The organism is Runella defluvii, assembly GCF_014195535.1.
GTDB lineage: Bacteria > Bacteroidota > Bacteroidia > Cytophagales > Spirosomataceae > Runella > Runella defluvii.
Window position 1 is genome coordinate 2,501 of the sequence record NZ_JACIBY010000014.1, and the last position, 190,311, is coordinate 192,811.

173 protein-coding genes, 1 tRNA gene and 1 pseudogene are annotated in these 190,311 nt (G+C 43.2%); 109 read left to right on the forward strand and 66 right to left on the reverse strand.

What is annotated here, in order from left to right:
- On the reverse strand, positions 1–2,314 hold a 2,314-nt coding region (locus FHS57_RS24810; RefSeq protein ID WP_183978428.1), incomplete at its 3' end, for a tetratricopeptide repeat protein.
- A gap of 370 nt (positions 2,315–2,684) precedes the next feature.
- Between FHS57_RS24810 and FHS57_RS24815 the strand changes: the two genes are divergently transcribed.
- The 3 genes from FHS57_RS24815 to FHS57_RS24825 are packed head-to-tail and all read left to right on the forward strand — an operon-like array spanning position 2,685 to position 8,995.
- Complete coding sequence (locus FHS57_RS24815) at positions 2,685–4,064, forward strand: toll/interleukin-1 receptor domain-containing protein (protein ID WP_183978430.1); 1,380 nt, start codon at positions 2,685–2,687, stop codon at positions 4,062–4,064.
- 1 nt (position 4,065) lies between these two features.
- Complete coding sequence (locus tag FHS57_RS24820; RefSeq protein WP_183978432.1) at positions 4,066–5,790, forward strand: nSTAND1 domain-containing NTPase; 1,725 nt, start codon at positions 4,066–4,068, stop codon at positions 5,788–5,790.
- Position 5,791: 1 nt separating this feature from the next.
- Complete coding sequence (locus FHS57_RS24825; protein WP_183978434.1) at positions 5,792–8,995, forward strand: WD40 repeat domain-containing protein; 3,204 nt, start codon at positions 5,792–5,794, stop codon at positions 8,993–8,995.
- Here FHS57_RS24825 and FHS57_RS24830 read toward each other — a convergent pair.
- The 4 genes from FHS57_RS24830 to FHS57_RS24845 form a co-directional block, all read right to left on the reverse strand.
- Complete coding sequence (locus tag FHS57_RS24830; RefSeq protein ID WP_183978436.1) at positions 8,988–10,250, reverse strand: type II toxin-antitoxin system HipA family toxin; 1,263 nt, start codon at positions 10,248–10,250, stop codon at positions 8,988–8,990. The two genes, FHS57_RS24825 and FHS57_RS24830, sit on opposite strands and share 8 nt — an antisense overlap.
- On the reverse strand, positions 10,237–10,548 hold the full coding sequence (locus tag FHS57_RS24835) for a helix-turn-helix domain-containing protein (protein WP_183978438.1): 312 nt from the start codon (positions 10,546–10,548) through the stop codon (positions 10,237–10,239). Before FHS57_RS24835 ends, FHS57_RS24830 begins: the two co-directional genes overlap by 14 nt.
- Before the next feature lie 214 nt (positions 10,549–10,762).
- On the reverse strand, positions 10,763–11,842 hold the full coding sequence (locus FHS57_RS24840; protein WP_445508836.1) for a hypothetical protein: 1,080 nt from the start codon (positions 11,840–11,842) through the stop codon (positions 10,763–10,765).
- Positions 11,827–13,638, reverse strand: coding sequence for an ADP-ribosylation factor-like protein (locus FHS57_RS24845; RefSeq protein ID WP_183978441.1), 1,812 nt, complete (start codon positions 13,636–13,638; stop codon positions 11,827–11,829). Before FHS57_RS24845 ends, FHS57_RS24840 begins: the two co-directional genes overlap by 16 nt.
- 173 nt (positions 13,639–13,811) lie before the next feature.
- Between FHS57_RS24845 and FHS57_RS24850 the strand changes: the two genes are divergently transcribed.
- The 6 genes from FHS57_RS24850 to FHS57_RS24875 all read left to right on the forward strand — a co-directional run bounded on the left by FHS57_RS24850 (position 13,812) and on the right by FHS57_RS24875 (position 27,699).
- Positions 13,812–16,763 carry a potassium channel family protein gene (locus FHS57_RS24850; protein WP_183978442.1) on the forward strand — a complete coding sequence of 984 codons (2,952 nt, stop codon included), beginning with the start codon at positions 13,812–13,814 and terminating at the stop codon, positions 16,761–16,763.
- A complete protein-coding gene (locus FHS57_RS24855) occupies positions 16,760–19,753 on the forward strand; it encodes a tetratricopeptide repeat protein (protein ID WP_183978444.1) in 2,994 nt (997 codons plus the stop codon). Before FHS57_RS24850 ends, FHS57_RS24855 begins: the two co-directional genes overlap by 4 nt.
- Entirely contained in the window at positions 19,750–20,493 is a 744-nt protein-coding gene (locus FHS57_RS24860; protein ID WP_183978446.1) for a hypothetical protein, read from the forward strand. The genes FHS57_RS24855 and FHS57_RS24860 overlap by 4 nt, the downstream gene beginning before the upstream one ends.
- Positions 20,494–20,813: 320 nt before the next feature.
- Complete coding sequence (locus FHS57_RS24865; RefSeq protein ID WP_183978448.1) at positions 20,814–23,594, forward strand: tetratricopeptide repeat protein; 2,781 nt, start codon at positions 20,814–20,816, stop codon at positions 23,592–23,594.
- A gap of 3 nt (positions 23,595–23,597) precedes the next feature.
- Complete coding sequence (locus FHS57_RS24870) at positions 23,598–24,671, forward strand: toll/interleukin-1 receptor domain-containing protein (protein WP_183978450.1); 1,074 nt, start codon at positions 23,598–23,600, stop codon at positions 24,669–24,671.
- Between the two features lie 643 nt (positions 24,672–25,314).
- Complete coding sequence (locus FHS57_RS24875) at positions 25,315–27,699, forward strand: COR domain-containing protein (protein WP_221225730.1); 2,385 nt, start codon at positions 25,315–25,317, stop codon at positions 27,697–27,699.
- A 14-nt stretch (positions 27,700–27,713) separates the two neighbouring features.
- Here FHS57_RS24875 and FHS57_RS24880 read toward each other — a convergent pair whose 3' ends face one another.
- Positions 27,714–30,101 carry a P-loop ATPase, Sll1717 family gene (locus FHS57_RS24880; RefSeq protein ID WP_183978454.1) on the reverse strand — a complete coding sequence of 796 codons (2,388 nt, stop codon included), beginning with the start codon at positions 30,099–30,101 and terminating at the stop codon, positions 27,714–27,716.
- A gap of 298 nt (positions 30,102–30,399) precedes the next feature.
- Between FHS57_RS24880 and FHS57_RS24885 the strand changes: the two are divergent.
- Positions 30,400–30,690 (forward strand): annotated as a pseudogene (locus FHS57_RS24885) (TIR domain-containing protein); the annotation flags it as partial.
- Between the two features lie 8 nt (positions 30,691–30,698).
- Here the strand turns inward: FHS57_RS24885 and FHS57_RS24890 are convergent.
- Entirely contained in the window at positions 30,699–31,325 is a 627-nt protein-coding gene (locus FHS57_RS24890) for a hypothetical protein (RefSeq protein ID WP_183978458.1), read from the reverse strand.
- Positions 31,325–31,564: a hypothetical protein gene (locus FHS57_RS24895; protein WP_183978460.1), complete on the reverse strand. Its 240-nt coding sequence runs from the start codon at positions 31,562–31,564 to the stop codon at positions 31,325–31,327. The genes FHS57_RS24890 and FHS57_RS24895 overlap by 1 nt, the downstream gene beginning before the upstream one ends.
- Positions 31,565–31,660: 96 nt before the next feature.
- On the opposite strand from FHS57_RS24895, the gene FHS57_RS24900 reads away from it, so the two are divergent.
- Both FHS57_RS24900 and FHS57_RS24905 read left to right on the forward strand, forming a co-directional pair.
- Positions 31,661–33,352, forward strand: a complete 1,692-nt coding sequence (locus FHS57_RS24900) for a toll/interleukin-1 receptor domain-containing protein (RefSeq protein ID WP_262889962.1) — start codon at positions 31,661–31,663, stop codon at positions 33,350–33,352.
- Positions 33,353–33,380: 28 nt separating this feature from the next.
- Complete coding sequence (locus FHS57_RS24905; protein WP_183978464.1) at positions 33,381–36,116, forward strand: hypothetical protein; 2,736 nt, start codon at positions 33,381–33,383, stop codon at positions 36,114–36,116.
- Between the two features lie 15 nt (positions 36,117–36,131).
- Here the strand turns inward: FHS57_RS24905 and FHS57_RS24910 are convergent, their stop codons facing one another.
- The 11 genes from FHS57_RS24910 to FHS57_RS24960 form a co-directional block, all read right to left on the reverse strand.
- On the reverse strand, positions 36,132–37,328 hold the full coding sequence (locus tag FHS57_RS24910; protein ID WP_183978466.1) for a toll/interleukin-1 receptor domain-containing protein: 1,197 nt from the start codon (positions 37,326–37,328) through the stop codon (positions 36,132–36,134).
- Positions 37,329–37,332: 4 nt separating this feature from the next.
- Positions 37,333–37,911, reverse strand: a complete 579-nt coding sequence (locus FHS57_RS24915) for a DapH/DapD/GlmU-related protein (RefSeq protein ID WP_183978468.1) — start codon at positions 37,909–37,911, stop codon at positions 37,333–37,335.
- Between the two features lie 2 nt (positions 37,912–37,913).
- Complete coding sequence (locus tag FHS57_RS24920) at positions 37,914–38,723, reverse strand: alpha/beta hydrolase (protein ID WP_183978470.1); 810 nt, start codon at positions 38,721–38,723, stop codon at positions 37,914–37,916.
- Positions 38,724–38,734: 11 nt separating this feature from the next.
- On the reverse strand, positions 38,735–39,559 hold the full coding sequence (locus tag FHS57_RS24925; protein ID WP_183978472.1) for a glycosyltransferase family 2 protein: 825 nt from the start codon (positions 39,557–39,559) through the stop codon (positions 38,735–38,737).
- Positions 39,546–39,776 carry an acyl carrier protein gene (locus FHS57_RS24930; RefSeq protein ID WP_183978474.1) on the reverse strand — a complete coding sequence of 77 codons (231 nt, stop codon included), beginning with the start codon at positions 39,774–39,776 and terminating at the stop codon, positions 39,546–39,548. The genes FHS57_RS24925 and FHS57_RS24930 overlap by 14 nt, the downstream gene beginning before the upstream one ends.
- A complete protein-coding gene (locus tag FHS57_RS24935; RefSeq protein ID WP_183978476.1) occupies positions 39,773–41,221 on the reverse strand; it encodes an AMP-binding protein in 1,449 nt (482 codons plus the stop codon). The genes FHS57_RS24930 and FHS57_RS24935 overlap by 4 nt, the downstream gene beginning before the upstream one ends.
- Positions 41,211–41,933 (reverse strand): NRDE family protein, encoded by a 723-nt coding sequence (locus tag FHS57_RS24940; RefSeq protein ID WP_183978478.1) that lies wholly within the window; start codon positions 41,931–41,933, stop codon positions 41,211–41,213. The genes FHS57_RS24935 and FHS57_RS24940 overlap by 11 nt, the downstream gene beginning before the upstream one ends.
- Before the next feature lie 298 nt (positions 41,934–42,231).
- Positions 42,232–43,836, reverse strand: a complete 1,605-nt coding sequence (locus tag FHS57_RS24945) for a KGGVGR-motif variant AAA ATPase (RefSeq protein WP_183978480.1) — start codon at positions 43,834–43,836, stop codon at positions 42,232–42,234.
- A 7-nt stretch (positions 43,837–43,843) separates the two neighbouring features.
- The gene (locus FHS57_RS24950; RefSeq protein ID WP_183978482.1) at positions 43,844–44,446 is read right to left on the reverse strand and encodes a toll/interleukin-1 receptor domain-containing protein; all 603 of its coding nucleotides are present in this window, start codon (positions 44,444–44,446) and stop codon (positions 43,844–43,846) included.
- 340 nt (positions 44,447–44,786) lie between these two features.
- The gene (locus FHS57_RS24955; RefSeq protein WP_183978484.1) at positions 44,787–46,007 is read right to left on the reverse strand and encodes a site-specific integrase; all 1,221 of its coding nucleotides are present in this window, start codon (positions 46,005–46,007) and stop codon (positions 44,787–44,789) included.
- A 286-nt stretch (positions 46,008–46,293) separates the two neighbouring features.
- Positions 46,294–47,835 (reverse strand): alpha-N-arabinofuranosidase, encoded by a 1,542-nt coding sequence (locus FHS57_RS24960; protein WP_183978486.1) that lies wholly within the window; start codon positions 47,833–47,835, stop codon positions 46,294–46,296.
- A gap of 152 nt (positions 47,836–47,987) precedes the next feature.
- Between FHS57_RS24960 and FHS57_RS24965 the strand changes: the two genes are divergently transcribed.
- Positions 47,988–48,446 (forward strand): hypothetical protein, encoded by a 459-nt coding sequence (locus FHS57_RS24965; RefSeq protein ID WP_183978488.1) that lies wholly within the window; start codon positions 47,988–47,990, stop codon positions 48,444–48,446.
- Positions 48,447–48,669: 223 nt separating this feature from the next.
- Here FHS57_RS24965 and FHS57_RS24970 read toward each other — a convergent pair whose 3' ends face one another.
- The 4 genes from FHS57_RS24970 to FHS57_RS24985 form a co-directional block, all read right to left on the reverse strand.
- Complete coding sequence (locus FHS57_RS24970; protein WP_183978490.1) at positions 48,670–49,152, reverse strand: hypothetical protein; 483 nt, start codon at positions 49,150–49,152, stop codon at positions 48,670–48,672.
- A gap of 45 nt (positions 49,153–49,197) precedes the next feature.
- Positions 49,198–50,148 carry a hypothetical protein gene (locus FHS57_RS24975; protein WP_183978492.1) on the reverse strand — a complete coding sequence of 317 codons (951 nt, stop codon included), beginning with the start codon at positions 50,146–50,148 and terminating at the stop codon, positions 49,198–49,200.
- Position 50,149: 1 nt separating this feature from the next.
- Positions 50,150–50,731 carry a hypothetical protein gene (locus FHS57_RS24980; protein WP_183978494.1) on the reverse strand — a complete coding sequence of 194 codons (582 nt, stop codon included), beginning with the start codon at positions 50,729–50,731 and terminating at the stop codon, positions 50,150–50,152.
- A 206-nt stretch (positions 50,732–50,937) separates the two neighbouring features.
- Positions 50,938–51,288 (reverse strand): helix-turn-helix domain-containing protein, encoded by a 351-nt coding sequence (locus FHS57_RS24985; protein ID WP_183978496.1) that lies wholly within the window; start codon positions 51,286–51,288, stop codon positions 50,938–50,940.
- A 92-nt stretch (positions 51,289–51,380) separates the two neighbouring features.
- Between FHS57_RS24985 and FHS57_RS24990 the strand changes: the two genes are divergently transcribed.
- The 19 genes from FHS57_RS24990 (at position 51,381) to FHS57_RS25080 (ending at position 62,203) form a co-directional block, all read left to right on the forward strand.
- The gene (locus tag FHS57_RS24990) at positions 51,381–51,659 is read left to right on the forward strand and encodes a hypothetical protein (protein WP_183978498.1); all 279 of its coding nucleotides are present in this window, start codon (positions 51,381–51,383) and stop codon (positions 51,657–51,659) included.
- 2 nt (positions 51,660–51,661) lie between these two features.
- Positions 51,662–51,964 (forward strand): helix-turn-helix domain-containing protein, encoded by a 303-nt coding sequence (locus FHS57_RS24995; protein WP_183978500.1) that lies wholly within the window; start codon positions 51,662–51,664, stop codon positions 51,962–51,964.
- Between the two features lie 285 nt (positions 51,965–52,249).
- Positions 52,250–52,714 carry a hypothetical protein gene (locus FHS57_RS25000; RefSeq protein ID WP_183978502.1) on the forward strand — a complete coding sequence of 155 codons (465 nt, stop codon included), beginning with the start codon at positions 52,250–52,252 and terminating at the stop codon, positions 52,712–52,714.
- Positions 52,715–52,745: 31 nt separating this feature from the next.
- Positions 52,746–53,279, forward strand: a complete 534-nt coding sequence (locus tag FHS57_RS25005) for a hypothetical protein (protein WP_183978504.1) — start codon at positions 52,746–52,748, stop codon at positions 53,277–53,279.
- A 139-nt stretch (positions 53,280–53,418) separates the two neighbouring features.
- Entirely contained in the window at positions 53,419–54,105 is a 687-nt protein-coding gene (locus tag FHS57_RS25010; RefSeq protein ID WP_183978505.1) for a hypothetical protein, read from the forward strand.
- 288 nt (positions 54,106–54,393) lie between these two features.
- Positions 54,394–54,858: a hypothetical protein gene (locus FHS57_RS25015; protein WP_183978507.1), complete on the forward strand. Its 465-nt coding sequence runs from the start codon at positions 54,394–54,396 to the stop codon at positions 54,856–54,858.
- Positions 54,855–55,271 (forward strand): hypothetical protein, encoded by a 417-nt coding sequence (locus FHS57_RS25020; RefSeq protein ID WP_183978509.1) that lies wholly within the window; start codon positions 54,855–54,857, stop codon positions 55,269–55,271. Before FHS57_RS25015 ends, FHS57_RS25020 begins: the two co-directional genes overlap by 4 nt.
- A 1-nt stretch (position 55,272) precedes the next feature.
- Positions 55,273–55,602, forward strand: coding sequence for a hypothetical protein (locus tag FHS57_RS25025; protein WP_183978511.1), 330 nt, complete (start codon positions 55,273–55,275; stop codon positions 55,600–55,602).
- Entirely contained in the window at positions 55,583–55,984 is a 402-nt protein-coding gene (locus FHS57_RS25030; RefSeq protein ID WP_183978513.1) for a hypothetical protein, read from the forward strand. Before FHS57_RS25025 ends, FHS57_RS25030 begins: the two co-directional genes overlap by 20 nt.
- A complete protein-coding gene (locus FHS57_RS25035; RefSeq protein ID WP_183978516.1) occupies positions 55,981–57,582 on the forward strand; it encodes a DNA cytosine methyltransferase in 1,602 nt (533 codons plus the stop codon). The genes FHS57_RS25030 and FHS57_RS25035 overlap by 4 nt, the downstream gene beginning before the upstream one ends.
- Before the next feature lie 13 nt (positions 57,583–57,595).
- Positions 57,596–58,423: a DNA adenine methylase gene (locus FHS57_RS25040; protein ID WP_183978519.1), complete on the forward strand. Its 828-nt coding sequence runs from the start codon at positions 57,596–57,598 to the stop codon at positions 58,421–58,423.
- The gene (locus tag FHS57_RS25045) at positions 58,416–58,787 is read left to right on the forward strand and encodes a hypothetical protein (RefSeq protein ID WP_183978521.1); all 372 of its coding nucleotides are present in this window, start codon (positions 58,416–58,418) and stop codon (positions 58,785–58,787) included. The genes FHS57_RS25040 and FHS57_RS25045 overlap by 8 nt, the downstream gene beginning before the upstream one ends.
- Positions 58,784–59,500 carry a phosphoadenosine phosphosulfate reductase domain-containing protein gene (locus tag FHS57_RS25050; protein ID WP_183978523.1) on the forward strand — a complete coding sequence of 239 codons (717 nt, stop codon included), beginning with the start codon at positions 58,784–58,786 and terminating at the stop codon, positions 59,498–59,500. The genes FHS57_RS25045 and FHS57_RS25050 overlap by 4 nt, the downstream gene beginning before the upstream one ends.
- A 12-nt stretch (positions 59,501–59,512) precedes the next feature.
- Complete coding sequence (locus FHS57_RS25055; RefSeq protein WP_183978525.1) at positions 59,513–59,710, forward strand: hypothetical protein; 198 nt, start codon at positions 59,513–59,515, stop codon at positions 59,708–59,710.
- Positions 59,710–60,177, forward strand: a complete 468-nt coding sequence (locus FHS57_RS25060) for a hypothetical protein (RefSeq protein ID WP_183978526.1) — start codon at positions 59,710–59,712, stop codon at positions 60,175–60,177. The genes FHS57_RS25055 and FHS57_RS25060 overlap by 1 nt, the downstream gene beginning before the upstream one ends.
- 6 nt (positions 60,178–60,183) lie before the next feature.
- Positions 60,184–60,741, forward strand: a complete 558-nt coding sequence (locus FHS57_RS25065) for a hypothetical protein (protein WP_183978528.1) — start codon at positions 60,184–60,186, stop codon at positions 60,739–60,741.
- A 20-nt stretch (positions 60,742–60,761) separates the two neighbouring features.
- Positions 60,762–61,019 (forward strand): hypothetical protein, encoded by a 258-nt coding sequence (locus tag FHS57_RS25070; RefSeq protein ID WP_183978530.1) that lies wholly within the window; start codon positions 60,762–60,764, stop codon positions 61,017–61,019.
- A gap of 30 nt (positions 61,020–61,049) precedes the next feature.
- Positions 61,050–61,346 (forward strand): hypothetical protein, encoded by a 297-nt coding sequence (locus FHS57_RS25075; RefSeq protein ID WP_183978532.1) that lies wholly within the window; start codon positions 61,050–61,052, stop codon positions 61,344–61,346.
- A gap of 251 nt (positions 61,347–61,597) precedes the next feature.
- Positions 61,598–62,203: an ASCH domain-containing protein gene (locus tag FHS57_RS25080; RefSeq protein WP_374758006.1), complete on the forward strand. Its 606-nt coding sequence runs from the start codon at positions 61,598–61,600 to the stop codon at positions 62,201–62,203.
- Positions 62,204–62,232: 29 nt separating this feature from the next.
- Here the strand turns inward: FHS57_RS25080 and FHS57_RS25085 are convergent, their stop codons facing one another.
- Positions 62,233–62,442, reverse strand: a complete 210-nt coding sequence (locus FHS57_RS25085; RefSeq protein ID WP_183978536.1) for a hypothetical protein — start codon at positions 62,440–62,442, stop codon at positions 62,233–62,235.
- A 228-nt stretch (positions 62,443–62,670) separates the two neighbouring features.
- Here FHS57_RS25085 and FHS57_RS25090 point away from each other — a divergent pair, with 228 nt between their 5' ends.
- The 42 genes from FHS57_RS25090 (at position 62,671) to FHS57_RS25295 (ending at position 96,203) form a co-directional block, all read left to right on the forward strand.
- On the forward strand, positions 62,671–63,030 hold the full coding sequence (locus tag FHS57_RS25090; protein WP_183978538.1) for a hypothetical protein: 360 nt from the start codon (positions 62,671–62,673) through the stop codon (positions 63,028–63,030).
- A complete protein-coding gene (locus FHS57_RS25095; protein WP_183978540.1) occupies positions 63,027–63,425 on the forward strand; it encodes a hypothetical protein in 399 nt (132 codons plus the stop codon). The genes FHS57_RS25090 and FHS57_RS25095 overlap by 4 nt, the downstream gene beginning before the upstream one ends.
- 6 nt (positions 63,426–63,431) lie before the next feature.
- Positions 63,432–64,271, forward strand: coding sequence for a hypothetical protein (locus FHS57_RS25100; protein WP_183978542.1), 840 nt, complete (start codon positions 63,432–63,434; stop codon positions 64,269–64,271).
- 2 nt (positions 64,272–64,273) lie between these two features.
- Complete coding sequence (locus tag FHS57_RS25105; protein WP_183978544.1) at positions 64,274–65,047, forward strand: hypothetical protein; 774 nt, start codon at positions 64,274–64,276, stop codon at positions 65,045–65,047.
- Positions 65,040–65,285 carry a hypothetical protein gene (locus FHS57_RS25110; protein WP_183978546.1) on the forward strand — a complete coding sequence of 82 codons (246 nt, stop codon included), beginning with the start codon at positions 65,040–65,042 and terminating at the stop codon, positions 65,283–65,285. Before FHS57_RS25105 ends, FHS57_RS25110 begins: the two co-directional genes overlap by 8 nt.
- A 2-nt stretch (positions 65,286–65,287) precedes the next feature.
- Complete coding sequence (locus tag FHS57_RS25115; protein ID WP_183978548.1) at positions 65,288–65,701, forward strand: hypothetical protein; 414 nt, start codon at positions 65,288–65,290, stop codon at positions 65,699–65,701.
- Positions 65,702–65,740: 39 nt separating this feature from the next.
- The gene (locus FHS57_RS25120; RefSeq protein ID WP_183978550.1) at positions 65,741–66,103 is read left to right on the forward strand and encodes a hypothetical protein; all 363 of its coding nucleotides are present in this window, start codon (positions 65,741–65,743) and stop codon (positions 66,101–66,103) included.
- A gap of 1 nt (position 66,104) precedes the next feature.
- Complete coding sequence (locus tag FHS57_RS25125) at positions 66,105–66,530, forward strand: hypothetical protein (RefSeq protein WP_183978553.1); 426 nt, start codon at positions 66,105–66,107, stop codon at positions 66,528–66,530.
- A gap of 22 nt (positions 66,531–66,552) precedes the next feature.
- The gene (locus FHS57_RS25130) at positions 66,553–67,038 is read left to right on the forward strand and encodes a hypothetical protein (protein ID WP_183978555.1); all 486 of its coding nucleotides are present in this window, start codon (positions 66,553–66,555) and stop codon (positions 67,036–67,038) included.
- Between the two features lie 147 nt (positions 67,039–67,185).
- Complete coding sequence (locus tag FHS57_RS25135) at positions 67,186–68,484, forward strand: hypothetical protein (protein WP_183978557.1); 1,299 nt, start codon at positions 67,186–67,188, stop codon at positions 68,482–68,484.
- A 25-nt stretch (positions 68,485–68,509) separates the two neighbouring features.
- The gene (locus tag FHS57_RS25140; protein WP_183978559.1) at positions 68,510–70,090 is read left to right on the forward strand and encodes a hypothetical protein; all 1,581 of its coding nucleotides are present in this window, start codon (positions 68,510–68,512) and stop codon (positions 70,088–70,090) included.
- Positions 70,091–70,161: 71 nt separating this feature from the next.
- Positions 70,162–71,295 carry a hypothetical protein gene (locus FHS57_RS25145; protein ID WP_183978561.1) on the forward strand — a complete coding sequence of 378 codons (1,134 nt, stop codon included), beginning with the start codon at positions 70,162–70,164 and terminating at the stop codon, positions 71,293–71,295.
- Positions 71,296–71,309: 14 nt separating this feature from the next.
- Entirely contained in the window at positions 71,310–73,061 is a 1,752-nt protein-coding gene (locus FHS57_RS25150; protein ID WP_183978563.1) for a class I SAM-dependent methyltransferase, read from the forward strand.
- Positions 73,062–73,066: 5 nt separating this feature from the next.
- Positions 73,067–74,938, forward strand: a complete 1,872-nt coding sequence (locus FHS57_RS25155; RefSeq protein WP_183978565.1) for a hypothetical protein — start codon at positions 73,067–73,069, stop codon at positions 74,936–74,938.
- A gap of 39 nt (positions 74,939–74,977) precedes the next feature.
- Positions 74,978–75,820, forward strand: coding sequence for a hypothetical protein (locus FHS57_RS25160; RefSeq protein WP_183978567.1), 843 nt, complete (start codon positions 74,978–74,980; stop codon positions 75,818–75,820).
- A 199-nt stretch (positions 75,821–76,019) separates the two neighbouring features.
- Complete coding sequence (locus FHS57_RS25165) at positions 76,020–76,535, forward strand: hypothetical protein (RefSeq protein ID WP_183978569.1); 516 nt, start codon at positions 76,020–76,022, stop codon at positions 76,533–76,535.
- 47 nt (positions 76,536–76,582) lie between these two features.
- On the forward strand, positions 76,583–77,305 hold the full coding sequence (locus FHS57_RS25170) for a hypothetical protein (protein WP_183978570.1): 723 nt from the start codon (positions 76,583–76,585) through the stop codon (positions 77,303–77,305).
- Positions 77,306–77,382: 77 nt separating this feature from the next.
- Complete coding sequence (locus FHS57_RS25175; protein ID WP_183978573.1) at positions 77,383–77,544, forward strand: hypothetical protein; 162 nt, start codon at positions 77,383–77,385, stop codon at positions 77,542–77,544.
- A 6-nt stretch (positions 77,545–77,550) separates the two neighbouring features.
- Positions 77,551–78,297, forward strand: coding sequence for a hypothetical protein (locus FHS57_RS25180; RefSeq protein ID WP_183978575.1), 747 nt, complete (start codon positions 77,551–77,553; stop codon positions 78,295–78,297).
- Positions 78,294–78,824, forward strand: coding sequence for a hypothetical protein (locus FHS57_RS25185; protein WP_183978577.1), 531 nt, complete (start codon positions 78,294–78,296; stop codon positions 78,822–78,824). The genes FHS57_RS25180 and FHS57_RS25185 overlap by 4 nt, the downstream gene beginning before the upstream one ends.
- A gap of 9 nt (positions 78,825–78,833) precedes the next feature.
- Positions 78,834–79,040, forward strand: a complete 207-nt coding sequence (locus FHS57_RS25190) for a hypothetical protein (protein WP_183978579.1) — start codon at positions 78,834–78,836, stop codon at positions 79,038–79,040.
- Positions 79,041–79,047: 7 nt separating this feature from the next.
- Positions 79,048–79,344, forward strand: a complete 297-nt coding sequence (locus tag FHS57_RS25195; RefSeq protein WP_183978581.1) for a hypothetical protein — start codon at positions 79,048–79,050, stop codon at positions 79,342–79,344.
- Positions 79,345–79,449: 105 nt separating this feature from the next.
- A complete protein-coding gene (locus FHS57_RS25200; protein ID WP_183978583.1) occupies positions 79,450–79,989 on the forward strand; it encodes an N-acetylmuramidase family protein in 540 nt (179 codons plus the stop codon).
- A 115-nt stretch (positions 79,990–80,104) separates the two neighbouring features.
- Positions 80,105–80,251 (forward strand): hypothetical protein, encoded by a 147-nt coding sequence (locus FHS57_RS25205; RefSeq protein ID WP_183978585.1) that lies wholly within the window; start codon positions 80,105–80,107, stop codon positions 80,249–80,251.
- Between the two features lie 26 nt (positions 80,252–80,277).
- On the forward strand, positions 80,278–80,991 hold the full coding sequence (locus FHS57_RS25210; protein WP_183978587.1) for a hypothetical protein: 714 nt from the start codon (positions 80,278–80,280) through the stop codon (positions 80,989–80,991).
- A gap of 1 nt (position 80,992) precedes the next feature.
- Positions 80,993–81,442 (forward strand): hypothetical protein, encoded by a 450-nt coding sequence (locus FHS57_RS25215; protein ID WP_183978589.1) that lies wholly within the window; start codon positions 80,993–80,995, stop codon positions 81,440–81,442.
- A gap of 20 nt (positions 81,443–81,462) precedes the next feature.
- Positions 81,463–82,044, forward strand: coding sequence for a hypothetical protein (locus FHS57_RS25220; protein WP_183978591.1), 582 nt, complete (start codon positions 81,463–81,465; stop codon positions 82,042–82,044).
- Entirely contained in the window at positions 82,044–82,799 is a 756-nt protein-coding gene (locus tag FHS57_RS25225; RefSeq protein ID WP_183978593.1) for a hypothetical protein, read from the forward strand. The genes FHS57_RS25220 and FHS57_RS25225 overlap by 1 nt, the downstream gene beginning before the upstream one ends.
- Positions 82,800–82,807: 8 nt before the next feature.
- On the forward strand, positions 82,808–83,401 hold the full coding sequence (locus FHS57_RS25230) for an LPXTG cell wall anchor domain-containing protein (protein WP_183978595.1): 594 nt from the start codon (positions 82,808–82,810) through the stop codon (positions 83,399–83,401).
- A complete protein-coding gene (locus FHS57_RS25235; RefSeq protein ID WP_183978597.1) occupies positions 83,398–83,535 on the forward strand; it encodes a hypothetical protein in 138 nt (45 codons plus the stop codon). Before FHS57_RS25230 ends, FHS57_RS25235 begins: the two co-directional genes overlap by 4 nt.
- 4 nt (positions 83,536–83,539) lie before the next feature.
- Positions 83,540–83,887 (forward strand): hypothetical protein, encoded by a 348-nt coding sequence (locus tag FHS57_RS25240; RefSeq protein ID WP_183978599.1) that lies wholly within the window; start codon positions 83,540–83,542, stop codon positions 83,885–83,887.
- Positions 83,888–83,889: 2 nt separating this feature from the next.
- Positions 83,890–84,507 (forward strand): hypothetical protein, encoded by a 618-nt coding sequence (locus tag FHS57_RS25245; RefSeq protein WP_183978601.1) that lies wholly within the window; start codon positions 83,890–83,892, stop codon positions 84,505–84,507.
- Between the two features lie 93 nt (positions 84,508–84,600).
- On the forward strand, positions 84,601–85,194 hold the full coding sequence (locus FHS57_RS25250; protein WP_183978603.1) for a hypothetical protein: 594 nt from the start codon (positions 84,601–84,603) through the stop codon (positions 85,192–85,194).
- 12 nt (positions 85,195–85,206) lie between these two features.
- Positions 85,207–85,776, forward strand: coding sequence for a hypothetical protein (locus FHS57_RS25255; protein WP_183978605.1), 570 nt, complete (start codon positions 85,207–85,209; stop codon positions 85,774–85,776).
- A gap of 3 nt (positions 85,777–85,779) precedes the next feature.
- On the forward strand, positions 85,780–87,240 hold the full coding sequence (locus FHS57_RS25260) for a hypothetical protein (protein ID WP_183978607.1): 1,461 nt from the start codon (positions 85,780–85,782) through the stop codon (positions 87,238–87,240).
- 104 nt (positions 87,241–87,344) lie between these two features.
- Positions 87,345–87,635 (forward strand): hypothetical protein, encoded by a 291-nt coding sequence (locus FHS57_RS25265; RefSeq protein ID WP_183978609.1) that lies wholly within the window; start codon positions 87,345–87,347, stop codon positions 87,633–87,635.
- 11 nt (positions 87,636–87,646) lie between these two features.
- Complete coding sequence (locus tag FHS57_RS25270) at positions 87,647–89,758, forward strand: hypothetical protein (RefSeq protein WP_183978611.1); 2,112 nt, start codon at positions 87,647–87,649, stop codon at positions 89,756–89,758.
- Position 89,759: 1 nt separating this feature from the next.
- Positions 89,760–90,707, forward strand: coding sequence for a hypothetical protein (locus FHS57_RS25275; protein ID WP_183978612.1), 948 nt, complete (start codon positions 89,760–89,762; stop codon positions 90,705–90,707).
- Between the two features lie 42 nt (positions 90,708–90,749).
- Positions 90,750–93,395, forward strand: coding sequence for a putative phage tail protein (locus tag FHS57_RS25280; RefSeq protein WP_183978613.1), 2,646 nt, complete (start codon positions 90,750–90,752; stop codon positions 93,393–93,395).
- A gap of 13 nt (positions 93,396–93,408) precedes the next feature.
- Positions 93,409–95,454, forward strand: a complete 2,046-nt coding sequence (locus tag FHS57_RS25285) for a hypothetical protein (protein ID WP_183978614.1) — start codon at positions 93,409–93,411, stop codon at positions 95,452–95,454.
- A gap of 37 nt (positions 95,455–95,491) precedes the next feature.
- A complete protein-coding gene (locus FHS57_RS25290) occupies positions 95,492–95,965 on the forward strand; it encodes a hypothetical protein (RefSeq protein ID WP_183978615.1) in 474 nt (157 codons plus the stop codon).
- A gap of 16 nt (positions 95,966–95,981) precedes the next feature.
- On the forward strand, positions 95,982–96,203 hold the full coding sequence (locus tag FHS57_RS25295) for a hypothetical protein (RefSeq protein WP_221225731.1): 222 nt from the start codon (positions 95,982–95,984) through the stop codon (positions 96,201–96,203).
- A gap of 71 nt (positions 96,204–96,274) precedes the next feature.
- Here FHS57_RS25295 and FHS57_RS25300 read toward each other — a convergent pair whose 3' ends face one another.
- The 3 genes from FHS57_RS25300 to FHS57_RS25310 all read right to left on the reverse strand — a co-directional run bounded on the left by FHS57_RS25300 (position 96,275) and on the right by FHS57_RS25310 (position 98,185).
- Positions 96,275–96,811, reverse strand: coding sequence for a hypothetical protein (locus FHS57_RS25300; RefSeq protein WP_183978617.1), 537 nt, complete (start codon positions 96,809–96,811; stop codon positions 96,275–96,277).
- Positions 96,780–97,991, reverse strand: a complete 1,212-nt coding sequence (locus tag FHS57_RS25305) for a site-specific integrase (protein WP_183978618.1) — start codon at positions 97,989–97,991, stop codon at positions 96,780–96,782. Before FHS57_RS25305 ends, FHS57_RS25300 begins: the two co-directional genes overlap by 32 nt.
- Before the next feature lie 121 nt (positions 97,992–98,112).
- Positions 98,113–98,185, reverse strand: a tRNA-Lys gene (locus FHS57_RS25310).
- Positions 98,186–98,466: 281 nt separating this feature from the next.
- Between FHS57_RS25310 and FHS57_RS25315 the strand changes: the two genes are divergently transcribed.
- From FHS57_RS25315 to FHS57_RS25350, 8 genes are all read left to right on the forward strand, one after another.
- Positions 98,467–99,321 (forward strand): fumarylacetoacetate hydrolase family protein, encoded by an 855-nt coding sequence (locus FHS57_RS25315; RefSeq protein WP_183978619.1) that lies wholly within the window; start codon positions 98,467–98,469, stop codon positions 99,319–99,321.
- A 110-nt stretch (positions 99,322–99,431) separates the two neighbouring features.
- On the forward strand, positions 99,432–101,597 hold the full coding sequence (locus tag FHS57_RS25320) for a DUF5916 domain-containing protein (protein ID WP_183978621.1): 2,166 nt from the start codon (positions 99,432–99,434) through the stop codon (positions 101,595–101,597).
- 31 nt (positions 101,598–101,628) lie between these two features.
- Entirely contained in the window at positions 101,629–102,312 is a 684-nt protein-coding gene (locus FHS57_RS25325; RefSeq protein ID WP_183978623.1) for an HAD family hydrolase, read from the forward strand.
- Positions 102,313–102,322: 10 nt separating this feature from the next.
- Positions 102,323–104,656, forward strand: coding sequence for a TonB-dependent receptor (locus tag FHS57_RS25330; protein ID WP_229601450.1), 2,334 nt, complete (start codon positions 102,323–102,325; stop codon positions 104,654–104,656).
- A gap of 257 nt (positions 104,657–104,913) precedes the next feature.
- Complete coding sequence (locus FHS57_RS25335) at positions 104,914–105,534, forward strand: TetR/AcrR family transcriptional regulator (RefSeq protein WP_183978624.1); 621 nt, start codon at positions 104,914–104,916, stop codon at positions 105,532–105,534.
- A gap of 100 nt (positions 105,535–105,634) precedes the next feature.
- Positions 105,635–106,462, forward strand: a complete 828-nt coding sequence (locus tag FHS57_RS25340; RefSeq protein WP_183978626.1) for a DAPG hydrolase family protein — start codon at positions 105,635–105,637, stop codon at positions 106,460–106,462.
- Positions 106,459–107,808, forward strand: coding sequence for an FAD-binding oxidoreductase (locus FHS57_RS25345; RefSeq protein WP_183978628.1), 1,350 nt, complete (start codon positions 106,459–106,461; stop codon positions 107,806–107,808). Before FHS57_RS25340 ends, FHS57_RS25345 begins: the two co-directional genes overlap by 4 nt.
- 52 nt (positions 107,809–107,860) lie before the next feature.
- Complete coding sequence (locus FHS57_RS25350; protein WP_183978630.1) at positions 107,861–113,782, forward strand: tail fiber domain-containing protein; 5,922 nt, start codon at positions 107,861–107,863, stop codon at positions 113,780–113,782.
- Positions 113,783–113,908: 126 nt separating this feature from the next.
- Here the strand turns inward: FHS57_RS25350 and FHS57_RS32115 are convergent, their stop codons facing one another.
- Both FHS57_RS32115 and FHS57_RS25360 read right to left on the reverse strand, forming a co-directional pair.
- Entirely contained in the window at positions 113,909–115,693 is a 1,785-nt protein-coding gene (locus tag FHS57_RS32115; RefSeq protein WP_183978632.1) for a MutS-related protein, read from the reverse strand.
- Positions 115,694–115,728: 35 nt separating this feature from the next.
- Complete coding sequence (locus tag FHS57_RS25360) at positions 115,729–116,028, reverse strand: muconolactone Delta-isomerase family protein (protein ID WP_028527195.1); 300 nt, start codon at positions 116,026–116,028, stop codon at positions 115,729–115,731.
- Between the two features lie 138 nt (positions 116,029–116,166).
- Between FHS57_RS25360 and FHS57_RS25365 the strand changes: the two genes are divergently transcribed.
- Positions 116,167–116,694: an acyl-CoA thioesterase gene (locus FHS57_RS25365; RefSeq protein WP_028527196.1), complete on the forward strand. Its 528-nt coding sequence runs from the start codon at positions 116,167–116,169 to the stop codon at positions 116,692–116,694.
- A 23-nt stretch (positions 116,695–116,717) separates the two neighbouring features.
- On the opposite strand, the gene FHS57_RS25370 is transcribed toward FHS57_RS25365, so the two are convergent.
- Positions 116,718–117,005 carry an ATP-dependent Clp protease adaptor ClpS gene (locus FHS57_RS25370; RefSeq protein ID WP_028527197.1) on the reverse strand — a complete coding sequence of 96 codons (288 nt, stop codon included), beginning with the start codon at positions 117,003–117,005 and terminating at the stop codon, positions 116,718–116,720.
- Between the two features lie 104 nt (positions 117,006–117,109).
- Between FHS57_RS25370 and FHS57_RS25375 the strand changes: the two genes are divergently transcribed.
- Both FHS57_RS25375 and FHS57_RS25380 read left to right on the forward strand, forming a co-directional pair.
- Complete coding sequence (locus FHS57_RS25375; protein ID WP_183978634.1) at positions 117,110–118,579, forward strand: sodium:solute symporter; 1,470 nt, start codon at positions 117,110–117,112, stop codon at positions 118,577–118,579.
- Positions 118,580–118,599: 20 nt separating this feature from the next.
- Positions 118,600–119,316: a LytR/AlgR family response regulator transcription factor gene (locus FHS57_RS25380; RefSeq protein WP_183978636.1), complete on the forward strand. Its 717-nt coding sequence runs from the start codon at positions 118,600–118,602 to the stop codon at positions 119,314–119,316.
- Positions 119,317–119,366: 50 nt separating this feature from the next.
- Here FHS57_RS25380 and FHS57_RS25385 read toward each other — a convergent pair whose 3' ends face one another.
- Together FHS57_RS25385 and FHS57_RS25390 are read right to left on the reverse strand one after the other, a co-directional pair.
- A complete protein-coding gene (locus FHS57_RS25385) occupies positions 119,367–119,663 on the reverse strand; it encodes an HU family DNA-binding protein (RefSeq protein WP_028527200.1) in 297 nt (98 codons plus the stop codon).
- Positions 119,664–120,014: 351 nt separating this feature from the next.
- On the reverse strand, positions 120,015–122,222 hold the full coding sequence (locus tag FHS57_RS25390) for a hypothetical protein (RefSeq protein ID WP_183978638.1): 2,208 nt from the start codon (positions 122,220–122,222) through the stop codon (positions 120,015–120,017).
- Between the two features lie 489 nt (positions 122,223–122,711).
- Here FHS57_RS25390 and FHS57_RS25395 point away from each other — a divergent pair, with 489 nt between their 5' ends.
- The gene (locus FHS57_RS25395) at positions 122,712–123,536 is read left to right on the forward strand and encodes an SGNH/GDSL hydrolase family protein (RefSeq protein ID WP_183978640.1); all 825 of its coding nucleotides are present in this window, start codon (positions 122,712–122,714) and stop codon (positions 123,534–123,536) included.
- 154 nt (positions 123,537–123,690) lie between these two features.
- Positions 123,691–124,584, forward strand: a complete 894-nt coding sequence (locus FHS57_RS25400; RefSeq protein ID WP_183978642.1) for an NAD-dependent epimerase/dehydratase family protein — start codon at positions 123,691–123,693, stop codon at positions 124,582–124,584.
- Positions 124,585–124,642: 58 nt separating this feature from the next.
- Here FHS57_RS25400 and FHS57_RS25405 read toward each other — a convergent pair whose 3' ends face one another.
- From FHS57_RS25405 to FHS57_RS25420, 4 genes are all read right to left on the reverse strand, one after another.
- Positions 124,643–125,821, reverse strand: a complete 1,179-nt coding sequence (locus FHS57_RS25405) for a sialidase family protein (RefSeq protein ID WP_183978644.1) — start codon at positions 125,819–125,821, stop codon at positions 124,643–124,645.
- A 78-nt stretch (positions 125,822–125,899) separates the two neighbouring features.
- On the reverse strand, positions 125,900–126,955 hold the full coding sequence (locus tag FHS57_RS25410; RefSeq protein WP_183978646.1) for a polysaccharide deacetylase family protein: 1,056 nt from the start codon (positions 126,953–126,955) through the stop codon (positions 125,900–125,902).
- Positions 126,956–127,071: 116 nt separating this feature from the next.
- Positions 127,072–129,441, reverse strand: a complete 2,370-nt coding sequence (locus FHS57_RS25415; RefSeq protein ID WP_229601451.1) for a GH92 family glycosyl hydrolase — start codon at positions 129,439–129,441, stop codon at positions 127,072–127,074.
- Between the two features lie 58 nt (positions 129,442–129,499).
- Entirely contained in the window at positions 129,500–131,425 is a 1,926-nt protein-coding gene (locus FHS57_RS25420; protein WP_183978648.1) for a PfkB family carbohydrate kinase, read from the reverse strand.
- A gap of 313 nt (positions 131,426–131,738) precedes the next feature.
- Here FHS57_RS25420 and FHS57_RS25425 point away from each other — a divergent pair, with 313 nt between their 5' ends.
- Positions 131,739–132,440 carry a hypothetical protein gene (locus FHS57_RS25425; protein ID WP_183978650.1) on the forward strand — a complete coding sequence of 234 codons (702 nt, stop codon included), beginning with the start codon at positions 131,739–131,741 and terminating at the stop codon, positions 132,438–132,440.
- Between the two features lie 110 nt (positions 132,441–132,550).
- Here the strand turns inward: FHS57_RS25425 and FHS57_RS25430 are convergent, their stop codons facing one another.
- Positions 132,551–133,003 carry a DUF3592 domain-containing protein gene (locus FHS57_RS25430; protein WP_183978652.1) on the reverse strand — a complete coding sequence of 151 codons (453 nt, stop codon included), beginning with the start codon at positions 133,001–133,003 and terminating at the stop codon, positions 132,551–132,553.
- Positions 133,004–133,636: 633 nt separating this feature from the next.
- Here FHS57_RS25430 and FHS57_RS25435 point away from each other — a divergent pair.
- Positions 133,637–133,891: a type II toxin-antitoxin system Phd/YefM family antitoxin gene (locus FHS57_RS25435; protein WP_183978654.1), complete on the forward strand. Its 255-nt coding sequence runs from the start codon at positions 133,637–133,639 to the stop codon at positions 133,889–133,891.
- The gene (locus tag FHS57_RS25440) at positions 133,888–134,145 is read left to right on the forward strand and encodes a Txe/YoeB family addiction module toxin (protein WP_183978656.1); all 258 of its coding nucleotides are present in this window, start codon (positions 133,888–133,890) and stop codon (positions 134,143–134,145) included. The genes FHS57_RS25435 and FHS57_RS25440 overlap by 4 nt, the downstream gene beginning before the upstream one ends.
- A gap of 216 nt (positions 134,146–134,361) precedes the next feature.
- Here the strand turns inward: FHS57_RS25440 and amaB are convergent, their stop codons facing one another.
- Positions 134,362–135,888 (reverse strand): L-piperidine-6-carboxylate dehydrogenase, encoded by a 1,527-nt coding sequence (amaB, locus tag FHS57_RS25445; protein WP_183978658.1) that lies wholly within the window; start codon positions 135,886–135,888, stop codon positions 134,362–134,364.
- Between the two features lie 74 nt (positions 135,889–135,962).
- Positions 135,963–136,814: a helix-turn-helix domain-containing protein gene (locus FHS57_RS25450; RefSeq protein ID WP_183978660.1), complete on the reverse strand. Its 852-nt coding sequence runs from the start codon at positions 136,812–136,814 to the stop codon at positions 135,963–135,965.
- Positions 136,815–137,064: 250 nt separating this feature from the next.
- On the opposite strand from FHS57_RS25450, the gene FHS57_RS25455 reads away from it, so the two are divergent.
- Together FHS57_RS25455 and treF are read left to right on the forward strand one after the other, a co-directional pair.
- Positions 137,065–138,324 (forward strand): MFS transporter, encoded by a 1,260-nt coding sequence (locus FHS57_RS25455; protein ID WP_183978662.1) that lies wholly within the window; start codon positions 137,065–137,067, stop codon positions 138,322–138,324.
- A gap of 74 nt (positions 138,325–138,398) precedes the next feature.
- Positions 138,399–139,910 (forward strand): alpha,alpha-trehalase TreF, encoded by a 1,512-nt coding sequence (gene treF / locus FHS57_RS25460; RefSeq protein WP_183978664.1) that lies wholly within the window; start codon positions 138,399–138,401, stop codon positions 139,908–139,910.
- 62 nt (positions 139,911–139,972) lie between these two features.
- On the opposite strand, the gene FHS57_RS25465 is transcribed toward treF, so the two are convergent.
- A complete protein-coding gene (locus FHS57_RS25465; RefSeq protein WP_374758007.1) occupies positions 139,973–141,694 on the reverse strand; it encodes an alpha-amylase family protein in 1,722 nt (573 codons plus the stop codon).
- A gap of 159 nt (positions 141,695–141,853) precedes the next feature.
- Here FHS57_RS25465 and FHS57_RS25470 point away from each other — a divergent pair, with 159 nt between their 5' ends.
- Positions 141,854–142,957, forward strand: a complete 1,104-nt coding sequence (locus FHS57_RS25470; protein WP_183978668.1) for a glycosyltransferase — start codon at positions 141,854–141,856, stop codon at positions 142,955–142,957.
- 11 nt (positions 142,958–142,968) lie between these two features.
- Here FHS57_RS25470 and FHS57_RS25475 read toward each other — a convergent pair whose 3' ends face one another.
- The 4 genes from FHS57_RS25475 to FHS57_RS25490 all read right to left on the reverse strand — a co-directional run bounded on the left by FHS57_RS25475 (position 142,969) and on the right by FHS57_RS25490 (position 148,413).
- Entirely contained in the window at positions 142,969–143,982 is a 1,014-nt protein-coding gene (locus FHS57_RS25475; protein WP_183978670.1) for a formylglycine-generating enzyme family protein, read from the reverse strand.
- A 24-nt stretch (positions 143,983–144,006) separates the two neighbouring features.
- Positions 144,007–145,374 (reverse strand): DNA repair protein RadA, encoded by a 1,368-nt coding sequence (radA, locus tag FHS57_RS25480; RefSeq protein ID WP_028522199.1) that lies wholly within the window; start codon positions 145,372–145,374, stop codon positions 144,007–144,009.
- A 303-nt stretch (positions 145,375–145,677) separates the two neighbouring features.
- Positions 145,678–146,964, reverse strand: a complete 1,287-nt coding sequence (locus FHS57_RS25485; protein WP_183978672.1) for a citrate synthase — start codon at positions 146,962–146,964, stop codon at positions 145,678–145,680.
- Between the two features lie 177 nt (positions 146,965–147,141).
- Positions 147,142–148,413 (reverse strand): metal-dependent hydrolase family protein, encoded by a 1,272-nt coding sequence (locus tag FHS57_RS25490; protein WP_183978674.1) that lies wholly within the window; start codon positions 148,411–148,413, stop codon positions 147,142–147,144.
- A gap of 285 nt (positions 148,414–148,698) precedes the next feature.
- Between FHS57_RS25490 and FHS57_RS25495 the strand changes: the two genes are divergently transcribed.
- From FHS57_RS25495 to FHS57_RS25510, 4 genes are all read left to right on the forward strand, one after another.
- Positions 148,699–149,259, forward strand: coding sequence for a TetR/AcrR family transcriptional regulator (locus FHS57_RS25495; protein ID WP_183978677.1), 561 nt, complete (start codon positions 148,699–148,701; stop codon positions 149,257–149,259).
- 35 nt (positions 149,260–149,294) lie between these two features.
- The gene (locus tag FHS57_RS25500; RefSeq protein WP_183978679.1) at positions 149,295–150,203 is read left to right on the forward strand and encodes an alpha/beta hydrolase family protein; all 909 of its coding nucleotides are present in this window, start codon (positions 149,295–149,297) and stop codon (positions 150,201–150,203) included.
- Between the two features lie 20 nt (positions 150,204–150,223).
- Positions 150,224–150,757 (forward strand): DinB family protein, encoded by a 534-nt coding sequence (locus tag FHS57_RS25505; RefSeq protein WP_183978681.1) that lies wholly within the window; start codon positions 150,224–150,226, stop codon positions 150,755–150,757.
- A gap of 331 nt (positions 150,758–151,088) precedes the next feature.
- Positions 151,089–151,691, forward strand: coding sequence for a T9SS type A sorting domain-containing protein (locus FHS57_RS25510; protein WP_183978683.1), 603 nt, complete (start codon positions 151,089–151,091; stop codon positions 151,689–151,691).
- Positions 151,692–151,794: 103 nt separating this feature from the next.
- Here FHS57_RS25510 and FHS57_RS25515 read toward each other — a convergent pair whose 3' ends face one another.
- The 3 genes from FHS57_RS25515 to FHS57_RS25525 all read right to left on the reverse strand — a co-directional run bounded on the left by FHS57_RS25515 (position 151,795) and on the right by FHS57_RS25525 (position 155,117).
- Entirely contained in the window at positions 151,795–152,133 is a 339-nt protein-coding gene (locus FHS57_RS25515; protein ID WP_183978685.1) for a phage holin family protein, read from the reverse strand.
- A gap of 118 nt (positions 152,134–152,251) precedes the next feature.
- Positions 152,252–154,069, reverse strand: a complete 1,818-nt coding sequence (locus tag FHS57_RS25520; protein WP_183978687.1) for an ABC transporter ATP-binding protein — start codon at positions 154,067–154,069, stop codon at positions 152,252–152,254.
- 64 nt (positions 154,070–154,133) lie between these two features.
- Positions 154,134–155,117, reverse strand: coding sequence for a gliding motility protein GldB-related protein (locus tag FHS57_RS25525; protein ID WP_183978689.1), 984 nt, complete (start codon positions 155,115–155,117; stop codon positions 154,134–154,136).
- Positions 155,118–155,312: 195 nt separating this feature from the next.
- On the opposite strand from FHS57_RS25525, the gene FHS57_RS25530 reads away from it, so the two are divergent.
- Positions 155,313–156,602 carry a type IX secretion system plug protein gene (locus FHS57_RS25530; RefSeq protein ID WP_183978691.1) on the forward strand — a complete coding sequence of 430 codons (1,290 nt, stop codon included), beginning with the start codon at positions 155,313–155,315 and terminating at the stop codon, positions 156,600–156,602.
- A 77-nt stretch (positions 156,603–156,679) separates the two neighbouring features.
- Entirely contained in the window at positions 156,680–157,312 is a 633-nt protein-coding gene (locus FHS57_RS25535; RefSeq protein WP_183978693.1) for a LysE family translocator, read from the forward strand.
- A 1-nt stretch (position 157,313) separates the two neighbouring features.
- On the opposite strand, the gene FHS57_RS25540 is transcribed toward FHS57_RS25535, so the two are convergent.
- The 8 genes from FHS57_RS25540 to serA all read right to left on the reverse strand — a co-directional run bounded on the left by FHS57_RS25540 (position 157,314) and on the right by serA (position 164,469).
- Positions 157,314–157,640: a nucleotide pyrophosphohydrolase gene (locus FHS57_RS25540; RefSeq protein WP_122929734.1), complete on the reverse strand. Its 327-nt coding sequence runs from the start codon at positions 157,638–157,640 to the stop codon at positions 157,314–157,316.
- Positions 157,641–157,684: 44 nt separating this feature from the next.
- Entirely contained in the window at positions 157,685–158,221 is a 537-nt protein-coding gene (pyrR, locus tag FHS57_RS25545; RefSeq protein ID WP_028522211.1) for a bifunctional pyr operon transcriptional regulator/uracil phosphoribosyltransferase PyrR, read from the reverse strand.
- 8 nt (positions 158,222–158,229) lie between these two features.
- Positions 158,230–158,643, reverse strand: coding sequence for a PIN domain-containing protein (locus tag FHS57_RS25550; protein WP_122929736.1), 414 nt, complete (start codon positions 158,641–158,643; stop codon positions 158,230–158,232).
- A complete protein-coding gene (locus FHS57_RS25555; protein WP_183978695.1) occupies positions 158,636–158,851 on the reverse strand; it encodes a hypothetical protein in 216 nt (71 codons plus the stop codon). The genes FHS57_RS25550 and FHS57_RS25555 overlap by 8 nt, the downstream gene beginning before the upstream one ends.
- A gap of 39 nt (positions 158,852–158,890) precedes the next feature.
- A complete protein-coding gene (gene ligA, locus FHS57_RS25560) occupies positions 158,891–160,981 on the reverse strand; it encodes an NAD-dependent DNA ligase LigA (protein WP_183978697.1) in 2,091 nt (696 codons plus the stop codon).
- A gap of 68 nt (positions 160,982–161,049) precedes the next feature.
- Positions 161,050–161,664 carry a cytochrome c oxidase subunit 3 gene (locus FHS57_RS25565; protein WP_183978698.1) on the reverse strand — a complete coding sequence of 205 codons (615 nt, stop codon included), beginning with the start codon at positions 161,662–161,664 and terminating at the stop codon, positions 161,050–161,052.
- Between the two features lie 31 nt (positions 161,665–161,695).
- On the reverse strand, positions 161,696–162,505 hold the full coding sequence (gene ispE / locus FHS57_RS25570) for a 4-(cytidine 5'-diphospho)-2-C-methyl-D-erythritol kinase (RefSeq protein WP_183978700.1): 810 nt from the start codon (positions 162,503–162,505) through the stop codon (positions 161,696–161,698).
- Between the two features lie 59 nt (positions 162,506–162,564).
- On the reverse strand, positions 162,565–164,469 hold the full coding sequence (gene serA, locus FHS57_RS25575; RefSeq protein ID WP_183978702.1) for a phosphoglycerate dehydrogenase: 1,905 nt from the start codon (positions 164,467–164,469) through the stop codon (positions 162,565–162,567).
- Positions 164,470–164,623: 154 nt separating this feature from the next.
- On the opposite strand from serA, the gene FHS57_RS25580 reads away from it, so the two are divergent.
- Both FHS57_RS25580 and FHS57_RS25585 read left to right on the forward strand, forming a co-directional pair.
- Positions 164,624–165,877 (forward strand): metallophosphoesterase family protein, encoded by a 1,254-nt coding sequence (locus tag FHS57_RS25580; RefSeq protein ID WP_183978704.1) that lies wholly within the window; start codon positions 164,624–164,626, stop codon positions 165,875–165,877.
- A complete protein-coding gene (locus FHS57_RS25585; protein WP_183978706.1) occupies positions 165,874–168,972 on the forward strand; it encodes an AAA family ATPase in 3,099 nt (1,032 codons plus the stop codon). Before FHS57_RS25580 ends, FHS57_RS25585 begins: the two co-directional genes overlap by 4 nt.
- Positions 168,973–169,005: 33 nt before the next feature.
- Here FHS57_RS25585 and FHS57_RS25590 read toward each other — a convergent pair whose 3' ends face one another.
- The 6 genes from FHS57_RS25590 to FHS57_RS25615 all read right to left on the reverse strand — a co-directional run bounded on the left by FHS57_RS25590 (position 169,006) and on the right by FHS57_RS25615 (position 174,270).
- The gene (locus FHS57_RS25590) at positions 169,006–169,470 is read right to left on the reverse strand and encodes a YchJ family protein (protein WP_183978708.1); all 465 of its coding nucleotides are present in this window, start codon (positions 169,468–169,470) and stop codon (positions 169,006–169,008) included.
- Positions 169,471–169,876: 406 nt separating this feature from the next.
- Complete coding sequence (gene lepB / locus FHS57_RS25595) at positions 169,877–171,016, reverse strand: signal peptidase I (RefSeq protein ID WP_183978710.1); 1,140 nt, start codon at positions 171,014–171,016, stop codon at positions 169,877–169,879.
- Between the two features lie 28 nt (positions 171,017–171,044).
- Entirely contained in the window at positions 171,045–171,761 is a 717-nt protein-coding gene (gene dapB / locus FHS57_RS25600) for a 4-hydroxy-tetrahydrodipicolinate reductase (RefSeq protein WP_183978712.1), read from the reverse strand.
- 24 nt (positions 171,762–171,785) lie between these two features.
- On the reverse strand, positions 171,786–172,484 hold the full coding sequence (locus tag FHS57_RS25605) for a DUF5683 domain-containing protein (protein WP_183978714.1): 699 nt from the start codon (positions 172,482–172,484) through the stop codon (positions 171,786–171,788).
- Positions 172,481–173,398: a ParB/RepB/Spo0J family partition protein gene (locus FHS57_RS25610; RefSeq protein WP_183978716.1), complete on the reverse strand. Its 918-nt coding sequence runs from the start codon at positions 173,396–173,398 to the stop codon at positions 172,481–172,483. The genes FHS57_RS25605 and FHS57_RS25610 overlap by 4 nt, the downstream gene beginning before the upstream one ends.
- A gap of 68 nt (positions 173,399–173,466) precedes the next feature.
- A complete protein-coding gene (locus FHS57_RS25615) occupies positions 173,467–174,270 on the reverse strand; it encodes a ParA family protein (protein WP_028522222.1) in 804 nt (267 codons plus the stop codon).
- A gap of 295 nt (positions 174,271–174,565) precedes the next feature.
- Between FHS57_RS25615 and FHS57_RS25620 the strand changes: the two genes are divergently transcribed.
- Together FHS57_RS25620 and FHS57_RS25625 are read left to right on the forward strand one after the other, a co-directional pair.
- On the forward strand, positions 174,566–175,204 hold the full coding sequence (locus FHS57_RS25620) for a 3-keto-disaccharide hydrolase (protein WP_183978718.1): 639 nt from the start codon (positions 174,566–174,568) through the stop codon (positions 175,202–175,204).
- A gap of 112 nt (positions 175,205–175,316) precedes the next feature.
- On the forward strand, positions 175,317–176,657 hold the full coding sequence (locus FHS57_RS25625; protein ID WP_183978720.1) for an FAD-binding protein: 1,341 nt from the start codon (positions 175,317–175,319) through the stop codon (positions 176,655–176,657).
- A gap of 202 nt (positions 176,658–176,859) precedes the next feature.
- Here FHS57_RS25625 and FHS57_RS25630 read toward each other — a convergent pair whose 3' ends face one another.
- Positions 176,860–178,062, reverse strand: a complete 1,203-nt coding sequence (locus FHS57_RS25630; RefSeq protein ID WP_183978722.1) for a hypothetical protein — start codon at positions 178,060–178,062, stop codon at positions 176,860–176,862.
- Between the two features lie 96 nt (positions 178,063–178,158).
- The gene (locus FHS57_RS25635) at positions 178,159–178,485 is read right to left on the reverse strand and encodes a HesB/IscA family protein (RefSeq protein WP_028522226.1); all 327 of its coding nucleotides are present in this window, start codon (positions 178,483–178,485) and stop codon (positions 178,159–178,161) included.
- A gap of 177 nt (positions 178,486–178,662) precedes the next feature.
- Between FHS57_RS25635 and FHS57_RS25640 the strand changes: the two genes are divergently transcribed.
- On the forward strand, positions 178,663–179,718 hold the full coding sequence (locus FHS57_RS25640) for a ferredoxin--NADP reductase (RefSeq protein ID WP_183978724.1): 1,056 nt from the start codon (positions 178,663–178,665) through the stop codon (positions 179,716–179,718).
- 49 nt (positions 179,719–179,767) lie between these two features.
- The gene (locus FHS57_RS25645) at positions 179,768–180,214 is read left to right on the forward strand and encodes a GNAT family N-acetyltransferase (protein WP_183978727.1); all 447 of its coding nucleotides are present in this window, start codon (positions 179,768–179,770) and stop codon (positions 180,212–180,214) included.
- A gap of 148 nt (positions 180,215–180,362) precedes the next feature.
- Here FHS57_RS25645 and htpG read toward each other — a convergent pair whose 3' ends face one another.
- Positions 180,363–182,195: a molecular chaperone HtpG gene (gene htpG / locus FHS57_RS25650; RefSeq protein ID WP_183978729.1), complete on the reverse strand. Its 1,833-nt coding sequence runs from the start codon at positions 182,193–182,195 to the stop codon at positions 180,363–180,365.
- A gap of 217 nt (positions 182,196–182,412) precedes the next feature.
- Entirely contained in the window at positions 182,413–183,675 is a 1,263-nt protein-coding gene (locus FHS57_RS25655; RefSeq protein ID WP_183978731.1) for a DUF937 domain-containing protein, read from the reverse strand.
- Between the two features lie 228 nt (positions 183,676–183,903).
- Between FHS57_RS25655 and FHS57_RS25660 the strand changes: the two genes are divergently transcribed.
- The 3 genes from FHS57_RS25660 (at position 183,904) to FHS57_RS25670 (ending at position 187,066) form a co-directional block, all read left to right on the forward strand.
- Positions 183,904–184,914: an NAD-dependent epimerase/dehydratase family protein gene (locus FHS57_RS25660; RefSeq protein WP_183978733.1), complete on the forward strand. Its 1,011-nt coding sequence runs from the start codon at positions 183,904–183,906 to the stop codon at positions 184,912–184,914.
- A 63-nt stretch (positions 184,915–184,977) separates the two neighbouring features.
- The gene (locus FHS57_RS25665) at positions 184,978–186,228 is read left to right on the forward strand and encodes an AAA family ATPase (RefSeq protein ID WP_183978735.1); all 1,251 of its coding nucleotides are present in this window, start codon (positions 184,978–184,980) and stop codon (positions 186,226–186,228) included.
- Positions 186,229–186,235: 7 nt separating this feature from the next.
- Complete coding sequence (locus FHS57_RS25670) at positions 186,236–187,066, forward strand: HNH endonuclease (RefSeq protein ID WP_183978736.1); 831 nt, start codon at positions 186,236–186,238, stop codon at positions 187,064–187,066.
- Positions 187,067–187,121: 55 nt separating this feature from the next.
- Here the strand turns inward: FHS57_RS25670 and ettA are convergent, their stop codons facing one another.
- Positions 187,122–188,792 (reverse strand): energy-dependent translational throttle protein EttA, encoded by a 1,671-nt coding sequence (gene ettA, locus FHS57_RS25675; protein WP_183978737.1) that lies wholly within the window; start codon positions 188,790–188,792, stop codon positions 187,122–187,124.
- 80 nt (positions 188,793–188,872) lie between these two features.
- Between ettA and FHS57_RS25680 the strand changes: the two genes are divergently transcribed.
- Positions 188,873–190,147 carry a DUF349 domain-containing protein gene (locus FHS57_RS25680; protein WP_028522234.1) on the forward strand — a complete coding sequence of 425 codons (1,275 nt, stop codon included), beginning with the start codon at positions 188,873–188,875 and terminating at the stop codon, positions 190,145–190,147.
- Positions 190,148–190,311 lie beyond the last annotated feature (164 nt).

Consider the following 190,311-nt stretch of genomic DNA (forward strand, 5'->3'; position numbering starts at 1 on the left):
CCTCACCCAATCTCAAATAGAAATCGCCCATTTTGCTCAAAGACGTGGCCAAATCCTGCTGCCAACTTGTATTCTGCTCATCCAAAGAGGCCAGCTTTCGGCTTATTTTCAAATCTTCGCTATAATTTTCTTCGGCTTTTTTGGCCTCACCCAATCTCAAATAGAAATCGCCCATTTTGCTCAAAGACGTGGCCAAATCCTGCTGCCAACGAGAATTCTGCTCATCCAAAGAGGCCAGCTTTCTGCGTCTTGCCAGTGCTTCGCTATAATTTTCTTCGGCTTTTTTGGCCTCACCCAATCTCAAATAGAAATCGCCCATTTTGCTCAAAGACGTGGCCAAATCCTGCTGCCAACGAGAATTCTGCTCATCCAAAGAGGCCAGCTTTCTGTTGATTCGTAAGCCTTCGCTATAATTTTCTTCGGCTTTTTTGGCATCTCCCAAGCGCAAATAGAAATCGCCCAACAAGCTATGACTGAGGGCCAGTTCACGCTCAAAGTCTGGGTTGTTGGGGTTGGCTTGACGCAAGGCTTGGATGAGTCCTTGGTAATTGAGGTAGCTTTGTAGTTCGGCCACGGGGTCGCCCACGGAGCGGTAGTAAAGGGCGGCACAGTAACTACAAAATGTTAATGCTCTACTTGGATAGGCCGCCAAGCATTTCGTCAGGTGGGCAATGGGTCGCACCAAAGGCTCGGCCTGGGGGAGACGTAGGTGTAAAAACACACTACCGTCGTTGGCCAAAAGGGCATTGAGGCGGGTCAAGAGCGTTTCGCTGTCGGTGGCGAGGGTGGGTTGGTTTTTACGCAGGGCAATGGCCTGTATCACGGGGTTAATCTTAAAATTAGCCTCGGTTTTACTAAGCCAACCCTTGCGAGCTAAGTCGTGTAGGGTACTAAACTCCATGCTGTCTTGACCAAATAAAGCACACAAAAAAAGGAAGTTGTATTCCTCGGCAGGTAGCAAGGCCATGTTCACAAGCCAGTGGCGTTCGTCTTCGCTTAGTTTGGCAAAGTCATAAAAGCGGTCGAGTATTTGGTCGCTGTTAATGGCCTCAATATGGGTATTGGTAGTGTAGTCGGTCACGATGCTAAAGCTCTTTTTACCAAGTGTGAGCCCTTGGGTTTCGAGTTCTTGTACAAAGGCCGCAAAGCTGAGGCCCCTTTCGCTGAGTTGCTTCATAGTTTTTGCAAATAGCTCTACCGAGAGGGTATGGTACTGTAAGGCCCGCAGGAGGCGGTCGAGCAGGGCATCAAACTCAGGGCTTTCTTCTCGGTAGTAGCTTTCAAAGAGCGCTTTGGCCAAGGGCGGCGGCAGGTGCGAGATGGGCAGCTCTTGCTTGGGGTCGAGTACACCCGCACAGCGGCTGGTGAGCAATATGTGCCAGTGAAAGCCGTCAAAATGCTGCCGAAAGGCTTTGATTTCGTTTTCGTCGTTGGCGTTGTCGAGCACGAGCAAAAAATCATCGTGCAGTTCCGAGAGAGCCTGTTTGAGGGCTGCCACTTGCTGGGCTTCGTCCATGCCCGCCAAGTCGAGGTTGAGCTTAGGAGCCAAGTCCTTGAGGGCGTTGATGATACCGCCCTCGCAAAACAGCCAGGCGTTGTGCTTGTAGTGGTGGAGGCTATCGTGCCAGTACTTGGCGGCAAGGGTGGTTTTGCCAATGCCCCCTTCGGCGTTGATGAGCATGAGGCGTCCGCCTCGGTCGAGTTTTTCACGGATGGTACGTAGCTCGTCTTCCCGCCCTAAAAAAACTGAAGGCTCGCTCACGGCATTGGGGCTGAGGAGTTTGGCGGGATGAAAGATTGGATGACTAAATCCTGAAACTTCTGGATTGTCAAACAAACCAAGAATATCATCAGATAGTTTTTTGACAAAATCAGTAGGGTGTTCAAATTCCCAAGGCCATTGGGCTTTGTCTTTTGCATACCAAATAGCCTCTAAATCATCTAAAATCGCTACGTTTTCATCTCGTAGTTCAAAGGAAACATCCCCCTTTTTCTTAAATATGTAGATACGTGGTTTGCCTTTTTTTTGGAACAATTGCTGAGCCAATTGATATTCTTCCGTAGTAAAAGCCCCCAATTCGCCCCAATACAAGATGACGAAAATATCAGCCTCTTGAATATGATTGTTGTAAAAATCTTGTTTTCGAACTGGGTCATTGGCGGCATCGAATTTTTCCCAAATGTCTAATTGGAGATGGGTGTCTTTTTTTGCAAATAAATCATTGATGCGGCCGATTTCATTACGAAAAGCTTGGCGTTCAGCCTCTAGGCGAAAAGACGAAGCCAAAAAGATGCGGTAGGTTCTGATTTTCATAAGGTTAGGAAAAGTGTCTCGAAAAATACGAGTAATTTGGAAACGAATCGCCTAGTTTCGAGTTATTTTTTTCGTTTAACCGTGTTTTTTTTGCCACGCTGGCGATTACCGCCCTATTAATTCAATTAGCGCCGTTAGAAACACCTCCAGCAAATAATTAGCAAAAGTTTGTTGTATAGTTTTTGGACAATCCAACCGCCGATTCGTCCCAATCGCTCGTGAAGAGCACCTCGGGCGGACAGACAAATTCAAAAAAGTTACTCCGTGGCAAACGGGTAAGTACTTTATTTTTAGAAATAATGATAGCAAAAGTGAATAAGGAAGAAAAAAATGTATTTTTAAGTCGTAAACTCAACCTTGTATTGTTGGAATGAATTGGAAAAGCCGTATTCGTTGGAAAGCTCTTTTGTCGGAAATCCGTAACGAACAATGTGTGCTAGTCATTGGGCCTGATTTGGTACAATACGATAACGACCGCACCTTATTTCAGTTGCTGTGCGAGGCGATTCAACAAGACAGCGATTACAACGAACAGGTAGATTTAGAAACGCAGTACATGTTTGAGCACGAAGAATTGCTCCAACTCCAACCCAACGGCTACGATACCGACCTTTTCAATTTTTTAGAAGACTTTTACGCTACACGTACAGAGTTTGACGCACCTTTTGCTCAATTGGCTCAGCTTCCCTTTCATTTGGTCATTTCCTTACTTCCCGATACACGCTTGTACAATGCCATCAAAACTGTGCAGCCCAATGCCCAATTTGGGTATTATCCCGTAAAAGAGGCTCCCATCGCTGTGGCTAAACCTACCAAAGACGCCCCATTGGTTTACAATATTTTGGGTACGCTCGACTACCACGATACCGTCGTTACCTTTGACCACCTCTTTGCCTATTTACAGGGAATACTCGGCACAAGACCGCTACCCGTCGCGTTGGCCGATGCCCTTAAACGGGCTAAGAGTTTTGTATTTTTAGGAGTACACTTCGAAAAATGGTACATGCAAGTGCTCCTACGGGTATTTTTGGAGGATAACGAAAATAAAAGGCCGCTCAAATACTCCCTGTTACATTCAGGGCAAAATCGAGACGCGTGTACGTTCATAGCAAGGCGACTTGAGCTTGATTTTTACCCCTCTGCCCCATTAGATTTCTTGGACGAACTTCGGCAGCAATGTACGGAAGGGGGCATTTTACGCAAACCTCAATCCGCTCGCTCATACCAGGTATTTGTATCGTACAGCCATCAAGATAAAGATACCGTAGATCAGTTGGTGAAGGCATTGGGGAAACGCTCAGGGATAAAAGTAATCATGGACGACCACTCTATGACTGCGGGAGATAGAATCCAGCAGTTTATGGAACGCGTGGCGGAAATGAACTGTGTGATAGCGGTGTTGTCAGAACATAGTCTTCGTTCGCCTTATGTGGGTAGAGAACTGACCCTCTGCTTAGAAAAAGGCATCCGATTGCTGCCGTGTCATTTGGACAAACGATTTTTGGACAAAGGCATCGTGGATGAGATAAAGCAATACGCCAGCCGAAAAATTCTGGAAATCAACACGTTCAAGCAGGAGCGAATTCAGAAAGACCCGCTGGACGATGTGCGTGATTTGAACCGTGAAGAAAGCCTTTGGCGGGATTATGCCCGCAAACTGCCCGAACTTTTTGAGCATCTTCAAGGCTGTAAGAGCGTTGATATGGGCGATTTTGATGCAGGAATGAACGAAATCTTAAACGCCATCTGAGATGCAGGAAAGAAGCACCCCACGAAATCGTTATCCTGGCGTAAAACCTTTCAATACCGAAGAAAGAGAGGCGTTCTTTGGCCGCGAGCGTGAAACGGAAGAACTGTTCCGCTTGGTGTATGTCAAACAAGTGGTTGTGCTCTATGCCAAGAGTGGTTTTGGCAAAAGTTCACTCCTCAATGCGGGCATCATTCCGAAGTTGTTGGACGATTCGGCTTATCATCCGCTGACGATACGTTTTACCAATCGTTCTACTCAAGAAGCCGACACGGGCTTACACCCCATTGATACCCTAAAAATTCGCCTACAAAACGAACTCGATATATCTCTTCCCTCTCCCGTAAGTCAATTGACCAACGATGACAATTCGCTTTGGCATTGGCTCAAAACGTGGCAAAACCTACATTCTAACAAAGGGTTAATCCTGCTCTTTGACCAATTTGAAGAGCTTTTTACCTACTCACCCGAAGCCATATCGACATTTTCGGAGGAGTTGGCAGAGGCACTCTACAGTCCGATTCCCCTGAAGTATCGGCGGCGTTTGGCAGAACTCAGCAAAACCAAACAATTGGACGTGGCCTTCCACGATTTTCTCTATCAAAAACCCGACCTCAAAATCGTCTTTTCGATACGGACCGACCGCTTGGCGTTGCTCAACCAACTCACCGACCGCCACCCTGCCATTTTGCAGCATTGCTATGAGTTGATGCCCCTCCGCGCCGACCAAGCCGAAGCGGCCTTGACCCAACCCGCCGCCTTGCCCGCTACCGACTACGATAGCCCGCCTTTTGACTACGCCCCCGAAGCCATAGAGGCAATACTCGACAGTATCCTCAAAAATGGGCAGGTAGAAGCCACTTCCGTTCTGCAAATTGTGGGACGGCACACCGAAAGCAAATTAGTACTGGCGCAGGGGAAAACCTACATCACGGCCAATGACCTCGGCCCCGTAAAAGATATTATCCAAAATTACTACGAGGATATACTCCAAACACTTGCCCCCGCCGACCGTGACAATGCGCAGCAGCTTATCGAAGAAAAACTCATCTCGGGCCAACTCCGCAACCCGCTCTCCGAAGCCTACATCCGCCAAGAGTTTGGCATCAGTGAAGCCCTGCTCCAAACCCTCGAAAACAGTACCCTGCTTCGCACCGAGCGCGACGCGGCAGGCCGTTTGCTCTACGAGATTAGCCACGATACGCTCGTAGAACCCATACAGCAGGTGGCGCAGGAGCGTTTGGCCGTCGAGGCCGCTGCCCGCCAACGCCAACTCGAACAAGAACAAAACCGCCAACTGCAAGCTGAAAAACAACGCGCCGACCAATTAGACACCCTCAACCAAACCATCCGCGCCCGTGGGCGCGTGGCGTGGGCGGTGGCAGCGGTGGCCTTGGTGGTAGCGGCGGTGGCGGGGTATTTTTGGCGCAGCTCAATAAAAGCCAAAGCAACTGCCGATGCCGCGCTGCAAGCTGCCCAGGCCAACCTACGGGCGTTTAGCTACCAAAAAGCCCTCGAATTTTATACCAAAGCCAGCCAATACCTCGAATACCAAGAATACCACTTAGCCCAGCAAGCTGCCCAACAGGCCAAACTTTTTTTAGCCACCGATGTAGCCTCTTCAAAAGGAACTACAACCATTTCTTTTACAAAGGATGTGGAAGCAGAATTAGCCAAGAAAATTGACAAACAAATAGATGAATGTAAACAACGCCTAAAACAACCCTGATATGAAGACCCTTGTGTATTTCATGCTGTATTTGGGTTGGGTAAGCAGTAGCCACGCCCAAAACTGCCCCGACTACCCCCGCTTGCTTAAAGAAGGTAACGAACTCCGTGCTAAAGGTCAATACCGCCCCGCCCTCAACAAATACAACGCCGCCAAACTCTGTGCCCCTACCAAAAGCACCGAAATAGACAAACTGATTGCAGGGGTATTTGACGACATCGAAAAGAAAAAAGAAGAAGCCGAAAAGCAACGGGATTTGGCACAGAAGTCTACTATCGAAGCGCAAAGGCAATCCCGAATAGCCCAAGAAAAAACGAATGATGCCACTGCACTTTATTGGGCTTCTGAGGCTGACAAATTTGTGCCTAAGAATGCAATGCGCATGTTGGAAGCTGCAGCAAAGAAACAAACAAGTACCAAAACCTTAAATCTGATTAAAGCAAAAACTCTTTCTTTATTTAACCAAAGTAATACTACACAGTTTCAAGAAACACATAGCATACCTTTTGACGAATATGTGACACCTCAAGTATCGCCAGATAGTAAATGGTTAGTTTTGCGTAATAATGAAGCATTTACTGTCTATAATTTACTTAAAAAGAGTTTATTGAGGCGCTTTTCAGAGACAATTAGCGACACTGATTTTTCTCAAAATAGCCAATGGTTTATCGCAGAAAAAGATACCATTATTGATATCTACTCAACCGAAAAATGGGAATGTTTCACAACTCTTCAAACAAAGAGAGGACGGAAATTTACTACTTTCTCACCTGATGAAAAATGGTTACTTATTGATCATCGAGATGGCACTTTTTTCGTTTTTAATACCTCTACTTGGCTTAAAAATGTTGACTTTGATGCATATACCGAAATCAAATCTATTGACTTTTCTCCTGATGGAAAATGGTTATCCATTGAGGTTGAAAAAAATAAATTCAAAATAGTAAGTTTAAATTCTGGTAAAGAATTGGTTATCGGGCCAGACTCAATGTTTACCAATGTAGAATTTTCTCCTGATGGAAAATGGTTATCCATTAAGGTTGAAAAAAATAAATTCAAAATAGTAAGTTTAAATTCTGGTGAAGAATTGAATATTGGGTCAGACCCTACATATAACAGTATAGAATTTTCGCCTGACAGCAAGTGGATAGTTACTACAGAAAAGGATAGTTTATTCAAAATATATGAATTAAGTACAGGGCAAGAGATGCTTTTATCCGCAAATTATGCTATTGAGTTTGTAAAATTTTCAACTGACGGCAAGCTCATTTTTATCCAGTCAAACATTGGAAGTGAAGTTTACAAAACAGATAACTTAGAATATGGGATTCTATCAATAATTACAAACAATGTTTCAAAGGCTATATTTTCGCCTGATAATCAACACTTAGCATTACTTGGTAAAGATAAATTACCCAAAATATATGAACTTTTATCAGGAAAATACTTGCCTTTCTACTTTAAAGATAAAATACAAGACATTAGATGGTCGCCCAATAGTGATTTATTGATTACAAAAAATGAAAAAGGAATTGTGGCTATTTATGATTCAAAGTCAATCTATGAAATTGAACCACCCAAAAAGAGAAATGGTATAGGAAGGATTGAATTGCATGGGCTTGATAGATATGATGATTGGCCTGAGATAAAATTCTCTCAAAATGGAAGATGGGTCTCAATATTTACCCATTATAATGATGAAAACAAATATTTAATTTTAGATTGTGATAAAAAAGAATTTAACACCTACCTGCTGGATGCAGAACCTGTTTTTTTTTCAAACAGCAAAGAGCAGCTGTTATTCTGTCAAGATAAAACTTTAAGGATTCTTAATTTGGAAACAAATTCGATTTCAAAGTTTATTGAACAGGAAAACGTTTCAATGGTTAATTCATATGTTGGTGTATTGTTCAACAAATGGATAGTTACAAGTGGCCTTACTGATGTTAATTTTAATAATATAAGTAATGGATTTGTTCCTTCATTCCTGAAATTTAAAAGTATATTTGGTTATTCTGCTTCAAATGACAAAAAGTGGTTAGGAATCCGAACATTATATGGTGTTTTAGAGATTTTTAATTTGGAAACTGAATTGAAATATAATATAATTCCCAAAAATGAAAAAGTTGATTTGATGGGCTTTGCACCCAATAGTCAATTGTTTTTTAGTTATATCAACGATACAATCAGAATAAGACAAATCAAAGATGGCAAAATAATAGGAACTTATAATATCGGCAAAAATATCGAAAATATTGAATTTTTACCTGATAATCAATGGCTATTAGTTCAAATAAAAGATGGCACAGGTCTCATTTACGATATAGAGACAGGGCAAACGCCTCAACTTTTACAAGAAGAGTCACGAAGCAAAAAAGATACCCTTACTTGGTTCATCTCTTTTCAACCCGATGGTAACAAAACCATCGTTTTTAAACCTGATGGACGAAAAACTATGATTCAAAAACAAGATTGGGAAGACTTCTTTAAAAAAATACTATTCGATACAACACTTCAATATAATAAAAATACAACTTTTTTGGTAATTGCCAAATATGATTCAACTTTAGAAATTGAGAATTTCTCACTGACGGATTTGTATAAACTTGGTTTTGAAGTAGACTATTGTTTTTTTTCGAATGATAGTAAGTGGGTGTATTTGACCAAGGACTGGGGAGGTGTATTGGAGAATGGTAAATTTAATACTATTCCAGACTTTTTAAAGAACGAAAATAAAATCATAATGACTTATTTTTCGCCAGACAGTCAATGGATGTTGATAGAAAAATTAGATGGCACCAATAAAATTTTTAATCTCGGCACAAAAAAACCATATAATTTCCTACCAAAGGATAAAGATATAGGATTAGCAAAGTTTTCTCAAAATAGTCAATACATTACCACTGTTTCTAATCACAAAGTCATCACCTACGAACTCGCCACTGGCAAACCTATTCAAACCCTTTGGGTCAATACAAAGCCCAAACAAATTGAAATTATAGACAACCGCTATCTCTTTGTGGTGGTGGGAAAGGCCATCCTCAAAATGGACCTCCAAACGCAGCGGGGCAACTTTTTCAGCTACGGCGATGGCGAGCCGTTAGATTATACCTACGAGGAGATAGTAGAATGGATGAAAGTCTTTGGCGATGAGTACTTAGGGCCGTTGTCGGAGGAGGTGAAGGAGAAGTATGGGGTTAAGTAGTGCTATTCCATAGAAAAGCCGAGCGGAGTCGTTCTTGTTCATTGCGGCCAATACCTACCTCAGTGGCTACCTGCTCCCACTGCTTCACGGCTTGTTTGACCTCCTCAACGATATTCCGTGCTGTTGGGAGTGCAAGTCGAAAGAAAGGGGCAACTTCTAAGGCCAGTTCTACGTCAAGGGCGTTTTCGGTTTCGTTAATATTGAGTTTTAAGCCTGTTCCGTTTTCATTGGGATTGAGGTCGTAGGCGGGGGAGAGTGTCCAGCCATGCGGTGTCAGCAAAAAGCCGTGGTTGCGGAGGTGGTCGTCGGTGTTGGATACGACCAAATTGAAAACGATACGCCGCCAGAGCGCGGCCAAATTTTCTTCTACATTTACCCCGTGGCGACTGATAAACTCCGCCAATTGGAGGTAGCTTACGCCGTCTTGGTGGTCGTTGCCGTCAGTATAGCCCAGCAGCGTCATGGCCGAAGCAAAATGAATCCGCGCTGTTCCAATGCGGTCAAAACGCTTGGTAATGAACGTGTGATGGCGGCTATGATAACGCTCCGCAAAAGCGTCAGCTACGTTAATGCCCGCCTTTTGCGCCAACCGATGCACTACCAATTCCCACGCGCCCACGTCTCGGTCGTCATGCGTACTTGGAAATTTCGCTATCCATAGATGCTGCTGTGGGTCTATGACACTGGCTTTGGGCCGCGCTCCGCCAAGCGACGAGCCAGGTGCCATCAGCATATTGAGCCATTTGAGGTAGTCAGGGTCGTTGGGGCTATCTTCTGATTCGAGGCGGAGACTTGCCTGTTCGAGCTCGCGCAGCGATGTAAAAGGCGGCGCAGCCATGGCTTGATTGTCATGCAGGAATGGCCCGTCAAGTTCTAATGCAAAGCGCAATGCTCCCATTCGATGCCGATCATATACGCCAAGCAAATAGTCTGTTTCGTAGAGCGCCTGTGGTTTTCGCTGTTCCTGACGCGCCATAGCGGCTTCTCGGCGGCGCATAAGTAAGCGCCCCCAACGGTCAGGGGAGGAATCGGTAAACAACCCAAAATTAGGTTTGGTATCGTTGAGGTACTGACGGCCTGAAAAAGAGTACAGGTCGGGGTCGAGCAGTTGGGTTTGGGTTTTAAGCCATGATTTATCGTACTCAAACGCAAAGATTTCCTCCCCCCGTAGCTGTGTGGCGTAGAGATAGCCCATAAGCGTTGGCGTGGGTAAGGGATGCCAATGGGCGTAAACATAGATTTTACGTTCGCTCATGAGAAGGTTTTTTCGGTGCGCGTTTTTTCGTCAAAATCTCAGCGTCTTGAAGCTTACGTCCCAGTACGTCGTCGTTGGCTAATTGGAGCAGGTTTTTGTCAAAACCCAACACAAAGAGTACTTGCAGATAAGCCCCCATAGACACCGATGGGATGCCTTTCTCAATTTGCCAAAGCGTAGAGCGACTTATGCCCGCTCGTTCGGCTACCTGCTCGGTACTAAGCCGCCGCCGAAGCCGTGCCAATTTGAGGTCTTCCCCCAACTGTTCCAGTATTTTTTGTTGGTTTGGAAAAAGCATAATGTTTGATATAGCAAACAAAAATAACAATAATGTCTTTAAAATAAAACATTATTGTTGAATTAGCGCGTTTTATTACGCTTCCTATCTTGGGTATGCATTTGTAGGAATAAGTAAAAAAGAGCCTATAAATACGTCGGTTACCATCTCTTTTTTTATTTAATATGCCAATATCCAAGTTAAATATATTACAGATATAGTTCTCCGAAAGCCCCTAAATAAATTTCCTTAAAATCTCATCCCTCATAAAACGATTGATAAAATCCTGAGCTTTACTTTCCTCCGCAGGCATTACCTCACCTTTATTAAATGAGTTGAACACCGAAACGTCATGGCTACTTGTCAACGTAAATGCTCCAACGAATAAATTGATAACGGGAACAGATTTCTCCTTTTGACGCTTTAAGATGGTCGGGATTTCCTTTTCGTGAATGATTTTCTTATCCACCATCATATAATGTGGGCTGATAAGTAAAATATACCCATCAGCATGTTCAAACTCATACTTGATGGTCTCCTTCCATCCCGATTTATTATCTTGGTTTTGATCAGACCAATAATCAAACTCGTTGGAGTAACCCTTAAAATAAATTTCTAACATCTTTAAGGCACCAATATCTTCCTTCGCGTATGAAATTACTATTTTCTTCTTGCGATGAATGGGGGGCGGTACTTTTTGAGCGACATCGGGTAAATTTTCTAAATCACTCGTTGATTTTGGCATCGTATCCTCAAATGGGGATTCATGGTTCTGCATTTTACCCGAAATGAGTTGCCACTCAGCGTTTTGCTTGTCGCCGTGAACAATAATCGAAGAAACAATGGCCTCGTACCATTCTGATGCGATGCTTTCATCTAACGTCAAGGTGAGGGTATGTTTTTCAAAATCAGCTTCGATGCAGAAGCCCTCTAACTCTTCGACATCTGTATAAATCAAAATTCCACTGCGCCAAAAGCAATCGTAAGTGGTTTTGGTACCGAACTTACTGATAAAGGTATGTAAAGGATAATAGGGTAAAAATTCAAATTGCTTTTGAAATACAATAACTCTTTGAGATCTAAACCAAGAGCGAACTAATAGTGGTTTTGTCGAAGTTAAAAACTCAGGGAATACATAGTACGTATAGAGTGTATCAGGGTCAGAAGGATTGGCTTTCAGTGGAAAACATAAGCCGCAACTGTGCATAAATTTCAAAAACATCCATTTTTCTTCGATGGTGTAAGTCGTGTCTGTTTTGTCAAAATCTTTAAAAAGAGTATGTACGGTACATTTTCCGTTCAATTGTGAACGCATTTCTTCGTAAAAAATGCTTCTTCGGTCAAATACTTTATAGATGGCCTCCAATGCCCAAATTTGGTCCACGATGATGTCATTGCCCAATTTTCACGGTAGTACAATGTCCCTGTATTGTGGAGGTGCTCAAGCAAATCGTTGTACCCTTCTTCCAGTACATTTTCGCGCCGACAGATTTCATAAAAACGCTCTTTGGTAATGGTTTTTGAGGTGCTTTCCCTCAAAAACGTCCGTACTCGTTCCCAATAATAGGGCACGGGATAGCCATAAATCGACATTTGGGTCGCCGTATCTCGGATAAGCGCTTTTAGCGTATGAGTATAAATTCGGTCTTGGGCATTTACTTTCAAAGTTTGGAAACCCCATGAATTGTCAAAAGGAGAAACTATGTTGCTTGACTTGTTTTCCGCAACCAGAATTTTGCTTTGGGGACTTAACTCTTCAATACGACTCAGGTAGAAAGGTACTTTGAGATTTCTGACCGTTTCCTCCTCTTTAAAACGGTCGGGGGCAGTGGCCGCTTTCTCCGTCTCAGCGTCAAAAACCACTAATTGAACCGCAGGCGACCTCATAAAAATGGGGTGAGTACCGTAGTAAATTTCTTGGCCGCCCAAATCCCACACGTGCAAATGAACTGGTTGGGGTTCGTCCAGCCATTCGATTTTATCTAACTGTATCGCGTGGGTTGAACTAATAGCAGGGTCGTGTGGCAGGTCTTTCAATGCCCGAAGCAGACTGCTTTTGCCCACGTTGCTGTTTCCGACCAATACCAATTTGATATTGCGATTGGGTTCACTCCTACGACCCAATTCAGCCAAATAGTTCTTGATAGTACGAAGGCAATTTGTGTTTTCATTTTCTCCTAAAATATCGGGCTGAATACCAGAGATAGGATTCCCATACAAGTAGAGTTCCTTTAGTTTTTTTGGAAATTCGGGTACTTGAGTAAGCTTATTATGGCAAATAGCTAAGCTTTCCAACGTAGCAGGCAGTTGGATATTCTCAAGCTGATTATGATTGATTTTTAGGTATTTGAGGCTTTTAGGAAAGGTGGAAACTTGATGAATGTCATTGTGATTTACCTCTAATTGCTGGATGCTGTTGGGTAAATGCTCAATGTCGCTTAGCCGATTGCCATTTAGCTTCAGGAAGACAACTTGCTTTGAAAGTCCTTGCGTATTTGAAAGTAGGTTGTTACTCAAATCAAGCTCAATGACAGAATCAGGGATATTTTCTATGGTTTTAAGTCGGTTGTTAGCCAAACTGAGTTTTTTGATTTTCTTCAACGACTTGAGCTCCGCAGGGATAGACTCTAACCCAAGGTCTGAAAGATTGAGTGAAGTTTGGTCTGTTTTTAGAAATTCTTTTATTCGCTCTAACGCCAGTTCGTTGGGCGTTTTTTGAGGGATAGGTGTAGAGGCTGGAGTTGGGGTAGGTTTAAAAACACTCTTTGATTCCGAATCCAATTCAATCTTACCAACTACTTTTAGCCCTACGGGTGAGTCTTCACTACCTGTCTGTGCAGCAGTTTGCGGCGTACGAAAGTATAAAACAGGGCTATCGTCAGACTTAGATTGAGGCACGGCTACTTCTTCTTGTTTGGGGGTAGCACTTCCCAATAATGCATCCACCTTGAATTCTCTTGCCAAAAAATCAAGTTGTTCGCCATTTAACCTCGTATTAGGATTGTTGTCCACTTTGTACCCTTTAGCGGCCAAAATACTTGCAACCGCTGAATGATTTCTATTAAGTATTCGAGCCGCTTGGCTGAGACGCATTGAACGTTCGGAATCCATGTATTTGCTTACGTTGAGATTATAACAAGGCCACAATTTACAAAATCATTAAGAAATGTAACTACTTCAATAGATACCCACCACCACTTGATAAATTTCTCCTAAAAAAAGAGGTTACTTTCTGACAATCTTCTATTTTTGATTACCTAACATCTCTTTCGTTACTCAACTCTATGACTGCTCAACCAATCTCTTATTTAACCCCAGAAAACTTTCAAAAAAAGTACGTTGGCAACCCTCACTGGCTCATAGTAGGCGTAACGGGACACCGTGATTTGCGCCCGCAGGATAGGGCAAAAATAAAGGGGTTGGTAAAACAAAAGTTAAATGACCTGAGAAAGAAACACCTCAATAAAAAACTACTCCTCTGCTCCGCCCTTGCCCCTGGTGCCGACCAATGGGTAGCGCAGTGTTTGACGGAAAACGACAAATTGGTAGTGGTGAAAACGTTGCCTGACGACGAACTCAAAAAATACACTTTTGAGATTCAATCACCCAATGACCCCGCACTTTCAGCAAAGGAAGCCGCTTTCGACTACTTTACCCAAGCCAACCAACACAACGAACGAGTACAGCTCTACTATGATTCTCAGCGGAGCTTCACCACCGAAGAACACCATAAACAATTTGTTCAATTGGGACGCTTTTTGGCGGAGCACTGCGACCACCTTATTGCCCTTTGGGACGGCGTGGACGGTGGTGGTTTGGGCGGCACCTCCGACATCGTTCGGATGTGGGTCAAGGGCAAAGGCTTGGATGGGAAAAAAATCAATCGCCCCCAACAGCCCCAAACCTTGCATCAACTGGTTGTTCCACGGCAGCAAAATCACTTTCCAATTGGTCGTCGGTTTGCCCAAACGCAGTTGCACTTACCAATGGCGGGGGCCTTTGAATGGGTGACGACGGTATTGCCCAATCATACACTTCGATGGCACAAAAAAGTAACGCGGTTTTGGCAGCATCACAAGGTGTGGCTTGTGTTGGGAACTGTACTATTTGGATTATTGATAATCGTTGATTTTGTCAAAGGTTTTGACGTAAACGACCTCATTCCACTGGGATTTTTAGCGCTGCTCTACGGAGGCGCATGGAGGATATATCATGCAATGGATTACGCTCGTCCGTTGCTGTTGCAGTTTGTTTATCCCACGTTACTCGCCGTCATTGTCATTACTGCGGGGTATATCGGTTTCAAAAACGACAAAACCTCGATTGGCAACGCCTTTTTTTCTGCGGCAAACCTCATCACGCTCAACTCCTCCATATTTTCCGAAGGTTCAAATATTACAAAGACCTTAGAATTAGCCCGAATTTTAGGAGGCTTTTTGGCGGGCTACGCCTTTATCTTAGCATTTTCGTTTGCCGCAGGCAAAGAAGGGTTCAGCCGTATTCAATTTTTTGTGTTCCGTAAATTTCTTCGTCGCCTCACCAATACCCCTTTTACGGTGGTGGTTGGCAACGGAGAAAAAGCCTTGGACGTTGTCTTGGACGTGGAAAAACGTGGACAGCGTGTGGTAATGCTCGATGAAGGTGCTCATCCGCTCGTAGAGAAACTCCTCAAAAACCGACGGGTATGGTACTTGAAAGGCGATGCGAGTTCGTCCGTAGATTTGCTCAAAACCCATTTTCATAAAGCCGCCGAAGTTTATTTGATGAGTGAAAATGACGAAGAGAACTTCCGAACAGCCCAAGAAATGGACGAGTGGATGAACCGTACGGTAGTGAAAAATCAAGAACGCTACGTTCACTTGCACGACCTGCGCCTGCGTGGACTTTTGCATCAACTGGCTCGTCGCAACGAACAGATTCGGACGTTTAGCGTGTACGAAAATACGGCCCGTCGCTTGTTAACGCGTTATCCGATTGATCGGTTTGCATACGGCCAAACAGTGGCGCAGGTTATTCTGTTGGGTTTTGGAAAACTGGCCCGCGAGATTGCGCTCACCTGTTTGCGTTTGGGGCACTACCCTGCCCCTAAATACCTCTCCATCAAGGTTTATTACTCAACCGAAGAGCAGCCGTTGGTGGAAGCGTTCAAAACAGAACACCCTGAATTGTTTAGAAACCAAGGTATTTTTGACGAGAATCTGCCCCACCAAGAAGCCCAATCTTACACCTTTTTCAATCACTTGCCTGCGGGAGAATCACCCATCTCGTTTGAGGTGTTGCCACCTGCCGAAAGCGACCTGAGAAACCCCGTTTTTTCGCTGTACCAACTCATCCAACCCCATCGGGCGGTGAGCCTCTACGCCTGCTTGGACTCGGGCATTGCCTCGGCGAGTATGTTGGGAATGCTGCTTCCACGAATCCAGTGGCTCAAACAGCACCAACCCATCCAAACCGACGTGCAGGCGTTTTGCTTCTACAACTTCCCCGACGAAGAAGAAGAAGCCTACGTCGAAACCCAACTCAACGCCCTGGCTTCCTACTTGCCCGTGTTTTGTTTTGGAAATTTCTTGCAGGAATGTGCCATTCAATCTATCCGCAATGAGGCCATGAACCAAGTAGCCAAGCGATTGGCGATGCTCTACGCTTGCCTTTACAACGACAAGCAGGTGTTTGAACTTCCTCAAGTGAGTTGGTTGGCCGACTGTGTAACGGAAATTGATGAAGAATTGAAGGAACAGGAGTGGCCATCGTACAACGACCAGATGATTGAAAAAACGCATTTGTTGTTGCAACGGCTGAATGATTTTATAAAAACAGCCCGCCAAAACGGTGGCGAAGACCCGAGTGTTTTGTGGATGAACGAGCTTTGGAACAGCATCACCGAAGACGAGCGCGAATCGAACATCCAAGCCGCCGACCACGCCTGGGTGAAGTTCCGACAGATGAATCAAAATCCATTGGCGCTTACGGCATCCGCTTGGGGAGACAACGAACTCGAACTTCTTGGCGAACTCGAACACCGCCGCTGGAACGCCGAAAAACTGACCTTGGGTTGGTTGCCATTTGCCGACAAAACCCTCTGGAAAAGCCAAAAACAAACCCTAAAAACCCAAAAATTACACCATTTTTTAATGCCCTTTGACCAACTCCCCGACGACGAACGCAACAAAGACCACACGCAAGCAGTGGGGATAAGGTATTTTTTTGAGTATTTGTTTAATGATGTTAGACCATGAACACACTTAGCCCAACCCTCCGCCTTACTCACCTTTGGTTTGTACTCATGGGTGTTTGTTTTCCTTCCTACCTGATGGCCCAACAACTCGTGGGCTACGTAACCAGACAGAATAGCGGTAACGAACCCGTTGGTAATGTTGAAGTAAAAAGCATGTTTGCCAATCAAACTGTTACGACTTCTGATGGTGAGTTCAATTTGACTTTTCAGGGAGCAAAACCTGGGAGAAATGTAACGATTGATGTTTTTAAGGAGAATTGGATTGTGATCAACAAAGAAAAACTCAACTTAAACTTGCCAGAGGACCCCAAAAATAACAAGTTAAAGATTGTCATGTGCCTTCAATCGGTGTATGAAGCCAACAAAAATAGAATCAGGAAAGACATTGAGAGAAATATCATGGCGATTTATGAGAAAAAATTAAAAGCCATTGACCAACAAAAGGAAGGACATGAAAAACTGATTGCTGATTTGCAAATAGAATTACAACGATTACAGAGTCAGTTGGATAAACTGGCTGAGGAATATTCAAATACCAACTTAGACGATTTGAATGAAAAGGAAAAAGAAGCCTACAAACTCTTTGACGAAGGTAAGTACGAAGAGAGTAGAAAATTAAGAGCGAGTTTTGAAAGCGAGAAGAACTACCTGAAAGCCTTGAGTGAAAGAGCAAAAATAAAAAATGAAAAAACGAAATTAGATAGTATTGATAAAGCTAAAATCGAAGAAGTGGCTTTTCATGAGCGAAACCTAAAGCGTGAAGCTTTGGAAGCACAACAATCTTTTGATTTTAAAACGGCAGAGAACAAATTAGAGTTTTTGGTATCAAGAGACACCACCAATTTTGATAATACCTTTGAATTTGCCTATTTTCTTGACAAGCAAAACCAGCATGACAAAGCCATTCGGTATTACCAAAGGGCTTTACAATTAGCCAAAACCGAGCCTGATGTGGCGATGACCCAAAACAATTTGGGGATTTTGTATAATGATAAAAATGAGTTCCCCCTGGCTTTGAAAGCCTACACGACGGCCTTGGGAATCTATGAACGTCTGGCCAAAACCAATCCTGCTTCCTACGAGCCTGATGTGGCTACTACCCAAAACAATTTGGGGAATTTGTTCAAAGATAAAAATGAGTACTCATTGGCCTTGCAAGCCTACACGAGAGCTTTGGAAATCAGAGAACGCTTAGCCAAAACTAATCCTGCTTCCTACGAGCCTTTTGTAGCTACTACTCAAAACAATTTGGGGAATTTGTATCAAGCTAAAAATGAGTTCCCCCTGGCTTTGAATGCCTACTCGACGGCTTTGGAAATCTATGAACGTCTGGCCAAAACCAATCCTGTTACCTACGAGCCTGATGTGGCGATGACTCAAAACAATTTGGGGAATTTGTTCAAAGCTAAAAATGAGTACTCATTGGCCTTGCAAGCCTACACGAGAGCTTTGGAAATCAGAGAGCGCTTAGCCAAAACTAATCCTGCTTCTTACGAACCTTCTGTGGCTATGACTCAAAACAATTTGGGGATTTTGTATCAAGCTAAAAATGAGTACGCCTTGGCCTTGAAAGCCTACTCGAGAGCCTTGGAAATCTATGAACGCTTAGCCAAAACCAATCCTGCTTCCTACGAGCCCTCTGTGGCTATGACTCAAAACAATTTGGGGATTTTGTATCAAGCTAAAAATGAGTACGCCTTGGCCTTGAAAGCCTACTCAAAAGCATTAGAAATCTACGAACGCTTAGCCAAAACCAATCCTGATTCCTACGAGTCCTCTGTGGCTACTACTCAAAACAATTTAGGGAGTTTGTATCAAGCAAAAAATGAGTACTCATTGGCCTTGCAAGCCTACACGAGAGCTTTGGAAATCAGAGAACGCTTAGCCAAAACTAATCCTGCTTCTTACGAACCTTCTGTCGCTATGACTCAAAACAATTTGGGGATTTTGTATCAAGTTAAAAATGAGTACCCCTTGGCCTTGAAAGCCTACTTGAGAGCCTTGGAAATCAGAGAACGTCTGGCCAAAACCAATCCTGATACCTACGAGCCTGCTGTGGCTACTACTCAAAACAATTTGGGGATTTTGTATCAAGCTAAAAATGAGTACGCCTTGGCCTTGCAAGCTTACTCGAGAGCCTTGGAAATCTATGAACGCTTAGCCAAAACCAACCCTGCTTCCTACGAGCCCTCTGTGGCGATGACTCAAAACAATTTAGGGAGTTTGTTCAAGGCTAAAAATGATTATCCATCGGCCTTGAGTGCCTACTCCAAAGCCTTGGAAATCAGAGAACGTCTGGCCAAAACCAATCCCGAGGCGCATGAAATAGAACTTTGCAGAAGTATTGTCCTATTAGGTTTGCTTCAAAAAGCAGATTATCAAACGATGCGGCAAGTACAAATCAATGGGTATTTGAAGAAAGCCAAGCAGATACTGTCCAAATATCCTGATATTCCCCTTGTCAAAACGCTGATGGAGTATGTGAATGATTTGGATGGTTATTTTAAAAATGTAGAATTACTTTTACCTATTCAGGTATTACAAAATCAGCTACAAAAAGAAATCTCAAATACTGAAAAAATCAAAATACAAGAGCAAATCATTGAGAGATATCGGTATTTGGTAACCAACGGACAACCACAATTTGCCAATGAGTTGGGGAGTAATTTGAGTAATTTAGCTTGGTATCAACTCTTGGAGAAGCAATTCAAAGCAGCAGAACAGTCGGAAAAAGAAGCTATCAATCCCACTACTTTCAAAAAAACCGAAGATTATGATTCTAAAATAGAATGGGCAAATACTAATCTGGCTTTAGCCTTACTCTTTCAAAGTAAATACACCGAGGCAGAGAATATCTATCTTGTCCTCAAAGACAAGCCCTACAAAAAAGCTACCTATAAGGAAACCTTCTTGGCAGATTTAGATGAGCTTGAAAAGGCAGGTATTACTCATCCAGATGTATCAAAAATTAGAGAATTGTTAAAGAAATGAGAAAGATAACGGTATTCATCCTACTTATTTGCACCAATATTTGTTGGGCTCAAAATAACAAGCTCAACGGAATCGTGGTAGAGCAAAGCAGCGGTTCTAAACCCGTTGCTGAGGTTAGGATTTCAGCTAATAGGGCAAACGTAACGCTTTCTGCCACTGATGGACGATTCATCCTAACTTTTCAAAGTCTCTTTGCGGGCGACAATATCGGTGTTAGCGTGCAAAAAGAGGGTTGGGAAGTAGTCAATGAAAAAGAACTACAAACCGTCATTGCTTCAAATTATACCGTTCGTCCCCTTAAAATTGTGCTTTGTAAGGCGGGTACTATCAATCAAAATCGAATCAAGTATTACAATGTTTCGGTCAACTACATCACAAAACGCTTTGAGGAAGAAATCACAAAAGCCAAACAAGAAAATCAGCACTGGCAAGAAAAAGTACAGAAATTAGAGAAAGACAAAGAATTTCTTCTTTCACAAGCTAACGAGTTGGCAGAACGATACAGCCGAGTGAACTTTGATGATGTGAGTGCCATCGAAAAACAGGCATTTGATTTGTACCAAGAAGGCAAAATCAAAGAAGCCATTGCCCTCTTAGAAAGTGTGGACTCGGAGGCACTCATCCGCAAAGCCAAAGAAGCCAAGCAGAAATGGCAGAAAAATAAAGACTCGACCATCCGCCAAGAAGAAAGAATCAAACCCATCCTGAAAGCAGACTCAACCCTCAAAAACAAACAATAATGAAAAAGGCACTATTGATTTTTTGCTTGTTGAGCAACTTCAAAACCATCGCTCAGATACAATTTAAGGGCATCATCACTGAACAAAATAGTGGCAAAAAGCCTATTGCGTTGGCAAACGTAAAAGCTGAATTTGCAAACCCTATTCAAAGCGACTCCAAAGGCAATTTTAATCTTAGGTTTCAAGGTAAAAACTTTGGTGATGAGGTTTCGATTCAAGCACAAAAGGATGGGTTTGAGGTAGTCAATTTCAAAGAAATGATGACCAAAATCCCTAAAAAACAGGTAGCACCCTTCAAAATCATCATGTGCAAGGCAGGCTTGGTTGCCCAAAACCGAGTTAAATATTATGGAATTTCAGAGAAATACATCACTGCAAAATACGAAAGAGAGTTAGCAAAACTCAACCGTAGCACTGCCGGTTGGGAAGCCAAAGCAGAAAAATTGGAGAAAGATTTTAGAGCGAATCTTGAATTTACCAAAGAACTCGCTGACAGATACAGTATGATGAATTTGGACGATGTAACCGCTCTCCAACGCAAAGCATTTAAGCTGTTTGAAGAAAACAAAGTTGAGGAAGCTATCAAACTATTGGAAGGAGAAAACTACCGAGAAAACATCCAAAAGGTAAAATTAGAGCAAAAAAAGATACAAGAAAACACCCAATTAGCAGATGAAGAAATAGCAAAAGCTGAAGATGTGATACAGCAGCAAATCAGCAAATTGATGTTCCAAGCCGACCTTTACGCCCAAGATTTTCAGTTTGATAAAGCAGAGAGGACTTATGAGATTGCGGTGGAGGCGGATAGCAGTAACTATGATAATACCTTTTATTTTGCCTATTTTCTTCAAAAACAAAACCAGCATGACAAAGCCATTCTCTATTACCAAAGGGCTTTACGATTTGCTAAGACTGAACCCAGTCTAGCTTTAATTCAAAACAATTTAGGAGTTTTGTATCAAACTAATAATAGGTATTCGGAGGCGTTGAGGGCCTACAATAAAGCCTTGGAAATCTATGAACGCTTAGTCAAAATCAATCCCGCTGTCTATGAGCCTAATGTAGCAGTCATCCAAAACAATTTGGGAATTTTATATCAAGATAACAATGAGTATTCGGAGGCGTTGAAAGCTTACAAAAAATCTTTGGAAATCCATAAACGATTTGCCAAAACCAATCCCGCTATCCATGAACCCGGTCTGGCCATGACTGAGAATAGTTTAGGAGGTCTGTATAAATCTAACAATGAGTATTCGGAGGCATTCAAAGCTTATAATAAAGCCTTGGAAATTTATGAACGGTTTGCCAAAACCAATCCCGCTGTCTATGAGCCTAATGTGGCAGTCATCCAAAGAAACTTCGGGATTTTGTATCAAGCTAACAATGAGTATTCGGAGGCATTGAAGGCTTACAACAAAGCCTTGGAGATCTATGAACGGTTTGCCAAAACCAATCCCACTGTCTATGAGCCTAATGTGGCCGACACGCAAAATAGTTTAGGGATTTTATATCAAGCTAACAATGAGTATTCGGAGGCGTTTAAGGCTTACTACAAAGCCCTGAAAATCTATGAACGATTTGCCAAAACCAATCCCGCTGCCTATGAGCCTAATGCGGCAATGATCCAAAATAATTTAGGAGCTTTATATCAAGCTAATAATGAGTATTCAGAGGCGTTGAAGGCTTACTACAAAGCCTTGGAGATCTATGAACGGTTTGCCAAAATCAATCCTGCTGTCTATGAGCCTAATGTGGCCGACACGCAAAATAGTTTAGGGATTTTATATCAAGCTAACAATGAGTATTCGGAGGCATTGAAGGCTTACAACAAAGCCCTGAAAATCTATGAACAATTTACCAAAATCAATTCTGCAGCCTATGAGCCTTATATGGCAATGATCCAAAGAAATTTAGGGATTTTATCTCAAGCTAAGAATGAGTATTCGGAGGCGTTGAAGGCTTACAACAAAGCATTGGAAATCTATGAACGATTTGCTAAAACCAATCTCACTGTATATGAGCCTAATGTGGCCGACATGCAAAATAGTTTAGGGATTTTATATCAAGCTAACAATGAGTATTCGAAGGCGTTGAAGGCTTACAACAAAGCCCTGGAAATCTATGAACGATTTGCCAAAACCAATCCCGCTGCCTATGAGCCTTATATGGCAATGATCCAAAATAATTTAGGAGCTTTATATCAAGCTAATAATGAGTATTTGGAATCATTGAAAGCATTAACTAAATCATTGGAAATCTATGAACGATTTGCTAAAACCAATCCCGCTGTATATGAGCCTTATATGGCCGATACGCAAAATAATTTGGGGATTTTATACCAAGCTAACAATGAGTATTCGGAGGCATTGAAAGCATCGACCAAGGCATTGGAAATCTATGAAAGACTGGTCAAAACCAATCCCACTGTTTATGAAATTAAATTTTGTCGGAGCGTTCTTTCCATAGGCTCACTTCAAAAAGTCAACTATCAAGAGGTAAATCAAAAACAAATAGACGTTTATCTAAGTAATGCCAAAAAGATATTATTGAAATATTCAGATATTCCATTAGCAAAAATGTTGATGAAATATATTATAGACTTGGAGGATTATTATAAAGACTTTAAAATACTCTCTCCAATTAATGATTTAGAAAAACAATTAAGTAAAGCTGGGCTATATTCAGAGAAAATAAAAATTAGAATTGAAATCATAGAAAAGTATAGACACTTGGCAAATAATGGTTATCCAAAATTTGCAAATGAATTGGGGCGTAGTTTTGGGAGTTTATCATTTTATCAACTTTTTGAGAAGCAATTCAAAGCAGCCGAGCAATCGGCCAACGAAGCCCTCAACCCTACTACTTTCAAAAAAACAGAAGATTATGATGCTGAAATCGAATGGGCTAATACCAACTTGGCTTTGGCCTTACTCTTTCAAGGCAACTACACTGAGGCCGAGAAAATCTATCTCGCCCTCAAAGACAAACCCTACAACAAAACCACCTACAAAGAGACCTTCTTGGCAGATTTAGAAGAACTTGAAAAAGCAGGTATCATGCATCCAGATGTTTCAAAAATTAGAGAGCTTTTAAAGAAATAACCCATGCAAAAAATTGACGTCTTCATCTCCCGCAAAAGTGCCGATGCACCCTACGCCCAAAAGCTGTATGAGTACCTCACGGCGCAGGGTTTAACGGTTTTTGAGTCGGATAATACGCTTAAAGAACTTGGCAATGCCGATTACATCAAAGCCATTGATGAGGCGTTGGTCAATAGCACGCACATGGTCGTGGTGGGGAGTTCAGCCGCCAATATCCAATCGTCTTGGGTGGAGGCGGAGTGGTTGTTTTTTCTCAATCGTAAGCGGTCGGGCAAAACCTCGGGTAATCTGCTCACGGTAGCTACCAGTACCCTCAATTTGGAAGAGGTACCGCCCAGTTTGGCCAATTATGAGGTCATTCCGTACAACGAAAAGAACTTTCCCATCGTTTACAATTACGTTCGGCAGCCCAACACGCCCGCCAAGCAAGCCCCCAAAAATCCCTTTCCCGCCGAGCGAGAAAATAAAGTGCTACGTTGGGTCATTGGCGGTTTGCTGCTGTTGTTGGGGGCTGTTTTTGCTTTTTATTACGTCCAGCCCTACGATGCCACCGTCATTCTCCAACCATCCGCCACTGTCCAAATCAACCGAGCGTACCCTGCTTTCCAAGGGGGCAAGCTCGCTGTGGTAGTCAATAATGAAGTAAAAGAAAGCCAAGTATTGGCCAATGGCGAAGTGATTTTCAAGCAACTGCCCTACACCACCAAAGGCGAGAAAGTGGCCATACGTTTAGACAACCCCTACTGGAAAACCCAGCAAGACAGCATCGAACTCAACAAATCGGTTCGTTTGACTATTGTTCCCAACGGCAGTTTGGGCGTTTTCAGGGGGCAAGTACGGCAAGAAGGCAGTGCCATGGCCATTCCTTTTGTGAGCATCCAAATTGACACCGATACCACCCTCACCACCGATGCCCAAGGGGTATTCAATGTGGTATTGCCCCCCAAGATGCAAAAAGAGCAGTACCGTTTACGCTTCTCTAAATCAGGTTTTGAACCCAAAGACACCTACCAAGATTCAAGTAATTATTTCCCAAACTCCAACGAAGCTATTTATACGTTGAGAAGAATCAAGTGATTGTACCTCATAACTCACCCTACCCATGAGCAACATCGAAGCAGCCAAACGCCGTATTAGAAAATGCCTTGAAAATCAGGAGACTGAGTTGGATTTGTCTGGCTTAGGGTTGAGTGATTTAGAGAAAGAAGTGCCTGAGTTGAATGAGTGTGTGCATTTGACAAGCCTAAATTTAAGTAATAATCTAATTAGCGATTTATCGCTCTTATATCGTTTGACTAATTTAACAAATTTAAATTTAAGTTATAATAACCGTATCATCAATATATCTTGCTTATCTAATTTAAAATCTTTGAAAAGATTAAATTTAGGTAGTTGTCATATTAGAAACATATTTGCTCTATCTGATTTGACTAACTTAATGAATTTAGAATTGTTTAGTCAACAGATTTTAGATTTGAATGCACTATCTTATTTGACCAATTTGACCAATTTAGAATTATTTTGTTCACAAATTTATGATTTATCTCCTTTGGTAAATTTAACTAATCTAAAAAGCCTGATTTTAGGTAGTAGTCGAATTCGAGATATATCTCCCTTGTCTAAATTAAATAGTTTAACAAAATTAAATATACTTAGCAATGGCATTATTGATTTTAGAATATTATTACAAAACTCAAATTATCAGAACGGAAAATTAAATGTGTTACTAAATGTATCAACACACGACTATTCTATACCTTATAACCTCGAACAAGCCATTAGCGAAGGTTACGACGCCCTCAAAGCCTACTACGACACTCTTGATGCCGAAGGCAAAATCCAAAATGACCAACTCAAAGTCATCTTGCTGGGCAACAGCACGGCGGGGAAAACTTCCTTGGTAAAATACTGGGGCAATAAAACCTTTGATGAAAAGCAAACCACTACGCACGGCATCTACACACCCATGGATTTGCCGCTCAACTATCAAGCCGAAAATAGCAATTTTAGGGTAAACGTCTGGGATTTTGGCGGGCAAGACTACTACCACGCCACGCATCGGCTGTTTGTCACTCGTGAGAGCACCTACGTGCTGGTCTGCAACAAAAACCTCGAAGACAAACCCGCCCAGGAACTCACCACCGAGTACATGCAAGTAGGCGAGGAAGTACAGGCCGTAGAAGTTCCCGTGCAACACTATCCCTACCGCTATTGGCTTCAAACCTTGGCTTTCCTCACCCAATCGGGTAAAATTGATGACCCTCAAAACCAATCAAAAGACAAAAGCAAACTACCCAAGCTGTTTTTGGTAGAGAACAAGTGCGGCATCGAACACAAAGAGTCCAAGCACAACCAACGCATGAGGTTGGACGAAAAACTATCCCAAACCCTGCCTTTTGAGGTAGTGGGCGGGGATTTTTATCACATAGACATTCAGAAAGCGTACCAGTATCATTCGGGGAAAGATACCCAACGTTCTGCTCGCCGTTTTTACGATGCTTACGGAGATTTCGAGGAACAACTCCTCCAAACCCTCCGTACCCAAATCGAAAACAACCGCTACGAAGTACACGCCAATTTTCCCAAAATCAGAGACATTCTGGCTTCGATGGCTGCTCACATGCAGAACAGAGAACCCTCGCCCGAACTGAACGAGTATTTAGCAGCGAACAAAATCGCCCCCATCAAAAGCTACCAAAAACTGCCCGTCTGGATTAGCTATGACGAGTACCGAGACATCGTAGAACGAAAAGAAAACAGTAAATCCAAATTTGAGGACATCGAGGGCTTTTTGCACACCTACCTCCAAAACCTCTGCGGGCGTATTTTTCATTTCAAAGACATTCCCAGTTTGGCCCACATCGTATTCATTGACCCCAACTGGCTGCACCAAACGATTTATAAAGTCCTGAATCAGAAGGTACTCGACAACCAAGGCGAGTTCACCATTCACGATGCCGATGCCGTCATTGATGGCAACATCATGGATGCGGCTACTTTCTTGGATGCCATGAAAGCCTTTGATTTAATCTTTGAAATACCCGACCAAGACCCCCAACGTTTTGTAGCCCCGCAGTACCTGCCCGAGGTATGTCCGCTGCACACGGCTGGTTTGTACTCCCTGATTGAAGAAAACTACGACTTGGCCCTTACGTTGGAGTTTTCGTACTATTTGCCCAGTTCGTTGATTTCCAGAATTATCAGCAAAAAAGGCCACCTCATCAAAAACCGACAGCAGTTTTTGTGGCGAAACGGCCTCCTCTACACCGACGAAAACCAAGTGAGTGTGTTTATTGAATGTAAACCCACCGAACGGAGAATTGAAATTTCCCTCAACAAAAAAGACAAAAACAAGATACAGCAAACCCTGCGAGTACTGATGACATTGCTGGAAGAGAACTTCTCGGATGAAATAGCGGATGCTTACGTTGTGTTGCCCAGCATCAAGGCCAAAGCCAAGTGGAAACACCTTTTGAAATCGAAAGAAGGCAGGCAAAACAAAGTCAAAAACTATGAAGAAGAAGGCGAATTGGCGGATGCCGAGCCGTTTTGGTTTTTGTTTCGAGAATTTGAACGGAAGCCCCTCAACGTTTTTGTGTGTTACAGCCACGAAGACCAAACCGAGATGGAGGCATTCACCCATGAACTGACTAAACAACTCAAATCCTTTGAAAAACAGCACGGCATCAACATCAATCCGTTTACCGACCTCGAACTCAAAACGGGGATGTTATGGGATACGGTTTTACAAGAACGCATCGCCCAAAACGACCTATTGATTTGTTTGTTGAGTCCGACGTTTTTTACGTCTTCGTACATTCAGGAGAAAGAATACGGCAAAATGAAGCAACTCGCCCAACAAAATCCCAACAAATTGATTGCTCCGATTTACGTCAAATCTTGCTATATTGCAGAAGACAACGAAATCGCTAATTTGCAGTTTTACAAGCCCTTAGCCAGCCGTTTCGGCCTCTCGCAAAGCATCAAAGAGTTCAGTTTCAGCAACCTCCTCCACCACAACGGCGGTAGCTATGTACAAAACTATGTCAAAGGCTTTGTGGAAGAGATTGGGGAAAGCGTTTTGGGGATTTGGGAGAGGAGGTGATAGTAGATTCTCATCTAACCTCTTCTTGTACCAAATACTACCAACTCATGATTCTCAATATCTTCCATCGTAAATGAAAGCACGAAGTCATTTTTGCTTGTATCAATACTATACTTTTCGCAAAATACTGGATGAATTACAAAAAGAACATTTTTAAAGTTTGAACTTGCTTTTCTGGCATGGTCGACCCCATTTGTGAAAATAAAGGAATAATCCATTAATGAATTATTCTTATTACTTTTTGAAATAGACTTTTGAGTGTTAAATGTACCTAAAAAGCCGATTTCGTACAGATAGTCAATTTTACTCTCAATAGTTGCAATTTTATTGTTTGTAATTTTGAATTCAACGTTATTCAAGATTTTGTACAAATCCTCATAGTTAAGTATTTGTTCAGCTTCCTCAAAACGGTTTAACACATCACGAATGTTTAAAAAAGAAGATTCAAATTCTCCTAAAAATTCACTCTCAACGACTTGCGCTGTTGTAAATCTTACCAATTCTCTAATTTTTTCAGTTGTGAGTTTAGTGCCATTTTGTGATGCTTTTCTCTCAGCATTTAAAATGCCAGTATAATACCATAAAATCTCTCTTGGCCTCCAAAATGTGTGTCTTAATATATAACAAAATAAAGGAATGCGTACATGCTGTTTTCCATTGAAATTAAAATCAATTTCATAAGGTATTGTGCCATATATTGTCTTGCATAAATCTTCAAACTTTTTGATTGGTGTTTTGGATCTTAAAAGAGGATAACCAGATAGTAGTTCTAAACGTTTTCCTAATAAATCACATAGTTCTGGACCACTCCAATGTAAATCGTCAAATTGTTGATGATTGAAACGATATTTGTCCCGATCTCTCTTTTCAATCTCTAAGAATCTATCACGAGGGATTGTAATGCAATAGTTAAGCAAATCAAATACACCTTTTACAGTGGGAGATAAGCCTTTGGCATCAATGATTAATTGAATGAAAGACCAAAGCCAATCAATTTCGAACTTTATTCTTTCCTGAATTTCTACATCCAAATCATGTTCCTCCAAAGTATAATCTTTCCGTCGAAAAAGGTCAAAAGAAGTATCGAATCCATCAAAGCTAAAAAATATTTTGCTTCCTTTTAGCCGCTTAGTTACTATTTGTAGCTTTTCGACAATCGGATTGGTAAGAGCATATTTTCTGAAAAGAGAAGGATCATGCGCTCTTTTTTGGGCACTAATTACAAAACTATCTAGGGCTGCCCTATTTGATTCTGTGAAATTATAAAGAAGCTCAAAAGAACGAAGTAAATATATAGAATGGCGGTCCTCGAAAGTCCTAATTTCCCTTGGATCTTCGGCTTTTAAAATATCTTTTAGATAAGCCCAAAATAGTCCAAAAGTATCGTCATCTATTTCGAAATTTTTATCTTGTGCCAAATCTGTTATAGTTAACTCAATAAAACAGGTAATAATGAAAATTTCCCAAGCCCGTATCATTGAATCCCTCAAAGAAAGCAAATTTAAATCAGATTTAACCCCTTTATCTTTTTGAAAAAGGAGAGTATATATCATTTCCATAGGAAACTTGTCAATATTAATCCTAATAGAACCTAAGTATTGGTTCTGGTCTAATAGTGGTATAATATCTGATAGTGTAGATTTTCCGCTTCCTTTTCTTCCAATTAAAAATTTTGTTGATTGGTTTATTATTTTTCCATATACCCGTGTTTCCACAAAGGCTTTTTTATATTTTTGGAAAGTTTCATAGTCATGCCAACGGGCCTTTGTATCTTCAAATAATTCATGAAATTCGGTTTGCCAATTTCGTTTAAACTCCTCTTGATAGGCACTGCAAACATCTTTAATCTCTTCCAGTATTGAGTCCATATCTTTTTTGAACTCTTTTTTGAAAGTTGGAGCACTCAATCTTCCGTTTTTTTCAGTAACATGCAGACCTGAGAAGTCAAAAACTTTTAGATGCTCGATGATGAGGTCATTGGGGACTGATTCAGGCATGTTTCCACTTACCATGATTGGAATCACTCTGAAAAATTTGACAATCTTCAGTACTTTACTGGTTATCAGTTTGTTGTTCTCTTTTGTCGGAAGTTGGTAATAGCCATTGGTCTTTTGCTTTTTGTATCTATTCACAATTCTTTTGTATTCATCATACACTCCAACGTTCTCATCTTGCTCTCGAACTTTGTCATGATAAGTTTTTGATAAAAATAGAATGGCAACATCTGCTTGTTCAACTTGCTCAATAAAAGCTCGTATATTTCCATGATGATGGTGATCTACATGAGTCGTATCAAACAAAACCTCATAAAGATTATCAGATTCTTTCCGCAAGTACTCAACCAAAAATTTGATTTTTGAATTTAAAGGGTAAGAGTATGAAATAAATATTTTTCCTCTCATAATGATTTAGGATTTGGGGAATGAAGACTATTGCGTGTAAAGGAGTAAGTATATACTTCTTAATCAAATCTTAACAAAAAATTTATCAAACGGTCAATTACTATAAAATTTACGACTTATAACAATGTGCCTTTATGTGGATTTTAACATGTACCGTTGTCGCGGGGTGCTTTTTACTTGGCCATAAAGAAGAGGTCTTAACACTTAATTATCGCAGGGTTTACATTTGTATCTGTGATACCATGTCCTACAAGAAGATTGTTAAAAACTCAAACTCTCAGAGGAATACAAGGTCTGGAATCATTCGATACCGCAGCACAGACAACGAAAAGTGAAAGATGATAATGAGTTGAGAGAAGTTTTCAAATCGCAGATGCGGGGTTGTACGCATGTATTTGTGCTGACAACGAGTGGCCTGCCTCGTAAATCCTACGTGCGGATGGAGATTGAAGTAGCACAAGAGTTGGGTAAAATAATAATTGCTATCCGTCCCAAAGGGAGCAACTACGTACCCCCTTTCATCAAAAAAGCCAATCCTGAATACATTTCCAATGACATTAGAACGGTGCAGAAGGCTTTGAAGAAGTAGAAACAACATTAGGTTGAATAGACCATATTCTCAGAAAGCCATGAAACAGTCAATGCTACGAATTCTGAGAAGGTAAGTTCATCCATTGTCCATTTTAAGGAAGTACACAGTTCGGGTAAATCTTGGTGAAATCGTTGATAGTTCTCAAAAATGTAGCTACCGTGAGGCAGACTTCGGGTAGTATGCTCACTCAGCCAATCACGCACCGATTGAATCAGTTGTAGGCTGTCGTTGCGGTGGCTTTTGATGTCTTGTCCACCCAAATCGGAGATGAATTGTTTGTAGCGGAAGCCATCTGTATCTAAAATTAGGTATTTTTTTTCCTTATGTGATTTTCCACCGAACTGTTGGCAACCCATGAATAGCCCCAGTTCGAGCGGCATATTGAAACGAGGAAGCCCTTGGGCAGTTTCGATGCGAGATAAGTCGTGGATGCCAAGTTTACATTCCCCCATCATGCGGACGATTTTTTGAATACGAATGTCGTTGGAATTATTGGATTCAAGAGCGCAACGAGCGATAAATCCACAGGCGTGGACTCCAAAAATCAGGGACTCAAAAAGGGGGTTATAAGTGGAATCAAATGGACAGTTGATAAAAACGCTCAGTGCGTAGTTAGGATTGGCTTTTTTCATCAAACACGTTTCTTCGACAAAGCCACTATCGCTTTTTCTACTTTACGAGCGAGGCTCTTTTTAACGGAGGGATTAGCTTTGTAAGGGTTACGCTCAACAGCAACACCACTGAATGGTTTCCCATCGGTTTTGATTTCGATAAACTGCCTCGAATCCGCATCTCTCAGAATATAATGCCCCGTGGCAGGGTTTAAAATCTGGCTACGACGACTTGTTGTTTTGGCTTTGACAGTACTCATAAAATCGCTTCATTTATTTTTACCAAAGATAACATTCGTTTTGCGAATAATATTTTAATTTGGTGAGAAATTTTGCAAGGACTGACTCCCGCACCCATGCCCCCCACCCACTACGACGTATTCATCTCCCGCAAAAGCCAAGACGCCCACTTGGCCAAAGAACTCTATGATTTTTTGACAAGTAAGGGGTTGAAAGTTTTTGACTCTGACCACAGCCTGCAAGAAATGGGCAATGCCGATTATAGCCGTGCCATTGACGAGGCATTGGTCAATACGGAGCATATGATAGTATTAGGTAGCTCCATAGAAAATATCAACTCTTCTTGGGTAGAAGCTGAGTGGCGTTTTTTCTTGAATCGTAAACGTTCAGGAAAGGCGAAAGGGAATTTATTCACAGTAGTTACCGAAAAAAGGTTAATTGATGAATTACCCCCGAGTTTGCAAAATTATCAGGTTATAGTATTAGAGAATGTCTATTTTGAGCGAGTGCTGGCGTATGTGAAACCTGCTACATCGCAAAAGGAACATATGCCGCCACCTGCGAAGCCAAATATTACCCCAACGCAAAGCCAATTAGAGGAATGGTTTCAGAAAGGGAAAGAATCTTACGCCAAAAATGATTACACAGAAGCGGTGAAATGGTATCGAAAAGCCGCTGAAAAAGGCCATGCTACCGCACAATACAAGATAGGTCAAATGTATTTTAAAGGCTTAGGTATAGAAGAAGATTATCAAAAAGCATTAGAATATTTTCAAAAATTAGTTGATACCAACAATCCGGATGGATATGCTGGTTTAGGTTATATGTTTTTTAAAGGCTTAGGAATGGCAAAAGATTACAAAAAAGCGATAAGATACTTTGAGAAAGCAGTCGAAAAAAAAAGCTCTGATGGTTATGTTGGGTTAGCACTTATGTATCTTCATGGCTTAGGTGTCGAGAAAGACTATGAAAAAACATTAGAATGTCTTCATAATGCAATCGAACAAAAGAACCCAGATGGATATGCTGGTTTAGGCTACATGTTTTTAAAAGGCTTAGGGGTTGAAAAAGACCATACAAAAGCATTAAAATATTTGGAGGCAGCCACGGAACAAAAAAGTTATAGTGGATATGTTGGCTTAGGTCATATGTATCTTCAAGGCTTAGGTGTAGAGAAAGACTATAAAAAAGCGCTTGAATATTTGGAGAAAGCCGCCGAACAAAAAAGCCCTGATGGATATGCTGGCTTAGGTCGTATGTATCTTCAAGGCTTAGGTGTGGCGAAAGACTACAAAAAAGCACTTGAATACTTAGAGAAAGCTGCCGAACGAAAAAATTCTACTGGATTTGCTCTTTTGGGAGGCATATACCTTATAGGTCTCGGCGTAGAGAAAGACTATAAAAAAGCGCTTGAATATTTGGAGAAAGCCGCTGAACAAAAAAGCTCTGATGGATATGTTGGCTTGAGTCGTATGTATCTTCAAGGCTTAGGTGTGGCGAAAGACTACAAAAAAGCGCTTGAATATTTGGAGAAAGCCGCCGAACAAAAAAGCCCTGATGGATATTTTGGCTTAGGTCGTATGTATCTTCAAGGCTTAGGTGTGGCGAAAGACTACAAAAGAGCGCTTGAATATTTGGAGAAAGCCGCCGAACAAAAAAGCCCTGATGGGTATTGTCTTTTAGGTGTTATATATATTCATGGTCTTGGCGTAGAGAAAGACTACAAAAAAGCTCTGGAATACTTAGAGAAAGGAAAGCAAGGTTCTCCATCTGCGCAAAAAATTCTCGAAGAGATTAAGAATACTTAGCTTTTACTATCAATGTAAACATAGTTTTATGCACATCAAACATAAAAACAATTCCCTCATCCTCGGCATCACGGGTCATCGAGATTTATTGGAGAAAGATTGGAAGGTAATTATCAACGGCGATAAAGTCGAGGTGGCGGGGGAGTTGTTGGGCTACGTCAAGGCCAAATTGCAAGCCTTGGAGCAAGAAACGCCCCACAAGCGGCTTTTGCTGCTCAGTGGCATGGCCGAGGGAGCGGATTTACTGCTGTGCTACGTGGCGCGTCAGCTCAAAATCGAGTACATTGCCGTCTTGCCCTTTGCGCCAGAGGAGTACCTCTCTCAGTTTGAGTCAGAGCCACAAAAGCAGCTTTTTCGGGAATTGCTCCAAACGGCAGAGGCAGTGGAAGTAGTCGCCCAATCGGAAGGCCAAGACCCCTACCGCGCTGTGGGCTGGGAAATCGCCCGTCATTCGGATGAGCTGATCGCCCTCTGGAACGGCGTGGACACGGGTTTGACGGGTGGCACCTGGGAGGTGGTCACGATGGCCCGCACGGGCAAAGATGCCGATGGACGGCGGTTGAGCTGTCTCCGTGATAAGCACCGTCAAGTATTTCGTTTGCACCATTTACTCACACCTCGCCAAAAAAATCCGTATCCCATTCCGCGTTTTTTTGATACTACTTCCATCAATGCGTTGTTACCACTCGGCACGGCCTATTCCTGGATAACGCTTACGGGCGGAATACCCAAGGAGTTGTCATGGTGGGGCAAAACGTGGCGCTGGTTTGTCGAATACCGTTACGGGTTCTTCAAATATTTTATGACCTTGCTTTTATTTACGGCGACCATTATTGTGGGAGGGATTGGTATTCATAGCTATGCCGAACACGCCGCTCACCTACCTAACGCTACCGTACACCACATTCCGTGGTGGGAGGCATTTTACAAAGCCATCAAGTTCAGTGCCATTTTCCCACCCCCTTTCGATTACGAGGCAAGTGCCTATTCGCCTACGTATGTGTGGGGCAAAGTCTTAGGTTTGATTTTCTTTATGTATTCGGCCAGCGTAGCGGTGGTGCTTCTCATGGGTGATACTGCCAGAAGAGTAGTAGTTCGCTGGCTATTTGGTCGGGTTTTTCGTCCGTTTAACTTGATTTTGGGCCTCAATGAAAAAAGTTTTGATGTTCTCACCGACCTACGTCTTCGGCGAGAATGGGTGGTTGCCCTTGAACACGACCACGACTCGCCCTACTACGAAGACAGTCAGCAGCAAGGGGCCATTGTCATAGGCGATGAGCCACAAGTGCCCGTCAAATTGAAAGACGTAGGTTTTCAGCGTGCCAAAGAAGTATATATCCTTGGCGACGATGACAGCGAAAACCTCCACTTGGTTCAACAAATGGACAGGCTGTTGGTGGAGCGTCAAAACCACTCGTCCCAGAGCACTTGGTACGTGCAGGTGCAGGACGCGGGCAAGCGGCAGTTTCTCAATAAGTTTACGCACAAACTCCCCAATGTCAGCATTTATTCGTTCAACCTCTACGAAAACATTGCCCGTCGTTTACTGATTCAGTATCCGATTGATCGTTTTTACCACAACCCATCCAACGACACCAGCCACGTGTTTATCTTTGGGTTTGGCAATTTGGGCCACGAAATCTTGCGCAATTGCCTCAAAATGGGGCATTTTGGCAAAGGACGAAAATTGGCGGTTCACGTCTTTGCCGAAGATGCCACCGACAAGCAGGCCACTTTTGCGGCCATGAATCCCTGCTTGGCCGCTCTCATAGCCCCCGATGCTATTCCTGCGGCGTTTGATAACGTGCTGGGACGTGAGTTGTTGGACGAAGTATTTGGCCATATTTCGTTGCATTTTCACAAATTGCCCCAAAACGATTTTTCCTTGCTCCACGACACTCAGCCCCTCTACGATGCTTTGCGGCCTGAGGGTATAGTGAGCATTTATTTTACGTTGGAAGATGAGTTTGCTTCGGCGGCGCATTTGAGTAGTTTGCTCGAACGCCTCAACGCCCTCCAACAGCAGCCGCTCAATGGTCAAAACCGCTGCGATGTGCAGGTGTTTTGCTACTACAATTTCCCCAACGAGGCAGAAACGGCCTTGGTAGAACGACGGTTCAACGAGTTGGCTCCGCACGTACCCGTGGTGTGTTTTGGCAATTTCCTCAACGAATGTTCCGCTCGTTCCATCCGTGACCGTGCCTTGGATCAACTCCCGCAGTTGGCCGCGCTCTACTACGACGAGGTCATTGACAAACAACAATCGTGGGAAGTCGAAGCCCCCGCCGACATCATCGAACGGGCAAAAGTGAACTGGCGTAGTAAAAAAGAAATGGACAAAGAATCAAACCGCCTTTTTGCCGACCACGCTTTTGTGAAAATGCGCCTCGTCTGGGAAACCATGACTTTGGAAGAAAAACAGCGGGCTACCGACACCACCACCTCCATTGCCCAAGAGCTACGAGAGTGGCTGCAAAAGGGGTTGAAGGATTACCAAGAAGTGGCAAATCTGGAACATCGCCGCTGGTGCGCTGAAAAACTCTTAGATGGCTGGATACCTCTCCTGAACGACCCCGCCGAAATTGCGGGAAGCGTTCAGCACTGGAAAAATGACAAACCCTTTAAGACTTTGGCTCGCTCGCAAAAGCAGCATTTAGACCTCGTACCCACCGCCCGCCTCGCCCAAATCGAAGTAGCCAAAGATACGAAGCTGATTGAGGGCATCGCGGCGTTTATTGGGGTGTTGAGGGGGAAACTTGGATAAAATAAAGCACCAGCCTCATCGGCTCTTATCCAAATATTGTTTGACTTTAACAACCAACTCTTGGATTGGATCTGGATATATCTCTTGATAAGCCAATATATTATGTTTATCTCTAATCCACGAATCAAGTGTAGGTTGGATGTCCAATTTCTCTGGTTGGTAACAAATAACCTCTTTGCGCTCATTGAGAGCTGTTTTGAGTTCAAGATTTACAACTGGTGACTCTTGACTATTTTTGGTAAGTACTAATACCAGTATTTTTAAAGCTTCATGTCTGATTTTTGCTTTAAGTTGTGGTTCCCAGTCTCCTAACTCCATACCCCAAGGGGCCATGAATACCGACATATTTTTTTCTTCCAACTCTTTCTTGATTTTTAACGCTAAATCTCGATCTTTTGAAGAATGGCTGAGAAAAACTTCATGAGTTGTTTTGTCAAAAATGCCTGGTTCATTGTATAAAAAAACTTTGTCCGAGTCTATTTGGGGATTAAAAACGGTAAAGCCATCAACTCTAACTTTAAAAAAAGTCTCAAATGAATATTCATCATCTTTTACTCTTTCTTTCAAAATTCTAAAATTATTTAAAGTATCTCTGTCGGTGTCATCATCAAAAACTTTTGAAGCTCCTAATACGCCCAAAGTATGAATTCCATGAATCATTACTACTCTGAATTTTGACTCATCATAATCATTAGGGAATGCTGAAAAATAGCCATAATCAAGTACTAAACTTTTAGATAATTTACCCTGTTCATCAATGATGTTCTGGTATTCAGATGTATATAGGTCGTTTTCACAAATCAAACTCTGAGCATCATTAGTATATCTAATTTTGGTAGGAGGGCTAAAATCGCTAAATCGCCTACAAGCATGATTATTAGGGTCTTTTATTATTTGATTCAATGAGGTATTATAATACTCATCACCACCTGGTCCACCCACAATAACCAAATTTTTTCTAAAATTATACCCTCTTATTTCTGTATTATGAGATAATTCTAAATGTATTCTTGCATTAGGATATCTTCTGGAAAGTAGTAGACCAATATTAAATATAGCATCTCGATCGCCCATCCCATCAATCAATGCTAAATTCTCATAATTTATCTGACCTCTTTTCAAGTCCTCAAAGTCCGTAGCTCCTATTATGGTGATTTCTTGGGTATCTTTTGGAAACCAAACTCTATAAAAAATTTCATGTAAGTTTTCCATAATTTCAATATCGGGTTCTAATAAGACCTTTAAAATATTTTATCTCTTTTATTTCATTTTTGATGAATATTGTATTGTCTGGCAAATCAGTTCTGAGAATTTCACCAGCAGAAACATAGCAATTTTGGCCAATATGTATGCCTCCCACCAAAATTGCATTAACACCCACTATACTACCTTCCCCTATTACAGGCGATGGCTCATCAGTAGTATTCCAATCTCTGGTTGGATTATAATGACTATGAGCAACCTCCCCCATAAAAGTCACTCTATCCGCTAAAATACATCTTTCAGGAATATGGCCCCCAATTATACAATCGTTACCAATCATAGATTTTCCATATATTTTTTTACCATATAACAATTTTACATTATTACCAATCCTACAATTTTGATACACAGTACAATAATCATCCATTTCAAAATTATCACCTATGATTACGTCACCTTCAACGATACAGTATCTCCCAATTTTAGCATTATCGCCAATAGTAGTAGACATTTTCTCATCTCCAACAATTGAGAAAAAACCGATGGATTTAATGCCAAAAAAATGGACTTTTTCTGTGATGTATGCATTCATGATTAAATTGATTTTAAGATTTTCTTGTAAATAAAAAAATGATTAGCCTTGGTGTCAGGGTGTGTTAAGTCATCATCACCTTCCACCGCAAAACCATGATTTGCTTTCGGGATCTCTGTAAGTTTGATATTATCGTAGTCTGAAATACTTCTTAGAGTAATATCAATGGGAACTATTGTATCATCTTTGCCATGAAAAATATGTATTGGAATATGACAATTATTGAATTCATCTTTTATATCAAATATATTTGCCTCATTAAGCATTCCAATACCATATCCTACATCTTCGTTTAGTACCCCTGTTTTCTTTATTTTTATTAAGTCTTCATCTGTTAGAGTACTGAATTTATCAACAAAATGAGCTTTTTCTTTACCTGCCACTTCAAACATATAGTCTAATACAGGAGCCATTAGGAAGGCTTTTTTTATAGGTCTTTTAAAAGAATTCAACCACTTTATTAATATACCGCCTCCACAGCTTGTACCTACCACATACAATGCCAAATCTTCTGTAAAACTGTTTCTCAATTGCCAAAATGCGCTTTCAATATCATTTAAAAGAGCTGATATAGTTAGGTTTTTAAATTTACCCTTTTGGCTTTCCCCATTATATCTGAAATCAAACCTAAATGACGCTATTTGATTTTCTTCTAAAAAAAAGGTTAAATCTTTGTAGAAACCCCACTCATCTTTATCTGATGGAATACCGTGGACGAGCAAAAATGCTGCTTTTATTTTTCCATTTGGAATAGTTAAAATACCAACTAAATTAGTTCCATCAAAACTTTTAAACTTGATTTTCTTTTTCATTTTTTGAACATTTAAAGATTTGCTAATTTGTATGTTTGCATCATAGAAATGGAGTCACGTTTATTGTAATAGAGTTTGTGTACTATATTGATACCTTCTTTATAGCGATTGAGTGCCTGTAATCTATACTTAAATAATATCTCTCTTTTAGATGTAACAGTACCCTCCCTTGTTCTGTCATAAAAATAGATAGCCTCCTCAATAAAGTCAAGTGTACTTATACCTTTGAGTAGTAAATATCGTAAAAAAAAGTCTGTTAGCTCTGCATAAAGAAAACTCTCATCGAAGCCTCTCAGTTGGTCAAAAGTTATCTTGTCAACCAACTGCGGCTGAATGGAAATAATATTGAGCAAAAAAGGGTCTTTTTTAGTACGAAAATATTGTTTGGCCTCCTCAAAATAGGGTTTAGGCTTGCGGCGAGTTACTGTTCCATTTTCAGATACGATGCACTCACCTATCACCATTGTATATCCTTCTGAGTGTACTATCAACTGTTCGATACAGTCCGCTGCCAAAGTGTCGTCGTCGTCCAACCACACCAACCATTTGCCTTTTGAGGCTGCCACGGCTTTGTTTCGGGCTGCTGAGATACCCCTATTTTGGAGATTAGCAGTTAGTACTATGGGCATATTTTGGTGGTTGTGGCATTTGGTCAACAATTGCTCTGTTGCCGTAGTTAAGGGTACAGTCGATCCATCGTCGCAAATCACGATTTCGATGGGTGCATAGGTCTGGTCAAATACGCTTTGGAGGGCTTTGGCGAGTCGGTCTAAATCATACTGATAGGTAGCAATAATCACCGACACCAAGTCACCTTTGGGATTAGTGCGAGACATGCTGTTCTAAATAGTCAAAGATTTGGTTAATGGTCAAAAGCTGTTCGATGTTAGATTCATCTATATGAATTGGAAAGTGTTCTTCAAGTGCCACCATGATACCAACATGGCCTAAACTATCCCACTTGTAATGGCGGCCCAGACCTGAATTTTCGTCCAAAGTTTCGGGCTTACATTCCAACACCACTGCAATGATTTCAATTACTTTTTCTTTCATGTTTCAAACAAATATTCGATGGATTGGATCAATTGTTTTAGGTCTATTTTACTACTATTGTTATAGCTGAACTGCTCTTTGGCTATCACCAAGTTTGGAATATAGTATGGGGGTAGTTTCTGAGTTAGATAAGCCATTATCTGTGCTTCGTTAAAATTATCTACGACTACAAAAGAAATAATTTTATTCCGATAAAAAGTGCTAATACTGGCATGGCAACCAAAATTACGGAGTTCGTGGTCTATTTCGCTCAAATCTACCCGATGCCCCATAACTTTGATTTGAGCGTCTTTACGACACACAAAGTACAAATTTTCGTTAATTTGTTCTGCATAATCACCTGTAAAATACGCACTGTATCGTTTACTTTCGTTTTGAATTGTTCCAAAAGCTTTGTTTTCAGGATTATTGAGATAGCCTTTGGCCAAGTAATCGCTAAGAATAATGATTTCTCCTAAGCTGTTGTCTTCGTTATAAGGCTGTAAATGAAGCCTATAACCCTCAATAGGGTTACCAATTGAAATTGTATTGTTGGCAAAATCTTTATAGTTTTCCTTTGTCAATTTAATGAATGTAAAAAATACTGTCCCTTCTGTGGGACCATACGTGTTATATATCAACAAGTTTGGGTTAGCCTCAAAAAGTAATTCCAATTGCGAAGGGAATAACTTCTCACCGCAAAAAGTAATGGTTTTAAGTGAGCTTAATGTTTCGGGTTTGAGTTGTTTGGCTTTACTTAGTACATCCACTACACTTGGAACGGAGTGCCAAAAAGTAATCTTTTTGTTTTTGATAATGTTACCTGGCAAAAGTTTTTCGGCAGGAGTTGCTACGGGTACGAGGCAAGCCCCCTTGCAGAGAGCGGTAAAAATATCGCATATACTCAAATCAAAACTTAAATTTGAGTATTGCCCCCAAACGTCATTTTCACCTACGGGATATTCTGTGGTACTCCATCGTAAAAAATTATCCAATCCTGTACGTTTCACCATAACACCCTTGGGAGTTCCAGTAGAGCCAGAAGTAAAAATTACATAGGCTATTTCAAGGTTTTTGGGCGACAGTAGGTGTCCAGATTTTTCTAAACCTTTAAAAAAGGTCTGAGGAGCTATTTGAGTCGTCTCATGCCTAATAGTTACTTCCGCAAAAATCAAATCAGGCTGAAACTGCGATATAAAATAATGTAATCGGTCTATTGGAGTCGTAATACTCACGGGACAAAAGGTAATCCCTGCGGTATAGGCTGCCCATTCGAGTACATAGGCGTAGTATGATTGAGGAAGTGCTATTAAGATTTTTTCGATTCTCTTTTGTAAGAAAAATGCTTGGGCGTTTTGCACATCACGCACAAACTCTTGATACGTCCAATCTCGATTTCTTTCACTGACGGCTACTGATTGGCTATTTTGCCTTAGTAATAACATTTGAATAAAATCAGGTATCATGATTTTTTGATTTGACGGAATGAATTAAAAAAGGAGTTTTTTTTGTAAGTTCAACAGCAATAATATCTGACGAAAGCGTTCCCCAATTGGCTGATTTTAACCAAAGTTCATACTCATCATTTGGACTTGTAGTCAAGCAAGTTTTTGTCAATTCAGTTTCCCAAGCCATCCATTGATTAAGAACTGGGTTGGGTTGAACGAGGTGGCTAAAAGTTTGGAAAGCATGATGAACTCTTATTTGATCGAAGTCATTTGGACTTGTCCGATTTAGTACAATTAGATCTTGACATAATTGAGTGAATTGGATTTTTGCTCTAATAGTACTAACCCAGTTTGTTCCATACCAAACTGACTGCTTATCTATTAACAAGAGATTAAATGGCTTGATAAGTGAAAAATCAAGGTAATCAAGATTTTGAATAGCGTCTTGTATGGATATAGCACCCTCTAATGCTTCTAAAACCACAAATGCCCGAGTATTGAGTTTTAGATTAATTGGAAATTCACGATTGATAATTATACCCATTAGGTGCTCTGTGTAAGCTAACCATGTACCACCACTTTCAATATCTAAATAGCCATAGCAATGGGGGTAGTTGGGCCAGTGCATAGCTACTTTTTTCCATTTTTTTGAATAGATTTCTTCTCGATTAATAGCAATAAAAAAAGAAAAGGACGGGTTTTGGGACTTTTGAATAATAGCTATACACATGCTTTGTGTTAAATTTCTATGTTAAGCGACTACTTTTGGGAGATAAGATACAAAAAACTCTATTGTATGATAGTATGAGTCGTTCAAAAATTTCCCCTCACACTCGCTTGGCTCTGCCGAGTGAGCAATATTCAAAGGCTTCAAGCCGTCATGATGACTTTGAATCATCATCACTCGCCAAGAGGCGAGCGATTACGGGAGATGTAATATTTTGATTTTTCAACTTCAAATCTACAAGATTACCCACTTTTTGGGTTATGCCCACCCATCATTACTATAATAATACCTTCAAAAGGAATTAAAGTACTTCATGCTCATATGCTAACTTAACCAAGTGTGTTGAATTTTTAGCTTTAAATTTTTTCATAAGCATCATTCGATATTCTTCAATCGTATATTTAGATAAATTCATTTCGGTGGCAATTTCATTAGAGGTAAGACCGTGTGAAATTAATTTTAATAACTCTTTCTCACGATCAGATAAAAAAATTTGATTTTTACGTAGATAATCAGATAGTTGAGGGGATACAAATAAGTAAATTGTATCAAAATTTCTTATGTTCATCGAAAACACTTCATAATTCTGCAAACTCGGTGGTAATTCATCAATTTTAAGCGTATTTGTTACTACTGTCAACAAATTTCCCTTTGCCTGCCCCGAACGCTTACGATTCAGGAAAAAACGCCATTCTGCTTCGACCCAAGGTGAGGTGATATTTTCGACTGAGCTGCCCATTACTATCAGATGCTCAGTATTGACCAATGCCTCGTCAATGGCACGGCTATAATCCACATTACCCATTTCTGGTAAGCTATGGTCAGCGTCAAACACCTTCAATCCCTTATTCGTCAAAAAATCATAGAGATTTTTGGCTAAGTGAGCATCCTGGCTTTTGCGAGCGATAAAAACATCATATTGAACAGTTTTGTAAATATTATTTCTAATTTTATTAACTTTTGTAAACAAAATATCTCGATTAGTAAATAACAGTTCCGTGTCTTGTAGATCATTTGCAAGTAATAACGAAAGGTTTTCATAAGCATAACCTATACCTGTGGTGTCATTAGTGCCTTGCTCAATAACTGGAAGCTTCTCACCAAAACTAAAATATGGTATATAAGGTATTTTAAAGAATTCAATAAGGGCTTTAAACCTGATTGGAGTGCCGTATTCTTCTGGCAGCCAGTCTTCAACCAAAGGGAGCAAGTCTTTGGAGAATCTTTCTAACCATTCTTGCCCTATCTTAAATTCTGTCAAATTTTCAAATCTGCTTGGAATTGGCAAAATGGAAATGTGGTATCGTTCAACGGGAAGTTTTTTAAGGGATGCGTTGATTTTCTTCCCCACTCGTAAAATTCCTTGTAAACTTTGTTCCGTTGCTGTAAAAAGTAGAACTACAATATCTGGGAGTTGTACCGTACATACGCCTCCAATATCAGTTACCCCCGTGCGGCTATCTACTAAGACAAAGTCGTAGTTACTCTTCCACTGTTCCCGTAGGGTTTCAATGTATGCTCCTCCTTCATGTTCTGTATAAAAGCTATTAAAATCGAACTTTCGGACATTGGCAAAATACTCTTCGTGCCTCAACCCAGCCGTAATCATATCAAGTCGCCCTTTTTGGTTTGACTCAAAGGGGATGTTTTGAACAATATCATGCCAATCAATAGGGCTATTTTCAGTATATTTTAACAATAAATCTACAATACCTTCTTTTTGCTGGAACTCTTCCAATGAAATATAATCTTTGAAAAAGTTTTCCAATCCAGGCGCTTCTAAGTCCCAATCAAGTATAAGGACGTTGTAGCCCCAACGCTTCATCAACACAGCTATATTGGCCAAAGCCATACTTCGCCCAACGCCTCCTTTATACGAATAAAATGTGACAATTTTTCCTTCCATATTATATCTAAGTGATTGACGGGCAAGCCCAAGGTTTTATATTACAAATGGATTTAACTACTGGAATATGGCTTTCAGCTTCGGTTATCCAATGCTCGGATGCCAAATCGTCCTGCCATTCTGGAACATGAGCCAATCGCTCAAAAACTTCGTTAGCAAGCTTTTTAATTTCTTTTTCTAAACTACGCGGTGGTTTACCACGGGGGATAGATAAATGAGGTTCGAAGTTGATATATTGAAGATAAGATGTAGAAGTATATTCGCCTCGTAATCGTATTGGAATCACAAGGCTTTTTTCAACCCCTAAATTAAGTCTTTTCTGTCTGTAATCTATAAAAGCTAACTCTTTTAAGCCATAAGAATCTGGGCTGAAATACTTGGGAGTCCAAAAAGAAATCATCAATTTAGAATGCAACAAAGCATCTCTAATCTTTGATTCCCAATGAGTTCCTGAGAGGATTTCGGAAGTGTCAATAAATATAATTCCCTGTTCTTTTTGAAAAAGAGACTCAAAATGATCTTTGAATGTTTGTAAAAACCATTTGTGAATCCAGTCTCTGGATAGGCTTTCGTGGCGGTAACTTATGAATACTTCGTATTTGTAGGCCATTGGTTCCTATTATTTGTGGGGTAAATAATTACAGTCTTAAAAATACACTTTTTAACAATAGTATTCAATAAAGTTACCGTGGGTCTATTGCAGCTTCAAAGGGGAAAGTGCTTATTTTAGTGACACCTTCATACAAAGCGATACCATAATTGCTCAAAACAAACTACTCTTATCTCAAAATCTTGAGATTATTATCACCATATCCATACTTCAAATACATCAGGAATGGCTGTAAAAGGTTAGATAGCTCTCACTACTCGCGTCGCAAATTGAGGTAGAAGATGGTAAGAAACTAATGGAGGGTAAGGATGGGTCCTATTTTGCCAACTTGCGCTCAACACTACATCAATGCTTTCATTGCCTCATCAAGCACGTCATTTCCAAAGCTATCTAGGTAAATTCTGGTCGTTTTCTCACTATCATGCCCCAACAACTCAGAGATTACAGCAGTAGGCGTACCGTTCTTTTTCTGAATAGTAGCAAAAGAATGTCTAGCGACGTAGGTCGTCAAGGGAACAGCTATTTCCAGTAAGCGTCCAATTTCTTTTAAATCAGCATTTGTTTGGCCGTTCACTTTGTGTACCCTATCATTGATTTGTTTAGCAGTCTTATGAAAATCTGATAAAATTGGGAAAATATAAGAATCATCCCCCAGGTAGTTCGTATTTTTATACCATTCTAAGATAGTTAATGCTGGGGGAAGTAGTAAAATATTGAAATCCTCTCCTGTCTTTTGGCGGGTATATAGCAATCGTCCTCTCTCAATATTTTTCCAGCGTAAGTTAGCCATATCCACGAAGTTGATTCCTCCACAGTAGTAACTGAACAAAAAGTAATTTCGAGAATGAAAGAGCCTAGATTGAGTATCGGGGGAGAACTGCGCAATACTCATCATTTCGTCCTTTGATATAGCTCTTTTGCGTGTTTTTGTTCTGCGGTACTTGGCAAAGCTGAACTCTTTGAATGGATGGTAGTCATCTTTTACGAGTTTGTCTTTTCGGGCATAATTAAGAAGGGTATTAAATGTACGTAAGTATAAAAAAATGGAATTAGGTTGTAGTCCTTGAGCATCTAGCCACTCTTCATATTTTTTTAGGAACGAGAAATTTATATCTGTAAACTCCAAGTCTTTACCTCTACGATAGTTTTTTAATTTCAATAAAGTAGCCTTGAATGCATCCGCATATCCTATTTTATCCGCTCTTTCTTTCCGTTCTATAACTTCTTGAAAGTAGCTAAACACACTATAGGTGGTCTTCTGTTTTGAGCTTTGAAGTATATCGGTCAGTTCTTCAAGTGAATAGGCTCTACCTTCGTTTTCTAGGTTCAAAATTTCACGGTTAGCATTCGTTGTTATTGAGTTGACCCTGTATGTGATTTCCTTCGCCAAGGGATGCTTTTTCTTTGGTAGTTGAGTTTTCTCATCCCACATATCACTGGCACAACTCAAACCTATATTCAAGTACTTGACTTTTCGGTTTTGAATCAGGCGTAACATGATCGGATGCTCGCCGTTTTTAAGTACTTTTGAAGTAAATAAAATTACTTTTGCTGTCGTCATAAAAGTGTAATTGCTGGAATGCAAGGGGACGCTTCCTTTCCCCTTGGTTTAAACATGGTTTAAACAAAAGTAATAAAAAAGGCCAACAATCAACAATTAATAGCAAATAAATATTTTCCATAATTGTTGATTATCAATTATTTATAATTTATCAGAATTTTCAAAAAACTAAAACAAATAGCCTGGGGGGCAAGGGGTCGTGGGTTCAAATCCCGCTATCCCGACAATAAAAAAGCACTTACGGTTAAAACTGTAAGTGCTTTTTTTATATTAACTATAAAAAAAATTACTTCTTGAGTGTTAGCGTAATGACGCTATAGGCAGGAATCGTAAGTTTTAACACTCCTTTGTCGAGCTTCGCACCTGCAAATTCCTTTACTGTGATTTTGTTGGGTTGTTCAAAACTATTGAAATCATTGATTTTGGCAGAAGCGAGTATCTGACCTGACACTTTTGAAAACTCGTCACCTCGTAAGTTGATGGTTATTTCGTGCGGCTTGCTGTAATCAATATTCGTCAGCGAGATTGTCATGGCGCCAGCGGCATTTTTTGAAGCAGAAGCAGAAACTGCCGTCAATTTTTTTCCTTGAAACTCGTAAGATGGCGATTCAATGCTGATAGGTACCAACAGCGCATCTTGGTGAACGTTGTACATTTTCATCACGTGGTACGTTGGGGTGAGCAACATTTTCTCTTCATTGGTTAAAATAACCGATTGAAGCACGTTGACGATTTGGGCGAGGTTAGCTCCCCGAACACGATCAGCGTGATTGTTGAAGATATTGAGCGTTAGACCTGCAATCATCGCGTCACGCATGGTATTTTGTTGGTACAAAAACCCAGGATTGGTGCCAGGTTCTACGCTGTACCAGCCACCCCATTCATCGACAATCAAGGCCACTTTTTTCTCAGGGTCGTATTTGTCCATGATGGTGCTATGTCGTGTCACAAACTCTTCCATTTTCCAAGCCTCATCCATGATTTTAAAATACTCCTGCTCGTTGAAATTAACAGAAGGGCCTTTGTCAGTCCAACTAATGACAGAATAATGGTGCAACGCAACCCCCGAAAGCATGTTATGAGGAATGTTTTTCATCAATGTCTCTGTCCATTGGTAATCGCCGTCACTTGCTCCTGAGGCGATTCGATACAGTTTGCCAGTGTTGTTCCAGTCGGCCATAAATGTGGCGTATTGGCGGTAAATATTCGCGTAATACTCAGCGGTCATGTTTCCACCGCAGCCCCAGGCTTCATTTCCGACTCCCCAAAGTTGAACATTCCAAGGTTTTTCACGGCCGTTTTGTTTACGAAGCTCGGCCATTGGGCTACCCCCTGGATGATTAACGTAGGAAACCCAATCAACCAAATCTTTGACTGTTCCGCTCCCTACATTACCTGCCAAATATGGTTCGGCTCCAATACGCTCGCAAAGGTCGAGGAAGTCGTGCGTACCAAAGCTATTGTCTTCCGTTACGCCTCCCCACCAAACGTTTACCATTTTAGGGCGTTTGTCTTTTGGACCAATTCCGTCTTTCCATTGGTATGTATCTGCAAAACATCCCCCAGGCCAGCGAAGGTTGGGGATTTTGAGGTCCTTTAAGGCTTGAATGACGTCGTTACGAACCCCTGCCGTGTTAGGAATTTTTGTGTTCCCTTCGCCTACATAAATGCCGCCATAAATGCAACGCCCAAGGTGTTCAGCAAAATGCCCGTAAATGTGCTTGTTGATTTGAGTTTTGGCTAAGTCACTATTGAGCGTAATTTTTGTCTGGGCTATTACGTCAAGTACCAGCCAACAGGCGACCAACGATAGTAGTACTTTCTTCATTGATTTACTGAGTAGTTAGAATATGGTTATTTTTACTATTACTAAGTAAAAATGATATTTTCATGATTCTATACCCTGAATTCAAGAAGATTTATTTTTTTTACCACTTCTCTAGGGAGAACCTAATTTGCTTATCAAAAAAAAAAAAAAAAATGAAGAAGACAATTTGTTGGGCGCTACTCATGGGTTTAGGTGCGTGCCAAACGCAGCAAGGTGAAAGTACCCAAAATGATACCACCAAAGTAGCGGAGGTACCGATTGTTGGCGGTGATCTCGACAAACACGGTTGCAAAGGCTCGGCAGGCTATACTTGGTCGTCGGTAAAAAATAATTGTGTGCGATTATTTGAGCAGGGTGTTCGCCTTAACCCTCAAGATACGACCTTAAATCAGACGGTTTCGGCCTTTGTGATTTTTGCCGATGATGCCAAAGAAAATGCGGGAGAGGTGGAATTGTTTTTGCCAACACTGGCAGACAGTTCCATTATTTTGTCGCCACTCCAAGATAACGGTGCAGGAACTTGGGGCAATGGAAATTATCTTCTAACGCAATGGAAAGGTGTATATACTTTGGAAGAAAAAAAGAAGGTCTTGTACCAAGGCGGACGCTAAAATAGCCTAACAAAAAAGCCTCAAAACAGTGCGTTTTGAGGCTTTTTCTTTCTTTTGTGATCCCGCTGGGACTACATAAGAACCATAGTTAAAACACTTTTAATCAGATGTTTAACCCCAAAAACAAAACTATGTATCTTAAACTTTTCTGAGAAACTTTTAAATTAAATATCAAAACGACGATAGTTGATGCCCGTCGATTTATACTATTTCTATGTTTTCTCTATTGAACTTTTACTCCCTTGAGCCTTTTTTTGTTGTATTTGTACTTATTGACATCTGACGATAGAACGTACAAAATGGTTTTAACATCTCCATCTAGCTTATACTCAAATGCTGTCCAAGGGTTGACGCTTGTGAAATAAAGTGGTGGCTCGTCTTTGTCAAATGACAGATACAATCCAATAAACATTTCGTTACTATCTTCAATGTATTTGTCTAATACGCCCATAGTATTAGCTCTTACAAAAATTTTGTTGACTACATTTTGTTTTTTTACTTGCAACTCACCTGATTTTATATCTACATTCTTGGTTTGATTACGCGTTTCCCATTCAAACCCTCTTGTATTTAGATACTGTAATTTCTTTATATCTACTCCATCATTTGTCCATTCGGAAAGTTGGTTTGGGGTAACATAGATTCTTTTACTACAAGAAGCTAAACAAATAATAAAGACAACTGATAATGTTGAAAAAACTCTCATATAAATTATTTACTAAGCTATAAAGTTGAAAAAATATAAATTTTATTAATTAGTTACTTTCAGGTAAACACCTTCATTGGAATACTTGTCTAAGTAGATTTTACTAATTCCTGTTCTTTTAGCAGTTAAAAAACGATTTTTAAAAGTAGAATCGTCGGCTACGGGTAGCTTGCCATTGATTTCCCATTGAAATAGTTTAAAATCTGAGCAACCACATATAATTATTCGTTCGTTCATTTTCATCTTAATGGTATCACCAATTATACTTTTATTGTATAAAAAGTTTGCAAACTTTAGTGATTTTACTTGTTTTAATTTAGGGTTTGTATAAAGTAATTTTTCTACCTGACCAAGCGAGTCTTCTAAACACTCAATCATTGCTTTATTTGGACTACCATGCTGGATTGGCTTAATATTTAGTAAGTCATTTGATAGTATGAGTTCATAAGACTGGCCTATATCTTCATTTCTAACTATCATAGTTGGCTTTAGGTCATGCCAAAAACTTCCTCCTTGAATTTCTTTAATATCATTGCTTATAGGTAGCTCAGTCATTAAATCCTTTTTATACTCGAAATACCTTCTAAACCAAAGCGGCTTATTGCCAGAGGAACCTCCGTAAGGGTTTTCCCAGATAATCACAAAGTTTTGATTTTCCTGCTGAATGGCAGAAATTCGATGAAAATATCTCTCCGAACTAACTGTGTCAGATAAGATACGCTTCAAATCTCCATCTACATAAGTAAATAAATCTAAAACAGTCAAGTGTTTGTTATCTTCTATCTCCCTATAGACCCCAATTTCGGTACTATCTCTATCATGGTCAAAATCAAAGCGATAAATAAAATCAAACAGGCTGTCTTTTGTTGTATTAGGAACGACTTTTTCGCTATGAAGTTTACTATAGATAAGTCTTTTCAATTGCTCATCTGTAAGTTCTTTACTGTCACAGCTAATTAAAAATATACCTAAAACCAACACTAATAATTTGTGCATTTTATATACTTGTGTATGAAATTTGTTGAATTTTATTCAATCTGAATGAATGATTAAATTGATACGTCACTTCGACTATAAGATAATATTGCTTGCCACTTTTATAATCTTTTAGATGAAATCCAAGCTTTCTGTTTAAACCGTCATTAGAAATACGAGTTATTTTTAAGTATTCCTCTTTCTTAGCAAAAATCCAATTTTTTACCCTTTCACCTATAAGATGATCTCCAATCTGCTTATCAGAAATTAAGTCTTCAAAATCAGATTCCTGAGCTACTCGAAAATTTAAACGTTTGTTGTCTCGTTGTCTAACATAATAACCCGAGTACTCATCATTGAAATAATATTTCCCCAATAATTTACGACCATTGTCATATTCTGGTGAGAATGATTTACGTCCCTGAAAATCTATTAAAAATTCTGACCCATTATTGTATTTCAGAAAACATAAATCTAATGAGTTAGGACAGCTAATTTCAAAACCAGACTTCGTATTTATAAATCTATACTGTGTGCCGATGTACTGTGCATAAGTTACTTGTAAATATAAAAGCAGAACAACAGTTAAACTGATTGATTTCATTAAGAATAGGTATAATTGTTTCATTACTTGTTGAATAAACCATTTACTAAGTCAGTCGTTAAAATTCCGCATAAAAAAGCATATTTGCAAACCCATTTGCCTACACTCGGTTGATGGAACTTACCGCTATGCCTACTTTGAAAACTACACTTACTGTCCTTATTACTAAGGGAGGGGTATTTTCATGTACTTACTCTTAGTTACTGTTATTGTTTAGGTGAAACCACAGCAATATTTTTAACCCGCTCTTTTTCTTCGGACAACTGCACTATCTTTCTCAGATACTCTATTTCTCTATCCTTTGCTTCCATCAAATCTCTCCTAACTGTAACGTATTCAGAATCGTAAACAACAGCTTCATTGTATTCTAGGAGGTCATTGGTCGTTACCCCTAAAATTTGAGCTATTTCAGCAAGTCTTTTTGAGCGTGGTTGTGAGCCAGTATTTATCCAGTTGTTTACTGCTTGCTGTGTGATGTTCAATCTTTCTGCAAGCATAGCGTCTGTCATGCCTCTTTTTTTAAGGTATTTTTTTAGATTAATTCCAAATTGACTCATGGGCTAAAAGTTTTACAACTATTAATTGTATTTACAACTTATAATTGTTTTATTTGCAAGGCAAGTTTTAACAGGCACAAATTACCAAAAATATGGCACAAGAAGCAAGTACAATTGAGCAAACGGTAACGCGTCCAACAATCAAGCAACGGCTCTTGATAAGACTGGGTGAAGCAATTGAAAAAGTAGGCCCAGATTGGCGAAAAGAATTGGCCTCTTATGATCCTTATTTCAATACAAGAGAAGGCGGATTGGACTATGAGGCCGCATCTAGGGCCTTAAAAAACCCTAATCGTGCTGATGTAGATAGAATTGAGCGCGTAACTATTTCGATGGAAAGTTTGGTGGTCACAAAAAACCAAGTAGCATAATTATGAATCTGCAATTGTTACTTTCACCTGAGCAAGCTGATTTGATTGCTCGGTTCACACAGGCAGTTGAGCTTTCGCAACAGCCTCAAAAAAAATGGCTCAATGAAGACCAAGCGGCTGAGTATCTAGGGGCTGTCTCCAAATGGACGCTTCAAAAATGGCGGAAGGAAGGAAAAATTCCTTATGTGGCTGTAGGAGAGATATTTCGCTACGATCCAGATGACCTTGATAAGTTTATGAATAAAAACAAGGTCGTTTCCTTCAACGAAGCCGAAACAAAAATTAGACGCAAAAAAGCAGCATGAACTATTATCAAGCAAAAATGAAAAACCAAACTACCCCCTCTGTCGAGCGCCCCGTACATTGGACGTATATAGCTGTATGGTTAGCTCTTTTATGTTTGCCCTTTTTACTCGTATTCGGGTTTCATTTGTCTCCTGCTTGGATTTTTGTTTGGCTCTTATTCCTGTTTTTCTAAGTGAGCAAGAAACGAAAAGTAATCATTTTAGGGGCTTCAATATTGGGTTCAACGCTTTTGAGCCGAATAGTTAAGCCCAAGCCTAAAACACCTAAACCTGCGCCCCCTCCCGATGAACCCGAACTCTTTATTTGATGTGATGCTTCACAGTCGAAGTGTCATCGACAAAATGCGTACCGAAGACCCTGGCCTCGGTCAGAAGGTAGAGCCTACTGAGTTTCCTGCAAGCGAAGTATTTGAGGTATTCGACTTTCAGTCGGAAATCTACAAGAAAAGCCATGAGTACCGTTTCAAGGCCCCGAAAGGAATAATGCCATTGAAAGGGGAGCTGTTTAAACTCCTGAAAGACGCGTATCGCCGTAGAAAAAACGAAGTGGTGACAGTAGAGTGGCCCAATAGCCGCCTAAAATCCGCCGCTGGCCGCGATGCCAAAGCATACATTCAGGCAATAGATACTATCCAAAGCCAAAAACTCACCGACGAAGCATTAAATTTCTTGGTCAAGGCCAAGGAGCATTTGAATGGCTTTTTGGCAAGAATAAAATCTGAATCTGTTATTACCCTTTCGAGTGATTAAGCCCTCTACTTACTTAGAGAACCCTATGGTTATGTCAAATCAAGTAAAACAGGCAATATTCGAGTGCCATACCCTTCTTTTGGAGGGCTTGGCTTGTGTGGGCGATACAAGCCAACAACGCCAAAAACTCATGGCCATTGCCCGTCGTTGCAATCAATGCAAGCTGCTTGTGTTGAACTGGATTGAGTCCTATTTTTTGGAACATCCAATGCAAAAAGCCGAGCTGCTTCCTGAAACTTTGGTTAGCCAACAACTCAAAAATACCCTTGAGGAAATGGAAAAAACCGTAGTGGATGGACAACGTTCTAAACATCTTAGCGAGGCTTTTTACCAACAAAAGGCCGTCAATAAGCTCCTATTTTTGGCATATCAGGCCAAAATACCCGTATTGGAATGGCTTGGGAATTATTATAGTAACGCAAATGCACACGAGAGCGTTGTCGAAGTCGTTGTCTATCGTTGCCCCAATACACACTGTGACTTTGAAACGACCAACAAAATGGCCTATATAGGTCATGGCCCGAACCGTTGTTTACGAAAATCAAACCAGCTTAAATCTGCCTAAAATGGATAAGATTGAAGCTGTAGTAGTCTTGCCGAAATAATTGGCAAAAGGAGTCGGTCACAGATTTTCCTATCTGTGTTAACAGTAGCGAAGGTACGAATTTTATTGTTAATAGTCAAGTAGTTATCGTAGAAAAAATATGAAAAATACCCCAATTTCAGTAGGCATTTTTAGTGCCATTATGCAGTCTGAACGTACTGGCACTAACCCGACAAAACCATCGTTTTCAATGGGAAAAACCAAGGAAAAGTTGGCCGAGTTTTTTATGAGGAATGAAGAAGTTCGTACGCTTTGCGATGAAAATAAAAAAGAGTACCCGCGTATGCACCAGTCGTTACAGAGCACAGGTTGGCAACTGCTGATGTATTACATGAACAACTGGGGGAAATCGACGGCAAGAAACTACGAAATCAGAATTACCTACAGCTATCTACGTAGAGCCTTCAATGACGGTTGCTGTATTGCAACACTAAAGAACCATATCAATAAACTCCTACGAATGTACAAAGGCTTTATTACGGCTAAACACCGTGGCGGATTAGGTCTAAAAGACCAAAATACGGCCTGTATTGTACTTAAAATAGACCCTACCGTTCTACAATTTAAGGACGAACGCCACAACGAAGCCGTAAGAATAGGGCAACTAAGCGCAGAAGAAGCCCGTAGAATCGAACAAGAAACCCTCTCAAAGCAACGTGCTGCTTGTGGTAGTGTAATAGCCGCAAAACAAGCCGCAGAGGACAAAGCAGAGCAGCGACGCCAAACCCCTTCTTCAATTGCGTCGATTTTTCAATCCTCACTTTCTGACCTCTTTAAAAGGGAATAAGCTAATTTTTTTAGGTAAGTACCTGACTCAGTACTGACTCAGAACTAATCTGTACCTGTCAGGACATTTCAGTAACAAAATAAGGTCTTTTAGGATGGTCTTCGACCTTCAAAAATTGAAAAATTGGATTTTTCCAATGTTTCAGTTCTGAAAGAAGTACAGAAAAGTACTGAAATGTGACGACCCGTTCGGAATCAGAACATGGGGATGGGGGGCGCGCGGCCCAAAAAAAATGCAAATAATTTTATAAGCACCTGAATATCAATTATTTAAACCAAAAAAACGCAAATGACACAGACTTTTCAACAACCAGTAGAAAACCCGTATGATACAGAGAATAGCCTTTTTGCTTACTCAATTTATCATCAATGGCGTGTCTCCAAGACTGAGGATAAAAACGTCTTGAAGTACTACCTAAAAAAGAAAAAAGACCGAGAGTGGGATTCGGCACCCAACGAGGATGAGAGACTACGATTAGAATTGGTCAGGTCAATAAGGTTCCTCAACAACAAAGTCAATGGCCGCTACGGTGACAATAAAATCACCTCTATTCAGGTCTATTTCAACGACAATAAAGGTGGTACGGTACCAGAGGAACAGCCCAATCTACTTCTTTGCCGAATGGACGTTTTACAAAATGGCACTTTTGATTTTATGCCGAACCGTGAGATTGTTCCCGAGAAAAATATACAATTCTTGATGGATATAATGGCAGGCTGGCAGGAAGTAATTGAAAAGGCATACAAAAAATGACCTCTCTAAACATTGGATATAAGAGCCTCACGCAAAAGGCAATTATACGAATCCACCCCGAAGACATCACCCAAATTTATGCAACGATTAAAAGTGTGATGTATCCCCCTGTCAAAACGTGGCATAGCGATGAATCCTACAATAGAACTACTGAAAACATCCTACGAATTGAGCCTTTCAGGAAGCTGATAAACGAACTTCCGAAGTGGGAAAGCTCCCCTAAACTTTGGAAAATAAGCCCCAATCAAACGGGCATGGACGTAAAGATAGCAGTTGAGCTGGCCATCGTTATCTTTGAAATCTGCGAAGCCTCTAACTCTCCCGAACTACTCCGATTGAAAGGAAACGTTCAGGTTCATTTGAAAGAGAATTTCAACATTCAGTTAGAATCTACAAAGCACATATTGAGCTAGAATGAAAACGTACCGATTGGTATTTGCCGCCTTGGTGTTGATAGCACTCATGTTTCACTATCATCGAATCATCAACACTCCGCCCTATTTAGGGGATATTTTGGCCGTTGAACGCTCCGAAAGCTCCTCCGAAATTAGGGCAATCATTACCGCCGAACACGCTCAAATCAAGCTCTATTTTTCAAAGAGCCACCCCGTCAGGGTCGATGTCATTGCCCAAGACTCTATTGGTCGCCCATTACAATCGACTCCCCAAGCTGTCCTCAAATCCATCCCTGATTCACTTTTTACCAATTATCGACTTCCGTATCATGAAAACGAACTGGAATGATTCGCAAGGGCTATTTGACAGCCACGCGGCAAGGAAAGAAAAGCCCGTCGTGCCCAATTATCCGATTGTGAAGCTCGACAAAAACTACAATAACAAGTTAGCCGCAACCTATTGTTTTTTCCACCTCGTTGTTGATAGTGAATTTTACCAAGTGGGGAAAACCTACGAAATCCAAGTCCTAAATAAGCGGATTTTGGATGCCACTATCGAACAGAAAATCATCTACCCCTACCACAAGCTCACGGATACCGTTGCCCGAATCGACCGAGGTGTAACCCTGCAAGAATACCTCAAACAAATGAACGAAGAACAACGAGGCCGTGACCTCACCCTTTTAAAGTTTGCACTTATTGTTTTCTTAATCCTCCCAAACAAACAATGAAACTAGGTACTTCTGATATTACCCTCAAAGATATGTTTTGTGGTTGCGGTGGTTCGTCAACAGGTGCGGCCAATGTGGATGGTGTACGCGTAAAGTATGCCATGAATCACTGGAAATTGGCCATTGAGTCTCACAATACCAACCACCCTGACACTCACCACGATTGCGCCGACATTAGCGAAACCCATCCCGCTCGATACGACCAAACGACGGGGTTGATAGCATCACCCGAATGTACCAATCACTCGCTTGCTAAGGGCCAAAAGCGTAAAAATCTCCAACAAGGCGAATTGTTTACCAACAAAGCCATAGACCATTCGGCCATACGCAGCCGTGCGACGATGTGGGACGTTGTTCGTTTTGCTGAAATCCATAAGTACGAGTTCGTAGTCACTGAAAACGTAGTGGATGTGCGCCACTGGACATTGTTTGAGCCTTGGTTGAAAGCCATGCACGCGCTGGGCTACAAACATAAGTGTGTTTACCTAAACGCAATGTTTGCCCACGGAAATGGCATTACTGGTTTTGCTCCCCAAAGCCGCGACCGTATTTACATCGTGTTTTGGAAAAAGGGCAACAAAGCCCCAAATCTCGACATTCGGCCTCATGCCCCGTGCCCCAAGTGTGGAGTAGGGGAGTCGTACCAGTCGTGGAAAAATGGCAATGTAGCAGGGAAATACAAGCAACAATACGTTTATCGTTGTTGGTCTTGCAATGAAGTAGTAACGCCTTTTTATTATGCGGCTCTTAATTGCATCGACACGACAATACCGTTGATACGGATAGGCGACCGAGAAAAGCACGGCCTACGCCCACTTTCTGAAAAGACGGTGCAACGTATTGAGTTTGGCTTAAACAAGTTTGGCCTTAGACCTACCATCATTGACCAATGCAATCAGCATGGGGCCATCACCAATCGGATACGAACCGCCGATGATACCCCCATCAATACCCAAACCACCCGTATCAGCTCCTACTTGTTCAGCCCGTTTGTGTTCAACATGAGCCATACGAGTTCAAAGGGTACGTTTTTTAGCGTTGAAAATGAGACTCTTTTTACTCAGACAACGCAAGAAAGTGGTGGAATCATTAGCCCAAATGAATTTATCATGGCCAATAGGAATAACAATAATCCTATGTCATTGACTGACGTTGTTCCGACAATCACTACTCGAAACAATAGCACATTTTTAGTCAGCGAAAATGCTATTTTAACGATGCGTGGCGACCGCAATTTTTCAGGGCTTACCGACGCTCTTCCTACCCAAGTGGCCGCAGGGATTCAAAACTACCTTGTCGGAAATCAGCCTTTTATCACGACTTATCACGAAAAGCCTCAAGCGGCTTCACTCACCGACGCACTTTATACGGTCGTGACGAAAGATAGCCATTCATTCATTGAAACGCACGGGCAACTGAAAGTGGAAGACTGTTATTTTCGGATGCTACAACCCAAAGAAACCGCCGCCGCCCAAGGCTTCCCAAGTGATTATGTGATACTTGGTTCAAAGGAGAACCAACAAAAGCAAATCGGGAACGCCAATCCACCGCCTACGATGGAACTGCTTGTAAGACGTTGTGTAGAATCACTTTCTTAACCTTTTTCTTACCATGGCCACTACCGACAAAAAAGGCGATGCCCGCAGCTGCAAAGCGGGCACTGCCTCCAAAAATGATTCTTATTTTGGTGGAAAAGGGCAAGACGGGGTATTTCATACGATTATTAACCAAATCCCGCCCTGTGATGACTATTGGGAGCTATTTGCAGGAAATGCCTCTATTTACCGTAAGCTCAAGTACAAACCGAAACGGTGTTTTTTGGTTGAGAAATACCATTCCCAAGCCAAGCGATTGGCCAATAACTTGGGCGTACCTTGTTTTGGTTTCGATTTTGTGATGGTCAACGTCCTCAATGGATCCATGTACAAAGATGGCACCTACGTAGTTTGGGGGTCGGCTTTTGATGTGCTGGAAATCATGCGTCGGGAATACATCGACAAGCATAATTCATTCTTTTTTATTGACCCTCCTTATATGCTTGGAACTCGTACTTCAACTAACCGATACAAGCACGAACTTGCTGACGAAGAACACCAACAGTTACTTGACTGGCTAATAACGTTCAAAAATGCCAAAATGGCCATTACGACCTACCCAAACGAGACTTACCAACAGAAGCTCCAACAATGGAGAATGGTTGATTACAAATCGGTAACGCGTAGTGGGGAAGTTAGAGTGGAGCATTTGTACATGAACTACCCGTCTCCCCAACTTTTACAAGACCCGTCCTACTTTGGGGCTAACTACCGAGAGCGCGAAGCCTACAATAAACAGCAGCGTAATTGGTTGCGCAAATTCCAAAATATGCCCCCCGCACAGCAACAAATCATTCTTTACAAACTCTACAATCACTTTAACGATACGTACACAAATGCTTAGACTTACATTTTTCTTCGAGGATTCACATATCGAACTTGATTTCTCAGCAGTTATGAATTTCTTCCATTTTTATGGGCATGAAATTCACCAAGTATTGATGGTCAATGATTTTCTAATTGACGTATTCAAAAAAATGCCCACAGCTCAATTCAATAAAGGATTTACGGAGGATTTTAAACAACACGCCCTCCAATGTCTCGAAAGGAATAAAGAGAAAATATGCCTTGTGATGGATGACTTTTTTTTAGGAGGCGACCACGAACGTGCGAATGTTTTCTACGAAGGAGTTAAGCGACTCAACGAAGGGGAAGACTTGGAGACAGTCAACGCTTTTTTCTCTCAAAAGGCGAAGGAACTCCGATGAAACCTATAACAGTCCTTTGGTTTGGTGGCGGTCAAGACTCGACCGCCCTACTGTACCTTCTGCATTTTTCGAGTACGTGGAAAGCAAAGTACCTGGGCACGTCTGAACTCGTCGTCATCATGTCGGATACTGGAAATGAGTACCCAAACACCTACGAACACATTGCTGAAGTATCGTCTTTTTGTAAGGTACACGACATTGAGTTTCATTTCATCACCGCCGATATGGGATTTCATTCGAGTACGTGGCATAGTTTACAGGCCCAATTTGAGAAGAACCAAAACATCATGTCGGTTGCCCTGCCCAAAAGCTGCACTGATAAGCTCAAGATTACGGTTTGTTACAACTTCCTCGAGCAACTCCTAAAAGAGCGGTACGGGTTTACGGGGAACCGAAAAAAGGCTTTTTATGAGTATCACAAAAAATTCGGAAAACTCACCTGTATCATTGGGTTTGCCAAAGGGGAAGAGTCAAGGCAATTAGCTCCCGAATACGTTCAATTTGAGTTATTTGAGGAGTTTAAGCCCCCCGAACCAACGATTCCAGTTTATAGGAAGGCGACAATAAATCAAGTTTACCCACTGATTGAAATGGGGCTTGACAGAGCCGATTGCCAAGAAGTAATTCAATCATACGGGTTTAAGGTGCCTATTCCTTCCAACTGTATGATGTGTCCTTTCCAGTCGGCTCCCGAACTGATCTATTTGCACTGATTTCACCGAAATATGTGGGATTACTGGGTTGTTCGTGAATCGGAGAAACTAGCCAAGAATAGCGACAAGGCGCGAAACTTGGCAGTAAAAGGCAACAAAACACTACCCCAAGCCTTACGAGAAGCCCAACAAAAGTTTGGACATTGGTCTGACGCTCAACTTATCAACTACCGACAATCGCATGGCCATTGCGTCAAGAGCCGATTTTAATGAAAAAGCCAAAACTCCCCAAGTCAACATCCATTGACGATTCGATAAAAAACCTAAAAAAACTCGAAAAACTTTATTACCCGATGATGTTCAACGGAGCAGGTGATTACTGGAATCAGCTTGTAAAAGCCGAGTATGATTTCTTAATCAGCCAATGCGAAAAGTTTATCATTCACTGTTTTCGGGCAAGTACGAAGTTCAATAAAAGCTTTGTGAGTCGAATATGCTCTATAATCATTGAATTTAGTATTTATGACCGAGACCTTGATTTGGCACTTTATTCATCATTTGGCAATAATAAGTTCCTCTATTTTACCCTAGAAAATTTCCTTTCAAACAGTGAGCAGTTTGAGGGTGAAGAACTAAAGACTAGCAACCATTTCAATGAGTATAGCTGTGTATTATTGGTGGAAAGTTTCACTTGCTTAAAAGAGTACTTTGATAAGCTAAAAGAACACTCAAATTGAGAACTCATGCAACCCAATCAACCGCTAGTACCTCAGATTGAAGGCACTAGCATTTTCATCAAGGTTTGTAAAAAAGTACCCCACTTAACCCTACAAAAAGCCAATGAAATACTTGAAAAGATAAGCAACCGTGAGCAAACCCACAAAAAGCCAATAAGGGCGTATAAATGCCCAAGATGCGGCCTGTTTCATCTAACCTCAATGACGCGAAAGCAATACAAAAATCAATTTAAAAAACGCTTCAAAACCAACAAAAAAATGGAGAATACGACTAATCAACCAACTGTGCTAGTATCAGAGGATAATTCGATGAACATCAAAAATAAGGAAACTTGTAAAACCTGTAAACATTTCGGCGCTCAAGGTCGCTTTGGCCTAGTAAAACACGAAGGTGAAAGTAGGTTTTGTTCTGCCTATCTGTTCTCAGATGAAGACAATGAAAACTTTGTTTCTATGCCTGATTTTGTAGTGACTTTTGGTAACATGAACGGAGCAAAAGGATGCTTACGAGTAAATGAAAACTTTGGATGTGTTAATCATAATCCAAACTTTGATGATTTATAGTTAAATCAAAAACCAATAAGATGCAAAAAGACAAAATCACGATTACGAGAAAAGAGTCTCGTAAAATACTCTCAAAGTACAGCGAAGAGCTTAAAGAAAAAGAAGAGCTAGTCCGAGAAATGGTTGAAAATGGAGGGCTAACCGTTGATGATGAATTGGATGAAATCATATCATTGTGTATTCAAATCAAAGCGATTTCGTTGAAAAATGACGCTTTTCTTGAAGTATGGCAAGAGTTTATTAACCAACCCTACATCAGAGATGAAATTTTTACATAAAAATTTATTAACGTTAAAAAAAACACAAAAATGGAGAATACGCCCACAAACCCAACTGTCTCAGTATTAGACAATGATTCGACTGGAAAGCCTATGTTTTTCAAGAAATGTGATGTAGTACGATGCACAGAAAAAGGCACTACAATTTGTCAAGGTTGTCACCAAAGCCAAAGTGAGTTTACCTATTTTGTGATTAACAACCTAAGTGGCAAGCCAATGGCTAGTTTTCGTAATGTTGAAAAACGAGACGAATACCACGCTAAAATGAAACCTTCTGACCAAGAACGGTTTCGTCCCGATAAGGTCACAATCAAATTTTTGGATTAATCCTAAATGAACAAGTGTCATTACACCAATGACCCGAAGTACGGGAAAGTCTTGATACCGCATTGTTGGGGTGTCGTCATTTCAGGAGATATGACTAGGTGTACCTGCCGAGATTACCCAAAAACAGTAGCTCAATTTGAACGCAAGCAATTTAACGAGCTTCTCCAAGCCAAGGACAAGGAAATTGACAATTTGGAGAAAGAAAACGTACGATTAAATCGAATTATAAAAAAACTGTTGAATAAAAAACGATGAAAGCACTTTGTCTCAAAGACTATGGGACTGACCAAACCAACTACGCAACCTTGGTCGAGAATGGAATAAAAACCCTTGAAACGCGGACTTGGGCCACTCAGTACAGGGGCGACCTGCTGATAACTTGCTCAGCTTCATCAAAGTCTGAAAATGCTGGTAAGGCGGTTTGTGTTGTAACCCTTTCAGGCTGCGAGGAAATGAAACAGGAGCATGAAGAAAAAGCCTGTATTAAAACCTACCCTAAAGCAAAAGTTTGGCATCTGGAAAACCTGCGTTTTTTGTCTGAGAAGTTTCCTGTCAAAAGCAGGTTGTCGCTATTTGAGGTTGAAATCCCTAGGGAGGTAGCGATGGTGTCAGCAAATCAAAATTCTGATTTTACACTTACTGCTTTTCAAGCAAAAGGTTTTGCCGAACGAGGTTTTAAAATACAACACTGCTTATTTTATGATAATAAGTTCTTGTTTTTAGATGGTGGTATTTGGTATTGGGAAGACGGATTTGCTGCTTGGATTGAGTTTAACCCAATCAATGAGTTTGAGAAAGAATGGAGAATCCTTGGGAAAATAACTCAAAAGGAAATAAATCAGATTATTCTAAAGTAATAAGGTGCCCCACTTGAGAGTGGGGCATTTTACGTTTTACTCATTTTCGGGGCTGGATAAAAAAGCCAAATGTCAATCTTGTAAAACTCACAAAACGCCTTAACCGTGATTCGTTTTTGATTGAGTTCCTTCCTTACCTTGGCCATCCGTTGCCGTGCATAATCGGCACTTTGATAAATCTTGCCAGTCAACAATTTCTCATTGACTTCGTCGAGCATCCATTCTTCTACTTGTGACATCTTTCTACCTGTGTTTTGGGTTTGCTATCGCAATTTGCGAAAACTCAAAGCCCCAAAGAAGCCTTGACATTACTAAAGTTTTTTCGGGTTAACGTATATAAACATCCGTAATGATACGTAACGATTCATAATGATACGTAATGAATCGTAATGATACGTAATGGGGGTATTTGCAGACCATGTATATCTATCCCACCTTTGTTCGACACAATGAATTTATCAATACAAATGGATTCATCCAAGCACCCTTTATTAAACGAATCATGTTCGGAAGGACTCACTTTGAGGATTGGCCAAACCCTTCGTACTCTATTAATTCAGAAAGCAGAGGTAACCAAAAAAGCCCTGAATGACGTAGTTCGCGAGGCGTTGGCGGAGTCAGTTCAGCCGACTTATAAGCCCTATCAGCCATCGCTAAAAACGGTGGTGCCAGGGCCGTCAAGACAAAAGAAGGCTCTTGATGCTTTCAATAATCCCGATGTTATTCATGCCATTCAGTCGCTTGCAGCGGGTATTGAAGCTGGCAATATCGAAACCGACGCGAGAAGTATTTTAGAGTATTTTATCTCTTGTTTCCCTACCCAATGAGACTCATCATCATTGACGAAAATTACCAAATTCTCGAAGATTTTGGAGCATTTACGGTCGAAGAAGCCGAAGTATTTTTTATGGACGCCATGACTGCCATTCAATTCCGAAAAGAGCTAAATCAAGTCGTTGTCCAAAACGAAGTGCAGATGCGGCTATTGATGGATACGTTCAACAAAATGGGGCTTTTGCATGGCAATCCCGAAGCTATTCAGGATTGGATGCGCCCCTACATCTCCAATGAAATCCTTCGATTGAAAGAAGAAAAGAACCTCTTTGAGCGGGCAAACGCCAAACTTGACCACTACAAAGAACGCGCTTGGTCATGGCTCAAACTGAGCTTTTTCACGGGAGTAACAGGATTTTTCAAGCGATTTGTCACTAAAAATAAATAACTCGCCATGAGTAGTAGTTTCAGAAATTTACGCGACCAGTACCTTGGCGTGGTCGCCGAAGAAGCCCTTGACGTAGCCAAGGAGGGAACAAGGCGCGTATTTGGCAATATTTTCGCCAATAAACCTGCCGAGTTACCACCAGCAAGGCAAGTTCCACCACCGCCCCCCGACTATCAGCCCCAACTACCACCAATGGACGCATCATCCCAACCACCGCCGCCACAGGCACAGCCGATTTATTACCCGCCACCACCCCCACCACAATACGGGGGCTATCCCCCTGCGTATCCGCAGTATCCCAACTATGGGCAATACGCGAGTGCCTTACCACCTGCTTATATGCCCCCGCCCTTGCCCGCAGTCGAAAAGATTGACGAGGATTCGCTCCGAAACATTGCTCGCTGGCAAGCTACGGTTGACCTTAAATACGTACAGGCCATTACGGGCTTTGTTCGTAGTGCCGTTGGGAACATGGCCGCTGCCAATTCGATGGTAAAATTGGTAGAACGCTACGAAGATGGCGACCAAACCCTTTCCAGCGAAGACGTAGAAATTGCCGAACGAATGCGAAAAGCGGTCGATAAACGGCGTGAAATCGAAGCATCTGGCAACACCGTTTTGGAAGATGAAGATATGCGCAACATCTACGAAGAGATTATTTTCCGTGAAATGAAAAATAAGAACGACCGTGGAGAATTGCAGTTGCAATCATCATCAAGTTTTCGCTACAACTACCTAGCCCTTAGTCTGCTTGCCATTGGTGAAACAGGTAAAGAAGTGATTTTTGATAAGGTCAAAGGCGTAGTGAGCGGAGCTAAAAACAAGTTACAGCCTAAAAAGAAGTAGGAATGAATCCAAAAGGCAACATATTCCTTGCTTTGGGAAAACGAGACGTAGGGAAAACCTATACTACAATGGAGATGGCCCAACGCGCCCAGGACAGGGGCAAGGTTCAAAAATCATTGTTGGTGTACGACCATACCAATAATTCATCGTACAATCAGTATGACCTTACGCCCGTGACCATCGAACAGGTGATGTACGAGTTGCCCTACCTTCGCAAGCCTTTTCGGTGCATCATTCATTACGATGACATTGATCATTTTTGCGAGGTGGTCAACCTGTATTTGTCCTTGTGCTGTATTGTGTTTGACGATTGCGGGGTTCTTTTTAGGGGCAACTTGACGATTCCGAAAGAAAAGCTCCTGAAAACCCCCAAAAACAACGGTACGGAACTGTTTTTTCAAGCTCACCGACTCAACGAGATTTCCCCGTCATTATTGGCAGCGGCCAATATGTATATCATCAAACAGACGGTGGAAGATTTTGACAAGCTACCCCCCAAGGTGATTTGTCGTCGTGAGCTAAAGTACTTACTAGAACAGTGCGTAGAAGAAAATGCCAGACGGCCAGCAAAAGAAAAGTGGGCCACACGGGTGTATGACACTGAAGAAGACGAAGTGTGGATTCCTAAAGTCGTGCATGGTCAAGAAGACTTTGAAATCATTTCGGGAGAAGATTATTTCCCTTTTTCTCCTAAACGTCAAATGCAACTCAAAACATTGCATGAATTAAAAGCGCGAATACAACAACAAACCAGAAAATCCTACCAACATGATTAATATCTGTGATTACGAGAAACTGTCAAAGGCTGAATTGGTCGAATCAATCAGCGAGATGAGACGCTTTGAATCAAGCATCCTGACCAATCAGGAAGAAACCCTTCAAACAGAGGCAACTTTTTCCTTAAATGGAAACAAACTAGCCACTATTGTATCTGAAATGGCGGCAGCTTTCATCTTGGAGGAAGTGCAAGAAATCATCAAAATGTTGAAACAAGAACTTCAAAAACGTCACTAACAATGAATCAGCAAGAACAACTCCGCCAAGCGTATTTTCAACCTCAATACGCTCCACCAGCCCAAAACCAAGAATACCACGATGTTGGTGCGTCAGGGCCGTCTATTGCCACTGTGGTTTTTGTGGTATTTGTCGTGGTAGGGCTCATGGCCGCTGCCTTTTGGTTTGGCTTTTTAGAGCCAACCATTAAGAAGCTCCAAAAGCTACTCATCAAAGACGAAAAAGCCACAAAGGACAATGTTATTGAAGAGCAAACCATTGAAGAACCCTATACGCCTATCATTCAATTGACGCCCAGCGATACCAATGAAGAGACGAGGGAAGAAGAGTTTGACATCGACAAACGTTTTGTGGAACTCAATGATAAGCATGGGTTATTAGAAAAATCGTACTTATCAGGTAAGGGTTTAGCCTAAACGGGGATGCCCGAAGATAATTAATAATCATTTAGACGGATGAAAAAAGGCTTGTATTGGTGGGAGTATGAAGATGCAAGCGGGCTGCAACGCGGTCAGCTATGGCAACGTCTTACCCAAGCAGAACAGGCCGAAATTGTCCGTCTAAATGGGTATCGTAAGCGTAAAAAGATACCTAACGCTGCCTTGGAATACCTCAAATCAGTATTTCCCCTTCCCATCGACCGCCGCGACCTTCTGAGTATGTCCGAATACGAGCGAAGATGCGGATTTGGTAAAGGGGAAGTCCTAAAACTGCTCTCTGACGAACAGCGGGAACACCTTGTCAATCTTGGCTATCGTCGTTCGCAAAAACTCACTTACCGTGCCATGCTTTATCTCAAATCACTAGGCTACTACTAACATGAACATCAAAATCCATTTCATTGGCGTACTACTTTTTGTACTTGCCATCGTCGTTTTTGCAGGTGCCTTAGACGACCTAAAATACTATGAGTTTGAGTATTTTAACTTACAAGAACTTTGCTTGTCTGCGTCGATGCTTTTGATTTATTGGTGGTTGGCAACTATTGTCATGTCAGTGGATCGTTTGTTTGAAAAATTGAATGAGAATGATCAATTAAGGGAAAAAGAAATACAAAAAGACATTGACTTTGCTCGTAAAGTTCACGAATCCCTTAGAGAGTATCAGTCGATAATTGATAGGTTAAAATCGGAAATTTCGAGGTTAGAACCGCCAATTTCGAGGTTAGAACCGCCGTCTGAGGCTTATCAATCCAGAATTGATGATATAGAACAGCAATTGTTGGACATTCAAAACAAAAAATAACACTTTCAACTAGCAAAACACAATGAAAAATTTAACCAGTTTAGTCCTCGCATTTATTTTTAGTCTGCTATTTCAGCAAGTAGCTTTAGGGCAAAACAATGCCGTCGAACCGAAATCAAAAGTCAATAAGATTCTACTCGAACGAGAGATTGAACGAACTTTGATGAACGGAGAAATAAGCCGCGACGATATCCAATATTGTTTTGAATTGATGCAGGCTTATTCGGATTTATCCTACCAAAGTCCAAGTTTACCCGCTAAAATCCAAGAAACTCAAACCGACCAAAAATGGATTGATTGGGTAGATTTTAACACAGGAATGGCTGTTTTTCTTGTCATATTCCTGATTTTGAAAGGTATTGAGTATGTAGAGAAAATGGCAAGGAAGAAGCGTACTAATTGCTCTTTTGAAGATACAACATACGAAGCATTAGATTGTTTATTGGAAGAAGTTAGAGAAATAAGGGACAACCTAGATGAGTTAAAAACTCACAAGTCTCAAGAATAATTGAGTATCATTTTTTCTGTTATGTCAAATAGCCCATTGACGATGTTGATGGGCTATTTTGTGTTTGATTAGGTCGGTCTGTGTCGTATTAGGTCAGGCAAGGCTTTGGGCACTCGTATCTTTTCAGCGTTTATACGAAATGCCCCTATGTTTTCTAAGCCAATTTCTAGTGATTTTATCACCATCAAAAGCCCTGACCCCGAAAAAACATTCGAGTTGTTGGTCACAACCTATATTCCAAAAGGTTTTGACCAAACCTACGAAGTAGCCGAATCGTTTGTGGACAAGGCTGTGCCAAGCAAAATCTTTAAAGCCTTGTGGGAGTGGTGTGTTTTTAACTTCGTTTACGAAGAAGACAAGGAAGGTATTGAGCAAATCAGGCTACCAAATCGAACATGGGCCGACCGAAACAAAGGTGTTGACTGTGAAGATTTTGTTATCCTGAATGCGGGTATTCTACACAACTTAGACATACCTTTTTCGGTACGCATGGCCGATTATGGCGAAGGTTGGCAACACATCTACATTGTGGGGGATAATGGCGTGATACTCGACCCCGTAAACCCAATTTTCAACAACGAACCTAAAAGTCTAAAACGGGTTAAAGACCACCGCTTTGAGAAAGAAAGTAAAACCCTTGGTAAGTTTATACAGTACAACTTTGAGGAATCAAGCCAACAAAAGCCCATTGATTTATTGGCCGATTCTCGCACGAAAGGATTCTTTGAAAAGCCAAGCCCTGAAAGCGTAAAGGCACTAAATCGTTTTTTAAAGGCCAATCCTAACCAATTGGTTGTGATGTATCATGGTACTTGGGCTAATCACCCAATTATGAGCCAAGGGTTAAAAACTACAAAGGCCAATACTCGCAGGGGATATTCTACGGTAGGTTTTGTGTATTTAACCCCCTACCCCAAATATGCTGAGTCATTTGCCCAAATGGCCTATCCATCGGAGCCGATTACGCTTTATAAAGTAGTTGTACCTGCACGATTTCTCAAACCAGACAACGACCAAATCTATTTCAAAAAATCGGCTGGAATCCAAATAGGTGATACCCTTGGCGACTCATTGGTATTTGCAAAAACGGCTCGCATAAAAGGTGATATTCCTCCTTACATGATTTCGGAAGTAGGCAAAACCATCAAAGGACTTAAAACCAATTTTTCACTTAAAACAAATACAATTATGCTAACCGCAGCACAAAAGCGCCTCAAGCGCGTAAGCAAAGCCGCCGACAAATTAGTAAAACAGGCAGGCAAAAAAACCGTGACCTTAAAGGTCAACGTACTTAATCGGAACGAGGCTATGAAAACGGCTTGGGAAATGGAAAAAGAAGGCGATTTGGTGGCTTCACGCACCATCGACGGCATGAAGAAAAAGAGTAGCACAAAGACGGCTAAAAAAGCTACTGCCAAGCGCAAAACAACCTCAAAAAGAAAGTAATCGACACTTTCATCTTCTTACTTCCATGAAATTCAAAAAGCTATGGTTACTATGGATGCTGTTGGCATCCGTAGTAACCTACGGTCAAACAACCGTTCAAAAAACAATTACCCGTACCGTCACTGTTGAAGTCGATACCAATGTCGCTTCTAAAGTATGGGTTCGTGAGTATATCCAGCGCTTTAAACTTACTCCAGTACCACCGACTGAGCAGGTGCCACAAATTAAAAACCCGCCAACGGGCACTGTACCAGCAATAATTCTCCCGCCAACTCTTAGTGAGACTCCCACTGTTAATCAACAAGTAAAGTACATCGTCAACGGTACAGGGAAATCCATTGACTTCAACGACCCCGATGGAATATCGCCCAACGTCAAGCAACGTATAAAGCTATTCGTTCAGGGCGAAAACGGTGTTGATGCCGTTCGTTTGGTGTTTAATTGGGGCGACTATAACCCCAGCCAAGGGGTCTATAAAAATGAAGGTCTTATAAGGGCAATTGCGTGGGTTCAATCGCTTCGGCCTAATAATCCCCCCAAAATTCGCTTACTGTTTGTTCCTATTTTACAGGGCAATGATGGGCGCATTCCTCGTGAGGAAATTCAAGTAGATGCAAACGGAAATTTAATGGACTGTACCTACAATTCGTTATTCACGACCGTTCCGTCGTACTATTCCTTCAAAGCTATGGTCATGCTTAACGATTGTTACGATGCCTTGATACCGTTTTTGGCACAAAACTATGCCAACGATATTGAAGTGTTGGAGCTTGCCGCAGGGCAATCGGAGGAACATGGTTTGCCATATACGGCTCAAGGCGCGGGTTCCGATTGTGGTACATATAGCGGCATTGGCGATTACAGTGTTTGCGCTCGAAATGCTTTTAAAATGCAATACGGGCATGATTTACCAAATGTAGGAGTGACTCAAGGGTACAATTGGAACATGAATTATTCGGACGTTCACTATCGAAACGCGGCTCTATTTTGGGGAAAAGGTGTTTTTGACGTATGGGATAGGTTTCGGGCAAAAGTTAAGCAGCACAGCAGTTTCGCCGTTGGGGCGGTTGTGGCTGACCTACTCAACGACCAGGGAGCCAAATGGGTTTTTCATGGGTTTGCCCTGCCTAAAATGATAGAAAAGTGTGACTATTTTTATCACACGTACAACCTTTCGTCAAGTGAATGGCACGGAAACTTGTTAGGCACCGACTTATTGGAGGGTACTCGACCACAGCAAATTATTTCTGAAATAGAATATGACCCACATGACTGTGGCACTAATAATGGATTCGGCCCCATTGATGAGGCGTTTTGTGAGCAAAGTTTGAGCAAGATAATCCAGCATGGAGCGAAGGGAATCCACTTTTCAATGGATTGGGACGAAGGACAAATACTGGCTTGGAAACGAGTCATGGGCAAAGTCAAAGCCAAGAACCTGCAACCCATTTCCCGAACGAAAGCCCCTACTATTGAGGTCAAAGCCAGTGAGATATTTAACTCAAGCTATTTTCTTGACCAAGCATGGCGTTCTCTTGGGAACAAAACCTCTCTACCTTTTGAGGCCAAACCAGTCAATATTCGATTGATAAATGATCTTTTTTAAAGCAGAACAAAGCTACAAAAAAGCGGCTTAACTCGCAGATAAGCCGCTTTTTTGCCCTAAAGCCACGCAAAATGAACAAACAATTTGAGATTAACTTTGGCAGTAAGCAACTAGGCAAACTACCTGCCAACATTTACACCGAGCGTGAGCGTTTTATCTTGGCTCTTTGGTCGAGCCTCTTTGCCGAAGGAGCGTATAAAAAAGGCAAAGATGACGAATGGCTATTGCAATGGGGTGTCAAGCAAGTAAGTGACTACATCAAATCACGTTACGAATTGACTTCAAATTTGCTTGAGAAAGAGACAAAAATAGTCAACGAGAAAGAGCATAATTTGCCTGACCGCATACAGGTAACATTTAGCAATAAGACTACGCTCACCTTTGACCCTAATAACTTGCCTTTTTTGGTCGAAAGTATTGGAGGCAAAGAACTGCTTTTGACCAAAGATGATGGATTAACCCCCTACAATAGCACCCTAATCGCATTTTTAAAGGTTTTTGCAAGTAAAGATGCTTTACGACCTGCGATGCAAGGGGCGTATTTTGATGTTGAACGAAGTGCCGTAGTGGCTACCGATGGACATCGTTTAATTCTTATCGAAGGTCAACCCACTATGCAAGGCTTGTTTTCGGTAGATGGTAATGCCAAGCCTATCGACGAACAGTTTCCACGTTATTACGAAGTAATTCCAGAGAATAATAAATCAAGAGTCACCCTAGAAGCCAAAGAACTCATTCGTTTGGTGACAAATGCCATCAAAGGTTTAAAATCAAACGTTTATAAGCCTATAAAACTGGTAAGGGTTGGGGCAAACAGACTGAAAATAATCGCCGAAGACCTTGATTACTCCTATGAAAGCATTCAATATACACCTGCCCAATTTGAAGGCAAAACCATGCCAATCATCGGATTTAATGGCAAGTTGATGCTCGAAAACCTCAAAGCATTTGTCAAGTATCACGGCTCAGATAACAAGAACCCCAAAATTACCTTTGAAATTGAGGCACATAACAAAGCCGTAATAGTGAATTACAAATCAGTTTTCGGGAAAACCATCTTGTTAATGATGCCCCTTCAACACTACAACTATGAAGACCCCGAGGAATACAAACAAGAAGCCAGCGGCACAACTCCTAACAAAGCCCTTGCCTTGAAAGTGGCCATTGCTAAAGCCAAAATTGCCATTGCCCTAGCCATCAAATAACCGATTAACAAGCCATGTTTAACAAAGATTTTTTTCCAACCCCTAGAGCGGTCATTGAAACGATGTTGGCAGGGGTGACAGTCAAAGGTAAAATCGTCTTGGAGCCATCGGCAGGCAAAGGCGACATTGTTGATTATCTCAACGAGGCAGGTGCAAAAAAGGTCGTCACTTGCGAAATCAACCCCGACCTTGCTAGGATAGTCGCTACCAAATCAACGTTCCTGAAGCCTGACTTTCTGAAAGTTGACAGAACCGAAGTTAGTTTTGTGGACATCATCGTAATGAATCCGCCATTTTCAGCGGATGAAAAGCACATTATTCACGCCTGGGAGATTGCCCCTGATGGGTGCCTTATTTTGGCATTGTGTAACTACGAAACCCTACGAAACGACTATTCAAAAGACCGAAAAATACTCAAGCAGCTTATCAAAGACTACGGTTTTGAGCAGAACTTGGGGGATGTTTTCGGAAATGCCGAGCGCAAAACGGGCGTAAACATTGGATTTGTCCGACTCCAAAAACCTCGTAAAAGCGACGAAAACGAGTTTGAGGGGTATTTCGATACCGAATACGTGGAAGAAGCACAAGGCAATGGCCTGTTACCGTACAACGAAATCCGTGACTGTGTCAACCGCTACGTCGCGGCTGTCAAGCTCTATGACAACGTTCAGGTCAATGCCGTACAAATGGGTTTGCTTATCAAAAAGTTTAGCGGTATGTCTAAGCTCGTTTTCACACTTTCAGAAGACGGAAAAGCCAAAGACCGAGAAACGTTCAAAATCGAACTCCAAAAAGCGGCTTGGAAGTACATTTTCAGTTTGATGAAGCTGCAAAAATACACCACTTCGGGCGTAATGGCTGACATCAACAAGTTTGTCGAAACCCAACAACAGATACCTTTCACGGTCAACAATGTGTACAAGATGCTTGAAATCATTGTCGGAACACGAGAGAGCCGCATGAATAAGGCCCTTGAGGAAGTATTCGACAAAATCACCAAGCACTATTCCGAAAACAGGTACAGCGTAGAAGGCTGGAAAACCAACAGTTATTACTTGGTAAACCGTAAATTCATCATCCCCTATTTTACGGGCGATGATAAACGTTGGCCAAGTAGGGTTATCAAAGTTACATGGAACGGCACAGGAACTAACATTGTGAATGACCTAACGAAAGCCTTGTGCTTTTTGACGGGTAAAAGTTTTGATGAAATGGGGGATTTTGACTACGTAGATAGAGTGCCAAGCAATAACTACGGCAACATAAAAACCAAAATCAAGCCATTAGGTAACACCGCTGACGGAGTGCCTTTGTGGGGGACAAAATTCGAGTGGGGATTTTTTGAAGTGGTACTTTACAAAAAAGGGTCAGGGCACTTTACGTTTTTGGACGAGAAAGTATGGGCAATGTTCAACCAAAAAATCGCCCAAATTAAGGGGTATCCTTTGTCCGAGAAACCCAAAGAACGCCCAAAACCAAACAATCCCGAACCGCCCAAAACTGGATCGAGTACCACTCAAAAAGCAGGTGCTTCAGCTCCAATTCAAACGGCACCCATACAGCGTTTTGGTAGTTCAGAGGTGGCAGTTACCTACAACCCAAAACGGAAAGGCATTGAAATCGTTTTCGGGAGAAATATCAGCATTGAAGAATTACGGTTTCTCAAAGCCAATGATTTTGAGTACTCAGCTACCAATAAGTTTTGGTACACCATGTACAGCCCCGAACTTTTCAAGCAGGTCAAGCAGCAATTTAACCTCCAATAACAGCAATGAAAACCAAAAGAAAATACAGAACCCTTGGGCTAGTTGAACCAAAAAGGCTTTCGAGTTTTGATTGGAAGAAGGCCATAACAATCATAAGCCCCGACGAACGTCTGGACACGGGAACGGGCTTGCCACCTGTCAGAAATCAGTCTAAAAACGAGGGTAAAATCTATGCCAAAGCGATAACGATACTTTGGCATGAAGGGAATGGGAAATACAATGATGTCGTATTTGATAGCGGGAAGAGTCTTTTTGAAGCATTTGAGGCTATTTATAGGTATGAAATAGACAACATTTTAGAAATGGGTGAAGATCCTTTGGATATGGCCTATTCTAAAATGAAGCTAAAGGTACTTTTCATGGATGGAGAACAAGACGAATTTAGGGCGGACATTTCACCTGTGGAGTTTAACCCTTACAATTTTAGAAGCCTGCACGAATTTGTAGTGGCCGCTTACGGTAGTGCCATTGACCCCAACTATGTTTATAACTTCATGGGTTTTGTCAATCCCAACTACCAAAATGAACCCAAATGGAAGCCCAATCCCGAAGCCGTAGCGCGGAAAAAAGCCGAAGATGAAAAGAAGGCAAACAGTTTCCGATTTGAAGGCGCAAACTACCGAAAAACAGCAGACCTTAGCCGTGAAGAACTCATCAAGGTGATTCGTGAGGCATTTGCCGAAAAATACCCCTATGCCAAGTTATCGGTTCGTCAGGATAACCGAGGCACAGGTACGGGGTCGATTGATGTCAAAATTCTTGATATTGGCTTTAATCCTTTTAATGATGAATTTAAGTCTTGGTTAAAAGAAGGGAATACCAATTATAGCACTTGGGATAGAGACGATTATAACCGTATCAAAAGTTATTATACGCCCAAAGCGTTGAAAGTGAGGGATGATATGAGAACGATTTTAAGTTCTTACAACTTTGATGATTCCGACTCACAAAGCGATTATTTTCACCGTCGTTTTTATGGGGATGTGGAAATGGAGCAAGGCAACCACCTAAAGCTATATATGCCCGAAACGGCTATGGCACAAGGTATTTTCAAGGACGAAGCCAATACAAAAGAATGGGAGGCAAAAAGAAAAGCTAAGCGCGAGGAACGTAAGAAAGATTTTGTGTACTCCTACGGTGATGTGGTTGTTTATACGGTGAATTGGCGAGGAACTGGAGGGAAAGACGAATACTGCTTAATCAGTAAAGTACCCAATGGGGAGAGCCGTTTTAGCCTTGATTATGATGTTTGGGTATTAAGAGAGGCTAAGACTCCCGAAGCGTTGAAAAAGGCCATGAACGACGAAGCAGAGTTGAAGCAATCGCGGTATCAGAAGAGTAAGCGTAAGAAATTTATTGGCGTGGTTTACATCAATGGTACTCCTTATATCAAGTACCAATACCTCGAAAACGTTAGGATGTCGAGCATTAAGCCCATCGAAGGCACCTATACCCATTGGTTAAAAGAAGAACAAGCGGCTAAAAATGCGCCAAAGCCCCCAAAACCAGAGCCTAAACCTAAGCCCGTAAAAACGGAAACGGCCAAAGCTCCTACGGTAGCAAAAGCAACGCTCCCATCATCAACGAGCAATGCCGACGTGGAAATCAGTCGAAACTTAGCCAAAAACGGCATTGAAGTAAAGTTTAAGAAGTTCCCATCGGATGCCGACCGCGATTTTGTAAAGTCAAAAGGTTTAAAATGGTCAAGTTTCTCGAAAGTGTGGTACGCTACTTATTCGGAGAGACTTTTCACGGAAATTCAGGAGTATTTTAAGGGAAGCCCTGCCGAAATACCTAAGCCCGAACCGAACAAAGCCCTTGCCCTCAAAGTAGCCATTGCCAAAGCCAAAATTGCGATTGCATTGGCTGTAAAATAGTAACCAACTCAAATTTTCATACAAAAAAACAAAGAAGCCATGAAACTTTCAGAAGCTATCAAACTGATTCAGGACGTAAACTTGTCCACGCTGACTGCCGAACAAAAAGAGGCTGTCTCAACCACCCGTGACGTTTTTAAAATCACTACTGACCCCGACGAGCTGCAAGCTGCGGGTTTTGACGGTGATATTATAGCTCTTGCAAAAACGTTATCGGTATCAAAGCCTAAGCCAAGCCCTAAATCCCGTGCTAAAGCGGCCAAAGCTGCTAAGGCAAGTAGTTCGGTAAAAAAAGCCAAGGCAAGTCGCAAGGCCAATGCCAAGCCACGGCCTAAACCCGTAGCAGCTGCCCCCGCCAAAAAAGAAGAGGCGGTACCGAAAGCCCCCAAAAAGATGAAGCCCGCTGTTGAAAAACCACAAAAATCAGTCAAGGCAACTCCTAAAAAGGAAAAAGGCCCTACCGCATCGGATAAAGCAAAAGAGAAAGCCCTTGCAGAAATCAAGTCACTCGACAAGGATATTGCGGCTTATCGTAAGCGAATCAACGACAATTCGGGCATCATTGACCGTTTGGCGACCTCTCTGGTATCGCAAGGAAAGTCGGTGTCGGCCACTTTGGGGGCGTTGCCCGATAAGGTGCGGGAAGAACTGTTATTGAAGCGCCGTCAAAAGGCAATACTCCAGCGGATTGTTAAACGAGATGCAAGTTACTTTGAGAATGCCGCCAAAACCCTCAGAAAAGCCAATTCACTTCCCGAAGGCTTGGAAAATGACCTTAAAAGTGTATCGCTTACTTTGAGCCAATTAAAAGACCGTACCGTTCAACAACGCAAAGAAACTAAGGAGAAAAACAAGGGCTTTTTGGCTAAAATTCTGTCATAAATAGCCATTTAAACGGACGTGAGAGCCGTGATTTACAAAAAAGCCCTGCACCTGTGGGGCTTTTTTGTGTTCCATTCGGTCGCTCTGTGTTGGATTAGGGCTGATTGTGTTGGATGTGGGCTACCTGCCCTTGACTGCCCTCTAACTTTAGACCCATGAATATTTAAAAACGCTTCAAGTTTCAAAAAACGCTTCATTTATGAAATATCTTACGACCAATGGCCGTGATACGCAATCTGGGCCATTAAAAGTTCTCACTGCTGAAATAGAAAATACTTCTGATGGCCTTCAACGTATTTTTCTATTGCGCTCCGCTGCCAAGTATGCCAAAACAGATGGCGTTATCACAGACGGAGATACTTGTGTTTTGCTCCAGAACCCTTTCTTTGAAAGTCTCGAACAACTGGTTGATTTTGTGGAAGCGTGCCCTACGCAACTTCATGTTGTCACAGTGCAGCCGATTTTTAGTGACAAAACCGCTGATTTGGTTGCTCAAACGACCAAGTCAATTCGTCTTTTGACGCCTACATTTGGCCCCGAACTCGTAGAAGAGATTGAATCGCAGCCTATTCAAGGAGGCGCAAACTTCCCTTTGTCGAATTTCTATTTGGGAGGAATTTCAGAATTGGAGGTTACAATCCAGCCAAAATCAAAAATCCGATTAACGCTTCATTTCGGCGGCTACATGACAGACCGTTTGGTCAGTAATGTTTAGTTGAAAAAACAGTCTGAAAACATTTTTAAAATCTAACTTTTAGTACAATGTCTCTCGAAAAACAATTAGTAAGAAACACCGTCTATCCTGACGGCTATGTCTTAGGTGCTGGTAGCGATGGTCGCCTCATTCGGGTGCGTTTCTTCGATGCGAAGATTACCGTTTTTGATATAGCTACGGGTGCTGCTGAGTCAACGGCAGTGAAAACCGTAAAAACGCTTTCAAAGGGCTATATCATTGCGCAGACGTACCACGTCATCAACCTGCCAACGCGCTCTGACTGGGCACCTCACCCGAAAGAATGGTATGCTGCTGCCCAAATGAACGGCACGGCAGTTGAACGTACCGCCCTTGATAGTGCCGACATCCAGTACTTTGCAACCCGTGCCGATTTTAAGGAAATTGGTTGGACAAAAGACGGTGCATCGGGTACTGCCAACGACGACCCGCGCCACTTCTATGATTCTGAGTCAAAGAAAGAAGGGGAAAATCCTGTATCGGGTTTATACTTCTTAATCAACGATGAAGGCAAGGCAGTTCGTTGCGACAAAGATGGTAAGCTCTTAAAGAGTGACGGAACGTACATCAATTCAGACGATGATCCGAAGAAGATTGCTGGGGCTGGTGGTGATGATACACCAGCTACTTTAAAGCAAAAAGTGGTTGATTTCTTCAAAAAATCGTGGGGGTATTTTGCGGTAGGCACTGCCGCTACGGTCGCGTATATCTTGTACCGTAAGAGTAACAAACCTTCCAAAAAAGGCAAATAACCGATTCGTTGATTCAATCACACAGCCCGTGTAGAACTGCCTCACAGTGGCTACACGGGCTTTTTTTCGCTAAAAACATGGAAAAGAAAACCACCATTGGCTCATTTTTCGCGGGCGTCCTCTCGACCATCGTAGGCATTATTTCGGTGGGGGCGTTTGTTGGGGGCGCTGTTTGGGTTGCTCGTAAGATTGCGGGGCCTGCTAAGTACGTAGTTGTTGACGAATCCACTTCAAAATAAGCACTTATGGCACTCACAGATTTTGTCTTAGGGACATACCTATCCGCCACGAGCGCCAAAGGTTTTGTCAACCTGTACAGTAAACTTACTGCTCAAGATACCCTCGATACGACTTCCTACGTGGGTTCGGTTCAAAACGGAGCTAAAAATGGAGTTAATTTTGGGCAAATTATTGGTTGGAGAAAAACCAAAAATTTGGTAAAAATCAAACTTCGTGTTCCTATTTCTCAAAACCTCGGTTTGTCATCTGTCTCTGAGGTATGGGCTGATGCCTCACAAGTATCGCCATACGCTCCGCCATTGGACGAAACAGCCTTGAAGTTTTACTATTCAACTGGGAATGGGGTGCGTTTGCGCTCAACTCCAACCCTTGTGAGTTTGTCTAACGTAGTAGGTTCGGCCAACAAAGGGGCACTTTTGGGTAAATCGGATGGCTATACCGACAATAATTTTGTTCGTATCTACGCCACAACCCTCAATGGGAACTACAAGCTAGATGCCAAAGGGCAAAAAGTCTCGTTCTACGTTCACAAGGACTATGTAACCACCGTCAATCCCGCCGTTACGTCCACAACAACCAACGCGCCCGACGAAGGGAATGCTAGTCCTGTGCTAAAAGACCTTAGTCCCACCAATAATAGTAAAACAAGCCCGTCCATCGGAATTGTGATAGCGATTGGGTTGGGCATTATGGCCTTTGCAGTAGCGGTATTTAACAACGTTAAAAAACGAGCCAAGAAAACCAAACCATGAGTATTTACACCAAAGCCGCTACCCTTTTTACGGGTGCTGGAGCATCCAATAATGATGCTCAGCCCAAATGGTACGTCCAAGCCTTTCGTTCAAAGCCTATTATGTACGGCTTAGTAGGAGTGGCAATCGTAGGGGTGATTTACTATTTTGGGGTTAAAAGCGCCAAAAATAAGTTGATGCTCGACCAAGTTGATTTAGATAAATTGCCCTCTAAATCAGACAAATTAGAGAATATTACGCGTGAAGAACTCGACAAACTCGTGGCAGATTGTCGATGGTTCTTTGATAATATTTCTGCATCCCCTGGGGTGTACTGGCCTAAAAATACGCTTTTTACTAAGCTACTTACCCTAACAGATTATGAGCTAGGCGTATTAAACAACCAATACAACAACCTGTATGCCGATACGGACACGAATCTCTACAATGAGATTAAAGATGACTATTGGTACACCTATGACGAAGACTTGCAAATCAAATTACTTAACCGTCTCAAGGCAATTGGGGCAGGTAAAACAAAAGCCTAAACAACAGCTATGGAAACGCAAAATAATAGTTTTTTGGATGCCATTATGGCATGGTTTCAGGGGGAAAAAGTACCCGAATTTACCTTTAATATCTCCATTGAAAACCAAACACTCCTAAAACTCGTAGGGTATAGTTCGCTGCTTATAGTGGGAGCCATTGCCCTTAACCAATGGCTTTTACGGGCTACGCTCAAACGTTTCTTTGGCAAAAACTAACACTGTTATGCCTCACAGAGTCGCCCTTACGAAATTGTTCCAAGAAAACGGAGTATTTGCTTACATCCCACTTGGCTACATGGCCATGATTGATACCACGGCCCTCACCCAAATCATTACCTGCCTTACGGGGGGAGTTGTTGCTATTTTCGCGGTTCGCTACTACATAGCCAACACGCGCAAAATCGAAGTTGATACGGAAGTGTCTCAGCTCGAACGTGATAAACTTCTTATGGAGAAACAAGTAAAAACCTTAGCAAAAAAAGGTGGCAAGAAAATCAAAAAAGTAGAAGACGATGACTGAGAAAATCAAAAATATCGTCCCTTGGGTGTCTTTGGTGGCCAGTGTTTGTACCATCATCGCCTTTAGCTGGACACTTAGCAATCGAATCAAAACTGAATCAAAACCATGAAGCCCGTCTTAACCCTAGTAGATTATCAAAAAGCGGCCTTGACCATTGGCTGCAAAGTAGCAGCTATCATGGCTGTTGCGCTGGTCGAATCTTCGGGTGACGGTTTTGATTCGTCAGGTTCAATCAAAAAACGCTTTGAACCACATTGGTTTAAACGTCTTTCGGGAAAAACTGCCACGACTTTTCAACAAGCCTTTGCCCTTGACCCTATCAATACAATGAAAGCTACCTCGTGGGGAAAGTTTCAAATCATGGGCTTTCACTTTAAAGACTTGGGGTATTCGAGGGTTAATTACATGGTGGCTGCTTTTGAAAAAGGAGAGCCAGAACAATTGGAGGGCTTTATTCGCTTCGTTCAATGGAAGAAATTGGAAGACGAACTAAAAACCCTAAACTGGAACGGCTTTGCGTATATCTATAACGGTGAGGATTATGCTAAACTTGGCTACCATACCAAAATGGCCAATGCCTATGCCCGTTATGCGGCTGACTCAACGGTACAGGAAGCCGAAGTTGTTGTAAAAAAAAACGACTAACCACATCCATTTTGTACTCATTGTCGGGGCTTGTGTTGGTCGTTGGAAGTTTAGCCCTTTGGAAACCAAACCAAGCCCTAAAAATTTATCAAAAGGTTTTTAAAATAAGAAAGCCATGAATACAAGAAAAATCTTAGTTGCTGTTCTTTTGGCGGTCGTTATTGCCTTGGGCGTGTATGGTTTGATTCAAGCTACGCGCAACAAAACCAAGGCCATAACCCGCTCGGGTTCAATCATTATCAACCAAAACCTTAGACCATAATGGGCGTTTTAACACAAACCTTTCCAATGACGCAAAGGACGCTTGAGTCTTTTGCAACGGCCTATAAGGATGGTTCAATGGAATCGCTCTCAAAGGCCCTTAAAGACCAGTTTGGAGGCTTGCTGATAGAGTGTTGCGATGCGACACAAGTGGATTCTTTGTTGGCCTCCATTTTGCTGTACATCGAAGGAAAACCCGATGGCAAAAACGCGTGGCTAGAAAATGAATTTACGGGCTACAGCTCGGCCAATCCCGCCAATGGGCGCTACATTGGTATTAGCCAAATCGACGTTCAAAGTGCCGCTTATGCCCTTTTTATAGAGTATCGTAATTCTGAGCTTAGTGACAAAGAATTGTCCTTTATGAAAGAAGCCATTGGTAACAGCAAGGCCACGGCCATTTACGACAAAATCAAAGTGGCCAAAAAGCAAAGCGCACCTGCGGACTGGCTCGCTGCCAACGCCAAAGCGTTGATTTACGATGGTTTGTACCACAGCACGGCTTTTAATATGCTGGCAGGGCAAATTTATTTTGGTCAATGTCTCGACAAACACGCGGGCGTGGCATCTCGATACGACAAAGCCTATTTTGCTTACAATCAGGGAATCAATACCAAGTTTCCTGTGACGCTCAATGCGGATGCCCTACTAAAAGCCAATGTAGCGGCCAATGGAAAAACGTACGTCTTGAAGTCGGTGGGCTTGCATAGCCCATTTTGGTTCTTAGAAGCACTTTTCTAATATGTTACTTGGATTTGAAACGGCAGAAACAAGCCTCAAAGGCAGTGTTATGAAATTTGGCTCTGGGGGGCAAATGATACATTGTCAGTTCGTATTTGAGAAGTACGACAATGTTTGTGCATCGGCTTGGGAGCTTCATGGCATCGGTTTTCGCACCTACGAACAGACCGTAAAAGAAGAGCATCGTTGGGCATTTGTGGATTTTGGGAATGAAAAAGACGAAGAGTTGTGGAGTTGGTTTCGTCAACGAATTGGCACTCCTTATGACCTTGGGGGGCTTTTTACCAGTTTTATCGTTCCGATGAAAAAACGGGATTCGCCCAAAATGTTCTGTTCGGAGGTTTGTTATACGGCTTGTCAAGAGGTATTGAAGCTGAATTTACCCGCCGTCAATCCCGCTTATTTGAGTCCACAAGGATTGTATGACCTAATCACAAAAGGAAAATTGTAAAAACACTTAATAATCAAACAATGGCACTCGGCAAAAAATCAACCAATCTTCCAGAAATCGGAGATTTGGTAACGGTAAAAGTGGTTAGAGCCTTCGTTTTTGATGACAAAGACGAAACGGGCATCCCCACAGATTACCCCCAAAACGCAAGTTTAGGAGTACTTCAAGCAATTGAAGAAAATAGCGAAGGCAAAACGATGTATCAAGTTGATAACGGATGGATTGCCGCTGATGAAGTTGCGACCAAAGTCAACCCTAAGTACAGTTACCCCAATACGACTACCACGACAAGTGGTGGCTCGACTACGACAAAAAAAGACAATAGCGCGTTTTGGACGGCTATTTCCTCAATTGCTACGGGTATTTTTGGGATTTTTGGCGGCAAAAAAACATCCACGTCGGGATCTAGCACCACCGAAAACACCGATACTTCAGAAAAAGATACGGGAGATGGAACAAACGGTGGCGGTACCACTAAAAAAACAACACCAACTTGGGTATATCTAACCTTTGGTGGTGTCGTAGTTGTCGGCATTATTGCCGCCTTGTTGTGGCCTAAAAAGAAAGAACCTACCCCCTCACCAAAGCCGATTGTACTATAATGGCAAGTAAAACCTTTAATATCGCCTTAGTCGATACGACTGACCTTATTTTACAGGAGGATTTTTTGGCTACGGCCAAAGCCATCCAAGTCCAAGTAAGTCGTGATTTTGCACCCGTTTGGGATGTTGATGCCGTTATAGAGGTGTTTCCATCACTCAGCGAGGTATCACCTGGGTTTTGGCCCGTCACGGTCGATAAGGTTATGGATATTCAAGGGGTAAACGGGTATCATTGGGTGGATGACAAAGGTATTCCCTTTTCAAAAGTAGTGTACCGAGATGGTTGGTCGCTAACGGCCTCGCACGAGATTTTAGAAATGCTCGTAAATCCCTACGTCAATAAGATGAAGGTTTTTAAGGCACTTGACGGTTCTGGGCAGGATGTAGAATATTTGGTTGAAGTATCAGACCCTGTAGAAGACAAAGACTACGGATACCGCATCGACGGGGTACTGGTAAGCAACTTCTACTATCCTGCCTTTTTTGATTTGACCACAACGGAAGGTAAAAAGTATGACCATTTAGGTTGGCTACGTGAGCCACGCAAACTTTTGAATGGGGGCTACATATCTTGGCGCAATGCCGCTGGGGAGTGGTTTCAGGCTTTTATGCTCGAAAATAAATTGATTTTCAAAAAGCTAGGAGAAGCCACGCCACTCACCACGGCAGAGACAAAGAAGGTTCTCAGCATCGTCGGATTTTCTCTTTTAATCCTGTCCTCTATCGTGTTTTTAGTTCGATTATTCCGTAAATAACGTGTAACATGGCTACTGCTTACGTAAAAAACCCCGCTCTCAGCTTTTATTCAGAGCCTGATGAAAGCAAAATCGTTTCCGAAATTACCCGTAACTGGGCTACGGAGCCTCATTACCTCAAAGATGTTGTAGAAGGTGCAACCTTGGGGGTATTGACAGGCAAAAAAACAGGTGATTTCGTACAAATCACTTATGAATTTGACATCCGAATTAAGCAATTTAAGAAGGGATGGAAACAGTTTGTTTGGATTGGAAATGTAACTGATGTTTCTACATGGGAGCATCATACCGAAACCCTGTGGGTGAAGGAGGCAGACATTACGACCGAGTCGCCTACCGAGGCCCAAAAGAAGGCAGCGGCAGCGAAAGAAGTCGCGCGGAAAGCCCAAGTAGAAAAGATCTTGTCGGGTACTGATGGCACTGATCCTAGTCTTACTGCAAGCGGTGGTGGCACAACTGGTACGACAAATACAACGCTCATCGTTGCCATTGGCGCAGGGCTGGCATTGTTGGCGGGGGTGTTGATTTGGGCTTTTCGAGGAAAGAAAGCCGCGCCTCAACCTGTAACACCTAACATCATTGATTTATCAAAAAAGCCATGAAAACTGCTCCACGTTGGCTACGATTTACGGTGGCCACTATCGTCATAATCAGCGGTGCCGTATCCTTAGTGGCCAACTACGTCACCATCCAAGATTACTTGGAGAAAAAGAAAACTTTAACCTCAAAAGAATAGCCCAATGGCAGCCGCAACAGGAACCATCGTATCGTCTGTTTCTCAGGCCGTGACTGGCATTTTCGGGTTTTTGTCGAAGGGCAAAGACCTGAAAATTGAGGAAGAAAATACCTCACAACTTCGATTGCAACTTGAATCAGCCGAAGACGTAGAGTTGCAAAAAACGTTACAGCGCAAACTTGACGTACAAATTACGCAGCTCAACGCCGCTACCGAAGCCGACCGCGTTAGGCGAATTGGGGCATTGGCAACCACCTTTGCCGTGCTAGGGCTTGTCGGGATTGTGATTGTGCAAGTATTTAAGTTTAAAACAAAAAAAGAAACGCCTCCAGCTCCTATTATTCTGCAATAGCCATGGACTACCGCTTAATACAAACCTACTACACTCGCTATCCACTGACGGCCAAAATCTACGAAATCAAGCAGTTTGCCTGTTATTATGAGATAGACTACACCTTCACGGGGCGTAATTATTTGACGGTGGATGTGTTGGAAAATTGGCCTTGGGAAAAACGCCCGATTGCGATTTCGGCGGCGATGATGTTGCCTTATGACATCACAAAAACTGCCGAAGAGAATGCCAAGCCAGATGATAGATGGTATTTGATTTTCCAGAATAACGACCAAATAAAAATTGGTGATTGGAAAATGAAAACACCGCAGATGCAAGCCGATTTTTTGGGAGAGAATTATACTCCCGAAAAAGAGGGTAAGCCCGCATTTGGCTCTGCCCCCGGAACGGCAGCAGATGATGGTGCCAAGTTGTTACCTAACGAGAACTTAAAATCACTTTTTGCCAGTGTTAATGGCCCAAACACTAGCAAAAACCTGCTTTGGGTTATTCTGGTGGTTGTTTTCTCGGCTATTGCCTTTGTGATTTATTGGGCAATCAAAAAGGCCAAGACAAAAGCAGAAGTTGTGGCCTCAAAGTATGGCAAGTACAGCAAAGATATGGTCGATATAGTGACGTAAAATGAAACAGTCAACCTACCTAAAGCTCTCTACCCTTGCCCTGTCTATTTTGGCCTTGGGGTGGTGTTTGCTTTTATTAAACCAATTGTTGCAATGAAATCTCCTAAGAACACAAACCTACTGAATAAGCTCCCAAAGTTGATGGGCAAATACAAGTGGGCGTTTATACCTGCTGTTGCAGTAGTAGGGGCGGTAGTCGCCTATTTGCTTGGCAACAAAAAAACCAAAACGGCCATAAAAAAAGCCTCATTGCCGATGGCAGAAAACCTGTCGTCGCAAAGTAATATTACTATTGCGGGCATAAATCAGGGAACGGGGCTTGTAAATAACGACACCAATAACAACCCAAGCGGTGAGAATCAGTTTGGCGTGCTGGATATGCACGAACTTCGATTGTCGGTAAACGATTTCGTGGTCAGTGATTTGTCTCCTAATACGAGCAATGCCTACGGCAAAAATTACCATAGTTTTTACCTGATTATGGACGATGACAGTAGTGTTCGCTCTACATTCCAAAACGTAGATTTGTCGTCGTACGAAGGGCAAACACTGATGATACGCAAGTTTGTCGTGGATTCAAATTTTGCCCCCAATTTCCCCACTTTCGTAGCCAATTATTGGCGAATAGGGCGAAACAATAGTGACAATTACCTATTACATCATTCGCAGGCATTTCTTCAATTATAACACAATACGACCATGAAATTTCTCAAACTTTTGATACCGTGGATGATGTTGATTCCATTGGTAAGTTTTAGCCAAAAAACGGTTCATAAAACGGTCACACAGGTAGTTACGGTCGAAGTTGACTCTACCGTAGCCACTAAGCAATGGGTCATTGATTACATCAAAAGCCTGAATGCTCCCCAAGCAGCTCCTTTGAATGAAGCTCCACAAGTGAGTAAGGAAACTCCACAAAACTCTCGACCTGTGCTCAACTTTCCAGCTTCGGTACTCGATATGCACGAGTTGCGCTTGTCGGTCGATGGGTTCATCGTGAGCGATTTGGCACCTAATACCGCCGAAGCATATGGTAAGCGTTACCATAGCTTTTATCTGATTATGGACGAAGACGAAACGGTACGTTCTACTTTTCAGAATGTGGATTTGTCGGCGTACGAAGGGCAAGTAATTATGATACGCAAATTCATGGTTGATGTAAGTTTTGCGCCCGATTATGCCACTTTCGTAGCCAATTATTGGCGAATTGGTCAATACAACAGTGATAACTATCTACTACATCATTCACAGGCATTTATAAAATTTTAAACAATGAAAACCGTGGGCTTATTAAATATTCCGAACTGGTTCAAACCTGCCATGTATGGCAATTTTGACCAAGCTAGTGATAGCTCTTACACAGGCAAGCTCATAGGGCTTTGCCAACTCCCCGCGTCGCTCTCTTGGGAAGAGATTAAAGCCAAGGGAGTGACGCACCTTTACAATCGACCGGGGGCAAATGTTTCAGAAATCTATGAGACATTCAAGTATTACAACCCTGTCACTTCTGCCCAAGCTGCTTACAATGCAGGGAAAGGCATTGTACAAAACGGGCAGTTTAACGCCCAGTCTATTTTTACCGAGGAATTGAGCGAAGACGGCACTTTAGACTTCAATAACTACTGGAATCTTGCTCCACATTGGTACAAAGGAATGACCGACCAAATGGGCAATGGTGGCGTAAAAAATCGCATCTATGGTAGTTATACGGGTGGTCAGCACGATGTATCTATTCAGCAGTTTCATACTGATTTTGGTGGAACAATCAATCCTTTGTTTTATGCTTTCCGCGATGGCCTTGATGATCAATCAAATGCCCGAAAACTCTACAATCTGAATAATGGGGAATTAAACACTTTTCCATTTTTCAACAATGTGGACGGAATCGTGATGTCAGACATCATTGGCTTGTTGACCAATACTTACTCGGGATGGCTTTCGGGTGATAATGCGGCTGCATTTTGCTACTCCAAGTTCTACGAAATCCAAAAGAAATTTGCAGCGGGCATTCGTAATACCATCATTTTTACGTGGACTGGTAGTGAATCGGCCAATGCTCATATTGAGTCCCCACAGGCGGGAAGCGGGTGGCGAGTGATGCGCGATGATGTGCAGAATGGAGCCTATTGGCGAGCCATTGCCCACCATAATAATAACCCGATGATTGCCCTTTGGAACGCTGTTTTGGGAGTATTTCTTACCGATGGGATTGTCTATTGGGATTCCCGTAGAGAGAGCTTTGTAAAAACGCCCCAAAACCTTGAAGCACCTGGCTACTTCCCTCAGTATTGGGTTTCGTCATCAGCTCCTGAGCCTGCCCGCCAAAATCCGCCAAAAATGAGTTCCTTCCCTTGGTGGCAACAAGATTATTCCATCATTGCGAATCAATGGTTTGCCCATTGTAAGACTGTTTTGGACGCAGGCGGCGAGTATCGGTATTTTGGCTATACCAGTTCTGTGAATGGTGTGGTAAACGTAAACACCGACAAAACCAACGATACAAGGCTCTTTACGGAGTCGGCAAAACCTTACGGCCAAAACACGGTTTTACACCTTGCCAATGGAAAAAAGGGCATTTGCTTTGGTGCGTATATTGGTAATAGTTTCTTTGCCGTCTATTTTAACCCTTGGCTTCCTGCCAATCAGTCGGAAACCATCAGTGTCAATGTAAATGGTGTAAGCCGAAACATTGGTACCATCAAAGGCAAAACCGTGGCAGTTTATCGCTCATAGTCTCAAAATCCTCGTGGTTGTGTCGGATTAGGTATAGGTGTGTCGTATTAGGTACGCCTATATCTAATCTACGCCTATCTTTTCAACTTTAATTTTGGTAGCAAATGAAAAAGAAAACAAAAGCGCCTCCGAAGGAGCAAAAAAAAGACCGTAAGCCCATTTGGTGGTGGTGGATAGCTGGTTTATTAGGCTTACTTCTAGTGTTATGGAAGTGGATTTTTCCAACAAAAACGACCACTAAAACTGTAACAGCATCGGTTACACCTGTTAGTACTGCATCGTTGAGTAGTGGCGGCGGTGGTGGTGGTACTACTACTACTACGATTGTCGGTGGTGAGTTTTCCAACAACGAATTTGATGAAAGCTTCGCAATTGGCGAAGAAACAATCACTTAAAAAAAACTAAAATGAAAGCAAAATTTTTGATTTTTTGTTTGATGTTTATCGGATATACGTCTTATTCACAACAAACAAAATCGCAAACTGAAGCTCAAATTGACACGCTGTTGCCTACAAATAATACACGGCAAATCACAGCACTAAAAATTCGTCAGGCGCTCAAATCAGTAGTCAATTATGCTTCTCCTTCCAACCTTGTAGCTGGAAGCATCTTGCTTTCCAAAATTGCTCAAAGTGGAGCAATCACTAATCAAGTGCCACGATGGAATGGTTCATCTTGGGTGCCTCAAAGTATTGATAGCGATTCAGTGTCATTATCAAGACTTTCGCAAGGAAATGCAAGTCTTAATCAAGTCCTAAAATGGGATGGCTCATCATGGATTGCCGCCAACGATTTAGTAGGTACTAGCAGTGGTGGTGGTGCAACATGGGGAACTATTCCTGGCACATTAAGTGACCAAACTGATTTACAGTTGGCCTTCAATGCAAAGCTAAATTCTGCTGATACGACGAACTTACTTAGGAAAACGACGGCGGCATCTTTATATCAGCCCAAAGGCAATTACTTGACTACTTCGGTTGCGGCATCGACGTATCAACCCATCGGCAGTTACCTAACAGGCATCACGTCGGGCCAAGTAACTACGGCACTTGGTTTTACGCCTTACAATGCCACGAATCCAAGCGGTTTTATCACTTCATCGGCTATAACGGGGAAGTTGAACATAGCTGATACGACGGATTTACTTAGGAAAACGACGGCAGCATCGTTGTATCAGCCCAAGGGTAGTTACTTGACTACTTCGGTCGCGGCATCGACGTACCAACCCATTGGTAGTTATTTGACAGGCATCACGTCGGGTCAAGTAACTACGGCACTTGGTTTTACGCCTTACAATGCTACGAATCCAAGCGGTTTTATCACTTCATCGGCTATAACGGGGAAGTTGAACATAGCTGATACGACGGATTTACTTAGGAAAACGACGGCAGCATCGTTGTATCAGCCGAAGGGTAATTATTTGACAGGCATCACGTCGGGTCAAGTAACTACGGCACTTGGTTTTACGCCTTACAATGCCACGAATCCAAGCGGTTTTATCACTTCATCGGCTATAACGGGGAAGTTGAACATAGCTGATACGACGGATTTACTTAGGAAAACGACGGCAGCATCGTTGTATCAGCCGAAGGGTAGTTACTTGACTACTTCGGTCGCGGCATCGACGTACCAACCCATTGGTAGTTATTTGACAGGCATCACGTCGGGCCAAGTAACTACGGCACTTGGTTTTACGCCTTACAATGCCACCAACCCAAGCGGTTTTATCACGGCATCAGCTATAACGGGGAAGTTGAACATAGCTGATACGACGGATTTACTTAGGAAAACAACGGCAGCATCGTTGTATCAGCCGAAGGGTAGTTACTTGACTACTTCGGTCGCGGCATCGACGTATCAACCCATTGGTAGTTATTTGACAGGCATCACGTCAGGCCAAGTAACTACGGCACTTGGTTTTACGCCTTACAATGCCACGAATCCAAGCGGTTTTATCACGGCATCGGCGTTGTCACCCTATCTTACTTCGGCTACGGCTGCAAGCACGTATCAACCCATTGGTTCTTACCAAAATTCTCTACAATACCGTGACGAAGGCATCAATGTTGGTACAGCAGGCGGTATCAGTACCGTCAATTTCACGGGTGCTGGAGTTGTGGCTTCGGTTTCGGGCAGTGCTTTAACGGCAGACGTTAAGGATTTTGAGAGCCTTGTAATAGCGGCAAGTGACGAGACTACTTCAATTGGGGCAGGAATGGCAAAAGTCACTTTTCGTATGCCTTACGCAATGACCGTTACCAACGTAAGGATTTCAGTAAATACAGCTCAAGTTTCTGGAGCTTTACTTACGGTAGTAATTAAGGAGAACGGTACTAGCATTTTGAGCACTAATTTGACGCTTGATAATACAGAAAAAAGCAGTACAACAGCGGCAACACCTGCGGTAATAAGCGACTCCATTCTTGGCGATGATTCGGAAATTACCATAGATGTTTCTCAGATTGGTGATGGTACAGCAAAAGGTTTAAAGGTGATTTTCAACGGCTATCGAAATTAAGATGAAAAAGAAACTAATTCTTATTCTTTTGCTTGTATTGAGTATTGCTTCGCAAGCTCAAATACTAGGAAATCCATTTGTTTTTAAACCCAAATTGCTGGTTGACAGCCTTACTGCCACTCCAGTAATTGCTATCTCGTTCAACCGAATCAAGTCTGACTATACGGGTTATCTTGTCAGAATAAGAGCTGCAACATCAAATGCAGAAATGGATGTTGAAGCAGATGGGAACGGTTGGGTAAGTCTAAAAAGCCCAGGCAAAGTAACTGCATCGGGAAGTAGCGGTTATGCAGTTGGAACGTACTTGAGTGTAGCTACCCTTGTTAGCTCTCAAGATGCCTATTTGGTTGGTTTTTATAATCAAATGGACGGCTCGCTTGTTGCATACAATTTTACGGCTTCTACTCAGCCAAAAGTTATGACTGGTGGTGTCTTTGAGACAATGGGGGGGAAGCCCGTGGCAAGGTTTAATTCTGCCAATAGTAATTTTCTAACAATCAATTATATCGGGTCAGCTACTTCGTTGACAGGGATTTGCACCTACAAAGCATTTGCAGTACCACCTTCAAGCTCCAATGGCCCTGTTCTAGGAGATTTCGGGACTGATGGAAATGCTGACTCTTGGACTTGGACGGATGGCGTTTTTTACGATGGTTTTGGTCGAAGTAATAGGTTTGTGTGCACGTCAAATTCTGGCATCAATGTGCCTAATATTACAGTGATTGAGTCGTCATCAACCGCCTACACCCTTCGCGTTAATTCGATTCAAAAATACACCACAACGACGGGTACAGTGCAAGTATATTCAGGCCCTCATTACTTGGCACGAACCTCTAAATCAGGCTCGACTTACTATTGGAATGGCTGGATTGGGGAAGTAATAATCGTCAAATCGACAATAAACATTCCACTCGTTGAAGCAAATGTAAAGCGTAGATGGGAGCTTTAGAATTAGTGTTTTTTTTATTAGTAATCCATAAAAGTAGTCAAAATGAAAACTAAAATCCATTTATTGCTCATTGTGTGCTTTCTATTTGCTCAGTCAAGTATAGCACAAATCACAAAATTGCAAGCAAAAACAAGTATTGATAGCTTGTTACCAACCAATACTTCTAAGAGTATTACGGCAGCTCGTATTCGTGAGGCTTTCCTTAGAGCGCTTAACTTTGCAGATATTTCAAATCTACAAAATGGAGCTATCTCACTGAGTAAAATAGGGCAATCGGGCGCTACGGCTAATCAAGTGCCGACATGGAATGGTATGTCGTGGGTTCCATCAACAATTCCCGCAGGTGGTTCGGTAACTGGAATGGCTACTGTTGTAAATGTAGCGGCTTTGCGCACACGAGTTGGAACTTCAGGGGAAATGATACAAACTTCGGGCTATTACACTGCTAATGATGGCGGTGGAGCATTCTACATTTGGAACAATACCAATACAGAAACGGATAATTCAGGGTCAGTTATTCAAGTAGCTGGACAATTAACAGGAAGATGGATGCTTCTTCATTATGGCTATGTCGATGCTCGACAGTTTGGTGTTAAAAATGACATGATTACTGATAATTATGTGCAATTGCAGAGAGCGATTGACTTTGTAAAGTCACAAGGGAAAGTCTTACAATTGCCCAACAAAGTCATCTCATTTTCGCAAAAACTTCAAATAGGCACTATCTCTCCATCAAGTCTTCCGTATGGGGAGTCAAGTTTTACAATTAGAGGAGTTGGCCCAGCCTTAAACCCGGGCGCAACAGCTCCCGAATACACAAATGGAACTAGCCTTAACTATACTGGTGGTGCATCTTCTACTGATGCTATCATCCAAGTTAATGAAGGGGCATCCCGATTTGTTAAGTTTGAGGACTTTACGATTACAAGCACAACCGTCGGGGCTGCAACGTATTCTATGCTGTACCCTCACTCGGCAGTATCTCAGCACACGTTTAAACGAGTACATTTTGTACATTCTACTAGAGCCATTGGCCTTTTAGAAGGAGCTGGAAGTAATGGCGAGTTTTTCACATTTGAGAAATGTGTATTTGAGGGGCTTTCTGCGGCGATTTACGTTAGACAGGGTCAAGGCTTTGATTGGGATTTCTACGACTGTCAAATGAAGGTAGAAGATGGAGGAGCTTTGATTGATGTTGGTAGTTCTGCACTAGGGTATTCAATGAATTTTTACGGGCTAAAGACCTCAAATACTTGGACTGCTGGTACTGGTAATGGGATTACACTCGTAAAAAACTCTGGAACAAGTGGAAATTTCAATTTTTACGGTGGTCGCTTAGAAGCGATAAGCACCGTAATGACTTATACTTTAGGCTCATTTAATATGAACTCTATTGTCAATTTCTCAGGTGTTCACTTTGATGGAATGGGAAGCGATGCAACACGTAAGTTTATTTACTCAAACACAGGTACGAATAGTGCCTACTACAAAGTTTTATTTACGAATTGTAAATTTTCAAATACGTACATTAACTCAAGCCTAAATATAGAGCTTGGCAATAACGATGCTTCGTCATTTATATTTGAGTCTTGCGACTTTGAGGGATGGAAGGCAAAGAAAATCGTGACAAATAGCAGTGAATATGCCTCTGTAACTCTTAAAAATTGCAGGGAAAAAGACCCAATTACTGGAATATGGCTTGATTTTAATAAAGAATTAAAGTACAGACTGGATGGTTTGTCTAGTCGAAAAATAGATGGTGAACATATTGAACAGGCTTCGGGTATTGCTGAAAATCTTTTGTTGCAAAGTAATTTTGGGGTCAACTCTGGATCTGCACTTGCACCTTGGGAGCATATTGGTCAGCCTACGTTTTATGAAGTAAGGAAAATTGGTTACGGAGGGGTTAACTTTGTAAGTCCCCATTCAATACAAGCTATTTTTAGAGCTGCTTCTGGAGTAGCTCAAAACGTTACGGCAGCTCCTTTTACTTCTTCGGCTCAAACTTACTACTACCAAGCGGTCGTCAGTACTGAATTTCAGACAGGGCGACAAATAACATTTTCGCTCGAAAATTCATCTACAGGAAAAGTGTATGATGCTATTACAATCACTGGAAACAGCAACTATGCTTATCCATTAAAAACAGCAATCACGCTAAAGGCTACGGATTCCAATGTGGGGGGTAACTTACGTGTAAAGATTTACAATTCTGCCTCTGACCTTGGGGTTGTAAATATATATTCTCAACTGGTAAGTAAATATGCAGATGCTGTCTTTGTGCAAACTTCGACAGGCCCTGTGACTGGTTATACGGTTTGGTCACAGTCAAGCGATATGTTAAGGGTTTCAGGACGCTTTAAGATTCCTGCAAAAACGGATGAAACAGGAATGGGGGCTTCTACTATTACTGACTTAGATAGTGACGGCAGTGCTGATATTTACGTGTCAACAACTGGAGGGTATTTAACTTACCGCGCTGCTGGAAAATGGAATCAAGCCCTTAATACAGACGTCGGTACGGCAGCCCCAACGACAGGCTCGTGGCCGCGTGGCTGGATTCGCTATAATTCAACCCCCGTGGAAGCTGGTACAGCAGGTGCAAAGTATGTCATCGAAGGTTGGCAATGTATTACTGCGGGAAGCCCAGGTACGTGGGTACAGAAACGTTATTTGACAGGAAACTAATTCTAAAACAGCAATGAAAAATCAATTGATCCTTATGCTAGGAATGGCGCTCGCTTGTGCCATTCCTAGCCATGCCCAAAGTACGCAGTCCGAAGCGCAAGCGGCGGTTGACTCGCTTTTGCCATCCAATACTTCTAAAACCATAACAGCCGCCCGATTGCGGCAAGCGTTCACCAAAACGCTTAACTATGCCAGAATCATCCAAAATGCCTTGGGTGGCAAGGCAAATCTAACGCATGGCCATGCCCCAAGTGAGCTTACACAATCGGGAGCAACCACAGGGCAGGTCATCAAGTGGAACGGTAGCACCTGGGCACCGTCGGCAGATGTCAGTGCTGGAACTCCTACATGGGGAGGAATATCGGGAACACTAAGCAATCAGGCTGATTTAAACAATCGCTTTGCCTCCAAGCTCGACACTGGAGCATTTGTAACGCCTGAGATGTTTGGAGCGGTTGGAAACGGCGTAACAAACGATAGGGTAGCACTTCAAAATATGTTTAATGCCTACAAAAAAGGCAAAATAGTGTTTTTGAGAGGCAAGAACTACTTTATCGGCACGGGAACGCTTACGGTGAAAGGTTCTGGAAATGAACAAAACGCCCTAGTGATTGAAGGTTATGGCGCAAAAATCACTTCTACCAACAGTGCAACAACCGCGACTATTCTATTTGACGACTGCATGAGAATGTCAGTCAAGGGCCTTGAAATAGATGGTACTTGCGATTTCGACGGCTGGTACTTTGGTAACATGGAAGAGTGCTACTTGAAGCGGCTACGATTTGGTAACCAAAACTTGGATACGATTGACGAAACTTATTGGAGCGTATGGCGCCGATGCAAAATCGAAAATGGAATTTACATACATACGGGAACGGCAGGGGATAGGACAGAGTTTAATGCAAACAGTTTTTACGACTGTAATATTTGGCGTGATACGTATGCTTTCCATATTTATGGCAATCAAACAGCTCAAAATTGTAATTTCTATAGTTGTGATATTTCTTATCAAACAGTGGGTAGGATGGAAATAGAACAAAATCTGCTTGATTCTCAATTCAATTTCTATTCGTGCTATTTTGATGACGATTTTAATATCCCCGTCAATACTAAAAATATTGTCGTAAATACCTACGGCTTTGGAAACAACCCCAATTCGGGGAATATTGGTAGTCACGCCACGTTGAATACAGGCTCACAAAATGATGTAAGTAGTTCTTACGGAGGTAGAACAGGGTCACGCGCACCAATGTCTTTCTACAATTTGATTATTAATGGCGATTTGAAGTCGGGGAAATCGAACGTAAACGCCGATTGGACGAGTGTATCACCGATAATGGGAGCAGGTTTATTCAGGAATTACTTGCGATTTAACGATAATACAGCCACAATCAAAAGCGCAGAATGGAAGGCTATTAAGGCCCCATTTACGGGTTATTATGCGGTAACGGTAATAGGTCGTAACGTAGGAGGCACCAACGTAGTTTTCTCGAATGTGGTGAACAACGTGGATGTGTATTATAACCCCGTGTCGGTCAACGACGCCACCGATTTTGTGGTATCAACGGGCAAGGTTTTTCTGCAAGCAGGGGACGAATACAAGTTTAGACTTTATACGCAAGCCAGCGCCAACAACGTGGTGGACATTGCATACGTTGGCCTGACTTTTGGCCGAACAGGTGGACTTACGGCTGTTTCGCATCCAGAAGCAGGGTCAATTAAAATAACTGAAAGCTATTACGAAGGCGCTACGGCGGGGACGCTTTTCACGCTGCCAATCGCAGTCAATGAGCGTATTTCGGCCAAATGCACCTGTTATGGGGCTGACCCTACGTACCCTGATGGGGCTACCTTCAATGAAGCGGTGATTGTAGCAAGTAGAAGTGACACCCAATACACGTATTCAATCACGCCTCAAACTACTGTGAAAACAGGAGCTATCTCAGCCGCGCCCTCATTTAGCTTGACCGAAAGCGGCGGCGTAATTTCGGTAATAGCTACTCCTGCCGATGGTAACATCCGACTGACGTGCGAGTTAAAAGGGACTTTTAGACAGTAGTGTCTAACCAATCAAATTTCCATTAATAGCCAATTTTATGAAATTCACTGACCGCGTTTTACGCAACCCTCTAACTTCTTTGATTGGCGTGGCCTTCGCAATTGCGGGGGTCATGCTCCTAAAATGGTCTGACGACCTTTCGGAAGCATCGCGCGTATTTTTGGCCATTATTTGCTTTGTCATTGCGATGACGGGGCTAGGGTGGCGCGATAATTCCCTATTGAGAGTGCTTCAATTTTTTAAGAACAAAACCCCTGTATTTGTCGTGTCGAGTATCGCCTTTTTAGGCGTGTCCAGCTGCGTGTCTAATCGGCATATCCTTGAAGAACTTCGTGCTTTTAGGGCACAACAGGAAGCTATTACTAACAATTATAACATCCAAATTGATGAAATCAACAAGAAATTCATTGACGAAAAAGTTCAGTCTATGGCTGACGATGATTTGCTTAATTACGTTGAGCAGCTTGCCAACCCTAAGCCAGTCCAAAGCCCAACAAAGCGCAAAAATTAGCATTGAGCGCACTACTTTGGAAGCGTTGGCGGCCAAAGTACAAAAGGCGGATATCTACGAACGCCAAAACACCAACTTGCTCAAGCAGAGCGTAGAACTGAAAGAGGAAATCGTGAGCCTAAAGGTAGAGAACAAAAGGCAGAGCGAGGAACTGCTGAAGCACCAAAAAAAATGGCGGTACGCGATCATAGCGATTGTCGTTCTGGTCTTTTTGGTGATTGTCTTGCTCAGAAAGTAACACACAAAAAAACGCCCCATCACAGGGCGTTTTTTTGTATGCTTGAGTATCGCCATAAAAGTCGGTAGCTCTTATTTATCTTTGACCATTTTAAGGTTTATCGTTGAGTAGTCATTCCCGATACGTCTGTTTAAAGAAATCGAAAGATTTTCCCCCGAAAAGCTACCTTGGCCTTTATAGTTTACAATTACAGGGTTGGAGCCAGTCACGAAATAATTAGCATCTTCTTCAATTGTGATGTTCTTCGTATCGGTGGCTTTGACATTTTCAAGTGTCCAGTTTGAATAGGCTGTTTCTACGGTTTTGCGGGTTGGATTCCAATATTGTAAGTCTATCGCAAACACCATTTTCAACGTTTTTTTGTCTTTTTGGCTGATATTGGTTGTAATGGTCACATCAAGCCATTTTTTTGCGTTAGGGTCATACTCGGAAGCAATTTGAGTATAATTCCCTGTCATATTGGCCGTCAAGTCAGGCTCTGGTTCTTTGAGGAATGAGCAGCCGACAGTAGCCAAGCAAAAGAATACAAATGCAAGTGTTTTTTTTAGGTTCGTTTTGTGTTTGTAAAAAAATAACTTATCCGAAAAGGTTGTCAACCAAATCGTCATTCTCGCTTTGAGTACCTTCGTTAAAATAAGTCTGCGTAATGCTTATAGAACTGTGGTCAAGTGCAGCTGATATAACAGTTACGTTGCCGCCAGTTTTTATTCTAGCGTACTCAGCAAAGCTATGCCTTGCCGTATGGGTTGTTAGTTTTGTGGTATCTATCAAAGGTGCTATTTCTTTCAGCTCATTATTAATTACAGAAGTAGCTGCTTCAATTTTTTTACGCCAAACATCATCGTCGAACTTCTTCTGTTGGTACTGTTTTAAAAATGGGAAAATATATTCGCTATTTTTCAAAAATGGCTTTCTATATTTTTCGACAATGGCAAGGGCTTGAGTTGACATCTTCTTTGATCTTGCTTTTTGTGTTTTGGATGCAGTGTATTCAAGTCGCCCATTGACAATATTAGACCAACAAAGTTGCAGTACATCCGTCACTCTCATGCCTTGCATAAAAAATGAAAAAAGGAAGAAATTGCGAGCATGGTCTTTATTTGTACCCTCTTTTAAGTCTAATTTTTCAAGTCGATGAATTTGGTTTATGGTAAGCCTTGTTCGTATAGTTTTAGTCTTCTTAGCTGTATATTTTGACCAGGGCGATATTTTATCAGGCTCATAAACCTCTGATTTTATTGCATCATTGTAGATTGCTTTGAGGATTTTGAGGTTATTGTGTATCGTATTGATAGAATTTCCAAGCTTTTTTAGGTGCCGTTCGTATTCTTTAATCCAGTCGTAGGTTATTTCTTCAAAAAGCAAATCGTTGCCCTTCAAAAAGACTTCAAGTTTGTTAATGATGGCAATCGCAGTTCGTTTGGTGCTTGGATTGTCTATTTTATCTGACCGTAGTTTTGCGTACTCTACGAAACTATCACCAATAATCTCCTTCTTTAGCTGTTTTTTTAGGGTGGAAGCACTTACTTTTTTCCCACCTACCTGACTCTTCAAGTAGGTCTTTTCAACTTCAAGGATTTTGGCTTTGGTTGCAGCATTAATTAAGAGGTGTTGTGGATGGGTCTTTCTTACCTCTTTCTTCTCTTCGTTCCAGTGTCGTTTTTCGATAGAGTGTCCTATGGATACTCTATACATTTTTCGAGCTTGTGTGATTCGTAGTTGAATATTCTGGGTGCCATCTTTTTTGACACGGTTATCAAGCTCAACATGAAAAGATATTTTGCTCATTTTCTGAAACATTTACTGAAACAAAACACAAATATGAGCAAATGTAGCAAAATAAAAAACCGCTCATACGTACGTACAAGCGGCTTTGTGTTGGTTTTGACTTGGTTAGTCTTGTCTTTTGTGATCCCGCTGGGACTCGAACCCAGGACCCATACATTAAAAGTGTATTGCTCTACCAACTGAGCTACGGAATCCTACTTTTTCATTACTGCTTTCAACTTTTTTCGTTTCGTTGTCTGCGTTGTTCTGAAATCGTGGTGCAAAAGTACGTGGTTTGACAATACGACGCAAGTGTTGATGTGAAAATATTTTTAAAATATTTTTTAAATGGCAGACAGTGAGTGAGTTAAAGTTGAAAATATTTTTAACTTTTTTTTGCGACTCCGATTTCCAGTTAGATTTTTGGTACGAAATGCTTATAAATTCGTAGTATTGAAAGTTAATCAATCATCACTCATTTATTTCCACTTCCATAATGAAACTATTTCGTTTTGGCGCATTTGAACAAGAGCAACCGGGAGTTATTTTGTCGGATGGCCGTAAAGTAAACGTAGCAGCGTTTGGCGAAGATTTTAACGAGGCATTTTTTGCCACTGATGGCCTTGCTCGCTTGGCTGATTGGCTCACCATTCACGCAGATACTTGCCCTGAGGTTTCGGAGGATGTTCGCCTTGGTTCGGCCATCGCGCGCCCTTCAAAAATTGTTTGCATCGGCTTGAACTATGCCAAACACGCGGCAGAGTCGGGGATGGATGTGCCAAAAGAACCCGTTATTTTCTTTAAATCAACTTCCGCTTTGTGCGGCCCGAACGATAACGTCATTATCCCGCGTAATTCTGTCAAAACCGACTGGGAAGTAGAGTTGGCTTTCGTGATTGGTAAAAAAGCCAGCTACGTGGATGAAGCCAATGCCATGGACTATGTAGCGGGTTATATCTTACACAACGACTACTCGGAGCGTGAGTTTCAACTCGAACGCAGTGGTCAATGGGTAAAAGGTAAAAGCAACGATACTTTTGCCCCGCTTGGGCCTTTCATGGCAACCAAAGATGAAATCGCTGACCCTCATACACTTCGCCTTTGGTTGAAAGTAAATGAGGAGATGTTGCAAGACTCAAATACCGATGACATGGTGTTTAAAATCCCAACGTTGGTAAGCTATCTAAGCCAATTTATGACCTTGCTTCCTGGCGATGTTATCTCAACAGGAACGCCGTTTGGGGTAGGGTTGGGCTTTAAGCCGCCAAGATACCTCAAAGCGGGCGATGTGGTCGAACTAGGCATCGAGGGACTTGGAACGCAACGCCAAGTGGCAGAAGCGTATCAGTAAGCCGAGTAAAAAACGCAGCATTTTATTTTTTCATTTTGTGCGGCTTGATGGTCTCCATTAAGCCGCACGCTTTTTCATTGATTTCAACCTATCTATCCAAACTTCAGACCATGTATCGGTTTTTGTGCTTACTGCTTTGTTGCACTTCTCTTCTTACGTTTGCCCAAAAGAAAAACGAAAAATTTCAATACCACATTTTTGAAGCCAAAGGGGCTATTAAAATCGACGGCCTAGAAAATGATGCCGCTTGGCAGCAGACAGAGCTGGCGAAAGATTTTCACATGGTGACTCCCATGGACACAAGCCTAGCGCGCAACAAAACTGAAATGCGCCTCTGCTACGACCAACATAATTTATACATCATTGCGGTTTGCTACAAGGCGGTAAAAGGCTCTTTTGTGGTTGAATCGTTAAAACGGGACTTTAATTTTGGGCTCAACGATAACTTTTTTGTGGTGCTCGATACGTTTGAAGACCTCACCAATGGCTATTCGTTTGGGGCAAGTGCCGCAGGGGCGATTTGGGACGGACAAGAGGCTGATGGAACGATGATAAACCTTAACTGGGACAATAAATGGCATTGTGTAACGCGCAACTATGAAGATCGCTACGTGTGGGAAGCGGCTATTCCGTTTAAAACCATTCGCTATCGCCCCGATAATTTACGCTGGGGTATTAACGGCAGTCGTTTGGACTTGGCGACCAACGAAAAATCGGCTTGGGCGCCCGTTCCGCGTCAGTTTCAGTCGGCCAATTTAGGGTATGCTGGGGTATTGGTGTGGGATAAGCCATTGCCACCTGCTGGAAAAAATATTTCTTTGATTCCTTACGCCTTGACGAGTATTTCTAAAAATCAACTCGCCAAAACGCCCGCTGATATTAAACCAAACATCGGGGGTGATGCTAAAATTGCCCTCAATTCGTCACTCAACTTAGACTTGACGGTGAATCCTGACTTCTCTCAAGTGGAGGTGGATGTACAACAAACAAACCTCGACCGTTTTGAGTTGTTTTTTCCCGAACGTCGTCAGTTTTTTCTCGAAAATGCGGATTTGTTCGCCAACTTTGGTTTTGCCACGTTGCGGCCTTTCTTTTCCCGTCGGATTGGACTTGGCGTGCCGTTGTTATTTGGAGCACGTTTGAGTGGGAAATTGGATAAAAATTGGCGAATTGGTGTGTTGGACACGCAAACCAAAGAGGACGGGGCAACACCCGCCCAAAACTTCGCGGTGGTGGCCTTGCAAAGAAAGGTGTTTGCTCGCTCGAACGTAGGCTTGTTGATGGTGAATAAACAGTCGTTAAACCTCGATGAAAGTGTTCATAAAGGCGCATCGGCGTTTAATCGAAACGTAGGAGCGGAGTTTAACTTAGCCTCTGCCAATAACATCTGGACGGGGAAAGCCACCGTTTTGAAGTCATTCAGTCCAAATGTTTCGGGCAATGACGTAGCTATTGCAAGCATTTTGAACTACAACAAAGCCAATTTCTTTTGGCAATGGCGCCAGGAATATGTGGGAGAAAATTACAATGCTGAAGTAGGTTACGTCCCTAATGCTGCCCGCCGTGGGTACCAAATGATGGCACCAAACGTGGGGTATTTGTTTTTTGTAAACTCCCCGCTACTAATCAGCCACGGGCCTTTATTACAGTCAACGTTGTTTTGGAACAAATCAGGCCGTTTGACAGATAACGAGACGTTTATGGCCTATAATTTCAATTTTCGTAACCGTGCAATAGGAATGGCGTGGGTTGCTACGAATTATGTGCAACTTCTGGCGCCTTTTGACCCAACCAACACTGGCCGTGAAAAATTGGCCGCAGGGACTAAACATTATTGGAATTCTTTTGGAACAGAGTTTACGTCAAGCCCTCGAAACCGATTTACGTATTCGTTTGCAACGCGCTATGGTGGCTTTTATGCCGACGGAACGCGCCTCAATTTAAGAACCACGCTGGGCTATCGTTTTCAGCCGTACGTCGCTACCAAGTTTTCGGTGGATTACAACATCATCAAAGTACCTTATTTGCAAAAACCTGTGGAGTTGTTGTTGTTAGGGCCACGGGTGGATGTGACATTCCGCAACAATCTTTTCTGGACGACTTTTGTGCAATACAACAATCAAGCAGATAATGTCAACCTAAACACGCGTTTGCAGTGGCGTTATCAGCCTGCGTCTGATTTGTTTATCGTTTATACCGATAATTATTTGCCCGAAAATCTCATGGTTAAAAATCGAGCCTTGGTGCTCAAGCTGACGTATTGGTGGAATATCTAATGGTTGTGTATTTTTGCAAAAAAATACGTAAATGAGCATAAAAGTTGTAGCGTTTGACGCGGATGATACATTGTGGGTAAATGAGCCTTTTTTTTACGAAACAGAAAGAAAACTCTGTGCCTTACTGGAGGATTATTTACCCCACCATACAGTTTCTCAAGAGTTGTATCGAATGCAAATTCAGAACCTTCCGTTGTATGGGTACGGGGTGAAGAGCTTCATTCTGAGTATGATAGAGATGGCCATGTCGGTGTCGGAGAAAACCATTAGTTTAGACGTCGTTGAAAAAATCATTGGGCTTGGCAAAGAAATGCTCGAAAAACCGATTGAACTTCTGGACGACGTTGAGCATGTTCTACATTCGCTTTCGGGGCGGTATCGGCTGGTGGTGGCCACCAAAGGCGATTTGCTAGACCAAGAACGAAAATTGAAGAAATCGGGCTTGGAACATTATTTTCACCACATCGAAATCATGAGTGAAAAGCGTGAGATTGATTACCGCAAGCTCATCAAACACCTCGACATAGAACCCGAAGAATTTGTCATGATTGGTAATTCGCTCAAATCTGACGTATTGCCAGTTTTGACCATGGGAGGACACGGTTTTCACGTTCCGTTTCATACGACTTGGGCTTTTGAACAAATCGACCATCGCATCGAACATGCTAATTTCAAGGAGTTTACTTCATTGAAGGAAGTGCTGGCGCATTTGTAATGTAAAAGCAATGGCTAAAAGATACTGGTCGGTTATAAGTTGTCTATTTCTACTGCAATGCTGGTCAATGAATGGTTGGGGACAAAATATTTCTCAAACCATTAAAGGTCAGGTTATTGATGCAGAATCTAGGCAGCCTTTGGTGGGAGCGAGTGTGGTGGTAGCCTCAGTTCAGCCGTTGTTGGGGGCGCAAACGGATGTCAATGGTTTTTTCAGAATTACGGGCGTCACCGTGGGGCGTCATACGCTAAAAGTATCTTTTTTGGGGTACGAAAATGGCCTCATTCAAGAGCTAGTTGTGGGGGCTGGAAAGGAGATTGACCTCACGATTCGGCTGACGGAGTCGCTTCAGCAATTGGAAACGGTTACGGTCAAAGCATCACCGCAAAACGGAACTGCGCTGAACGAAATGGCTACAGTTTCGGCACGGTCGTTTTCGGTGGAGCAGGTCAAACGATACGCGGCAGCCATCAATGACCCCGCGCGTATGGCGCTTACTTACGCAGGAGTGGCCAACAATAATGAACAAAGCAATGCGCTCATTATCAGAGGGAATAGCCCAAAAGGTGTATTGTGGCGGATGGAAGGTGTGGAAATTCCGAACCCAAATCATTTTGCCGAAGAAGGGGCAACGGGAGGAGGAATTAGTGCTTTGAGTGTCAATATGTTGAGCAACTCCGACTTTTTTACGGGGGCATTTCCAGCCGAATACGGGAATGCTACTTCGGGGGTTTTTGATTTAAAACTACGCAAAGGAAACCACGAAAAACGCGAATATTCGGTGCAGGTAGGGGTACTTGGAGCGGATATTGCCGCCGAAGGCCCTTTTAAGCCGTCGGGGAAATCTTCTTATTTGGTGAATTACCGCTATTCGACCCTCGAAATGATCAAGCGGGCGGGTATTGAAATCATTGGAGATGCAGCGCCAGATTTTCAAGACGGGGCGTTTAAATTCTTTTTCCCGACTTCTAAAAACAGTACTTTGTCGTTGTGGGGAATGGGAGGGTTGAGCCGACAAATTCGCCGCCGTACCACCCAAAACGATGCGTTTCATTCTGACCGTGCGGTAGTTGGGTTGAACTACACGCACTTTTTATCTAACCAATCGTACCTAGATGCAACGCTGAGTTGGGCGGCTAATCGGCAAACGTACGATGCGACTCGTTTGCAACAAATTTACGTTCGAAAGGAAGATTTTACGAACCAAGCCTACCGCCTTTCGTTGCAATGGAATCATAAAATCAACGCGCAGCATTCACTTCGCACGGGGTTGATTGTAAGTGATTTGAGGTTCGTTTTGCTCAATCAGACTATTGATGGGCCACGCCTTAGTACGACGGTCAACCAGCGCGGTGAAACCTCACTTGTACAGGCGTACGGTCAATGGAAATTTCGTGCTTCACCTACTTTTACGCTGACTTCAGGGCTTCACGCGACTCGGCTGGGAGTCAATGGCCAAACTTCTGTTGAACCTCGGGCGGGATTTCGTTGGAATGTTTTGCCCCGCCATGCCTTGACGGCTGGGTTGGGCGTACACAGCCGAATCGAAGCGCTATCGACTTATTTTGCGGAAGTTAAAAGCACCAATGGGGCAACTTCCCAAGCCAATAAAAACTTGGATTTGATGAAATCAGCGCATTTTGTGTTGGGGTATGAATTTCGTCCGCGTGAAGATTGGCGCTGGCAAGTCGAAACGTATTACCAGCGTCATTTTGACGTTGCCATTGGAACTGCCTACGCCAAAACCATTTTTTTACAAACGGAATCCATGCTCAATTTGATGGATGGCTACCTCACCGATTCGTTGGTAAGCACAGGCACAGGGCGGAATTATGGCATTGACTTCACACTAGAGAAGTTTTTGACAAATGGCTTTTACTTTATTCTCACCTCGTCGGTGTACCAAGCCAAATACACTGCCCGCGATGGCATTGAACGCAATAGCCGTTTTAATGGCAATTTTGTGCAGAATATTCTTTTGGGTAAAGAATGGAAAATGGGAAAAATGAAAACCAATACGTTGGCCGTCAACATCCGAAGCCTGTGGGCGGGCGGTAACCGTTACGTTCCGATTGATTTAGCACAATCCCAAAAACGTAACACGACTGTCAGGGTCTATGAGCGCTCTTACGAGGAGAAACTGCCCAATTATTTTCGATTCGATACCCGTATTAGCTTTACCAAAAACCGCCGAAAAACCACGTCAACACTCTCACTGGACGTTCAAAATGTCTTCAATCGGCTCAATTTATACCAACCTTTCTACGATACTGCCACCAAAAGCTTGCAATTTGATACCCAATTGGGTCTAGTGCCGATTCTGAATTGGCGAATTGAATTTTAGGGGCTTTTTCTGGTCATCCTTTGGCGCGTGCAGGTCGGGTTGTGAGCAACCTTTGGCACGGGCAAGTCGGGTTGTGAGCAACCCTTGGTACGGGAAAGTCGGGTTGTGAGCAACCCTTGGTACGGGAAAAAGCGGGTTGTGAGCAACCCGCTGCACGAGAAAGCAACCTGCTGCACGGGGTGAAAAAATATTTTTTGGGCAAAAAATTGGAAGTAAATATTTTTATAAACAATTTTGTCGAGAAAAAGAAAGGGTAAATGCCAAAAATCGACCACGATACCAAAGACCGTATTTTAGCTGCTGCTGAAAAAGTATTTCACGCCAACGGATTTAAAGGGGCGCGAACCTCGCTCATTGCGGAAGAAGCGGGTATCAGTCGGACGATGATGCACTACTATTTCAATTCCAAAGAAGAACTATTTCAGGAAGTGCTCAAGCGGTCGGTTGGGGTGGTACTCGAACATGCCCAAGGAGTTTTGAACCAGCCCCGCAACCTGAAAGAAATGGTGAACGGTTTGATTGATTTGTTGTGCGATGTTTGTGCGTTAAAGCCTGGCTTGCCGACTTTCGTGGTCAATATTTTTAATGAATCGCCCGAAATTGCGTATTTCATGGCGATGGGGCAGTCGGATGAACTTCCAAAAGTGCTGGATCGGTTGCTGGAGGAGGCAAAACAGCAAGGAACGGTACAGTCGGACATCACGGGCGAACACCTAATGCTCCATATATATGGCTTATGTTCAATGGCTTACTTGGCGCATAATTACATCAAAGCCAAAGAAAAACGCAGCGACGAAGCAATGACTGCTTTTTTGGAGGAGCGTAGGGTACAAATCAAAAGCTTTGTGTGGCACGCCCTTGGTAATCAGGGGATGTAAGCACTTGTGAAGGGTGTTGAATTGAAAAAGGCGTTTCGCCTTATTTTTTGTGATTTATATAAACAATTTTGTTGAACTAAAATGTATAAAATAATTTAACATGACAACCCACGCTACCTACATGGGGTACCGAACGGACGATTTCGAACATCCCTTTGCTAAGTTTTTTAACGATATGATTGCCTCAATTCCTGCCAATGTAGCTGCGGCATTGGAACATGCCTTGCCGTCGTCGGAGGCGTTGGATTTTGAGGAGGTGACCAAAATGGCAAACAAAGGCTACGATTCGGTTGAAAATGGGTACTTCATGCTGCCTGACGGCGGGCTACACGTGGCCGTGCTAACCCCTATGCTGCATGTAACACCTCCCATGTGGGACTGGTGGTTTGGCTGGCACGGTTGCCAAGATAATCGCTATAAATTATGGCATCCTGCTGCCCACAAATCTGCTCGCTGGGAAGATGGTCGGGAAGATGAAGCGTACATTGGCCGCACGTCTATCATTGAAGAGTACATTGGAACCTCCCTCGAAAAAGCAGCTATTCAGTTCGTTCATCCCACTGCATTGGGGTTTTCGGAGGAGCAGATTGCCGACAAAGAAGAAGTGGTGTATATCTGCGCACGTTTGGGGTATCCGCATTTGCCCGTTGATTTTGGTTGGCTAGTACACCAGGTTCGCAAAACCGCCGTTGGTGCCGAAATGCGTTCGCGGTTCTGGATGGGCGGAAAACACATTCAGTTGAGGGGAGAAAACAAGTTGGTTCAACTGGTGTCAGCAGTTTTGCCAAAAATTGCACATCTGCCTGAACGTCAGGCGAAGGACTTATTGCAGCATTGCTCCGAAGAAATGAATCATCTGGCCAAAATCTTGCCCGACTTATACCACGAATTTCACGAATCCAACCCTTTAAAAACCATTTTAACATGAAACCAATTGCTATTTCAGGGGACATTATCCAACAAGGAGACAAAGGCTTTGATAGGGCCATTATGGATACCCTTTTTAATCAATGGGAACCAGGCCGCCGCCCCGATATGATGGTAACCCCCAAAACCATCGACGACATTATTGACACCATTCATTACGCTCGGAAAGAAGGAAAACACATCAGTATTTGTTCGGGAGGGCACAGTTGGTCGGCCAACCACGTTCGGAACAACAGCGTGTTGATTAACATGCGAAAATTTGATGCGTATGAGGTAAACCGTGAGGCGATGACGGCCAAAGTAGGGCCAGGGGTAGGAGGAAGTACGTTGCTGACGGCCTTGTTTGACCAAGACTTGTTTTTTCCTGCGGGGCACTGCAAAGGTGTATGTGTAGGCGGTTATCTGCTTCAAGGAGGCTTTGGATGGAACGGACGAAAGTTGGGTATGGCCTGCGAAAATGTCATTGGTATTGACGTGGTTACGGCTAATGGCGACTATGTTCATGCCAACGAACACCACAATTCGGATATTTATTGGGCAGCGCGGGGTTCAGGCGGGGGATTTTTTGGCGTAGTAGTGGCGTTTCATTTACGACTTTTCAAGAAGCCTGCCTATTGCGGGTCTATTACCCACGTATTTGATATTCAGCACCTTGAAGATGTGTTTCGGTGGGCGCACGAAATTGGGCCGAGTGTGCCTGATGCCGTCGAATTTCAGTTGCTCACAAGCCGTAAAGTTTTGAAGTTTTTGGGGCCAGGTATAGAGGCTGTTGCGCCTATTTTTGCCGATACCAAAGACGAACTCGAAGAGGCCAAGGCGTTTATGTTGAATAGCCCCATTAAGCAAAAAGCATTTTTTAAAACACCTTATTTGAAAGCCAATATGTCGTCGATGTATCGTTTTGTGATGACGCATTATCCCGACGACCACCACTGGGGAGTCGATAATATGTGGACCAAAGCTTCCATCGATGAGCTTATGCCTTATTTGAAAGGCATGGTTGAAACCTTGCCACCTGCACCTTCGCACATGCTTTGGCTTAACTGGTACCCACCAAAGCGCCTACAAGACATGGCGTATTCGCTGGAAGATAACATTTACATTGCCCTGTACGGTACATGGAAAGACGCAAACGACATCCCAAACTACGGCAGTTGGGCCAAAGGATGGATGGAAAAAGCCAATCACTTGTCCACAGGAATTCAGTTGGCCGACGAAGGGCTTCACCAGCGGATGGCTCCTTTTGTGGCGACGGATAATCTAAAACGCCTCGACGAAGTACGCGCCCAACGCGATCCGAATGGATTATTTAACCCTTGGCATAGTCGCCCTACGCTGACTTTATAACAAATTCCACACCTTTATTTTTTGTTCCACCACCTCTTTACTACACATTGTTATGAACTCACAGGTTATTTTGCGCCGCGCTTATGCGCTGGCGGTTGCATTGATTTTGTCTTTACTTATTGGAAATAAAACGGTTTATAGTCAGTCGGTGACTTTTACGCCCAATGGGGTGTGGTTGCCAAGCATGACTTCCAACGAACGTATCACAATGCCCGTTACGATAGGGCAATTGGTTTTCGATACCAACACGAAGTCGATTTGGTACCACACAGGTGTGGGAGGAGATTGGAAAGAATTGATAACGGTCAAACCGTCGGCGGATAATTTGGGAAACCATACGGCGACTCAAAATATCAACGTCGGAGATTACTTCTTGTCGCCCGATGGTTTAGATCGAGGCTTGAAAGTAGGTCGCGAACAGCTGTTGTTGCAATTGCCCAAACCGCGTTTTCAATTGGGAACAAACTTGGCAACAAATTCACAAATAAATTTTGCCAACTACACCCGTAATTGGGCCATAAGCACCTCCCAAGACCGATTTGAAATCGTGGACTCGACTTTTCAAACGCGCCCATTTATCATTGAAAAAAATGCGTTTCATAACATGTTGTATATTCAGGAGGATAAAATTGGGATTGGAACCAGTTCGCCTCGCGAAAAGTTAGACGTGGCGGGAAAAGTAAAAATGAATGGTTTCCAGTTGCACAATGGCACCAATACAGCAGGGTTTATTCTGCAATCGGATGCGGTAGGGAACGGAACGTGGGTAAACCCAGCGGCGGCAGGTTTTAACTATTGGACGGTTGCCAACGGGGCCATGTTTCCGAATCTAAATGTGAACGTGGGGATTGGAACGGAAGCGCCTAGCTCGAAACTAGAGGTGAATGGGAAACTGAAAGCGACAGAAGTAGAAATTGCTTCAACGTTGAAAACGACTTCCATAGAAACATCTGGAACGACGAAAACGACGAACTTCCAGTTGACCAACGGCGCGACTAACGGCTACATTTTGCAGTCGGATGCCAACGGAAATGCAAGCTGGAAAAGCCCGTCAAGTTTGCCGATTAGCTTTTCTGAGAGCGACCCCAAAGTGGGATCATCGAGCAGGAATAGTGTACCGAAATGGAATGGCACGAAGCTGACGGACGGGACAATGGTTGACAACGGCAACATCGGGATTGGAGTAACGTCGCCGACGAATAAATTGGAAGTAGCAGGTACGACAAAAACGACGAATTTACAATTGACCAACGGCGCGACGAACGGTTACATTTTGCAGTCGGACGCGAGCGGAAATGCGGTTTGGAAAGACCCTTCAAGCTTGCCCATTAGTTTCAGCGAAACCGACCCGAAAGTGGGAGCGTTGACCAACAATGTGTTACCGAAATGGAACGGCACGAAGCTGACGGACGGCACAATGGTGGACAACGGCAACATCGGGATTGGAGTAACGTCGCCGACGAATAAATTGGAAGTCGCAGGTACGACCAAAACGACGAATTTACAATTGACCAACGGCGCGACCAACGGTTACATTTTGCAGTCGGACGCGAGCGGAAATGCGGTTTGGAAAGATCCTTCAAGTTTACCGATTAGTTTCAGCGAAACCGACCCGAAAGTGGGAGCGTTGACTGCCAATGTGTTACCGAAATGGAATGGCACGAAGCTGACGGACGGGACAATGGTGGACAATGGCAACATTGGGATTGGAGTAACATCGCCGACGAATAAGCTGGAAGTAGCAGGCACGACAAAAACGACGAATTTTCAACTCACCAACGGCGCGACCAACGGTTACATTTTGCAGTCGGACGCGAGCGGAAATGCGGTTTGGAAAGACCCTTCAAGTTTGCCGATTAGTTTCAGCGAAACCGACCCGAAAGTGGGAACGTTGACCAACAATGTGTTACCGAAATGGAATGGCACGAAGCTGACCGACGGGACAATGGTGGACAATGGCAACATCGGGATTGGGGTAACGTCGCCGACGAATAAATTAGAAGTAGCAGGTACGACAAAAACGACGAATTTTCAATTGACCAACGGCGCGACGAATGGTTACATTTTGCAGTCGGACGCGAGCGGAAATGCGGTTTGGAAAGACCCTTCAAGCTTGCCCATTAGTTTCAGCGAAACCGACCCGAAAGTAGGAACGTTGACCAACAATGTGTTACCGAAATGGAATGGCACGAAGCTAACGGACGGGACAATGGTGGACAATGGCAACATTGGGATTGGAGTAACATCGCCGACGAATAAGCTGGAAGTAGCAGGCACGACAAAAACGACGAATTTTCAACTCACCAACGGCGCGACGAACGGATATGTGTTACAATCGGATGCGCAGGGAAATGCGGTTTGGAAAAACCCAACGTCGTTAGGAATAACTTTTACGGAAACCGACCCGAAAGTAGGAAGCCAATTAATGGATTATGTGCCAACTTGGGATGGAACCAAATTGGTAAAAGGGGGGATTTTTGATGATCACCGAGGAAAAATAGGAATTTTAAACGATGACCCTAAAGCCCCCCTGTCGGTAGGAAAAAGCTACACCACCAACTTAGATGCCATCACTTATTTTAACACTTCCGAGAACAAACCAGTAGTCATTGCCAGTATTGATAACGCAACTCCTGACAATAATAAAGGTATAATGATAGGAGAGCAGGGAAACGAAATTCAAGGCCGTTCAGGTAATAATTTGACCACAAATGGTGATTTGATTTTGAATGCTTACGATGGAAATGTCGGTATTGGAACAACCACTCCTACCAGTAAATTGGATGTAGCGGGCAAAATAAAATCAACGGACTTTCAGTTGACTAACGGTGCAACCAACGGTTATATTTTGCAATCAGATGCGAGTGGAAATGGGATTTGGAAAGACCCGTCGAGCTTGTCGATTAGTTTTAAAGAAACGGATCCGAAAGTGGGAAATCAGTTGACATATTTTGTCCCAACTTGGAATGGAACCCAATTGGTCAAAGGAGGTATTTATAGCGATGTTTACGGAAATGTAGGTATTTTGAATACAGACCCACAAGCGCCTTTTTCGGTTGGCGAAAGCTACACAACCAATTTAAATGCAATAACTTACATTAATACCGCAGGAAATAAGCCCGTGGTGATTGCCAACATTGACAAAGCCGCTCCCGCCAATAACAAAGGGTTGTTGCTTGGGGAGCGTGGAAACGAAATACAGGGGCGTGCTGGAAATTCTTTGATTACAAATAGCGATTTGATTTTAAACCCTTATTCAGGGAATGTTGGGGTTGGTACATCTTCACCTACGGCAAAGTTGGAGGTGAATGGAAACGCAAAAGCAAAAAGTATTCAATTGAGTGATGGTGCTCAAAACGGCTACATTCTTCAGTCGGATGCCAATGGAAATGCAAGTTGGGCAAACCCTTCTGCCTTGTCGGGTGGAAGCACTTCGTGGACTAAAAATGGAAATAACCAATACTCTAATGTGACGGGAAATGTGGGCGTTGGCGTAGGGACTCCTTCGCAAAAAATCCACCTAAGAGGGAATTTACTGGTTGAGCACGGCCGACTTCTGACCTATGATTCGGGAAAAAATGTCTATGTGGGAGAAGAAGTTGGAGGCACCGATACAACATACACGAAGGGCCAACACAACACAGCAATAGGGGCAAACGCATTTCAGAACAATACAACAGGGAACAACAACGTAGCAGTAGGTAGAAAAGCGTTACAGAGTAATACCACAGGAACCTTCAACACCTCAATAGGAACGGAATCCCTGAACTCGCTCGTTGGAGGAGGCTTCAACGTTGCGATAGGGCCCTATTCTATGGTAAACAATGTTGACGGGAATGAAAACGTTGCGGTAGGAAACTGGGCTGGGTTTAGCAACAAAGGAAGTGGAAACGTCTTCCTTGGCAACTCCGCAGGCTCGTCTGAAACAGGCAGTAATAAGCTCTATATTACCAACACCAGCACCTCTACTCCGTTGATTTACGGTGATTTTTCTAAAAAAAGACTGGTAATTAATGACAGCCTTGAGGCAAAAAGCATCAAATCTACGGCGTTGCAGCTTACCAATGGAGCCAATGTGGGCTACCTGCTTCAATCCGATGCGAGCGGGAAAGCATCGTGGGTAAATCCCTCAACGTTGCTTAGTGGAAGCAATACTTGGACTAAAAATGGTACGAATCAATACGCCAATCTCACGGGAAATGTAGGGATAGGGGTGAGTAATCCTACCCAAAAACTTCAAATAAGGGGTAATTTATTGGTGGTTCATGGACGGTTGCTGACGTTTGATTCGGGAAAAAATGTCTATGTGGGAGAAGAAGTAGGAGGGGCTGATACCACTTATACTACTGCGCAAGACAACACCGCCCTGGGAGCGAACGCATTTCAATACAATACTGGAGGGAATAGTAATGTCGGTATTGGGAGAAAAGCACTTCAAAAAAACACGACTGGAAACGCTAATACGGCGGTCGGAATTGATGCTTTGCTCAACAACATTCAGGGGTCGAACAGCGTAGCTTTGGGGGCGTATGCCTTGATAAGTAACCCAGCTGGTGAAGACAATACTGCTGTTGGTTTTTCCGCAGGGTTTGCCAACAAAGGAAGTGGGAATGTTTTTATAGGCAATTATGCAGGTGCTGTCGAAGCAGGAAACAATAAACTTTACATTGCGAATGGGAAGGATACCCCACCGCTTCTGTATGGCGATTTTGCTACGAAAAAATTGGTGGTTAACGATAGTTTAGAAGCTAAATTTTTGTCGGTGAAAATGCCCAATGCCGGTTCCTATTTCCCCAACGCAACTATCAAAAATCAAAGCGTTGTGACCCAAATTCATGTAGGAAATAATGCCAATCCCAAAACACGATATTACGATAAAACAAATTCACCTTCCAGCTTTTTTGACCTAGGAATCAATGCTTTTAACTACTTTTCGGTGGATTATAACGAGGCAACGAAATTCGCGGTTCTTCCCAATGGAATGGTCGAATTGTCAAACAACCTAAAAACATTTGGAAAGTGGATTACCTCAGACGGTGACAATGAAGGGATAGCGGTTACTAATCAAGGGAATGTAGGGATAAATGAAGTTAACTCAAACGTCACATTTACAATCAAAAGTAAAATGACAACGGGAGGGCTGTTTTCGATAAAAGATAACAACGAGGACGAGAAATTCTACATGTCTATTAAAGGAAATGCTGGCATGGGAACGTCAGATTTGAGCAAGGCAAAGCTCTCCATCGTTGGTTCACAACTCAGCAATCTAAGCTACGGTTACTTGAATAACAATGGCTCGACGGGTTCTGCAAACAGCACTTCTTATTATTCGCTTTATACGTCAGATCGCATTGCGGCCAGTGAATTTAATGCCTTTTCCGACGCGCGTATCAAAGACATCAAAGGCAAGTCAAACAATGTTCAAGACCTTGAAACCCTTTCTAAAATTGAAATAACAGATTACCAGTTCAAAGACAAAATCGGAAAAGGGAACGGCCATCACAAAAAAGTGATTGCTCAACAGGTAGAAACGGTTTACCCACAGGCGGTTAGTAAAACCACCGATGTCATTCCTGACATTTATCGGTTGGCCAACATCCAAAACAACTTTGTCGAGTTATCCAACCACCAGCTTACGGTTGGGGAAAAAGTGAAACTCATTTTTGGAGAAAAGCAGGAAGTATTTGAGGTGGAGGCAGTGAATGAAAAAGGGTTTAAAATAAAAAATAACGGTACATCGCTCGTAGCCGCAACTTCGGTGTTTGTGTATGGCCGAGAGGTATCGGATTTTCGTTCGGTGGACTACGAAGCGCTTAGTACGCTAAACATGTCGGCCACGCAGGCATTGCTAAAACGCATTGAGCAACTCGAATCCGAAAACACACACTATAAGAATGAATTTAAGTCGTTTCGTACGGAGTTGGAGCAATTAAAAGCGGCCGTGACGGGAACGAACGAAACAAAAGGAAAATAGTGCGTCGGGGTGGTCACACATGTACGTCGGGGTGGTCACACATGTACGTCGGGGTGGTCACACATGTGCGTCGGGTGCTCACATATGTGCGTCGGGGTGCTCACACCCCGACGTCCCCAGCGTCCCTCAGGGAATTTCAATTCCAATTTGTCGCATCAATGCTGTCGCGTTAAATTCACGACAAACTCCTTCTTTCAACTGATAGTCGAAGTGTAATTTGCCTTCGGTGAAGGTAGAATAAAAACTGTAATTATGGGCAAACTGCCCTTCGTTGGCCATGTCGCCTAGCTCAATGTCGTGGGTAGAAATAAACCCAGCGGCTTTTTGTAAATGAAGCTGACGAATCAGTGCCTCAGCGCCTTTGTGACGGTCAACGGAGTTAGTACCTTTTAATATTTCGTCCAAAAAGTAAAAAACAGGAATGGGTGAGCTTTCCGAAAGTTTGAGTAAAGTCTGTAAACGCTTTAACTCGGCATAAAACGAAGAGGTATTTTCTTCCAGCGAGTCCTGCGTTCGCATACTGGTAAAAACCTGAAGAATAGCGCTCGAAAACTGTTCGGCACAGACGACCGAGCCCGACAGCGCCAAAATGGTATTGACGCCAATGGTGCGTAAAAAGGTGCTTTTCCCTGACATGTTTGAACCCGTAATGATGGCCGTTTGGCCCAAACCTTGTAGTTCAAAGTCGTTACAAACGCGCTTGTCAGCCGCAATCAGTGGGTGGCCAACGTGTTTGGTTTTGATGTAAAACGGTTCGGTAGAAAGTTCTGCAAACGGGTACGACGGATTAGAATAAGCAAAGCCCGCCAAGCTACTTAGGGCTTCAAACTGACCCAGTACGTGAAACCACCGTCCAAGGTCGTCTTGGTGGCGCTTTTTCCACGCTTCGAGTTGGGTCATCCATTGCAAATCCCACAATGAAGGAAGTCCAATGGCCAGCATAAAGTACGGATTCAACCGAAAGTTGAGGTTTTCGGTCATTTTGGCAAGCTGCTGAATACTTTTGGAGGCGGGGATGCCCGTGGTAAGTTGACTTTTGAGCTGCCGTAGTTTAGCGGACTCAAACGACTGATTTTCAATTTTTTCAAACAAAGCCGCGTAAGCTTTCAAGGTTCCGACAATTTGCTCCGATTGCTCCGCATACGCCTTGACAGAAGCGTTGAGTTTGCTTAAAATAAACCCGTGAAAAAGCAATACGGCGACGATAACCAACCAAGGGATAAGCCCCAAAGAAGCCGCAATAATCCCCGAAATTGTCAGGATGGGCAACCACCTAAAACGCTTCCAGCGAAGTATGGATTCGTTTTCACCAGCTTTGAGCCAAAGTGATAAAAATTCGGTGGACTGAGAAATTTGTTTTTCGAGGGCAGCGGTAGCTTCAAACTCTTGGCGCCAGTCGAGTAGGGGAGTAAGCTCGGCAATGGCCAACTGACGAACCGTAATTTCGATGGGGTCGGCAGGGGCTAGAAGCCAATGGGCCAAGGTTTTCATTCCCACTTTGGTGTGCGCCCGGTTGATGAGTTTAAAAAGTGAATGTTTGCCAAAAACATCCAAATCGTAAGCATACGGATGGTTGGGCGGAGCAAACTCTTCTCCCGTTTCTTTTCTCAAAAAAGAAAGCGACAACCTTGCCGTTTCTTCTTTGTTGAGCTGAGTTAAAATCCGATAAAGATGGAGAAGTCGGGAGGTTTTTTGGTGTTTGCGCAGTACAATCGCAAATAAAATCAACCCTAAAAATCCGATGGAAAAGGCAAGTGTAAGGTCACTTTTTGAAAACCACCAAACAGCGGCGGCTGCCAAGATAAAAATAGCAAGTCGAGCGGTGGAAAGTTGGTTATAACGGCGCTGGATTACTTCGGTTTGTGCTTGAAAAACGGCTTGTCGTTGGGTGTAGATTTCGGAAGGATTCACGGCTGAATTTTTTCCCAAAGGTACACATCTTTCGACTAATTGAGCGAAAACATCGGGAGTTTTACGGCCGTTGCGGTATTATTAAACATCAATTCCGAAATCGTGGGCTCCATAAAATCAATCAACGGAAACTGCGAAAGAATTTCCAAAACGTGCAATTCGGTGTCGGCTTTGATAACGCACCAAAGCTTGGTCCGATCGGACGAAAGGGCGTACGACGTAATTTTTCCCGTCTCCATCAAATGATTGATTTTTTGACGTTGACGCGGGATTTTCGCTAAAAACTCCTCCGTCATTTCGTCAGGGAGGGTAAATTCTACCATGAATTGACTCATAATCCTAGAATGTTAGATTACCGAAATAACAGCCAATATACTGAAATGGTTCGGAAAGTTGTGGTTTGAGAGTTTAGAATTACTTTTGTTGCCTGTATTACATTCGACAATCAACATTCTAAATTCGACATTCCAATTATGCCTCTTCCCAAAAAAGCCAGTGAGTCACACACCATCATGACCGAAATGGTATTGCCCAACGATACCAATACCCTCAACAACCTCATGGGAGGGCGGTTGCTTCATTGGATGGACATTTGTGCGGCAATCACTGCCCAGAAACACGCGCATCGAACAGTAGTGACGGCTTCGGTTGACAACGTATCTTTTGCCGAGCCGATCAAGTTAGGAAACATCGTAACGTTTGAGGCGCAAGTTACCCGTGCCTTTACGTCGTCGATGGAAGTTCACATCAAAGTAAGCGCCCAAAACCTTTCAGCGGGAGAGGCGGCTGTGCATACCAACTCTGCTTTTTACACTTTTGTAGCGGTTGACCAAAGCGGGCGACCCATCGAAGTTGCGCCCGTGATTGCTGAAACAGAAGAAGAGCAAAGCTTTTTTCAGAGCGCGTTGCGTCGTCGGCAATTACGGTTGGTTTTGGCAGGGCGAATGAAACCCAGTGATGCCACCGAATTGAAAGCACTGTTTGGAGAAAGCGGCGAATAAGAAGTAAAGAAAAGGCAGAATTACTAAAGTATTTCTGCCGAAATACCACGGCGACAAATCTCTTGGCGTTTGGGCACCAGCTCTTCCCAAGAACCATTTTTTACGCGGCATTTGCCTTTGTAATGAATGATAATGGTACACTGTTCTGCTTGTTCGGGGGTATGTTCGCAAACATCCATGAGGGTTTCGATCACCCAATCAAATGTATTCACCTCGTCGTTGAAAACCACTAGACTATAAAGGTCGGTTTCCACTACTTTTTGCTCTACTTCTTCGACTACATCGACTTCGGGCATTTCAAACAGTTGCATGTGCAAAGATTTGTATAGTTAATGAACTGATATAACAAATTTACGAAAAATCGTATAGGTTTGCAAAAGGTATAAACACATTCTAACCTTATTTGTTCCATTCTATGAGTCCATATGTAGCTCTCACCATTCTCATTGTGTATTTTGCGGTACTTATTGCCGTGTCTATTTATACCTCTAAAGGGGCTGACACCAATACTTTTTTCACGGCCAATAAGCAGTCTCCCTGGTACTTAGTGGCATTTGCCATGATAGGCACGTCTTTGTCGGGGGTTACTTTTATCTCCGTCCCTGGTGCGGTTGGAAAAATCCAATTTTCCTACTTTCAGGTGGTGTTAGGTTATATTTTGGGATACCTGTTTATAGGTAGTGTGCTCATGCCGCTTTATTACCGACTGAACTTGGTCTCTATTTATACCTACCTCGAACAGCGTTTTGGTTTTTGGGCGTACAAAACAGGGTCGGCTTTTTTCCTACTTTCGCGCACACTCGGTTCGGCGGTGCGGCTGTACGTAGCGGCGCAAGTTCTTCAATTGGCCATGTACAACGGCCTTGGGATTCCCTTTGAAGTGTCCGTTTTGATTACGATTGCCCTTATCTGGGTCTATACTTTCAAGGGTGGAGTAAAAACTATTATTATCACCGATACGCTCCAAACAACGTTTCTGATTACGGCGGTTGCACTTACCATTTACTTAATTTCGAAAGAGCTAAACTTTTCGTTCGGGGGAATGGTATCGGCCGTGGCCGACAGTGAATATTCGCGTATTTTCTTCTTCGATGATCCAAAGGACAACAAATATTTCTGGAAGCAATTTTTGTCGGGGGCGTTTATTGCCATTACCATGACGGGTATGGATCAAGATTTGATGCAAAAAAACCTGACTTGTAAAAACATCGGCGAAGCCCAGAAAAACATGTTTTGGTTTACCATTACATTGACCTTCGTCAACCTGATGTTTATGAGCCTTGGGGTGTTGTTGTATTTTTATGCTCAGGCCAAAAATATTCCTTTACCAGAACGTACGGATGAAATTTACTCGATGTTGGCCCTGAATCATTTTGGACTCAACGAAGGAACCGCGGGGGTTGTGGTGGCAATTACGTTTTTGATTGGGATTACGGCGGCTACCTACGCTAGCTCGGACTCGGCGCTAACCGCTCTGACGACGTCTTTTTGCATTGACTTTATGAACGTAACCAACAAACCCGAAAAAGAACGCGCGCGCATCAAACACTGGGTTCACATTGGGTTTTCGTTGTTGTTTTATGTGGTGATTGTACTTTTCAACCAACTCAACAGCAAAGAAGTAATTACGGCTATTTTTGACATTGCTGGCTATACCTATGGGCCGTTGCTGGGCTTATTTGCATTTGGGCTATACACCAAACGTTCGGTAAAAGACCGCCTGACGCCCATCGTTTGTGTCTTGGGGCCGATAATTACGTACGTGCTCAATCAAAATTCGGAGGCATGGTTTGATGGGTACAAAATTGGTTTTGAACGGCTTATGCTGAATGGTGCAATTGTATTTTTAGGTATGCTATTGATTTCAAAACCAAAAGAATCGTAATTTTAAAGAAAAATTCGTTCATGAAAATCAATACACTGGTTGTTGATGATGATATAAACTGGCAAAAAATCATTGGGAAATTTGTACAAATGCACCCCAATTTGGAGCTTGTGGGCGTGTGTGGGTCTGCGATGGAAGGCTACAGCAAAATGAGCGATGTCGAGGTCGATTTGCTGATTTGTGACATCGAAATGCCCGAAATGTCAGGTTTAAGCTTTGTAAAAAGCATCCGCCACCGCCCATTTGTTATATTTGTAACAGCACATCGTGACTATGCCTTGGATTGTTATGAGGTATCGCCAGTGGATTTTTTGCTAAAACCGCTTGAATTAGACCGCTTTTTGAAGGCGATTGAGAAGGTAAAAGAACGTTTTGTGAATGTGGAAGACGCCAGCCACGTTGAGCCTTACTTCTTTGTTAGAGAGAACTCTAGTTACATACAAATCGCCTACAAGGAGGTGCTTTACATGAAAGCACAGGAAAATTACCTGCAAATTGTGACAAAGCAGGCGTCATACTCTCCGATTGTGTCTATTTCAAAAATGGAGGAGCAGCTTCGTAGCGAGGTGTTTATGCGGGTGCATCGTTCCTATTTGGTACATCGTTCGGCGATTCAGGTTATTACAAAAAACGAAATTGTTTTAACCTCTGGCGATTCAATACCGATTGGGGAGCAATACCGCAACCAAATTACGCGCAAACACATTGAGGGAAACCTGATCAGTCGTATCCTATAACTGCGGCACCAAGTAGAAGGGTGTTGGCGATTGCCAACGCCCTTCATTTGTTATAGGCTAGGCTCAAGGAGGCTTTTTTTAACTTCTTCAATAAAAATTTTTGAAGGCTTAAAAGTAGGGTATTCGTGTGCTTCTACCTCAACAAGGGTATTCCGTTTTACATTGCGCGCCGTCCGTTTTGCACGGTGTTTGTTTTGGAAATTGCCAAAACCGCGCACATAAATGATTTGGTGTTGGCTCAGTGAGTCTTTGATGACGTCAAACATCGCATCGAGCGTTGTCTCTACTTCGGTTTTGGTACGGTCGGTTTGTCGATAAATACGCGTTACCAATTCTGCTTTAGTCATTGTAATGGGTTTTTAGGTACAAAAATCATTTCGCATAAGAGTTTCAATAACCGTCGATGTGAGATAACTAAGTACCCTTGCCGAAAATCGGCGGCACTATCAGTACAACAAAATTATATTCCAAAAATAGTATTTTAAAGTCCGATTCCAATTTTTTTATGAAAGGGGTGCATTTGTACATAAAACCCCTTATTTCGTACATGAAAATTGGAGGGGGTAAATTGGGTTGAAGATAGTGGGACACGAAAAGCGGAACGTAACTTACTATACGTATATTTATGCCATTTAGGTATATAAAAAAACGCAGGCCACTTCATAGCGTAGCCTGCGTTGGAGTAAGAGTTAAAAATGTTATTTCTTGACGGTATTGGTCGTAGCGCCACTAATAACGCCTAAATATCGTCCAGCCCAGTAAGGAAGCAGCCAAATATCTCCCGCGCTCATTTCTGAACTACCACGCCCGTTTCGGTCTAAAATAAACCGACTGTTGTTGTGGCGAATAATGCCCAGCTCGTCGGGAGGAAGTACTTCTTTGGTGGTTTGTTCGATAAAATTGGGGGGCAATAGTTCAATGTCTTTGCGGTGGCTATTTTTTACCGTCCAATCAATCATATCGAGCGGATATTCCTGTAAATACCAGACCGATTCTTCCAAATCAAAATCTTGAATGCCTGTGATAGCCGTCAAAATATTCCATAGGCCATCTTTTTCGGGGCGCTCAAATTGCCAGTGGTCCACGATGGCTTTCTTGTAATTGGCCTTCAATGTGTCATTAAACGCGTAGCGATACAAGCCCCAATAACCCATATAGTACATTTCATCGTCGGAGTGATTCCAGTCGCCCGAAAGCATCTTGCTCCAATCGCTGGCATTGCCAGGAGCTTGTCCGATGATTTTCATGGGGCGCATCAGATTTTCGTAGTATCCGTGCTTTTTCATCAACTCAAATGCCTTGGCCTTGTATTTTTCCTTTTTGGTAAAATGATAGGCCGTTTGGAGCATGGCTACGATGTTGGACGAATTGAGCTTGCGGTCACCCACGTTGATGGGGAAGTTGTTGACATAATCGGGGTGCCATTTTCCCCAAAGGGTAGGTTTGCCGTCCCAGTCCACCAAATACATGTCATTTTTGATGATGTGGCTCATCAACGTGTCAATCAACGCAATAGAGCGTGATTTGAGGTCTTTGTCGTCAATCAACTCGGCCATGGCACCAAACGCAAAAATGTGTCCAATCACTTCGTCGCTGCTTGTCGTGGACTTCCAATCCCATTCGGGGTCGTCGGTACGGCGCCACGGTTTGTCTTCGTATTTGTAGCCCGTACGTTCATACGACCGCGACGGAAAACCTGGGATTTTATTGATGTCGTACAACCGTTCCATTGCATCGAGCGATTCGCGGCAGTTTTGGAGGGCTTGTGGGTCTTTGGTGGCGGCGTAGCGGAAGATTTGCCCGCCCAAATACATGGAAGTCCAAAGCCCGTCGTTGTCGGAATCTTGCAATGTCCCCGTGGCCAAATTTCCGTTTTTCATGCGCCCGAGCGTGCCATTAAAGCCATCCCGAATGTGGCGAGTGCGCACTTGTTTTTCGTAGAACGTAGCTTTTTCTTGGAGCGTCATTTTAGTGAACATAATTTTTCCAAGCCCTTTGTCGGTCAATACCAAAACAGAACCATCTTCGCCTTGGGCGATATGCGTCACTTGGTTGGACGGAAGCCAACGTTCGGAAGCATAATAGTTAAATTTCCCGTCAGGTTTTTGGTAAAAAGCCCCCTCGCTCGAACCAAACCAAAGCTGATTGCTAATGGCCGTGATGCAAGTGATGTCGGCCGAGGGAAGTTTTTGCTGGAGTGGCGTGATGACTTTACCCGCTTTGTCTAGTTCTAAATAACCATTTTTAGTGCCTACTACGAGTTTGGAAAGAGTGACTTCCAAGGCCGTGAGGTTATCGGCAGCATAGACTTTTTTCACTGCTTTGGCCCCTTCCGCAACCGAATACACCGCTTTGTCGGTCAGAACATAAAACTGTCCGTTGGAGTATTTGATGTCTAAAACGCGTCCTTCGAGCCCCGTTTCTTTCCAACCCGTTCCTTGTTTGGGAAGGTATTCTACCTGTGAACCGTTGGCAATGAGGAAATTAAAGTCACTGCCGCCTGCGAAGAGGTGGGCGTCGGGGAGTGAATGTTTGAGAAACAACTTGCCCGCCCAAGCATCGCTCAAAACCGATTTGTTGTCAATCAAAACAAACTGCTGCTGATAAAGCGATAGGTTGGCGATTTTTTTATCGGCAATGGGGCGGTAAGAAACATCTTTTTCTAACGTGCCAGGATAGAGCAACTGCCCCGCATGAGGTTGGAACAAACCCGTTTTTGTACTGATTTTGATGGTTCCATTGCGGTCAGTGAAAACACGAAGCGGCTCAACGCTGTCTTTGAAATAATACTTGATGGCGTAGTCTTGCGTAAAAGGCGTGTCTCGGTGGACAGGCTGTTTGGGTTTTTGGGCTAAGAGTAAAGATGATTCCAGTAATACGCCCAAAAGGAGAAAATGAAACTTCATACGGTGTAGGTAGGAGTGTTGGATGAAACAGAAGTGATTGACTCTAAAAGTCCAACCACATTGACGTCTATTATACGCTGTATGCAGGTGTTAGGGCTATTTGAGGGAGAAAAATGAGGGAGCGTTGGGAGACGCTAGGTTGCATTAAGTAATAAAGCAAAAGTTTTAGAGTAATTCAAAGCAGCCTCGGTAGAGGCGCAACATTTGTAGTAGCAGGAGGAGTTTTTTTAATTTTTGCTTCGTAGAAGCATAACAGAGCATCTAGTTATGCTTCTACGAAGCAATATAAACTACTAACACACTAAAACTTTTGCCCAACTACTTTAAGCTAATCCTATTTTAACCCCAGACCTTTAGGCTGAGGGTTTACTGAGTCACATATTGTTGATAATGTCATTTTAATTCTGCTTAATTACTTATAGTGCAAGTTCGTTACAGCCCCCGTTAAAAAACGGGTCCAAAGCGCTTTTAAAGCTAAACGCACTACACATGAAAAAATGGCTCATTGCACCCGTATTGATTTTCCTCTTTTGCTGCTTTTCCCCCGAAAAAATAACGTGGGTGGCGTTGGGAGATTCGATTACTTACCTCAACGAACACCAAAATGAAACGGGCAACCGCATCACCAAAGGCTACATGACGATGGTGACGGAGAAATTGCCTCATATTCAGTACATTAATCAAGGTCATAATGGCTGGACGGCCGCGCGTATTGCGGAAAAAATCGAAAGCCTTAACTTGGTCAAGGCCGACGTTTATTCCGTCTTTTTAGGAACGAACGATTGGTGGGGCGGGCGACCCGTAGGCACCATGGCCGACTACGAAAACAACACGGGATTTGGGACGCTCTACGGTTCGTTTCGGATTATTATCAACAAATTTCGGAGCCTCAATCCCGACGCAAAAATCATTTTGATAACGCCGCTTCAGCGCGTGGATTTTGTATATATCGCCAATTTCAAGAACAATGCTTACGGGTCGTACAAAGACAAAAAAGGGCAATACTTGGAGCAGTTTGCGGACGCCATCAAGGCCATTGGGGAGCGGGAGAAGCTACCTGTCGTGGATTTGTACCACGATAAAAAATTAGGACATTCTAAATTGGTGAAGTTTAAGCGACTCAAAGACCCACAAACGGGACAGTACAAAAACTACTCGTACCCCGATTTTGTGGATATTCCGTTTAACCCCGAGACAGACGAGTACCCTTACCCCGTCGAATCCATCGCCATGACCTACGACGGCCTACACCCTTCGGACGCGGGTTATGAAGTGATTACGAAAAAACTGGTGAAGATTTTGAAGAAAATGTAGGTTTTTATAACCACTAAGGCATTAAGTGTCACTAAGAAGAGTAATATCTTAGTGTTTCTTAGTGCCTTAGTGGTTAAATATAAAGCAGCTAACTTTACTAGCCTAGGGGTTGTTATCAATACTGTTATTCATCTTACACAAATCAATCACAACAATGCGAATATTATTTACGGGAGGCTCAGGAAAAGCTGGAAAACACGTCATTCCGTACCTGCTCGAACAAGGACATAAAGTGTTGAACCTAGATTTAACGCCGTTGCATCATCCAGGGGTAGCTAACCTAACTGCCGATATTACCGATTCGGGGCAAATGTTTAATGCAATGACTTCCTACACGGGGTTTGAAGAGCTAGAACCAGGTACTGGGGTGCCAAAATTTGATGCAGTGGTGCATTTTGCGGCAGTTCCACGCATTTTGCTAAAGCCTGATAATGAAACGTTTCGGGTCAATACCGTAGGAACTTATAACGTGATTGAAGCGGCCGTAAAATTAGGTATTAAGAAGATTATCATTGCATCGTCGGAGACTACGTATGGTATATGTTTTTCGGATGGTGCAACTGACCCTCATTCGTTGCCATTGGAAGAAGATTACGACGTTGACCCGATGGATAGCTACGGGTTGTCGAAAGTCGTTAATGAAAAAACCGCCCGAAGTTTTCAGCGTCGCTCAGGATTTGATATTTACGCACTTCGTATCGGAAATGTGATTGAACCACACGAATACGCTGAATTATTTCCTCATTATTTCAACCAGCCCGAAGTACGCCGCCGAAATGCTTTTTGTTACATAGATGCTCGGGATTTGGGGCAAATTGTGGATTTGTGTTTAAAAAAGGACGGTCTTGGTTACCAAGTGTTTAATGCGGGAAATGATCATAATGGCGCGGTTATCCCGAGCAAAGAACTAGCCGAACGGTTTTTTTCAAATGTGCCCCTCACGCGCGAATTGGAAGAACACGAAGCGCTGTTTTCCAATCGAAAAATTCGTGAGGTGTTGGGGTTCAAAGAACAACATAACTGGCGAAACTATGTAAAATGGGACTAATGTAAGGCCAACGTTCATCAGGAACACTGGCTCTTACATTACCCTTTTTGTTTCGGTTTTAGTTGATTCTTTTTGGATTCACCACCACGTATTTGATGGACTTATTTTTGTTGTCGGCGTGGGCAGAGTAAGTGATGTGCAAAAGCCCGTCGGGCGTTTGGATGAGGCAGGGGTACGAATAACCGCCTTTGTCGCGGGGATGGTCTTCTAAGCGGGTTTTCCATTTCCAGGTTTTGCCCTCGTCGTCAGAAAGATACAGGCTGACACGGTAGCGGCCGTCTTCAATGTCGTTGCCAAGAAAGGCCAACCGCCCATCTTGCAAATTCAATAATTCGACACTCGCGGTGTTCGGAATGTCACTCTTGACCGAAGCCGTCCACGATTCCCCTTGGTCGGACGATTCGCTCACGTGAACGCGCGTAGGGGCGTCGCCACTGTCGCGGAGGTAGGCAATGAGGTTGCCGTTTTTACGTACGGCCAACGCAGGCTGAATCGGCCCACGCCCCACCAAAGGAAGGCTAGGACGCCAAGTAGCGCCAAAATCGTCCGAAATGGCCATCATCGAAAAATTATATCCGTCGGAATAAAGGGGCAAAACAAGGCGTCCGTTTTCAAATTGAAGCGGTTTGATGCGTGTCATCCACCCGATGCTTCTTTTGGTGGCATCTTTGGCAGCTTCGATGACCATGTTGTCGTATTTGGGGGCATAACCCGCCCACCCTGCGGTGTATTCGGGTAGTTTCTTGAATTTCTCGGCTACTTCTTTGGCAAAACGGTCGTCGGGTTTGAGCAAAATATTGTCTTGCCAATTCCAAACGGGCGCACCGTTGCCGTTGTAATCCGTTGATGTTTTAAACCGAAGAATCGACTGTTCCCATTGATTGGCTTGTACGGCAATCCATACCAAAAACAAAGTGCCTTTTTGGTTTAAAAACAACACAGGATTGCAGTCGGGGAGGAGTGGGGTATCGGCCATTTCAAACGGCTCGCTCCATTTCGTTTGCCCTTTTTTGAGACGCGAACCCATGATTTTTACATCGTCGGCTGTACGTTCTCCGCTGCCATAAAACCATACCGAAAGAAAATCGCCGTTGGGCAAAGCCACAAGACTACTTCCGTGGACGTGTTTTTCTTGGGGTGGAAAAATCAGCGTCGATTGAACGATGGGGGATTGGGCAAAGGTGCTTTGAAGGAGACAAATAAAGGCAAAGAGGAAGAAAGAAAAATGGGATTTCATTGGTGCTTTTTTATGTTAAAAACTTGCTAAACCTATGAGGTTTGTTTTCCGTCGTTATCGAAACCTCATAGGTTTGGCTTACTTCACTTTCTTACGACGTTCCATTACTTCCCGCCAAGTGGTGAGAATGATGCCTTTCGATTGAATGTAAGCTTTCAACTCGGGACTCATCATCGACAGCATATCGGCATAGCGCGAACCGCCCGAAGCACTGATGTGTTTGAAAGCGTCGGTGATGTCGCTGCTGTGGACGATAAACATGGCCAAGCCTGGCTGCATGGCATTGAGGGTTTCGATGAATTGTTGAGCTTTATATTTGCCCCATTCTTCGGGAGATGGGTTCGGAGTGGATGGTTTCCAGTCGCCGCTGACGGTGTGCAAATCGTCCAAAACAGGTAAGCCCAATTGCCAGATTTTTTGTCCCACTGCCGTCGATGATTTCGTCAATTCAGGGTCAGGAAGTTTCATTCCTTCTTGCCATTTTCCTTCGGCTTTGAGTTTTTTGACCACAGGCAAATTGAGGCATTCTTTTAACAGTTTGTTGTTGCCTCCAGGAAACATGACAGGAATCTGGTACTCGGCTCCTACTTTGATGTAGCGTTCTAAAAAAGGTTGGTGTGCAAAAAGGGTACCCATGTGGGAGTCGAGGTGCGTGGGTTTGAGCCCCATGCGTAGCGCCCGCTCCACTTGCGCGCGGATTTCTTTTTCAACGTCGTCGGCCGTGCCATTTTTCACCACTTGAGCTACTTCGTGCCACAAATTGCCTTCGTTATCGACCAAACTAGGCACGTTCTGAAAGCCAGCCAGCGGTGTCCAGCGGTAATCGCGCCACTCAGAGGTAAGGGTAAGGTGAACCCCTGCGTCCAAATTGGGATTGCTTTTTTTGATGTAATTCACAAAACTCGCCGACCACGCACACGGAAACATGATGCTGCACGAAGTGGCAACGCCTTGCTCCACCGACTTGATGGTACCCTGATTGGACGAATAGGACATGCCTGGGTCGTCAACGTGAAAAATAACGACTTTGGCGCCTTTGGGCCAGCCAAGCTTTTCGGCGTAGGTCTCTTGGGCGTGTGCCCCAATAGCAAGTAGAGAGGCGGCTAAAAGAAGGGTTAATTTGTTGATTTTCATTGTATTGGTTTTTTATTTTTACCACATAGTTATCATAGGTAAGTTTCACATAGACCACATTAGTAAACTATGTTTTCTATGTGAAAAATTCTATGTTTTCTATGTGGTAAAAGAAACTAAAGACTCTGAGAGTAAGGCACAGATGTTTTACCCGTCGCCCATGTTTTATTAGGTTGGTCACCCATTTCAAACACCAATTCTCCTCCCGCCATGATTTCGCTGTGGTCAATCCAGCTACGGTCAAAAGGCTTGCCATTGAGGGTTGCCGATTGGATGTAGCGGTTTTTATCAGAATTGTTGTGGGTAATGATTTTGAACGTTTTTCCGTCTTTCACCCCAAAACTTACTTCGTCAAACAACGGACTAGCGATGACGTATTGCGAACTTCCAGGCGTTACCGAATAGAGCCCCATGCTACTCATTAAATACCATGAAGAAAGCGAACCCATGTCTTCGTTTCCACACAAACCCGCGGGTCCCGTGCGGTAGAAACGCTTGAGTACTTCGCGCACCCAGTACTGAGTTTTCCAAGGCTGAGCTGCGTAATTATACAAATAGGCTACGTGGTGCGAAGGCTGGTTTCCGTGAACATATTGGCCAATGGTGCCCACGACCCCAACGTATTTGGGCGGGGTAATGGACGCATCCATGTTGAAAAATGTATCCAAACGGTCGGCAAAAGCTTGATTTCCACCCAGTAGCTTTATCAGACCAGAGGCATCGTGCTGCACCGACCACAAATATTGCCATGCGTTTGACTCGGTATAATGGCGGTTGGGACGGCGACCTACCAAAAGCGGGTCGAAATAGCGGTAATAATGATGCTCACCTACGGAGTCGATGGCTTGCTGATTGGTTCCTAAGGCTTCTAACCAAGCACCGTTGGCACGGCGTGGACGCATAAATTGGGTGGAAGCGTCATAGACATTGCGGTAATTTTGGGCGCGACGGTAAAACAAAGCGGCATCGTCTTTTTTGCCCAATGCCTCGGCTAAACGCGCAATGCACCAGTCGTCGTAGGCCAATTCCATGGTGTTAGGCACCGATTCGGTCGTTCTGTCGCAGGGAGCGTAGCCAAGTTGGATGTAGTCAGCTAAACCAGCTCGGCCTGCGCTGGCAGGAATAGTGGCGGGCGGTGACTCCAAGGCTTTGCGGCGCATGGCAGCATAAAGCGCCTCAATGTCCCAGTCACTATAACCTTTAAAATAGGCGTCCACCACGACAGGAATCAGGTGGTCGCCCACCATGCTTGGGCGGTAGGTATTGCGGAAATGTTGGGCAGGAAGCCAGCCAAATTCTTGGGTTTTTGCACCAATGGATTTGACAAAATCATTGACGTGCTGAGGCGCAACAAGGGCCAGCAATGGATGCTGCGAACGATAGGTATCCCAACAAGAAAAGGATGTAAAAAAGCTGTAATTCTCCGCTTTATGGATTTTATGATCCATGCCCATGTATTGTCCATCGACGTCTTGCCCCGTATATTGGGATAATAAACTGCGGTAGAGAGCGGTGTAAAAAATTTCTTTTTGGGCCTCGTCATTGGTTTTGACAGCGACTCTTTTCAGTTCTTCGTTCCACGACTCGCGGGCATCATTTTTAACTTTGTCAAAATCCCAATGAGGAACTTCGGCTTGTAAGTTTTTGCGAGCACCCTCCACGCTTACGTGCGAAATCGCCACTTTGACCGTCACTTGGTCGCCTCTTTTGGTAGAATAACCCACAAAATAGCCAATATTGAGCCCTTTTTCTTCGGTTTTGTAAGGCCAATATCCCTCGGCCGATTCGGGTGTGATGTAGTCGTTGTCCCACGTACCGTAGTACTCAAAAGGACGGCTAAATTTTGCCACAAAATAAACCATTGTGCCGTTGGCGTCTTTGTACCCTTCAAGGGTAGAATCGTTTACCATTTTTACAAACGAATCCCCACTTGTAGCATTTCCTCCGATTTCGTGACCAATGTCCATCAAAATAGTCGCTTTTCGTGCTTTGGGGAACGTATAACGGTGCACTCCTACGCGGGTCGTAGCAGTAAGTTCGGCTTTTACTTTGGGGTCTTTGAGGAAAACCGAATAGTAACCAGGGTTGGCTACTTCGTCTTTTTTGTCATAACGGGAGCGATAGCCCGCGTCAGGGTTTTCTTTCGTTCCTGCCGAGGTTTGTACTTTGTCACCCACAATCGGCATCAAGAGCACGTCACCGCCCGTCGTCATGCCTACACCGCTGAAATGGGTGTGGCTAAAACCAATAATTGAGCTGTCGGCATAGGTATAGCCCGAGGCGTACGTCCATCCTTTTACGTCGTGGTCAGGACTGAGCTGCACCATGCCGTAGGGGAGCGTTGCACCAGGGAAAGTATGCCCAAAGAAATCGGTTCCGTTGAACGGGTCCACGTAATCGACGGGGTCTTTGGAAGACGAACCACACCCCCACCAAAGAAAGGACGTAGCTAAAAATAAAAAAGAGGTTGTATAAAAGTGCTTCATTTTCAAATTGTCTAAACCTTATAGGTTTCAAGAACCTATAAGGTTTGAGGAGGTAGTTTTACACCGTTTCAGTTATTTCTTCTTCTTTAAAAAGCAAGCTGACGAGTTTTTGATACTGCGAAAAATCAGGAATAATGAGTTGGGCGCCTGCTTTGACGAGGCGCGGACGTTTATCGAGGTTATACCCAAAACGTTGCACCTCATTGCTGGCAATTCCCACCGAAATTCCTCCCGAACGACGTCCTTCGCGGATTTCGTCGGGACCATCGCCCAACACTACCAATTCGTTTCCGTTGAGGTTGTTTTCGCGGATGATGCGTTCGATGATCATCTTTTTGGAGAACTTAGTGTATTCACGAAGTGCGCCGTAAATCCCTCCATCAAACAAATCGGCATAGCCAAGCACGGTGGCTTCGTTGCGAACATCGTCCACGTCGGTGCCGCTGGCGAGGTACATGGTGACACCGCGCGCTTTAAGTTCTTGCAAAAATGACACCGCACCTTTGAGGGTATAATCCTGCCAATCCAATTCGCCCGCTTGAAGTTTGGCAACGCGTTTGTCCACCAACTCCATCAGGGCGTCGTTGTAGATTTGTTTGTATTCAAACTTGTCCAAAATCTGCTCTTCTGGCACATAGCCCGCTTCCCGAACCATGTTGACCAGTCCTTCCATTTGATAAATGGTCTGAATACCCGTTGTTTTGTGGATAAATTCTTTGACCTGACGTAGCACTTTGTTGTACGTTGCTTGATCGACCGAATCGTAGTGACTTCCCAAAATCGCCTTCATCATCACGGGCTCCATGATTTCCTCCCAGCCGTGGCGGAGGGTGCTGATGGTGCCATCGTGGTCAAAAACGGCGTATTTGATGTGTCCAAGTCGGTCTAAAATAGACTCGTCGCAAAGCTCAATTTCGGTTTCGGGGAGAAAGACCGCTTGGCGAGGGTTTTCGGCTAAGTCAACTTGGTAGGCATAGTGTGGGTCTTGGCTGATGGCCAAAATTTCTTGTGCATTGGCAGTACCTGTGGTAAATAGTTTTTGTACCGTAACCCCTGCCGCAAAATTGGCAAACTCGGCGGCTTCGGCTGGACTCACCCCCACCGAAAGGCAGAGTGTAATGGCGCTGATAACGGTATCGCCCGCGCCTACGGTGTCGAGGCGGCTGGTGAGTTGTAGGCCAGGGACTTCGTTGAATCCTGTGGTGTCAAAAGACGTAATGCCTCGTGCCCCGCAGGTGACAAAAACGGGTTTTTGTGATGAGGTGTGCAGGGCTTTTCCGTAATTGATGACATCGGCACGGGGGAGAACCGTACGAGGCTCTACTTCTATGCCATTGAGGTGGGCGGCTTCTACGTCGTTTAGTTTTCGGTAAACGTTTGAAAAACGCTCGTTGAAGTGACGAGAATCGACTAAAATGATTTTGTGGCTGTATTGGTCAAAAAGGGCATTTGCTTTTTCGATAAAACTATCGTTGGTGATACTTCCTACGACTTGTTGGTTGAAAATCAGGGCATCACAGCTTTCCAAAGCAGATTGAATACTGGATAAAATCAATTCATCGGTTTCGAGCGAACGCTGATTATACACCCCAAAGTCGATGCGAGGTTTTTCCACACCTTCGACGTAGCGTTTGAGGTACGAATACGTTTGGAAATCTTCTTTTTGGACAAAAAGCGAGCTAGTGTCGGCTCCGAGGGCTTGCAGTTGAATCGCTAATTCACGACCAAAAATGTCATTGCCCACAACCCCAATTACTTTGATAGAAGCAGGCCCAAGGGCGGCTAGATTGGCAACCACATTGCCCGCCCCACCAGGGGTATAATAGTGACGTTCGACGGCTTGGGCTTGTAGCCCCGTTTCGATGGATACCTCCGAGTTGCGGGTGTCCATAATCCAGTAAGAATCAAGGCAATAGTCGCCATAGACAGCAACGTTGGCCGATTTTATTTTTTCAAGAATAGCATTGATGTGCAAGGTGTTCATAAAAACAGATGGGAATATCTACCGTTTAATTTTATTGGTAAATACTCCTACCAGAGAAATCAAGGCTATTGTTTTACTGATTAAATTCAAAGTTTATCTTCGTTTGGTGCTATGTGATTGGGGGTTGTGAGCAACCCTTTCGTTGAGATTTGAGAATCCCAACGCACGCGTGTGTGAGCGGGATTCTCAAATCCCGCGAAGGCGAGGATTCTTTCCCCTTTTCTTGGTGAATCAACAGAAATTTTCGTTACTTACTTTCGGAAATAACCGTGAACCTTACAACCTAAGTAATCCAACATTGACTTTTTGTAAAATGGAAGGCGAAAAAATAAAACAATTTTTCAAAAGTGTGCTTGAAAAATACATCTCAGAAGTACTTGTTATTTTTATCGGTATTTCAATCTCTTTTTTCTTTGATGAATGGCGAGAAAATAGACAAGACAGAGAAACGATGAAAAAGCACCTAGCTGTCTTGAGAGCTAATCTTGTTCAAGATACGACCCAACTCACATTTATGATAAATTTTGGTAATGGTATTGTGCGGAACATAGACAAACTAGCCTATTTTAGACAGGACTCAGAAATCACCGATAGTATTGATATGTATATTGACAATGCGGCAAGTTACTTGGTGTTTAAACCAAATCTGATTGCTTATGAAGAGATTAAGCAGTCGGCACACACAAATTTAATTGAAAACGATTCCTTAAAAACGCTTTTTTTATACCACTATACTTCCACCATCCAGAATTGTTTAGAGTGGTGTGAAGTGGATGAAACCCATACGATGACCCAGCTTATTCCAGAAATGACCATTTATTTTCCTGTGGTGGCAGATTCTCTAAATAAAGTATCTTCATTTGAAAAAGCGACGGCTTTGAAGGGGAAAAAACTTAGGAACTTGCTTCTAGCGAATTCTACCTACAAAAAAGTGACTATACAGTTTTTAAACATAACCAAAAAGTCAACCCAAGCCCTTTTGAAAAAAGTGGATGAAGAGCTGGCAAAAGATTGATGCACTGGGATTTGAGAATCCCAATGCACGCGCGTGAGCGGGATTCTCAAATCCCGCGTATGTGCGTAAGGTGTGCAAGGGTTCTCAAACCCTTGCGGTTTTTGAAGATGTTAGTAAACAGCACCTAAGAGTAATAACTTCTTGATTAAGAATGGATAACCAATAAAGCACAAAAGAATACCCCATTTGAAAAGAGTTTTGGGCAATGTGCCCGCGTCTTCATGAGGGAGGAGAACTTCTCTAATTGATTTGTAGAAATAATAGGAAATTTCCACTTTCTGCCCTACTTTATAAGGACAAGGTGTTTGATAATGAGTGGAATAATGCCGATGTGAGCCATGAGCGGTGACAAAATCGACGACTGGAGCTTCTCCCGTGCCTTCTTTTGAACTAAATAATGAACCAGGATTTTGACGAATTTCAATAATAGTACCTTCGGTTTTGGTGCCTTTTGAAGCAATTCGTTCAACGATTTTTGATTTATCGTAGGCGATGATAAGCATATATGTACCAACGAATGCCAGGAACGGCATAAATTGTATCAAGTAGGGAATAGGGTTCATTTTGCTCATTATTATCAATGAAGATGAAGCAAAATTGAACGCTATCATTAAACTGTGAAATTTTTTTGAGCTGAACCGTCACAAAATAGAGATAACACGTTGGTAAAAGGTGGTTGAAGTGAGCGTGATTCTCAAATCTCGCATATGTGTGTAAAGTGTGTGCAAGGGTTCTCAAACCCTTGCGGTTTTTGAAGAAATTCCTTTATCGTTAATGAGGTTGTGAGCAACCCTTTCGTTGGGATTTGAGAATCCCAACGCACGTGAGTGAGCGGGATTCTCAAATCCCGCGTATGTGCGTAAGGTGTGTGCGAGGGTTCTCAAACCCTTGTTGCTGTTAAATATGTGCCTTAGGATTGGTTTAAGTGTTTTGCAAAGATAGCGCGAGGCTCCCCCTCGTGCTGAGGATTGAAAGGCTTCCAGCCGACTGATGCAACAGTAAACTGCTAGTTTCATCGGGGTTGTGAGCAACCCCTCGTTGGGATTTGAGAATCCCAACGCACGCGACGCCCGTGTGTGAGCGGGATTCTCAAATCCCGCCGCTAGACAAGCGAAAAAAGATAGCCTGATTTTTTCATATTTTGCTTGTATTACACAAAATATGTACATAATATTGTACAACAAATGGTACAAAGTATGATAACGGCAACTATTTCCGACTTTAGAAAAGATATCAAATCTTACCTTGATAAGGTAGTCCAGAATTTTGAAACATTAATCATTAATCGAGGTAAAGACGAGGGAATTGTCATTATGTCTTTAGAAGAATACAATTCGCTGATGGCTACTAGTCACGAATTATCTTCTCGAAAAAATGAACGTAGGTTAGATTCTGCCATAGAAAAATTTAAAAATGGTAAATCATTTGCCAAAGACTTAACTGAGCTATGAAATATGTCTTTGTAGATGAATCTTGGGAAGATTATGTTTATTGGCAAAATACAGATAAAAAGAAGTTAAAAAGAATCAATGAACTCTTGAAAGATATTGCAAGAAATCCTTTTGATGGTATTGGTAAACCTGAACCATTAAAACACAAGTATTCTGGTTTCTGGTCAAGAAGAATTGATGAAGAGCATCGCTTAATTTACAGGTTCGAAAATGAAGAGATACATATTCTAAAATGTAGATTTCATTACGATTAAAAACACGAATAGCGCGAGGCTCCGCCTCGTGCTCAGGATTGGAAGACTTCCAGCCGACGGATGCAATAGTAAACCGCTAGTTTCATCGGGGTTGTGAGCAACCCTTTCGTTGGGATTTGAGAATCCCAACGCACGCGCGTGAGCGGGATTCTCAAATCCCGCGTATGTGCGTAAAGTGTGTGCAAGGGTTCTCAAACCCTTGCGGTTTGTTCCAGACTAAAGCTCAAACTTTATCCCTTGCGCCAGCGGTAGCGTAGTACCGTAATTGATGGTATTGGTTTGGCGGCGCATGTAAGCTTTCCACGCATCCGAACCCGATTCGCGGCCACCGCCCGTTTCTTTTTCTCCCCCAAAAGCTCCTCCAATTTCTGCGCCCGAAGTTCCGATATTAACATTCGCAATACCGCAATCCGAACCTGCTTGGCTCAAAAATTGCTCCGCTTCGCGCAGATGTAAGGTGAAGATGGCCGACGAGAGTCCTTGAGGAACACCGTTTTGTAAGGCAATGGCTTCGTCAAGTGTTTTGTATTTGATTAAATAAAGAATCGGCGCAAAGGTTTCGTGTTGGACGACGGGCCAATGATTTTCGACCTCCGCAATGCAAGGCTTTACGTAACAACCCGAACCAAAATCGTCGCCCGATAAAACGCGAGGTTCTACGGCAAACGTCCCGCCCAAGGCCCCCACTTGCGCTACGGCCGACTGGTAACTTTGCACCGCAGCTTCGTCAATCAAAGGGCCCACGTGGTTATGAGCGTCCAACGGATTGCCAATGCGAAGCTGTCCGTAAGCTTTGACCAACTGATTCTTGACATCTTCGTAGATACTTTCGTGAATAATTAGGCGGCGAGTGGTGGTGCAACGCTGCCCTGCCGTGCCCACTGCCCCAAAAACAATGGCAGGAATGGCCAAGGGGAGGTCGGCATGTTGCGAAACGATGATGGCGTTGTTGCCACCCAATTCTAACAAACTTCGTCCCAAACGCCCGCCTACTGCTTGCCCGACGGCTTTCCCCATACGCGTGCTACCTGTGGCCGATACGAGAGGAATGCGCTCGTCGTGCGAGAGCCATTCGCCCACTTCGCGACCACCCACAATCAGCCCCGAAACTCCTTCGGGTACGTCATTGGATTTCAATACCTCCTGAATAATATGCTGACAAGCAATGGCCGTCAAAGGCGTTTTTTCAGACGGTTTCCACACGCAGACATCGCCGCAGACCCAGGCCAGCATGGTATTCCACGACCAAACGGCTACGGGAAAATTGAAGGCTGAAATAATGCCGACAATGCCGATGGGATGCCATTGCTCATACATGCGGTGCGAAGGGCGTTCGCTGTGCATCGTCAGGCCGTATAACTGGCGTGAAAGCCCCACGGCAAAGTCGCAGATGTCGATGATTTCTTGTACTTCGCCAAGTCCTTCTTGGAGGCTTTTCCCCATTTCGTAGCTGACGAGTGTTCCTAATTCGGTTTTGTATTTTCTAAACTGTTCGCCCATTTGGCGCACAATATCGCCGCGTTTTGGCGCGGGAACAAGTCGCCACGTTTTAAAAGCTTCTTGGGCTTGTCCTACGACGGTGTCGTAGTCTTGGCGATTTGCAGATTGTACTTTTCCAATAAGTTTACCATCCACGGGTGAGTACGAAGCGATTTCTTCGCCTTGGCCCGCCCACGTGGCTAATCCCGTACTGATACCATGATTTGATTCCGCGATGCGGAGTTTGTTAAGAATGTCTTGCATGTAAGTTAAGGCCGTCGAAACGGTTGATTTTTGGATGATTGATGAAGTTTCTGAAGCAAATGTACAATAATTTACTATTGAAGTAGCGTCTTTCGATACACCGAAGGACTCTGATTTTTGTGGGCTTTGAAGACGCGATTAAAATACGCAATGTTGCCAAAACCACATTCAAAACTCACGTCGGTAATGCTTTTATCAGTAGCCAACAAACGACAGGCTTGATTGACACGGTATTGGTTCATAAAATCGGTAAAAGTAAGGTTCATCATTTTTTTGAAATAATGACAAAACGAAGGAACGGCCAAGTGAGCTACCGAGGCTACTTCTTGAATATCAACGGGTTTTTGGTAATTTTCTTCTACGTATTTGAGAATACGATTCAGCCGTGCTTCGTCTTTGGAATTAATTTCGAGTTTCAGTCCTTCCATGTTTAGAAGCGAGTAGTCTTGCGTATGCGCCAGCAAGTGCAAGATTTGAATAAGCTCCATCAACCGCTCAAAAGGGGATAACGTAAGGAGTTTTTTGAGCCGTTTTTGGATTTTGATTTTTGTCTCTCCGTGAAAACATACGCCTTGCTTCGACCGAGCAAACAACTGACGAATGGGCGTCATTTCGGGCATTTCTAAAAACTGTTCGCCCCAAAAATTTTCTTTCAACTGCACCACGATTTCTTCGTGTGGCCCGATGGCTTCTTGACCAAAACCTGAATGCGGGAGGTTGGGGCCGATGAACACCAAGTCGCCGTCGTCGTATTGGCTGACGTGCGTCCCCACGTGCCGCCGTCCCGAACCGCCAAAAACACTGACGATTTCGTACTCGGGATGATAGTGGTATTGCCAACGAAAAAGCTCAGGCAAAACAACGTTGTGAATGATTCGGAAAGAGCTGCCCTCGTCGGGTTGGACAATTTCGTATTCAGTTTTCATACCCTGTGTTAAGCTATTTTTGGTAAAAATAAGGAAAAGATTCTTAATACAGGATAAAAACTGAACAATACAAGTTTATTTTTTTACCAAAAAAAAGTTGAATTTTGTTGTGAAAAAATTGGACTTGGCTTTATCTCACTCACCTATGATGAAAGGGGAGCGCTTTCAACCGCTCCCCTTCCTTTTTCCCACCGATTTTCGTTCTATTGTCGCTCGACCCTTAAACGTCTAACCATAACCAATTCTCTAAATGCAATCGTACTGGAAAGTTAAGCTGTCGATTTTTCTAAATTATTTCGTTTTTGCCATTTTGCTCAATAGCGTAGGAACGGTGATTTTGCAAGTTCAACGCACCTACGGCGTCTCCGAAACTTCTGCCTCGGTGCTCGAAGCTTTCAAAGATTTGACCATTGCGGCCGTATCATTTATAGTTGCTTCTTATATCAACCGATTGGGATACAAACGTGCCATGTTGATTGCCTTGGGTGGCAATGCGTTGATTTGTTTTTTAATGCCTACCATTCATTCGTTTGGAATGACCAAACTCCTTTTTGCCGTTGCAGGTGCGGGTTTTGCGCTCATCAAAGTGTCGGTCTATGGTACGATTGGCTTGGTGACGGCGGATAAAAAAGAGCATATCAGTCTCATGAATTTCATTGAGTCTTTCTTTATGATTGGGATATTAACTGGCTACTTTATTTTTACCAGTTTTATGGACGAATCCACTCCCACGGCTTGGCTCAATGTGTATTATATGCTCGGAGGCATTGCGTTGGTGGCTTTCTTGCTTCTCCTAACCACTCCTCTGGATGAGTCATCGTTAAAGGTCGATAGCAGTAAGCCCGTTTTTGAAGATTTTGCCGAAATGCTCCGCTTGGTCATTTTGCCTTTGGTGTTGGTGTTTGTGATATGCGCGTTTACCTACGTTTTGATTGAGCAAAGCATCATGAGTTGGCTACCGACTTTTAATAATAAAGTGCTAAAACTACCCGCAACTTTGAGCATTCAAATGGCTAGTTTATTGGCAATTGCGACGGCACTGGGTCGTTTTTTGGCGGGTGTTGTGTTAAAAAGACTCAACTGGATGGTGGTGCTGGTTGGCTGCTTGGTGATTTCGGCGGGCTTGGTACTGATTGCCCTACCGCTGGCAGAAGGGGTAGATACGTCAGCCGTGACAGGCTGGGGAAATGCGCCCGTGGCGGCATTCATTTTTCCAATGATTGGGTTGTTTTTAGCACCTATTTACCCTGCCATTAATTCGCTTATTCTGAGCTCATTACCCGTCAAACAGCACGGAATTATGTCGGGACTGATTGTGATTTTTTCGGCATTGGGTGGAACAACGGGTTCACTCATAACGGGTTATGTATTTGAACATTATGGGGGACAAACGGCTTTCTATTTTTCACTTTTACCCATCAGCATTTTGACCGTCGCGCTGTTTTTCTTTAGCCGCCTACAAGGCTCAAATAGCTCCGTTGATATTAGCGGTGCGGGAGCAGGACATTGAACTTCTCGAAAGTTTAAAACTTTCGGGAAGTTTTAGGGCGGAAGTTTCAGAATATACCAAAATAACGTTGTAAGATGACTATTTCAGAAGCACAAAAATCAGGTTTTTTGCTGGCCGAATCATTGGGCGACTTATACGAAGATGTCCAACAAAGTGCGCTATTTTCGGACTCTAAAACGTTTATGGATGCCGTAGCTCAACAACCTATCGGAGAGATTGTTGAGGCGTATTTGGTTCAAAAACAGACGCCTTCGTTCGATTTAGCCAGTTTTGTAACGGCGCATTTTTTGCTTCCTACTGAGCAGCCAACGGGGTATTATAACGACGCTTCCAAACCCATCAAACAGCACATCGAAGACCTGTGGACGGTTTTGACACGACAGCCGCAAGATACGGGCGGAACCTTAATTCCGTTGCCTTATTCGTATGTTGTGCCTGGCGGACGCTTTCGAGAGGTATATTATTGGGATTCGTATTTTACCATGTTGGGCTTGCAAGTCTCAAAGCGGACAGATTTGATTGAGGCGATGGTCAATAATTTTGCGTATCTGATTGATCACGTGGGTTTTATTCCCAACGGTAACCGAACGTATTACCTTGGGCGTTCGCAGCCGCCGTTTTTTGCGTTGATGGTTTCGTTGCTGGCCGAAGAAATAGGGGAGGAAGTGTGGAAACGTTATTTGCCGCAACTGGAGAAAGAATATTCGTTTTGGATGAAGGAAGAAAATGAGGAAGTTGAGGCAAGTTTTCGGCGAATAATCTTACCAAACGGTGCCGTGCTGAATCGTTATTGGGACGACAATGCCCTGCCCCGCCCCGAAGCTTACAAAGAGGATGTTGAATTGGCGCATGAAGCGTCTCATTCTTCGCCTGAAACAGTGTATCGGCACGTTCGCGCGGCGGCCGAATCGGGTTGGGATTTTAGCAGCCGTTGGTTTACAGAAGGCCAATCCATGACGACCATTCATACCACCGATTTGCTCCCCGTTGACCTGAATTGCCTTCTTTTATTTTTAGAACAATCGCTTGAACGGGCTTATCGGTTGCAAAATAACCTTGTCAAAGCGGAGGAACTAGCGGGATTAGCATCGCAACGAGCAGCCGCCATCCAAACGTATTGTTGGGATGCTTCGCAGGTATTTTATGTGGATTATAATTGGGTAGAACAAGTCCCTTCCCCAAATTTGACCTTGGCTGCTACCTTTCCGTTGTTTTTTGGGGTGGCTACTCCCGAACAGGCGAAATGGGTAGCGAGTCAATTAGAAGAAAAATTCTTAAAAACAGGAGGTTTAATCACCACTTTACAAACCACTCCTCAGCAGTGGGATGCTCCCAATGGCTGGGCCCCTTTGCAATGGATGGCATACGCTGGAGCAAAACGCTACGGCCTTACCGATGTCGCCGATAAGATTGCGCAAAATTGGACAAAAAACTGTGAGTCATACTACCAAAAAACGGGCAAACTCATGGAAAAATACAACGTTCAAACGGACGAGCTATCGGCCCAAGGAGGTGAGTACCCCAACCAAGACGGATTCGGATGGACCAATGGGGTGTATCTAAAAATGAAGCAGGAGCTAGGTTAGACTTTCCAAGTTTTCAAAACTTGGAAAGTCTAATCGTCAGCATTTATAAAGCCGAGGGACTTTTATTTCGCTTTTTTGATTTCAAAAATCCTTACGCTGTTGGGAGCCATCTCTACCGAAACACCTTTTTGAGCTTCTATTGTGAGCGTTTCGGGGTGCATAAAGATTTCTTTTAATGTATAATTCCCCGTCGCCGAAAGTCCCATCGTTTCCCACGCGTGGGTGGGTAGTTGAATGGTTGCTTTTGCGCCTTGTTGTAAATCAAAGTTGCAGACAATCAAGAGTTTTTGTTTGTCGGTATGGCGCAAGTAGGTGTACATTTTGGCGCTGTTGTAACCCGCAGTTTGACCGTTAGCGTATTGCAAATCATAAAACGCACCGTTTTGAATCGCGTCTGAAGTGTTGGTCAGTTTTAGTAAATCTTGGTAAAACTTGCGCAGCGTTTTTTGGTCGGGCGAAAGTTTTCCTCCGTCAAATTTTCCACCGTTGACCCACGCTTGGTATTCGGGTACGCCCCAATAGTCAAACATCGTTGTGCGTCCATCTTCCCCCGAAAAACCTTCGGCTACCGTTGGGGTAACACCTACTTCTTGGCCAAAATAAAGCATCAACGGCCCCGTGTGGAGCGTAGCCGAAACAACCATGGCAGGAATGGCGTAAAATGGATTTTTGGCAAAATAGGTGGAAGCAATGCGGTGTTCGTCGTGGTTTTCGAGGAAACGAAGCATTCGATTGCTAAAATTCCCCGATTCGTTTTGCCAAACGCGCGTGATGTCGCCCGTATGTCCGTGACCTTCCATCAAACGGCGGAGCGAGTCGTACAGACCTACTTTGTCGTAGAGATAGTCAAATTTTCCGTTGAAAAGGTAATTGTGGTATTCGGCAGGATTGTAGATTTCGGCGATGAAGATTTGATTTGGATACACCTTTTTTACTTCAGGAATCACCCATCCCCAAAACTCAAAAGGCACCATTTCGGCCATGTCGCACCGAAAACCATCGACGCCCTTTTGCGCCCAATACAGCAAAATATCTCGCATCTTGAGCCAAGTGCTCGGAATCGGGTCAAAGTGCTTTTGGCGGCCGTTGAGGTAATCAACCCCATAGTTCAATTTAATGGTTTCAAACCAGTCGTTGATGCTAGGTTTTGCTGCAAAAACGTCGTTTCCAGTCGCTTTGGCGGGATTTTCGGCATACGGAAATGCTTCAACCCCTGGTGGAATTGGAACGTTGTCGGGTACTTGAAACGCTTGATTGGGGAGGTAATAAAAGTTGTTTTGAGGGTCAAAAGGAACGTTTTTGTTGTCATCTTCCCCAAAATCTTTGACACCTTGGGGCTTCATATCCGAATGATACTGCCGCGCAACGTGGTTGGGGACGCAATCGATAATTACCTTCAAGTTGGCTTTGTGTGACCGCTCGACGAGGGCTTCAAACTCCTTCATACGATTTGGGACATCAACGGCTAAATCAGGATTGACGTCGTAGTAATCCTTGATGGCGTAGGGCGAACCCGCAATTCCTTTGACCACGTACGGGTTATCTTTTGGGATGCCAAAAGCGGAATAATCAGTCATGGTAGCGTGCTCAATGACGCCCGTGAACCAAACGTGTGAAATGCCGAACTTTTTGAGCGAAGTGAGGGCTTTGTCGGTAATGTCGTTGAATTTACCAACGCCGTTTTCGTCGCGACTTCCGTAAAATTTGTTGGTGGTTTTTAGGTTGCCAAAGAGGCGCGTGTAAATTTGATAAACTACAATTTTGTCAGAGGTGGGTAAAGACATACGCGGTGAAAATTTAGGTGAAGGCTGGGCAAGTGATTGAAAAGTTGATGCTACAGCAACCACCCCCAAGATGGTTTTGGTGAGTGCTTTCATTGATCATAGGTTAGTTAAAAAAAGGTTCTTTTTTCAAAAATAGGCGGATTAGCGCATATTTGCAAGATGCAAGACGTCACTTCTCCTCCGCGTGTTCTTTTAGTAAGCACGGTTCATCCCGCCACCGACCCTCGGATTGTGGGGAAAATTGCGTCAAGTTTAAAGCAGCACTTTGAAGTGCAGGTACTTTTGCCCGAGCAACCTGTTTCGGGTGCGTTTTTGAAAGTTCGGTTTCCTTTTTTCAAACGGATTTGGCAAAGGGTATTGGTGGCTCAACCCGTGATATTGCTTCATTTTCTGAGAACCCGCCCGCAATTTGTTCATATTTTTGTGGCCGAGTTGCTGCCATTAGCCTTTGTTTTTCAGTGGCTTGGCGCAGAAGTGATTTATGAAGTACAGGAAAATTTATACAAAAAGATTCCTCTCAAAACCTATAACCGAGGCTGGCTTTGGGTGCGTCTTTTTCAGTTTTTTGACCAACGTGCCCGAAAGCGCTTCAAGTTTGTTTTTACCGAAGACGCTTACCTCAGCGAATATCAGAACCTGACGAAAGCCTATGCGGTAGTTCACAATTTTGCTGCTTCGGAGTGGCTTTTGGTACCGCCGCCCGTTCCAAATCTTAACCAACCTACTTTTTTTTACGCAGGAGTTATAAGTGTTGAACGGGCGTTTGATACGCTTGTAAAAGCAATTGTTGTTGTCAAAAAGAAATACCCTGCGGTTCGTGTTCAGCTGTTTGGCCCCGTACGTATCCCTAACCTGACCCAATTAGACGGGCATCAAGAAGTAAAAGAAAATCTGATTTTTTACGGTTACCGAACTCAATCAGAGGCGTTTGTATATGCCCGTGAGGCATTGGCGGGCATCGCATTGCTCAAGCCCGTCGGCGATTATGTCGATTCTTACCCCACCAAATTGTTTGATTACATGGCGTTAGCGTTGCCCGTCATCACGTCCGATTTGCCGTTGTTAACAAATGTCGTCAATGAAAGCCAATGCGGGTTTTGCGTCAATCCGTATGATGCAGATGCGTTGGCAGAACAGCTGATTTGGTGCATCGAAAATCCCCAAAATTTGAAAAAAATGGGGGAGAATGGCCGTGATGCAATAAAGGAAAAATACAATTGGGCTAATGAAGCCAAAAAGCTGGTAGAATTGTACCGAAAATAGACACTGCACTATTATTTCACATCTTTCACGCAACGAAAACCGACGTGAAAAAGGCTAGTTTCGGGAGTGGAAGAGGAGCGCCCCGATACCCGATACCCGTGACACCAAGTGGGTTCGCACAAAAACGAACCACCGCGTTGGGCACGTTCGGCCGAAATATCACCCTCGCGAACGGGCACTCTAAATAATGCTTCGTAGTTGAATTTTAAGTTTGATTGCCATTCCCAAACGTTTCCGCTCATGTCGGTGAGGCCGAGGGGAGTTTTACCAAATTTCCCTACGGGCGAAGTATAAAAGAAACCGTCTTCGTTGAAGTTTTTGACGGGAAATTTGCCTTGCCAAATGTTGGCATTGTACTTGCCTCCCGTCTGAATATCGTTGCCCCAAGGGTAAAATGTACGGCTATTGTTGGCGTTGCGGGCGGCGTGTTCCCATTCCATTTCGCAAGGAAGGCGTTTGCCTGCCCATTGGGCGTAGGCGTTAGCATCGTTCCAAGAAACTTGCGTAACAGGGTGATTGTCAGGCGCAGCAGGAAAGTCTGCCCCCATTGGGTGATGCCAGTTGGCACCGTCTTTCAGAATCCATTGTTGCTGTGTTGACTCATCAATAATACCGCCGTTGCCAAATTTTTCGGCTTCGGTTTTGTAATTGGTCGCTTCCACAAATGCCCGAAATTCGCCTACTGTGACGGGGTGTTCGTCTATATAAAAAGGAGCTATTTTGGCCCAAAAAGAGGGACGTTCGTGCTGATGACCATCGTCGGAACCAATCTGCACAACTCCACCTTGCACGTAAACCATCCCTTTGGGGGACTTGGTTTGGGTTGGTGCTGTGACCGTCGTATCCGAAGGTTTATCTAGCCCTATGTATAAAACAGTCGCGGGAAAGCCAAGTTCTTTCGTCAAGGCTTCGTTGAGGACCACTGTTTTTGTTTCTTCTTGTTGCTGCTTCGAATCGTCGGTTGACTGACAGCCTGCAAAAAGTAAACCTATCGAAAGGAAATAGCCTAAAAAATAGCGTGACATTGGTGTAAGGTGTAAAAGGGTATTTTATCGTAAAACTTCCCCAAAAACCTCATCAAGTTTCGCAACGGGGATAATTTGGATGTTGTAGTTTTTGAAAATCAACCCTTTGACGTTGTATTTGGATATGTAAATTTTCTTGAAACCGAGCTTTTCAGCTTCCGCAATTCGCCCTTCGATTCGATTGACAGCCCGTACTTCGCCACCCAGCCCGACTTCCCCCGCAAAACAAATAGAAGGGGGGACGTAAGAATCTTCGTATGAAGAAGCAAGGGAGGTAACGACTGCCAAGTCGATGGCGGGGTCTTCGACGCGAAGGCCGCCTGCTACATTAAGGAAAACATCTTGCGTTCCTAACCGAAAACCGCCTCGTTTTTCGAGTACTGCCAACAGCATTTGTAGGCGTTTGTTGTCAAAACCCGTACTGCTACGTTGGGGTGTTCCGTAGTTAGCGACACTCACAAGCGACTGAATTTCAATCTTTAAGGGTCTGTTTCCTTCTAGCATTGACCCAATCGTAATGCCGCTGAGATGCTCTTCTCGTTGGGAGATTAAAATTTCGGACGGGTTGGTGACTTGACGAAGTCCCGAACCTAACATTTCGTAGATTCCTAATTCGGAGGTGCTACCAAAACGGTTTTTGGTCGTGCGTAAAATACGGTAAGTCGTATGGCGGTCGCCCTCAAATTGTAGCACGGTGTCCACCATGTGTTCGAGGGTTTTGGGGCCTGCGAGGTTACCATCTTTGGTAATATGTCCAATCATAAACACGGGAACCCCGCTTTCTTTGGCATATTTCATTAACTCAGCCGCGCATTGACGCACCTGCGACACACTACCCGCCCCCGATTCAATCAGCGACGATTGCATGGTTTGGATGGAGTCGATGATGAGGACATCGGGGTCAAATTCTTCGATTTGACGGAAAATATTGTCGGTGGAGGTTTCGGTAAGGATAAAGCAGTTGTTGTTTTTACTGCTCAGACGCTCCGCCCGCATTTTAATTTGCGATTCGCTTTCTTCTCCCGAAACGTACAACACTTTTTGGGTAAGCGTAAGGGCGATTTGGAGCATCAACGTTGATTTTCCAATGCCAGGCTCACCTCCAATCAATACCAGTGAACCTAACACAATTCCCCCCCCCAAAACACGATTAAGCTCGGCATCGGAAGTGACGATGCGAGGTTCTTCTTCGTATTTTATTTCGTTGATGGCTTTCGGTTTGGGGGCTAAACTCACCGATTTCCACTGGGCCAACGGCCCTTTTTTGTCTTCTTTTTCAATGACTTCTTCCACCAAAGTATTCCACTCACCACAAGACGGGCAGCGCCCCATCCATTTTGTAGCTTGGTGGCCACAGTTTTGACAGAAATAGGCTGTTTTTACTTTTGCCATGTAAGAATGTAATTGGTTTTTGCTGCACTTATAGGTGAAACGTATTAAAATAAAGTGGCCTCAACGCTCGGCACAAGATGTCACCCCGATGGGGCTTTGAGGATAGTTTGCGTTATTCTTTCTACTGAGATTTAGCCCCTTTGGGGCATTCTGTCGAGTTATTTGCTTTGTTGCTATTAAGGTTTTGCCCTTTTGGGGCATTGTAGCGATTAACTTGTGCTTTCGCATTTTAGTCATCATCTAAACAAAAAGCGTTGACAGTGACTCCACCATCAACGCTTTTTATATGAAAATGGAGGCATTCTAGCGCTCGTTCATTGGAACAAAATCGCGAGGAGTAGCACCTGTATAAATCTGACGTGGGCGGCCAATTGGCTCCTTGTTAGTACGCATTTCTTTCCATTGGGCAATCCAACCTGGAAGACGACCAATCGCAAACATCACCGTAAACATGTTGGTAGGAATACCCAAAGCGCGGTAAATGATGCCTGAATAGAAGTCAACGTTTGGATACAAGCGACGGCTCACGAAGTATGGGTCGTGAAGGGCAGCCTCTTCCAATCCTTTGGCAATTTCCAAAACTGGGTCGTTTACGCCCAATTTTGCCAATACATCATCCGCCGCTTTTTTAATGATTTTGGCGCGTGGGTCAAAATTTTTGTAAACACGGTGGCCAAAACCAAACAAACGGAAACCGCTTGTTTTTGCGTTTTTCGCCATGTCCACGTATTTTGCCACATCACCGCCGTCGGCTTTGATGTCTTCCAACATTTCGATAACCTCTTGGTTGGCACCACCGTGGAGCGGCCCCCACAAGGCACAGATACCCGCCGAAATCGAAGAGTAAATGTTGGCTTTTGAAGAACCTACCAAGCGAACCGTTGACGTAGAACAGTTTTGCTCGTGGTCGGCGTGGAGAATCAATAGTTTGTTGAGGGCTTTTGAAACAACTGGATCGACCTTGTAATCTTCCACGGGCAACGCAAACATCATGTGAAGGAAGTTAGAGCAGTAGTCCAACTCATTCTTAGGATAGTTTACTGGGTGGCCTTGTGATTTTTTGAACGACCAAGTCGCGATGGTTGGCAATTTGGCCAACAAACGAATGATATGAAGTTCTGTGCTATCAGGGGCTTTTTCGTCGTATGAATCTGGGTAGAAAGCGCTCATGGCACTTACTAACGACGACAACACGCCCATCGGGTGAGCGTTTACGGGGAAGCCATCGAAAATTCTGCGCATATCTTCGTTTACCATCGTATGGATGCGAATTTTATGCTCAAACGCCTCGTATTCGGCTTGCGTTGGAAGCTCTCCGTAAATTAATAAGTAGGCTACTTCCAAAAAAGTAGCTTTTTCCGCAAGTTCTTCAATTGAGTATCCACGATACCGCAAAATCCCTTCTTCTCCGTCCAAAAATGTAATGGCACTTTTGGTTGCACCCGTGTTTTTATAACCACTGTCAATCGTTATATAACCTGTGGTATCACGAAGAGTGTTGATGTCGATGGCTTTTTCTTTTTCCGACCCTTCGATGGTAGGAAATTCATAGGTTTTTCCTTCTACTATTAATTGTGCTTTATCTGACATACAGTGGGTATTTATGAATATTAGATGGATTTGGACTAAGCTACAATTTTCCGAAAAAATTTCGGATTTTCTTAGTGAAAACCTACTTTTTTTAAACGTTTTTCGCAAAATTAGTATTGATATACGTTGTTTGCGGAGTTCTAGTGCCGTTAAAAAAGTAGGGTACTAAGACCTTTACTAATGTTGAATTTCTCCATTTTTGATGACCAATTTGACATTGCGAACGTCGCTAATCCGAAGGTCGGGGCGTCCTTCAACCGCCACTAAATCAGCCAAAAAGCCTGTTTTGATTTGGCCTAGTTGTTCTTGGTGAAAAACGCGAGCGTTGACCGACGTCGCCGAACGCAGCACGTCGAGGGGTTTCATGCCATAATCGACCATCATTTCCATTTCACGGACATTGTCTCCGTGAGTAAAAACACCTACGTCGCCTCCGAAACAAATCGTAACTCCCGCATCTAGGGCTTGTTGGAATGTCTTTCGTTTGTTTTTGATTCTTTCGGGTTCGGGTTCAATGCCTTTTTTCCAACCTCGGTATTGCGTAATGGCATCGCCTGCAGCCAAGGTAGGGCAGAGTGCAACGCCCTTTTCTTTCATCAGCGCAAAGATTTCGGGCGTACCTGCATCGCCGTGTTCGAGGGTTTCACATCCCCCTAAAATCGCCCTGCGCATCCCTTCGACACTCCCTGCGTGGGCAATGACGGGGCGGCCGCTACTCTGTGCGGTTTCTACAATAAGTTTGATTTCGTCAATCAAAAAAGTAGGGCGGGCTTCTCCCATCAAACCCCACCGATAATCGGCATAAATCTTGATGACGTCGGCGCCTTTCCCGATTTGGTTTCGTACGGCTCGAATCAGCGGGTCGCGACCGTCGGCTTCTTCGGCACCTTGGGGCACGGTTACATCGGTACTGAAACCTTTGGGCGCGTAACTACCCGTGGCAATCAGGGCTTTGGTGGCGATAATCATCCGAGGGCCAGGAATAATCCCCTGTTGGATGGCTTGTTTTAGGCCAACGTCGTCAAATTCAGCTCCTTCTGTTCCCAAGTCGCGTACGGTTGTAAATCCTGCCATTAAGGTTTTTTTGGCGTGAACAACCGCTCGTGAGGTACGAAGGGAACGTGCTTCTTTGAGCACTTGGTCGTCCCACGTTGTTTCGTTGTAGGGGTGTAAAAACAAATGGGAATGCCCTTCGATAAAGCCAGGAAGTAGCGTACACCCTTTTAAATCAATGATTTCAGCTTTGGAAGACTGAGTTACAGTGGCAATCGTTTTGGCATCACCTACGGCCACTATTTTATCGTTTACAACCAGCACATGCCAATTTTCGCGAATTTCTTGCCCATCAAAAATGCGGTCGGGGCGTAGCAGGTACGATTTCTGAGCGACAACGCCATGAGTCGTCAAAAGAACTATCCAAATGATTCGATTTAGTTGATGAAGTGACATACTTGTTAATTTGTATCCTACAAAAATAGGCGTCAAACTGCATTTATAACCTCAAAATGTACCTGAAAGTTTTAACATTTAGCTAAAAACTGAACGTTGGCGGTGATTTTTAAGGAACTAAAAGAAGGTTTCTAAAATTTTACCAAACGTTCGTTTGGTAAAATAGATTTGTTTTTTCACCTTTGCACACCACCCGGTCAGACGATAGTCAGACCGAAAGTACGATTGCAAGATGTATCTGTCTGACTGTCGTCTGACAGAGTTGGTACCTATAAACAACCTCAAATGCCCGTTCAGAAAGTCACCAAAGTAGAAGTCGTAAAACAAGCCCTGTTTTTGTTCAAAAAACAAGGGTATCATCGTACAAGTATGTCTGACCTTGCGGTGGCTTGTGGGCTGCTAAAAGGGAGTTTTTATCATTATTTTAGCAGTAAAGATGCTTTAATGCTGGAAGTTCTTGAAACGGTCCATCAGTATTTTGCCACAAGGGTTTTTTCTATTGCCTACGACGAAACATTCCCGCCCCGAGAACGTCTTGAAAAAATGATTGCGAAACAAATTTATGTTGCAGCAAGCACAGAGGGCGGCTGTTTGATGGGAAATATGGCGATAGAAACTGCCCTAGTTACACAAGAATTTTTGCCAAAAATGCGGGAGTTTTTTGAAGAGTACCTACGTGCATTGGCACATTTATATAGTTCCAAATTTGAACCAACGATTGCCCAAAAGTTGGCCGAACAGGCCATCGTTGAATACGAAGGAGCGTGGATTATGGTGAAATTGACCCAAAATAACCAGTTTTTACATGATGTGCATCAACACGCCCTTGAGCGCTTTGACGCCTAATACTTTTAGTTACAACCTATACAGCTTTATTGAAAATGAAAGAAATAGCACTCACGATACCGACAGCCGATGGCTTTGACTTATCGGCCATTCTTTATGAGTACTTAGGTCAGCCCAAAGGTGTAGTACAGTTTAATATAGGCACAGGGATGCGGAAAGAGTTTTACGGCAATTTGGCACGCTTCATCGCCGAACAAGGATTCATCGTGTGCTTATGGGAATACCGAGGCATGGGCTGGTCAAGGCCAGCGGATAAGGAGGTTTTTTCGACCATCACGATGCAAGATTGGGCCAAAGATATGAGCGAAGTTTTGACTTTTTTGGAACAGCGTTATCCCGATTGGCCCAAATTCATGATTGGCCATAGCATCGGAGGGCAATTGCTAGGCTTGATGCCTAATCATGGTATTTTAAAAGGAGTGGTATTGCTAACGAGTTCGACGGGTACGTGGTGGCGTCAGACCTTTCCCTACCGACTGAAAGCCTATTTTTTCTTTAATATATTGTCGCCGCTGACTGCGCCTTACGTGGGGTACTTGCCAGCAAAGCGAATGAATATCATGGAAGACCTGCCCAAGGGCTTGATTATGGAATGGCGTTTGTGGTGTAATTCCGAAAATTACCTCTTTGATTTTCTAGACAAAACCATTCCGCAACATTACTATGATAAAGTAAGGCTACCGATAAAATCGTATTGGGCTACGGACGACCCCATTGCTAATGCACATACAGTTCCTGCCTTGCTGCGCCATTTTCGGAATGCGGATATTATGAATGAAGCCCTTCGACCCAAAGACTACCGTGTAAAGCGCTTGGGGCATTTTGGCCTATTTTCGAGAAAATTCAAGGATACGATTTGGAAAAAAGTGGCTCAAGACTTGGAAGCGATGGCTTCCAAAAATCATCATTATAATAATCCAGCACTTCGAAGAGTCAATTTGTAAATAGTTAAACAACACATTTTATGAACAAAACAGAATTGAAAGGACTGCTCCAAGAGCGAGTCCAAGGGGTTGTTGTGTTTTCAGAAAACCAAACATCTGAAGTTTTTTATGCCAAACCCGCCGCTGATGTATGGTCGGTGGCTGAGAATGTTCAGCACCTGATTTTATCGGTGCAGCCATTGGCGCGGCTTTTTGGCGCACCCAAGTCCTATTTTATTGAGAAATGGGGAAAAGCACCTCATTCGTCGAGAGCGTACGAACAGATGGTCGGGATTTACGATGCGGCGTTGGGGGGAGGAGGAGTAGCAACGGGAGCGTTTGTTCCATTGACTATGGCAGCCTCAAAGGAACAACTGCTCGCGGAGTTTGTACAAATACACCAAATGCTGTTACAATGGGTGGAAGCCAACTGGACGGAAGAAGAGCTGGACGAGTATCCGATACCACACCCGCTTTTGGGGCTAATCACTGCCCGAGAAATGTTGTATTTTACCGCTTATCACCTCCTTCATCATCATCAAATTATGCAAAAAAGGGCAGCACAAGTAGCTTGAAAAAGTAGCCCTAAAAGCGAATTTGTACATTTTTGATAGCAAAAAGGATTATTAAATGTAGTACTTTTCCTATTTTCGTTGTACTATTTAAAGAACTTTTCATTTTTAGCAAAAATTTATTTGTACTGAACTAAGTAGGGTTTGAATTTTTCAGTCAAGAAGAAAGAGTGTTTGTACTATTCTAAGAAAAGGTTGAAACCCAAGATATGAATTTATCAAGAGGGTGTTTTTGCCCTATTTTTTTGTAAATCAAAATCTTACACCTTTGCATTGTCAAAGCGAAGTCACCGCGACTGAGCGGCACAAGATGGTACAAAAACTATAACACACTATGAAAAAGATCACAATGCTTTCGACAGTATTCGCAGCTATGATGCTTGCAACCGCAGGAACTGCTTCGGCAGAAACTCACCTCCTTACCAAAGATGTAAAATTGGTAAAGCGTGACACCAAGAAGGTTGAAGTAAAAATCAACCAACCTAATGTAGGCGTACTTGATGTAGTAATTAAAGATATAGACGGCGTAGTTGTTCACGAAGGAATCTTTGAAGTGAACGAAGGCGTCTCAACTCAATTGAACCTTAACGCACTTCCAAACGGTGAGTACGTTATGAGTTGCTCTAACAACAATTTCTGGTCGGCACAAACACTTTCTATCAAAAATGGCAGTGTTGAAATCGACGAGAATAGCTACAAAGAAGCGGTTCTTCCAAAAGTAGAAGCGATTGGAGTTAATCGTTTTGAAGTATCAACTTCTAACAAAAACGTAGCAGACATGAGCGTAGCCATCACAGACTTGGCTGGAACATCAATTTATAACAGTTATTTGTCAGCAGGTAGCCGTTTTAACTTGAGCCACTTGCCAGCAGGTGAATACGCTTTTGAATTTACAGTGGCTGATAAGTCTTTCAAAAAATTCGTGAAAGTGAAATAAGCCAACAGTTGCAATGACTTCTCAAACAAACAGACTATAACCACATCATCTTGCGATTTTGCGACACCCGTCGGCGGAGAACCCGCCGACGGTTTTTTTATGGTTAGTCCAAAAACCAACCTGCAATCCATTGGGTCAATGACAAGCCAATGCTAAACAGCAATGCGGCGATGGCACTCGAAACACTAAAACCATCGACCAAATAAGCGCAAAGATAAACAAGGGCAATATTGATGATAAAATAAAAGAGCCCAAGCGTTAGAATGGTGATAGGGATAGACAAAAACTGTAGAACTGGCTTTACGAAGGTGTTGAGGAGTCCCATCACAATGGCGACAATCACGGACGTGGTGAGGGTGTCCACATAAAATCCTTGTAAAACACGGCTCGATACAATCACCACAACGGTGCTGATAATGAGGCGAATAATTAGGCTGGTCATTGGTTTTGAGGTTTTTGGTTAGAAAAGTTGATTGTAAACAAAGGTCAGGATATGAGTATCCTGACCCACATTTATCAGGTTGTAAAGTGGGTCAGGTTGCTCACAGCCTGACATACTTTTATTGTGAAACTGCAAAGTTAGCCGAATCGAACTGCAACTTGATGAGGTTGGCGTAAAGACCCTCTTCGTTGAGAGCAAGTTCGTCGTGCGTACCTGATTCCAAAATAGTGCCGTCTTTGATGACATAAATGCAGTCAACGTTGCGAACCGTCGCCAAACGGTGTGCAATGATAATCGTCGTGCGGTTTTGCATCAGCCCGTCGAGTGCTTCTTGTACCAATTTTTCCGATTCAGCATCAAGCGAACTGGTTGCTTCGTCCAAAATCAAGATTTTAGGGTCTTTCAAAATTGCGCGTGCAATGGCAATGCGCTGACGTTGCCCACCCGAAAGTTTTATACCACGTTCGCCTACAACCGTTTCCAATCCTTCGGGGAAAGAAGTGATAAAGTCTAAGGCGTTGGCTTTGCGGGCTGCCTCGCGGACTTCTTCTTCGGTGGCATTGGGTTTTCCGTAGGCTATGTTTTCACGAATAGTTCCGCCAAATAGCATCACTTCCTGCGGAACAACGGCGATGTTTTGGCGATAAGCCGTGATGTCAAGTCCTTGAATATCTTGCCCATCGACCAGCACATTTCCGCCAACGGGCTGATAATAACGCATCAATAACTGCACAATCGTTGACTTCCCAGCTCCACTGTAGCCCACCAGCGCAATTTTACGACCTGCGGCCACCTCAAGCGAAATATCTTTCAACACCGTTACGTCGGGACGAGTGGGGTAGGTGAATTTAACGTTTTGGAAAGAAATCGTGCCGTTAATCGGAGCAACTGCTTTGGGTGATTCTATTTCGACTTCGGAGGTTTCGTCCAAAATTTCCAAAAGACGCTCCGACGCCCCAAGGGTTTTTTGAATTTGGGCGTACATATCTCCCAAACCACCAATTGACCCACCAATAAACATGGTATATAAAATAAAGGTCATAAGCTCTGAGAGTGGCATTTCGCCGCTTTGAACGAGCGTAGCACCGTACCAAACCACACCAATGATGCCGCCAAACAAGGCAAAAATGATAAACGAAACGAAGCCGCCACGGAAGCGCCCCGCTTTGAGTGCTGCTACGACTACATTGTCGAGGGCTTTGCCGTAGCGCTGCACCTCAAGGCGTTCGTTGGTAAAGGCTTTGACAACGTTGACTGATTGAAGCGTTTCTTCCACAATGACGTTGGCGGCGGCCAATTCATCTTGGGCTTTCTTAGAAAGTTTGCGAATAAAACGCCCAAAAACCATCGCAATCACAATGGCTACGGGGAAAGTAGCCAACATAAAAATGGTCAATTTCCACGAAATGAAGCAAATGATGCCAATACCCACAACTACCGTAGCGAGCGAACGGAACAGTTCCGCAAGGGTAAACGAAAGAACATCTTGCAACGATTGTACGTCGGACGTAATGCGGCTCATTAGCTCGCCCACGCGCCGCTGTTCAAAGAAAGTAACAGGCAATGAAATGATTTTGCTATACACCGTCCGACGAATATCGGCCATGCTTTTTTCGCTGACAATCGAGAAGAAAAAGATGCGCCCAAATGAGAATACAGATTGCAGAATTAAAACCCCTACAAGTACCAGTACCACCTGATTGATGGTGTACGACGATTTTCCTTCAATCACCGCCGTTATTTCCCCAATTAGTTTTGGGAAAAGTAAGTTGGTGGTTAAGGATAAAAACAAGAATAAAATGCCGACGATAAAGGTGCTTCGATAGGGAAGAATGAATCGAAATATCTTTAGTGTTTTTTGGAGGCTCTCTTTGGTGAGTTTACGTTTTTTATCTTCGGGCGACAACTCGGTGCCCGTTCCTCTGCCTTTAGCCATTGGTATGAATGAATAGTGAGTTAAATAAAGGATAATCTGATGACAAAGGTAATCACAACTTGGTTCATTCTTCGTCCTTTTGCCCTTTGTAATTTGCCTCTTCAAAAATCTGCCGAACGTTGGTGTTCGCCATCAATTCGGTCAGCGTAGTGTTTGATTTTTTGTGCAAATATTCTCCCACAATGCGCCACCCTACCCAACGGGCAATGCCACCTGGGCAGTATTGACTGATTTCGGGGGTAGCGGGGCGCTCGCTAATGAAACGCTCTTTTTCGGCGTCGCGGGTTTGGTACAAAAGTTGGCGGTCTAAAAAATAAGCCCAAATGTCTTGTTGAGACGCATATACATCGGTAAGTTGTTCGCCCGAATAACCAATAATGAGGCTATCTGGTGTTTCGGGAGATACCTGTTTGACAAACTCAAATCCTTTCCCATACCAAATCATATCGGCCAAGAGCGTTTTGTCTTCGTTAGGCACTTTGTTGTATTTCTGAGAAATGAAGAACAAAATGCCTGGGGCGATGTATTCTTTTTGGTAACGACGTAGTTGATAATCAAAAAGTTGTGGGCGGTATTTGGCTTTTGGCCCACCAAAATAATCCAGCCCAATGACAATAATGCTGTCGGATACGTACAGGTCAGTACCCATAAAACCCGTGATGGTTGTCACGATTTCGGGGGCTTTGAAATCGGGATAAGAAGCTTTGATTTGCCCAAAAGCTTTCTGGAGCTGGGTTTGTAAAAACGTCAAGTCCGCAAACTGCGTTTGAAGTTCTTGGCTAAACTGTTGTAAGTCGCGATTGGAAATATTTTGGTACAACTGATTGGTAATCATTGAGTCAGCTACGCCCGATGGTAAGCCAAAGTAATCTCTTAAAATGGGGTTTTTCTGGAGTAACAATGATAAATCGGCGGGGGATTTTGCCGCAAAAATATCTTTTTCGAGGCGACGAATGCCAACGGGCATTTCTTGGGGTTTTTGCTCGCAGGCACTAAAACCGAGCCCAAAAGCAATAAGAACGAGGAATGAATAAATAGCTGCTTTCATTGAAAATTTTGATAACGTACTTTAAACGTAGAAGCGGCCTAAAAAAGTTTGAAAGAAGGCTAGAAAACCACTTTTGGCGTTTTGAGCGTCGGAGACGCTAGGCCGTTTGCGCCCCGAATTGTGGTTCGGGGCAAGTATTTTCGGTAGATTTCCGTTAGTTTTACCAGACAATCATTGAACAATACTTTTTCTCTCATGGCCAGATATTTGATAACATTGATGTGTTGGGGATGGATGTGTAGTGCCTTGGCTCAGAAACTACCACCGATTCAGTACGAAGACCGTACGAACGAAATCACGATTAAAACGGTAGCGATTTACCCCGCGCCCAACAACATCCAAGACCCTGCCCGCACCACTTATTCGCCCGTTGTCAATGTTGAAAGTACGAATCCATTGATTGTAGAATTTGATGACCTCAAAGCACGCTATCGGACGTTGAGGTACCGTATTTTTCATTGCAATGCCGATTGGACGTCGTCGGGCTTAAATGACATTGAGTTTACGTACGAATACAACGACTACCCGATTAATACCTATCAGGCGTCGTTCAACACCAAAATCCCGTATTACCATTACACTTTTGAAGTACCGAGGTTAAAACTTTCGGGGAATTATGTGGTGGCCGTTTACGAAGATTCGCGGCCTGCCAAAGTCATATTTACGCGTCGATTTATGGTGTATCAATCGAAGGTAAGTGTGTTTGCCCAAGTTCGGATGTCGTCGGGGATAGCAGAACAGCGCACACATCAGCAGATTGATTTTGATGTTGATTACCGTGGATATGAAATCCTTTCTCCGCAAGAAGACTTAAAAGTTGTGATTCGTCAAAACTACCGTTGGAACAAAATGATTACGAATCTGCGCCCAACCAACGTTCGTATTTTTGACCAAAAACTGGAATATCGTCCGTTCGATTTGTCCAATAATATGTTGGGAGGCAATGAGTTTCGTTGGTTCGATACCCGCATTTCGCGCGGGGTAGGCATGAGCGTGGACGATATTCAACAATTACCCGATCAGACCATTGCGCACCTTCGGGTTGACCAATCGCGGGTTGGTGGAGGAGCAACTTTTCAGGCGCAAGACTTTAACGGTCAATACATTGTGTTGAACCGTGATGCCGCCAATAGTACCAATGAGGCCGATTACATCAATACGGTTTTTACGCTTCAAAGTCCACCATATCCCAATGCCCAAGTATATGTCGGAGGGGCTTACAATGTATGGCAATTGGAAGATGCCAATCGGATGACCTACAATGCGACCAAAAATGTCTATGAAGCCAGTATTTTGATTAAACAAGGAATTGTGAATTACTATTATTTGGCGGTTGGGGCCGATGGAAAAATCAACGATACGGCCTTTGAGGGAAGTTATTCGAGTACGTCTAACGATTACGAAATATTTATCTATCATCGCCCACCCGCTGCCCGCGCTGATCAATTGATTGGTTATCGTTTGGTTGAATTTGGTCGGCGATAGAAAACCTCCTTATAACCTCCCGAAAGTTTTAAAACTTTCGGGAGGTTATAAGCTTTCGGAAAGATAAAAGTATATATATGATTGACTATCAAGAATTTACCGTATTTGCCTTCGCGACGTTAATGCTGAACCTAACGCCAGGTTCGGACATGATTTACGTTGCTACCCGAAGCACTTCGCAAGGGACAAAAGCAGGAATTGTTTCGGCTTTGGGGATTGCGGGAGGGTGCGTAGTCCACACATTGGCTGCCGTATTGGGGCTGTCGGTCTTGATTGCCGAATCAGCATTGGCGTTCAATATTGTGAAGTACTTGGGTGTGGCTTATCTGTGTTATTTGGGAATCATGTCGCTCAAATCGACGAGCAGTTTATCAACCGAGGGAAAAGTGGAAAACATTCCTTTGAAAAAGCTGTTTTGGCAAGGCGTTTATACCAACGTGTTGAACCCCAAAGTAGCCTTATTTTTCTTGGCTTTTTTGCCCCAATTTTCCGACCCACATTCGCCCGATTTCAAATGGCAAGTGCTGGGTTTAGGAATTTGGTTTAACTTTTCGGGAACCGTCGTCAATTGTTTGGTGGCGGTATTGTTCGGAAAAGCAGGTTCGTATTTAAACCAATTGCCCAATTTCGCCCGTATTCAAAACAAAGTAACAGGCGTGATGATGCTCGGCCTTGGGGCGTATTTGGCGTTGGCAAAACGCAGTCAATAAACTACTTTAGCTTCTCGTTTTCGTGGTGGCGCGTCGCGTCGCGTTTGGTTTTTTTGTCCAAATTTTTCTGAAAAGCCTCGGTCAAATCGACGCCAGTTTGGTTGGCCAAGCACATGAGCACCCACAAAACATCGGCCATTTCATCGGCCAAATTTTTCTCTAAATCGGATTTTTTGAACGATTGGTCACCGTAGGTACGAGCCATAATGCGGGCTAATTCTCCCACCTCTTCGGTCAAAATGGTCATGTTGGTCAATTCGCTAAAATAGCGTACCCCGTAGGTTTTAATCCACGTATCTACTTCTTGTTGTGCTTGTTCTAAAGTCATGGGAATGACGAATGTTGGAATGAATCGAATGACGAATGAGTGACCTAATCAACCAACCAAATGCGGTCGGCGTCGTAGCCTTGTTCTTTCCATTCAACCAGTACACGCTGAGAATCAAGGGTGTTGACTTTCATGCCTGTGTAATCGGGTTCAACGGGGATTTCGCGGTTGTACTGACGGTCGATGAGAACCAAAAGCTCCACTTTGCGGGGGCGACCGAAGGCTTGCATGGCGTCGAGCGCAGCGCGAACCATCCGACCCGTGGCAAGCACATCGTCAATCAAAATCACTTTTTTGCCTTCAATAACGAAGTTGATTTTGGTGGCATTGGCTTTTAAGGGTTCACGGCGACGAAAATCATCGCGGTAAAACGTAGCGTCCAAATACCCAAGTGGAATATTTGAACCCGTGATTTGGCGAAGTTCGTGGGCAACTCGTTCGGCAAAATAAATACCACGAGGCTGTAGTCCCAACAAGACAGAATCCGAAAAATCTTGGTGGTTTTCGAGCAGCTGTTGACACAGCCGACTGATCATGATTTCGAGCAAAGGGCTGCTCAGAATAAGGCGATTTTGATTCATGTGTGCTATCACATTTCGAAAAATTGATTAAAACCTTGACGTTTTAAGCCATCTTTAATGGGCTGGTCGTAGGTCCAAAATAAGCAATCTAATTGAAGAGTTAGAGCTACAAAGGGAGTGTCTTTTTCGTCAATAAGTTTGCATAGTCGATAAGCTTCTACGAAACTTCCAATCGAAATAAAATCTTCATTGATGAAGGTGATTTTCTGCAGAAGAAGATTCAAATACTCGTAGAATTCATCTTCTAATTGAGCATTATTCTTTAAAATTTTTTCTTTGTGTTTGAAAATTTCTACTATTAGAAACTTTGGAGCGTAAAACCTATATTGTTCTTGTGAAAGAACTTCTCTTATGATTGAATGTTTCAAACGCAGTGCTTTGAATACAATGTTAGTGTCGATAACAACCGCAATTTTACTCATTAATAAAACGCTCCTTGTTTTTACTCCACCAATCACTTTTGATAGTTTCACCTACTTCTTCAACCGATTGGTCAAAATCGAGTTGATGAGCTAGTTCCTCTGTTCGTAGTTTTTCCATCAAACGTAGTAACCACTCTTTATCAAACATAGATTTGTCAAGAGTAATTAAGTACTTATCGCTGCTAGTGTCTAGTTGAATCGTGGACATCGTGCTTTGTTTTTGTACAAATATAGAAATAACCCACCGTTACTCGCCCAACATTTCCAAAAACTCCGTTTCTGAAATCATTTTGACGCCCAATTTTGTGGCTTTATCGAGTTTGGAGGCACCCGCTTTTTCACCCACAATCAGGAAGTTAAGTTTTCCCGAAACCCCGCTGACAAGTTTTCCACCGTTTGCTTCAATCTTGTTTTCGAGTTGCTCGCGGCTCATGCTGGCAAACGTGCCTGAATATAAGAACGTTTTCCCTTCGAGGGTGTTTGATTCCATTACGACAGGAAGGTCGTCGGTTTCCATTTTGAGACCTGCGGCACGGAGACGCTCGATGTAGGCACGGTTTTGGTTGTCGGCAAAGTATTCTATCAAACTTTGGGCAATTTTTTCGCCGATTTCGGGTACGTTACGCAGAGCTTCCAAGTCAGCATTCATCAGTGCGTCGATGTTTTTGAAATACGCAGCCAGTTTTTCGGCCACCGTAGCACCAACAAAACGAATTCCGATGGCAAACAAAACTTGCTTGAACGAAACTTGTTTTGATTGTTCAATTCCCTTTAAAATATTTTCTACGGTCTTTTCCTTAAACCCAATGCGCTTGGTTTTTCCCGTTTCTTCGTCGGTGATGACTTTTTCCAAACCAAACAGTTTTTCGTAGGTAAGGTCATACAAATCGGCGGGGGTTTGAAGGAGTCCTTTGTCGAACAATAACTCAATTTTTCCTTCACCCAAACTATCCAAATTCATGGCTTTACGGTGAATAAAATGCTCGATTTTACCACGGATTTGGGGAGGGCAACCACGGTCGTTGGGGCAATAGTGGTTGGCTTCGCCCTCCTTGCGAATGAGCGGTGTGGCGCATTCGGGGCAGTGCGTAGGGTATTGGATGGGCGTGAGCGAGCGAGAGGCTCGTGCTGCTGTGTCCACGCCCGTAATTTTTGGAATGATTTCTCCGCCTTTTTCCACAAAAACCACATCGTTGAGCATCAGCCCAAGGCGTTCGATTTCGTTGGCATTGTGCAAAGAAGCACGTTTCACGCGGGTGCCCGATAACCAAAGCCCTTTGCCGTCTTCGTTGATATTATCCAAGTTAGCCACGGGCGTCAAAGCCCCTGTTCGCCCGACTTGGTACGAAACAAAACGCAAAACACCTGGCTTGTTTTCTGCTTTGTATTTGTAGGCAATCGCCCAGCGCGGACTTTTGGCCGTAAAGCCTAATTCACGTTGTTGGGCGAGCGAATTTACTTTGACAACAATCCCGTCCGTGGCTAAAGGAAGCGTATGACGTTTTTCTTCCCACTGGTGAATGTAGGCCAAAACGTCGTCGATGGTAGCGCATTTCTCCCACGAAGGCGACACGTTGAAGCCCCACGCTTTGAGGGCTTCGAGGCTCTCGGAATGGGTTTCAAACACGTTTTCGTCGCTCAAAAAATAATACACATAACAGTCTAATCCCCGACGAGCTGACTCCGCAGAATCTTGAAGTTTGAACGCACCCGATGCCGCATTGCGGGGGTTGGCGTAGGTTTGTTCGTCAGCCTCTTCGAGCTCTTTGTTGAGTTTTTCAAAGGACGAAATAGGCATAAAACCTTCCCCACGGACTTCAAACGCAAGGGGCAAGGGGGGAAGGGCAAAGTTGGATTTCGACTCTTGTACCTTCAACGGCATTGTTTTGATGGTTCGAACGTTGGCTGTGATGTCATCACCGCGAACACCGTCGCCACGGGTTACGCCTCGCACTAGTACGCCATTTTCGTAGGTCATACTGAGCGAAATTCCGTCGAACTTTAATTCACAAACATACTCAAAATCAGCGCCATTGAGCCCTTTTCTTACCCGCTCGTCAAAGTCGCGAAGGTCTTGCTCGTTGTACGTATTTCCCAACGAAAGCATGGGGTAGCGGTGCTCAACCGCCGCAAAATTTTTGGTGATTGTACCTCCTACGCGTTGGGTGGGAGAATCGGGGCGTTTGAGGTCGGGATATTGATTTTCGAGCGAAGCAAGCTCCTCCAGAAGTTGGTCAAACTCGTAATCGCTGATTTCAGAAACGCTATCTTGGTAATAGCGATGGTTATAAAAATTGAGGCGTTCGGTCAGTTCGTTAATGCGGTCGGCTACAGACATGGCTATGAGAATGTTTGCAATGGGATAGGCCGCGAAGTTAGAGAATCTAAACCAAAAAGCCTACCTTCTTACCATCCGTGGTGGTACAACAAAAAGCCGAATACGTACAGCCAAAGCACATCCACAAAGTGCCAATAAATGGTAATGAGTTTGATTTTAAGCTGATTGGGAGGATTGACACTAAAGACAAAAGCGTCCACGTAGCTGTGGTTTTTGATGGACTGATACACCGCCCATGCCAACACCGCAACTCCGATGAGAATGTGTAAAATATGAATGCCAGAAAGAAGGTAAATAAACCCAACGGATGGATTATTGACGGTTGAAATGCCCGCCTGAATAAGCTGCGTCCAGCCCAAGAATTGTAAAACAACAAACAAGATTCCCAAGCCAAGAGTAGTTCCAATGAAAGAACGAAACTTCGGGAATTGGTCTTTTTGTAAGGCAAGATTAGCGCCGTGCAGGGTAAAACTACTGGCAATAATAACACAGGTACTAACCCAAAAAAGCGAAGGAAGGGGCACGTCTGTCCAATGGACGCCCACTGATTTTCGCATGACATACACTCCCAACAAAATGGTAAATAAAAGCATACTTCCACCGAGTCCCAGACAAAGCATAAAATTGAAAGGTTCACGACGTTTGGTGAAACGATTTTCTTTTACGGTGGACGCTTTTGCCATGGTGTTTAATGGGTCAAGTAAAAGTCAAAAATCAAGTAAGCTCTCCATTCCAAACGGTGTAAGGGCTAAAAATGTTCTGTAAATCGGGCACTTTCTCAAAAATTCCAAATACGGTCGAACCCGAGCCTGTCATGCTGGCGTACAGAGCACCTACTTCGTACAATTGGGCTTTTATTTGAGGTAAAACGGGGTATTTTTGAAAGAGACCGTTCTCAAAATCATTCTTTACCCAATGACGCCATTCTTCGATGGGGCGTTGCAATGCTTCACGTAAATCTACCTCCGTTTTTTGGGGAACCACACCCGCGTAGGCTTCGGCGGTGGAGATGTGGAGGTTGGGATAGACCAAAACAATGCCTTTGCCTTTGAGTGAGAGCGAAATGTCTTCAAATTGGTCTCCTTTTTCAGAACAGAACTGAGGCTGGTTTTCAATAAAAAAAGCACAGTCGCTGCCCAAGCGTCGGGCGTAATTTTGGAGGGCGGTTGTAGAAAGCGCTAGTTTGAAGGTATCGTTGAGGAGTTTCAACACAAAAGCTGCATCCGAAGACCCACCACCCATACCCGCACCAATGGGCACGATTTTGAGTAAGTGCATCGCCACTGGCGGCAAATCAAAATCAGCCTTCAGCAATTCGTAGGCTTTTACACAGAGATTTTTGGCGGGGTCGCCTGGGATATCAATGCCTGAAGAACTAAAGCTAAATTCAGTGGCGCGAATGATTTCAACGACATCCGACCAACCCACGGGGTAAAAACAAGAAGCAATGTTGTGAAATCCGTCGGGGCGTTTTTCGGTGATTTGAAGCCCGATATTGATTTTGGCGTTGGCAAAGGCGACCATACTTTTAAAAGAAAAACTTCCCGAAAGTCTAGACTTTCGGGAAGTTAGGAGAAGTCTATTTAGTATAACATCCGAAACTTAATCGTTTCTTCTACGTTCTTAATTTCGTCAATGAACCCATCTTCGTAGCTTCGTTCTACGTCCATGATGACGTAACCGATTTGCTCGTTGGTTTTTAGGTATTGACCCGTGATGTTAACATTGTATTTGGCAAAAATGTTGTTGAGTTTGGCCAAAATACCTGGTACATTTTTGTGAATGTGCAATAAACGGTGCGAGCCTTTGAGGAGTGGAAGTTGCACCTCAGGGAAGTTTACGCTGCCTGTTGTGCTACCGTTATTAATGTATTCGAGTAATCGCTCAGGAACGTAGTGACCAATCCCTTCTTGGGCTTCTTCGGTACTCCCCCCAATGTGCGGAGTCAGAATCACGTTGGGCAGCCCACGAAGTTCACTTTCAAAAGGTTCGTTGTTGGTTTTGGGTTCATACGGGAATACGTCAACCCCAGCGCCCCATACTTTGCCGCTTTTGAGCGCTTCGACTAGCGCTTCGACTTCCACTACGTGGCCACGGGCAAGGTTCAAGAATACCACACCATCTTTCATTAGCTCAAACTCGCGTTTGCCGATGACGTTTTTGTTGTCTTTCCGACCGTCGATGTGCATACTTACCACGTCGGCAATGCGCAAAAGGTCGTCCAACGACTTGAGCTTTTTGGCATTTCCGATGGGCATTTTGTCAACGACATCGTAGAAATACACCTCCATACCGAGGGCTTCACCGATCACCGAAAGCTGCGTTCCGATGTGGCCATAGCCAACGAGACCCAGTTTTTTGCCGCGAACTTCAAAGCTATTGTTGGCCGATTTGTCCCATTTGCCTTCGTGCATTCCGTTGCTTTTGGTGACCACGTTACGAATGAGCATAATCATTTCGCCCACGGCCAATTCGACCACCGAACGCGTGTTGCTGTAAGGGGCATTGAAAACGGCAACTCCTTTTTCGGTAGCGGCTTTGAGGTCAATTTGGTTGGTCCCGATGCAAAAAGCACCGATGGCGATCAAACGCGGTGCATTTTCAAGAACGCGGCGCGTAACGTTTGTTTTGGAACGAATGCCCAAAATAGTAACGTCCTTGATTTTTTCGATCAATTCGTCTTCGTCCAAAGCACCTTTCAAAAACTCTACGTTAAAACCTTGTTCCTCAAATGCTTGACGAGCTACGGGGTGAACGTTTTCGAGTAAAAGAATCTTGATGCGGCTTTTTGGATATGATTGTGAACGAGGTAAATTGTTCAAAAACAAAAACTCATCCAACGACGGTACGACGTGGTCCGCTACGCTTGTTACTTTAGTCCGCTCCACGTTTTCGGTGAAGGCATAAAAACGACTTGCTACGCCCGCTTCGCGGAGTTCGTAATCGGTATAGCCATCGCCAATGACGCAGACATCGCCAGGAAGCGCCAGCGATTCGAGCAATTTTACTTTTCCTTTATCTTGCGACAACACGTTTTCGTCGTCCACGCCAATGATGTTGTCATCGGCGTCAAAACGGAACGTATTGGCATACACATTTTCTTCTTTGAGCCCTAATTCGGTAACGATAGGGACAATAAACTCCTTAAAACCACTCGAAACGATAAGAATAGCCTCGGAATAGTCGCGGAGGAACGCTCGGTTGCGAGCAAACGAATCTGACACTTTGGTACGCAAAAAATCAACCAGTGCTTCGACGTGGCTGCGATTTGCTTGAAGAAGCGAAATACGCTGGCGCAAACCTTCCGCAAACGACAATTCGCCGTTCATGGCGGCATCGGTCAAATCACGGATTTGTTGAACTACTTTTTCGCGGTTGGGATTGCCCGCGAGGGCAATGTTAGCCAATTCGTCCAGACCTTCGACTTGCGTAAACGTGCTGTCGAAATCAATGACGTAATAGGTTTGTTCAATCGTGTTGGTGAGCATTCTGCAAAAATTTATTGAAATTGTATCGGCGGGTGCTGAAACGAATTTATGTTTCAGCACACAAATTTACCGTTCCTTTTTGGCATTTTTGCAAACTTGTCAAAAAATGGAAGGTTCTTTTAGAACTTTGTTAATAAGTTGGCAGAAAAAATCCATGAAAATACTTCATACCGCCGATTGGCACTTAGGCAAACGACTTGAGCAATTTTCGAGACTTGACGAACAAAAAGAGGTCTTGAATGAAATTTGTGAAATAGCAGAGCGTGAAGCTGTGGACGCAGTCGTAATAGCAGGCGACTTGTTTGATAATTTTAGCCCTTCCTCGGAAGCAATGGAGCTTTTATATAGTACGCTACATCGCCTGTCTAACTTTGGAAGTAGGGCGGTAATAGCCATTGCAGGAAACCACGACTCACCTGAACGAATTGACGCACCAGATGCGTTGGCAAAAGTTTCAGGGATAATTTTTGTTGGATTTCCCAACGCACAAATTCGCCCTTTTGAAACTAAAAACGGCATTAAAGTTACTAAAACGGATGTTGGTTTTGTCGAATTGCAACTTCCTGCCTTAGCTTCTCCTTTACGGCTTATTCTCACGCCTTATGCCAATGAAATTCGTCTAAAGACGTTTTTGGGCGTTGAAAAAGCGGAGGAAAATTTACGCCAAATGTTACAGCAACATTGGCAACAATTGGCCGATGCACATTGCGACGACAGGGGTGTAAATATGCTCGTTACGCATTTATACGTCATGCGTCAAGACGATCCTACTCCGCCTGAAGAACCAGACGACGAACGACCCATTTTACATATCGGTGGCGCACAGGCAATTTATACCGAAAATTTCCCTGCCCAAATTCAATATGTGGCATTGGGACATTTGCATCGTTATCAGACGGTGAGCAAGCAGCCGTGCCCCATTATATATAGTAGTAGTCCGTTGGCGTATAGTTTTGCAGAAGCGAATCAAACAAAATATGTGGTGATTATTGAGGCCGAGGCTGGAACGCCTGTTGCTTACCGTCAAGTGGCGTTGACTTCTGGTAAAAAGCTACTTAGGGGGCGTTTTGAACAAGTGGACGAGGCACTTGCATGGCTAGATGAAAATCAGGATGCGCTGGTAGAACTTACCATTGTGACAGATAACTTTTTGGAGTCGTCGGATAAAAAACGACTTATGGAAGCCCATGCAGGCTTAATGCCGATTATCCCCGAAATTCGTACTAAAACTAGCGCAACCAGCAGTGATACCACCCGCGAACTCCTACAGCAAGAGGGACGAGGAATGGAAGAATTGTTTATCAATTATTTCAAAAATAGTAAAGAAGGAAAAGGTCAAGCTCCCAATGAATCACTTTTGGGGGTATTTAAGGAGATTTTAGCACTCGACGAAGACGACAATATATGATACCCATTAAACTGATTTTACAAGGAATTCAATCGTATCGAGAACGCCAAGAAATTGATTTTACGCAGCTTACGGAGGCAAAGTTGTTTGGAATCTTTGGCAAAGTCGGTAGTGGAAAATCGACGATTCTGGAAGCCATAACGTTTGTGCTTTATGGTGATAGTGAGCGACTTAATAGTCGCGAAAATCGTAGCTATAATTTGATGAACTTGCGTTCAGAAAAGTTGTTTATTGATTTGGTTTTTCGGACGGGACGGGACCAAACAGAATATCGGTTTGTGGCAGAAGGCAAACGAAGTGGTAAGCACTTTGACCAAGTGAAAATCGAAAGGAAAGCTTTTCAATGGATGCCTGAACTGGAAGATTGGGCGCCTATTGCCGCCGAAAATCCAGCCGAAAAAATCATTGGCCTAAGTTACGAAAACTTCAAACGGACGGTTATCATCCCGCAAGGACGTTTTCAAGAGTTTATTGAGCTTCGCGACGCCGACCGAACTCGTATGATGAAGGAGCTTTTTCAGCTCGAACGTTTTGAACTTTCGGAACGTGTAAAGCGGCTTCTAAACAAGACCGAAAGCGAGTGGCAACACGTGGAAGGCCAACGAAAAGCGATTGGCGATGTGACCCAAGAAATGTATGAACAAACGAAATTGGATCTTCAAAATGCGCATGGGTTATTGGCACAACACAAAGAACAGCTTGACCAAAAACAAAGGGAAGAAAAAACGATAGAGGCATTGATAAAACTCTTCAATCGCTTGGTAGATGTAGAAGGGGAAATCAAAAAATTAGAAGAACAAACTGAAAGATTTCAGAATCGACGTGTGCGACTTCAGCAATACGAACGCTGTCAGTTGGAGTTTAAGCCTTTATTGGACAAAAAAAACGATGTAATAAAACAAATCAATCGTGAAGTACAGGCACAAGTACAGATTCAAAATCAGATTGATACTGCTGAAAAAGCCCTGATTATCAATCAAAATGAAGTTGAAAAATTGCGACCAAGCTACGAAAAACGCCAAGATAGTCAGGTCGAAATTGAGGATTTACGAATAATTATCCATACCAAAAAGGCAGAAGCCGAACGTACCAAGCTTCTGAAGCGGATGGAGGATGGAAGGCAAAAGCTAGTACTTCGACAAAGCGCCCTTTTGGAACGTAAAACGCAGTATGAAACGCTCAAAAAACAGCGTGTCGGCCTACGAGAAGTGCTTCCTGATGTGGCACAATTGTTGGAAATCAAGGCTTGGTTTGATAAAAAAGAAGCCCTGCTCAAGGACAAAGAAAACTTGCGAGCGAGGGCCGATGAATTGGTAAAAAAAGAAAGCGGTGTCGCTGAAACAAAATTGGGCTTGTTTACAGACGAACTGCAAACCTTGATAGAGAAACCTGTAGATGGTCAAACATTTGACGCAATTTATGAAAGTATTGAAGCGGCACGCCTAAAATTGCAGAAGGAAGCTGAGGCATTAAATCCAGATATTTTACACCTCAACACCCAAAAAGCGCTGCAACAATACGCAGGTGCTTTGCAAGAGGGCGAACCTTGCCCACTGTGCGGAGCGGTGCATCATCCACATATTTTGACTGCCGAAACCAATTTTAACGGCTTGATTCATCAGTTGCAACAACGCCAGGAACAGCTTAAAAACACGGCTTCGCAGACATTGGGGCAGTTGGAAAAACAACTTCGTAAGGTAGAAAAAGAGCTCACCTCAATTCAATCCCAAAAGTTAGAAGTAAGGCAAAATTGGGAGCGTAAAACAGAAGAAATTCGCCTTCACGAAACCCAATTTAGTTGGCCAACTTTTGAGAATACAGATCGAAAACCTATAGATGTGGCACTTGAGCTGGCGAAAAAGACGCAAGAACAGTTGGCTTTGGTAGATAAACAACTGGATGTTGAGGAACAAGGTATTCAAAAAGATGAAACCGAACTGAAAGAAAAATATGAAAAACCCATTGAAGAGTTTGGGCAGAAAGTGGCAGCTTTTGATGGGGCTATTCAGCAGTCAATTAGTCAGCTGAAGGTTTTGGAGGTTCAGCAGTTTGTATCGGTTGAAGTAGCGGGCCTCGAAAATCAAGCGGATAAACAAGCCCAAGAATTGCAAAACGTGGTGCTGAAATTTGAGGAGTTTGATAAAAAAATAAGACAACTACAACAAGAAATTGGACCACTTACGGGGCAGTTGACAAGCTCAAAAACGAACCTCGAAAATTTTCAAACTGAGGCAAAAAAAGCCGAGAGTCGTATCGTTGAAGCCCTTGAAAGGTATCAATATGAGTCCGAAACCATTGTTCTGGAAGTGTTAGGTTGGCAGTTAGACCTAGCGCAAGAACGTGAATTGATTGCTGCATTTGACCAAAACTTGTTTGCTTTTCGCAAAGAAAGAGAAGATTTGCTGCAAGTAGCTAGTGCTCAAACGATTGACCAAGAAAGGTACAAGCAATTATTAACGGAGATAGAAGAACATCAACAAACGATTGAAAGATGGACAAGAGAGCAGGGGCGTTTGGTCGATTTAGAGAAAACCCAAGCTTTACAACTACAAAAACAGGCCGAACTACTTGATCAGAAAGCTAAACTTGAACTCCGCCAAGCAGACCTCAAAACACTTGAAAAATTATTTAAAGCGAGTGGTTTTGTTAATTATGTCTCATCGGTATATCTTCAAAATCTGTGCAATCAAGCCAATGACCGTTTTCATCGCATGACACGCCAACAATTGCAGTTGGAGGTAAATGAAAATAATAATTTTCAGGTGCGCGATTTGCTGAATGATGGTCGAACGAGGGCTTTGAATACCTTATCGGGAGGGCAGAAGTTTCAGGCTGCCTTGTCGCTTGCCTTGGCGTTGGCAGATAACGTAAATACCCAAATTGAAGCCAAAGAAAATTTCTTTTTCTTAGACGAAGGTTTTGGCTCGTTGGATAAAGAGTCGTTACAAACGGTCTTTGATACGCTAAAATCATTGCGTAAAGAAAACCGCGTCGTGGGAGTTATTTCGCACGTAGAGGACTTGCAGCAGGAGATAGATTGTTACTTGAGGGTAACAAACGACGAAGAAAGAGGAAGTTTATTAACGCTTTTGTGAGCATAGCGCTGACAAATTGTGGGGTGATAGTTATCAAGCCCCACAGCACTTTTTGTATTTTTTCCCGCTGCCACAAGGGCAATCATCATTACGATTGATGGCAATGGTTTTTCCTGAAAGATAAAACCACTGATTGTGTTCTTTCACAAAGAGCGAGTGTTCGTAATGCACTCGACTCTTGTTGCTTTCGTCGATATACAGCGCTTGGAAAGTTACTTCTCCTTGCGAATCGAGCGCCGAACCTTTGGCAGTTGAGATAATTTTTAACCCTTTCCACTGCGACTCTTTGGCCCATTGCTCGATAGAGGCTTTATCAAACTGAGCACGTTTGCTCAAATGAGTGGTTGCAATCAGGTAATCGCTGGTGACGACGCAGTATGCCGAATAGCGTGATTTCATCAGCTCCAAGGCAGTGGTAGCGGGACGTTTTCCTGCTATAATGCTCCCACAACATTCGTCGAAGGGAAGAGAGGCGCCACAGAAACAGGTTGTTGTCATTTTTAGCTAAGAGTTTTAGAAATGTATATAGGGTTTTGAGAAACCCTACGTTTGGATATGAGTACCCAAACACACGAGTGTGCGTATCCAAACACACGTTTATGAGTACCCAAACACACGAGTGTGCCCGCGGTTACTGATAACCGCGGTTGAGGTTTCTCAAAACCTCGATTACAAACAGGGTTTTGAGAAACCCTGCGTTTGGATATGAGTATCCAAACGCACGAGTGTGCCTGCGGTTACTGATAACCGCGGTTGAGGTTTCTCAAAACCTCGATTACGGAACAGGGTTTTGAGAAACCCTGCGTTTGGATATGAGTATCCAAATGCACGTGTGTGAGTACCCAAACACACAAAAAAGCGGCTCAGAGCCGCTTTTTTGTGCTATTATTATTGCCAAAAAGGGCTAGTCAATCAATCTAAACAGACGATTCCAGCGGATTTTGGTTAAGATAGACTTTGGATTTGGGTCTATCGACATCCAAATGAAGACCGCTTTTCCAACGATGTGGTCGGCAGGAACAAAGCCCCAAAAACGCGAGTCCGCTGATTCGTAGCGGTTGTCGCCCATCATGAAGTAATAGTCCTGTTTGAAGGTATAACTCGTAATGGCTTTTCCGTCAATGCTGACTTTACCTTTATCAAGCGTTACTTTCTCTGGGTCGTTATGATCAAAATACTTGATAACATACCCATATTTAGTGACGTTGGCCGAATCAAGTTGAATAGTTAACCCCTCTTTAGGCACTTGCATAGGTCCCCAAAAATCAGGATTTTGCTTCGCAGCGGCTGGGAAAAGTCCCATTTCAGGAGCAGAGGCAGCATACTGACTAACGTGTGTCACAGAGCGGATAAAGCTGTGTTTTTTCAAATCGTCCACAGTTTGGGGTGTGGTACGGATTTGATACACAAAATGGTTAGGTTTGGTCGTATCCCCAGGAAACGTACCATAATCCCGAATATCTTCATTTTCAAAAAAACGATCATCCAGCAAATCACTTGATTCCAAACGGTACATCAACTGAGCTTGCGGAGGCGTTTCTCCTTCTTTACCATTGATATAAACCAACCCATTTTTAACTTCTACCACGTCGCCTGCTACCGCAATACAACGTTTGATGAAGTTGGTACGCAAGTCAACGGGGAAATTTTTATAACCTCCATTCCCAACGAGCGGGTCTTCAAACGGTTCTTCTGGGTCGCCAGGATAGTTGAAAACAACCACGTCGTTGCGTTTGACCGATGTGAAGCTTGGAAGGCGAAACATCGGGAGTTGAATTAAAGTAGAAAACGAGGGAATATTGGTTCCCCAAATGGTTTGGTGCGTAAGCGGTACTTGGAGTGGCGTACCGGGCGTCCGCGCTCCGTAGTGGAGTTTACTTACAAACAAAAAGTCGCCAATGAGCAAGCTTTTTTCCATGGATGACGACGGAATGGTGTACGCTTCCAATAGTAACCAACGAATAAGGGTAGCTGCTACTACAGCAAAAACGACCGAGTCGAGCCATTCTCTAAGGGCCGATTTTTTAGGTTTGGGTTGAGACATAAAAACAATTCTTATTGTAAACAAAAAACTATTCTCCTAGCAGCTCATCCATGCCAAACACGCCTTCGCGGGGAGCCAGCCATTCGGCCGCAACGACCGCGCCGAGGGCAAACCCTTGGCGATTGTGGGCGGTGTGTTTGATTTCGATGCTATCTACTTCAGAATCGTAGCGAATAATATGAGTACCAGGAACTTCTCCTTCGCGCAAAGATAGAATGGGGATTTGATTTTCGGTGCCCTCTTCGGTATTTACCCATTCCGTTTTGTTGGAAAGCTGTTGAATTAAGCCTTCTGCCAACGTGATGGCCGTTCCACTTGGGGCATCCAACTTATGAATGTGGTGGATTTCGGTGGTGTGCACCGAATACTGCGAATAGGGAGCGATGAGTTTGGCTAACTGCTTGTTGAGGCGGAAAAACAAATTAACCCCGATGCTGTAATTTGACGCGTAGAAAAATGCCGCTTTGTTTTCGATGCACAGTTGCTCAATTTCGGGGCGGTGGTGCAGCCAGCCTGTGGTTCCACATACGGTTGGCAAGCCTTTACTCATGCACCATTTAAGGTTTTCGTAGGCCGCTTCGGGGGCACTAAATTCGATGACGGCATCCACGTTGTCGCGGCTAAAAGTCGCTAGTTCGTGGCGGTTAGAGATGTCAATTTTTCCAATTACTTGGTGGCCACGGCTCAGGACGATTTGTTCAATCACTTTGCCCATTTTACCGTAACCTAAAAGAAGAATATTCATAATTTATGTTTTGCAATACGTAATTTATTTGATAGGAACGACAACTTTTACCCCATATACTTGGCCCGTAAAAGAGTTGTTGTAAGTATCAGGCTCAAACCGAAAAGACAAATCTTCCGACATATCAAACGTTTTGAGGTGAGCCGACACGTTGGCTTCCACGGCTGCCAGCGCCCAAACACCCACTACCAACAAAAAATTGAGGTCCCGATAGCGGCGGTAAAAATCTTTCCCTTGGGTAATACGGTCAAGGGTGAGGGTACGTGTTTGGTTTTGGCTTCGCAAAAACACCTCCGCTTCCGTTCGCAGCTGTTTACCCGTGGTTAGATCATAGCTAAAGTAATACGGCCACAAAAAATCTTGGTAACGAATATGATAAAACCGTATAAAATAAACAACGGCTCCTAAGCCTCCATATACAAAAGGCATTTTCCAATATTGGCGGTTGTATGCTTGCCCCAGCCCAGGAAACATCAATGAATAGTAGGCGGCTTTGCGCGGACTATGTTTCTTTAAAGCAGCGTCGTTCAATGAACTTTTTGCAAGACTGCTTTTGCTCACTTTTTTATTTTTGAGCGAATCCAGTACCGTCGAATCAGCGGCCAAGGAGGATACTGCCTTTGATAGACGCTTTTGCAGGGAGTCTGTTGCTGTTTGTTGCGCCTTCACCACCATTACTCCCGACCATAGCCACAAACTGAAAAAAATCCCTAGTGTTCTCAAGGTTCAAACTTTAAAACGTCTAAAATACGATCCAATTCTTCTTGGGAGGTAAATGGAATTTTAATTTCACCTTTTTGTTTGTCATCGGTTTTGATAGAAACCTTTGAACCAAAAAACGATGAAAGTTTAAATTGCAAGGAGCGCAGTTCTTGTTTCAACAGAGTCGGCTTGCGGTCTTTGTTGGTATCGTCGGGGTCGAGTTTAAGTGCCTGAACGGCTTCCTCTACCTTTCGGACAGACCAAGCTTCTTCAATCGTTTTACGGAATATTTTGAGCTGTGTCTCAGGGTTTTCGATGTTGATAATCGCCCGTGCGTGCCCCATCGTGATTTGATCGTCGCGCAAGGCTGCTTGAATCAACGGGGGAAGTTTGAGCAAACGAATGTAGTTGTTGACCGTCGTGCGATTTTTACCTACTCGTTCTCCGAGTTCTTCTTGTTTCAGTCCACAATCCGAAATCAGGCGCTGATAACTGAGGGCAATTTCGATGGCGTTTAGGTTTTCGCGCTGAATGTTTTCAATCAATGCCATTTCCAACATTTGTTGGTCATTGGCCGTACGAACGTAAGTCGGGATGTGGGTAAGTCCAGCAAGTTTGGATGCTTGTAAACGCCGTTCTCCCGAAATCAATTGATAGCGATCCTTCCCGATTTGCCGTACCGTAATCGGTTGAATAATTCCCTGAATACGAATCGATTCGGCCAATTCATTGAGCGCTTCTTCATCGAATCGGGTACGAGGTTGATAGGGATTTGTTTCAATGTGATCGACCGAAACTTCGTTCATCATGCTCACACCTTCGTGAGGCAACGGGCTTGAAGAACGATTGACGTTGTCGCTGTCTTGGAGTAAAGCACCCAAACCACGACCAAGTCCTGTCATTTTTTTGGGTGCAGCTTTTCCGACATTTTCCATGTGCTAGAATTGTATGTTTTTAGATAGATTTTTGGAAAAAATCTACTGTGTATTCAAATTGGTGTCAATTACAGCGCTCTACGGCTGGTAGGTTCGTCTTGCTCTAGCAAGCCGTTTTTGTTCAAAACCTCACGAGCAAGGTTTAAGTAACTAATCGCTCCTTTACTGTCCGAATCCTGCGCAATGGTAGGTACACCATAACTTGGCGACTCACTCAAACGGATATTGCGTGGAATGATGGTGTTGAAAACCATATGCTTAAAGTGAGCAGTAACTTCATTTACTACCTGATTGGATAGACGCACCCGCATGTCGTACATGGTCAACAAAATCCCCTCAATCGTCAAACTGGTATTCAAACGAGTCTGGATGATTTTGATGGTATTCAGGAGTTTGCCTAAACCCTCAAGGGCAAAGTACTCGCATTGTACGGGGACAATCACCGAGTCAGCCGCCGTAAGGCTGTTGATGGTAATCAAACCCAACGAAGGCGAACAGTCGATGATGATAAAGTCGTACTCTTCTTTGATGGGCCATAGGGCCTCTTTCATTTTTTCTTCCCGACTTTTGAGATTAATCATCTCAATTTCAGCCCCTACGAGGTCGATGTGCGAGGGCAACAAGTATAGGTTTTCAAAGTTGGTTTCCACAATGGCTTGTTGTGGTATGACTCCCTCTACCATACACTCATAGATACTGTACTCAATCTCTTTGGGGTTGAAGCCCAAACCTGACGTAGAGTTGGCCTGTGGGTCGGCATCTACAATCAGCGTTTTGAAATCTAATACAGCCAAACTCGCTGCCAAGTTGATGGCTGTGGTGGTTTTGCCAACTCCACCTTTTTGGTTGGCTATTGCTATGATTTTTCCCATTGTTATTAGGTTTACCGCCTTCAAATATCCGTCTTTATTCCCAATAACCCAAACTGTTCCACGTAAAAAATGTTAAATGTTTCACGGTTTGGTACTTTTCGACCAAGTTTTAAACTAAAAACAAGGCAAAACCTGCGCAGTAGGCAGGTACTAGGAGGGGCATAGGCATGTTATGAAATAATGAAATTTTGGTTTGGAGCATGGTGATCTGTGGGTTAGCCTAAAAGTAGAAATAAGCAAACGCGACTTTAGTTCAAGTATATACGCGACACATAGGCTTAACCATTCATAACCAATGAAGTACTTATTGATTTTGTCGGCGGCGGCGACTGTGACATTGGCCGCTTTTTCGGGAGATACACACCGTAAGCCTGAGCGGATTTTTGACGGCAAAAGTTTTAAAGGCTGGGAAGGCGATACCCTAAAAACGTGGCGAATTGAGCAGGGGGCGTTGGTGGGTGGTTCTTTGCAAACAAAGGTGCCAAACAACGATTTTTTATGTACAAAACGGAGTTATTCTGACTTTGTTTTAAAGGCTAAATTTAAACTGGTGGGCACCGAAGGCTTCATCAATTCGGGGGTGCAGTTTCGGAGCAAACGACTTACCAATCCGTCGTATGAAATGGAAGGATACCAAGCCGATTTGGGTGATAAATATTGGGGAAGCCTCTATGATGAATCGCGGCGGAATAAAACGCTGGCGGGAAAACCCGCCGAAGAAGTGGCTAAATTGCTCAAACCTAACGACTGGAACGATTACGAAATTAGAGCGGATAAACGCCATATCGTTCTTAAAATCAATGGAGTAACGACCGTGGATTATACCGAACCTGATACTAATATTCCGCAGTCGGGTCTCATTGGCCTTCAAATTCACGGGGGAGGAAAGGCGCTGGTTTATTTTAAAGACATCTTTATCGAAGAACTGAAATAGGGACGTGTGAGAGGCAAAAATTGCAAAGGGCAAGTTGGCAAATAAGCAAAAGGCAAAAACAATTAACTGTGCGCAAGCACTTAGTAACCAAAGACCTAAACCTAACACTCGAATGGACAAACGAACATTTCTCAAAACCTCATCTATTCTTTTAACAGGTAGTATGCTATCTAATTTGATGTCGTGTAAAAAAGCAGATCCGCGCACCAATTGGGCGGGAAATTTGACGTACAGTACGGATAATCTACACATTCCAAAAAACGTGGAAGAGTTGCAGGAAGCGATTAAAAAGTGTAAAAAAGTACGAGCACTGGGCACGAAACACTGCTTTAATACCATTGCCGATAGTAAAGAAAACCAAATCTCGACCGAGGCTTTTAACAAAATCATTGGTTTGGATAAAGAAAAAAATACGGTAACGGTAGAGGCTGGCATTAAGTACGGAGAAATGTGTAAGTATTTGGATGATAATGGCTTTGCTCTTCATAACTTGGCCTCTTTGCCGCATATTTCGGTGGCGGGTGCGTGTGCTACTTCCACGCACGGCTCGGGTATCAAAAACGGCAGTTTGGCGACCGCCGTTTCTGCCATTGAGTTTGTGAATGGCAAAGGAGAGGTAGTTTCATTGAGTCGTGAAAAAGACGGAGAAGAATTTGGAGCGGCGGTTGTAAACGTTGGGGCTTTGGGCATTGCGACCAAAATTACGCTCGATGTTCAGCCAACGTTTAAAATGAAACAGGTGGTGTATCAAAATTTGCCCATGTCGGCCTTGGAGAAAAATTTTGAAGCCATCATGTCGGGCGGGTATAGCGTGAGTTTGTTTACCGATTGGCGCAATAAAAACGTAAGTGAGGTATGGGTAAAGAGTAAGGCTGAGGACATGAAAGAAGTAGCTCCTGAGTTTTACGGGGCGAAATTAGCTACCAAAAACTTGCACCCAATTGAAGCCCTAGACCCCGTTAATTGTACAGACCAAATGGGGGTAGAAGGCCCTTGGTACGAGCGTATGCCTCACTTCAAAATGGGTTTTACGCCCAGCAGCGGCAAAGAGCTACAGTCGGAGTATTTTGTGGCTTTTGAGTACGCGTATGAAGGATTTATGGCCATTGAAAAATTAAACGAAAAAGTAGCTCCCCACTTGTTTATTACTGAGGTCAGAGCCATTGCGGCGGATGAGTTACCGATGAGTCCATTTTACAAAAAAACGTGCGTAGCTTTCCATTTTACGTGGAAACAAGAAGTGGAGGCGGTAATGGCGCTTTTGCCCGAAATCGAAGAAGCGTTAGCACCCTTTGCACCTCGTCCTCATTGGGGCAAAATTTTTACCCTAAAACCTGCTGTATTGCAATCGCGCATTGAGAAACTGGCCGATTTTAAAAAAATAATGGAAAAACACGACCCCGAAGGCAAATTTCGGAATGAGTTTATTGATACCAATCTTTTTGGAAGTTAGGTAAACAGCCCTCTTAAATACGTTGTTTATTAAGTTTCTTTATAATTTACCCGCAGATTTACGCTGAATCTAAAACCGCAGATAACCGCAGATTTTGGGTGATTCATTCGGCTAATGAGCTTATCTGCGCCAATCCGCGTTGAATTTTAATTTGCGTTTATCTGCGGGATAAAAAATATCATACTACTTTTCAAACAAGGTATTAAATGAGGTGATAGAAAGCAAGTAAGACTTTTATTTTCGGAAAAATATGGGGCATCCAAAACAAGGAAGAACCTATTTGATAATAGGTCGGAAACAAAAAGCAACCAATGGCGCAGAAGGTGAGTCCGTTTAGAAAATGAGGAAGTGTCTCGGTTTTAGAAAGATACACGATTGCAAATAACAATAACACAAAACCGTAGGCATAACTTCTGGAAAAATCTAAGACCAAGCTGCCAGCGGCTATTACACCCAGTGCGCTAAACATAAACAGCAGCAGGTATAGCCAATCTTTTTTAGCAACCATACCCACAACCGCGCCGATAAGAAGCAACCAAGCACATTCGTAGGTTACGGTCAGGCCCATTGGAAACGAATTGTACTGATTTGCGTCAAAGCCCAGCATTGATTTGTCGGTTCGCATTCCCAAAGATGACATGACGTAAAGTCTCAAAACAATAAATAGAAAGATACCAATCACCACCGCCCAAGTAGCACGGTAGCGTTTGAACGAAAATACGTCGCTGAGGGCGACTTTTTGGGCATTGCTCTCTTGCCAAAACCACCACAAAACCGCCGCGCTACTGCCAATGACGGCGCGTTCATCGACAAAGCCACCGAGGACAATGCCAAGAACAATCAACAATGGATTGCGGAAATTAACGATGACTAAAAGTAAGAGATAGCCAAGCGGGTCGTGGTAGAAAAAATCAAAAAAAGTCCATTTGGTGACGAATAAATTGGCAAACATAAACGTAGCCAAGACACTTGCGGTGGAGCTTAGGTGCTTAGAAAGGAATCGAATTAACAAAACAACGAACAAAATCCCGACGACAAATTGGATACCAACATAGTGTTTTGCCTTTAGCCCTACTGTGTGAAGGGCAACAGGAATGAGCGGGCGAAAAACCCGTTTTTTGAAGTGAGACTGGTCGCCTTCACTGAGTACTTTTCCCGTAAACAAATGCTCGGGTAGGTTCTGAAATGGATGGGTGCCAATCCAATCAATTACTTCAAACCGAGCCGCAAGGCGTTGTCCTCCTGTGTCCATTTTTACCAGTGCCTGATAATCAGGGAAAGAGGTAAACAAGATGTACAAAACCGTAAAGACAGCAAGCTTGGTTTTCCAATAAGGGCTATTGGTAAAGGTTGCTAACCAGTTGAAAAGTTTGTTGCTCCAAAAATTCCAGAAAGTAAGGGCCATGACGTAAAAGGTAAGAGGGCGCAAAGATAGCTAATAACACAAAAAAGGCGTCAGAATTTGTATCTGACGCCTTTTTTGTGGGTGACTTGGAGTAGGTTAAACCGCAAAACTCTCGCCACATCCGCAAGTACGGCTGGCGTTTGGATTGACAAACTGAAACCCTTTGCCATTGAGACCATCCGAAAAATCGAGGATTGTCCCAGCTAAGTAAAGGATGCTCTTTTTATCAACCACAATCCGAATTCCTTTGTCTTGGAACTCCATGTCGGTGGGTTGCTTGGTTGAATCAAATTCCAAATTATACATCAGCCCAGAACAGCCTCCGCCAACCACTCCTACACGAATGTGGCTGTCTTCAGGACGCCCTTCTTCACGACGTAATTCAAGGATTTTATCTTTTGCTTTATCGCTTACTGTGACCATGTCTTTATTAACTTTCGATAGTTTTTGAAGGCAAATTATTTGATTCTTCAACCAAAATCAATGGCTAAAAGTTTCCTGACTTAGGGTGATAACCGTAGGTTTCTCCGTAAATCCTGTGGTTATGGTAAAACAAATCGTAATTTTGGGGGTTAAACCTACGATGTATAAAGTAGAACTATGAAGCATTTTCATCTTAAAGTTAAAGAAGTTATCAAAGAAACCCCCGATGCGGCTACGATTGCTTTTTGGCATCCGTTGAGCGAAATGATTAAGTACCAAGCGGGACAGTTTTTAACCATATTGTTGACCATCAATGGCGAAAAAGTGCGTCGCTCGTACTCAATGAGTAGCTCGCCTCATACCGATACCGCACCTGCCGTCACCGTCAAACGTGTTCCAGGAGGTTTGGTTTCCAATTGGCTTTTGGACAATGTCAAAGAAGGAGATTTTCTGGAAGTACTCGAACCCATGGGGCATTTTCAGGTCTTGCCCGATGCGCGCAATGCCCGCACTATTGTGTTGATTGGCGCTGGGAGTGGTGTTACTCCTTTGATTTCTATTGCCAAATCGGTGTTGAAAGTAGAGGCGGAGAGTCGGGTAGTGCTCTTGTATGGCAATCGCAAAGAAGAAAGTATTATTTTTAAACAACAACTCGACGAGTTGAGCCGTATATATGGCAATCGCTTTGTGCTTTATTATGCCTTAACTCAGCCTTCCGACGCGTGGGTTGGCGTGCGAGGCCGTTTGAATAAATCAACTATTTTAGAGATATTCGAAGGAATAGGAGGGTTGAAAAACGCATCGGCTGAGTATTTCTTGTGTGGGCCAGATGGGTTGATGGAAATGACCAAAGAGACGTTATTGACGTGGGGCGTAGCCGAAGAACAAATCCATCGGGAGAGCTTTGCCACGGCCACCACCCATGTAGTACATGAGGCCGAGGACGACGGAAGCCTAAAGACGCAAGAAGTGAAAGTCTTGTACGAAGGTGAAGAATATACCTTTAATGTAGAACCGCACCAAACGATTTTGGAAGCTGCCCTCGAACTCGACATTGACTTGCCGTATTCTTGTCAGGCGGGAATGTGTACGGCTTGTATGGGAAAATGTACGTCGGGTAAAGTGCAACTGGACGAAGAAGATGGCCTTACCAAATCGGAGTTAAACCAAGGGTATATTTTGACATGCGTTGCCCACCCACTTACCAAGGGAGTGGTTATTGAGATTGAATAACAGTTTTGGCATTTTTTTTGCCCACCTTTTTGAATTAAATAATAAGAGTATGGAAATTACATTACGCCCCTACGAACTCAGTGACCGCACCGCACTGGAAGAAATATTTATGATGAATACACCGAAGTACTTTGACCCCAAAGAATTGGGCGACTTTTTGGAGTATTTGGATATTTTTGGAGATGACTACGTCGTAGCCGTTGTGGACAGGAGAATTGTGGGTGGTGGTGGCTATTGGGTGCGTTCGTTTGACCAGCAAGGAGGACTTTCATGGGCTTTTGTGCACCCTGATTTTCAAGGTACGGGGGTTGGAAAAGAATTGGCTTTGTACCGAATTGATCAAATTCGCCAATCGGGAGTTGCCAAAACTATTTTGGTCGAAACGTCGCAACATTCGTTTGGTTTCTACGAAAAACTTGGATTTAAACTTTTAAACCGTCAAATCGACTACTGGGCCAAAGGAATCGACTTATACTCAGCAGTGTTGGAGTTATAAAAGTATGCCGATTTTAAACACATAGAATACATAAGAATAAACACATAGTAAACATAAAATCCAGCAGCATTGGCGGTTTTATATGTTTACTATGTGCAAAAACTATCTAAACTATGTGGTTACCTGCAAAGCTTCGTACAGCTTTCAATTACAAACGTGACACCGCTTGTTGAACAAAAGCCGTCAACTCACTACCTGTCAGCATTCCTTGCGAAAGCAACGCCAGGTTGTACGCATGACGAACCAATTGCTTTTGTTCGTTCTCGTCGGCGTTTAGGATTTTTTGCGTCACAGGGTGGTTGGCATTGATGGCTACGTTCAACATTTGAGGCATATCACCAAACATCGACTTCTGACCAGAAGTAGCCGCCATGTCGTTCATACGACGGATAAATTCTGGAATGGTAATAACCACTGGCAACTCGTCGGTAGGCATTGGTTCCACGCTGATGGTCAGTTTAGGAGCCCCACCGAGGGTTTGCTCAAACAAATTCTTCGCTTTTTCCTCGTCGTCTTTCGACAATACGCTTTCCAGCTTGATTTCTTTTTCAATAAGCTTATCGAGCGTATCAGCATCAACACGCTTGATGTTTGTTTTCTCAATTTTGTACTCGATGCCGTTGATAAAGTGTGGGTCAATCACACTGTCAAACACGAGTACATCGTAGCCCCGTTTGGTGGCCGATTGGATGTAGGCGTCTTGCTTTTGTAAGTCGCTGGCGTACAGCCACACCACCGTGTCATTCTTATCGGTTTGATTTTCTTTGACTTGGGCGGTGTATTCTTCAAATGTAAAGTGTTTGCCTTGGGTGTTTTTAACCAAGCAGAATTCTTTGGCTTTCTCGCCAAATTTTTCGTCGGAAATGATACCGTACTTAACAAACAAGCCAATGTCATCAAACTTTTTCTCAAATCCTTCGCGGTCGTTGCGGAAAATCTCAGCAAGTTTGTCGGCTACTTTGCGCGTGATGTATCCACTGATTTTCTTGACGTTACCATCAGCTTGAAGGTAGCTACGCGACACGTTGAGCGGAATGTCAGGAGAATCGATAACCCCGTGAAGAAGCGTTAAGAAATCAGGCACTACGTCTTTGACTTCGTCCGTAATAAATACCTGACGGCTGTACAATTGGATTTTTTCTTTGCGGGCCGAGAAGTCGTTTTTCAGTTTGGGGAAATACAAAACTCCCGTCAAATTGAACGGATAATCGACATTAAGGTGAATCCAGAACAGCGGGTCTTCGCCCATCGGGTGAAGTTCTTTGTAAAACGCCAAATAATCTTCATCCTTGAGCTCAGAAGGTGCTTTTACCCAAATAGGAGTAGGGTTATTGATGATTTTTTCGTCGAACTCAATCTCAATAGGCAAAAATTTGCCGTATTTTTCAAGGATTTCGGTGAGGCGGTATTTGCTCAAAAACTCTTCCGAATCTTCGGCGATGTGGAGGATAATGTCCGTACCACGGTCGGTTTTTTCGGCGGGCTCAATGCTAAATTCGGTGCTTCCGTCGCATATCCAACGAGCGCCTTCGGAGCCATCTTTAAACGATTTGGTAATGATTTCTACCTCTTTGGCGACCATAAACGCCGAGTAGAAACCTAGTCCGAAGTTACCGATAATATTGCCACGGGTATCTTCTTTCTCTTTGTATTTTTCAACAAACTCAGCCGCGCCCGAGAAGGCAATTTGGTTGATGTATTTTTTGATTTCTTCGGCTGTCATCCCGATACCACGGTCGCTGATGGTAATCGTTTTTGCCTCTTCGTCGAGTTTTATCGATACTTTCAATTCACCAAGTTCGCCATTGAACTCACCAAAATCGGCTAATTTCTTGATTTTTTGAGTGGCATCTACGGCGTTTGAAACCAACTCACGCAAGAAAATTTCGTGGTCTGAATAGAGGAATTTTTTGATAATTGGAAAAATATTGTCGGTATGAATCGACAATTGCCCTTTTTCGGCCTGTACGTTTGCTTCCATAATTCTGTTTTACGGTTTTTACAGTTTTTGGTTTTCTGCGTTGATTACCTAAAAAATGTATTCCACCGCTCTATTATCTGACATAATGGCAAAAAATAAAGCTGTCAGATTTTCAAACCTGACAGCTTTATTTTTTGTCCACAGTCCACAGTCCACAGTCCACAGTCGATGGTCAATGGTTAGTCCTCTCTATCGACTGTGGACTATAAACCATCGACTATTTCTGCACAAACTTCACCCATATTTCGCGCATAGGTATTTGTTTGCGGCCTGTGGTATCTTTAGGATTAATGCCCGTGCCTCGTCCTTCTGCATCCACTCGTACGAAGCTAATGCCTGATTTTACAAATTGGTCTTTCAAGGCATACACCCGTTTTACCGACAGCACTTTGTTGGTCAATGGCGGCTTGGCATCGTTGGCGTAGGCGACGAGTTTGATTTGGGCGGTTGGGTATTTTTTCAACAAATCGGCCAAGGCTTGTACGGGCTGAGATGCTGTTGCTTTTAATTGCACCGTATTGTCTTCAAAATCCACGTTTTCAAACTTAAACGCTTTCCCTTTGGCAGCGGCCGCATCTGCCAAATAGGTAGCCATTGGGCTCTCGGTCGTGGTTGCGGCGGGCGTAGTTGGAGTAGCAGCAGTGGTGGTATCGGCCGTTTTGTTAGCAGCGATTGGTTCTTGAATCGTACGGGCTTCGGCAAGCGTATCAGCATCTATTTCTGTGTCAACCGTCGAGGTGTCTCGCTGACTCCAGAAGTAAATACCAGCCCCAATAACGGCAACGACCAAGAGGCCAAGTCCTACCCATTTGAAATTAATTCGCCCCAATCCCGAATCTTCCACATCGACGCCGACCAAAAACGGTTGCTTAGCTGGAATAGGCTCAGAACTTTTGGTGATGGTCGTAGATTGTTCGGCACGAGGTACTTCAAAACTCTGTAAAAGGTACTGAATTCCCACGGTTTCGATGATGCGGTCGTTGAGGTCAGGAACGATAGTAAGGAGGCTTTCACGTTGTTCTCCCAAATAAGCAGCCAATGACTCGGCATCGAATTGTTTCTCAGCTACTACCTTTTTCAACACCGAAATAATAATAGACATCGAAATGCCACTCAACGACGACGCAAGCGAGTTTTTTGTGCCAGAGTATTTCGTCACCATGCTACAAACAGAGCTTTTGAAGCCAGGGAGCACCGTATTGAGGATTTTTTCGCCAGCCGCCTTGAATTCTTCTAATTCTGAGGGCGTTTTCAAAATTCTGGGAAGTTGCTCGGGAGAAAATGGTGTGTTTTTTGCCTGATTAAAAATAAGTTTCATCCCCGATTCGTTGGAGGCTCGCTTAATAAGACCACCCACAATCGAAGCAGCGAAAGCATCAATTGCTTTTTGGATTTTCTCTGTTTTTTCGTTGTTCTGTACCGCAATCTGATTTACGATACCCTCAGTCAATGTCTCCTTCAGAGATGCAAATAAGTTCATTTTCAATGTTTTTTTATGAGTTAGAGCCCCAGGAGGAAAAGTGAAAAAGTACGCAACTATGCCCTTCACCTCCCAGCGCTACAACCAATAGTGATTCGATTTTTTCAAATGGGGCGGAAAGTTACTTAATAGTTAAGAGTCCATAGTCAACACCTGATAGTTTTTTTTAGCAATCGAACCATTGTCGTTACCTTTGTACAAAAGAAATTTACTTAAAATTCTACGTTTTTGGACAAATCAGCTGAACCACTCATTTTAGTCACTGGCGCAAACGGCCTTTTAGGTAGTGCCATTGTAAACTATTTATTGGCCAATGGGCACCGTGTCCGTGGGCTACGTCGTAGCGGAAGCGACATGAAGTTGTTGAACGGCGTGGAAGCAAAGATGGAATGGGCCGAGGGAGATGTATTGGATGTGAAGGCATTGGAAAAGGCGTTTGAAGGGGTAGCCTACGTGATTCATACGGCGGCAATTGTTTCTTTTATTCCCAAAGATCAAAAACAAATGTACCAAATTAATGTACAAGGAACGGCCAACGTCGTCAACTTGGCATTAGAAGTAGGAGTCAAAAAAATGGCTTTTGTGAGTTCGGTAGCGGCGCTTGGGCGGCCCGACCCGCGCATGATAGATGCGTCGAAACCGACAGTAATTGATGAAAACCAAAAATGGGAAGAGTCACCCCTGAATTCGCACTACGGAAAAAGTAAATATTTGGCAGAAATTGAGGTGTGGAGAGGCGTGGCGGAGGGACTTTCGGCGGTGGTGGTCAACCCAAGCATGGTGCTCGGCGAAGGCGACTGGACGCGAAGCAGCACACAATTGTTTAAGTATGCTTTCGACGAAAATAAGTTTTATACCGAAGGGCTAATCAACTACGTTGACGTACTAGACGTGGCAGAAGCGACGGTGAAGCTGTTGGTATCGGAAGTGAAAAATGAGCGATTTGTACTAAGTGCAGGAAGTACAACGTACCGCGAATTATTTACCAAAATAGCCGAAGGCTTTGGCAAACGCCCACCGTCAAAACTTGTGTCGCCCTTTTTGACAGAAATTATTTGGCGAGTGGAAGCCGCTCGGTCGTGGTTGACGGGAAGCAAGCCACTCATCACCAAAGAAACCGCCAAAACCGCCCGAACAAAGTTTATTTATAACGGAGAAAAAATCCAGAAAGAGCTTGGATTTACTTACAGGCCGCTGGATGAAACGGTGGTGCGGGTTTGTAAAACGTTGAAAAATTGAGTACAAAAAGTCGATTTAAGGTGTTTTATCTAACTTTACGCTATACACAAACAAGTATTGGTTATGTTTCTCAAAAAAATACGACTTCAAGACTTTAAATGCCTCGCTGATATTGAAATATCGTTTGAGAAAACGAGTACTCAAAATCGACAATGGACATTAATTTTGGGGGAAAATGGTACAGGTAAGAGCAATGTTTTAAAAGCAATCGCTTTAGTCACCGCTGGTAGTAATGCGTTAGGGGAGTTGTTAAGTGATACCGATAGTTGGATAAGAAATAATCAAAATAGCTGTCGTATTGACGCTACGTTGGGGACAAAAAAAGGTGAAATAAGAGAAATAAGCCTCATCATAAATCGAAAAGATAATTATTCAAATATTATTTCTAACAACAAGGAGTCACTACGTTTGATTGATGATGCCATAGAACATGCCGACCGAAATTATTTTATCGTAGCTTATGGCGCAAGCCGAAGGTTGCCATCAGAAAATTTTTCAAATTTTGAGAAATCTTCAAATGGTAATCGTTCGGGAAATGTAAGAAGTTTGTTTAATAATGCTTATTCTTTAAATCCTCTTACTTCTTGGATTATAGACCTAGATTATCGCTCGGGTGAACAAGGTATCGCAATTGTCAAAGAAGCGTTGGATGATTTTTTGCCAAGTGCTTCTTTTCATTCCATTGATAAATTCAAAAAACAGGTTTTATTCAAGACCATTGATGGGATAGTGCCACTGGATTATTTGAGTGATGGATATCAAAATATGGCTGCTTGGATTGGTGATTTGTTATACCGAATCACAGAGACGTTTAAAGACTATCAAAACCCACTGGCAGCCAGAGGCGTACTGTTGATCGATGAAATAGATTTACATCTTCACCCAAAATGGCAGCGCAGACTAATAGATTTTATTACGCGTAAATTGCCTAATTTTCAGGTAATTGCTACGACACATTCGCCACTGACGGCACAACAAGTAGATGAGGGAGAATTGTATGCGTTGAAACGAGATGATAAAAATCAAATTCAATTGATTCCATTTATTGGAACACCAAAAAACCTTTTAATCAACCAATTATTAATGACGCCTGTTTTTGGTTTAGAAACAGACGAATCATGGGAGATGGAAGAAAACAAGGCAATTTATAATAAACTCAAAAACAAAGAAAAAAAATCAGAAGAAGAGCACGAAAAACTCAGAAATGTTGAGAGAAAATTAAAGAAAAACCTGCCCAAACGAGCCATGCCTGAAACCTCAGAAAAAAGTCTTGATTTATTGAAACGTATCGAAGCCAACTTGAATATTCAATAATTTATTTATGATTCCCTTATTCCGTCTCAGAACATCAAAAGCGATTAAAGCCAAATATCGCGGAGAAGAAAAACGTGAAAAGGAGATTGAATTGATAAAAGCGCAACTAGAGAGATTAAAAGGCTCGAAAGAAAAAATAGAATTTGATACTACTTTCTGGAAACTATCAAAGGCGCAATTGAAAAAAGAGAGTTTTGGAAAATGTGCCTACTGCGAAGCAAATACTGAAGTTGTAGCGCATGGCGACGTGGAACATTATCGGCCCAAAAGTATTTATTGGTGGCTAGCTTATACCTACGATAACTATTTGTATGCCTGCCAGATATGCAATCAGATTTATAAAAGCGATAATTTTCCGATCAATGGAGTACGATTTCCTGAACCTCAAATTAGCGTAAATTCAACGGAAGATGAAATAACGTTATTGGTAAAAAATATCTCACCAGATCCCATTGATGTAGATGTTAATTACACACTTCAAACGTATTTACAAAAGCACCACGATGAGCAAGCTTATTTGCTAAATCCTTATTTCGATAATCCTGTAAATTTTATTGCTTATGAGGCAGATGATGTTCTAGCAGAAGTAAAAGTTGTGCCCAAAAGCCCGCATTTAGAACCCTACATTAGGGCAATGGAAGATTATTATGGAATTAATCGAACAGAGTTGAAATCTGTAAGATATGGCATTTTTAGGCTTTTTCGAGCTTTTAAAAAGGCGTTGCCTCATATTACAGATGTGCTGACCCAAAAAGACATCATCGGGCAAATTGATTTTATGAAGTCCGATAAATCACCGTTCGCTGGTATGGTACGATACTTTGATGAAATCTTATAATTGAAGGTTGTTAATATAAATCGCTGACGGGATAATCTTCGTCAGCGATTTACAATTAGGCCATCAACTTTTTGTATTTAATCCGTTTTGGTGTTACGTCCGTTCCTAAACGTTTGCGGCGGTTTTCTTCGTAGTCGGAGAAGTTTCCTTCAAACCAATACACCTGAGAATCGCCTTCAAAAGCCAAGATGTGCGTGCAAAGACGGTCTAAGAACCAACGGTCGTGGGAGATAATCACGGCGCAGCCTGCAAAGTTTTCGAGGGCTTCTTCCAAGGCGCGAAGCGTGTTGACGTCCAAGTCGTTGGTAGGTTCATCGAGCAGCAACACGTTGCCGCCTTCTTTGAGCATCATCGCCAAGTGAACACGGTTACGTTCTCCCCCCGACAGGTTTCCAATCTTTTTTTCTTGGTCGCTTCCTGTAAAGTTAAAACGGCTCACGTAGGCGCGGGCGTTGCTTTGTTTTCCACCGAGCAATACCCAATCGTTGCCTTCCGAGATTTGTTGGTAAACTGTTTTGTTGGGGTCGAGTTGGTTGTGTTCTTGGTCGGCGTACGCAATTTGTACCGTTTCACCAATGACGGTGGTGCCGCTGTCGGGTTTGACTTGCTCCGTAATGAGTTTGAACAACGTCGATTTACCCGCACCGTTAGGCCCAATGATACCCACAATACCCGCAGGAGGAAGCGAAAAGGTAAGATTTTCAAACAAAAGCTTGTCGCCAAACGCTTTAGAAACGCCTTCCATCTCAATCACTTTATTGCCCAAACGCGGCCCAGACGGAATGAAAAGCTCCAATTTCTCTTCTTTTTGCTTCATGTCTTCGTCCAAGAGTTTTTCGTAAGCCCCCAAACGAGCCTTCGACTTGGCTTGACGTGCCTTGGGTGCCATGCGTACCCACTCCAATTCGCGTTGAAGCGTTTTCTGACGCTTTGATTCTTGCTTTTCTTCTTTGGCCAAACGGTTTTGTTTTTGCTCTAACCACGAAGAATAATTTCCCTTCCAAGGAATACCTTCGCCACGGTCAAGTTCCAAAATCCAACCCGCCACGTTATCCAAGAAATAACGGTCGTGCGTTACGGCAATGACCGTCCCTTCGTATTGGCGAAGGTGTTCTTCTAACCACAATACCGACTCGGCATCCAAGTGGTTGGTAGGTTCGTCTAAAAGAAGGACGTCAGGTTTTTTCAATAAAAGTCGGCAAAGTGCCACGCGGCGTTTTTCACCACCCGACAAATTAGCAATGAGGGCATCCGACGGCGGGCAGCGAAGGGCGTCCATAGCACGCTCCAATTTGCTGTCCAAATCCCAGGCGTCGAGGGCGTCGAGGCGCTCCTGAACTTCCCCTTGTCGTTCCAGCAATTTATCAAAATCGGCATCGGCGTCGCCAAAAGCTTCATTTATTTGATCAAACTCTTTCAATAAATCGACCACTTCCTGCGTTCCTTCTTGGACAACCTCAAGAACGGTCTTGGTGGGGTCAAATTGGGGTTCTTGTTCAAGCAAGCCCACCGAATACCCTGGTGAAAAAACAACTTCGCCAGTATAAGCTTTGTCTATGCCTGCAATGATGCGTAAAAGAGTGGATTTTCCTGAGCCATTTAATCCTAAAACGCCTATCTTAGCACCATAGAAAAACGACAGATAAATGTTTTTAATGATTTGTCGGTTGGGAGGAATTACTTTACTTACCCCCGACATCGAGAAAATAATAGTTTCGTTGCTCATTTTTCGTTTAATTTGTGGTGGCAAATATCGTAAATTGCCCACCAAAACCTTCAAAAGCAGATAAATAAAGTAAACCAGTGATGGAAAATGCCACCTTAATGGACGAATACGGCTATGTCTCAGACGGCAAGGTATTCTTAAAAGGGTATTTAGGGAACCCAGACCGCCAAATTGGCGAAGTGAAACGCACCGAACAAGAAGCCATTGATTATTTTAAAAATCGCTTCAATATTGCTTCGAGTAAGGTGGAACAGTTAGAAAGTGATGTAGAAGAAGCCCAAAACAAAGGCTCTTACCTGACAAAATTGGTGCAGCTACGCAAAAAACTGCTCAGTTTTGACGGACTCGGTGATTTTGTCCCGCTCTTAGAACGGCTCGACAAATTGGAAGTGGTGCTTGAAGACTTGATTAAAGTCAACCAAGAAAAAAACCTGGAAATCAAGCGCGCTTTGTTGGATGAAACGCGGGCTGTACAAGTCGAAAACGACGATTGGCAAGCCGCAACGGACATGTTGCAAGAAATTAAATCGAAATGGATTCGTACTGGCCCTGTTGACAAAGAATACCAAGAGGAAGTCGAAGGTACATTCCAGTTGCTGTTGGATACGTTTTTCCAGCAACGTCGTGATTTCTTCTCAGAACTAAACCGCGTAATTGCCGACCGCATCGAACGCTATACGGAACTTATCGCCAAGTCAGATTCGCTCATGCGTATGTATGACCTTGACGAAGCAAGCCGCATCTTGCGCCAAGTGAGGTCAGAATGGAAAGACGTGGGTGAAATCCCAGTGAAACGTTCGGCCAAATTGTACAAGCAATTTAAGCGCTCAAACCAACGGATTATGGACAAAATCAACCGTATCCGTGGCATTGTGACGCAGCCGCAAGAAAACCCACTGGTGACCAAACAACGCGAAATGTGCCGCGAAGCAGAGCAACTTGCCCGTTCGAGCGACATTATTCAGGCATCAGAACGTGCCAAAACGTTGTTGAACCAATGGAAAGAAATTCGCCTTCCACCCCGAGTGGGAGATAAAAATATTGCAGAGCGTTTCCGTTCGGCTTGCGATAAGATTTTTGAGTTGAGTTATTTGGCCCGAGTTATCTCACGTAAATATCCTGCGTTTGAAATTCGTACGCCACAAGACCAGCTCAACATCAAAATTCGTGAGATGGAATGGCTCATCAAGCGTGAAAAAGCAGATTTGGAGGTAACCATTGCCAATGCGCAAAATATGCCGCCTGATCCAGAAGCTGAACGCCAAGTGATGGGTAAAATCAACATCCAACGCCGTAAAATCACGATGAAGGAGAAGATTTTAGAGGAATACAAAATAGCGCTTACGCGAATCTAAATTTGGCCTTCTTTGGAAGCTATTTAAGCAAACATCCCGAAAGTTCTGAACTTTCGGGATGTTTCATTTTAGGCTTCCCTTTTTAGGTTTAACCTGTTGATTTATAGTTTTTTATAAATAAATTAACCCCGAAAAAGAGCCAAAGTTGGCCATTTTCGGGGTTT

Bases quoted from the DNA above. Each gene is read 5' to 3' on its own strand.
- FHS57_RS25350 (WP_183978630.1), top strand. From the start codon at position 107,861: ATGAACTCACAGGTTATTTTGCGCCGCGCTTATGCGCTGGCGGTTGCA.
- amaB (WP_183978658.1), bottom strand. From the start codon at position 135,888: ATGCAAGACATTCTTAACAAACTCCGCATCGCGGAATCAAATCATGGT.
- FHS57_RS25150 (WP_183978563.1), top strand. From the start codon at position 71,310: ATGTTTAACAAAGATTTTTTTCCAACCCCTAGAGCGGTCATTGAAACG.
- FHS57_RS25500 (WP_183978679.1), top strand. From the start codon at position 149,295: ATGAAAGAAATAGCACTCACGATACCGACAGCCGATGGCTTTGACTTA.
- treF (WP_183978664.1), top strand. From the start codon at position 138,399: ATGACTATTTCAGAAGCACAAAAATCAGGTTTTTTGCTGGCCGAATCA.
- FHS57_RS25370 (WP_028527197.1), bottom strand. From the start codon at position 117,005: ATGCAACTGTTTGAAATGCCCGAAGTCGATGTAGTCGAAGAAGTAGAG.
- FHS57_RS25320 (WP_183978621.1), top strand. From the start codon at position 99,432: ATGTATCGGTTTTTGTGCTTACTGCTTTGTTGCACTTCTCTTCTTACG.
- FHS57_RS24995 (WP_183978500.1), top strand. From the start codon at position 51,662: ATGAATCTGCAATTGTTACTTTCACCTGAGCAAGCTGATTTGATTGCT.
- FHS57_RS25075 (WP_183978532.1), top strand. From the start codon at position 61,050: ATGGAGAATACGCCCACAAACCCAACTGTCTCAGTATTAGACAATGAT.
- FHS57_RS25630 (WP_183978722.1), bottom strand. From the start codon at position 178,062: ATGGCCCTTACTTTCTGGAATTTTTGGAGCAACAAACTTTTCAACTGG.
- FHS57_RS25465 (WP_374758007.1), bottom strand. From the start codon at position 141,694: ATGTCTTTACCCACCTCTGACAAAATTGTAGTTTATCAAATTTACACG.
- FHS57_RS25040 (WP_183978519.1), top strand. From the start codon at position 57,596: ATGGCCACTACCGACAAAAAAGGCGATGCCCGCAGCTGCAAAGCGGGC.
- FHS57_RS25450 (WP_183978660.1), bottom strand. From the start codon at position 136,814: ATGAAAACTGAATACGAAATTGTCCAACCCGACGAGGGCAGCTCTTTC.
- FHS57_RS25365 (WP_028527196.1), top strand. From the start codon at position 116,167: ATGCCTCTTCCCAAAAAAGCCAGTGAGTCACACACCATCATGACCGAA.
- FHS57_RS24835 (WP_183978438.1), bottom strand. From the start codon at position 10,548: ATGCTTTTTCCAAACCAACAAAAAATACTGGAACAGTTGGGGGAAGAC.
- FHS57_RS25035 (WP_183978516.1), top strand. From the start codon at position 55,981: ATGAAACTAGGTACTTCTGATATTACCCTCAAAGATATGTTTTGTGGT.
- FHS57_RS24980 (WP_183978494.1), bottom strand. From the start codon at position 50,731: ATGAAATCAATCAGTTTAACTGTTGTTCTGCTTTTATATTTACAAGTA.
- FHS57_RS24830 (WP_183978436.1), bottom strand. From the start codon at position 10,250: ATGAGCGAACGTAAAATCTATGTTTACGCCCATTGGCATCCCTTACCC.
- FHS57_RS25285 (WP_183978614.1), top strand. From the start codon at position 93,409: ATGAAAAATCAATTGATCCTTATGCTAGGAATGGCGCTCGCTTGTGCC.
- FHS57_RS25235 (WP_183978597.1), top strand. From the start codon at position 83,398: ATGAAAACTGCTCCACGTTGGCTACGATTTACGGTGGCCACTATCGTC.
- FHS57_RS25395 (WP_183978640.1), top strand. From the start codon at position 122,712: ATGAAAAAATGGCTCATTGCACCCGTATTGATTTTCCTCTTTTGCTGC.
- FHS57_RS25670 (WP_183978736.1), top strand. From the start codon at position 186,236: ATGATTCCCTTATTCCGTCTCAGAACATCAAAAGCGATTAAAGCCAAA.
- FHS57_RS25345 (WP_183978628.1), top strand. From the start codon at position 106,459: ATGAAACCAATTGCTATTTCAGGGGACATTATCCAACAAGGAGACAAA.
- FHS57_RS25325 (WP_183978623.1), top strand. From the start codon at position 101,629: ATGAGCATAAAAGTTGTAGCGTTTGACGCGGATGATACATTGTGGGTA.
- FHS57_RS25420 (WP_183978648.1), bottom strand. From the start codon at position 131,425: ATGAACACCTTGCACATCAATGCTATTCTTGAAAAAATAAAATCGGCC.
- FHS57_RS25580 (WP_183978704.1), top strand. From the start codon at position 164,624: ATGAAAATACTTCATACCGCCGATTGGCACTTAGGCAAACGACTTGAG.
- FHS57_RS25375 (WP_183978634.1), top strand. From the start codon at position 117,110: ATGAGTCCATATGTAGCTCTCACCATTCTCATTGTGTATTTTGCGGTA.
- FHS57_RS25360 (WP_028527195.1), bottom strand. From the start codon at position 116,028: ATGAGTCAATTCATGGTAGAATTTACCCTCCCTGACGAAATGACGGAG.
- FHS57_RS25280 (WP_183978613.1), top strand. From the start codon at position 90,750: ATGAAAACTAAAATCCATTTATTGCTCATTGTGTGCTTTCTATTTGCT.
- FHS57_RS25300 (WP_183978617.1), bottom strand. From the start codon at position 96,811: ATGACGATTTGGTTGACAACCTTTTCGGATAAGTTATTTTTTTACAAA.
- FHS57_RS25510 (WP_183978683.1), top strand. From the start codon at position 151,089: ATGAAAAAGATCACAATGCTTTCGACAGTATTCGCAGCTATGATGCTT.
- FHS57_RS25265 (WP_183978609.1), top strand. From the start codon at position 87,345: ATGAAAAAGAAAACAAAAGCGCCTCCGAAGGAGCAAAAAAAAGACCGT.
- FHS57_RS25145 (WP_183978561.1), top strand. From the start codon at position 70,162: ATGAACAAACAATTTGAGATTAACTTTGGCAGTAAGCAACTAGGCAAA.
- FHS57_RS25425 (WP_183978650.1), top strand. From the start codon at position 131,739: ATGGAAGGCGAAAAAATAAAACAATTTTTCAAAAGTGTGCTTGAAAAA.
- FHS57_RS25435 (WP_183978654.1), top strand. From the start codon at position 133,637: ATGATAACGGCAACTATTTCCGACTTTAGAAAAGATATCAAATCTTAC.
- FHS57_RS24910 (WP_183978466.1), bottom strand. From the start codon at position 37,328: ATGGAAAACTTACATGAAATTTTTTATAGAGTTTGGTTTCCAAAAGAT.
- FHS57_RS25005 (WP_183978504.1), top strand. From the start codon at position 52,746: ATGTCAAATCAAGTAAAACAGGCAATATTCGAGTGCCATACCCTTCTT.
- FHS57_RS25220 (WP_183978591.1), top strand. From the start codon at position 81,463: ATGGCACTCGGCAAAAAATCAACCAATCTTCCAGAAATCGGAGATTTG.
- FHS57_RS24855 (WP_183978444.1), top strand. From the start codon at position 16,760: ATGAACACACTTAGCCCAACCCTCCGCCTTACTCACCTTTGGTTTGTA.
- FHS57_RS24845 (WP_183978441.1), bottom strand. From the start codon at position 13,638: ATGGATTCCGAACGTTCAATGCGTCTCAGCCAAGCGGCTCGAATACTT.
- FHS57_RS24985 (WP_183978496.1), bottom strand. From the start codon at position 51,288: ATGAGTCAATTTGGAATTAATCTAAAAAAATACCTTAAAAAAAGAGGC.
- FHS57_RS25170 (WP_183978570.1), top strand. From the start codon at position 76,583: ATGTCTCTCGAAAAACAATTAGTAAGAAACACCGTCTATCCTGACGGC.
- FHS57_RS25020 (WP_183978509.1), top strand. From the start codon at position 54,855: ATGACCTCTCTAAACATTGGATATAAGAGCCTCACGCAAAAGGCAATT.
- FHS57_RS25535 (WP_183978693.1), top strand. From the start codon at position 156,680: ATGATTGACTATCAAGAATTTACCGTATTTGCCTTCGCGACGTTAATG.
- FHS57_RS24890 (WP_183978458.1), bottom strand. From the start codon at position 31,325: ATGAAAAAAGCCAATCCTAACTACGCACTGAGCGTTTTTATCAACTGT.
- htpG (WP_183978729.1), bottom strand. From the start codon at position 182,195: ATGGAAGCAAACGTACAGGCCGAAAAAGGGCAATTGTCGATTCATACC.
- FHS57_RS25065 (WP_183978528.1), top strand. From the start codon at position 60,184: ATGCAACCCAATCAACCGCTAGTACCTCAGATTGAAGGCACTAGCATT.
- FHS57_RS24950 (WP_183978482.1), bottom strand. From the start codon at position 44,446: ATGGCCTACAAATACGAAGTATTCATAAGTTACCGCCACGAAAGCCTA.
- FHS57_RS25160 (WP_183978567.1), top strand. From the start codon at position 74,978: ATGAAACTTTCAGAAGCTATCAAACTGATTCAGGACGTAAACTTGTCC.
- FHS57_RS25655 (WP_183978731.1), bottom strand. From the start codon at position 183,675: ATGAACTTATTTGCATCTCTGAAGGAGACATTGACTGAGGGTATCGTA.
- FHS57_RS24935 (WP_183978476.1), bottom strand. From the start codon at position 41,221: ATGATACCTGATTTTATTCAAATGTTATTACTAAGGCAAAATAGCCAA.
- FHS57_RS24930 (WP_183978474.1), bottom strand. From the start codon at position 39,776: ATGAAAGAAAAAGTAATTGAAATCATTGCAGTGGTGTTGGAATGTAAG.
- FHS57_RS25185 (WP_183978577.1), top strand. From the start codon at position 78,294: ATGAGTATTTACACCAAAGCCGCTACCCTTTTTACGGGTGCTGGAGCA.
- FHS57_RS25105 (WP_183978544.1), top strand. From the start codon at position 64,274: ATGAATCCAAAAGGCAACATATTCCTTGCTTTGGGAAAACGAGACGTA.
- FHS57_RS24905 (WP_183978464.1), top strand. From the start codon at position 33,381: ATGCACATCAAACATAAAAACAATTCCCTCATCCTCGGCATCACGGGT.
- FHS57_RS25230 (WP_183978595.1), top strand. From the start codon at position 82,808: ATGGCTACTGCTTACGTAAAAAACCCCGCTCTCAGCTTTTATTCAGAG.
- ligA (WP_183978697.1), bottom strand. From the start codon at position 160,981: ATGTCTGTAGCCGACCGCATTAACGAACTGACCGAACGCCTCAATTTT.
- FHS57_RS24970 (WP_183978490.1), bottom strand. From the start codon at position 49,152: ATGAGAGTTTTTTCAACATTATCAGTTGTCTTTATTATTTGTTTAGCT.
- FHS57_RS25165 (WP_183978569.1), top strand. From the start codon at position 76,020: ATGAAATATCTTACGACCAATGGCCGTGATACGCAATCTGGGCCATTA.
- FHS57_RS25255 (WP_183978605.1), top strand. From the start codon at position 85,207: ATGAAATTTCTCAAACTTTTGATACCGTGGATGATGTTGATTCCATTG.
- FHS57_RS25405 (WP_183978644.1), bottom strand. From the start codon at position 125,821: ATGAAATCCCATTTTTCTTTCTTCCTCTTTGCCTTTATTTGTCTCCTT.
- FHS57_RS25120 (WP_183978550.1), top strand. From the start codon at position 65,741: ATGAAAAAAGGCTTGTATTGGTGGGAGTATGAAGATGCAAGCGGGCTG.
- FHS57_RS24945 (WP_183978480.1), bottom strand. From the start codon at position 43,836: ATGGAAGGAAAAATTGTCACATTTTATTCGTATAAAGGAGGCGTTGGG.
- FHS57_RS24895 (WP_183978460.1), bottom strand. From the start codon at position 31,564: ATGAGTACTGTCAAAGCCAAAACAACAAGTCGTCGTAGCCAGATTTTA.
- FHS57_RS25135 (WP_183978557.1), top strand. From the start codon at position 67,186: ATGTTTTCTAAGCCAATTTCTAGTGATTTTATCACCATCAAAAGCCCT.
- FHS57_RS25520 (WP_183978687.1), bottom strand. From the start codon at position 154,069: ATGGCTAAAGGCAGAGGAACGGGCACCGAGTTGTCGCCCGAAGATAAA.
- FHS57_RS25180 (WP_183978575.1), top strand. From the start codon at position 77,551: ATGGCACTCACAGATTTTGTCTTAGGGACATACCTATCCGCCACGAGC.
- FHS57_RS25225 (WP_183978593.1), top strand. From the start codon at position 82,044: ATGGCAAGTAAAACCTTTAATATCGCCTTAGTCGATACGACTGACCTT.
- FHS57_RS24990 (WP_183978498.1), top strand. From the start codon at position 51,381: ATGGCACAAGAAGCAAGTACAATTGAGCAAACGGTAACGCGTCCAACA.
- serA (WP_183978702.1), bottom strand. From the start codon at position 164,469: ATGCTCACCAACACGATTGAACAAACCTATTACGTCATTGATTTCGAC.
- FHS57_RS25495 (WP_183978677.1), top strand. From the start codon at position 148,699: ATGCCCGTTCAGAAAGTCACCAAAGTAGAAGTCGTAAAACAAGCCCTG.
- FHS57_RS25505 (WP_183978681.1), top strand. From the start codon at position 150,224: ATGAACAAAACAGAATTGAAAGGACTGCTCCAAGAGCGAGTCCAAGGG.
- FHS57_RS24955 (WP_183978484.1), bottom strand. From the start codon at position 46,007: ATGACGACAGCAAAAGTAATTTTATTTACTTCAAAAGTACTTAAAAAC.
- FHS57_RS25055 (WP_183978525.1), top strand. From the start codon at position 59,513: ATGTGGGATTACTGGGTTGTTCGTGAATCGGAGAAACTAGCCAAGAAT.
- FHS57_RS25490 (WP_183978674.1), bottom strand. From the start codon at position 148,413: ATGTCACTTCATCAACTAAATCGAATCATTTGGATAGTTCTTTTGACG.
- FHS57_RS25025 (WP_183978511.1), top strand. From the start codon at position 55,273: ATGAAAACGTACCGATTGGTATTTGCCGCCTTGGTGTTGATAGCACTC.
- FHS57_RS25380 (WP_183978636.1), top strand. From the start codon at position 118,600: ATGAAAATCAATACACTGGTTGTTGATGATGATATAAACTGGCAAAAA.
- FHS57_RS25385 (WP_028527200.1), bottom strand. From the start codon at position 119,663: ATGACTAAAGCAGAATTGGTAACGCGTATTTATCGACAAACCGACCGT.
- FHS57_RS25635 (WP_028522226.1), bottom strand. From the start codon at position 178,485: ATGGTCACAGTAAGCGATAAAGCAAAAGATAAAATCCTTGAATTACGT.
- FHS57_RS24840 (WP_445508836.1), bottom strand. From the start codon at position 11,842: ATGCGTTCACAATTGAACGGAAAATGTACCGTACATACTCTTTTTAAA.
- FHS57_RS25000 (WP_183978502.1), top strand. From the start codon at position 52,250: ATGAACCCGAACTCTTTATTTGATGTGATGCTTCACAGTCGAAGTGTC.
- FHS57_RS25195 (WP_183978581.1), top strand. From the start codon at position 79,048: ATGCCTCACAGAGTCGCCCTTACGAAATTGTTCCAAGAAAACGGAGTA.
- lepB (WP_183978710.1), bottom strand. From the start codon at position 171,016: ATGTCTCAACCCAAACCTAAAAAATCGGCCCTTAGAGAATGGCTCGAC.
- FHS57_RS25620 (WP_183978718.1), top strand. From the start codon at position 174,566: ATGAAGTACTTATTGATTTTGTCGGCGGCGGCGACTGTGACATTGGCC.
- FHS57_RS25045 (WP_183978521.1), top strand. From the start codon at position 58,416: ATGCTTAGACTTACATTTTTCTTCGAGGATTCACATATCGAACTTGAT.
- FHS57_RS25190 (WP_183978579.1), top strand. From the start codon at position 78,834: ATGGAAACGCAAAATAATAGTTTTTTGGATGCCATTATGGCATGGTTT.
- FHS57_RS25260 (WP_183978607.1), top strand. From the start codon at position 85,780: ATGAAAACCGTGGGCTTATTAAATATTCCGAACTGGTTCAAACCTGCC.
- ettA (WP_183978737.1), bottom strand. From the start codon at position 188,792: ATGAGCAACGAAACTATTATTTTCTCGATGTCGGGGGTAAGTAAAGTA.
- FHS57_RS24915 (WP_183978468.1), bottom strand. From the start codon at position 37,911: ATGAATGCATACATCACAGAAAAAGTCCATTTTTTTGGCATTAAATCC.
- FHS57_RS25515 (WP_183978685.1), bottom strand. From the start codon at position 152,133: ATGACCAGCCTAATTATTCGCCTCATTATCAGCACCGTTGTGGTGATT.
- FHS57_RS25680 (WP_028522234.1), top strand. From the start codon at position 188,873: ATGGAAAATGCCACCTTAATGGACGAATACGGCTATGTCTCAGACGGC.
- FHS57_RS24975 (WP_183978492.1), bottom strand. From the start codon at position 50,148: ATGCACAAATTATTAGTGTTGGTTTTAGGTATATTTTTAATTAGCTGT.
- FHS57_RS25250 (WP_183978603.1), top strand. From the start codon at position 84,601: ATGAAATCTCCTAAGAACACAAACCTACTGAATAAGCTCCCAAAGTTG.
- FHS57_RS24815 (WP_183978430.1), top strand. From the start codon at position 2,685: ATGAATTGGAAAAGCCGTATTCGTTGGAAAGCTCTTTTGTCGGAAATC.
- FHS57_RS24965 (WP_183978488.1), top strand. From the start codon at position 47,988: ATGAAGAAGACAATTTGTTGGGCGCTACTCATGGGTTTAGGTGCGTGC.
- FHS57_RS25530 (WP_183978691.1), top strand. From the start codon at position 155,313: ATGGCCAGATATTTGATAACATTGATGTGTTGGGGATGGATGTGTAGT.
- FHS57_RS25080 (WP_374758006.1), top strand. From the start codon at position 61,598: ATGAAAGCACTTTGTCTCAAAGACTATGGGACTGACCAAACCAACTAC.
- dapB (WP_183978712.1), bottom strand. From the start codon at position 171,761: ATGAATATTCTTCTTTTAGGTTACGGTAAAATGGGCAAAGTGATTGAA.
- pyrR (WP_028522211.1), bottom strand. From the start codon at position 158,221: ATGAATCAAAATCGCCTTATTCTGAGCAGCCCTTTGCTCGAAATCATG.
- FHS57_RS25410 (WP_183978646.1), bottom strand. From the start codon at position 126,955: ATGAAAATCAACAAATTAACCCTTCTTTTAGCCGCCTCTCTACTTGCT.
- FHS57_RS25140 (WP_183978559.1), top strand. From the start codon at position 68,510: ATGAAATTCAAAAAGCTATGGTTACTATGGATGCTGTTGGCATCCGTA.
- FHS57_RS25205 (WP_183978585.1), top strand. From the start codon at position 80,105: ATGAATACAAGAAAAATCTTAGTTGCTGTTCTTTTGGCGGTCGTTATT.
- FHS57_RS24860 (WP_183978446.1), top strand. From the start codon at position 19,750: ATGAGAAAGATAACGGTATTCATCCTACTTATTTGCACCAATATTTGT.
- FHS57_RS25335 (WP_183978624.1), top strand. From the start codon at position 104,914: ATGCCAAAAATCGACCACGATACCAAAGACCGTATTTTAGCTGCTGCT.
- FHS57_RS25015 (WP_183978507.1), top strand. From the start codon at position 54,394: ATGACACAGACTTTTCAACAACCAGTAGAAAACCCGTATGATACAGAG.
- FHS57_RS25215 (WP_183978589.1), top strand. From the start codon at position 80,993: ATGTTACTTGGATTTGAAACGGCAGAAACAAGCCTCAAAGGCAGTGTT.
- FHS57_RS25200 (WP_183978583.1), top strand. From the start codon at position 79,450: ATGAAGCCCGTCTTAACCCTAGTAGATTATCAAAAAGCGGCCTTGACC.
- FHS57_RS25390 (WP_183978638.1), bottom strand. From the start codon at position 122,222: ATGAAGTTTCATTTTCTCCTTTTGGGCGTATTACTGGAATCATCTTTA.
- FHS57_RS25245 (WP_183978601.1), top strand. From the start codon at position 83,890: ATGGACTACCGCTTAATACAAACCTACTACACTCGCTATCCACTGACG.
- FHS57_RS25485 (WP_183978672.1), bottom strand. From the start codon at position 146,964: ATGTCAGATAAAGCACAATTAATAGTAGAAGGAAAAACCTATGAATTT.
- FHS57_RS25415 (WP_229601451.1), bottom strand. From the start codon at position 129,441: ATGAAGCACTTTTATACAACCTCTTTTTTATTTTTAGCTACGTCCTTT.
- FHS57_RS25095 (WP_183978540.1), top strand. From the start codon at position 63,027: ATGAGACTCATCATCATTGACGAAAATTACCAAATTCTCGAAGATTTT.
- FHS57_RS25275 (WP_183978612.1), top strand. From the start codon at position 89,760: ATGAAAAAGAAACTAATTCTTATTCTTTTGCTTGTATTGAGTATTGCT.
- FHS57_RS25100 (WP_183978542.1), top strand. From the start codon at position 63,432: ATGAGTAGTAGTTTCAGAAATTTACGCGACCAGTACCTTGGCGTGGTC.
- FHS57_RS25590 (WP_183978708.1), bottom strand. From the start codon at position 169,470: ATGACAACAACCTGTTTCTGTGGCGCCTCTCTTCCCTTCGACGAATGT.
- FHS57_RS24825 (WP_183978434.1), top strand. From the start codon at position 5,792: ATGAAGACCCTTGTGTATTTCATGCTGTATTTGGGTTGGGTAAGCAGT.
- FHS57_RS25645 (WP_183978727.1), top strand. From the start codon at position 179,768: ATGGAAATTACATTACGCCCCTACGAACTCAGTGACCGCACCGCACTG.
- FHS57_RS24960 (WP_183978486.1), bottom strand. From the start codon at position 47,835: ATGAAGAAAGTACTACTATCGTTGGTCGCCTGTTGGCTGGTACTTGAC.
- FHS57_RS25525 (WP_183978689.1), bottom strand. From the start codon at position 155,117: ATGAAAGCAGCTATTTATTCATTCCTCGTTCTTATTGCTTTTGGGCTC.
- FHS57_RS25475 (WP_183978670.1), bottom strand. From the start codon at position 143,982: ATGTCACGCTATTTTTTAGGCTATTTCCTTTCGATAGGTTTACTTTTT.
- FHS57_RS25290 (WP_183978615.1), top strand. From the start codon at position 95,492: ATGAAATTCACTGACCGCGTTTTACGCAACCCTCTAACTTCTTTGATT.
- FHS57_RS25125 (WP_183978553.1), top strand. From the start codon at position 66,105: ATGAACATCAAAATCCATTTCATTGGCGTACTACTTTTTGTACTTGCC.
- FHS57_RS25085 (WP_183978536.1), bottom strand. From the start codon at position 62,442: ATGTCACAAGTAGAAGAATGGATGCTCGACGAAGTCAATGAGAAATTG.
- FHS57_RS25625 (WP_183978720.1), top strand. From the start codon at position 175,317: ATGGACAAACGAACATTTCTCAAAACCTCATCTATTCTTTTAACAGGT.
- FHS57_RS25430 (WP_183978652.1), bottom strand. From the start codon at position 133,003: ATGAACCCTATTCCCTACTTGATACAATTTATGCCGTTCCTGGCATTC.
- FHS57_RS25115 (WP_183978548.1), top strand. From the start codon at position 65,288: ATGAATCAGCAAGAACAACTCCGCCAAGCGTATTTTCAACCTCAATAC.
- FHS57_RS24940 (WP_183978478.1), bottom strand. From the start codon at position 41,933: ATGTGTATAGCTATTATTCAAAAGTCCCAAAACCCGTCCTTTTCTTTT.
- FHS57_RS24870 (WP_183978450.1), top strand. From the start codon at position 23,598: ATGCAAAAAATTGACGTCTTCATCTCCCGCAAAAGTGCCGATGCACCC.
- FHS57_RS24820 (WP_183978432.1), top strand. From the start codon at position 4,066: ATGCAGGAAAGAAGCACCCCACGAAATCGTTATCCTGGCGTAAAACCT.
- FHS57_RS25110 (WP_183978546.1), top strand. From the start codon at position 65,040: ATGATTAATATCTGTGATTACGAGAAACTGTCAAAGGCTGAATTGGTC.
- FHS57_RS24900 (WP_262889962.1), top strand. From the start codon at position 31,661: ATGCCCCCCACCCACTACGACGTATTCATCTCCCGCAAAAGCCAAGAC.
- FHS57_RS25060 (WP_183978526.1), top strand. From the start codon at position 59,710: ATGAAAAAGCCAAAACTCCCCAAGTCAACATCCATTGACGATTCGATA.
- FHS57_RS25050 (WP_183978523.1), top strand. From the start codon at position 58,784: ATGAAACCTATAACAGTCCTTTGGTTTGGTGGCGGTCAAGACTCGACC.
- FHS57_RS25550 (WP_122929736.1), bottom strand. From the start codon at position 158,643: ATGAGTAAAATTGCGGTTGTTATCGACACTAACATTGTATTCAAAGCA.
- FHS57_RS25440 (WP_183978656.1), top strand. From the start codon at position 133,888: ATGAAATATGTCTTTGTAGATGAATCTTGGGAAGATTATGTTTATTGG.
- FHS57_RS24925 (WP_183978472.1), bottom strand. From the start codon at position 39,559: ATGTCTCGCACTAATCCCAAAGGTGACTTGGTGTCGGTGATTATTGCT.
- FHS57_RS25030 (WP_183978513.1), top strand. From the start codon at position 55,583: ATGAAAACGAACTGGAATGATTCGCAAGGGCTATTTGACAGCCACGCG.
- ispE (WP_183978700.1), bottom strand. From the start codon at position 162,505: ATGGTCGCCTTTGCCAACGCCAAAATCAATATCGGGCTTCAAATCACC.
- FHS57_RS25340 (WP_183978626.1), top strand. From the start codon at position 105,635: ATGACAACCCACGCTACCTACATGGGGTACCGAACGGACGATTTCGAA.
- FHS57_RS25210 (WP_183978587.1), top strand. From the start codon at position 80,278: ATGACGCAAAGGACGCTTGAGTCTTTTGCAACGGCCTATAAGGATGGT.
- FHS57_RS25070 (WP_183978530.1), top strand. From the start codon at position 60,762: ATGCAAAAAGACAAAATCACGATTACGAGAAAAGAGTCTCGTAAAATA.
- FHS57_RS25130 (WP_183978555.1), top strand. From the start codon at position 66,553: ATGAAAAATTTAACCAGTTTAGTCCTCGCATTTATTTTTAGTCTGCTA.
- FHS57_RS25270 (WP_183978611.1), top strand. From the start codon at position 87,647: ATGAAAGCAAAATTTTTGATTTTTTGTTTGATGTTTATCGGATATACG.
- FHS57_RS25010 (WP_183978505.1), top strand. From the start codon at position 53,419: ATGAAAAATACCCCAATTTCAGTAGGCATTTTTAGTGCCATTATGCAG.
- FHS57_RS24850 (WP_183978442.1), top strand. From the start codon at position 13,812: ATGACTGCTCAACCAATCTCTTATTTAACCCCAGAAAACTTTCAAAAA.
- FHS57_RS25610 (WP_183978716.1), bottom strand. From the start codon at position 173,398: ATGGAAAATGTCGGAAAAGCTGCACCCAAAAAAATGACAGGACTTGGT.
- FHS57_RS25565 (WP_183978698.1), bottom strand. From the start codon at position 161,664: ATGGCAAAAGCGTCCACCGTAAAAGAAAATCGTTTCACCAAACGTCGT.
- FHS57_RS25315 (WP_183978619.1), top strand. From the start codon at position 98,467: ATGAAACTATTTCGTTTTGGCGCATTTGAACAAGAGCAACCGGGAGTT.
- FHS57_RS25555 (WP_183978695.1), bottom strand. From the start codon at position 158,851: ATGTCCACGATTCAACTAGACACTAGCAGCGATAAGTACTTAATTACT.
- FHS57_RS25470 (WP_183978668.1), top strand. From the start codon at position 141,854: ATGCAAGACGTCACTTCTCCTCCGCGTGTTCTTTTAGTAAGCACGGTT.
- FHS57_RS25585 (WP_183978706.1), top strand. From the start codon at position 165,874: ATGATACCCATTAAACTGATTTTACAAGGAATTCAATCGTATCGAGAA.
- FHS57_RS25305 (WP_183978618.1), bottom strand. From the start codon at position 97,991: ATGAGCAAAATATCTTTTCATGTTGAGCTTGATAACCGTGTCAAAAAA.
- FHS57_RS25665 (WP_183978735.1), top strand. From the start codon at position 184,978: ATGTTTCTCAAAAAAATACGACTTCAAGACTTTAAATGCCTCGCTGAT.
- FHS57_RS25455 (WP_183978662.1), top strand. From the start codon at position 137,065: ATGCAATCGTACTGGAAAGTTAAGCTGTCGATTTTTCTAAATTATTTC.
- FHS57_RS25155 (WP_183978565.1), top strand. From the start codon at position 73,067: ATGAAAACCAAAAGAAAATACAGAACCCTTGGGCTAGTTGAACCAAAA.
- FHS57_RS25640 (WP_183978724.1), top strand. From the start codon at position 178,663: ATGAAGCATTTTCATCTTAAAGTTAAAGAAGTTATCAAAGAAACCCCC.
- FHS57_RS25615 (WP_028522222.1), bottom strand. From the start codon at position 174,270: ATGGGAAAAATCATAGCAATAGCCAACCAAAAAGGTGGAGTTGGCAAA.
- FHS57_RS24920 (WP_183978470.1), bottom strand. From the start codon at position 38,723: ATGAAAAAGAAAATCAAGTTTAAAAGTTTTGATGGAACTAATTTAGTT.
- FHS57_RS25090 (WP_183978538.1), top strand. From the start codon at position 62,671: ATGGATTCATCCAAGCACCCTTTATTAAACGAATCATGTTCGGAAGGA.
- radA (WP_028522199.1), bottom strand. From the start codon at position 145,374: ATGGCAAAAGTAAAAACAGCCTATTTCTGTCAAAACTGTGGCCACCAA.
- FHS57_RS25540 (WP_122929734.1), bottom strand. From the start codon at position 157,640: ATGACTTTAGAACAAGCACAACAAGAAGTAGATACGTGGATTAAAACC.
- FHS57_RS24880 (WP_183978454.1), bottom strand. From the start codon at position 30,101: ATGAGAGGAAAAATATTTATTTCATACTCTTACCCTTTAAATTCAAAA.
- FHS57_RS25240 (WP_183978599.1), top strand. From the start codon at position 83,540: ATGGCAGCCGCAACAGGAACCATCGTATCGTCTGTTTCTCAGGCCGTG.
- FHS57_RS25175 (WP_183978573.1), top strand. From the start codon at position 77,383: ATGGAAAAGAAAACCACCATTGGCTCATTTTTCGCGGGCGTCCTCTCG.
- FHS57_RS25330 (WP_229601450.1), top strand. From the start codon at position 102,323: ATGGCTAAAAGATACTGGTCGGTTATAAGTTGTCTATTTCTACTGCAA.
- FHS57_RS25400 (WP_183978642.1), top strand. From the start codon at position 123,691: ATGCGAATATTATTTACGGGAGGCTCAGGAAAAGCTGGAAAACACGTC.